At 59.5% G+C, this 201,073-nt stretch carries 177 protein-coding genes, 1 tRNA gene and 5 pseudogenes (1 of these 183 running past the window's edge); 89 read left to right on the top strand and 94 right to left on the bottom strand.

Going from position 1 to position 201,073, the window contains the following annotated elements; genetic code table 11:
- The coding region (locus KW846_RS08645; RefSeq protein WP_218481964.1) for an S-layer family protein at nt 1-4,050 on the top strand (4,050 nt) is incomplete at its 5' end.
- A gap of 277 nt (nt 4,051-4,327) precedes the next feature.
- On the opposite strand, the gene KW846_RS08640 is transcribed toward KW846_RS08645, so the two are convergent.
- Nucleotides 4,328-5,029, bottom strand: coding sequence for an EthD domain-containing protein (locus KW846_RS08640; protein ID WP_218481963.1), 702 nt, complete (start codon nt 5,027-5,029; stop codon nt 4,328-4,330).
- A 314-nt stretch (nt 5,030-5,343) separates the two neighbouring features.
- On the opposite strand from KW846_RS08640, the gene KW846_RS08635 reads away from it, so the two are divergent.
- Entirely contained in the window at nt 5,344-5,679 is a 336-nt protein-coding gene (locus KW846_RS08635; protein WP_256356643.1) for a hypothetical protein, read from the top strand.
- 509 nt (nt 5,680-6,188) lie between these two features.
- Here the strand turns inward: KW846_RS08635 and KW846_RS08630 are convergent.
- The 4 genes from KW846_RS08630 to KW846_RS08615 all read right to left on the bottom strand — a co-directional run bounded on the left by KW846_RS08630 (nt 6,189) and on the right by KW846_RS08615 (nt 9,906).
- The gene (locus tag KW846_RS08630; RefSeq protein ID WP_218481962.1) at nt 6,189-6,992 is read right to left on the bottom strand and encodes a 2OG-Fe(II) oxygenase; all 804 of its coding nucleotides are present in this window, start codon (nt 6,990-6,992) and stop codon (nt 6,189-6,191) included.
- A gap of 62 nt (nt 6,993-7,054) precedes the next feature.
- Nucleotides 7,055-7,864 (bottom strand): glycosyltransferase family 2 protein, encoded by an 810-nt coding sequence (locus KW846_RS08625; protein WP_218481961.1) that lies wholly within the window; start codon nt 7,862-7,864, stop codon nt 7,055-7,057.
- A 333-nt stretch (nt 7,865-8,197) separates the two neighbouring features.
- The gene (gene gfa / locus KW846_RS08620; RefSeq protein WP_218481960.1) at nt 8,198-8,776 is read right to left on the bottom strand and encodes an S-(hydroxymethyl)glutathione synthase; all 579 of its coding nucleotides are present in this window, start codon (nt 8,774-8,776) and stop codon (nt 8,198-8,200) included.
- Nucleotides 8,777-8,955: 179 nt separating this feature from the next.
- Nucleotides 8,956-9,906, bottom strand: coding sequence for a LysR substrate-binding domain-containing protein (locus tag KW846_RS08615; protein ID WP_007978198.1), 951 nt, complete (start codon nt 9,904-9,906; stop codon nt 8,956-8,958).
- Between the two features lie 129 nt (nt 9,907-10,035).
- On the opposite strand from KW846_RS08615, the gene KW846_RS08610 reads away from it, so the two are divergent.
- The 5 genes from KW846_RS08610 to KW846_RS08590 all read left to right on the top strand — a co-directional run bounded on the left by KW846_RS08610 (nt 10,036) and on the right by KW846_RS08590 (nt 14,339).
- On the top strand, nt 10,036-11,205 hold the full coding sequence (locus tag KW846_RS08610) for a M20 aminoacylase family protein (RefSeq protein ID WP_218481959.1): 1,170 nt from the start codon (nt 10,036-10,038) through the stop codon (nt 11,203-11,205).
- A 58-nt stretch (nt 11,206-11,263) separates the two neighbouring features.
- The gene (locus KW846_RS08605; protein ID WP_218481958.1) at nt 11,264-12,052 is read left to right on the top strand and encodes an ABC transporter substrate-binding protein; all 789 of its coding nucleotides are present in this window, start codon (nt 11,264-11,266) and stop codon (nt 12,050-12,052) included.
- A gap of 99 nt (nt 12,053-12,151) precedes the next feature.
- A complete protein-coding gene (locus tag KW846_RS08600; RefSeq protein ID WP_102701110.1) occupies nt 12,152-12,841 on the top strand; it encodes an ABC transporter permease in 690 nt (229 codons plus the stop codon).
- Nucleotides 12,838-13,551: an ABC transporter permease gene (locus tag KW846_RS08595; RefSeq protein WP_007978207.1), complete on the top strand. Its 714-nt coding sequence runs from the start codon at nt 12,838-12,840 to the stop codon at nt 13,549-13,551. The genes KW846_RS08600 and KW846_RS08595 overlap by 4 nt, the downstream gene beginning before the upstream one ends.
- A gap of 20 nt (nt 13,552-13,571) precedes the next feature.
- Nucleotides 13,572-14,339, top strand: coding sequence for an ABC transporter ATP-binding protein (locus tag KW846_RS08590; RefSeq protein WP_116583125.1), 768 nt, complete (start codon nt 13,572-13,574; stop codon nt 14,337-14,339).
- Nucleotides 14,340-14,718: 379 nt separating this feature from the next.
- Here the strand turns inward: KW846_RS08590 and KW846_RS29975 are convergent.
- The 15 genes and pseudogenes from KW846_RS29975 to KW846_RS08520 form a co-directional block, all read right to left on the bottom strand.
- Nucleotides 14,719-14,962 (bottom strand): annotated as a pseudogene (locus KW846_RS29975) (hypothetical protein).
- A gap of 170 nt (nt 14,963-15,132) precedes the next feature.
- Nucleotides 15,133-15,447 (bottom strand): hypothetical protein, encoded by a 315-nt coding sequence (locus KW846_RS08585; protein WP_218481957.1) that lies wholly within the window; start codon nt 15,445-15,447, stop codon nt 15,133-15,135.
- Nucleotides 15,448-15,455: 8 nt separating this feature from the next.
- Entirely contained in the window at nt 15,456-16,922 is a 1,467-nt protein-coding gene (locus KW846_RS08580; protein ID WP_218481956.1) for a DUF6861 domain-containing protein, read from the bottom strand.
- Nucleotides 16,923-17,100: 178 nt separating this feature from the next.
- Nucleotides 17,101-17,529 carry a hypothetical protein gene (locus KW846_RS08575; protein WP_218481955.1) on the bottom strand — a complete coding sequence of 143 codons (429 nt, stop codon included), beginning with the start codon at nt 17,527-17,529 and terminating at the stop codon, nt 17,101-17,103.
- A 178-nt stretch (nt 17,530-17,707) separates the two neighbouring features.
- Entirely contained in the window at nt 17,708-18,616 is a 909-nt protein-coding gene (locus KW846_RS08570) for a MurR/RpiR family transcriptional regulator (protein WP_218481954.1), read from the bottom strand.
- A gap of 123 nt (nt 18,617-18,739) precedes the next feature.
- Nucleotides 18,740-19,504 (bottom strand): ABC transporter ATP-binding protein, encoded by a 765-nt coding sequence (locus KW846_RS08565; RefSeq protein WP_218481953.1) that lies wholly within the window; start codon nt 19,502-19,504, stop codon nt 18,740-18,742.
- 18 nt (nt 19,505-19,522) lie between these two features.
- Nucleotides 19,523-20,635 (bottom strand): succinylglutamate desuccinylase/aspartoacylase family protein, encoded by a 1,113-nt coding sequence (locus tag KW846_RS08560; protein ID WP_218481952.1) that lies wholly within the window; start codon nt 20,633-20,635, stop codon nt 19,523-19,525.
- Between the two features lie 9 nt (nt 20,636-20,644).
- On the bottom strand, nt 20,645-21,343 hold the full coding sequence (locus KW846_RS08555; protein ID WP_218481951.1) for an ABC transporter permease: 699 nt from the start codon (nt 21,341-21,343) through the stop codon (nt 20,645-20,647).
- 12 nt (nt 21,344-21,355) lie between these two features.
- A complete protein-coding gene (locus KW846_RS08550) occupies nt 21,356-22,045 on the bottom strand; it encodes an ABC transporter permease (RefSeq protein ID WP_007978261.1) in 690 nt (229 codons plus the stop codon).
- Between the two features lie 104 nt (nt 22,046-22,149).
- Nucleotides 22,150-22,926: an ABC transporter substrate-binding protein gene (locus tag KW846_RS08545; protein ID WP_218481950.1), complete on the bottom strand. Its 777-nt coding sequence runs from the start codon at nt 22,924-22,926 to the stop codon at nt 22,150-22,152.
- A 411-nt stretch (nt 22,927-23,337) separates the two neighbouring features.
- The gene (locus KW846_RS08540) at nt 23,338-24,126 is read right to left on the bottom strand and encodes an SDR family oxidoreductase (protein WP_218481949.1); all 789 of its coding nucleotides are present in this window, start codon (nt 24,124-24,126) and stop codon (nt 23,338-23,340) included.
- Entirely contained in the window at nt 24,123-25,670 is a 1,548-nt protein-coding gene (locus tag KW846_RS08535; RefSeq protein WP_218481948.1) for an amino acid ABC transporter permease/ATP-binding protein, read from the bottom strand. The genes KW846_RS08540 and KW846_RS08535 overlap by 4 nt, the downstream gene beginning before the upstream one ends.
- 64 nt (nt 25,671-25,734) lie before the next feature.
- A complete protein-coding gene (locus tag KW846_RS08530; protein ID WP_116582686.1) occupies nt 25,735-26,529 on the bottom strand; it encodes an ABC transporter substrate-binding protein in 795 nt (264 codons plus the stop codon).
- Nucleotides 26,530-26,574: 45 nt separating this feature from the next.
- Complete coding sequence (locus KW846_RS08525; RefSeq protein ID WP_218481947.1) at nt 26,575-27,645, bottom strand: isopenicillin N synthase family oxygenase; 1,071 nt, start codon at nt 27,643-27,645, stop codon at nt 26,575-26,577.
- 14 nt (nt 27,646-27,659) lie between these two features.
- Nucleotides 27,660-28,511: a sugar phosphate isomerase/epimerase gene (locus KW846_RS08520; protein ID WP_116582688.1), complete on the bottom strand. Its 852-nt coding sequence runs from the start codon at nt 28,509-28,511 to the stop codon at nt 27,660-27,662.
- 414 nt (nt 28,512-28,925) lie between these two features.
- Here KW846_RS08520 and KW846_RS08515 point away from each other — a divergent pair.
- Nucleotides 28,926-29,024, top strand: a pseudogene (locus KW846_RS08515) (hypothetical protein); the annotation flags it as partial.
- A 27-nt stretch (nt 29,025-29,051) separates the two neighbouring features.
- Here KW846_RS08515 and KW846_RS08510 read toward each other — a convergent pair.
- From KW846_RS08510 to KW846_RS08495, 4 genes and pseudogenes are all read right to left on the bottom strand, one after another.
- On the bottom strand, nt 29,052-30,266 hold the full coding sequence (locus tag KW846_RS08510) for an aldose 1-epimerase family protein (RefSeq protein WP_218481946.1): 1,215 nt from the start codon (nt 30,264-30,266) through the stop codon (nt 29,052-29,054).
- 197 nt (nt 30,267-30,463) lie between these two features.
- A pseudogene (locus tag KW846_RS08505) lies at nt 30,464-30,730 on the bottom strand (hypothetical protein); the annotation flags it as partial.
- Nucleotides 30,730-31,215 (bottom strand): MaoC family dehydratase, encoded by a 486-nt coding sequence (locus KW846_RS08500; protein ID WP_218481945.1) that lies wholly within the window; start codon nt 31,213-31,215, stop codon nt 30,730-30,732. The pseudogene KW846_RS08505 and the gene KW846_RS08500, both read right to left, overlap by 1 nt.
- A 61-nt stretch (nt 31,216-31,276) precedes the next feature.
- Nucleotides 31,277-31,894 carry a LysE family translocator gene (locus KW846_RS08495; protein ID WP_218481944.1) on the bottom strand — a complete coding sequence of 206 codons (618 nt, stop codon included), beginning with the start codon at nt 31,892-31,894 and terminating at the stop codon, nt 31,277-31,279.
- Nucleotides 31,895-32,045: 151 nt separating this feature from the next.
- Here KW846_RS08495 and KW846_RS08490 point away from each other — a divergent pair, with 151 nt between their 5' ends.
- From KW846_RS08490 to KW846_RS08480, 3 genes are all read left to right on the top strand, one after another.
- Nucleotides 32,046-32,498 carry an Lrp/AsnC family transcriptional regulator gene (locus tag KW846_RS08490; RefSeq protein ID WP_218481943.1) on the top strand — a complete coding sequence of 151 codons (453 nt, stop codon included), beginning with the start codon at nt 32,046-32,048 and terminating at the stop codon, nt 32,496-32,498.
- A gap of 168 nt (nt 32,499-32,666) precedes the next feature.
- Nucleotides 32,667-33,053, top strand: coding sequence for a YkvA family protein (locus KW846_RS08485; protein ID WP_218481978.1), 387 nt, complete (start codon nt 32,667-32,669; stop codon nt 33,051-33,053).
- 270 nt (nt 33,054-33,323) lie between these two features.
- On the top strand, nt 33,324-34,118 hold the full coding sequence (locus tag KW846_RS08480; protein WP_218481942.1) for a hypothetical protein: 795 nt from the start codon (nt 33,324-33,326) through the stop codon (nt 34,116-34,118).
- Nucleotides 34,119-34,260: 142 nt separating this feature from the next.
- On the opposite strand, the gene arsH is transcribed toward KW846_RS08480, so the two are convergent.
- From arsH to KW846_RS08460, 4 genes are read right to left on the bottom strand one after another with little or no spacing between them, the layout of a single operon-like run.
- The gene (arsH, locus tag KW846_RS08475) at nt 34,261-34,956 is read right to left on the bottom strand and encodes an arsenical resistance protein ArsH (protein WP_218481941.1); all 696 of its coding nucleotides are present in this window, start codon (nt 34,954-34,956) and stop codon (nt 34,261-34,263) included.
- 11 nt (nt 34,957-34,967) lie between these two features.
- Nucleotides 34,968-35,438 carry an arsenate reductase ArsC gene (locus tag KW846_RS08470; protein ID WP_102674275.1) on the bottom strand — a complete coding sequence of 157 codons (471 nt, stop codon included), beginning with the start codon at nt 35,436-35,438 and terminating at the stop codon, nt 34,968-34,970.
- 28 nt (nt 35,439-35,466) lie between these two features.
- Nucleotides 35,467-36,750 carry an arsenic transporter gene (locus tag KW846_RS08465; protein ID WP_007978309.1) on the bottom strand — a complete coding sequence of 428 codons (1,284 nt, stop codon included), beginning with the start codon at nt 36,748-36,750 and terminating at the stop codon, nt 35,467-35,469.
- A gap of 23 nt (nt 36,751-36,773) precedes the next feature.
- A complete protein-coding gene (locus KW846_RS08460) occupies nt 36,774-37,121 on the bottom strand; it encodes a metalloregulator ArsR/SmtB family transcription factor (protein ID WP_218481940.1) in 348 nt (115 codons plus the stop codon).
- Nucleotides 37,122-37,265: 144 nt separating this feature from the next.
- Here KW846_RS08460 and KW846_RS08455 point away from each other — a divergent pair, with 144 nt between their 5' ends.
- A complete protein-coding gene (locus KW846_RS08455; RefSeq protein WP_218481939.1) occupies nt 37,266-37,769 on the top strand; it encodes a GNAT family N-acetyltransferase in 504 nt (167 codons plus the stop codon).
- Between the two features lie 30 nt (nt 37,770-37,799).
- Here the strand turns inward: KW846_RS08455 and KW846_RS08450 are convergent, their stop codons facing one another.
- The 4 genes from KW846_RS08450 to KW846_RS08435 form a co-directional block, all read right to left on the bottom strand.
- Nucleotides 37,800-38,693, bottom strand: a complete 894-nt coding sequence (locus KW846_RS08450; RefSeq protein WP_218479758.1) for a DUF2950 domain-containing protein — start codon at nt 38,691-38,693, stop codon at nt 37,800-37,802.
- A 26-nt stretch (nt 38,694-38,719) separates the two neighbouring features.
- On the bottom strand, nt 38,720-40,276 hold the full coding sequence (locus tag KW846_RS08445) for a DUF3300 domain-containing protein (protein WP_218481938.1): 1,557 nt from the start codon (nt 40,274-40,276) through the stop codon (nt 38,720-38,722).
- 168 nt (nt 40,277-40,444) lie between these two features.
- The gene (locus KW846_RS08440; protein ID WP_218481937.1) at nt 40,445-41,722 is read right to left on the bottom strand and encodes a tyrosine/phenylalanine carboxypeptidase domain-containing protein; all 1,278 of its coding nucleotides are present in this window, start codon (nt 41,720-41,722) and stop codon (nt 40,445-40,447) included.
- A gap of 38 nt (nt 41,723-41,760) precedes the next feature.
- Nucleotides 41,761-42,672 (bottom strand): LysR family transcriptional regulator, encoded by a 912-nt coding sequence (locus KW846_RS08435; RefSeq protein ID WP_218481936.1) that lies wholly within the window; start codon nt 42,670-42,672, stop codon nt 41,761-41,763.
- A gap of 130 nt (nt 42,673-42,802) precedes the next feature.
- Here KW846_RS08435 and KW846_RS08430 point away from each other — a divergent pair, with 130 nt between their 5' ends.
- Entirely contained in the window at nt 42,803-43,633 is an 831-nt protein-coding gene (locus KW846_RS08430; RefSeq protein WP_218481935.1) for an oxidoreductase, read from the top strand.
- Between the two features lie 46 nt (nt 43,634-43,679).
- Here the strand turns inward: KW846_RS08430 and KW846_RS08425 are convergent, their stop codons facing one another.
- The 3 genes from KW846_RS08425 to KW846_RS08415 all read right to left on the bottom strand — a co-directional run bounded on the left by KW846_RS08425 (nt 43,680) and on the right by KW846_RS08415 (nt 48,439).
- Complete coding sequence (locus KW846_RS08425; RefSeq protein WP_218481934.1) at nt 43,680-45,806, bottom strand: TonB-dependent receptor domain-containing protein; 2,127 nt, start codon at nt 45,804-45,806, stop codon at nt 43,680-43,682.
- 434 nt (nt 45,807-46,240) lie between these two features.
- Nucleotides 46,241-47,980: a dipeptidase gene (locus KW846_RS08420; protein ID WP_218481933.1), complete on the bottom strand. Its 1,740-nt coding sequence runs from the start codon at nt 47,978-47,980 to the stop codon at nt 46,241-46,243.
- A gap of 159 nt (nt 47,981-48,139) precedes the next feature.
- Nucleotides 48,140-48,439 carry a DUF4189 domain-containing protein gene (locus KW846_RS08415; RefSeq protein WP_116582721.1) on the bottom strand — a complete coding sequence of 100 codons (300 nt, stop codon included), beginning with the start codon at nt 48,437-48,439 and terminating at the stop codon, nt 48,140-48,142.
- Between the two features lie 204 nt (nt 48,440-48,643).
- On the opposite strand from KW846_RS08415, the gene KW846_RS08410 reads away from it, so the two are divergent.
- From KW846_RS08410 to KW846_RS08400, 3 genes are all read left to right on the top strand, one after another.
- Complete coding sequence (locus KW846_RS08410) at nt 48,644-49,747, top strand: alpha/beta fold hydrolase (protein WP_218481932.1); 1,104 nt, start codon at nt 48,644-48,646, stop codon at nt 49,745-49,747.
- A gap of 64 nt (nt 49,748-49,811) precedes the next feature.
- On the top strand, nt 49,812-50,864 hold the full coding sequence (locus KW846_RS08405) for an alpha/beta hydrolase (protein ID WP_218481931.1): 1,053 nt from the start codon (nt 49,812-49,814) through the stop codon (nt 50,862-50,864).
- A gap of 18 nt (nt 50,865-50,882) precedes the next feature.
- On the top strand, nt 50,883-52,055 hold the full coding sequence (locus KW846_RS08400) for a carboxymuconolactone decarboxylase family protein (protein WP_218481930.1): 1,173 nt from the start codon (nt 50,883-50,885) through the stop codon (nt 52,053-52,055).
- Here the strand turns inward: KW846_RS08400 and KW846_RS08395 are convergent.
- Both KW846_RS08395 and KW846_RS08390 read right to left on the bottom strand, forming a co-directional pair.
- Nucleotides 52,043-52,936: a LysR family transcriptional regulator gene (locus KW846_RS08395; protein ID WP_218481929.1), complete on the bottom strand. Its 894-nt coding sequence runs from the start codon at nt 52,934-52,936 to the stop codon at nt 52,043-52,045. The genes KW846_RS08400 and KW846_RS08395 overlap by 13 nt on opposite strands.
- 177 nt (nt 52,937-53,113) lie before the next feature.
- Nucleotides 53,114-54,031, bottom strand: a complete 918-nt coding sequence (locus tag KW846_RS08390) for a LysR family transcriptional regulator (protein ID WP_218481928.1) — start codon at nt 54,029-54,031, stop codon at nt 53,114-53,116.
- A 252-nt stretch (nt 54,032-54,283) separates the two neighbouring features.
- On the opposite strand from KW846_RS08390, the gene KW846_RS08385 reads away from it, so the two are divergent.
- Nucleotides 54,284-55,048: an SDR family NAD(P)-dependent oxidoreductase gene (locus tag KW846_RS08385; RefSeq protein WP_218481927.1), complete on the top strand. Its 765-nt coding sequence runs from the start codon at nt 54,284-54,286 to the stop codon at nt 55,046-55,048.
- 44 nt (nt 55,049-55,092) lie between these two features.
- Here the strand turns inward: KW846_RS08385 and KW846_RS08380 are convergent, their stop codons facing one another.
- On the bottom strand, nt 55,093-55,995 hold the full coding sequence (locus tag KW846_RS08380; protein ID WP_218481926.1) for a helix-turn-helix domain-containing protein: 903 nt from the start codon (nt 55,993-55,995) through the stop codon (nt 55,093-55,095).
- A gap of 156 nt (nt 55,996-56,151) precedes the next feature.
- Here KW846_RS08380 and KW846_RS08375 point away from each other — a divergent pair, with 156 nt between their 5' ends.
- From KW846_RS08375 to KW846_RS08360, 4 genes are all read left to right on the top strand, one after another.
- Nucleotides 56,152-56,592: a DoxX family protein gene (locus KW846_RS08375; RefSeq protein WP_218481925.1), complete on the top strand. Its 441-nt coding sequence runs from the start codon at nt 56,152-56,154 to the stop codon at nt 56,590-56,592.
- A gap of 75 nt (nt 56,593-56,667) precedes the next feature.
- On the top strand, nt 56,668-57,591 hold the full coding sequence (locus KW846_RS08370; RefSeq protein WP_116582730.1) for an NADP-dependent oxidoreductase: 924 nt from the start codon (nt 56,668-56,670) through the stop codon (nt 57,589-57,591).
- Nucleotides 57,592-57,724: 133 nt separating this feature from the next.
- Nucleotides 57,725-58,462 carry an SDR family oxidoreductase gene (locus tag KW846_RS08365; RefSeq protein ID WP_218481924.1) on the top strand — a complete coding sequence of 246 codons (738 nt, stop codon included), beginning with the start codon at nt 57,725-57,727 and terminating at the stop codon, nt 58,460-58,462.
- Nucleotides 58,463-58,477: 15 nt separating this feature from the next.
- Nucleotides 58,478-58,735 carry an Atu4866 domain-containing protein gene (locus KW846_RS08360; protein ID WP_218481923.1) on the top strand — a complete coding sequence of 86 codons (258 nt, stop codon included), beginning with the start codon at nt 58,478-58,480 and terminating at the stop codon, nt 58,733-58,735.
- 79 nt (nt 58,736-58,814) lie between these two features.
- Here KW846_RS08360 and KW846_RS08355 read toward each other — a convergent pair whose 3' ends face one another.
- The 3 genes from KW846_RS08355 to KW846_RS08345 form a co-directional block, all read right to left on the bottom strand.
- A complete protein-coding gene (locus KW846_RS08355) occupies nt 58,815-59,888 on the bottom strand; it encodes a low specificity L-threonine aldolase (protein WP_256356642.1) in 1,074 nt (357 codons plus the stop codon).
- A gap of 107 nt (nt 59,889-59,995) precedes the next feature.
- Nucleotides 59,996-60,811, bottom strand: coding sequence for an AraC family transcriptional regulator (locus tag KW846_RS08350; RefSeq protein WP_218481922.1), 816 nt, complete (start codon nt 60,809-60,811; stop codon nt 59,996-59,998).
- 94 nt (nt 60,812-60,905) lie between these two features.
- Entirely contained in the window at nt 60,906-61,817 is a 912-nt protein-coding gene (locus KW846_RS08345) for a LysR family transcriptional regulator (RefSeq protein ID WP_218481921.1), read from the bottom strand.
- Between the two features lie 122 nt (nt 61,818-61,939).
- Between KW846_RS08345 and KW846_RS08340 the strand changes: the two genes are divergently transcribed.
- On the top strand, nt 61,940-62,854 hold the full coding sequence (locus KW846_RS08340) for a pirin family protein (protein WP_218481920.1): 915 nt from the start codon (nt 61,940-61,942) through the stop codon (nt 62,852-62,854).
- A gap of 43 nt (nt 62,855-62,897) precedes the next feature.
- Here KW846_RS08340 and gltS read toward each other — a convergent pair whose 3' ends face one another.
- Together gltS and KW846_RS08330 are read right to left on the bottom strand one after the other, a co-directional pair.
- Nucleotides 62,898-64,112 carry a sodium/glutamate symporter gene (gene gltS / locus KW846_RS08335; RefSeq protein ID WP_218481919.1) on the bottom strand — a complete coding sequence of 405 codons (1,215 nt, stop codon included), beginning with the start codon at nt 64,110-64,112 and terminating at the stop codon, nt 62,898-62,900.
- A gap of 233 nt (nt 64,113-64,345) precedes the next feature.
- On the bottom strand, nt 64,346-64,906 hold the full coding sequence (locus KW846_RS08330) for a YSC84-related protein (protein WP_218481918.1): 561 nt from the start codon (nt 64,904-64,906) through the stop codon (nt 64,346-64,348).
- 529 nt (nt 64,907-65,435) lie between these two features.
- Between KW846_RS08330 and KW846_RS08325 the strand changes: the two genes are divergently transcribed.
- The 4 genes from KW846_RS08325 to KW846_RS08310 all read left to right on the top strand — a co-directional run bounded on the left by KW846_RS08325 (nt 65,436) and on the right by KW846_RS08310 (nt 70,314).
- On the top strand, nt 65,436-67,571 hold the full coding sequence (locus tag KW846_RS08325) for a calcium-binding protein (RefSeq protein WP_218481917.1): 2,136 nt from the start codon (nt 65,436-65,438) through the stop codon (nt 67,569-67,571).
- Nucleotides 67,572-67,656: 85 nt separating this feature from the next.
- The gene (locus KW846_RS08320) at nt 67,657-68,109 is read left to right on the top strand and encodes a VOC family protein (protein ID WP_218481916.1); all 453 of its coding nucleotides are present in this window, start codon (nt 67,657-67,659) and stop codon (nt 68,107-68,109) included.
- Nucleotides 68,110-68,506: 397 nt separating this feature from the next.
- A complete protein-coding gene (locus KW846_RS08315; RefSeq protein WP_218481915.1) occupies nt 68,507-68,788 on the top strand; it encodes a hypothetical protein in 282 nt (93 codons plus the stop codon).
- A gap of 326 nt (nt 68,789-69,114) precedes the next feature.
- The gene (locus KW846_RS08310) at nt 69,115-70,314 is read left to right on the top strand and encodes a patatin-like phospholipase family protein (RefSeq protein ID WP_218481914.1); all 1,200 of its coding nucleotides are present in this window, start codon (nt 69,115-69,117) and stop codon (nt 70,312-70,314) included.
- Nucleotides 70,315-70,335: 21 nt separating this feature from the next.
- On the opposite strand, the gene KW846_RS08305 is transcribed toward KW846_RS08310, so the two are convergent.
- Entirely contained in the window at nt 70,336-71,256 is a 921-nt protein-coding gene (locus tag KW846_RS08305; RefSeq protein WP_218481913.1) for a universal stress protein, read from the bottom strand.
- Between the two features lie 312 nt (nt 71,257-71,568).
- Between KW846_RS08305 and KW846_RS08300 the strand changes: the two genes are divergently transcribed.
- The gene (locus tag KW846_RS08300) at nt 71,569-71,826 is read left to right on the top strand and encodes a hypothetical protein (protein ID WP_218481980.1); all 258 of its coding nucleotides are present in this window, start codon (nt 71,569-71,571) and stop codon (nt 71,824-71,826) included.
- Nucleotides 71,827-71,850: 24 nt separating this feature from the next.
- Complete coding sequence (locus KW846_RS08295; RefSeq protein WP_218481912.1) at nt 71,851-72,774, top strand: universal stress protein; 924 nt, start codon at nt 71,851-71,853, stop codon at nt 72,772-72,774.
- A gap of 53 nt (nt 72,775-72,827) precedes the next feature.
- Here KW846_RS08295 and KW846_RS08290 read toward each other — a convergent pair whose 3' ends face one another.
- Nucleotides 72,828-73,391 carry a GNAT family N-acetyltransferase gene (locus KW846_RS08290; RefSeq protein WP_218481911.1) on the bottom strand — a complete coding sequence of 188 codons (564 nt, stop codon included), beginning with the start codon at nt 73,389-73,391 and terminating at the stop codon, nt 72,828-72,830.
- Between the two features lie 223 nt (nt 73,392-73,614).
- On the opposite strand from KW846_RS08290, the gene KW846_RS08285 reads away from it, so the two are divergent.
- Nucleotides 73,615-74,526, top strand: a complete 912-nt coding sequence (locus KW846_RS08285; RefSeq protein WP_218481910.1) for a universal stress protein — start codon at nt 73,615-73,617, stop codon at nt 74,524-74,526.
- A gap of 85 nt (nt 74,527-74,611) precedes the next feature.
- On the opposite strand, the gene fnr is transcribed toward KW846_RS08285, so the two are convergent.
- On the bottom strand, nt 74,612-75,355 hold the full coding sequence (gene fnr, locus KW846_RS08280) for a fumarate/nitrate reduction transcriptional regulator Fnr (RefSeq protein ID WP_218481909.1): 744 nt from the start codon (nt 75,353-75,355) through the stop codon (nt 74,612-74,614).
- Nucleotides 75,356-75,690: 335 nt separating this feature from the next.
- Here fnr and KW846_RS08275 point away from each other — a divergent pair, with 335 nt between their 5' ends.
- Nucleotides 75,691-76,575, top strand: coding sequence for a universal stress protein (locus tag KW846_RS08275; RefSeq protein WP_218481908.1), 885 nt, complete (start codon nt 75,691-75,693; stop codon nt 76,573-76,575).
- Nucleotides 76,576-76,638: 63 nt separating this feature from the next.
- Here KW846_RS08275 and KW846_RS08270 read toward each other — a convergent pair whose 3' ends face one another.
- Nucleotides 76,639-77,064 (bottom strand): potassium channel family protein, encoded by a 426-nt coding sequence (locus tag KW846_RS08270; RefSeq protein ID WP_007979437.1) that lies wholly within the window; start codon nt 77,062-77,064, stop codon nt 76,639-76,641.
- Between the two features lie 322 nt (nt 77,065-77,386).
- Between KW846_RS08270 and KW846_RS08265 the strand changes: the two genes are divergently transcribed.
- Nucleotides 77,387-78,310 carry a universal stress protein gene (locus tag KW846_RS08265; RefSeq protein WP_218481907.1) on the top strand — a complete coding sequence of 308 codons (924 nt, stop codon included), beginning with the start codon at nt 77,387-77,389 and terminating at the stop codon, nt 78,308-78,310.
- Between the two features lie 186 nt (nt 78,311-78,496).
- Here KW846_RS08265 and KW846_RS08260 read toward each other — a convergent pair whose 3' ends face one another.
- From KW846_RS08260 to KW846_RS08245, 4 genes are all read right to left on the bottom strand, one after another.
- The gene (locus tag KW846_RS08260; RefSeq protein WP_371321733.1) at nt 78,497-79,858 is read right to left on the bottom strand and encodes a CitMHS family transporter; all 1,362 of its coding nucleotides are present in this window, start codon (nt 79,856-79,858) and stop codon (nt 78,497-78,499) included.
- Between the two features lie 93 nt (nt 79,859-79,951).
- On the bottom strand, nt 79,952-80,695 hold the full coding sequence (phbB, locus tag KW846_RS08255) for an acetoacetyl-CoA reductase (protein WP_007979432.1): 744 nt from the start codon (nt 80,693-80,695) through the stop codon (nt 79,952-79,954).
- A 133-nt stretch (nt 80,696-80,828) separates the two neighbouring features.
- Entirely contained in the window at nt 80,829-81,617 is a 789-nt protein-coding gene (locus tag KW846_RS08250; RefSeq protein ID WP_007979430.1) for a hydroxypyruvate isomerase family protein, read from the bottom strand.
- Nucleotides 81,618-81,646: 29 nt separating this feature from the next.
- Nucleotides 81,647-82,306 (bottom strand): aspartate/glutamate racemase family protein, encoded by a 660-nt coding sequence (locus tag KW846_RS08245; RefSeq protein WP_007979428.1) that lies wholly within the window; start codon nt 82,304-82,306, stop codon nt 81,647-81,649.
- A gap of 225 nt (nt 82,307-82,531) precedes the next feature.
- Here KW846_RS08245 and KW846_RS08240 point away from each other — a divergent pair, with 225 nt between their 5' ends.
- Nucleotides 82,532-83,470 carry a GntR family transcriptional regulator gene (locus tag KW846_RS08240; RefSeq protein WP_033048355.1) on the top strand — a complete coding sequence of 313 codons (939 nt, stop codon included), beginning with the start codon at nt 82,532-82,534 and terminating at the stop codon, nt 83,468-83,470.
- On the opposite strand, the gene rraA is transcribed toward KW846_RS08240, so the two are convergent.
- A complete protein-coding gene (gene rraA / locus KW846_RS08235) occupies nt 83,463-83,945 on the bottom strand; it encodes a ribonuclease E activity regulator RraA (protein ID WP_218481905.1) in 483 nt (160 codons plus the stop codon). The genes KW846_RS08240 and rraA overlap by 8 nt on opposite strands.
- Before the next feature lie 262 nt (nt 83,946-84,207).
- Here rraA and KW846_RS08230 point away from each other — a divergent pair, with 262 nt between their 5' ends.
- The 5 genes from KW846_RS08230 to KW846_RS08210 all read left to right on the top strand — a co-directional run bounded on the left by KW846_RS08230 (nt 84,208) and on the right by KW846_RS08210 (nt 89,680).
- On the top strand, nt 84,208-85,278 hold the full coding sequence (locus tag KW846_RS08230) for an isocitrate/isopropylmalate dehydrogenase family protein (RefSeq protein ID WP_007979423.1): 1,071 nt from the start codon (nt 84,208-84,210) through the stop codon (nt 85,276-85,278).
- Between the two features lie 118 nt (nt 85,279-85,396).
- On the top strand, nt 85,397-86,665 hold the full coding sequence (gene otnK, locus KW846_RS08225) for a 3-oxo-tetronate kinase (RefSeq protein WP_007979422.1): 1,269 nt from the start codon (nt 85,397-85,399) through the stop codon (nt 86,663-86,665).
- Nucleotides 86,655-87,536 carry a LysR family transcriptional regulator gene (locus KW846_RS08220; protein ID WP_007979420.1) on the top strand — a complete coding sequence of 294 codons (882 nt, stop codon included), beginning with the start codon at nt 86,655-86,657 and terminating at the stop codon, nt 87,534-87,536. Before otnK ends, KW846_RS08220 begins: the two co-directional genes overlap by 11 nt.
- A 42-nt stretch (nt 87,537-87,578) precedes the next feature.
- Nucleotides 87,579-88,643 (top strand): lactonase family protein, encoded by a 1,065-nt coding sequence (locus KW846_RS08215; RefSeq protein ID WP_007979418.1) that lies wholly within the window; start codon nt 87,579-87,581, stop codon nt 88,641-88,643.
- Entirely contained in the window at nt 88,640-89,680 is a 1,041-nt protein-coding gene (locus tag KW846_RS08210) for an AbrB family transcriptional regulator (RefSeq protein ID WP_218481904.1), read from the top strand. Before KW846_RS08215 ends, KW846_RS08210 begins: the two co-directional genes overlap by 4 nt.
- A gap of 37 nt (nt 89,681-89,717) precedes the next feature.
- Here KW846_RS08210 and KW846_RS08205 read toward each other — a convergent pair whose 3' ends face one another.
- Nucleotides 89,718-90,458 carry an ABC transporter substrate-binding protein gene (locus KW846_RS08205; RefSeq protein WP_218481976.1) on the bottom strand — a complete coding sequence of 247 codons (741 nt, stop codon included), beginning with the start codon at nt 90,456-90,458 and terminating at the stop codon, nt 89,718-89,720.
- 214 nt (nt 90,459-90,672) lie between these two features.
- On the opposite strand from KW846_RS08205, the gene acnA reads away from it, so the two are divergent.
- Complete coding sequence (gene acnA / locus KW846_RS08200; RefSeq protein WP_218481903.1) at nt 90,673-93,357, top strand: aconitate hydratase AcnA; 2,685 nt, start codon at nt 90,673-90,675, stop codon at nt 93,355-93,357.
- Between the two features lie 777 nt (nt 93,358-94,134).
- On the opposite strand, the gene KW846_RS08195 is transcribed toward acnA, so the two are convergent.
- From KW846_RS08195 to KW846_RS08170, 6 genes are all read right to left on the bottom strand, one after another.
- Complete coding sequence (locus KW846_RS08195; protein WP_218481902.1) at nt 94,135-94,536, bottom strand: hypothetical protein; 402 nt, start codon at nt 94,534-94,536, stop codon at nt 94,135-94,137.
- Nucleotides 94,475-96,742: an AAA family ATPase gene (locus KW846_RS08190; RefSeq protein ID WP_218481901.1), complete on the bottom strand. Its 2,268-nt coding sequence runs from the start codon at nt 96,740-96,742 to the stop codon at nt 94,475-94,477. Before KW846_RS08190 ends, KW846_RS08195 begins: the two co-directional genes overlap by 62 nt.
- 271 nt (nt 96,743-97,013) lie before the next feature.
- Nucleotides 97,014-97,886, bottom strand: coding sequence for a class I SAM-dependent methyltransferase (locus KW846_RS08185; protein ID WP_218481900.1), 873 nt, complete (start codon nt 97,884-97,886; stop codon nt 97,014-97,016).
- 66 nt (nt 97,887-97,952) lie between these two features.
- Nucleotides 97,953-98,798: an alpha/beta fold hydrolase gene (locus KW846_RS08180; protein ID WP_218481899.1), complete on the bottom strand. Its 846-nt coding sequence runs from the start codon at nt 98,796-98,798 to the stop codon at nt 97,953-97,955.
- A 169-nt stretch (nt 98,799-98,967) separates the two neighbouring features.
- Nucleotides 98,968-99,345 carry an antibiotic biosynthesis monooxygenase gene (locus KW846_RS08175; RefSeq protein ID WP_218481898.1) on the bottom strand — a complete coding sequence of 126 codons (378 nt, stop codon included), beginning with the start codon at nt 99,343-99,345 and terminating at the stop codon, nt 98,968-98,970.
- 56 nt (nt 99,346-99,401) lie between these two features.
- Entirely contained in the window at nt 99,402-100,295 is an 894-nt protein-coding gene (locus KW846_RS08170) for an NAD(P)/FAD-dependent oxidoreductase (protein WP_218481897.1), read from the bottom strand.
- Between the two features lie 106 nt (nt 100,296-100,401).
- On the opposite strand from KW846_RS08170, the gene KW846_RS08165 reads away from it, so the two are divergent.
- Nucleotides 100,402-101,031 carry a TetR/AcrR family transcriptional regulator gene (locus KW846_RS08165; RefSeq protein WP_218481896.1) on the top strand — a complete coding sequence of 210 codons (630 nt, stop codon included), beginning with the start codon at nt 100,402-100,404 and terminating at the stop codon, nt 101,029-101,031.
- Nucleotides 101,032-101,450: 419 nt separating this feature from the next.
- Here the strand turns inward: KW846_RS08165 and KW846_RS08160 are convergent, their stop codons facing one another.
- The 4 genes and pseudogenes from KW846_RS08160 to KW846_RS30335 all read right to left on the bottom strand — a co-directional run.
- A complete protein-coding gene (locus KW846_RS08160; RefSeq protein ID WP_218481895.1) occupies nt 101,451-102,089 on the bottom strand; it encodes an aldolase in 639 nt (212 codons plus the stop codon).
- A complete protein-coding gene (locus KW846_RS08155; RefSeq protein ID WP_218481894.1) occupies nt 102,086-103,051 on the bottom strand; it encodes a GntR family transcriptional regulator in 966 nt (321 codons plus the stop codon). The genes KW846_RS08160 and KW846_RS08155 overlap by 4 nt, the downstream gene beginning before the upstream one ends.
- A 144-nt stretch (nt 103,052-103,195) precedes the next feature.
- Entirely contained in the window at nt 103,196-104,059 is an 864-nt protein-coding gene (locus KW846_RS30340) for a methyl-accepting chemotaxis protein (protein ID WP_371049673.1), read from the bottom strand.
- Nucleotides 104,057-104,818 (bottom strand): annotated as a pseudogene (locus KW846_RS30335) (MCP four helix bundle domain-containing protein); the annotation flags it as partial. The gene KW846_RS30340 and the pseudogene KW846_RS30335, both read right to left, overlap by 3 nt.
- Nucleotides 104,819-105,133: 315 nt before the next feature.
- Here KW846_RS30335 and pyk point away from each other — a divergent pair.
- The 7 genes from pyk (at nt 105,134) to KW846_RS08115 (ending at nt 112,976) form a co-directional block, all read left to right on the top strand.
- The gene (gene pyk, locus KW846_RS08145; RefSeq protein WP_218481893.1) at nt 105,134-106,582 is read left to right on the top strand and encodes a pyruvate kinase; all 1,449 of its coding nucleotides are present in this window, start codon (nt 105,134-105,136) and stop codon (nt 106,580-106,582) included.
- A 14-nt stretch (nt 106,583-106,596) separates the two neighbouring features.
- Nucleotides 106,597-106,767 (top strand): hypothetical protein, encoded by a 171-nt coding sequence (locus KW846_RS08140; RefSeq protein WP_007979402.1) that lies wholly within the window; start codon nt 106,597-106,599, stop codon nt 106,765-106,767.
- Nucleotides 106,760-108,061, top strand: coding sequence for a phosphopyruvate hydratase (gene eno, locus KW846_RS08135; RefSeq protein WP_218481892.1), 1,302 nt, complete (start codon nt 106,760-106,762; stop codon nt 108,059-108,061). Before KW846_RS08140 ends, eno begins: the two co-directional genes overlap by 8 nt.
- 3 nt (nt 108,062-108,064) lie before the next feature.
- Complete coding sequence (tpiA, locus tag KW846_RS08130) at nt 108,065-108,862, top strand: triose-phosphate isomerase (RefSeq protein WP_218481891.1); 798 nt, start codon at nt 108,065-108,067, stop codon at nt 108,860-108,862.
- Nucleotides 108,863-108,942: 80 nt separating this feature from the next.
- Nucleotides 108,943-110,568 carry an NADP-dependent glyceraldehyde-3-phosphate dehydrogenase gene (locus tag KW846_RS08125; protein WP_218481890.1) on the top strand — a complete coding sequence of 542 codons (1,626 nt, stop codon included), beginning with the start codon at nt 108,943-108,945 and terminating at the stop codon, nt 110,566-110,568.
- 9 nt (nt 110,569-110,577) lie between these two features.
- Nucleotides 110,578-112,101, top strand: coding sequence for a 2,3-bisphosphoglycerate-independent phosphoglycerate mutase (gene gpmI / locus KW846_RS08120; RefSeq protein ID WP_218481889.1), 1,524 nt, complete (start codon nt 110,578-110,580; stop codon nt 112,099-112,101).
- A 158-nt stretch (nt 112,102-112,259) separates the two neighbouring features.
- Entirely contained in the window at nt 112,260-112,976 is a 717-nt protein-coding gene (locus tag KW846_RS08115; RefSeq protein ID WP_218481888.1) for a TerC family protein, read from the top strand.
- Nucleotides 112,977-113,057: 81 nt separating this feature from the next.
- Here KW846_RS08115 and KW846_RS08110 read toward each other — a convergent pair whose 3' ends face one another.
- From KW846_RS08110 to KW846_RS08100, 3 genes are read right to left on the bottom strand one after another with little or no spacing between them, the layout of a single operon-like run.
- Nucleotides 113,058-113,543, bottom strand: coding sequence for a MaoC family dehydratase (locus KW846_RS08110; RefSeq protein WP_218481887.1), 486 nt, complete (start codon nt 113,541-113,543; stop codon nt 113,058-113,060).
- A 14-nt stretch (nt 113,544-113,557) separates the two neighbouring features.
- Nucleotides 113,558-114,400 carry a 3-methyl-2-oxobutanoate hydroxymethyltransferase gene (panB, locus tag KW846_RS08105; RefSeq protein ID WP_218481886.1) on the bottom strand — a complete coding sequence of 281 codons (843 nt, stop codon included), beginning with the start codon at nt 114,398-114,400 and terminating at the stop codon, nt 113,558-113,560.
- 25 nt (nt 114,401-114,425) lie between these two features.
- On the bottom strand, nt 114,426-115,043 hold the full coding sequence (locus tag KW846_RS08100; protein ID WP_218481885.1) for a LysE family translocator: 618 nt from the start codon (nt 115,041-115,043) through the stop codon (nt 114,426-114,428).
- A 138-nt stretch (nt 115,044-115,181) separates the two neighbouring features.
- Between KW846_RS08100 and KW846_RS08095 the strand changes: the two genes are divergently transcribed.
- Nucleotides 115,182-115,634: an Lrp/AsnC family transcriptional regulator gene (locus KW846_RS08095; protein ID WP_218481884.1), complete on the top strand. Its 453-nt coding sequence runs from the start codon at nt 115,182-115,184 to the stop codon at nt 115,632-115,634.
- Nucleotides 115,635-116,014: 380 nt separating this feature from the next.
- Here KW846_RS08095 and KW846_RS08090 read toward each other — a convergent pair whose 3' ends face one another.
- On the bottom strand, nt 116,015-117,157 hold the full coding sequence (locus KW846_RS08090; protein WP_007973384.1) for an acyl-CoA dehydrogenase family protein: 1,143 nt from the start codon (nt 117,155-117,157) through the stop codon (nt 116,015-116,017).
- A gap of 125 nt (nt 117,158-117,282) precedes the next feature.
- Complete coding sequence (locus KW846_RS08085) at nt 117,283-118,296, bottom strand: AraC family transcriptional regulator (RefSeq protein ID WP_007973383.1); 1,014 nt, start codon at nt 118,294-118,296, stop codon at nt 117,283-117,285.
- 114 nt (nt 118,297-118,410) lie between these two features.
- On the opposite strand from KW846_RS08085, the gene KW846_RS08080 reads away from it, so the two are divergent.
- From KW846_RS08080 to KW846_RS08010, 15 genes are all read left to right on the top strand, one after another.
- Nucleotides 118,411-119,595 carry a lipid-transfer protein gene (locus tag KW846_RS08080; protein ID WP_218481883.1) on the top strand — a complete coding sequence of 395 codons (1,185 nt, stop codon included), beginning with the start codon at nt 118,411-118,413 and terminating at the stop codon, nt 119,593-119,595.
- A gap of 10 nt (nt 119,596-119,605) precedes the next feature.
- Nucleotides 119,606-120,046: a MaoC family dehydratase N-terminal domain-containing protein gene (locus KW846_RS08075; protein ID WP_007973380.1), complete on the top strand. Its 441-nt coding sequence runs from the start codon at nt 119,606-119,608 to the stop codon at nt 120,044-120,046.
- A 12-nt stretch (nt 120,047-120,058) separates the two neighbouring features.
- Nucleotides 120,059-120,481, top strand: a complete 423-nt coding sequence (locus tag KW846_RS08070; RefSeq protein ID WP_095967153.1) for a MaoC family dehydratase — start codon at nt 120,059-120,061, stop codon at nt 120,479-120,481.
- Between the two features lie 32 nt (nt 120,482-120,513).
- Complete coding sequence (locus KW846_RS08065; RefSeq protein WP_007973378.1) at nt 120,514-121,347, top strand: SDR family NAD(P)-dependent oxidoreductase; 834 nt, start codon at nt 120,514-120,516, stop codon at nt 121,345-121,347.
- A 56-nt stretch (nt 121,348-121,403) separates the two neighbouring features.
- The gene (locus KW846_RS08060) at nt 121,404-122,984 is read left to right on the top strand and encodes an arylsulfatase (protein ID WP_218481882.1); all 1,581 of its coding nucleotides are present in this window, start codon (nt 121,404-121,406) and stop codon (nt 122,982-122,984) included.
- Between the two features lie 227 nt (nt 122,985-123,211).
- Complete coding sequence (locus tag KW846_RS08055) at nt 123,212-124,645, top strand: coniferyl aldehyde dehydrogenase (RefSeq protein WP_218481881.1); 1,434 nt, start codon at nt 123,212-123,214, stop codon at nt 124,643-124,645.
- A gap of 11 nt (nt 124,646-124,656) precedes the next feature.
- On the top strand, nt 124,657-126,273 hold the full coding sequence (locus KW846_RS08050; protein ID WP_218481880.1) for a GMC family oxidoreductase: 1,617 nt from the start codon (nt 124,657-124,659) through the stop codon (nt 126,271-126,273).
- Between the two features lie 85 nt (nt 126,274-126,358).
- Nucleotides 126,359-128,035 (top strand): class II poly(R)-hydroxyalkanoic acid synthase, encoded by a 1,677-nt coding sequence (phaC, locus tag KW846_RS08045; protein WP_007973374.1) that lies wholly within the window; start codon nt 126,359-126,361, stop codon nt 128,033-128,035.
- 87 nt (nt 128,036-128,122) lie between these two features.
- Nucleotides 128,123-128,959, top strand: a complete 837-nt coding sequence (gene phaZ / locus KW846_RS08040; protein WP_218481879.1) for a poly(3-hydroxyalkanoate) depolymerase — start codon at nt 128,123-128,125, stop codon at nt 128,957-128,959.
- Nucleotides 128,960-128,988: 29 nt separating this feature from the next.
- Nucleotides 128,989-131,709, top strand: coding sequence for a LuxR C-terminal-related transcriptional regulator (locus KW846_RS08035; protein WP_218481878.1), 2,721 nt, complete (start codon nt 128,989-128,991; stop codon nt 131,707-131,709).
- Nucleotides 131,710-131,985: 276 nt separating this feature from the next.
- A complete protein-coding gene (locus KW846_RS08030; RefSeq protein ID WP_218481877.1) occupies nt 131,986-133,545 on the top strand; it encodes a long-chain fatty acid--CoA ligase in 1,560 nt (519 codons plus the stop codon).
- Between the two features lie 440 nt (nt 133,546-133,985).
- Nucleotides 133,986-135,800, top strand: a complete 1,815-nt coding sequence (locus KW846_RS08025) for a DUF1302 domain-containing protein (protein WP_371321731.1) — start codon at nt 133,986-133,988, stop codon at nt 135,798-135,800.
- Between the two features lie 13 nt (nt 135,801-135,813).
- Nucleotides 135,814-137,172 (top strand): DUF1329 domain-containing protein, encoded by a 1,359-nt coding sequence (locus KW846_RS08020; RefSeq protein ID WP_218481875.1) that lies wholly within the window; start codon nt 135,814-135,816, stop codon nt 137,170-137,172.
- A gap of 68 nt (nt 137,173-137,240) precedes the next feature.
- Complete coding sequence (locus KW846_RS08015) at nt 137,241-138,197, top strand: YCF48-related protein (RefSeq protein WP_007973362.1); 957 nt, start codon at nt 137,241-137,243, stop codon at nt 138,195-138,197.
- Between the two features lie 7 nt (nt 138,198-138,204).
- Nucleotides 138,205-140,631, top strand: a complete 2,427-nt coding sequence (locus KW846_RS08010) for an RND family transporter (protein WP_218481874.1) — start codon at nt 138,205-138,207, stop codon at nt 140,629-140,631.
- Nucleotides 140,632-140,826: 195 nt separating this feature from the next.
- Here the strand turns inward: KW846_RS08010 and KW846_RS08005 are convergent.
- Nucleotides 140,827-140,914: transfer RNA gene (locus KW846_RS08005), tRNA-Ser, on the bottom strand.
- 123 nt (nt 140,915-141,037) lie between these two features.
- Here KW846_RS08005 and KW846_RS08000 point away from each other — a divergent pair.
- On the top strand, nt 141,038-141,709 hold the full coding sequence (locus KW846_RS08000; RefSeq protein ID WP_007973359.1) for a Bax inhibitor-1/YccA family protein: 672 nt from the start codon (nt 141,038-141,040) through the stop codon (nt 141,707-141,709).
- Nucleotides 141,710-141,769: 60 nt separating this feature from the next.
- Here the strand turns inward: KW846_RS08000 and KW846_RS07995 are convergent, their stop codons facing one another.
- Nucleotides 141,770-142,099, bottom strand: a complete 330-nt coding sequence (locus KW846_RS07995) for a YceK/YidQ family lipoprotein (RefSeq protein WP_218481873.1) — start codon at nt 142,097-142,099, stop codon at nt 141,770-141,772.
- Nucleotides 142,100-142,155: 56 nt separating this feature from the next.
- Nucleotides 142,156-142,593 carry an Lrp/AsnC family transcriptional regulator gene (locus KW846_RS07990; RefSeq protein ID WP_007973356.1) on the bottom strand — a complete coding sequence of 146 codons (438 nt, stop codon included), beginning with the start codon at nt 142,591-142,593 and terminating at the stop codon, nt 142,156-142,158.
- Nucleotides 142,594-142,729: 136 nt separating this feature from the next.
- On the opposite strand from KW846_RS07990, the gene KW846_RS07985 reads away from it, so the two are divergent.
- Nucleotides 142,730-143,623 (top strand): DMT family transporter, encoded by an 894-nt coding sequence (locus KW846_RS07985; RefSeq protein WP_218481872.1) that lies wholly within the window; start codon nt 142,730-142,732, stop codon nt 143,621-143,623.
- A gap of 15 nt (nt 143,624-143,638) precedes the next feature.
- Here KW846_RS07985 and KW846_RS07980 read toward each other — a convergent pair whose 3' ends face one another.
- Together KW846_RS07980 and KW846_RS07975 are read right to left on the bottom strand one after the other, a co-directional pair.
- Nucleotides 143,639-144,679 carry an FUSC family protein gene (locus KW846_RS07980; protein WP_033047715.1) on the bottom strand — a complete coding sequence of 347 codons (1,041 nt, stop codon included), beginning with the start codon at nt 144,677-144,679 and terminating at the stop codon, nt 143,639-143,641.
- A 44-nt stretch (nt 144,680-144,723) separates the two neighbouring features.
- A complete protein-coding gene (locus tag KW846_RS07975; protein WP_218481871.1) occupies nt 144,724-146,349 on the bottom strand; it encodes an NADP-dependent glyceraldehyde-3-phosphate dehydrogenase in 1,626 nt (541 codons plus the stop codon).
- Between the two features lie 253 nt (nt 146,350-146,602).
- On the opposite strand from KW846_RS07975, the gene KW846_RS07970 reads away from it, so the two are divergent.
- The 3 genes from KW846_RS07970 to KW846_RS07960 all read left to right on the top strand — a co-directional run bounded on the left by KW846_RS07970 (nt 146,603) and on the right by KW846_RS07960 (nt 149,689).
- Nucleotides 146,603-146,989 carry a cytochrome c5 family protein gene (locus KW846_RS07970; RefSeq protein WP_218481870.1) on the top strand — a complete coding sequence of 129 codons (387 nt, stop codon included), beginning with the start codon at nt 146,603-146,605 and terminating at the stop codon, nt 146,987-146,989.
- A gap of 22 nt (nt 146,990-147,011) precedes the next feature.
- Nucleotides 147,012-148,406, top strand: a complete 1,395-nt coding sequence (locus KW846_RS07965) for a D-arabinono-1,4-lactone oxidase (protein WP_371321730.1) — start codon at nt 147,012-147,014, stop codon at nt 148,404-148,406.
- A 74-nt stretch (nt 148,407-148,480) separates the two neighbouring features.
- Nucleotides 148,481-149,689 (top strand): DSD1 family PLP-dependent enzyme, encoded by a 1,209-nt coding sequence (locus tag KW846_RS07960; RefSeq protein WP_218481973.1) that lies wholly within the window; start codon nt 148,481-148,483, stop codon nt 149,687-149,689.
- 105 nt (nt 149,690-149,794) lie between these two features.
- Here the strand turns inward: KW846_RS07960 and KW846_RS07955 are convergent, their stop codons facing one another.
- A complete protein-coding gene (locus tag KW846_RS07955; protein WP_256356656.1) occupies nt 149,795-150,712 on the bottom strand; it encodes a transporter in 918 nt (305 codons plus the stop codon).
- 238 nt (nt 150,713-150,950) lie between these two features.
- Between KW846_RS07955 and KW846_RS07950 the strand changes: the two genes are divergently transcribed.
- The 11 genes from KW846_RS07950 to KW846_RS07900 all read left to right on the top strand — a co-directional run bounded on the left by KW846_RS07950 (nt 150,951) and on the right by KW846_RS07900 (nt 161,750).
- On the top strand, nt 150,951-151,991 hold the full coding sequence (locus KW846_RS07950) for an AraC family transcriptional regulator (protein WP_218481868.1): 1,041 nt from the start codon (nt 150,951-150,953) through the stop codon (nt 151,989-151,991).
- 300 nt (nt 151,992-152,291) lie between these two features.
- Nucleotides 152,292-153,179, top strand: a complete 888-nt coding sequence (locus KW846_RS07945; protein ID WP_218481867.1) for a Dyp-type peroxidase — start codon at nt 152,292-152,294, stop codon at nt 153,177-153,179.
- A gap of 16 nt (nt 153,180-153,195) precedes the next feature.
- Nucleotides 153,196-154,164 (top strand): Gfo/Idh/MocA family protein, encoded by a 969-nt coding sequence (locus KW846_RS07940; protein ID WP_218481866.1) that lies wholly within the window; start codon nt 153,196-153,198, stop codon nt 154,162-154,164.
- Between the two features lie 166 nt (nt 154,165-154,330).
- Complete coding sequence (locus tag KW846_RS07935) at nt 154,331-155,083, top strand: GntR family transcriptional regulator (RefSeq protein WP_218481865.1); 753 nt, start codon at nt 154,331-154,333, stop codon at nt 155,081-155,083.
- Complete coding sequence (locus tag KW846_RS07930) at nt 155,080-156,810, top strand: fumarate reductase/succinate dehydrogenase flavoprotein subunit (protein WP_007973338.1); 1,731 nt, start codon at nt 155,080-155,082, stop codon at nt 156,808-156,810. The genes KW846_RS07935 and KW846_RS07930 overlap by 4 nt, the downstream gene beginning before the upstream one ends.
- A gap of 26 nt (nt 156,811-156,836) precedes the next feature.
- Nucleotides 156,837-157,082, top strand: coding sequence for a ferredoxin family protein (locus tag KW846_RS07925; RefSeq protein WP_003180418.1), 246 nt, complete (start codon nt 156,837-156,839; stop codon nt 157,080-157,082).
- A 258-nt stretch (nt 157,083-157,340) separates the two neighbouring features.
- Entirely contained in the window at nt 157,341-158,747 is a 1,407-nt protein-coding gene (locus tag KW846_RS07920) for an ABC transporter substrate-binding protein (protein ID WP_218481864.1), read from the top strand.
- A 138-nt stretch (nt 158,748-158,885) separates the two neighbouring features.
- Complete coding sequence (locus KW846_RS07915) at nt 158,886-159,668, top strand: ABC transporter permease (RefSeq protein WP_218481863.1); 783 nt, start codon at nt 158,886-158,888, stop codon at nt 159,666-159,668.
- Entirely contained in the window at nt 159,668-160,516 is an 849-nt protein-coding gene (locus KW846_RS07910; protein WP_015094858.1) for an ABC transporter ATP-binding protein, read from the top strand. Before KW846_RS07915 ends, KW846_RS07910 begins: the two co-directional genes overlap by 1 nt.
- The gene (locus KW846_RS07905) at nt 160,513-161,475 is read left to right on the top strand and encodes a HEAT repeat domain-containing protein (RefSeq protein ID WP_218481862.1); all 963 of its coding nucleotides are present in this window, start codon (nt 160,513-160,515) and stop codon (nt 161,473-161,475) included. Before KW846_RS07910 ends, KW846_RS07905 begins: the two co-directional genes overlap by 4 nt.
- Complete coding sequence (locus KW846_RS07900; protein ID WP_218481861.1) at nt 161,472-161,750, top strand: DUF971 domain-containing protein; 279 nt, start codon at nt 161,472-161,474, stop codon at nt 161,748-161,750. Before KW846_RS07905 ends, KW846_RS07900 begins: the two co-directional genes overlap by 4 nt.
- A 70-nt stretch (nt 161,751-161,820) precedes the next feature.
- On the opposite strand, the pseudogene KW846_RS07895 reads toward KW846_RS07900, so the two are convergent.
- A pseudogene (locus tag KW846_RS07895) lies at nt 161,821-162,539 on the bottom strand (ATP-binding cassette domain-containing protein).
- Nucleotides 162,540-163,781: 1,242 nt separating this feature from the next.
- On the opposite strand from KW846_RS07895, the gene lexA reads away from it, so the two are divergent.
- Genes lexA through KW846_RS07875 form a run of 4 tightly spaced genes read left to right on the top strand, consistent with a single transcriptional unit; the run spans nt 163,782 to nt 169,513 of the window.
- Nucleotides 163,782-164,399 carry a transcriptional repressor LexA gene (gene lexA / locus KW846_RS07890; protein WP_007973328.1) on the top strand — a complete coding sequence of 206 codons (618 nt, stop codon included), beginning with the start codon at nt 163,782-163,784 and terminating at the stop codon, nt 164,397-164,399.
- Complete coding sequence (gene imuA, locus KW846_RS07885; RefSeq protein ID WP_218481860.1) at nt 164,399-165,016, top strand: translesion DNA synthesis-associated protein ImuA; 618 nt, start codon at nt 164,399-164,401, stop codon at nt 165,014-165,016. Before lexA ends, imuA begins: the two co-directional genes overlap by 1 nt.
- Before the next feature lie 7 nt (nt 165,017-165,023).
- Nucleotides 165,024-166,439, top strand: coding sequence for a DNA polymerase Y family protein (locus tag KW846_RS07880; RefSeq protein ID WP_218481859.1), 1,416 nt, complete (start codon nt 165,024-165,026; stop codon nt 166,437-166,439).
- Nucleotides 166,415-169,513, top strand: a complete 3,099-nt coding sequence (locus tag KW846_RS07875) for an error-prone DNA polymerase (RefSeq protein WP_218481858.1) — start codon at nt 166,415-166,417, stop codon at nt 169,511-169,513. Before KW846_RS07880 ends, KW846_RS07875 begins: the two co-directional genes overlap by 25 nt.
- 1 nt (nt 169,514) lies before the next feature.
- Here KW846_RS07875 and KW846_RS07870 read toward each other — a convergent pair whose 3' ends face one another.
- The 8 genes from KW846_RS07870 to KW846_RS07835 all read right to left on the bottom strand — a co-directional run bounded on the left by KW846_RS07870 (nt 169,515) and on the right by KW846_RS07835 (nt 178,155).
- Nucleotides 169,515-170,471: an alpha/beta fold hydrolase gene (locus KW846_RS07870; protein WP_218481857.1), complete on the bottom strand. Its 957-nt coding sequence runs from the start codon at nt 170,469-170,471 to the stop codon at nt 169,515-169,517.
- Between the two features lie 317 nt (nt 170,472-170,788).
- Entirely contained in the window at nt 170,789-171,451 is a 663-nt protein-coding gene (locus KW846_RS07865; protein WP_007973324.1) for a flavin reductase family protein, read from the bottom strand.
- 12 nt (nt 171,452-171,463) lie between these two features.
- Nucleotides 171,464-172,951 (bottom strand): amidohydrolase family protein, encoded by a 1,488-nt coding sequence (locus tag KW846_RS07860; protein ID WP_218481856.1) that lies wholly within the window; start codon nt 172,949-172,951, stop codon nt 171,464-171,466.
- Nucleotides 172,948-174,144 carry an amidohydrolase family protein gene (locus tag KW846_RS07855; protein WP_218481855.1) on the bottom strand — a complete coding sequence of 399 codons (1,197 nt, stop codon included), beginning with the start codon at nt 174,142-174,144 and terminating at the stop codon, nt 172,948-172,950. The genes KW846_RS07860 and KW846_RS07855 overlap by 4 nt, the downstream gene beginning before the upstream one ends.
- A 122-nt stretch (nt 174,145-174,266) precedes the next feature.
- Entirely contained in the window at nt 174,267-175,349 is a 1,083-nt protein-coding gene (locus tag KW846_RS07850) for an extracellular solute-binding protein (protein WP_102674048.1), read from the bottom strand.
- 16 nt (nt 175,350-175,365) lie between these two features.
- The gene (locus KW846_RS07845) at nt 175,366-176,154 is read right to left on the bottom strand and encodes an ABC transporter permease (protein ID WP_007995935.1); all 789 of its coding nucleotides are present in this window, start codon (nt 176,152-176,154) and stop codon (nt 175,366-175,368) included.
- Nucleotides 176,151-177,068 carry an ABC transporter permease gene (locus KW846_RS07840; protein ID WP_007973317.1) on the bottom strand — a complete coding sequence of 306 codons (918 nt, stop codon included), beginning with the start codon at nt 177,066-177,068 and terminating at the stop codon, nt 176,151-176,153. Before KW846_RS07840 ends, KW846_RS07845 begins: the two co-directional genes overlap by 4 nt.
- Before the next feature lies 1 nt (nt 177,069).
- Nucleotides 177,070-178,155 (bottom strand): ABC transporter ATP-binding protein, encoded by a 1,086-nt coding sequence (locus KW846_RS07835; protein ID WP_104448379.1) that lies wholly within the window; start codon nt 178,153-178,155, stop codon nt 177,070-177,072.
- A gap of 140 nt (nt 178,156-178,295) precedes the next feature.
- Here KW846_RS07835 and KW846_RS07830 point away from each other — a divergent pair, with 140 nt between their 5' ends.
- Nucleotides 178,296-178,985, top strand: a complete 690-nt coding sequence (locus tag KW846_RS07830) for a GntR family transcriptional regulator (RefSeq protein ID WP_007973313.1) — start codon at nt 178,296-178,298, stop codon at nt 178,983-178,985.
- A 279-nt stretch (nt 178,986-179,264) separates the two neighbouring features.
- Nucleotides 179,265-181,376 carry a PAS domain-containing sensor histidine kinase gene (locus KW846_RS07825; RefSeq protein ID WP_218481854.1) on the top strand — a complete coding sequence of 704 codons (2,112 nt, stop codon included), beginning with the start codon at nt 179,265-179,267 and terminating at the stop codon, nt 181,374-181,376.
- Nucleotides 181,377-181,551: 175 nt separating this feature from the next.
- On the opposite strand, the gene KW846_RS07820 is transcribed toward KW846_RS07825, so the two are convergent.
- Entirely contained in the window at nt 181,552-182,073 is a 522-nt protein-coding gene (locus tag KW846_RS07820) for a DUF4142 domain-containing protein (protein WP_218481853.1), read from the bottom strand.
- A 43-nt stretch (nt 182,074-182,116) separates the two neighbouring features.
- Nucleotides 182,117-182,293, bottom strand: a complete 177-nt coding sequence (locus KW846_RS07815) for a hypothetical protein (RefSeq protein WP_165824763.1) — start codon at nt 182,291-182,293, stop codon at nt 182,117-182,119.
- Between KW846_RS07815 and KW846_RS07810 the strand changes: the two genes are divergently transcribed.
- Nucleotides 182,292-182,525 carry a DUF465 domain-containing protein gene (locus KW846_RS07810; RefSeq protein WP_116580630.1) on the top strand — a complete coding sequence of 78 codons (234 nt, stop codon included), beginning with the start codon at nt 182,292-182,294 and terminating at the stop codon, nt 182,523-182,525. The two genes, KW846_RS07815 and KW846_RS07810, sit on opposite strands and share 2 nt — an antisense overlap.
- Nucleotides 182,526-182,800: 275 nt before the next feature.
- Here the strand turns inward: KW846_RS07810 and KW846_RS07805 are convergent, their stop codons facing one another.
- The 3 genes from KW846_RS07805 to KW846_RS07795 form a co-directional block, all read right to left on the bottom strand.
- Complete coding sequence (locus tag KW846_RS07805; RefSeq protein ID WP_218481852.1) at nt 182,801-183,880, bottom strand: SMP-30/gluconolactonase/LRE family protein; 1,080 nt, start codon at nt 183,878-183,880, stop codon at nt 182,801-182,803.
- Nucleotides 183,877-185,022, bottom strand: a complete 1,146-nt coding sequence (locus KW846_RS07800; RefSeq protein WP_218481851.1) for an SRPBCC family protein — start codon at nt 185,020-185,022, stop codon at nt 183,877-183,879. The genes KW846_RS07805 and KW846_RS07800 overlap by 4 nt, the downstream gene beginning before the upstream one ends.
- A gap of 106 nt (nt 185,023-185,128) precedes the next feature.
- Complete coding sequence (locus KW846_RS07795; protein ID WP_218481850.1) at nt 185,129-185,992, bottom strand: LysR family transcriptional regulator; 864 nt, start codon at nt 185,990-185,992, stop codon at nt 185,129-185,131.
- 186 nt (nt 185,993-186,178) lie between these two features.
- On the opposite strand from KW846_RS07795, the gene KW846_RS07790 reads away from it, so the two are divergent.
- The gene (locus tag KW846_RS07790; protein ID WP_218481849.1) at nt 186,179-186,775 is read left to right on the top strand and encodes a hypothetical protein; all 597 of its coding nucleotides are present in this window, start codon (nt 186,179-186,181) and stop codon (nt 186,773-186,775) included.
- Between the two features lie 81 nt (nt 186,776-186,856).
- On the opposite strand, the gene KW846_RS07785 is transcribed toward KW846_RS07790, so the two are convergent.
- Together KW846_RS07785 and KW846_RS07780 are read right to left on the bottom strand one after the other, a co-directional pair.
- Nucleotides 186,857-187,171 (bottom strand): SCP2 sterol-binding domain-containing protein, encoded by a 315-nt coding sequence (locus tag KW846_RS07785; protein ID WP_007987439.1) that lies wholly within the window; start codon nt 187,169-187,171, stop codon nt 186,857-186,859.
- Nucleotides 187,172-187,235: 64 nt separating this feature from the next.
- Nucleotides 187,236-187,946 carry a histidine phosphatase family protein gene (locus KW846_RS07780; RefSeq protein WP_007976509.1) on the bottom strand — a complete coding sequence of 237 codons (711 nt, stop codon included), beginning with the start codon at nt 187,944-187,946 and terminating at the stop codon, nt 187,236-187,238.
- 201 nt (nt 187,947-188,147) lie between these two features.
- Here KW846_RS07780 and sohB point away from each other — a divergent pair, with 201 nt between their 5' ends.
- Complete coding sequence (gene sohB / locus KW846_RS07775; RefSeq protein WP_218481848.1) at nt 188,148-189,170, top strand: protease SohB; 1,023 nt, start codon at nt 188,148-188,150, stop codon at nt 189,168-189,170.
- Between the two features lie 414 nt (nt 189,171-189,584).
- Entirely contained in the window at nt 189,585-193,472 is a 3,888-nt protein-coding gene (locus KW846_RS07770; RefSeq protein ID WP_218481847.1) for a dermonecrotic toxin domain-containing protein, read from the top strand.
- A gap of 52 nt (nt 193,473-193,524) precedes the next feature.
- On the opposite strand, the gene KW846_RS07765 is transcribed toward KW846_RS07770, so the two are convergent.
- The gene (locus tag KW846_RS07765) at nt 193,525-194,019 is read right to left on the bottom strand and encodes a DUF934 domain-containing protein (protein ID WP_007976503.1); all 495 of its coding nucleotides are present in this window, start codon (nt 194,017-194,019) and stop codon (nt 193,525-193,527) included.
- Nucleotides 194,003-195,661 (bottom strand): nitrite/sulfite reductase, encoded by a 1,659-nt coding sequence (locus tag KW846_RS07760; protein ID WP_102674056.1) that lies wholly within the window; start codon nt 195,659-195,661, stop codon nt 194,003-194,005. The genes KW846_RS07765 and KW846_RS07760 overlap by 17 nt, the downstream gene beginning before the upstream one ends.
- A 522-nt stretch (nt 195,662-196,183) precedes the next feature.
- Between KW846_RS07760 and KW846_RS07755 the strand changes: the two genes are divergently transcribed.
- Nucleotides 196,184-197,269, top strand: coding sequence for an ABC transporter substrate-binding protein (locus KW846_RS07755; protein WP_218481846.1), 1,086 nt, complete (start codon nt 196,184-196,186; stop codon nt 197,267-197,269).
- 6 nt (nt 197,270-197,275) lie between these two features.
- Here KW846_RS07755 and KW846_RS07750 read toward each other — a convergent pair whose 3' ends face one another.
- Together KW846_RS07750 and metH are read right to left on the bottom strand one after the other, a co-directional pair.
- Entirely contained in the window at nt 197,276-197,494 is a 219-nt protein-coding gene (locus KW846_RS07750; RefSeq protein ID WP_007980782.1) for a DUF2970 domain-containing protein, read from the bottom strand.
- Between the two features lie 193 nt (nt 197,495-197,687).
- On the bottom strand, nt 197,688-201,073 hold the 3' portion of the coding sequence (metH, locus tag KW846_RS07745) for a methionine synthase (protein WP_218481845.1). 325 nt of this gene lie beyond the right edge of the window; only the last 3,386 of its 3,711 coding nucleotides appear in the window; the start codon falls outside the window, past its right edge; its stop codon occupies nt 197,688-197,690.

Genomic DNA, 201,073 nt, shown 5'->3' with positions numbered 1-201,073 from the left:
GGCCTCGGCGGCGTCGACACCCAGCAGGTGACGATCACTGTCACCGGCAGCAACGACGCGCCGGTGCTCAGCTTCGCGACCGGCAACGATGCCGGCGCGGTGCAGGAAGACACCACGCTCAGCGTGACCGGCCAGCTCAGCTCGGCCGACATTGATCACGATGCCACGGCGACCTGGAGCATCAATGGCTCGTCAACCGGTACCTACGGCTCGATCGCCGTGGACAACAGCGGCCAGTGGACCTACACGCTGGCCAACGGCACCGATGGCGTTGCCAATGCGGTGCAGGTGCTGAAGGCGGGCGAGAGCCACAACGAAGTATTCAGCGTGCAGGTCAGCGATGGCCTCGGCGGCGTCGACACCCAGCAGGTGACGATCACCATCACCGGCAGCAACGACGCACCCGTGCTGAATTTCGCAACGGGCAATGATGCGGGCGCGGTGCAGGAAGACACCACGCTCAGCGTAACCGGCCAGCTCAGCTCGGCCGACATCGATCATGACGCCACGGCGACCTGGAGCATTGCCGGGTCAAATACCGGCACCTACGGCTCAATCGCCGTGAACACCAGCGGTCAGTGGACCTACACCCTGGCCAACGGCACCGATGGCGTTGCCAGTGCTGTGCAGGCGCTGAAGGCGGGCGAGAGTCACAACGAAGTATTCAGCGTGCAGGTCAGCGATGGCCTGGGTGGCGTCGACACCCAGCAGGTGACTATCACCGTCACCGGCAGCAACGACGCCGCCGTGCTGTCCTCGGCCAGCGTTACGCTGAGTGAAACCAATGCTCCGCTGACCACCGGGGGCAGCCTGACCATTAGCGATATCGACAGCCCGGAAAGCTTCCAAGCGCAGTCCAACACCGCCGGCAGCTATGGCCAGTTCTCCATCGGCACCGGCGGTGCCTGGACCTACGTCGCCAACTCTGCCCATAACGAGTTCGCCGCCGGTACCACCTACACCGACACCTTCGCGGTGAGTAGTGCCGACGGCACCCTCACTTCGGTCACCGTGAATATCCTCGGCACCAATGATGCGGCCGTGCTGTCCGCCGACATCGCCAACCTCACCGAGACCCATGCCGCCGTCGACATTTCCACCACCGGCACCCTGACCATCAGCGACGTCGACAGCGCCGCAACCTTCGTCGCCCAAACCAACACCGCCGGTAGCTACGGCCAGTTCTCCATCGGCACCGGCGGTGCCTGGACCTACGTCGCCAGCTCCGCGCACAACGAGTTCGCCGCCGGTACCACCTACACCGACACCTTCGCGGTGAGCAGTGCCGATGGCACCCTCACTTCGGTCACCGTGAATATCCTCGGCACCAATGATGCGGCCGTGCTGTCCGCCGACATCGCCAACCTCACCGAGACTAATGCCGCCGTCGACATTTCCACCACCGGCAGCCTGACCATCAGCGACGTCGACAGCGCCGCAACCTTCGTCGCCCAAACCAACACCGCCGGCAGCTACGGCCAGTTTTCCATCGGCACCGGCGGTGCCTGGACCTACGTCGCCAACTCCGCCCACAACGAGTTCGCCGCCGGTACCACCTACACCGACACCTTCGCGGTGAGTAGTGCCGACGGCACCCTCACTTCGGTCACCGTGCATATCGCCGGCAGCAACGACTCACCGACGATCATTTCCAACGGTGGCGGTGCGACGGCTTCGATCAACGTGGCGGAGAACACCACGGCGGTCTCGACAGTGTCGGCGACCGATGCTGATCTACCAGCGCAGACGCTGAGCTACTCGATCCTGAATACGGCCGGGACGGACTTCAGCAAGTTCTCGATCAGTTCGAGTGGGGTGCTGACGTTCAATTCGGCGCCCGATTACGAGAGTCCCCAGGATGTCGGTGGTACCGATGGCGACAACGCCTACGTTGTGGATGTTCAGGTGGCCGACGCCAGTGGCGGAATCGATACGCAGACGATTACGGTAAACGTGCAGAACGTCGTTGAAACTCCGATTGATACAACACCGCCAGCTTCACCGACTGGGCTGACTTACAACAACTCCGGTACAAACCATAAGCTTTCAGGGAGCGCCGAAGCTAATTCATTCATTAAGGTTTACCTGGACAATGGCAATGGCGTGTTTGGCGCCGGCGACACAGAAATTGGGACCGGAACGACCAATACCGGCGGTCAATTCGCCAATATTGATTTGGCTGGCAAGTTTACGGGTACCAAGACGCTATTTGTCACGGCTATGGACGCGGCAGGCAACGTGAGTGCTGCAACTAGCATTAGCCTGACTTACCCTGCGGGAGTGTCCGGAGAAGCAATTAACCTTGCGATTGCTGATCCATCGGCAGGCCTGAGCGATAGCTTTGTTGTCACAATTGCCGACGTTCCGTCAAATTGGACTCTAAACGCCGGAATCAACAACGGCGACGGCACCTGGACCGTGCAGACCAGCGATCCCGGAGCGTTGACCGTGACAACACCAGAAGGCTTCGCGGGCGCTGCGGTACTCCACATCAACATGACCTGGACTAACGCCGACGGCAGTGTGGGCAGTTCCTATGTATTCAATAACGTCGAGGCCTTTGCCCCCGACACGCCGATCTTCGCCCTGTCCGCTGACGACAACCTGACCGGTTCGTCCGGTACCGACACCTTCGTCTTCGCCCAGCCGATCGGCAACAATCAGATCTACAGTTTCGATGCCACGGCAGACAAGATCGACATGATCGGCTTCACGGGCGTCACCGGCTTTGCTGACTTGAGTATCACTAATGACGCCAATGGCAATGCATTGGTCAGCATAAGCTCGGGTCAGACGGTCACTCTGAAAGGTGTCGATGCCGCGAACTTGAGCGAAGCGAACTTCCAGTTCGATGTCGATCCGCTCACCAACAACGCCGGCACCCTCACCATTGCCGACGGCGCGATCATGCCGTTCGGTGGCAGCATCCATAACAGCGGCACCATCGAGCTCGGCTCCAGCGGCAACGAGACCAGCCTTGAGATTCTGTTCCGTGGCGCGACCTTGACCGGTGGCGGCCAGGTGCTGCTATCCGACAACGCGCACAATGTGATTTTCGGCGGCAGCGCCGACACGGTACTCACCAATGCCGACAACACTATCTCGGGTGCCGGGCAGTTGGGCGCGGGGCAGATGATGCTGGTCAACTCGGGCCTGATCCTTGCCAGCGGCGTCAATGCGCTGGTGATCGATACCGGTAGTAGCGCCGTCACCAACACGGGGGTGCTGCAAGCCAGCGGCAGCGGCGGACTGGTCATTGAAAGTGCACTCGTCAACAGCGGTACCCTGTGGGCGAACGATGGCAATATCACCCTTCACGGAGATGCCGCAGGCGAGGGAAGCGCGACTATCAGCGGTTCGGCGATGCTGGAATTCGGTGCGGCCTCCGATCAGCATGTGACGTTCGACAGCGGCGCGGCAGGCACGCTCAAGCTTGATGTGTCGACGGCGTTCAGTGGCAGCGTCAGCGGTTTTGCCGCGGGTGACAAGCTGGACTTTGGCGATGTGGCGTTCGGCGCCGATACGCAGATCACCTATGCCGCGAATGACACAGGCACCGGCGGCCTGCTGACGGTGAGTGACGGCGCACATGCGGCGCAGATCACGCTCAATGGCCAATACGCGGCGGCCGGCTTGCAGGCCAACGCCGAGGGCAGTGGCAGTGAGCTGGCCTACGATGCAGCGGCGGCAAACCACAGGATGCTGGGCGGTCTGGCCAACGACACGCTGGTCGGCGGTGCGGGTGATGATCTGTTCCTCGGCGGGCAGGGCGACGACACGTTCTACGGCGGCCTCGGCAACGATACCTTCATGTTTGCTGCCGCAGGCTTCGGCAACGACTCGATCCAGGACTTCGACCTCAATCCGAGCGGAGGGCAGGACTTGCTCAATATTGCGGGGACGGGGATCAACAGCGAGACGTTCGCTGCCAACGTGAGCATTGCCGCTGACGGGGCGGACACGGTGATCGGGATCGGCGTGGACTCCATTCGCCTTGTCGGGGTCAGCAGTGCAGGTATCGATCAGGCGGACTTTATCCTGGCGGTATGATGCTTTTGCTGCCGGCCACTCGTTGCTGTGCGGTTGCAGACCCCATCGCGGATAAATCCACGAAGGGGTCTGTGGGAGGTATTTTCAAGAACTTCGATGTGGGTTGACTGACTTGCTCAGCGCGTGAAGCGGTCATCCCATCGAAGTCAGCAAAGGGGTTTCGATAACCAACTCACTCTGGGGGCAGCTCGCAATTTGGCACGACTACTTCGTCACCCCTGTTGCAGTAGTCTGAATAAGGCTGTGATCCGGGGGCACGCTTGGCGATTACCCGGTCCTACAGACAGTACTGGCTGGTAGGCAGCACGTCGATCTTGTCGAAATCGAGGAATCGGCTGCAGCTGTCCATCATCGTCGCCAGGTTACGCTGGAATTTCGCTTCGTCGCCCACTGCATCGAAAAAGGCCCGGGGATCGGTCATGGCAGCGGGTGGGAAACATTCCTCGACTATGGCATCGATCCTTGGCGCACCGTGCGACAGCGCCAACACCACCAGGTTTTGTACATATTGGAAGTTGTCCTGCGTGTCTACGGCCACCTCAGTGTGATGGTTGCGCCAGATGTCCAGCCAGGCTTCGGGCGTCAGACGCGGAGGTCGGGTCAGCAGGGCCAACTGGGCGAACCCGTGAGTACGTTCGCCGGGCGTTGAAGGGAAGCGAGTATTGGCGATGGCTACCGACTCGCATACCAGGTAGGCAGCCATGCGTGCCGTTGCGGCCGTGATGACGCTGTCGAAAGGACGACGAGCGGGCCCGTTGGCACTGTCCAGCCACAGCGACAGGCTGGCATCGGGCAGTGGTCGGTTGTTTTCCTGGCGCAGTCCGGCTGCGGGTTGCACATCGACATCGGACAGGTTCAATTGCACGCTACAGGCACCGAGTGCCAGCAATTGCCCGGCGACTTCACTGCGCAGGCGATGGGTGAAGGTATCAGGACTGACTTGAGCATCACGCCACAGCAGATAGATGACTTTTTCCATAGCGATCAAGCGCCTCGTTATGATTGTTGGATGAAGCAACCGTGCAGACACGTGGGAAAATACTGGCGTCATGGTTGATCAAACTCAGCCCTCGGTAATACCTCAAACAGACTATTCAACAAAAAAAGTGGGGAGATGCCGGCGCTTTGGGTTCGGGCGCACGCTCGACTGTCCGTTTCTGGCTGTGGAATCAACCGGCTGAGCAGCAACGCTGTCTCTCGCCCCCGAACCCAATGTTAGAATCTCGTTTTGAAAAAGGAGTTTCATCTGTGGAGGCTGGAAAAACGAGTTGCCCCTATTGCGCGGAAGTCATCATGGCTGAAGCCATTTTATGTAAACACTGCCAATCCGACCTCAGGCAAAAAATACGAATCTCGCCCGGATGCCCAATACCGTCAGAAAAGAAAATTGGTCGGGTCGGCAAGATCGTCGTCGGAATCACTGTCGCAATCACCTTGTACCTGGCAGTCGGCTTTTATGTCAGCAACACATCGCAAGACAGGGAAAGCATGCAGGCCCGTGAGGCCGCCGAACAATGCCGCGAGGAAATAGACAGCTACTCCGGCCCGGCAGCCGGAAAAAGCATCATCGCGGAGGTTTGTCGAAAGCTGGAGGACGATTTGCGCAAGGGTTTGAGCCGCGTGCCATAAAAAAGCCGATTCACTTACGGCCGACACTGAACCCGTGGCGAGGGAGCTTGCTCCCGCTTGAGTGCGTAGCACTCACAAATAGTGGCATTGTTGTCACATTTTTGGGGCCGCTACGCAGTCCAGCGGGAGCAAGCTCCCTCGCCACAAAAGTAGGTGTGCCTGAAGCACCGCGCTTAAGTGAACAGCGTTACGCTATTGAGCGGGCTTTTTTGCCTTTGGGATCTGGCAGTCTGAATCAGACCATGCCGACAAACGACAGGATAAACAGGACGATCACGACGGCGCCAACGAGGTAGATAATATTGTTCATGACTTCACCGCTTCATTTGGGTTGAGGGAAGAAACAGGGGTGTCTAAACAGCTGACACCCTCGCTCACGTTTCCGTTCCGTTACCCTTGCAGCAGGAGCGATCCAGGGGCTTTCGGCTTGCCGGCGTGGTGCCCGACGGAGCTACTCGCGACCGAACTAAAGCCTGAAAAGCACGAACTCAATCGTCTGGCGATATGGCTCAGTTTTTCTTCTTGATTAATTTGTTCATGTAGTACTTGAGGCTGAAACGATCTTTGGGCCTTGGTTTGTAGTGGGTTTTGTTTCTTTGCGCGGGATCGATCGCCAAGGTGCCGGCGGTGTAGTAATAAAGCGCTATAGACCTGCGAGTGATGTGCTCTGGGGTCGTCAAAGGCTCCGGGTGCCCATGGTTGCTGTCTTTGTCTGTATTGAAAACGACGCAGCGATTGTAAATGGGTAAGACCTTTTTAAGGCAGGTTTTCATGTTGACATCCCAAAGTTCCAGGTTGCCTCCATACTCCTCTTTCCAGTCTTCGTTCAGATAAATAATGATATTCAGCCTGCGCTCGACGTTAAGCTTCTTGTTGAGCCTGAAGTCCGAGTGCACCCCCAGGAAACCGCCGCTTTTCGTTTCATGCAAGCCACCACCGGTAAAGTAGGGGTCAGGTATCAAGCCTTCGATGCCGGTTAACTTCTCAAGAAACTGCAGCATGGGCGCCGAGTTGAAAGCATTGAAAACAGTCTTTAAAAACGGAGAGCATTCGTTGGGGCTGATTTGACGCTTTCGTTGCCCTTTATAGCCGCGCTCGTAGAGCATTTCGTTGTTGGTTGGCTCGACCGGGAAGTTCGAGCAAATGCTTGCAATCAGGTCTTCGTGCAAGAAGTTGTCGATGACGATGTGCGGAAATGGCGTGGCCTGGACATATTGGCTGGTCAATGACTCACCAAAGGCGCTGGCGTCGTTCTGGTCGAAATCAAGCTCCGGTGAGAGGGTGATGGGTAGTGCCTGAGTGATGACTGCCATTATTGCTCCGATAACTTGATATAACGACCTGCGGGTGGCTGGCTTATGCGTGTCGGCGTAGCTTAAGCCTTGCCGTCACCCTTGTTCAGGCGCTTAAGTATATTATTGTACATTTTGGTTCGTCTATGAGTCTTTCCATAGCCGCCAGCCGCTGCAACAGTCCCCGCCTGGATATGATCGAGATAGCTGAAGATTTTACGTGGCGATAAAGTTTCAACGACATAACCAAGTTGGGTCATTCGGTCTTGAAGGGTATATCCAGGAACACGATCATCCATCGAGAAGTGCATCCCGTGCTGTTTGACGAGTTTGCAGTTCCACAATGTGAAGAAACTCTTCAAATAGACCTCTCTATAGGGTTTTGGTTCTCTGGAACGTAGCCCCATGGAGGTTTTAATGCGTCTGTAGTGGTGTTTGAACAGTCGCGAACTAAAGCGCCAAAGCGTTCTCGCGGTGCCACGATTTAATTGCTCTACACACCCGACGGCTGCGACTTTTTTATTATTGATGCACTTGTTCAGTATCATCGGAAAGACATTTTTATCGAAAACGAACGTGTCGGTATGCATCAGGATCAAATAATCGGTTTCGACTCGCTCCAGCACCATGTCGAGTGCCTTGCCGTGCGCGATATGACCTGCTTCCGGTTCGGAAACGGATCGTTCGATCAAGTTGATCCAGTCCAGTGTTCGCAAGTATTCAGTGCTTTCATCGGCCGAGTAGTTGTCAACCACCCAGATTGGGACGTTGTGGCCACCCACGTGCTGGTGCAATAACTCTAAGCATATCTTGGTGATTTCCGGTGTCTTGTAATTCACGATGACGATGCTGAAGTTATTGGGGAATTCAGTCGGGGGGCTAGTGCTGTTCATTGTTCGGGTGCTCAATGATATTGTATTTATAGGTGGGGGCGATTGAGTCCGTATCCGGTTTCGCGTATTTGCCCGCGCAATGTTTTTCGTCTGTAAAGCTCAATTTTCAAGTCGCTTTGTCATGCACTAAATTTAGATGGCTTACTCGCGTCTGAGGGAGAGCAGTGGATGCGGGCCTCATCGTATAAGGATCCTCTCTATAGGTAAATATCCACGAAATAGTTCGTTACATCGGTGGGGGCATATGAGTCCCTCCGGGGGCGGGGGGACTGGATTCAATCTCAAGGTGAATCGGCGCCGCGGTCCGGAAAAGAAACCGCGGCGGCCGGTCGATCAGGCGGCGGGCAGCAGACCTCTCTGTTTGGCGACATGGGTCGCCAGTGCGTCCATCAAGTCCGGCGACAGGCAGTCATAGGGTTCCAGGCCGATCGAGCGCAAGCGCTCGCGGATAGCCTTCATTTGCGCTGGCGGTGTGCCGGTTTCGATGATGGAGGACACGAACGCCGCGAATCCCGGCGCCGCCCATCCGCTCTGTGGCGAAAGCTCGGTGTGGACGAAGTCCAGGCCATAAAACGCATGGTCCTTGTTCTCGATGCGCCCGAAGAGATGGGCGTGACACTGCTTGCAGGCGTGGCGCTGGATGGTGGCGGCTGCGTCGACAATCTCCAGTTTTTCGCCGTGGGCAATGACGCTGACCTTATCTCGAGGCACCACGGCGATGACGGCAAATATCGCGTTTTGTGGTTTCCAGCATTTGCTGCAGCCGCACGCGTGGTTATGCAGGGTTTGCGCGTCGATCCTGACTTCGACCTTGTCGGTCGCACACAGGCATTGCAGGGTGCCACCGGTGAAATTCGCGGCGGCGGGTTGGATGCCATTGTCCAGTGCGGGGTGAAGTTGCAAGGTGCTCATGCTGGCGTCTCCGTTTCAGGGGGCAGACAAAGGTGCCTGGGGCTGTGCCCCAGACCGTTGGATCAGCGGATTTTGAAAAGGACACAGTGCATCAACGAGAGACCTCCTTCGGTGCGACCGGTGGGTTACCCAGATCAAGAATAGTCTGCGATGACGCCTTGAGCGCGGCCAGGCTCACCTCACCGCAGCCGCAAGGTTTCAAACAGCGCGCGGTCTTCTTTTTTGGCCGAACGCGCATGGCGCCGAATGACCTGCAATAAGCACTCGGTGAAACAGACTGCCGGATTGCTCAGAGCGCCATCGCGGCGCGTCACGATGCTCAGCTGCCGGGGCTCGAACTGCTCGGCCAACCCCAGGGATACCACGCGCCCCAGGAATGGCGGGGCTGTGCTCACGATGGAAGGCCCCCAGGTGCACATGTCGGCCCGCTCGACCATCATCTGCAAAATGGCCAGTGAATGAGCACGCACGATTCGATTTTCGTCAATCTGCGCGCCGTGTTTCCAGAACAGTTCCTGCATCAGCCCATCGTGCCCGTCCGGCGCGTAGTTCAGGGTCCAGTTTTCTTCCAGTAGCTCGTGGATCGATCGCGCATGCTGTCGGGCGTGCCCCTCGCGGACCAGCACCGAGGTCTGGTAATCGAGCAAGGTTTCGCTGGCGAATTCCTGGGTCGATTGGGTGGGATGGAGTTGGCCAATCGCGAAGTCCATGCTGCCGTCGCGCAACAGCGGTTGGGCAACGGCCATCAGGCTTTCGTACAGCTCCAGCCTGATTTGTGGCATACGCTCGCGAAAAACCGACACGACTTCGGGCAGGAAGGTCAGGGCAACCCATGGGGTGATCCCGACACAGAGCCGGCCCTGGGCCTTCCCGCGCATGTGATCGAGCTCGGTCTGTGCGTGCTCCAGTTGCTTGATCACCAGCCGGGCATGAGTCAGCAGCACTTTGCCGTATTCGGTGAAGTTCAGACCGCTGGAGGTTCGGGTAAACAGCGGTAGCTGCTGGCTGGTTTCCAGTTCGCGCAACGCTTTGGTCACCGCAGCCTGGGAAATCTCCAGCGAACGAGCGGCCGCGCGGATGCTGCCGGTTTCGGCGCTGGCAATCAGCGCCTGTAATTGATGCAGTTTCATCTGCTCACCCTGGTGACAACTCATGGTTGCCATCATAACCAAACTGCGCCTCCCCAGCCCAGCGCCAGTTCCTTAAGATCGAGCCCAACAGCGCTTTCGCTGCCGCACAGCCCTCGAAGGAGAACACTCATGAATGCCGGTTTGGTCCTGCCTGGTATTGCCGCGATGCAAGATGAAATGATCGCGATACGTCACAGCATTCACGCGCACCCTGAGCTGGGTTTTGAAGAGTTCGTCACAAGTGAGCGGGTTGCCGCGTGTCTGACTCAGTGGGGCTTTGAGGTCAGCACCGGGGTGGGCAAGACCGGGGTCGTTGCCACCCTGAAAAATGGCGAGGGTCGGTCCATTGGCTTGCGCGCCGACATGGATGCGTTGCCGATCCAGGAAACCTCCGGTGTGCCTTATGCCAGCCGGATAGACGGTGTCATGCATGCCTGCGGTCACGACGGTCATACCGCCATCCTGCTGGCGGCGGGTCAGTATCTGGCCCGGACACGGGCATTCAACGGCACTGTGCACCTGATTTTCCAACCGGCGGAAGAGGGGCTGGGGGGGGCCAGGAAAATGCTGGAGGACGGACTGCTCGAACGGTTTCCGTGTGACGCGATCTTCGCCATGCATAACGTGCCGGGTTATCCCGTCGGGCATTTGGGTTTTTACAGCGGACCGTTCATGGCGTCTGCCGACACGGTGAACATCAAGATCATCGGCAACGGCGGCCATGGCGCGGTGCCGCACAAAGCCGTCGACCCGGTGGTGGTCGGCGCCTCGATCGTGATGGCCCTGCAAAGCATCGTCTCGCGCAACGTCAACCCGCAGGAGATGGCGATCATCACCGTGGGCTCCCTGCAAGCCGGAAGCGCCTCGAACGTCATCCCGTCCAGCGCCGACTTGAGCCTCAGCGTACGTGCCCTGACCCCCGAGGTTCGCCGGTTGCTGGAGGTCAGGATCACCGAGTTGGTCAAGGGCCAGGCCGAGAGTTTCGGCGCCCGGGTCCACATCGATTACCAGCACTGCCATCCGGTGTTGATCAACGATCCCGAACAGACGGCATTTGCCCATGAGGTCGCCCGCGAGTGGCTGGGAGATGAACACCTGATCGATGACTTGCGACCATTCACCGCCAGCGAGGATTTTGCCTTTGTCCTGGAAAAGTGCCCCGGCAGCTATCTGGTGATCGGCAACGGCGAGGGCGAAGGCGGGTGCCTGCTGCACAACCCCGGCTATGACTTCAATGACGGCTGCCTGCCGGTAGGCGCGAGCTATTGGGTCAAGTTGATCGAACGTTTTCTGAGTTGAGACGGCGCATTTCCACCCGTTGTGCCGGTAAAAAACCTACGGTCTGAGAGGAATAAAAATGAACAAGATGATTGCAGCCGTTTCCCTGGTGTTCCTGACGGCCTCGAGCCTGGCGGGGGCGGCCGACTGGTCCGGCAAGGTGTTGAAGCTGGGAGTCGACCCGACGTACCCACCGCTGGAGTACAAGAACCAGGATGGCACGCTGACCGGCTTCGGGGTCGACATCGCCGAGGCGTTGTGCGCCGAACTGAAAGCCCGCTGCGTCTGGGTGGAAAGCAGTTGGGACGGGATGATCCCGGCACTGCTGGCGCGCAAGTTCGATGCGGTGGCGTCTTCGATGACCATCACCCCCAAACGCCTTGAGCAGATTGCGTTTACCGACAAGGTGTCCAATGCACCGGCACGCCTGGTGGCCAAACGTGGATCGGGATTGCAGCCGACCCTTGAATCGCTCAAGGGCAAGCGCATCGGTGTGGAGCAGGGCTCGACCCAGGAGTCCTATGCCAAAGCGGTTTGGGGTTCCAAGGGCGTGGACGTTCTTTCCTATCAGAATCAGGACCAGGTGTACGCCGACCTCGTAGTGGGGCGGCTTGATGCCTCGTTGCAGGGGGCCATTCAAGCCAGCTACGGCTTCCTGAAAACAGCGGCGGGTCAGGACTATGAATTTGCCGGTGCCACCCTGGAGGACCCGGGCTTCTTCGGCGTCGGCGATGGCCTTGGTCTGCGCAAGGAAGATGTCGCGTTGCGCGAAGACTTGAACAAAGCCCTGGCAACCATTCTCGCCAACGGTACTTACGCGCGGATCAACGACAAGTACTTCGATTTCGACGTCTACGGCGCCCGGTAACGGCGCCCGGTAAACCGTCGTCGTGACCTTGAGCAGGGCGCTCGTTCGTGCGCTCTGTTGCCCCCTTCACCTCACCCTAACAAGAACAAGGAGAGTGAGATGCTTCTGGAAGGTTTTGGCCCGCAGATCCTGCTGGGCACCCTGGCTACCGTCAAACTGGCGCTTTGTTCATTGCTGATCGCCGTGCTGGCAGGGCTGATTGGCGCCAGTTCCAAGTTGTCGTCCAATCGATTGCTGCGCGCACTGGCTGCGGGGTATACGACCGTGATCCGCAGCATGCCGGACCTGGTGATCATGTTGCTGCTGTTCTTCAGCCTGCAGATGTTGCTCAACCGGATGACCGATTGGCTGGGCATCACTCAGATCGACATCGACCCGTTTCTGGCCGGTGTCGTGACACTGGCGTTCATTTACGGGGCCTACTTTACCGAGACGTTTCGCGGCGCCTTCCAGGCCGTCCCGGCGGGGCAGATCGAAGCGGCGAGGGCTTACGGCATGACCCGTGGGGAAACCTTTCGCAAGGTCCTCTTTCCACAAATGCTGCGCCACGCCTTGCCGGGCATCGGCAACAACTGGCAGGTGCTGATCAAGTCGACGGCCCTGGTGTCGATCATCGGCCTGACCGACGTGGTCAAGGCCACGCAGGATGCGGGCAAGGGCTCGATGCAGTTCTTTTACTTCACCCTGGTCGGCGGCCTGATTTACCTCGCCATTACCACGGTCTCCAATGGCGTGTTGCTGTGGCTTGAGCGCCGCTACTCGGTCGGCGTCAGGAAGGCTGCGCTATGACCGCCATTCTCGAAAACTACTGGCAGGCTTACCTGTGGAGTGACGGGCCGCACTTTTCCGGGCTGGTGGTGACCTTGTGGCTGCTGATTCTGGCGGTGGCGATGGGCTTTTTGCTGGCGGTGCCGTTGTCGATGGCTCGCGTCAGCCGCAACCCGCTGCTGCGCCTGCCGGTCTGGTGCTACACCTACGTGTTTCGTGGCACCCCGTTGTACATCCAGCTGCTGTTCTTCTACACCGGGGTGTACAGCTTGCATGTGGTGCGGTCCCAGGACTTTCTCAACGCGTTTTTCCGTGACGGCTTCAACTGCACGGTGCTCGCGTTCGGGCTCAATACCTGCGCCTACATGACCGAGATTTTTGCCGGCGCCATCAGGGCGACCGCCCACGGTGAAGTCGAGGCCGCCAGTGCCTACGGAATGAGCCGGTTCACGCTTTATCGGCGGATTATCCTGCCGTCGGCGTTGCGCCGCGCGCTGCCGTTTTTCAGCAATGAAGTGATCCTGATGCTGCATTCCACTTCCGTGGCCTTTACCGCCACGGTGCCCGATTTGCTGAAGATCGCCCGGGATGTCAACTCGGCGACCTATGCATCCTTCACTGCTTTTGGCATTGCCGGCGTGTTGTACGCCGCCTGTGCTTTTTTCCTGATCTGGCTGTTTCGACGTGGCGAACTGCATTGGCTGGCCTACCTCAAACCGCGCACGCACTGACCCCTATCGGACTTGCTCGAATGTATAAATTGATCGTTGAAGATATCCATAAAAACTACGGCAACCATGAAGTGCTGAAAGGGGTTTCGCTCAAGGCCAGGGCAGGTGATGTGATCAGCATCATCGGCTCCTCCGGGTCCGGGAAAAGTACCTTCCTGCGTTGTATCAACCATCTTGAACAACCGTCGGCCGGGCGCATTGTCGTCAATGACGAAGAGTTGCTCACCCGCAGAAACTCGAGGGGCGAGCTGTGTGTGGTTGACCCCGGGCAGCTGCGGAGCCTGCGCAGCCGGTTGTCGATGGTGTTCCAGCACTTCAATTTGTGGAGCCACATGACCGTGCTGGAAAACATCATTGAGTGCCCTATGAGCGTGCTCGGTATCAGCCGGGCGCAGGCACTGGAGCGGGCGCGCCATTACCTTGCCAAGGTGGGGCTGCCACAAAAAGTCGAGCTCCAGTACCCGGTGCATTTATCCGGCGGCCAGCAACAACGGGTGGCCATTGCCCGTGCGCTGGCCATGGAGCCTGAGGTGATGCTGTTCGACGAACCGACCTCGGCCCTTGACCCTGAACTGGTGGGTGAGGTGCTCAAGGTCATGCAGCAACTGGCCGAAGAGGGCAGGACGATGGTGGTCGTCACCCACGAAATGGCGTTTGCCCGGCAGGTGTCGAACCACGTCATGTTTCTGCATCAGGGGCGGGTGGAGGAGTCGGGAGCGCCAGGCACGCTGCTGGAACAACCGCAAAGCGAGCGGTTGCAGCAGTTCCTCGCCGGGAGTCTCAAGTAGCTGCCCGTTAATCTGCGAAAGAAAGGCACCGGCGTTCAATTGCTGGTGCCCTGGGGAGACAGACTTCACAAGGGGGATTTCTGACTGCAGTGCCGAGAGAGTATTTCGACTTTCCAGGCGTGAAGGATAATTTCGAGTACTAACGCCAGCACAGCAACCGACCGGCTGCTTCTGGGCCGGTAGCTGCCCTTCGCGACAGGCAGCAATGGGGCGTTTTTAGTCCCTCGCAGCAGTCAGCGTTTGACCGTTCCCGGTCGGTCATCACTGCGGCGCCTGTAGGTCAAATGGATGCAATATTCCACCCTCAAAGAGTCCGATTCTTCCCGTATTGCAATGGGACTCGCTCATGAAGGAGGGGCCGCGGGGCGTTAGATGATGCCTACAACCTCCGTAGTCGCATGATGGCGTCCGTGATGCCTAGAGCATTCGTGTTCAGTGTTTCCATGGCGCGTTAGCGGCGGTACTCCCACTTCACTCTCAGAGAGCCACTTAGTCACCTCTTCAATGGCCGCACAAATGGCGTGCAGGAGCAGCGTTAGTGCGTCGGCTGTGGTTATTTGAAAGACGTACTGGTGCGGCTGCCGACGCAGAAGATGAATCAGATTGACGAGTTGCTGCCGCATGTGGCAAGCAGCGTAATCAGCCAAAGTGGGTTTGCCAGCCGCTTACAGATGCCCGGAATGTTACCCATTAGCTAAACTGCTGACCGCTCAACAGTAGGGCTGTTGTCATATCACCGATTAATTCGGTTTTTGGTGAATGTCAGCGCAAGTTTAACCGAGAAGTAGCTATTTTACGGCCTGGCTTTTTTCATGATCTCTTCTATCATTTTAAGCGTGTCCGAGCCACGCCCCTCGATAAGTTCAACATAAAAATTGCTGTAAGCATCCGAAAGCTCGCGATATTTCCGAAGGTTTGATTCATCCATGATGCGATGGCCTGGTATATCCCTTGCTTCAACTTGGGTGTTGATCTCACCACGCTCAGCTGCGGATATCAAATATTCCATTTGTTCATACAAAGCCAAGGCTGCAGATTCTTGTTCTTTATACAATTCCAGTTGTTTTCGCAACTCGATTGCGGCCTGTTTTAACGCTAGAATATCCATGCTAGTTCCTAATTGTCGATTTCGCCAATGAGCTTTGCTGCAGACCACTCGTGCCGATTAGGCACCAGATACTGTGCCGCCTCTCCCGCTCTCGTGATTCTACCCCCAAATTCTACCGTTGGCGCAACCTTGCTAACGAAAACTTCAGTAGGCTCAAGTGGCTTAATTTCAAAAATAGAATATCTGGCATTTTCGCTGATGACCGGCAAACCGAGTGAATCCGCTAAAGTTTTATCGGACTTAGCTGCCGCCTTCAATTCTTCCATTGTAGTGAAAAATGGTGAATAGTCGGAAATGCCTTTTTCACCCACAGGTACGATCTTCACAAGCGGCGTTCTTATGCTAGTGGTAACTGGTACAGTACTTCCTGATGCCACTTGGCCAAAAGCTCTCTCTAAGAGACTTGCAGATGATGCCTTAGGGTCTGCCAATGCGAGTTTAGCGATGTATTTTTGCCCGTCCGCGCTCTGGAGATAATTATGGATTTCCTGGTTACTTAAACCCCTTGGCTCAAATGTCTTTACCGACTTTCGTTTATTTTCGGCTGAAACGAATTCAGTATCTTGCTTCGCGTAAAACTCACGCATCTGATTTTCCCGCGCAAGCTTCTCAACTGAAGTGACCCCCCTAATCTGTAGCTCCGGATGCTCCAAAAGTAGTTTTTCGTTTTTCGTGAGCCATACAGCGAACGGCTTGTTGGAAATCTCTGATCGAAGCTTGGCACTTCTCGTCGCAATACTTTCGAGGCTGTTGACCACACCCGCTTTCATCTGCCCTCGGGTGAGATAGGTAACAATTGCCGTCAGTAGCAGCAACACCAATTGCTCTTGCCCTTGGGCCAACTGTCTGGCTGCGCGTTCTTTGCGTTCCTGGATCATCGCCGCTGATCCGCCAGCCGGGTCGAGGCCTGGATTTTTCAAGCCGTCTTCAGCTTGCCACGCGGTACAGAGACCTTCATATATCGTTGATAGGCAGGGCCCTATCCCCGCCGAGAAATAACCGGTGATGGCGTACAACCCAAGTGCCGCCATGATCAAGTTACCGACCTGCAATCCAACACCAGCGCCGATTGCTGCGCCAGGCACTGCGCCAGCACCAAAGCCAAGCGAGCCGACCGCTCCACCCAGAGCGGCGCCGATCGTCACGCTACCGCCCACGATCATCACAACTTCCTGCAACAGTTGGAGCAACACCGGCAGAATTTCGTTGATATTTATCGACGCCCATTTGCGGCTGATGTTCATCTGCATGATGGGGACAGATAGGGCCATCGCGTGGCGGACGTTATCGATCCGATGTCCGCCCACGTACCCGTAGGCTTGTGTGGTGCCGTTGCTGACGCGGCGGGTAAAGCCGTTCCAGCCGTCGTGGGCGCGTTGGAAACCGTCATCAATGCCCTCATTCAACGCATTGAATTTCTCGTCGAAATTTCGTTCGATGTCGTTCCAGCTTGGCAGGTTGGTTAAAAGATCCATTTACTCGTGACGTCCTTGAAAGGAGGCGGGGCTGCCACACCTGTTGGAAGTTTGGCCGGGTACAGGCAGGTTGCCCATTTATGTCCGTGAATGCTCGAAAACATGTTCAAACGGAGGCTATTTTTCTCATCGCTGTTACAAAGGGCCGTGATGTCAAACAGACATTGTTGTTATTAACTTAATGCTCAGATTCTCGCAAGCCTGTGCGGCAGGGGTTCAAGGCTGTTCCCAGAAAGTCAATGCCCGCGACGATCCACGGCAAACTTGCTTTCACGCGGTATCTCAACAGCCAGGCCGACGCTGCTGCGCCAACCAACATGCCGGGCATGGAGAACACATGCCCGAGCCCAAACAACCCTTCGGGGTGGTCGAGGCTGGCGATGATGTTCATGTAGATCAACAGCGTGGCCACCGCCCCGGCTGTCGTGCCAGTCAGCAACAGGGCAGGCTTTCGAAACATCAAGCCCAGTACGCACACCGCCGCGGGGACTGCGACAAGGTACCCACTGCCTGTATACAGCGGGTTCGCACATATACTGGCGTAAAGGAGAACCGGAGTGATTAACAGGATGGAAAAGGCAAGATCATCTCTGCGGCCAACTGTCATTCCTATCCTCGCTTTCAGCATCGTGCTTGGTGGAATGGCGTAGCGGACGCAAACATTCTTGCTTGGAGGGTCCGTTTTTGGCCGTTTTCTGCCCGTCGCAAGAGGCAGAAAACGACTGTGGATTCAACCCATGACTGTCAGTGACGGCACGGGTCTGCAAGGCAAATCCACAACGCAATCACTTCTTCGCGGGTTTGCCGCTGGCAGGGATGTGCAGGTACGACATCACGCTTTCAGTCAGTTCGGTGGCCAGTTTGACCGCTTCCTTATTACGCGCCATCACGCCGGCGACCAGGCCTTCGATCAGGGCCAGCACGGCGATGTTGGAGCTGGTCAGTACCGGGTGGTCGCAAGGGGCAAACAGCGTGTGCTCGGCAATGCCGGTGAGCGGCGAGGCGGGTGAGTCGGTGATTGCCAGCACGGATGCGCCGCGTTCATTGGCGAAGCGTGCCAGTTGCAGGGTGTCGAGGGAGTAGCGCGGCAGGGAGATTGCCAGCAACACGTCCTGATCGGTAATCGCGGCCAGGCGGTAGGCGGCATTTTCGTTGCCACCCTCCATGCTGATGGCCGTGGCGTCAGCACAGAAGGGCATCAGGGTCGACGCGGCGAGGCCGGCGAAGTAAACACTGTTGCCGAAGCCCAGGATGTAGATTTTGCGGGCCGTGCTCAGGCGAGTGACGAAGGCTTCAAAGGTGTCGGGGTGGTTGTTGGTCACCGCCGTGGCCAGGTTGCTGCTGGCGCTCTGCAGTTGTTCATGCAGGCCAAACGCGCCGCCCGGGCGATGGGCCAGTTCGTTGCGCAGTTTGTCCACCGGCGACACCATCTGCTGCAAGGTTGCGACCAGCTCGGCCTTCATGCCGCTGTAGCCACCGAGGTCCAGCGCTTTGGCCAGGCGGTTGACGGCGGCGGGTGAGGTCAATGTTTCGTGAGCCATCTCCTCGATGGTCAGCGTCGCGGCCTTGAGCGGGTGACGCAGGATGAAGTCCGCTACCTTGCGCAGAGACGGTGGCAGTTCGGAAACGATTTCCGTCAGTTTGCGCATGACCGGCGCGGCATAGACGGTGGTGTCTTTCGATGGGGTTGGCATATCCGGCTCAACGTTTCCTGAAGGTGAGAGTAGGGCTGTGCCTGATGCCCTGACAAGGTTGGCCGGAGTGTATCCCAAGCCTGCCTTGTCAGGGCAGCGCCGAGCAGTGGACGGGTGGCGGTCTTACTTCAGGCTCCCGGCCAGAAACTGCCGCAGGCGTTCGGACTGCGGGTTGACCAGCACCTCACGCGGGTCGCCGCGCTCTTCGACAACGCCCTTGTGCAGGAATACCAGTTGGTTGGAAACCTCGCGGGCAAAGCCCATTTCGTGAGTCACCACCACCATGGTGCGGCCTTCCTGTGCCAGGTCCTGCATGACTTTGAGCACTTCGCCGACCAGTTCGGGGTCGAGGGCCGACGTCGGCTCATCGAACAGCATCACTTGCGGTTCCATTGCCAGTGCGCGGGCAATCGCCACGCGCTGCTGCTCGCCACCGGACATGTGCGCCGGCCAGGCGTGCATGCGGTGCGCCACACCGACTTTGTCCAGGTAGTGCTCGGCCTTTTCCCGTGCCTCTTTCTTGCCTTGGCCCAGCACATGCACCGGGGCTTCCATGACGTTATCCAGAGCGCTCATGTGCGACCAGAGGTTGAAGTGTTGAAACACCATCGACAGCTGCGAACGCATGCGCTGTAACTGCCTGGGTTCGGCCGCTTTCAGCCCGCCAAGTTTGTTGGTCACCAGCTTGAGCGGTTCGCCATTGAGCACGATGTTGCCTGCATTGGGTTGCTCCAGCAGGTTGATGCAGCGCAGGAAGGTACTTTTGCCGGAGCCGCTGGAGCCGATGATGCTGATCACGTCACCGGCCTGCGCTTGCAGGGACACGCCCTTGAGCACCTGGTGTGCGCCGTAGCTTTTATGCAGGTCCTGAACTTCAAGTTTGTACATGGTTTGAACTCTCTGGAATCAGTCGCTGAGCAAGCGACCCTGGCGAATGGGGGTGATGCCTGCCACTTTGGCCAGCCACAATCCGGGCTGGGCAAAACGCAGGCGTTCGCGGGCATAGAGAATGCCGTCGGTGCTGGCGCTCACCACGCTATGGCGGTCGGTCAGCGGGTCGATGACCTCGAACAGCGGATCGCCGACCTTGACCTGCGCGCCCAGCGGTTGCAGAAAGCTCACCACACCGGGATGGGGCGCACAGGCGTACTGGGCGCCGGCGAATGGCATGGCCTGGCAGCGGCTCGGCGGTGCCGCTGGCCAGTCACCGCTGATCAGGCCCTGTTCGGCGAGATAGCCGAGAATGGCCTGGGCGCTGTCGAGGCATTGCTCGCGCCCGGTGTCTGCCATGCCGCGCAGTTCGATGGTGGTGGCCGCGCACGCCAGGGGAATATCGGCTTCGGGAAACCGCTCGGCCAGGCGCAGCCAGGCAATGGCGCAGGCTTCGTCGAAGGCGCTGCCGCCGGCACCTTCGGCCAGCAACGTGACTTGCGCGTCGAGGCGTGCGGCCAGGGACTGCAAGCGTGGCCAGTGTTGCGGCATCGCATACAGCAACATGATCGATTCGAAATCGCAGTGCAGGTCCAGCACCACATCGGCGTCACAGGCATGCTGCAGCAGCAGGCGGCGCAGGCCATCGAGTTCCGAGGCCGGTGCCGGCATGGCAGCGAGGGCATCAGCCATGGCGCGGCGAATCAGGGCGATGTTGGCGTCGGCATCGTCTGTCAATTTGCCTTCCAGCAGCGGTGCAACGGCATCGACCAACTCCGGGAAGTCGCGATTGAAGTTCTTGCCGCTGGAGAACTCGAAGCGCCCCTGATGGGTGGCCTGGAACATCTGGGCGATACCGATCGGGTTGGCCATGGGCACCAACTCGATCACCCCGGTCAGGCGGCCTTGGGTTTCCAGTTCCAGCAGACGGAGCTTGAGTTCGACGGCGACGCGCATCCCCGGCAACTCGTCGGCATGCAACGACGCCTGGATGTAGGCTTTGCGTGGTCCACTGCCAAAGCGGAACAGCGACAGCGTGCGTTCGGTGCCCGAGGCACTCCACGGCAACAGGTATTGAATGTGCTCCATGTCAGCTCCTTAGTGCTTGCGCGGTGCCTGGTACGCCAGCCAGCGGCGCTCGGCCAGCTTGAACAGACGCACCAGAATGAAGGTCAGGGCGAGGTAGATGAGGCCGGCGGTGATAAACGCCTCGAACGGCAGATAGAACCGTGAGCTGACAGTCCGCGCGGCCCCGGTGATGTCGACGAGGGTGACGATGGAGGCCAGGCTGGTGGTTTGCAGCATCATCAGCACTTCGTTGCTGTACTGCGGCAATGCCCGGCGCAAGGCCGACGGTATGAGAATGCGCCGGTACAGGGTCAGGCGGGACATGCCCATGGCCCTGGCGGCTTCGATCTCGCCATGGTGGGTGGATTTCAGGCTGCCGGCCAGCAGCTCTGCGCTATAGGCGCTGGTGTTGATCGCGAAGGCCAGGCAGGCGCAAAAGGTGGCGCTGGAGAGGTAAGGCCAGAGCACGCTTTGGCGCACCGCTTCGAACTGCGCCAGGCCGTAATAGATCAGGAACAATTGCACCAGCATCGGCGTGCCGCGAATCACGTAGGTATAGAGCCAGGCCGGGAAGTTGATCAGCGGCGATCGCGACACCCGCATCAGCGCCAGCGGAATCGCCAACACCAGACCCAGGGCCAGGGAAATCAGCAGGACTTTGAGGGTCAACAAGGCGCCGTTGAAGTACAGCGGCAGGTTTTCCCAGATCAGGTTGTAGTCGAGAATCATGGGTGGCTCCCCTCACAATTCGGCGGCTTTGATGCCGACCGAATAGTGTTTTTCCAGATAGCGCAGCACCAGCAAGGACAGGCTGGTGAGCATCAGGTACAGCGCCGCCACCGCGAGGAAAAACGTGAAGGGCTCGTGTGTGGCATCCGCTGCGTTCTTGGCTTTGAACATCATGTCCTGCAAGCCGATCACCGAGATCAGCGCGGTGGATTTGGTCAGTACCAACCAGTTGTTGGTGAACCCGGGAATGGCGAAACGAATCATCTGCGGTACCAGGATTCGCCAGAACACCTGCGCACCGCCCATGCCATAGGCCACACCGGCCTCGGCCTGGCCTTTGGGGATCGCCATGAAGGCGCCGCGAAAGGTTTCCGAGAGGTAGGCGCCAAAAATGAAGCCCATGGTGCAGACGCCGGCGATATAGGGGTTGATGTCGATATAGCGGGTGTAACCGAGCGCCAGGGCGAGGCGGTTCACCAGGTCCTGGCCGCCGTAGAAGATCAGCAGGATCAGCACCAGGTCTGGAATGCCGCGAATCAGGGTGGTGTAGCTTTCCCCGAGCAGGGCCAGCCATTTGAGCGGCGACAGGCGAAAGGCCGCACCGATCAGGCCCAGGGCAATCGCCAGGGACATGGAGGTCAAGGCCAGGTTGATGGTCAGCCAGGCGCCATCGAGAATGCTCGATCCGTAGCCGTGGAGCATGATGAAGTTCCTCAAGCGAGCGCCGCGAGGCGCGCAGGACAAGCCCCGGCAGACGCCTGCAGGGGCCGGCGCCGGGGTCAGGTTTCAGGTTTCAGGGCGCAGGCTTACTCGCCGTAGATATCGAACGCGAAGTACCTGGCCATCACTTGCTGGTACTTGCCATTGGCGCGGATGGTGTCAATCGCGGCACTCAGGCGCGCAACGTTGGCACTGTCGCCTTTGCGCACGGCGATCCCGGCGCCCCGGCCAAAATATTTCGGGTCGTTGATGTCGGGTCCGGTCAATGCGAAACCCTGGCCCGCCGGTGTCTTGATGAAACTCTCATCGGTGTTGACGATGTCGGCGAGGGTGGCGTCCAGACGACCCGAGGCGAGGTCGAGGAAGGCTTCATTCTGCGAGGAGTAGCGCACCACGACGACGCCGGCTTTTTCCAGTTGCTCAGTGGCAAAGCGATCGTAGGTCGAGGAGCGTTGCACGCCGAGTTTCTTGCCCTTGAGGTCGACCAGAGGGTCGTTGATCACATTGCCGGCCTTCATCGCGAACTTGCCCGGCGTGTGGTAGTACTTTTTGCTGAAGTCCACGGACTTCATCCGGTCTTCGGTGATGGACATCGACGACAGCACGGCATCGATCTTGCGCACTTTGAGCGACGGGATCATGCCGTCGAACTCCTGAATGACCCACTCGCACTTGACCTTCATTTCTTCGCACAAGGCGTTGCCGATGTCGTAGTCGAACCCGCTGACGTTGCCCTCCGGTGTCTTGAAGGAGAAGGGTGGGTAGGCGGCTTCGATACCGATACGCAGGCTGTCTTCGTCGGCATGTGCCAGAAAGCTGAAAGCGCATAGCGCCAGAGCACCTAGAAGTTCTGTCTTGTTCATATTGTTGACTCCCTGGAGGGCGTTGGGGGAACGGGTGCCCGCCATCCGGGTTGGCGCGGTGGATCAGTCCTGTGATCGGCGAGGCTATAAATGACACAATAAAAATCCATATGCAAGATAACTGAAAAAAAACATATCAGTTTCGGTCGTGGCTGTAGGAGCCAGCTTGCTGGCGATGGACGCCAGTGCGCCGCGTTTATCCGGTTAACACGCGTTATCGTTAACGATCATCGCTGGCAGGCCAGCTCCTACAAAATGAAGTGACCTTCAAACCGGTGAAAGAACCCAAAAAAAGATTGTTTGGGGGGGAGGGGGACGAAGGGTGTTACGACTGGGTTGCCGGGGAGTGTCGAGAGGGCGGGACGGATGGCGGAAGTCTTTGTGCCATCCGTCCCAGGGTGCCGGCGGTTATTACTGGCTGGAGCGAACGGCCCCTCCGTCAATCAACAGGTTCTGCCCGGTCAGGTAGCTTGCATGGCTGCTGCAGACGAAGGCGCACAGCGCACCGAACTCCTCAGGTGAGCCGAAGCGTTTGGCAGGAATTTCACGACGGCATTCGTCAAGGAATGCCTCACTGTCTTGCCCCATTTCGTGGGCTGCTGCGACCAGGTTGTCGCGCAGTCGATCGGTGTCGAACGAGCCCAGTTGCAAGTTGTTGATCGTCACATTGCGGCTGGCAATGTTTTCTTGTCGGGCCAGCCCGGCGATGAATCCCGTCAGGCCACTGCGCGCGCCGTTGGACAGGCCCAGGCTTTCAATCGGGGACTTCACGGCGCTCGAGGTGATGTTGATGATCCGGCCAAATCCGCGTGCCGCCATGCCGTCTACCGTTGCCTTGATCAGCTCGATAGGGGTCAACATGTTGGCATCCAGCGCCTTGAGCCAGGCGTCGCGATTCCATTCGCGGAAATCCCCGGGAGGAGGGCCACCGGCGTTGTTGATCAGGATATCGAAATGCTCATGGCCCTTGAGCGCTGCCGCCCGACCCTCGGGCGTGGAAATGTCTCCAGCCACGGCGATGACCGTCACTTCAGGATTTATCGCCCTCAGCTGACGGGCTGTTTCATTCAGCGTGTCTTCGCCCCGTGCGGTGATCACCACGTTCACGCCTTCGGTAACGAGTGCCTGTGCGCAGGCTTTACCCAGTCCTTTGCTGGCGGCGCAAACCAGCGCCCAACGTCCTGCAATTCCAAGATTCATGCGTGATCCACCACTGCAGACAGGTTTGGCGAACGGGCACCGATGCCCATGAAGCGCCGTACCCTTTCACCTTCAGCTTCGCAGCGAATGGTTTCAGGGGCGGCATCGAGTTGAATATTGCCGTTCTCCATGAAGATCACTCGATCGGAGATCGACATCGCAAAGTCCATTTCGTGGGTCACGATCAGCATGGTCATGCCTTCCCTGGCCAGGTCGCGGATCACGTTGAGCACGTCGTTGACCAGTTCCGGATCGAGGGCCGAGGTCGGCTCGTCGAACAGCATGATCTGCGGCTCCATGGCCAGGGCCCGGGCGATCGCCACGCGCTGTTGCTGGCCGCCGGAGAGCTGGTGCGGGTACTTGTGGGCATGGGCCAGCAGGCCGACCTTGTCCAGCAGCGCATAGGCACGATGCTCGCTCAGCTCGCCCGGCTGGCCGTGGTACCGCGGTGCCAGGGTGATGTTGTCGAGGATGGTGCGGTGCGGGAACAGGTTGAAGTTCTGGAACACCATGCCGATGTGCCGCACGCCTTTGCGCAGGCGCGAGCCGTTGGGTTTGTCCGAGGCTTCGATGAACGTTTCGCCGAACAACTTGATATCGCCGGTATCGATGCTTTCCAGGCCGTTGACCGTGCGGATCAGCGACGTCTTGCCGGAGCCGGATGGCCCGATGATCGAGACCACCTGGCCGTAGTCGACATTCAGGTCGATACCCAGCAGCACCTTGTGGGTGCCATAGCTCTTCTGGATGTTGTTCAGTTGCAGGATCGGCGTGGTGTTGTTGCCTGCGGCTTTGCGCGCAATGTCGGGCAAGGCTTCGGCGCTGGCCTTGAACTTGGCGATGGTGGCCGCGTCGAGTGTGTGCGGCTTGCGGAAGTTCAGGTCCAGGTAACGCTCCAGACGCTGCAGGAAATAGCCGAATACGGTGACGATCAACACGTAGTAGACGCCCACCGCCGCCAGGGTTTCCATGACCAGGAAGTTGGTGGCATAGAGGCGTTGGCCGACTGTGAGGATTTCGGTCAGGGAGATGACCGAGACCAGCGAAGTCAGCTTGACCACTGTGATGTATTCATTGATCAGGGTGGGCAGCGAAATACGGAAAGCCTGGGGGATCACGATCAGGCGTTGCATGCCGAGCACGCCGACACCCAGCGCGCGTCCGGCTTCCCTCTGGCCTTTGGCCACGGAAATCAGGCCGCCACGATGGATCTCCGCCATGTACGCCGCTTCAGTGACCACCAGGGCCAGCAGGCCTGCGTAGAAGGGGTTGGACAGAATCGGTCCGCTACCGGGAAACAACTGCGGCAGGTTGTAGACGAACACCACCAGCACCAGCAAGGGGATGCTGCGGAAAAACCAGATGTAGACCGCTGCGGGAATGCGCAGCAAGGGCGATTGGGACAGCTTGGCGGTGGCCAGGACAAAACCCAGCAGCATGCCGATGAACCAGGCCAGGGCACTGAGCTGGATGACCGTGACGCAGGCATTCCAGAAGTCCGGCAGGGAGAACAGGGAGAAGAAATACGACCAATCGAATTGCATGGGACACCTCGATCTGCCGCCCCCGCGCAGGGGCGGCAGATAACCAGACTACAAGGGCAGGTTCTTAGTTGGCGGTCGGTTCTTCCAGGCCGTATTTCTTGAGGATTGCTGCGTATTCTCCGCTCTTTTTCGTTTCCTCGAAGGCTTTTTGCACGGCCTGGTAGGTCTCGTCGTTACCTTTCTTGACGAAGATGCCCAGGGTTTGCTGATAGATCGGATGCTCGGTGGTGATCACGACCCGGCCATTGGTCTTTTCCGCGATCATTTTCGCGGCACCGGCGATTTCAACCTGGGCCTGGATGTTCTTGGACAGCAGGGCCTGGGTCACTTCGGGCGCCGAAGGGTACTCGCTGACGGTGATGGCGCCCTTGTTGTTCGGCACGCAGTATTCGTCGGACAGCTTCCTGAATTCCTTGACCCAGGTCGTGCCCTGTTCCAGGCCCAGCTTCAGGCCGCACAGGTCTTCAGGTTTTTTCGCATTGATCTCGCTGCCCTGGGGCACCATGACCGCGGCGCCGGTGTTGGCATAGGCGATGGTCTGGGCCTGGGTCTGACGCTCCGGGGTGATGTACATGCCGGAAATGATCGCGTCGTACTTGCCGGAGTTCAGGCCCAGGATCAGGCTCGGGAACTTGGTGTCGACGAACTCCACCTTGGCGTTCATGTGCTTGGCCAGTGCCGTTGCCAGCTCGGGGTCCGAACCCACCACATTCTTGTCCTTGTCATAGGACTCGAAAGGAGGGTAGGTGATCTCCATGCCGACCTTGAACGTATCTGACGCGGCCATGCTCACCGAGGCACCGAACATGCCGGCTGCCAATACAGCCAGGCACAAGAGGTTCTTTTTATTGTTTTTCATTTTTACTGACTCCGGCATAGGTAGGGGTTTAGCTGAAAACTTCAATCAGGACGGTTGCGCCTGATTTTTCAAATGTCCGAAACTGGCGGGCTTGCGTGCCTTGCCTGGCAGTTGAACGTCCCCGTTGGCCACCCTCTGGCGCAGATACTGATAGGTCTGCAGCGCCTGGCCATACATGTGTTCGCCGATCGTGATCTCTTCGTAGTCGTTGCCGGCCTGGGCGAACCCGGGCAGTGGTTTGATCTGGGTGTGGTAGTCACAGGCATAAAACAGCGGGAAGGAATAACGCTCCTCCTTCACGCTGCGCACCCGGTGCGCAGTGGCAACGAATGCGCCTGCCGTCATCACCTCCAGCATGTCGCCGATGTTGACCACAAAGGCATCGGCAATCGGTGGTGCATCGATCCATTGTCCGAGATTGTTCATCACCTCGAGGCCGGGTTTGTCGGCCAGGAGGATGGTGAAGCACTCGTAATCAGTATGGGCGCCAAGACCCGGTGCGTCATGGGCGGCACCGTCGTACGGGTAGTGGATCAGACGCAGCTTGGACGGCGGGCGGGTGACCAGGCTGTCGAAGTAGTTTTCTTCCAGGCCCAGGGTCAGGGCGAAGCCGCCAAACAGGCGCCGGCCCAGGGCGAAGATCGCTTCATAGTAGGCCTGCACCGCTGTCTTGAAACCTGCCAGCTGCGGCCAGTCGTTGGGCCCCAGCAAGGGGGTATTGGCCAGCACCAGCGGATCATCGGCCGGGACTTCGAAGCCGACGTCGAAGGCTTCCTTGTGGTCCGGCTTGCCCTTGGAATAGACCTCTTCACCTTCGGGCACAAAACCCTTGTGGGTCTGCGAGGTGCCGATGTAGTGGCGCATCTTGGTGTCGAGGGGCTGGTCGAAAAAGTCCTTGGCCGCCTTGCGCAGGTTGGCGATCAGTTGCGGGTCGATACCGTGATCGGTGATGTAGAGAAACCCGACGTCGCTGGCGGCGCGCCCCAATTGTTCGGCCACGGCCAGGCGGTGTTCCAGTTCAAAGCTGAACAGACCGGCGATGTTGACCACCGGGATGCTGTTGAAGTTGGCTTTGAGTGTGTCAGTGCTGGCGCTGTTGTTTTTATTGTCAGGCATGACGCATCGGCTCCCTAAGGATGGCTTGAGTGGTGGAAACGCTCGAAGTGTTCGCGCTCGGTCTGGCCCATCCACACGTTCAACGACCACAGGTCGGCGACCGGGACATTGGTGAAGGGCAAGTGATGCAGGTAGCCGTCGGCGCCGAACTCCGGCGTCAGGGTGCTGACCTGGTAACCGCGGGCCTGCTGCGAACGCCAGATGCTTTCCCAGTGCTGCTGATGGAAGGCCAGTTCTTTTGCATATTCGGGCGCCGCCGGGTGCGGAACCTGTGGTCCCTGGTCATAACCGACCCGCGCCTGGATATGGTGAACCCGCTCGATGAATGCGCTCAGGTCGTCGGCCGGATCATTCAACAGACGCTCGCAGGTCACGACCCAATGGCTGATGTCACTGGTGAACAGCAGATCGGGCAGTTGCCGGATCAACTCCAGGGTCACCCAGGGATTGAACAGCGAACGCGAGCGATGGGTTTCGAAACTGCAGACCTGACCGTGCTTGCGCGCCAGCTCCAGCGCCTGGCCAAAAAACTCCACCTGTTGCGCCAAGGACCAGCGGTCGTTGCCCGCCAGCACGTTGACGAAGCGCGGGGAGAGTTCGGCGGCCCAGGCGAGCTTCTGGTCGAGGTCATTGAGGTGGACGGCAGGCGTTGCCGACTGATCCGGCAGCACGTCGTAGGCGCTGAAGACGGTACTGATATAGCCCAGGCGGTTGGCCTGGAGAAAGGCGCCAAACTCAGCCCGCTCGCGGGCGTCCAGTGGCAGGCGCGCTTCCATGCCATCAAAGCCCGCTTGCAGCAACTCCTCGAGCGCCTGAGCCTTGCTGGCGGTGTAACCCCACAGCGTACGGAAAATTTCCAGCTTCATCGGTGATCCTCAAAAATCCAGGGCCTGCTGCAAAAGCACTTCGACGGCACCAGGCGGCTGAGCGATCAATGGTTGGTGGCGGCAGAGGACTTCGAAACCGGATCCCTGCGTAACCTGATCCCACTGAGCGATGCCGAGGCTGGTTCGCTGTGGAGCCGATGTTAGGCACAGGCCGAGTGGCGAAAGAATCCGAAAGTTCAAATGAATACTTCAGACTTTCGTCAACCAATAGCTGGCTATTTATCCCGCTGGCAAAGAGGGAATTTGTGGGTGGATACGTGTCTGCGTTGGGTGTTGGCGCGGGGTGCCTTTACTACGACATCATTTTGAAGACTGCCAAGCGACATCGGGTCGCGAGGTGGGCTAGCCGATTGCTGACTGTGCATCGACCGGTTGAATCCACAGCCAAGAGCGTTGCGAGCAGCGCATCGACTGCTCAGGGTCGCGCGCACGCTGGCGGACCCTGAACAAGCCGACGGGATCAGGCGCGAACATTTGGACGAGGCGCTGTAATATCGGTCGACAATGCTCTAGCCGGTGTCACCCCTTGGTCAGATCAACCAACGGCGTCTGCCGCACCTCAGTCTCCCGCCCACCCTGAATCTCGCTCACCTGCTTCAAGGCCTTAACCACAGCCGCCTTATCCGCCAACAAGCTGTAGCTGATGCGGAACTGCTTGTGTTCCTTCGGCCCAATTGTCGGTACCAGGTTCAGTGGCCGCTGATAACGGCGGTTGTAGGAAAAACTTGTCCCCGGCTCCAGCCCCGTGACATAGCCCTGGCCTTGGGTATCGGTGTTTTTCCACAGGGAAAACACGGGCAGTGTCTGAGTGTTGAAGCCGACCGAAACGCCCAGGCTGCCGGCCTTGTTATGCAACACGGTCAACGTATCGCCCTTGGCATCGGCATACGGCACCACGTTGTAAACCGTTTCGTCGTAGTCTTTGGTCGGTGCGCGGTAGGTTTGCCAGTCGGGCAGATCACCCTTGGCCTTGTCGTTGAACGGCGAAACCTGTTTCACCGGCGCGGCGAAACGAGCGCCCTGCTCCAGGAACGGGGTGCTGAAGTTACTGTGATACAGCGCCTGGTATTCCTTCGGATAGTCGCCGTCGTTGGTCAGGGTGTCGTTGAGGGCGAACACTACGCTGCCAGGTTCGGTGACCAGTTCGGTCGCGACGGAGAACTCGACCTTCTTGAACGCCTGCTCTTTCAGTTCGCCGCGCAGGATGATGGCGTACGGTGGTTTTTCATCGATGTGCAGGGTGACTTTGTTCGCAGGAATGTTGGCGGCCCGACCGTGCAAGGTCAGCAGTTCGCCATTGTCGACGCCGGGGTGGCCGACCCATTCGTATCCGCAGCGGGTGACCAGCTCATTGAAACCTTCCAACCAGCCCAGACCACCGCGGCCATTGAGTTCGATGAAGGACGGATTGACCACTTCCTTGACCGGCGAATCCCAGCCCATGCGCACATTGCCGACCGAGGCCTGCAAGACGTTCATTCCGCGAGTCGGCACTACCGAGAGTTTCATCGTGCCGTTATCGATGTCGACGATGCTGACGCCCTCCTGCCGACCGCCGTGCAGGGTGCGCAGGGTAACGCTGAATGGTTTTTCGGTTTTTATGCCGAGTTGCTGGCTGGTGATCTGCCAGTTCTGGGCGGCTTTGTCGGTGTCGAGCAGAACGTAATCCCAGGCCATGGCGTGGGAGGCAGCGGACAGTGCGCTGAGGGCAACAAAGAGTTTGAGCGAGGTCATGGCAGCAGCCTTTCTTGGAGTTGTGCCATTTTTATAGACTTGAAGAAACGTTTCAGCAAGCTTAAAAATCGACACAACGCTGGTAAATGCCAGGAAAGATTTGGGACAAATCGGAAAATTGAGTCGATGGCAATCTCGGCAAAGACTCAGCGAAGCCGATCAATCTCATGCCGGAGATCCGCCGCAATCTCTTTCGCAGACACCGCCACCGGCTCATCCGGATGCATGCTCAACCCGGCACTGAAACGTTTATCGAACAGGCCCCTAAAGTGCTGGGTACTTTCACGCAACGCGCCGTGAAAAGTGCTCAGTTGATCGGCCAGTAACCGCGCCTCGCTCGCCAGATGCTCTTCGCGGGTGGCGAGGTTGCCAGTGTCCAGCGAGCGCAGGGCAAACACGGTACTGCCGCTGATAGCAGATTGCTGCCTGTCGGGGGCACCCTTTGTCCCCCATTTCAAGGACATCAAGTCATGGTCACGGCAGCTCCGTTAGTGTGATCGCCTTCAGCAAGCATTTGCTTAAGGCGTTCACGCTCTTTGGCTCCTGGTAGGACCCCAATCGTCGTCGCCTCCAGCACCGTGACTCCCTGCGCGTTGAGAATCCGGACTTCGGCTTTTGCATGACCACGTTCATCGATGTCAGCGATGAGCCAGTGACAGGTGATGGGCTCGCCTGGATAAACCGGTCGTTTGAATTCGAAACTCATCCCTGTCGCCAGCCAGCCGATTTGCCCGCCAATTTCGGTGACGAGGCTGGCGGTCAGAAGGCCATGGGCAATGGGCGCCTTGAACCTGCGCAGTTCCGCGTAGCGCGGATCGCAGTGAACGGGGTTGTAGTCTCGAGAGATTTGCGCGAACTGACGAATGTCATCCTCTGTAAAACAGCGGACTATGGTGAATCGGTCACCGACCTGGAGACCTTCGGCGGCTCGTTCTCTCGGGCTTTTCATAAGCGCTCCATGGTAGCGGTGAAGCAGTGGCTGAAACGTAAAATGCATTGCCGATCAAGGATCAACCGCGGATCTGTTCGATCAGCAGTACCAGCGCGATGATGATCATGGCGGCTCCAGAAAATCGGCTGACTCGTTGAGCGGCCGCAGGGCGCGCCCGAAGAATAACTTGCGAGCCAAATCCCACCAGCAGATAGATCACGCCACAACTGACAGTGTGGACGAGTCCCAACGCAATCATTTGCATCGGTACGGGCCAGGGAGCGGTCGCGTCGGCAAATTGAGGCAAGAGCGCCAGGAACAGCAGAAACACTTTCGGATTCAGCCCGCTCACGCAAAGTCCCTTGAGCGCCCAGCGCTTCCATGAGCCCGACGCCTGAGTTTCATCCGCATGAGGTGTAGAAGGGCGGGCAAGCATGTTGGCGCCCAACCAAAGCAGGTAACCCGCTCCGGCAACCGTAAGCCCCGACAAGGCCACAGGATTGTTGGCGACTAATGTGCCCACACCGCCGGCAACAATCATTGTGGCGATCAAATGGCCGGATAACAGACCGCCCACTGCGGGCAGGACGACTCGATGCTTCAACCCTGCCGAAATCGCGTAGGCCCAATCGGCGCCCGGCGTGATGATGAACAGAACCGATACTGCCCAGAACGCAACGAAAACGCTAAAGGTCATGACGCTACCTGCTCCTTGAGTCAAAGGCCGCATCTGCCTCGTTTCCAGCGCTGCGCGGCAATGAATGATTGAAGGAAGAATAATGAAATCTTGTTAGAATTTACTTGCAAAGATGGTCATCAGAACGGCTCTGTTTGGGAGATTCTTCTATATGGACAGGATTGATCGAAAAATTCTTTCCGAGCTACAAAAGGATGGTCGCCTGTCGGTCACCGTACTGGCCGAGCGCGTGGGCCTGAGCCTTTCCCCGTGCCATCGGCAAGTCAGGGCCTTGGAGGAGTCTGGAGTGTTGCTGGGTTATCGCGCACGACTGGACCCCGGCGCACTTGGCCTGAACTTTTCCGCCATGGTGTTTGCCACACTTCGGGAGGGTGACAGGCAAGCTGTAGAAGCTTTCGAGACGGCGCTCGTCGAAATACCCCAGGTGGTCGATGCCCAGCGTCTGTTTGGGGAGCCGGACTACCTGCTGCACGTGGTAACCCAGGATCTGCCGGCCTTTCAGAGACTTTACGATGAGAGCCTCTCGACGTTACCCAACGTGCAACGGCTGACTTCGACGCTCGTCATGAAACGGGTCGTCCAGGACAGGCCCCTTCCTTTCTGATGGACAGGCTGCATGTGGTTCTTTATGAGCGTCGGGAGCGACCGCTTTGGCCGTTCCATGTCGGTCACGGCTGGCCGCTTTTGGCTGCAGTCCTCTCGACTCATGGCTGTCAATCTCCCAAGACGCTACGCTCGCAGGCACGCTCCTTTAAGTACAGACGATGCCGATATGAAACACCTGCTTGATCGTTTACGTGGCTGGGCCAGAAACCTGAAACGACAGACGATGGTTCTCTGGTTTTGCTACCAGCATCCGCAAACCCCCTGGTTACCCAAATGGATTTCGGTTTTTGTCGTGGCGTACGCACTGAGTCCAATCGACCTCATTCCCGATTTCATTCCGGTGCTTGGGTATCTGGACGATGTGATTATTTTGCCGCTTGGCATTCTGCTCGCTATTCGCTTGATGCCAGTACAGGTGCTCGAGGAGTGTCGGTTCAAAGCGAGTGAGTGGGAGAAAAGCCACAGGAAGCGGCCAGCGAACAGAATTGCTGCGGTGATTGTTGTATTGGTCTGGCTCGTTGCTGCGGGCAGTTTGGCAGCTTGGTTGCTGTGAGCCGGGGTTATTGCTCAACCCATGCGTCAGTGCTGATTCTATTTTTTTGAACTCGGGCTGAAAGCACTTATCCAAAAAAATATGTGGGAATGTTTCCCACGCAACGATGCCAACTGGCTCTGAGGGATCGTGCGTATACCGCAATAGCTCGTCAATGTTGCAGATTGATGGCTGTGCCGGTTGGCCGGCTGCTCCAAGGGGCGGCCGGGAACTCACTGGACATTGCGTTCGATACGGAGATGGGTTCGCAACTCCATGCGGAGGTGCATCATGCTGCTCAAGAAATGTTTATTGGCTCTGGCAATCGGTGGAGTCCTGTCGGCATCGACTGTCCTGGTGCCCGATTACATCGGTAGTTTCTCCAGCGTGTATGCCAAGGATGGCGGCAGCGGTGGAGGCGGTGGTGGTCACGGTGGCGGTAATGGCGGTGGCGGAAACGGCGCTGGTGGTCACGGTGGCGGTGACGGCGGTCACGGTGCCGGCGGCCATGGAGGAGAGGGTGGCGATCATGGTGCCGCAGGCCATGACGGTGACGGTCATGGAGGCCCGGGACGCGGCGACGCTGACCATGGTGGTGTAGCCGGGAACAAAGGTCCGGGCAATGCCCATGACAACGACGCGGACGACGCTGACAACGATGCCGCGGATGCAGCCAGGGACGCTGCAAGGGCTGATGCCAATGCCGCCCGGGACGCGGCAAGAGCGACTGCGGATGCAGCTCGTGATGCGGCAAAAGCAACCGCAGATGCCGCTCGGGACGCCGCCAGGGCTGAAGCAGATGCCGCCCGGGATGCCGCAAGAGCGGCTGGCGTAGCGGACGATGACGCAGATGCTGCCAGAGACGCTGCCCGTGCCGCTGCGGATGCTGCGAGGGACGCGGCCAAGGCCGACGCAGATGCCGCCCGGGATGCTGCCCGGGCTACCGCGGATGACGCTCGGGACGCCGCCAAAGCCGACGCGAAGGCAGCCAGAGAGGCCGCCAAAGTTGAGGCGAAGGACGCCAGAAGGGATGTGGCGGATGCTCCTGACGAAGCGGATTTCGACGCGGTCGAGGTAGAGAACTGAGCCTGTACGTTCTGCAATGAACACGGCAGGCATACCGTAGAAAACGTCCCGCGAACTTGAGGGACGTATCGGCAAAGAGTCGCAAGCCCTGGAACGTCATGGGTTTGCGACTTTTTTCGGCTATCGAGCCAAATCTCTACAGTCAGATCGACCGCTGATTCACGCGCTGAGTCAGATCTTGCGCGGACTCTTTGCGTTCCGAGTAGCGGTCAACCAGGTCGGGGCGATCCCGTAGCAGCAGGGTGAATTTCACCAGTTCCTCCATGACATCCACCACCCTGTCGTACAGCGATGAGGGTTTCATGCGATTGGCGTCGTCAAACTCCAGAAAAGCCTTTGGCACCGAAGATTGATTGGGGATGGTGAACATGCGCATCCAGCGTCCCAGCACACGAAGCTGATTCACCACATTGAAGGACTGGGAGCCGCCGCAGACTTGCATGACCGCGAGGGTTTTTCCCTGGGTTGGGCGAATGGCTCCCAACGCCAACGGCACCCAGTCGATTTGCGCCTTGAACACTGCAGACATCGAGCCGTGGCGCTCTGGTGAGCACCAGACCTGTCCTTCAGACCACTGCATCAGTTCGAGCAGTTCCTGGACTTTCGGGTGATCGGAGGGCGCGTCGTCCGGCAGCGGCAGGCCGGATGGATTGAAGATCCGCGTCTCGGCGCCGAAGTGTTCGAGCAACCGGGCTGCTTCCTCGACCAGCAGGCGACTGAACGACCGCGCACGAGTCGAGCCGTATAACAACAGGATGCGCGGCTTGTGCCGGTCGTTGCGTCCATGGGCGATGGGTGGGGTCAGTGCCGTGTCGAGATTGGGCAAGGAATGGGTCATAAGGGCTCCGGTCAAAGCGTGCCGATGCGTTCGAGTTCGCGCTTCAATGCATCGCGGTCAAGTTGTGCAAAAGGCAGTTCGAGGAATGCCCGGCAGCGCGTTTCGATACGCGCCAGGGTTGAGTGGAACGCCGCCGCTATCCGTGCTTCATCGCCCGTTATGTCCGAGGGGTCTTCCAGGCCCCAATGGGCTTTCAGTGCCGGTCCGAAGTACACCGGGCACGCTTCGCCGGCAGCCTTGTCGCAGACCGTGATGACGATGTCCGGCGGGTTGGCTTCGAAAGCCTCGTTGCCTTTGCTGCTCAAGCCGTCGATGGCAATGCCGGCCTCTTGCAAGGTGCTCAGGCTGCGGGGCAGCACCTGTCCCTTGGGGAAGCTGCCGGCACTGATCGCCTCGAAGCCTTCTGGCGCGAGATGGTTGAACATGGCTTCGGACAGGATGCTGCGACAGCTGTTGGCGGTACACATAAACAGAACGCGCATGGTGACTCCTCTTTGCAGGCGCACAGGGCTAGACGCTCAGGCGCAAGGCCAGGGCAGACAAGGTGATGAGCAGGATCGGCAGCGTCAGGACCACGCCGACCTTGAAGTAGTAACCCCAGGTAATGCGGATGCCCTTGCGCTCCAGAACATGCAGCCAGAGCAGGGTGGCCAGGCTGCCGATGGGGGTGATCTTGGGGCCCAGGTCAGAGCCGATGACATTGGCGTAGATCATGGCTTCACGCACTACGCCGGTGGCGTCACTGGCTTGAATCGACAGTGCGCCCACCAGCACGGTGGGCATGTTGTTCATGCCCGATGACAGCAAGGCCGTGAGCAGGCCGGTGCCCAGCGCGGCGCCCCAGATGCCGAACTCGGCCATGCGGTTCAGGGCCATGGTCATGTAGGTGGTCAGTCCGGCGTTCTTCAGCCCGTACACTACCAGGTACATGCCCAGGGAAAAGATCACGACCTGCCAGGGCGCCTCACGCAGCACCCGGCGGGTGGAAATCACATGCCCGCGCGCCGCCACGGCGAACAGCAGCGCGGCACAGACCGCTGCGATGGCGCTGACCGGAATGCCCAGGGGCTCCAGGGCAAACAGCCCGACCAACAACAGGGCCAGAACGATCCAGCCGACGCGGAAGGTCAGGGGATCACGCACGGCGCGTCGCGGATCCATCACGTCATCGAGCGCGTAGTGCCGGGGAATGTCACGGCGGAAAAACCGGTACAGCACCACAAGGGTGGTCGCCACGGCAACCAGATTGACCGGCACCATGATGGCCGCGTATTCGGCGAACCCCAGGTCGAAGTAGTCCGCCGAAACGATGTTGACGAGGTTGGACACCACCAGGGGCAGGCTCGCCGTGTCGGCGATAAAGCCGGCCGCCATGACGAACGCCAGGGTGGACGCTGGCGAAAAACGCAGTGCGAGCAGGATTGAAACAACGATGGGGGTCAGGATCAGGGCGGCGCCGTCATTGGCAAACAACGCGGAGACGCCGGCCCCCAGCAGTATCGTGAAGACGAACAGGCGTCGCCCGTCACCCTTGGCCCAGCGTGCCACATGCAAGGCGGCCCACTGGAAGAACCCGGCCTCATCGAGCAACAGGCTGATGATGATCAGCGAGATGAAGGTCGCGGTGGCGTTCCAGACAATGGCCCACACCAGCGGAATATCGTGCAGCGTCACGACGCCGGCCAGCAGGGCCAGAACCGCGCCCAGGGAGGCGCTCCAGCCGACGCCCAGGCCCTTGGGTTGCCAGATGACCAACACCATGGTGAGCAGGAAAATGGAAAACGCAGTCAGCATGTGGATTCTCGACGGTTGAAGGGTCAGCAGCAGGCGGCAGTGTTGAGAGGGCGGTCGCCCATAGCGTTCAGGCGAGTGCTGTTGTCCTCGAGCCAGTCGGCGTTCGCTGCCAGCGTGGTCTGCAGAACATCACGCACCCACGCGGGCAGATCAGGGTTGAGCCGGTAATACACCCATTGCCCCTGGCGACGGTCCAGAAGCAGGCCGCATCCGCGAAGCTGGGCAAGATGGCGGGAAATTTTCGGCTGGCTATCGTCCAGGGCGCAGACCAGTTCACACACGCATAACTCGCCTTCACGGGCGATGAGCAAAGTGGCCCGGGCGCGGGTTTCGTCGGACAGGCATTTGAATACGACGGCAGGGTTGAGCATTGGCGTGGCTCTGTACATATGGTTATTCGAATATACGTTTATCCATATGTTGTGTGCAAGTCGACAAGGCTCAAGAAGGGCGGGGATGTTCAGGTATGCGATAGACTTGCGCTGTTTCCAGACAAGGCAAAGGAGATGCAGTGCATGGATTCATTTAACGTTCGCGAGCTGAAAACCACTGACGCTGAGGCTTTACTGGCGTTCGAAATCCGCAACCGTGAATGGTTCGAATCGCATATCGATGCGCGCGACCCTGCGTTTTATTCGTTGCGCGGTGTCGCCGAACATATCGATAGCTATCTGTCGGGTTTGGCCAGCGGCGCCTGGCACCCGTTTGTCATCGAGGACTCAAGCCAGACAATCGTTGGTCGAGCCAATCTGAAAAGCATCGACCTGGCGATGGGGTCTGCCGAAGTGGGCTATCGGATTGATCAGCGCGTGTGCGGGCAGGGGTTGGCAACACGGGCGCTGAGGCATCTGATCCAGCAGGCACGGGTGCGCTGGGGACTTGCGCAACTGGTGGCCTATGCCTACAAGGAAAACCTGGGCTCCAGAAAGGTACTGGACCGGTGCGGATTCAAGCTTGAGCAACCTTGCCGTGACGACAGCCCGGGCCGCGAAGAGCGATTCGTCCTGTCGTTTCAATAGTTCTGCAAGCCCGTAGCAGGTTGCTGCGGGCTACTCCTGATCCTGATCTGCCGCCACCTCCTGCCAGCTGTCATCGGGGTCAAAGCGCTTCATCGCCAGCGCCAGTTTTTCACCTTCGGGCCCCAGGTCCTTTTCGAACACCTGGCCTTCGTGGCTGATCATGAAGCTCATCACCCCGGTGTCGTTGTATTTCGCCGGCCAGGCGATCAGGGCAAAGCCGCGGCTCATCTTGTCGCCGATGAGGTAACTGTAGGCGCCACCCGGTGCCGAAGGCCCCTGGCCATGAAGGATGCGGAAGCGGTAGCCATGCCATTCTTCGTCGGCAATGGCTTTGCCGAACGAAGGCCCCAGCGGGCTGATCTGGCCGCTATCGTCTGGTGCCCAATAGAGTCCGTCGTGCTTGCCGGGGGTGCTGAAGATTTTCTGCGCATACTCGAGTGCGCCATCACCGTCCCGATCGACTGACGCATAGTCCATCTGGGCGTCGTGATAGGCCAGCACCGATTGCACCGCGTCGAGTTCATTGCGGCCGATCTCGCGTGCGCGGATCTCGGCACTGCCGGCCTTCAAGTCGAAGCGCCAGCCGCTCGCCACTTTGACCAAGGGGATCGGCAGTGTCCAGTTCTCGGGGCCGACCGCCAGGATGCCCTTGTCGTCACCGCTTTTTTCAATGTGGTGTTGCTCGCGGTACTGCTGCAAAAACGCATCGACGTCTTTGCGCTGCACGCCTTCACGCGGGATGTAGTTGTGCCAGTCACTACCGAGCAGTTCCGTCAGGCGTGCCTGGTCGGCGTGTTCCGTACCCAGTGCCTGGACCAAGGCTTCTGCAGCCTTTTCCGGGGTTGGAAAGGCCTGCTGCGCCGTCGCCATACACGACCACAACAAGCCGGCAGCTACCGCAAGGACAGGAGGCAGCAAGCCCATGAGTCCTTTCATTCGAGGATGGTTTTTCAACGACGGCCCCCCCTTTGACGCGCTGGTGGATTGGACGGCCGACTGACCTGGTGACCGGCCGAGCGGGCGGCACTGGGGCGATGGGCGGATGCCTGGCTGGCCCGGCCACGATTGGCCTGGACGTTGGCCTGGGACGGTGAGCGTGCGCCGGCGAACGCATTGTTGCGGGCACTGCCGGCACTGGCGGCCGGTCGTTTGTTCGGCGCCTGCCGCGTCTGCGCGGCGCCTTCCCTGCGCTGGTTCAACTGGGCGTTCTGGTTTCTGGGTTCCTGGCGGGCCTGGGGCCTCGGCTGCTGATTTTCCCGGGTATTTCTGGCGGTACCCTGGCCTCTGTCAGCCGCCCTGGGCCTGTCCGCACCGGCCTGTAACCGATTGCCATCCGCGGCCCCGGACTGGAGCTTGCGCGTTTGGTCACGGGCTTCGCGGTTGCTGGTGGCAGGTCGTTCGATACCGTGCTTGTCCATTGAACTGCGGGCGTTTTCACGGGCCTGGGCGCGCTGGGCAGTGTCCCCGCGATAGGCTTCACGCTGACTGGCACCGTTGAGTTGGCGGCCGTACTGTGCGCGGCTGGCATTGTCTCGATAGGGCACGCCATTGCGGTGCACCGGGTTGTGCTGCCATTTGTTGTTGGTGATCCGGTTGTTGCCGTTGATGTTGTTGTAGCGATTGACGTCGATGTCGATGTCGTTATTGCCCCAGTCACATTCCCCCCACAACGATCCAATGATCGCCACGCCGGCGCCAAACGCGAGTCCGGCCATCAGGGCCTGGCCAGGGTAATAGGCCGGTGGCGGTGGATAGTACGCCGGCGGCGACGCCGGGTAGGGCCAGGTGCCGTAGGTGGTCGTCGGGTTATACGTGGGGACGTACACCACCTGCGGATCGGCAGGCTGGATGATGATGGTGGAGCTGCTGGCCGGCGCCGGTTCAGCAGCAGGCGCTGGCGCCGGTGCCGCATTCGTGGTTGCAGGTGCTGGCGCCGCGACATTCTGGATCGTCACGTTCTGATACTGGTTGCTCTGCAGATTGCCGGCTGCCTGTGCCTGGCGACGCAAACGTTGCGCGCTTTCCATGACATCGTCGGGCTGCGCCAGGAAGGCATCACCCAGGCGTTGTACCCAGACGGGATCCTGCCCTAGCGTTGCCAGGACCTGCGGGAAGGCGACCAGTGCCTGCACGCTCGGGTCCCAGGGCTGGTTCGCCACCTGTTTGACTGCGTCGTCGCCCTTGGCGTCCGGGTGCGCTTTGGACCAGCTGACGGCCTCGCCGACTTCCCCGGGGTAGGTGGTGGCCATCAGCACCTGTGCAAACAGAGGGTCCGGGTACAGCGCAATGGGCGCCAGCATCTGATCCAGCTGTTCCTGGTTGAACACCGGATCCTTGGTCACCGGGGCGACGGGCGCCGCGTTGGACGCGCTTGCCGGTACGGGGGCTGCGGCGGGTGCCGGAACCGGGGCGGGTGCGGCAGCGGTCTCACCCGCACCCAGTGCCAGGCTGGAAGGTCCGCTCAACAACAGTACGGCCGACAACGCGTAAAGTAATGGAATGTGCATTGCACCCCCCATGTGGTCAGGCTTGAAGTGAGTGGATCAATCCCTGGCAGGTGAAAGCCGACCCTGCAAGCCACAGAGCTGCGCCTCGACACCGCTTCCTAATGGTAGCAGCTCATTTGACGGACCTCGGCTGGCTTTGAAACGCTGTGATCCAGGTCCTGATTCTGATCAATGTGCGCTGGCATCGCTTTCGTGTTCTTCGGCAAATGCCATGAACACGTCCAGGTCCAGCACATCCAGCCTGATCCGGGAAATGAACGCAGAGAAGGCCAGGTTGGCCGCCAGCAGACGCAGATCGGAGGCCCATGCCGGAAGGTAGGTCGGTCCCTTGAGCCAGCCGGACTCGAACAATGGCCCCAGGCGTACCGTGTCCGCCAGGCTGAGGCGCCCTGCAAACAAATGCCCGATCAGTTCCGGCCGGTTATCGCGGATGGCAATGCGCAGCAGGGTGTGGACGCCCAGCAACCCGGTCAGGTAAGCGGCATCCTTGGTAAATGCTGAACCGCCCCGCAGATCGGCGCCGCGGAACACCCGTTGGGTAGAGCGGAAGGATTCCTCCTGCGTCTGCCCGGCCGCCAGAAAACCTTCGAACACCTGGATGAAATCGGCGCCCTCCAGCGCCTGCTGGACCGCCAGCACGCGCAGGGCCAGGCGACGCAGGCGGTTGATGTCCATGCTGCCGGTGAACAGTTCGGCCAGGGTGGCAATGCCCTCCTGGGTCTGGGTTGTGCGCGGTGCGCCCAGGCCCAGGCTTGTGAGATTCGGCTGCCGCGCGCCGTTCTGTGCGGTGGCGACATGCACGAAGGCCTCGTGTTGCAACAGCTGATGCTTGTCCAGCTCCGTGAACAGCGCACTGGCCCGCAGGCGAATGCGGCTCGATCCAGCGATGGCCTTGGCGGCCAGGTTCGGATCGAGCACCACCGTGATCTGGCCGGCGCCGAAGAAACGGTCCAGTTCCGGTTGAATCCAGGCGGCGAATACTTTGGCCGGGATCTCGGCGGGGCAGGGTGGAATGCGTGCATTCCCCAGCAGGGCGTCGGTGGTCTGGAGGAAGAATCGGGCCGCGTCGAGCATGCTCAGTTGCAGGCGCGAATAATGGAAATCCGGACGCCGGTAAAGCGCTGACGAGTATTGGGTAAAGGCGGGAGTCCCCATGGCCCCCAGCATCTGCCCGGCCGTGGCATAGCTACGGGCGGTCAGGGCCAGGTAGTTCCCCGCCGGATGCCCCACATCGCAATGGCTGATAAAGGTTTCCAGGGCGGCGATGTCGGCGCTGTGGTCGCGGGGCTGCAACTTGACATCGGGCAGCGTGGCACGCCCGCTGCGCCATTTCGCCAGGAAGTCCTCCTCGACGCCATCGGGCCAGGACAGCGCATCAAGCACGCGGATCTTGCGGGTCAGGCCGGGCAGGGCGGCATCGAGTTCGGACAGGGCAGCGGCACTCATGGATAGCTCCTTGAGGGACGAGGTGAGGTTACAAAAGCTTAGTCGTCGTGGGCGGTTGGGTGTCGAGCCGTACAGGCAAAGTCGATGAAGGCCTTGAGCGCGGCGGGCACATGGCGGCGACTGGGGTAATACAGGTGCAGGCCTGGGTAAAAGGGGCACCAATCGGCCAGCACCTGGATCAAGCGACCATCGGCCAGGTACGCGGTGACCATGTCCTCGAACACGTAGGCCAGCCCCACACCTTGCAATGCCGGGCCGATCATCAGGCTGACATCGCCGAGCGTAAGCGGGCCGCTGACGTCGATTTCCTGGGTGATCGCGCCGCGTTCGAATTCCCAGCGGTACATCGAGCCGCTGGGGAAGCGATGGCGGATGCACGGGATGCCATGCAAGTCCTCGGGTTTTCGGGGGGCGGCATGTCGCTCGAAGAATGCCGGCGAGCCCACGACCACCGAGCGCATGTTCGGCCCGACAGGCCGCGAGACCATGTCGGCTTCCAGACGGTTGCCGAAACGTACCCCCGCATCAAAACCCCCAGCCACCACGTCGACCAAGGCGTCGCTTTCAACGATCTCAAGGCGGATATCCGGATACTCCTTGAGGAACCGGCTGACGATCGGCAAGAGCACCAGCTCACAGGCCTGTCGACCTGCTGTCATGCGCAGGTTCCCTGAAGGCTTGTCGCGGAAGCTATTGAGGTCTTCCAAGGCATCATCGATGTCCCGGAAGGCTGGTTTCAGCCGTGCGAAAAGGCGTTCCCCGGCGTCGGTCAGCGCCACGCTGCGCGTCGTGCGATTGAACAGGCGTACGCCCAGGCGATTCTCCAGCGCTCGCAATGAATGACTGAGTGCCGAGGGCGTCAGACCCAGTTCGACCGCTGCCCGGCTGAAGTTCAGGTGCCGGGCGATGCACAGGAAGATCGACAGGTCGGCGGTGGAGGGGGATTTCATTTGTGAGCACCATTCACAAAGGCATGCAAAATTGCTGGGATTATCACATCAGTAGCACAGCCTTAAAGTGGCATCAACTCATCGAGAAGGCCCGGCAACAACGCTCGGGTCGCTGACAGGAGGAGTTGAAATGCGTACCTGGTTCATTACTGGCGCTTCCCGTGGTTTTGGCACCCTCATCGCAGAACACGCCCTGCGTGCCGGCGACGCTGTGATTGCCACCGCTCGTCAACCACAAGACATCACTGACCGCTTGGGCGATCACCCGAACCTGCTCGCCGTGCGGCTGGACGTCACCCGCGAGGAAGAGGCACATCAGGCGGTCGCCGAGGGCATCAAGCGTTTCGGGCGCATTGATGTGCTGATCAACAATGCCGGCTTCGGCGTGCTGGGCGCGGTGGAAGAGACCAGCGCCAGCGAAACCCAGCGCCTGTTCGCCACCAACGTGTTCGGCGTGCTCAACGTCACCCGCGCGGTACTGCCGCACATGCGTCGCCAGCGTAGGGGTCATGTGATCAATATCTCGTCGATCGGCGGCTATCAGGCCTACATGGGCTGGGGCGTCTACGGTTCCACCAAGTTTGCGGTGGAGGGCATTACCGAAGCGCTGCATCAGGAGCTGGCGCCGCTGGGCATCCATGCGACGGTTGTCGAGCCCGGGTTCTTCCGCACCGACTTCCTGGACGAGCAGTCGCTGATCAAGACCGCCCTGGAACTGCCGGACTACGAGGAAACCGTCGGCAAGATGCGCCAGTTTGCCGAAGGCGCCAACCATGCGCAGCCTGGGGATCCGGTGAAGTTTGCCGAAGCGATGCTCGCGCTGGTCAACGCGCCGAAACCGCCACAACGCCTGGCGCTGGGCAGCGACACCGTGGCACGCATCGAGGCGAAAAACCGTTTTGTGGAGGCTGAGTTGAGCGAATGGAAAGCGTTGGCGCTGTCCACCGACTTCAAGGTCTGACGCGTACAGGGGCCGTGTGGCGGTTCAATACCTGTCCAACGCGGCCTCAGAGCAGGCTCCACGACACCCCGACGTACATCGCCATGCCTTCACCGGGGGTGGAGCGTGCCGCGTCCAGCCCTTTGTCGTCGTAGCCCGGCGTGACAGTGGCGGCATAGTGCTTGTCGGTCAGGTTGCGCAGGTCCAGCCAGGTCTGCCAGTCGCCCTTGGGCGCGTTGTAGCCCAGGGTCGCGCCGAATATGGCGTAGGGATCGGCGTAGTAGCTGTTGGCGTAATCGACCGCCACCTTGGACGCCCATTGCGTGTTGACCGCGGCGAAGAAGCCTTGTGGCCAGTCGTAGCGCAGTTCGCCCTGGTAATAATGCATCGGCAGGCCGGGCAGGCGGTTGTCGCCGAAGCGGTCATCGTCGCGGTAGTGGAAGTCACTGAAGGTGTAGCTCTGGCGCAGGCTCAACTGGCCGCCATCGTCCGGCGACCAGAGCGGGCTCAGCAGGCTGGCTTCGACGCCCTGGTGCACGGTGGGGCTGGCGTTGAGCTCGTACGGCGTGGTGGCGTTGGCGTCCGGCAACACCGAGAGCAGTTCGTGGTGTACTTGGGCGTAGTACCAGGCCAGGCTCCACTGGCCCAGGGTGCTGTCACCGCGACCACCGATTTCCAGGGTGGTGGCGGTCTGGTTTTGCAGCTTGACCGGATCGCGCTGGGCGCCTGTGGCGGGGCCGCTGCCGGCGGGGAAGCGAATGTTGGAGCTATAGATCAGCGACCAGGGGTGCGGTGCCTCGACCGAGCGACTGAGGTTGCCGAACAGTTGCAGGTCAGGTGTCAGCTGGTAGCGCAAGCCCACGCGCGGTGCATAGTCCCAATCGTGCAGGCTGGTCTTGCCGCCTTCCTGCGGATAGGTGACGTCGCTTTCACGGCGGGTGTAAATGGCGGCCAGGCCCGTGGTCAGCCACAGATCGTCGGCGATCTCCAGGTCGTTGCCGACATGCAGGACCGTGTCCGAGCCCTGGTAGGTGAAGTTGCGCATCAGCGTGCCCGGTGCGTAGCCGGCGGTGTTGCCGGTGGGGATGCGCACGAACTCGCTGGCCCCTGAGTTAGGCAGATGTTTGGTCACCCGCAGGCCCAGGGTGCTCTGGCTTTGCAGGCCCCAGAGGGTGTCGCGACGCTGATAGTCGAACGTGCCACTGACGTCGGTGTACGCCACCTTCAGGCGGTTGGGGCCCTCACGCAAGTCCATGGGGTAATCGTGGTAGACCAGGCCGGTCTGGATGCTTGAATCGTCATCGAGGTACCAGGTGGTCTTGTTGCCGATAAAGGTGCTGCCCGGCTCGTCGCGGCGATCGTCCCGCGCCACGTAGGCGGGGTTGGCCGCCCGTGGATCGTGCTCGATGGAGTGCTTGGTCACGCGTCCCGCGAGGTCGTTGTCGGTCTGGCGGTGGCGCAGGTAGAAGCGCGTTTCCAGGTTCGGGTTGAAGCGATAACCGAAGTTGGCGATCACGCCCTGGCTCTCGCTGGCCGAGTGGTCCTGATAGCCGTCGGCGTTTGCGTCGGTCATGGCCACGTAGTAGTCGAAGTCCCCCAGCACCTGTCCGGAACTGACCTGACGCTGCTGATAACCGTGACTGCCCGTTGCGTAGCGTACCTGCAACTTTGGCGCGTTGTAGCCGGTATGGCTGACGTAATCGATGGCCCCGCCCAAGGCCAGGGCACCGCGGTCGAAACCGTTGGCCCCGCGCAACACTTCCACATGGTCGAGCCACAGCGGTTCCAGCAGTTCATAGGGCGTGCCGCCAGGGCCAGTCAGCGGCAGCCCGTCGAGCATGGTGTACAGCCCCGAGGCGTGGGCACCCGGTGCACGGTTGATGCCCGATCCGCGGATCGAGATCTTCACCCCCTCATTGCCCGCCGACTGGGCATAGATCCCGGGCTGATAAGCCAGCACATCCTGGTTACTCGCGACACGGCCCTGCAGCGGACGGCGCATGTCGACCACATTGGTACCGCCGGGTACCTGGGCCAGCCGGGCCCTGGCGTCCTCGATCCCCTGGTCTTCGTCACTCTGGTCCTCGGCCCCGATCAGCACTTGCCCCAGTTCAAGGCCCTGAGCCTCGGTCATCGCCGGACAAACAAGGGCCAGGCCCAGCAGCGCGGCGGGCAAGGAATTAGGCGAGGGCATTGGGGAAACTCCAGATGTACAGGGAACGGACAATGAACAGTGCGACGCAAGAATGAACGAAGGGAGCACATGGCATTTTGGTTTTTTGCCCACCGGATATTTCCAGTGGCGTTGACGTCACTGCAATGCCCGGGGCCGGGGGCGAAGGGTTCTTCACGCATTCCCGAAAACTGTAGGAGCCAGCCTGCTGGCGATGGACTCAAGTGCGCTGCGTTTATCCAGTTCCCCCGCGTTTTCGTTAACGACCATCGCTGGCAAGCCAGCTCCCACAGGGGGCCGCGTCCACACAGAAAAACTGTAGGAGCCAGCCTGCTGGCGATGGATTCAAGTGCGCCGCGTTTATCCGGTTAACACGCGTTATCGTTAACGACCATCGCTGGCAGGCCAGCTCCCACAAGGGACCGCGTCCGAGTCCAAACCAGTGAAAGTACCGATCAAAGCGTCGGCAATTGCCCGATGCGGCCCATCATCTCGGTCACGATCTGCAAGTCCAGCAGGAACTGCTCGGTCGTCTTGAACTCGTTGTCGTTGTGACCGGTGTACTTGACGTCCGGCATGGCCAGGCCGAATTGCACGCCGTTAGGCAATTCATGCACGGACGTGGCGCCGGCGGAGGTGCCGAACTTGTGTTCCATGCCGAGGTTTTCGCTGGCCACCGCGAGCAGGGCCTTGACCCATTCGCCCTCGGGGTTGCGGTACATCGGTTCGGCAATCGACAGGTCGAAGGTCGGGGCGATCCCGGTCTTCTTGCTCCAGGTGTCCAGCTTCGCGGCGATTTCGGATTTGAGTACCTCCGGCGTCTTGCCCTTTGGCACGCGCAGGTTGACGGCGAGTTTGAAGGCTTTGTCATCCATCCCGACATACGTCAGGGACGTGGTCAGCGGGCCCATGAACTCGTCGGCAAAACCGACCCCCAGCTTGCCACCCAGGTAGTCCAGCCCCCAGTTGTCGGCGGCGTAGCGGGCAGCGTCGGTGAACTGGTTGTGCTTGAGCGCGACCTTGCCGTCGAGGCTATTGATGAAGTCGAGCATCCTGGCCACCGGGTTGACGCCGGACTCGGGCTCGGAGGAGTGGGCGGAAACGCCGGTGACTGTCAGTTTGACGTCCTTGCCGTCGACCTTGGCGGCCAATTCGAAGTTGCCGCCATTTTGCTTGGCGTAATCAGTGCCGGCCTTTTGCAGGCTGGCAGCCAGTTCGGCGGGCTTGTCGGTCACCAGGGTCGCGACCGATGTCGACGGAATCTGGTTGGTGGCCAGGCCGCCGGTCATCGAAATGATTTCTGCGCCTTTGCCCTCGCCAGCACGCTTGGCGAAGCTGGCCATGACGGTGCCGTAGCCTTTCTCGGCGATTACCACCGGGTAGCCGCCATCCAGCGCCAGGTTGTAGTTGGGCGTCGGGTTGCGCTCGAAGTAGTAGGGGATGGCATCACCGGTGGTTTCTTCGGTGGTGTCGACCAGCAGCTTGAAGTTGCGCGCCAGCGGCAGTTGCTCCTCCTTGATGATCTTCATGGCGTAGAGCGCCACCACGATGCCGTTCTTGTCATCTTCGGTGCCGCGGCCATACATGCGATCGCCGACCAGGGTGACCTTGAACGGATCGAGGCGGGTGCCGTCCTGCAGCACCCAGTTCTCCGGCGTCACCGGCACCACATCGGCATGGGCGTGAATGCCCACGACTTCATCGCCCTTGCCTTCGAGGGAGATCTCGTACACGCGGTTGTCGATGTTGCGAAAGTTCAGGTTGAACGCCTGGGCGAGGCCCTTGATCTTCTCGGCGATCTTGAGGAATTCGGGGTTGTCGTGCTGGTCAACGCCGTCCACGCGCACGGTCGGAATGGCCACCAGTTCCTTCAAGGTTTCGGTGGCCGCACTGCCGTATTTCACCCGGGCGTAAAGACCGAGCAAACGATGGATTTCGTTCTGCTGCTCAGCGGACAGCGTCTTGTTGCCGAGGAAGGCACTGATGGCCGGGCCGAGATCATCGGTTTTGGCGACATCGCTCTTGGCCAGGGTTTGCAGGAACTGGCGGAAATCCTTGACCGAAGCATCATTGAACGTCTTGAGGATGATCGCGCTCTGTTGCGGTGTGATGTTGGCGTGGGCAGCGCTGGCGAACGACGAAAGGCTGGCGAGCATCAGGGTGGTCGCAGCCAGGTGCTTGAGTGAAAAATCCATTGCTGGGGGCATTCCTTTGCAGGCGGGTTGTAAGAAATATCTGATCGCTTGATCAGAAACATCTCAAAACTAACACCATGAGTGTGTGAAACGGGAGCCCCTGAAGTGGGATCTGTCGCACAGAAATGCAAAAGCGACGCAGAAACGCAAAACGCTCTATCAGTGTTTACATTCCGCCAACACCACCTGGCAGGTATTCGGCGTGCCGCCCGATCGGCCGGCATAGCGGATACAGTTGTTCAGGGATTTCTGGCGAGCCATGTTCAGCGTGTCGCCCCAGGCGAGGCCACCTTCGCCGACAGTGGGGAGGGCTTTTGCATAGCAGGCTGAGCCGGTGTTTGAAGCTGAATAGCGAGCCGTGTTGGTTTTGCCTGAGCATCCGGCTGTCAGCGCCAGATTGGCGGCGAGCAGGGAAAGCAGGAGCCATGACGAGCCTTGGCGTGCAGTCTGTCCCGTCATTCCGGTTCCCCTGTATCAAGAGGCGATCAAGGTCGTGTCTATTCAGATTAGGCCTGTTTCAGGACATCCTCCACCTTCGGCTGGACCTGTCTCAATCAATAGAATTATGTGTTTTTGGTATTACTGCTATCCGATTGGGTCTATTCATTAATTAATGCCTGGGCGGTAGTTTGCCTCTCTGCGATTACACGTCGAGAGCCACTCATGACCCGGGATTCCATCCGCAAGTACGCACATGCCGCCGTCAGGGCGGGCACGTTCTGTCTCACCCTGACTGGCGGGGCGCTCGTGGAAGCTGACGAGCGCAGCGAGCGCAGCCCGCTGATCATCAAGGATCAAGGAAGCCTGATTGCCGGCGGGGGACTGATCACCCAGCCGGGTCGCTTTGATCCTTACAAACCGCTGATGCCTGACGGCCAGACCTACCATGGCGACCATGTGTATGCGTTCTATCAGGTACCGGTCCATGCGCATCCGTTGCCCATCGTCATGTGGCATGGCGCAGGGCAATCGGCGAAGTCCTGGGAAACCACGGCCGATGGCCGCGAAGGCTTCCAGAATATCTTCCTGCGGCGCGGGTTCTCCACCTACCTGATTGACCAACCGCGCCGTGGCGATGCGGGGCGCAGCCTGGTGGAAACGACGATCAAGCCAGTGCCGGACGAGCAACTGTGGTTCAACCAGTTCCGCATCGGACAGTGGCCCGAAACCTTCGAGGGCAGTCAGTTCCCCCGTGGGCCGCAGGCGCTGGAGCAATTCTTCCGTTCGATGACACCCAACACCGGCCCTTATGACATTGAAGTCGCCTCCGATGGCGTATCCGCGCTGTTGGACAAGACCGGGCCCGCCATCCTGTTAACCCACTCTCAGGGCGGTGGACCCGGTTGGATGACCGCGATCAAGAGCCAACAGGTGCGGGGCATCGTCGCGTTCGAGCCGGGTAGCAGCTTCGTGTTTCCCGAAGGCGAGGTGCCGGCGCCGATTCCCAGCGCGTTCGACACGCTCTCGGCGCAGGTCGTATCGAAGGCGCAGTTCGAAGCGCTGACGCATATCCCCATCCTGATCATCTACGGCGACAACATCCCCGACAAACCGGTTCGTTTACCGGCACAGGACAGCTGGCGTGCCCGGCTCGAGATGGCGCGACTGTGGCGAGACACCGTGAACCGCCATGGCGGCGATGTGCGGCTCATTCACTTGCCGGAGATCGGCATCAGGGGCAACAGCCACTTCCCGTTTTCGGACCTGAACAACGTCGAGATCGCGGACCTGGTTTCGCAGTTTCTCGCCGAAAAAAACCTCGATTGATGCCGAGCAGGGCAATCGCTGCCGCACACCCTTGGAAACTGGAATTGTCAGGAGTATTCACAAGATGCGAACCACGCTGAAGGCCACTCTCATGGCCGCCATGATCGGCATGTCCGGCGTTGACGCCGAGGCCGCGGACTACAAACATAATCCCTACACCTTGACCTACGCAGGCGCGCTGGTGAAGAACGAGCCGGGCAAGGTCAACATCCATCCGGTCACCTACAGACTCAACGGCCTGGACATCGCCGCCAACGTCTACACCCCGGCCAATTATGACGCGACGAAGCAATACCCGGCCGTCGTTGTAGCGCATCCCAATGGCGGGGTGAAGGAGCAGGTCGCCGGCCTGTATGCCCAGCGCCTGGCCGATCAAGGCTACATCACGATCACGGCGGATGCGGCGTATCAGGGGGCCAGCGGTGGCGAGCCGCGCAACATCGACAAGCCCGCGTACCGCATCGAGGACATCCATGGCATGGCGGACTTCATCGCCCGCTATCCGGGCGTCGATAGCGCGCGACTGGGCTTGCTCGGTATCTGCGGCGGCGGGGGGTATTCGTTGAAGGCGGCGCAAACCGACAAGCGCTTCCAGTCGATCGCGACCTTGAGCATGTTCAACTCCGGGCTGGTGCGTCGCAATGGCTACCGGGACTCGCAACTGTCGACGATCCAGGAGCGCTTGCAACAGGCTTCGGCCGCCCGCGCGCAGGAAGCGGCGGGCGGGGAGGTGCTCTACGTCGGCGACGCCAGACTGACCGATGAACAGATCGCCGGACTGCCATTCGATCTGTATCGGCAGGGTTTCGAGTATTACGGCAAGACCCACGCCCATCCGAACTCGACCTTCCGCTACACCCAGAGCAGCCTGCTGGACCTGATGAGCTTCGATGCCACTGACCAGATCGAACTGATCGACCAACCCTTGCTGATGATCGCCGGCAGCAAGGCCGACAGCCTGTACATGTCGGAGCAGGCGTTCGCCAAGGCCACTGGAACCCGGGACAAGAAACTGTTCACGATCGATGGCGCGACCCATATCGAAACCTATTGGGTGCCTGAGTATGTGGACGTCGCCATAGGCCAGTTGAACGCGTTCTACGCCAGAACACTCTGACTTGAGGGATCCTTCATCATGAAAAACACGCTTTTTGGCATCGCGGTGTGCGCCGCGGCGCCTTTTGCCGGCGCAGCAGGGGCCGACAGTGTCAGTGAGCCCAGGGCCGCCCAGCAGATCAGTCGTGCAGGCAGCCAGGCTTCGGTCGCCGGCCCGGCGGATTATTTCACCGGACAGGTGCGCGTCGATCCATTGTTTCCTGCCACGGGCGAGAATAATGCGTCCGGTGCCTACGTCACCTTCGAGCCGGGCGCGCGTTCGGCCTGGCACACCCATCCTGCCGGCCAACGATTGGTGGTGACCTCCGGTGTCGGCCTGACGCAAGAGTGGGGCAAGCCCGTGCAGGAAATCCATCCGGGGGATGTGATTGTCTGCCCGCCGGGCGTCAAGCACTGGCATGGTGCCGCTCCTGCGAGCCGCATGACGCACCTGGCCGTGACCGGTTCGGTAGAGGGCAAAAGCGTGCAATGGCTGGAGAAGGTCACCGATGCCCAGTACAGCGCCCAGCGTTCTGTTGCGCCGCAATCCTTGCCTGCTACGCAACCCGTTTCCGAGACATTGTCCGCCAGGCAGCAGGCCATCCCGCTGATTGCCGCCGCCATGGCCACGAGCAATATTCCCCGACTCAACGCGGCCCTGAACCAGGGGCTTGATGCGGGGCTGACGGTCAGCGAGGCCAAGGAAATACTGGTGCAGCTCTACGCCTACAGCGGTTTTCCGCGCAGCCTCAATGCCCTTGGCGAGTTGATGAAAGTGGTCCAGGCACGCAAACAGCGGGGTATCGAGGATGTCGCGGGGCGCGAGCCCGGTCGCATCATTCCCGTCGGCGATGAGTTGCTGGCGGTTGGCAAGGCCAACCAGGCGCGTATTGCCGGGGCGCCTGTCCAGGGGCCGCTGTTCGACTTCGTCCCAGTCATCAATCAGTACCTGCAAACGCATCTGTTCGGTGACATTTTCGAGCGCGACAACCTTGACTGGCAAAGTCGGGAGCTGGCGACCGTCGCGGCGCTGGCCGCCACGCCGGGCGTAGAGTCACAACTGCGCTCGCACATGGCCGCCAGCCTGCGGGTCGGCCTGACTGTCGGGCAATTGCGTCAGTTGACCCGGCTACTGGCCGATCAGGGGGATGCCGAAGCAGCCAAGCGCGCCGCCGAGGCGCTGCACGTCACCCAGGCCAATCAGCCCGGATAGCGCAAGGCTTCGCGCAGCAGGGTAAAGGCCGGCGAGCTTTGCCGCCGGCTTGGGTAATAGAGGTGGTAGCCGGAGAACGGCTCGCACCAGTCCGTGAGCACGCGGATCAACCGGCCCTGCGCTACATGCTCCTGCACCTGGTCTTCTGGCATGTAGGCCAGGCCCAACCCCTGCAGGGCGGCCTGCAGGCGCATGGCAATGTTGTTGAACACCAGTTGACCCTCGACGCGGACGTTCACGGGCTGGCCATTCTTCTCGAACTCCCACGAATACAGCCCACCGTGAGTCGGCATGCGCAAGGTGATGCAATTGTGCTGCATCAGATCGATCGGGACGACGGGCTTTGAATATCGGGTGAAATACGCGGGGGAGCCGACCACCGCCATACGCATGTCGGGGCCGATGCGCATGGCGATCATGTCCTTGGCGACCTGCTCACCCAACCGTACGCCAGCGTCGAAGCCTTCGGCCACTATGTCGGTAAAGCCGTAGTCGACGATGATTTCGATGTTGAGGTCAGGATAGTCCGGCAGCAATTTGGCCAGTACGGGGTGCAGAACCGTGATCGCTGAATGCTCGCCGGCCGTGATCCGCAACTTGCCCGCCGGCTTGTCGCGGAACGCGCTGAGCAGGGCCAGTTCGTTGTCGATCTCTTCGAACCTGGGGGCGATCACCCGCAGCAGATGCTCGCCGGCTTCAGTCGGCGAAACGCTGCGCGTGGTGCGAGACAATAACCGAACACCCAGTCGATCCTCCAGCTGGCGCATGGCGCGGCTCAAGGCCGGCTGCGACATACCCAGCCTGGCGGCGGCACGGGTGAAACTGCGCTCCTGTGCCACGGCCGAGAAGATCGCCAGTTGGTCGTAGCTTTCGACGGTCATTGATACGCACCTGTTATGAACCGGTTGCGATTATGCCATCTGAAGTGAGTAATGGTGTTGCCCTGGAACGTTCACGGTCTGGGCAAAAAATGGTTCATCACGTAATTCCGGGAAACCGTAGGATATTTCGTAATCTCTGTTCCCCCGGGATTTCCAGAAAATCGACAAGTCCCGCCCTCAAGCCGATGCCGCCTGCGCCGAGCCTTGTTGGACGAAGCGTTCAATCAACCACCGCGCCGCCGGCCCCGGTGGCACATCCGTGCGGTAGATGACGTCGAAGGTATATTGGCCGCTTTTGTATTCCGGAATGTTCAGTTGCACGAGTCGGCCGCTCTGCAGATCTTCCTGGACCATCGGGGCTGGCATGTTGCCCCAGCCGATGCCTTCACGCAGCAGCATGTGTTTGGCGCCCAGGTCCGCCAGCCGCCAGGTGCGGTTGCTGAGCACGGCGAAATCCTTGTCCTTGGTCAGCACCGAACGGTCGGACAGCACCAGTTGCGTGAACTCTCGCCCGGCGCCCGGAACATTCGAGTCGCTCGATGCCAGTGGATGATTGGGGGCGGCCACCGGAATCAGCTCGACACTGCCGACGCCCATTCTTTCGATACCGTCGATGCCTTCATTCATTGGCCCACTGACGCCGATGATCGCGCCACGGTTGATCACCAGCTCAGTGACGGCGCCGAGGGCTTCCATATGCAAGTGCAGGGCAACGGTCGGGAATTCTTCGCGAAAGGATTTGAGTGCGTCCACCACGCGCTCGGGGGGAAGCATCACATCGAGTACCACGTGAACCTCGGCTTCGAGCCCCTGGAGCAGGCCCTTCACTTTGGCGCGCAATCCATGAATACCGTTGGCGATGGTCCTGGCTTCGGCCAGCACGGTACGGCCGGCATCGGTGAGCTGGGGTTTGCGGGTGGTCTGGCGGTCAAACAGCGACACGCCGAGCTGCATTTCCAGGTTGGCGATCGAGTAACTGATGACCGAGGTGGCCCGGTGCAGTTTTCTGGCCGCTGCGGCAAAACTGCCGACTTCCACGACCGTCAGGAACACGCGCAGCTGGTCCAGTGTCGGTGTTCCGGGGTCAGAGATCATGCCAATTTCCTCGAACGAAATGGCCAATATTATCCCGGTACATCGTATAGCGTCACGCATCCGCCCGGTGTGCTGGAAAAATGAAACACCAGGCAGATAAGCGCAAAACCGCGACAGGTTGAACAAGGCTCCTAAAGAGTGGCGAACCGTGATCGGTGACAGTTGAGTCGTCGAAAGCGACACCCCGCATACGTTCAGGCGTATGCGCAGCGGCTGGAATGGTTCAGCTGCTCTCTTGCCAGGAGAAACGAGATGACTGATTTTATTGCTACCCCCAACGAGATCGCCGGCAAAGTCGTGATTGTCACGGGCGCCGCCAGCGGTATCGGCCGTGCCATCGCCGAGCTGTTCCATGCCCGTGGCGCCAAGGTCATTGCCGAAGACATCAGCCCTGAAGTGAACGCCCTCGAGCGTCCGGGCCTGGTGCCATTCGTGGCCGACATCACGGTCGATGGCTCGGCGGAAAAAGTGGTTGCCCTGGCCGTTCAACACTTCGGCAAGCTCGATGTGCTGGTCAACAACGCGGGGCGGATCATCTACAAGCCTCTGGTCGAGATGACGCGCGAGGACTGGAGCTGGCAGATGGAGACCAACGTGACGGGCGCGTTCCTTCATTCTCGTGAAGCGGCGAAGGAAATGATGAAGCAAAAGTCAGGCGCCATCGTCAACATCGCGTCCTATGCCTCTTACTTCGCGTTCCCGGGCATCGCGGCCTACACGGCGTCGAAAGGGGCCCTGGCGCAACTGACCCGAACCCAGGCCCTGGAAGCGATAGAACACGGTATTCGGGTCAATGCGATTGGAGTGGGCGACGTGGTCACCAATCTGCTCAATCACTTCATGGAAGACGGCCCGGGCTTCCTGCAAGAGCACGGCAAGTCGGCGCCGATCGGCCGTGCGGCTTCGCCCGATGAAATCGCCGAGATCGTGGCGTTCCTGGCCTCCGAGCGTGCCAGTTTCATAGTCGGCTCGGTGGTCATGGCCGATGGCGGCATGAGCATTCCCGTGGGCAGTTGATTGGCCGGTTGTACTGGCGGCACGGCGAGCGCCGTGCCGCGTTTTCATTTGCGGTAATGACTGGGCGGGACGCCGACCTCCCGTTTGAATGCCTGGGAAAAATGGCTGGCGCTGCTGTACCCGACCTCAAGTCCCGCATCGATGATGCTCATGTCGGTTTCGATCAGCAGTTGCCTGGCCTTGGTCATTCTCAGCCTGATGAAGTAGCGCGAGGGTGAAAGTCCCGTGGCGCGTTTGAACAGGCGGCTGAAGTGGTACTCGCTCATCCCGGCTGCGTCGGCCAGATCCCCCAGGCAAAACGTCTCACCCAGCGACGCCTCCATCGCAGTCACCGCACGCTTGAGCTTGAAGGCCGGCAGGGCGTTGCGCTGAACGATGTTATCGGCTTGCGCATCCAGATAGTGGCGCGCCAGGTGCACGGCGATGCACTGGGCGATGCCTTGCATCAGCAGCGGGCTGGTTTCTCCCCGGGATCGCAGTTCGACCCTGAACTGTTCGAATAACAACGATAAAGTCTCGTCACGCCCCCCGGATATTTCACGCAGACAAATCGAACCGGTGACGTGTTTGCCGGTTTCCCGGATCGCTCGTTCCAGCAGGGGCAGGCCGAGGTAAATGTGCATCACCACAAAGGGCTCCGCACTGGTCACTTGCCAGCGCATCTCGTAGGGCATGGCGCTGGTGGTGAGGAAAAAATCCCCCTGTGTCACTTCACTCGCCCGCCACGCTTCGCCTGCCTCCCGTTCCTCAATGGTGGCGCTCCCGGAAAGTACCCAGACGATCAGCGGCTCAGCCACGGCGGGAACGATAACGCTTTGCTCGATCCGCTCACGGGTAAAGATCTGCACCAGCACATCGTTGGAAAAAACCTCGTCGGAGGCGGCCAGGCGCTGGCCGCGAATGTGGGCCTCCAGGCCTGTTGCAGACGTTCGCTCAGCGGTTTGCACGATTGAGCTCCCTTTCGATGGGGGGTGATTAGCTTGTCTATTCTATCGAATCTAATGATCTAAATTAGTCGTCTATTCAGATGAGCTGGCCAGGAGCAACATTTCCTCAACAGTGCGGTTCATGTCGAATCGCACCCCCATTGAAGGAAATGCCACATGACGACTTCCGCAAACATCGCTCATTCCGCCACCGCTGAACAGAGCCGTTCCAACGTCACCCAGGCTTCGGCCTCGTTGATCGGCCGCGTACTGCTCAGCGCAATCTTCATCCTCTCCGGTTTTTCGAAGCTGGCCGCTCCGGCCATGATGGTCGGCTACATCGGCTCCGTGGGTCTTCCCCTTCCGCAATTGGCGCTGACGCTGGCGATCGTCGTTGAAATCGGTGGTGGCCTGGCACTGATCGCCGGTTACCGCACCCGCACCGTTGCCGCTGTGCTGGCTGTGTTCAGCGTGTTTACCGCATTGGCTTTCCATAACGCCCTGGGCGATCAAAACCAGTTCATTCACTTCTTCAAGAACATCGCGATGGCCGGTGGCCTGTTGCAGGTCGTGGCCTTCGGTGCCGGTCGTTTCAGTCTCGACGCTCGCCGTCGTTGATATCCCCGCGCTGCGAAGGCCAGCCCCTCGCAGCGCAAAGTTCTTCTCCCTTCTTTTTCGATAGTCGAGACCTCCATGAAAGCCATACGCGTGTACGAATACGGCAGCCCTGAAGTTTTACGTCTGGAAGACATTGCCGACCCGGTGGCCGGTGTCGGTGAAGTGCTGATCGATGTCGCCGGAGCCGGGGTGAACCCGATTGACTGGAAGATCCTCTCCGGTGCCATGAAAGCGTTCATCCCTTTGCCGCTGCCCTTTACCCCGGGGGTTGAAGTGGCCGGTACCGTGATCGCGCTGGGGCAGGGCGTCACTGAGTTCAGCCTCGGCGATGAAGTGTTCGGCTTCATCAACATCGTCGGGGGTTATGCGAGCAAAGCCGTCGCCCAGGTTGCAAAACTGGCGCTGAAACCCACATCACTCAGTGCCTTGCAGGCCAGCGCTGTCCCCGCCACGGCCCTGACGGCCTGGCAGGCCCTGACCGAACACGCGGGTGTGCAACGTCGACAGAAAGTGTTGATCCACGCCGCGGCCGGGGGCGTGGGCAGCATGGCCGTGCAGATGGCCAAGTACCTGGGCGCCGAAGTCTACGCAACGGCCTCCGCGCACAATCACGCTTACCTGAAAGACCTCGGCGCTGATTACACCATCGACTACAGGACCCAGGCATTCGAAGAGCTGGTGTCCGGTGTCGATGTGGTACTGGACCTGGTGGGCGGCGACACACAGACCCGTTCCTTTGCGGTGCTGAAAAAACACGGCGTGCTGGTATCGCCCGTGAGCCTGCCGAACATGTCGCTGGCCAACGACTACGGTGTGACCCCGGCCAACTTTGCCACCCGCTCCGATGGCCGGCAGCTTTCGCTGATTGCCGAACTGTTCGACAAGGGACACCTCAGGGTCGACGTCGAGGCATTCCCGTTGAGTGAGGCGAAAGTGGCGATCGAGAAAAGCATGGGCCGGCATTTACAGGGCAGGCTTGTCCTCGACGCAACGAAGTAAGGGGTTCCCCGACAGGATCAGGCAAGTTGTCAGAAGGATCTGACTAACTGGCCGACCGTCGTTATTCCTAATCTGGACTGGCAGCGAGACACCGCTCTCGCGTCACCAGACACTCAAGTGAGGGAATAGGGTCATGTCGAACATCTCGAAAAAAATCGTTCTGATCACCGGCGCGAGCAGTGGTATAGGCGAGGCGACAGCGCGCCTGTTGGCCAGCAAGGGGGCGCATGTCGTGCTCGGGGCGCGTCGTACCGAGCGCCTCGAAGTACTCTGTGGCGCGATCAACGCGAGCGGTGGAGTCGCTCACTTCCAGGCATTGGATGTCACCCGCCGAGACGACATGCAAGGGTTTGTGGACTTTGCGTTGAAGCTGCATGGCCGGGTCGATGTGATCGTCAACAATGCCGGGGTGATGCCGCTGTCGAAACTTGAGGCGCTGAAAGTCTCCGAGTGGGACCGGATGATCGACGTCAATATTCGCGGGGTCTTGCACGGTATCGCGGCCGGTTTGCCGCTGATGCAAAAACAGCAATCAGGCCAGTTCATCAATATCGCCTCGATCGGTGCCTACACCGTGAGCCCGACAGCGGCAGTCTACTGCGCGACCAAGTTTGCCGTGCGCGCCATTTCGGAAGGGTTGCGCCAGGAGGTCGGCGGGGACATTCGTGTCACCGTGATTTCTCCTGGGGTTACCGAGTCCGAATTGGCCGAGAGCATTTCCGATGAAGGCGGGCGGGCCGAGATGCGCGAGTTCCGCAAGATCGCCATCCCTGCAATGGCGGTCGCTCGTGCGATCGCTTACGCCATTGAACAACCTGCCGATGTGGACGTCAGTGAGCTGATTGTCCGCCCAACGGCCAGCGCGTTCTGAACGGAGGACCTGAACATGACGAGGAAAAAATCCGCTGATCAGGCTAAGTACGTCGGTCTGTGGGTCACGGCAGACGGACTCATCCGCCATGAGCTGTTACCGGGTGGCCGATACGATGAAGCCCGGGGCCGCAAGACGAGTGCCTACCAGGGCCGGTATTGGCTGGAGGGTGACCACATCGAGTACGTCGATGACACCGGCTTCACGGCTGACGGGGAGTTCCGCGACGGGATTCTGTATCACGCGGGCATGATTCTTTACCGCCAGTTGTAGACGCCTGACGCCGCAGTGGCGGGTGCTCATTCGACTGAGAGTGAGCACCGCCGCCATCGGTCATTGCGCATTGCGCCCGTTATGCGTGTACCGACCTCACCACTCGCCTCACATGGCTCAACAGGTGATCGACATCCTCGGCGGTGGTGGCGAACGAGGTGACAAAACGCACGATGTTAGGGCCCCAGCGATCATGGTAGAAGACGAACCCGGCCTTCAGCAGTGCATCGATCACGGCAGAGTCCAGCCGACAGAACAGGATATTCGCCTCGGTGCCGCCCAGCACTTCAACGCCGCTCAGCCCGGCAAGCCCCTGCGCCAGGCGCTGGGCGGCATCGTTGGCTTGGCGGGCATTGCGCAGCCAGAGATCATCGCTCAGGTACGCATCGATCTGTGCCGAAAGAAATCGCATTTTGGAGAATAGGTGACCTGCACGCTTGCGGCGGTACCTCATCTCGGTGGCGAGGGAGGCGTTGAACAGGACGATGGCTTCCGCCGCCAGCACGCCATTCTTGGTGGCGCCAAACGACAGGGCATCCACGCCGGCCTTCCAGGTCATCTCTGCCGCCGAACAACCCAGGGACACCAGGGCGTTGGCGAATCGGGATCCATCCATATGGAACCCGAGGGAGGCCGACTTGCAGACCTCACCGATGGCCGCGATGTCGTCCAGGGTGTAGACGCTGCCAACTTCGGTGGCCTGGGTGATGCTGACGCAGGCGGGCTGGGTCGTGTGCACGTCACCCAGTTTTTCGCGGGTGCGCTCACGCAGTCGGTTGATGTCCAGCTTGGCTGACGGGCCGTCGATGGTCATCAGCTTTGCGCCGTTGGAGAAGAACTCAGGCGCGCCACATTCGTCGTTATTGATGTGACTGGCGGGATGGCAATAGATGTTTCCCCAGGGTGGTGTCATCGCGCTCAGGCACAGCCCGTTGGCGGCGGTGCCGGTGGGCACGAGAAGGACCTCCACGTCGCGCTCGAAGATCTCGCTGAATTTGCGCTGGACCTGCGCCGTCAACTCGTCGCTGCCATAGGGGCCCGCCTGGCCCGTGCTGTGTTTGGCGAGGGCGTGTGCCACCTCCGGCGATGCGCCGGCGATGTTGTCACTTGAAAAACCCAGGGCGGGCGCTCTGCTTGTTTCACCGTTCATCATCCAACTCTCGGCTGCGCAGGCGAAGGTGTTTCGCCTGGATTGGCGCATCCTAGGGAGAGGGGCGGTTGTCGCGCTTGTAAAAAATTGACGCTCGCCTGTGCGACGCCCTAAGTCCTGTAGCGCGAGGGGGCGACGCCGAATGCCTGGCGGAAGGCGCGGTTGAAATGGCTCTGATCGTAAAAGCCGACGGCGTGGGCGACATCGATGATCGGTTGGCCGCTGCGCGATAGCAGGCCACACGCCCGTTCCAGACGCAGCCGAAGCAGCCACGCGTGCGGCGTCATGCCGATGGTCCGCTTGAACTGCTTGAGGAACGGGAATCGGCCCAGACCGCACAGTCCGGCAAGATCATCGAGCGTGATGCGCTGATCGATGTGGCTGAAACAATAGTCCCTGACGCGCGACCATTGCAGGGCTGAGAGCGATCCGGGAATGCTTTCGGGCGTGATTGTCCGTGACTGGCGCAACAGGCGTTCAAGCAGGGTGATCCATTGCGTCTGCACCGCGAGGCTGCCGGGGCCCACGTCCTGCTGCATCGCTTCGTGCAGCCCGCTCAGGTTGCCGACAAGCCGCGGGTCCTCCAGCAACACACTGCTCAACTCAAGCTCTCCCGGTTGACCGCTGATTTCCTCGGTCATGTCCGCGATCAGTGCCTGCGACAGGCGGAACGTCTTGAGCGTATAGGCGCCGCCGCCTTCAGAAGCGCCATCGTGAATTTCACCCGGCGGCATCAGGGCAATGCGTCCCGGCCCCAAAAGAAACGACTCGCCCTTCGAACGATGGCGCTGGATGCCTTCGGTGACAAAGCCAATGTGGAAATCGAGGTGGTAATGGCGGTCGAAGCCGACATCCGCAAAGCGTGCAGAACCCAAGACCAGGCCTGGTACTTCGGACACGTGATGGTACTTGGCATGCTCAGTCATGGGACCCGTTCAACAATCGGCGAGGAGGGCAGGGGCGCACAAAGTCTAGGTGCTCCCGCGGTTCAGATCCATGGGGTGCCAGTAACGGGGGTGGTTACCGAGGCACCTGCGGTGAGTCTGCCGTATTCATCTTCTGGATCACCAGCCCGATGAATGCCGATACCGCCAGCGGCAGCTGGCGGCGGCTCGGATACAGCACGTTCAGGCCATAGCCTTTGGGTTGGTATTGCGGCAATACCGGGATCAGCGCGCCGGTCTCTACTTCTAGCCTGGCCATCACGGGCGGCAGCAGTGCGATGCCGAGCCCGGCCACGGCGGCCTTGCGCAATGCCTGTGCGGTATTGCCGCTGAAGCGCCCGGCAACCTGCACTTCTTCCTCGCCATCGGGACCGACCAGGCGCCAGGTGGCGTGGCCACCCGGCTGTGCGGAGATCACACAGTCGTGGTCCGCCAGGTCCTGCAAGGTGTGGGGGGCGCCACGCGCCGCGATGTAGGCCGGACTGGCCACCATGCCGACGCTGCGCGGATCAAGGATCTGGCGCCCGACAAAGCCCGAATCGCGCAAGGGGCCGCCGCGAAAGGCGACGTCGATCTGTTCTGCGATCAGGTCGGCCTTCGCGTCGCTGAGCACGAAATCGAGCCGCACGCGCGGGTGCGCGGCCAGAAACCCGCTCACCCACTCCATCTGGAAAAAGTCGAAAAAGTCAGCGGGAGCCGCCACGCGTACCAGCCCGCTGGGTTCGTTGCTGCCGGTCATCAACGCTTGTCCCGCTTCGAGCAGTCCATCGACGGCGCCCACGCAACGCTCGTGAAAGCCTTGGCCGGCACTGGTGAGCGTGAGCTTGCGGGTCGAGCGTTGCAGCAGCCGTGTGCCGAGGTGCGCTTCGAGCTGCTGGATGCGGCGACTCAGGGTATTGGGCGGCATGCCCAGCCGGCGCGCCGCCTCGGCAAAGCTGCCGCAGCGGACCACCTGGACAAACATCGCGATGTCATTGAGGTCGAGCATGGCCGGTCATTCCTGACGTGGGTGGACGAGTGCAATCCAATTGTACCGGCTAATCAAGTAATCGGCCTCGCTCTATTGTCTGGGGTATCGGGCCGCGAGGCCTCCTGCTTAGAGTGATCCTGATGAATGTTCAGCCACAGCCTTACAACGCGGTTGCTCCGGGCACTGCGCGTGAAACCGACTCTTATCGGGCGATCAGCTACCGCACCACAGGCAGCGGGCATGGCGCTATTGTCCGGTTGATGAGCCCCGGTGATCTCGGCCAGCTGATCAAGCCGTTTGTGTTCCTTGACCTGTTCGAAGGTGAGAGCTCGTTCATCAACGGCATGCCCATGCATCCGCACTCGGGCATCGCCACCGTTACCGTCATTACTGAAGGCAACCTGCGCTTCGAGGATGCGGATTCGGGCAAGGGCATGATCGACTACGGCGGTGTCGAGTGGATGCGGGCCGGAGGCGGGGTCTGGCACGGCAAGGAAATGTCGATGGGGACATCGAAACGGATCCAGGGTTTTCAATTGTGGGTGGCGCTGCCGCCAGCGTTGGAAAACGCCAGTGTCGACAGCCAGTACCTGGAGTCCAGCGCGATGCCTGAAGTAGGGCCGGCGCGGGTGATTCTCGGCACCTATCAAGGCGTTCAGAGTCCGGTCCGCGCTCCCGCCGGCATGAATTATCTGCTGGTCACGCTGCGTGCCGGGGAATCCTGGCGCTATGTGCCGCCCGATGGACATGAGTCGTTGTGGTTGAGTGTCAGCCGCGGATCCCTTGGCGCGCCCGGGGTGGTCATGGCGGGAGAAATGGTGATCTTCGAACCCGGTAGCGGTGCCGTTACGCTCAAGGCCATGCACGAGGATACGGTCTTCGTGATCGGCTCGGCGTTACCCCATCCCCATGAACTGGCACTGGGCAATTACTCGGTGCATACCAACCCGCAAGCCTTGCGGGCGGGGGAGGCGAAAATCGCCGAGATTGGCGTCCGGTTGCGTGAATATCTGAAAAAGCCCAACGGCTCAGGCAGTGTGCCGGTTTTCAAATAGCCCTGACGTGTGCCTGGCCGTTCGAGCGTTGAAGGGCCGGTCGTTAAAGACCACTGAACAGGCTGATGATCACGGCGTTGACCAGGTCAATGAAAAAACCACATACCAGTGGCACGATCAGGAAGGCCTGGTGCGCCGCGCCGTACTTCTGTGTCACGGTCGACATGTTGACGATGGCTGTCGCCGTGGAGCCGAGGGCGATCCCGCCGAATCCGGAAGCGATCACGCTGGCTTCGTAATCGCGCCCCATGAAGCGGAAGACCACAAAATACGTATAGGCGACCGTCAGCAGAATTTGCAGGGTCAACGCACACAGAATGAACAACAGCGCGCCGCTGAGCTGCCAGAGCTGAAGCCCCATCAGGGCCATGGTCAAAAACATGCCCAGGCAGATATCGGAGATCAGCGACAGACCCAGGCTGGCGCCGCTCCAGCTTTTCAGGCGTTTATCACCCACAAAGGCCAGCACAAGGTGGTGAATGACGATGCCCGCGAACAGGCAGCTGACAAATTTGGGCAGGGTGACGCCGGCATCGACCAGCAGCAGGTTGAGCCCATAGCCGAGCATCAGGGTCAGGTTGAGCCACATCCACGCCCAGAGCACGTCGTAGTAGTCCAGCGCCTTGCTCGGTTGTTGTTCGAGTATGCCGACTTCCAGCTCCGCATCCCTGGACGGCGTCAGTTGATAACGACGTATCAGTCGGTTGGCGATAGGGCCGCCGATGACACAAGCGGCAATCAGGCCGACGGTGTTGCTGGCGATGCCCAGTTCATGGGCGTTACTGATGCCCAGTTTCTCGACGAAAAGCGGTGCCCAGGCCAGGGTGGTGCCCACGCCGCCCGTGAGGGAAATGGAGCCCACCATCAGGCCCGCCTTGGGATCCAGCCCGAACGCCTGGGCCACACCCATGCCCAGCGAGTTCTGCAGGAGAATGAACACAGCGGCGAGTAACAGCAGGATCAGCAACGGGCGCCCACCCTTGAGCAGTTGGCGCATATCCGATTTCAAGCCAATGCCGGCGAAAAAATAGAGCAGCAGGGTGTCGCGAACCTGCAGATCGAATTCGACCTGGATATTCAGGCCGAAGTAGAGCAAGGACGTCACCGCCGCACAGACGAAGCCGCCGACGACCGATTCGGGGATGCAGTATTGCCGGAGAAAGTTGTTGTGCTGGACGAGGGTTTTGCCGAGGAAAAGCAGAAGGATGGCAAGGGTAAAACTCACGAGGCCGTGAACCTGGAAGAGCTGTGAAGTCATTTAAGGCCTACCTAAAAACTGATCAATCATTATCAGGATTCGATCATTCAATGTTTGGACCTGGATCAATGAATGGTCGATACAGCCACTGCCAGCCTTGCTCGTCCAGATAGCCCCCATCATCAGCTACGTCTGTGCGCCAGCAGTGAGGACAGCCTAGCCTGAATGGGAAAACCCACCAGTATTGGCATAGGCCGCCATCACGCTCCCGATAGCCAGTCAAACGGCTGAGTCTAGCGCTTGATCAGGGAAATCTTCGTTCCCTCGATACTGACCCCCGCCATCAACCCTTGCTGGTCGAAGATGAACGCGTAGGCGTCGTCCTTCAGCGTCGAGCTGGACAGGTTCTTCGCCACCCCTTCATCAACCACGACAACCGTTGGCCCCACACCGATTTCCCAGCCCTTGGTTTCGGCTATGTATTTCACGGCTTTATCGGTCATCAGGAAAACCGCATAGCCGTACGACTGGGCGCCGGCCTGCAGGCCCCATGAACCGCTGACGGAGTTGTAGTAATTTTCGACTTTGGTGCCTTTCATCAGGACGCCTTCGCCGTAGCTGCCACCAAACACAAGGCCCGCCTTGATGATTTTCGGGAAAACCAGCACCGCTTTGGCTTCGTGCGAGATTTTTTCGGCAAAAGGATGGGCCTTGTAAAGCAATTGCAAGGCTTGTTTGGCATCGGCATTCAGATCCTCGGCGGTGGCCGCTCCTGCCGTGCTCAGGAAACCGGTCGATGCCAATGTTGCAGTGGCGAGGAAGAACGAGAGGAAGAACCGCATTGATTGAGTCATTTGCATACTCCGCTGAGGGAGCATTGGATGAGAGCAGCGGCAGGCGCCTGCATTTGGCAGGAACTGAATCCGCTGAGGTTATCCGGCGCACCCTGAAATGTGTGAATTCAAGCGTCGCTTTTGTATGAAGCAGGCTCGTAATCACCTGTCATTTGCGATGCCATCAGATGTTGTGACCACTGCGCAATGGCGGTGTTCGTTCGCCAGTCCTTTCTTTGGGGGCTGTCGAGTAAAAAAGGTGTGCGGTGGAACTATTGTCAAAGTTCACGCCGGGGAAACCATTAGTATTTCAAAATGTTTCCTCCGCTCGCCGGAGATAACAGATTTTCAAACCCTCCTACCCCGCAACCCCCGAGCCAGCCATGTAGCGGCATTGGACGGTTGGCGAAGGCTCCGGAACACCCGTCTGCATTGGCGATAAACGGTGAGGTCGAAATGGCGCACTTGTGACCCCTTGAGTTTGTCTAATTTCCTCAACCCGCTGTAACGCAGTTAACGCTTACCATTTCCTTTAATGGAGGGTAGTACCATGGCTGTTATCAATGGGACTGAACAAGGCGACTTCATATTTGGCAACCCGGAGGATGATCAGATCTTCGGCCTGGGTGGAGACGACTTTATCCTGGGTGAAGGAGGCAACGACACGATAGAAGGGGGGGACGGCAACGATGAACTCGTCGGTGGTGACGGCGATGACCTCCTTCGCGGAGGCGCCGGACTCGACAGTCTTACGGGCAGTGTCGGTGCCGATACCCTGACTGGGGGCGCGGATAATGACGCTTTCAACTGGTTTGTCGGCAGTGGCGTGGAATCCTCTTCCCTGGCCCGCGACACAGTGACCGACTTCCAGGGGGCCGGCGTTGCCGGTGGTGACAACCTGCTTCTTTCCGCGAGCAACCGCCTGGTTTTCGAGGGGGCTCGCCCCACGGTGCCGACGCTGGGCGCTTCGCTCGGTTTCGGTGGCAACGGCTTTACCGAGGTGTTCTATGCCGTAGGTGCCGCCAGCACGCTGCTGTTCGCGGACTCCAACGACAATGGCGTGCTCGACGCCAGTGACTTCTCCGTACAACTCACGGGGCAGCACAACCTCACAAGAGCCGATTTCGGCACCACGGCCTTCGTCGTGCGTGGCACCGAGGGCAATGACGTGATCAACGGCACCCCGGACGCCGATACAATCTTCGCGCTCGGTGGCAACGACGTGGTGAACGCCGGCAACGGCAATGACATCGTCGACGGCGGCGCCGGCAACGACATCCTCAACGGTGGCGCGGGAATCGACCGGCTTACCGGGGGGCTGGGCAATGACACCCTCAACGGTGGCGATGACCGCGACCTCATCACCGGGGGCGACGGCAACGACATCATTGATGGTGGCGCCGGCAATGACACGACGCTTTCCGGCGGTAACGGCACTGATATCGTCAATGGCGGTGCCGGCAACGATACCCTCGACGGCGATGCCGGTAACGACCAGTTGTTCGGTGGTGTCGGTAACGACGACTTCTTTGGCGGCGAGGGTAACGACCAGATCTTCGGCGAGGACGGCAACGACGAACTGTTCGGTGATGCCGGCAACGACCAGTTGTTCGGCGGCAATGGTGACGACGCGCTCGAAGGCGACGCCGGGGCAGACCAGTTGAACGGCGGTGCCGGCAATGACGAGTTCGAGTTCTTCCTTGGCTCGTTCAACCCGAGCTCGACCTTCGCGATTTTCGATACGGTCCAGGACTTCCAGGGCGCAGGTGTGGCCGGCGGCGATACGCTCGAGCTGAACGATGAGTTCGTATTTCGTGGCCAGGTTACGCTCAATCCACAGCTTGGCGCGGTACTGGTCGGCGGTGGTAACGGCATCACCGATCTGTTCTACACGGTCCGCCAGGGCAACACCTGGCTGATAGCGGACGACGATGACAACGGCCGGCTCGACAGCACCGACTTCACTGTGAACTTCCTTGGCGTCAACAACTTCACGGTGGGCGACTTCGGTAACAATACCGAGTTCGTCACGGCGGGCACCGATGGCAACGACATCATTGTCGGCACCGATGGCGACGACAAGATCTTCGGCCTCGGCGGCAACGACCAGTTGTTCGGTCAGGCAGGAGAGGATTTGCTCGATGGCGGTACGGGGGACGACGTGCTACTCAGCGGCACTGGCCTGGATAATTTGTTCGGCGGCGAGGGTAACGACACACTCACCATCGAGGATTTCGGCAGTGCCTTCGGCGGAGCCGGCAACGACCTGGTGATCGGCAGCAGCGCCGAGTTCGCCTTCCAGACGACCCTTGAGGGCAATGAAGGCAACGACACGCTGCAATCGGGCAGTGCAGGCGCCTTCATGATTGGTGGCACCGGGGACGACCGGCTGGTGGGCAGCGCGGCGGGTGATTTCATGGTTGGCAGCGTCCAGTTCGAACCCGGTCTCGATGCGGACAGGTTCCAGTTCGGTGCCCTCTGGGGGACGGACACCATCGCCGACTTCGAGGACGGCACGGACCTGATCGACCTGAGCGCCAGCGGTCTGACCTTCGCCAACCTCACCGTTGGAGTAGAGTTCGGCGAGGCCGTCATCAGCGTCACGGGCCGGCCGGAGGTGGGAACCATCACCTTGAGCGGCGTGCCACAGGCCGCCATCACCGAGTCGGATTTCGCCTTTACGTGAGTGAACGACGCATGCTCGCGCCGATTGAGGGCGTGAGCATGCCTCAGGCCGGGCGACGGGCCCCTTCAAGCGCCAGGGAGACAGCATGACCGTCAAGCGCATGGACAACATCGGCATCGTTGTAGAAGACATCGACGCTGCCATTGAGTTCTTCACCGAACTGGGCCTTGAACTTGAGGGGCGCGCCCCCATCGAGGGCGACTGGGCAGATGGCGTCACAGGATTGCGCGACATGCGCGTCGAGATTGCCATGATGCGCACGCCGGACGGTCACAGCCGGCTCGAAATTTCCCGATTCCTCGCACCCCCCGTGGTCGCCGATCACCGCACCGCCCCGGTGAACGCGCTCGGTTACCTGCGAGTCATGTTCACCGTGGAAGACATTGACGACACACTTGCCAGGCTCCACACACACGGCGCAGAGCTCGTCGGCAACGTGGTCCGGTACGAAGAGACGTATCGTCTGTGCTACATCCGCGGCCCCGAAGGCATTCTCATCGGACTTGCCCAGGAGCTCGGGCAACACGCTTCTCGATGAGCACCTGCGAAAATGGCTGAGCGTCACCACCGGACCGGTTGCAAGCATGAGATAACCTGGGTGCCTTGCATATCGCTGATCTTAACGATGGAAACTCAGTATTAACCTGGTTGGCTTGTCGGTTTTATTATTGATTATCCAATAGTTTAACAGTCGGTTTTTTCATTTGATGGAATCCGATGCTGCATAAAAAAGCTAGCAGATATCGCATATTGACAGGTAGTCAAGCCAAAACTACCATCCGCCGCCATGAACTTTAAGGCAGCTAATCACGGGTATCTTGCACTTGCTCCGGCACCCGGGTGGAAATGTATATTCATGTGCCTGTTGTGTCTGCAGTATTGCTGAATGTCGAGCCTGTCAGATTCAAACTCAATGTGCGTCAAGGCGAGCCAAAGTGAAAAAGTCACTCATCCTGTTGACCCTGCTTGCACCCCTTATCGCCAATGCTGGCGAACCTGATCACCTGGCCATTTGCAACAGGCTCAAGCCAGATATCACTCGTAGTTACGGCGTGCACAATTTGAATTTGGTGGATAACGGTAGTTCATACGTATCGGGTGAAGGGGTTGTGCTCTGTGTATATGACGGCATTATCCAAAAGTTCTACGCTGATAGTTCTGTCAGGGTTATGGTAACACTGAATATCGCCAGCAATAAATACCGCGCCCTGTTCTAGTAGTGGGTTGTCACTCGTGAACTAGAGGTTCTAATACATTCTCTGCTGGTTTTGAAACCATGCTCTTTCATCAGGCGCTTCAACTCGACTTGTTGAATATTACGCTCTGCCCCTTAACCTGGTGAGTCCAACGGCTTTCGCATAAAACCCGGCGCGCGCGGCCAGTGAGTTTTTTTATCAGGTAAAGGAGCGCAGAATGAGCAGCCCGGCGTTCGAATGAAGTGCCACTGGCGGGGCTGGCGTGTGGTCATCTCGAGCACCAGGGGTAGGGACTCTCTCGGCGATGATGAGCGCTTGCTGACGACGGCAAGGGCTGGAGACGCGCTTTGAAACCATTCCCGCTCAGACCTGGCGCCTCAACTCTGGACATGTTTCTTCAAGCGTGTCTGCCACGTCGTGACGCTGTTCCGCCAACCTTGACGGAAAAGGCTGTCATCCCGGGCATTCCCAATGCTCGCTACAGGCTGGACCACGACCTGACGCCTTTCATTGAGGATGCGGTTCAGTCCAACAAGCGTGAGAGCGAGGTGCTCGCCAAGGCCGGGAAGCCGAACCATATCCTTCCGCTGGCCAATATGCTGGCGGTTTCCGGTGGCGGCGATGCGGGCGCCTTCGCAGCGGGACTGATTGCGGGATGGACGACGCACGGGACTCGCCCCCAGTTCAAGGTCGTCACCGGCATCAGCGCGGGTGCCCTGGTCGCCCCGTTCGCTTACCTGGGGTCCGATTACGACAGCGTGATTCGGTATGTCTCCAACGCAATCGGGCCCAAAGACATTTTTCATTCGCGAAACGTATTAACCCGTTTTGCCAGCGACGGTATAGCGGACAGCAAGCCACTGTCGCGGCTCATCGCAAAATACGTCACGGCACAGATTCTTGCGGCGATCGCGACGGAGTATGCCAAAGGACGAATCCTGCTGATCGGCACAACCGACCTTGATTCGGGCCGGCCCGTCACCTGGAACATGGGCGCGATTGCCGCAAGCCAGGCACCGGGAGCGCTCGACCTCTTTCGCAACATCATGCTCGCGTCAATGAGCATTCCCGGTGCAGTCTCACCCGTCATGATTGATGTGGACGTTGACGGCAAACAGTTCCAGGAAATGCACGTGGACGGAGGGGTCATCACCCAAGTGTTTCTTTACCCGCCCAGCACCGTGATGGCGCTGAGCAAAGCCACCGGCGCACCGTTGCGGTTCGACCGTCATTTCTATGTCATTCGTAACGGGACACTGGAGCCGCAGTGGGCCGGGACCAAGCGCCGCACATTGAGCATCGGCGGCCGGGCCATCAGCGCCTTGATTCAAACCCAGGGGATCAGCGACCTGGAGCGTATCTACCGTATGGCGCAACAGGATGGGGCGGATTTCAATCTTGCGTACATTGGCTCCGACTTTAACTTTGCGCACGATCGGAAATTCGATGGCGAGTACATGAAGCGTTTGTTCGATTACGCCTTTCAACTCAGCGCGAAGGGCTATCCGTGGCATAAATTGCCGTACCTGGAAAACGCTAAACGGTGAAACAAGCGTGTCATCAAGCGTTCAGATTTTTTCCGGGGAAACCACCCACACGCTGCAGGGCAACTTGTACAGCAGGTGTTCCACCGTGCTGCCAACCAGCCGCTCCATGCCGCGATGACCAATGCGTCCCATGACAATCACATCGCTGTCATAAGTCTGCGCGTAGCTGGATAGCACCTTGACCGGATTGCCCATGATCATGTGCTGGTGCTCCGGCGGGATACCGTTGCGCTCAGAAAGTTCGCGAAACGCATCAGCCTGCGCCTCGAACAGCGACTTGGCTTTTCCCGAGGAAAAAAACGCCGATCCATTGCTGAAACCGAATTCGTCTGCACTGATGCTGGAAAGGTCATGGGCGTAGATCACGTCCAGTTCTGCATTGCAGGTGCTCGCCAGTTTGGAGGCCTCGCGCAGAATGCTGTCGTTGAAGCCTTCGTATTGCTCATCAGAATGAAAAGGGTCAACGGCGGCGACGATCTTGCGCGGTAAAGTGTTGTGCGAATGACTGACAAAATGCAGGGGCACCGGGCATTCACGTAGCAGGTGGATATCCAATGGTGTAAACATCAGGCGTGACAACAGCGATTCGTGTTCCAGTGCCTTGATCAATACGGCCATCGGCTGTTCTTTGAGATGAATGAGGATTTCCTGCAAAGGCCTTTCGACCCAGACGACTTCCGTGGTGACGTGCACACCGATCTTGCGCAAGGGGCGGGCCTGGTCTTCGAGCCACTGACGATGGCGCTCGACATAGCCCAGCCGCATCTGTTCCAGCGCCTGTCCATTGACCATTCCGGCAGTCGCCAGCCCTTCAAGATAATCAAACGCCACGATGTGCAGGGCAGCATCTGAAGCCTTGGCCAAGGCAGCGGCCCGGTCGAAGGCTGGGCTGTTTTCCATCAACGGCGAGACGACCAGCATGAAGCGTAATTGATCGGACATGACAGACCTCCGGTAGGTAATCGCGCAATCGCTTGCCCCTAGCCTGCCGCTGTTCAGAGCGCCGGGTTTGATCTTTGTCAAATGGAAGGGAACGGATGGCGTTGCCCGACGTGCGGTTGTCCGGGCTTCGTCCAGTGACGAAATTGTTGACCGTTATCAATTTTTCGTCCGGCTCCCCGGCGCAATCTTTGGGCTCATGCTGAACTGCGGCATACGTACGGTGGAGGAGGGAGCATCACGGCAACCATGAGAGCGGCTGTATTCGTCGAAAGGAACCGGACCATGCATTCTCGAAGCAGTACGGAGGACTCTATGATCATTGATATCAAGGCAAAACCGGCAAGCCATTGCTGGGTTGTGTGCATGGATGCCTTGAAAGTGAACTTCAACACACTGGGAGAAGCACAGGCATTTGTTGGCCAGCTCACGGCGCGTATCGAGGCGCCCCATGTCTGGCCAAGCGGCGCTAGCCTGGCAGGGGCGGCCCTGAAGGATATCGCGCGCGCAACTGATAAAAATCAAGTGGTCGGAACAAGGAGCAATCAATCTGTGGTTCTACTCCCGGATTGAAATGGCTGCGTGCCGAGGTGCCCCATGACGCAATCTCAGCGTTTACTCTTGATCGCTCCTTCAGCCATGAATCGAACACCGGCATTCGACCGGGCTGCTGCGCTCGCGATCGCGATGCAATTGCCGTTGCACATCGTGGCGTTCGACTATTCCCAGGCCCTGGCGGTGGCCGGGTTGTTCGCCCCGGAACAATTCAGTCGGGCTCGGGACGGCTACTTGCAAACCCATCGCCAATGGCTCGTGGATCAGGCCGGATTGATGAGCAAGCAGGGGGTCGAGGCCACCAGCGAAGTGGTGTGGGTACAGCATCCTTATGAGGAGATTCTGAACTTCATCAATGAGATGCCGCTGACGCTGATCATCAAGGACGCCCAGGAAGAATCGGCGTTAAAACGAGTATTTTTTACTCCGCTGGATTGGCAGCTGCTGCGCGATTGTCCTGTGCCGGTGCATCTGGTGACGACTGCGCTGAATGCCCGACCACGCAACGTGCTGGCCATCATTGATGTGTTGCGTGATGAAGATCAGGACCGCGTGTTCAACGACCAGGTTATCGACGCCGCGGCGAAACTGGCGGCGGTCTGTGATGCCAGTCTTGAGTTGCTGCATGTGTATGACTGGACGGCTGTATACGTACAGGACATGGGCATTGCCGCATTGCCGCTGGCCAGCGGGATCCATGAAATGTTGGGAGCGGCTCAGCATGAGGCATTTGCGGCCATCGCTGAGCGCCACGGCGTGTCACCGGAGCATCGTCACTTCATAGTGGGGGCACCCGTACCGGGTATTTGTGAGTTTGTCTTCAAGCGCCGCTGCGATGTCATTGTCATGGGCACGGTACAGCACAAGGGCCTGAGCAAATTACTCGGAACCACCGCCGAGCAACTGCTGCATCGGGCGCCGTGCAGTGTGCTGGCGATCAAGCCGGGAAGAATGCTGCAATCCTGAGGGCTTGATCGCCCCGCGACGAGTCGTTGGCCGGAGCATCGAGCAGCGATTGTCTACAGGTAAAGATGATGAATCACCTGACGGCTGTCGTCGGGATCATTGTGTGTCTCGAATCCGAGTGCCTTGACCAGGTCGCGCATGGGGGCATTGCTGGAGGCGTCCACCGAATACATCTGGCGAAAGCCGTTTTTGCGGGCGGCCTTGATCAGATGCACCATCAGTAAAGTGCCCAGCCCCAAATGCATCCATTCATCGGCAACCGTTACGGCACATTCACACTCATGCTCGCGGGTGGCCGCGTAACGGCTGATGCCGATCTCGACCAGATCCCCTTTGTCATGGACCAGGGCGACATAGGCCACACGCTGTTCATTGTCCGTGTCCATCAACTGATCGAGCATCGCAGCGCCGGGTTCGCCGATCTGCGCGAGAAAGCGCATGTGCCGGGATTCGGGAGACAGTCGTTTGATGAAAGCGTATTCACGGTCGCGATCCTTCTGCGCCAGTGGTCGGATCAAAACGTGGCGACCGTCCCTGAGCGCTTCTATCCAGTATTGGCCGTCGACCGCGGCATAGGTGGCCGCGGCCCGATCGTTGTGGTCTTTGACGGTAAGCATGGGGTGTTCCTCCAGTGCGGTTTGCAAGATTGGCATGCGGAAAAAATCGCGTTTGAGTTCTTTTCTACTCCGCTGGCGACGTTTGAATCTGATCTGGATCAGACAGCTGTGCCGGCGGCACCGGTTTGCGTGAGCTTGATGTAAATCAAACCGCGCCAGGTGATAGAGCGCAGTCTTGAAAACATCCCGGCACTGTATGACCGGAGTCGAACGGAGGTGTGTGATGGGTCAATATCAACGTTTTCTGCTGATCGCTGACCAAAACCTGCATCAGTCTCCCGCCCAGCTGCGTGCCGTCGCCTTGGCCAAGGCAGCCGGGGCCGTACTGGATGTGCGGGCCTTTGTCGAACCGGCACCGGTGGTGCATTTATGGCAAGAAAAAGTAGATGACGCAGAGCAACAGCGGTATTTGCGTCGCTACCGCCGCTGGGAGGCCGAAGAGCTCGATCGACTCAGCGACCTGGGGCTGCAGGTGACGGTCAAAGCCGTCTTCACCACCCATGCGTTGCTGGATATCTTGAAGACGGTCGAGGATCTCAAGCCCGACCTGTTGATCAAGGATGTAACCCTTGAACCTGTGCTCAAGCGAGTGTTCATCACCCCGCTTGATTGTCACTTATTGCGTGAGTGCCCGATCCCCGTGCATCTGGTCAACCACGTTCGTTACAGCTTGCCGCACCGAATCGTGGCGGCAGTGGATCCGTTCGATCCGTCGACACAATTGAGCGGTTTGAACGACACCATCATTCAGACCGCCAACGCCCTGGCCCTGCACTGCGATGCGCCGTTGCACCTGCTTTACGCCTATGACCTGTCGCCGGCTTTCAACAGCGACGCGCCATTGGCCGGGGGCGGTTGGGGCGTGGATCTGAGCGAAGAGCTGCGTCAATCCTTGCACCAGGCGTTTGTTGCACTGGCGGAGCGCCACGGGGTGCCACCGGAGCGACGGCATTTCGTCATGGGACTGCCGGTGCCGGTGATCAGTGAGTTTGTCGAGCAATACCTGGCCGATGTCGTGGTGATGGGGACTGCGAATCGGGTGGGGCTCGATCGGTTGATCGGCAGCAACACCGAGCGGGCGCTGTACTCTGTACCGGGCAGTCTGTTGGTGGTCAGGTCGCGTGTCAGGGAATGAACGCTATCGCACCGTTGAACTGACCTGTGCGCAACAGCTCCAGCTGGCACAAGGGCACGCATGCAGATTCTCCAGGCTGCAGGTGTCAGTGGAGGTTGCGATGGCAGCCCACGATCAGTTGCTTGAGCCCGTCCATGTTCAGGATCTTGACGTCGCGGCCGCTTATTTCCACCAATCCCTGGTCTCGCAGGTGCGCAATGCCCCGACAGATGGTTTCAAGGCGCAGGCCCAGGTAGGAGCCAATTTCCTCCCGACGCATTTTCAGCACAAAGCTGATGGACGAATAACCTCGGGTATTCAAGCGCTGCGACCAATTGAGGAGAAAAGCGGCCAGGCGTTCATCCGCGTTCATGTTGCCCAGCATCATCAGCATGTCGTGATCGCGAACGATTTCCCGGCTGAGGATTTTGTTCAGGTTGTGCTGCAACGAAGGCAGTTCCCGGGCAAGTTTTTCCAGGTGAGCAAAATGGATGGGGCAGACCTCGCTATCTTCCAAAGCAACGGCATTACACGCATGCAGATCGGTGCTGATGGCATCCAGACCAAGCATTTCGCCGGGGATCTGGAACCCTGTGACTTGCTCGCGACCATCGACCGACAGCACGCTGGTCTTGAACGAACCGATTCGCACCGCATACAGCGAACGCAACGGGTCGCCCGCGCGGTAAAGCGTTGCGCCCTTTTTGACCTTGAATCGTTGCACGATCAGTGTGTCGAGACGTTCGATTTCCGGACCGGTCAGGCCAAGCGGCAGGCACAGCTCCAGAACGCTGCAGTTGGAACATGCAGACTTGAGGTTTTGACTTTGAATCTGCATGGCTTCAGACATGACATGTCTCCCCACGGATAGGATCAGCATACGCGCTAGCAGCCCAGGCCACCCTTTGTTCCAACTTATAGTGGATGTAATAGACGAACGGGTGAAAGCCTCGTTGCCTCTGCTGGACCAATGTCCATTGCTTATGCGTCATTCAGTCAATGCGCACTTTCTGAGCGTTGATGTAAATCAAGTCATGAGCGCTGCAGGCGCTCAGAATCAAGAAAAACCTGTTGGTGGCCTGATCCGCTGGCGGAGAAGTTCAAGAGCGATTTTTCGAGTGCCGGGCAACTGCAGGCACATGACGTCCAGGCTGAGCCGAATATCCACCTCAAGGGAGATTTATCATGAGCCAGTATCAACGCCTGTTACTGATCATCAACCCGGCCTTGCGCCATTCCTCAGCCATGAATCATGCAGCGGCGCTGGCCAAGGCCAGCGGTGCAAGTTTGCATATCGCGGCGCTGACCCCTTCGTCCAGATGGTTATCTCTGCTTGAAGAGGGCGATCGAGAATCGGGTCGGGAGCGCTACCTGCAGGACCATCGCGGCTGGCTTGAGGCTCAGGCCGAAAATCTGCGTGGCAGGGGGATAGAGGTGACCACCGAGGTGGCCTGGGCCGAGGATATGAAGCAAGACATCATTGAATACGTCACGGACATGCAGCCTGACGTGTTGATCAAGGAGATTCAGCATGAGTCCGCGCTCAAGCGGGCCTTCTTCACCCCGTTGGATTGGCATTTGTTGCGTCACTGTCCGGTGCCGGTGTTTCTGGTGGGCGGGAGCAGCTTCGTTTTGCCTCGCAAGGTAGTAGCAGCGGTCGAGGTATCGGATGTCGAGTCTACCGACAATGAACTGAACGACCGAATCATCAAGCAGGCTTGCAGCCTTGCGATGCAGTGCAACGCCGAGCTGCATTTGCTGTATGCCTGCGATATCTCGGCCGCTTTTCTGGCGGACATGGGCGGCCTGACCCTCGCTGACCTGACCCACGCGCTTCGCAGAGACCTGGAAACGTCGTTCATTGAGTTGGCAGATCGGTTCGGAGTGCCCTCCGATCGTCGACATTTCATTGAGGGAAACCCGGTGAAGGCGTTGAGTGAGTTTGCCGATGAACACAATGTGGATGTGATCGTGATGGGCAGAGTCCAGTCCCATGGTGTGGACAAGCTTCTGGGCAGCACGACCGAGCATATTCTGTATCAGGTGCCCTGCTGCGTTCTGGCGGTCTAGATCCTGTCCGTACCAGACTTGATCCAGACCGTCAGTTGAGTCTGATACGAGTCAGAAAGGGGATTATTTGCGCTTCCAGTACTTTTGCATTTCCAGAAACAGGAAGGATGCGGTCCATGTGATGAGCACCAGTCCGGTAAGGGCTTGTAGACCGGTCAAGTATTTGAGGTTGCCCTCAGGCGAAATATCGCCGAAGCCGATGGTCGTGTACGTCGTAAAGGAAAAGTAAACGCAGTCCATCAGCGAACCGTCGAAGTTGCCCGTCAGGCTGCCCCATCCCCCTGAGTGCACCATCAGGTAATAGACCAGCGCAAAGCACCAGACCTCCATGGCGTGGGCCAGGAGGGCGCCGAATACGCCAACCACGATTCTGAAGCGGTTCCACACCTTGAGCCGGGGCAGCCAGTCATTCAGGCGTAACAGGCATTCGTAGTGGATCACTACGGCGATGACCACCACCAGCGTATTGATCAGCGTGACTGCCAGCATGGCAAATCTCCAGCGATAGGGGAGGCGGTGCATCAGCGTAGTTCTACGTCAGGAAGCCGGAAAATCGTTGAGCTGAATCAACAAGGGTTTAAGTCATCGAAAGCCAGTCGCTCCGTTAACGATAGCTGTTGATTAGTTGATAAAAGTCAGATCCCCCACGGTACAACGCCAAATAATCGAACTGCCGCTTTCCGGTCGCAACAAGTCGACAGGACTTTTTGCTGGCTGCAGTCATGAGTTCGCTCGAAGTAACAAACGTTTGACTCAAGGCTCGACAGCCAGGCGGGTTTGCACTCAGGCAGGTTTCAGGGCGAGGTATGTGATGCTCAAACTCAAACGCATTCTATTGATAGCCCCCAGCGAAATGACCCTGACCCCGGCGTTTGAGCGTGCACATGCCTTGGCTGGTGCAACCGGTGCCTTATTGCACATTGTCGCGTTCGATTATGTCCAGGCCCTGGCGGTAGCCGGTCTGCTTGACCATGACGCGATGGCACAGGCACGAGAAGGCTATCTGCAAGTTCACCGTCATTGGCTGGAGCAGCAGGCCCGGTTTCAACGATGCAGCGGCATACAGGTGACCACCGAAGTGGTCTGGGCCAGGTCGAGCCTGACAAACCTGCTGGAGTACGTGAACGACTTTCTTCCGGACCTGGTGATCAAGGACACCCATTATGTGCCGGCTCTGGACCGCGCCTTTCATCGGCCTGTGGACTGGCGATTGCTACGCGAGTGTCCGACCCACCTGCACCTGGTGACCAGCGCCATAAATCCCAAGCCCTTGAAAATTCTCGCGGCGATCGATCTGTCCCATCTGGAGGAACTCACTCAGGGATTAAATGACCGAATACTCGACCTGGCCTCTACTTTGGCGGCCAGTTGCGGTGCGCAGTTGCACTTGCTTAACGTCAGTCGTTGGTCAGAGATAAGCGATGCGCCGATGAGTGTACCGACAGGCAGTCTTGATCCGAGTTTGAGAGACGCTATCGAGGATGTCCAACAAGAGGCGTTCGATGTGCTTGCCGAGCGTTACTGCATCAAGGATGCCCGTCGACATTTATTGACGGGCTCCCCCCACAAGGTTATCGCGCGGTTCGCTCAACAGCATGCTTTCGACATGGTGGTGCTGGGCACGGCTTATCACCATGGGCCCGAGCGGTTTATCGGCGATACCGCCGAGAGCGTGTTGAACCGGGCACCGTGCAGTTTGATGATCGTCAAGCCATTATCGGGGGGCGGGATGTAGGAAGGCGGGAAATCACGACGCTGGAATCATCGGTGTACCGCTTTCGGCGGCGATGTCCTTTGGGCCAGGCATTAGGGCTCCGAAGTGAAATTTGTTTGAGCGAACACAAAAAATCCCGAAAGCATTTCTGTTTTCGGGATTTTTCATTGTTTCGCGACGGTGAAGCTAGTTGCTCTCGACTTTCCCTTAGACACCAGCTGCCAGAGGGAACAACCCTGCTACCAAGCAAGCGATCAAGATGAGGAAGCTCAGCGCAAACGCCCATTTCATGGTGTATTTCTGGTGGTCGCTGAACTCCACACCTGCCAAGCCACAGAGCAGGTAGGTCGAGGCCACAAGAGGGCTCAGAAGGTGAACAGGTTGACCTACCAGCGAGGCACGGCCAATTTCGGCGTGGGTAATGCCATAGACTTCGGCAGCCTTGGCAAGTACTGGAAGCACACCATAGTAGAAGGCGTCATTGGACATGAAGAACGTGCCCGGAATACTCGCCAGCGCGGTTATCGGCGCCATGTATGGGCCCCAGGTCGCTGGTAGCATTGCCAGGAAGCTCGCTGACATTGCATTGACCATGCCCGTTCCGGAAAGAATGCCAGCCAGAATGCCGGCTGCCAGGAAGATCGCGATCTGGTTCAGGGCTGTTGGAGCGTGCGCGGAGATACGACGACGCTGATCGTTCATGTGTGGGTAGTTGATCACCAATGCAACGGAGAACGCGACCATGAACAAAATGGAAAGTGGCAAGATTTCCACCACCAGGCCGGCCATCAAAGCAATCGTCAGGCCCGCGTTCAACCAAAACAGTTTTGGACGACGCAGTTCGGCATTTTCGTCTGACATCGATGGCAGACCTTCGTCAGTCTCATCGTCAAAAACTGTGGCAGCAGCACCCACTGACAAGCGCAGTTTTCCAAGACGTTGACGCTCACGAATACCGATGAAGTAAGCCAGCGCCAGAACACCGAGGAAGCCCACTACCATAACGGGAATAAGCGGGATAAAGAGCTCGGACGTGTCGACCTGCAGGGAAGCTGCGGCACGTGCAAGTGGTCCGCCCCATGGCAATAGGTTTGTCACACTTGCCGCCAGAATGACCACGCACGTCAGCGACAAGGGTTCGAGCCTCAGTCGTTTGAAGAGAGGCAGCATCGCTGTGACGGTGATCATGTAGGTTGTCGAACCGTCGCCATCCAGCGACACCATGCCTGCAAGCAGGGTCGCGAAAACGACGGCCTTCATCGGGTCGCCATTGATCAGCTTGATGAACTTTCGAATGATCGGATCGAACAGACCGGTATCAAACATCACGCCGAAGTAGAGGATCGCGAACATCACCATGACCGCGGTCGGCGCTACCTTTTTCAGGCCGTCGATCATCATGTTGCCCATGTCCGGACCGAATCCCGCCATGAGCGCGAATACGATCGGAACTGTTGTCATCGCTACCAACGGTGACAACCGCTTGGTCATGATCAGTGCCATGAAGGTCACAATCATGCCGTAGCCGAGTATTGAGAGCATTTGTATCACCTTGACGTAAAGTACAATTGTTTTTATGGGATCTGCGCAAAAAAGCGCATCAAGGTTCCCGCTGTATTTTTGGTTTGATCCAGCGGGTTGCCGCTGAGTCTCACACGAGTATCAACTCATGTGAAGGCCACCATTAAGCGAGAAGTCAGCACCATTCGCATACCCAGCCTCGTCCGAGGCCAGCCAGGCGCATACCGCCGCGATCTCCTCGGGTGTTCCAAGGCGACGAGTCGGAATGTCCTGGATGATGCGATCCATCGCGTCCGCCGTGGTGACAGACTTGAGTTTGGCAGTGGCGATGTAGCCAGGAGACACGGTATTCACCGTAACTCCGCGGGAACCGACTTCTCGTGCCAGTGCGCGAGTGAAGCCTCGGATTGCCGACTTTGCAGTTGAGTAGTTGACCTGACCTACTTGGCCCAGTTGGGCGTTTACTGAAGAAATGTTGATCACTCGTCCCCAGCCTCGTTCAGCCATGCCATCGATAACCTGTTTGGTTACGTTGAACAGCGAGTTGAGGTTGGTATCGATGACCGTGGCCCAGTCATTGGGCTGCATGTCCTGAAAAACAACGTTCCGAGCGGTGCCGGCGTTGTTGATCAAAACGTCAACGGGGCCGACATTTTTCTTGATTTGATCGAAAGCCTTCCGGCAGGACTCCCAGTCAGCAACGCTGCCTTCAGAAGCGATGAAGTTAAAGCCAAGCTCCTTTTGTTGGGCGAGCCAGGTGTCCTTCAGAGGCGAGTCAGGGCCGCATCCTGCGACGACGGTGAATCCGTCACGTGCCAGTCGTTGGCAAACTGCGGTGCCCAGGTTTCCCATACCTGCAGTAACAAATGCGATCTTTTTGTTCATGCGCAAACTCCTGTTGTGTTTTTTGTTGGGAGCATTGATTGCAACCTTTGAAGGCTACTGGGGGCTAATAAACCCCAGTCGAAATTGTTTTGCAAGGTTACGGAGTACAATTTCGCCAAAAAGAAACAATTTCTTACCAGCGGTCATCTTCATGGGGATGCGGTTTCATGATCCTCCAGAGTTCTTCCAGCCCATCGAGCGTCGAGGTGCGAGGGCGGTACTCGCAACCCACCCAGCCCTGATAGGCCCGGTCTTCCAGCATGGAGAGCAGTTTCGGGAAGTCGATGTTGCCTGTGCCTGGCTCGTTGCGGCCGGGAAAGTCAGCGACCTGAATGTGCCTCACCCGCGACCACCATTGATTGAGCTTGCGCAGGCAATCCACGCCGAGAAGCTCGGTGTGGTAGGTGTCCAGGATCAGTCCTAGGCCGGGCAGGGTCTCGAGCATCTCTTCAGCGAAGTCGAAGTGGCTCATCAGGTAACCCGGGACTTCATCTGAGCTGATGACTTCAATCAAAGGCTCGATGCCTTCTCCAGTCAAGAACTCAACGGCGTACTTCAGATTGCGACGGTAAATGCCGCTATCGGCAATGACCCCAAGTTCTGCCTGCGACACCCCTGACATCAGGTGAACCATTCGGCAGTCGAGTGCACTGGCATATTCAACGGCCTTGGTTAGATCCGATCGAAATGCTTCTTTTGAACTGCAAATGCCGGTGTTGCCTTTGGTTGGGCCCGATGGCGCGGCGAATTGCACCATCTGGAGTTCATGCTCGCGGAGAAGCTCTGCGATGTGCGGAGCTTCGTATTCATAGGGCGAGGGAAACTCGATGGCTCGAAAACCCGCGTTGGCCGCTGCCGAGAACCGCTCCAGAAAAGGCAATTCCGTAAACTGGAAGCCGATGTGCGCGTTCAACCTGGTCATGGGTGACTCCTCAAATCTTCGAATCTGCATCAGGCGTTCAGAAGGTTGCGCAGCTTCAATACGGCGCTGTCGGGTGTTGTCAGTACAGGCAGACCACTTGCTTGGCTCACCCTTTGTGCTGCACTGGTCATGGAAAATTGTGCAAAACACAGCAGCTCGCTATTGGTAGGGGGGCGTGCGGAATCGACGATAAGCGTGTCATGTCGCTCGGCATTCCCCTTGCGCAATTCGGCGAGTGCTTCTGGGCAGACAACGGAATTGAGCTCAATATCGACACCCAGTTGTTGCGCATAGGCTTGAAATTCCTCGGTCATCGATGCAATGGCCGGCTGGAAAGTCGCAAGTATGGTGATTTTTCCGGTGCGTTGAATGGCCTCCTCGATCATGGCTTCGTTCGGTTTAAGTACCGGAATGCTCAGCGAGCGCTTGCACAAATCGATCGCGTCACCGAATGCCGAACACGTAAACAAGATCGCATCAGCACCGGACTCTGCGGCGTAGGTAGCGAGTTTCAAGAACCGCTGGCTCAATGCCGGAGTCAGTTCACCGGCCTCGGCCAAATCGCTGGAAAGCGAATCTTCCAATAAATTGGCCAGCCTGGCCTCAGGCCAAAGCCGAGTGAATGCTTCAGTAATGGGGGCGATTGCTACTGGTGTTGCATGGATCAAATAGATGCGTGGTGCGGTCATGACGGATTCCTGGATTGCTGTAGGTCAAGTTGGTGTACGGTGAAGTCCTGAAGTGTCACTGGCGTGTTGATGTGCATCAGGTGTGTTATTTTTCTTTAAAGCTTGGTGTTGGATGTATCGCTCCATCCCAGGCAATGCATTGATGTCATCCTCCTCTGATTATCGGTTTCCATGAACTCAGCAGAATCGACTCTTCAACAACCCTTGGTGGGCGAACCAGCCAAAATGAAGCCCAAGATAAAGAAAGACCTTGCGGAGCAGTTGGCACCCAAGATCATCGACATGGCCAGAGCCCGGTCGATGCGCGCTGGTGATCCTTTGCGCGAGGAGTCTTTTGCCAAGGAGTTGGGAGTTTCCCGATCTCCGATTCGACGAGGTTTCGCGTTGTTGGCCGAATTGGGTCTGGCGACCAAGGAGCCGAACCGAGGTTATTTCCTGACAGCTGACGCGCGAGGAATCGACAGTCGCAAGCTCCCTCTGGAAGTCGATCCGTTTGAAGACTTCTATTTGCGCGTTGTCGACGACGTCTTGCGTGGTGACATTCCCACGACTTTTTTTGAAGCCGAGTTGATGCGCAAATATGAGGTGCCGAGAGGACAGCTCATGAAGGTTCTGACCCGGCTGGCCAATGAAGCAATGATTGAGCGCAAGCCGGGGCAGGGGTGGGAGATCAACAGTTTTCTGCACGACTCCAAAGCCCATATTCAGAGCTACCGCTTTCGCATGGCAATCGAACCGGCTGCGGTATTGGAACCGGGTTACGAGGTGGATAAGCCAGCGTTTGCCAAAGCGCGGGAAATCCAGCAGCAACTGCTCGATGGCGACATTTTCACCTTGTCGCGATCGCAGCTGTTTCAGATCGGTTCGCAGCTTCATGAGCTGGTGGTGCGCTGCTCGGGCAACGCTTTCTTTCTTGAGGCTATCCGCCGCCAGAACCAATTGCGTCGGTTCATGGCCTACAAGGCCAACGTGGATCGGCCTCGCTTGATCAACCAATGTAAAGAACACATCCATCTTCTTGATCTCATCGAAAGTGGACAGCGAGAGGCGGCGGCGGAATTTCTACGCAACCACCTTGATGTGGTCGGGCGGCAGAAAACAGATAAAGAGGCCAAGGATGAGCTGGAGTACCAGCGCAGCCTTGAAGTATCGGTTGTCAGCTAGCGCTCAGCTCGTTTAACAGCACCACGCCATCGTCATCGCCGAACAGTTGGTCTCCATCGGCGATGGTGTGCCCGGCGAATTCCACCGATATGCCAATCTGTCCCTCGTTTCGCTTGACGGTCTTGCGCGGGGATGTGCCCAGTGCCTTGATGGCGATCGGCATATCGCGCAGCGCCGCTTTGTCGCGGATGTAACCGTAAATCAACACACCGACCCAGCCGTTCTTGACCAGATCCTCAGCGATCACATCGCCAAACAGCGCGTAGCGGTCACTGCCACCACCGTCCGCCACCAGCACCCGGCCGTGTCCTGGCAGACTGCTTATCTCCTTGATCCTGGAATTGTCCTCGAAACATTTGAGGGTGAAGGCGCGTCCCTCGAAATCATTTTTGCCGCCAAAGTCCTGAAAAATCGGGGACAGCACGCGAATTGAGTCTGGGTACTGATCGCAAAGATCGGAGGTTTTAACTGTCATGCAGGATCTCCTGGGAAAGTGAAATGGGTGACCGTTGAGCGTAAAGGTTGCACAAACTGAATATTCATGCAATAAAATGCAATCTGTCGAGGGCGATAGCGCTACTGCTCCCCGTAACGTCTCAGGACGAACGGGAGCAAAAGGTTGAGGACTTCGTCTCGCCAATATTGTACTTTGTATTTACGATGTACAGAAATGGAGCCGGTTCATCACGCACAGGCTTCGAAAAAATTCAGTTCAAACAATAAGTAAGGGGTATGCGATGCGTATTTTGGTTCTTCCTGGTGACGGTATTGGTCCAGAAATCGTTGAATCTTCGATGTCGGTGCTCAAGGCTGCCAACACAAAATTCGATCTGGGCTTGAGCTTCGATTACGACGATGTCGGTTTCACAAGCCTGGATAAATACGGCACAACTTTGCGTGATGAAGTGCTGGAAAAGGCCAAAAGCTACGACGGCATCATTCTCGGCACCCAGTCGCACGCCGACTATCCAGTGCCTGAAAAAGGCGGTCGCAACGTTTCTGCCGGTTTCCGTATCGGCCTGGATCTCTACGCCAACGTACGTCCTGCTCGTACTCGTCCATTCCTGACTTCCAACATGAAGGAAGGCAAGACCATGGACCTGGTGATCATGCGTGAAGCGACTGAAGGCTTTTATCCAGATCGCAACATGAGCCGTGGTTGGGGCGAAGTGATGCCGACTCCGGATATGGCTTTATCCACACGTAAAATCACTCGTCATTGCAGCGAGCGTATCGCCCGCCGTGCATTCGAGCTGGCTATGAAGCGTGGCAAGAAAGTCACCGCTATTCATAAGGCCAACAGCTTCCACATGACTGACGGTCTGTTCCTCGAGTGCGTTCGCGATGTAGCGAAGGACTTCCCGGAGGTCGCGCTGGACGATCTGCTGGTCGATGCCTCCACTGCCCACCTGGTACGTAGCCCTGAGCGCTTCGACGTTCTGGTCGCGACCAACTTCTACGGCGACATCATCAGCGACCTTGCCAGTGAACTGTCGGGCAGCCTGGGTCTGGCCGGTTCCATGATGGCCAGCGACACTCATTGCTGCGCCCAGGCCCAGCACGGCTCTGCGCCGGATATCGCCGGTCAGGACAAGGCCAACCCGGTTTCGATGATTCTGTCCGTTGGCATGCTGCTGCAGTGGATGGGCGAGCACCACAATAAAGAAGCGCTGATCAAGGCCGGCCTGGAAATGGAAAAGGCAGTGGATGTTGTGCTGCAGGATCCTAAGCAGCGCACGCCTGATCTGGGCGGCTCCAGCGGTACCAAATCGTTCGGCGAAGCTGTAGCCAAAGCCATTCTGGGCTGATTGAAACGGGCGGCATGCCAGGCATGCCGCCCGTTGTCTGGAATGTTGCGGATCTATAACAAGAAATCGCCTGTTCTCCTTTTGGATATCCAAAGGAGGAGGGCACGAGGAGACCACAGTGAGTCAATTACTACTCGGTTGCATCGCTGATGACTTCACCGGCGGTACGGATTTGGCAAGTACGCTGGTACGTGGCGGCATGCGCACGCTACAAGTGATCGGCGTGCCGCAAGGGCCTCTGCCTGATGACATCGATGCTGTCGTCATTGCCCTGAAAAGCCGTACCGTCAGCCCGGAAGAAGCCGTTACTCAATCGCTCGAAGCGCTGGAATGGTTGCGTGCGGCAGGCTGCCAACAGTTTTTTTTCAAATATTGCTCGACGTTTGACTCGACCTCTCGCGGAAACATCGGCCCTGTCGCCGACGCACTTGCTGAAGCTTTGAACGTCTCGTTCGCTGTGGCTTGTCCTGCATTCCCGGAGAACAAACGGACGATTTTTAACGGTCATTTGTTCGTCGGCGATGTGCTGTTGAGCGAATCCGGCATGCGTAATCATCCATTGACGCCAATGACCGATTCCAATCTGGTTCGGGTGTTGCAGCAGCAGACGCTCAAACCGGTAGGTCTTGTTGCACATTCGGTCGTCAACAAGGGCGCGCAAGCCATTTCCGCGGCTTTCAATAGCCTCACTGCCCAAGGTCGAGGTTATGCCATTGTCGATGCGATCGATGATGAAGATTTGTATGCGATAGGCACTGCCGTGGCGGACCATAAACTGGTTACCGGCGGTTCTGGCGTTGCGCTGGGTCTACCTGAAAACTTCCGTCGTGCAGGCAAGCTCGGTCAGTCCGAAACGGCATCGGTACTGCCTGTCATCGAGGGCTTGGGCGCCGTTGTTTCCGGCAGTTGTTCGGTAGCGACGAATGGTCAGGTCGAGCACTGGCAGAAAACCCGTCCGAGCTTTTCCATTGATCCGCTGCGTCTTGCCAATGGTCATGATCAGGTTGCTGAAGCACTCGAATGGGCGAAGGATCTGATTCAAAAGGGCCCCGTCCTGATCTACGGGAGCGCACATCCAGAGACGGTCAAGCTTGCTCAGCAAAAGCTCGGTGTTGAGGCTGCTGGGCAGATCGTTGAGGACGCATTGTCCGCCGTCGCTGTCGGCCTCTACGGCATGGGTGTTCGCAAGTTGGTGGTCGCCGGCGGCGAAACATCGGGTGCGGTAGTCAAGGCACTGCAAGTCAAGGCTCTGCGAATTGGTGCGACCATCGATCCTGGTGTGCCCTGGACACTCGGCTTGCGCGACGACCCGGTTGCCCTGGCGCTGAAATCCGGCAATTTCGGCACGGTAGACTTCTTCGAGAAGGCATTGGCCAATGCGCCATGATCTGCTCAGCCTGGAAATCTTCATGGCTGTGGCGGAGCAGCGAAACCTGACAAAGGCGTCGCAGCTCTGCCATCTGGCGACCTCCGCAGTCAGTAAGCGGATCAGCGAGCTTGAAGAGAAGGTGGGTTCCCCGTTGTTCATTCGATATCCGCGCGGAATGGAGCTGACGCCTGCGGGGCAGTCGCTGCGCCATTACGCGTTGCAGGTGAACGAAACTCTTCAGAAGATGGACCAGGAGTTGAGTGAGTATGGTGCTGGAATCAAGGGCCATGTTCGATTGCACGCCATTACATCGGCGTTGGCCCAACAGCTGAGTCTGGATATCGGCAGGTTTATGGAAACCTACCCCGATATCAAGTTCGATATCGAGGAGCGCGTCGGTGCGGCAATCGTTCGAGCCGTGTCGGACGGTCGTGCGGATGTCGGCATCATTGCCGAACAGACGCCTTCACAAGGGTTGGAATCCGTTCCCTATCGCGTGGATGAGTTGGTGATTGCGGTTCCAGAACGGCATCCATTGGCGGCGCAGACGCAAGCCAGTTTCGAGCAAGCGCTGATCTTCGAATTCATTGGTCCTCACGTGGAGAGCTCGGTGCATTTGCTCCTGAGTGAACAAGCCGAATTGTTAGGTAAGCCAATCAGGCAGCGGGTTCGCGTTTCCAGCTTTGAATGCATGTGCCGGATGGTTTCGACCAATCTGGGCATTTGCATTTTGCCTCGCGATGTTCTGCGTCCCTATCTGCGTTCCTTCCATTTGCAGGCTGTCACGTTGGCCGAGCCATGGGCCAAGCGTCAGTTGAATATTGTTGCTCGACGATTCGAAGCGCTCCCTCCTACCGCTCGCGCGTTCGTCGCACACTTGACCGCGTGACAAGTGCTATCCATGTACCTGTTCGCTTTTTGAGATGACTTCATGTTCATTTACGTAGGCTGTCGTACCACTCGTGAAAGGAATGCCCGTGGCAACGGGATCAATGTCTACAGCGTCGATTCACAGACTGGGCGCCTGTCTCATGTGCAACTGGTTGATGGTTTGGTAAACCCTTCATTTCTTGCGATCAGTAAACAGGGGGATTTCCTGTACTGCGTCCATGGTGATACGGATCAGGCCAGCGCATTTAGCATCGGCGCCGATGGCGCACTGCGCTATCTCAATAGCCAATGCACCCATGGCCACAATCCCGCACACCTGGCGATTTCACCGGACGGCGCCTTTCTGGTGGTGAGCAACCATTACAGTGGTTCTGTTGTTGTCTTACCGATTCTCGATTCGGGAGAGCTCGGCGAGCTCTGCGATCAAGTGATGACGCAAGGGCCTATCGGACCCCATCGAATTGAACAAAAAGGCCCGAAACCGCATTTCAATCCATTCGACCCCAGTGGAAAACTAGTGGTCGTGCCGGATAAAGGTCTCGATCGGATCTTCACTTATCGATTCGACTCGCAATCGGGCAAGTTGCTGCCGACAGCCTGTCCATCGGTTGCTACTCGCAAAGGTGCAGGACCACGGCATGTGGCGTTTCATCCGGGATTGCCCGTTGTCTACTCGGTCAATGAGCTCGATTCGACTGTCGCAATCTATCGCTTCAACAGCGAAAGTGGTGAGCTGCAGCCGCAGCAGGTGCTCTCTGCGCTGCCGGATTCTTTCACGGGCGACAGCACGGCCGCAGAGATCGAGGTTGATAAGGCGGGGCGCTTCCTCTATGCCTCCAACCGAGGAAGCGACAGCATTGCGCGCTTCAGCATTGATCCCCAATCGGGCTGGCTGACATTCGAATCAGCGACGCCAACGCAAGGCCTCACTCCTCGATTTTTCGCTTTGTCGCCCGACGGCAGATGCATGTATGTGGCCAACGAGGACAGCGACACGATCGTGGTTTTCAGTGTTGACCCAACGACTGGCAGCTTGACCCCAACGGGTGAGGTGATTGAGACAGGGAGTCCAGTGTGCATGGTCTTTGGTGGCGCCAACGTATGAGAGCGTTTTTCACCTCAATGGGATTGTGGTGGGCGACACCGCTGGTTGGAGTGACCGGCGCACTGATTGCCAGTTACCTGAACTGGCCTTTGCCGTGGATCATTGGATCGATGTTGGCGGTTATTCTGGTGCGTTGCCTAGGCTGGCGGGTAGGGGAGATCCCCAATGGTCGATTGACTGGGCAATGGATGATTGCGACATCCATCGGTCTGCATTTCACACCCGCGGTGCTGGAGCAGATCCTGGGGCATTTCGCGATGATGCTGTTCGCGGCATTTCTGACCTTGTTGCTTGCCTTGCTCGGCATAGAGTTCATGCGGCGTCGAGGCATGGATCTGACGACTGCCTTTTTCGCCTTCATGCCTGCGAACTTTGCAGAGATGATTCAATCGGGGATCAGGCATAAGGCCAACGTCAGTCAAATCGCTGCAGCTCACAGTGTTCGGCTCGTGCTGATTGTTCTTTGTGTTCCGCCCGCGATGTTTTTCACCTCGAAAATCTCTCCATCGGTGGTTCATGCCCGATTGCCCAGTGATTGGTATTGGCTGCTGCCATTGTTGCTCGGCGGGGCGCTGACGGCGATTATCTGGAAACGGTACAAGTTGCCGAACCCTTGGATGTTCGGCCCGATGGCGCTGTGCGCGCTATTCACTGCCAGCTTCAATCTGCAGACGGCATTACCCGTTGAGCTGAGCCATTACGGTCAGCTCATGATCGGTTGTGCGCTCGGAGGCTACTTTGATCGCCAGTTCTTCAAGGCCTCACCGACATTCCTGATCAAGGTTTCGGTGTTCACCTTGAGCATGATTGTTTGCACCTTGTTGCTGGCACTTGGGATCGGATATCTGCTGGGCTTTCCTTTGATGACGCTGGCACTGGGCATGATGCCGGGCAGCAGTACGGAAATGTACCTGACGGCCGAAGCCTTGAACCTGGGCGTTGGCATCGTTACGGCAATGCAGATCATGCGCTTGATAGTGGTGATGCTCTGCGCTGAGCCGGTGCATAAAATCTGGTTGAAACGCCTTCGCCGCTGAGCAGGCAAGTGCGTTTCAACCCTTCATCGCAGCGGCCTCAATTGACTTGAAGCGGGGCAACCGTGACGTCACTTTGGCCGCTTGCGGCAAGTGCCTTGTTAACGAAGCCGTTGGCTTTCTGTTCTTCCAGGAATGCTCTGACGTACGCCGCACCCGTGACGCATCGCACTGGAACGCCCATTGCCTGGCGAATTGATGTGAAGTAGCCGTCCAGTACGCGCAATTCCTTGTTGGCCTCGGCGACCTTGAGCAGCGGTTGACGCACGCCCGCCGCCGCATCCAGGTTCTCATCGAGAAACAAGTCCACCGCTCCGGCAGAGGTTGGCGCGCGAACCAGAGTTGCGTGCTGTTGAGTCCGGCTCAGGTACAGGTCATAAGCTGCACCCTTACCCACGGCGATCCGCACGCCGGGCTGATCCAGATCTTCCATCTTGCGGAATGGAGAGCTGTCCTTGACCAGATAGGTACCTTCGATAATCACGTAAGGTTCACTGAAGGCGACTTGAGCTTCACGCACAGGTTCGATGGCCAGGAATGCAATGTTCCATTGATTTTGCGCCAAAGCCTCGAAAACCTTCCCCGCAGCGTCATAGGTGATGAACTCGACAGGGACGCCCAAGTGCTTGCCCAATTCCATTGCCAGGCTGACGGATACTCCTTGAGGCTGGCCCGTTTCGGCATTGCGCTGTGCAAGCACCGGGTTGCCGAAGTTGATGGCAGCTTTGAGCACGCCGGTCGGGGCAAGCTCTTCAAGGACTTTTGCGGTAGGGGCGAGCATAAATGGTCTCCATGGAAATTGTCGTTGGCCCTGAGAGTAGGGAAGTGGGCAAGACCTGACAATTTCAGACTCATCAAGGCTGCGTTCTCCGTTGGCGAACGATGACTTGCTCATTGTTCAATTTTCCCCGGCTCGGCCTTTGGTTACGCTGGGTTCAACTGAACGACCGTATAGAGTCGTTTGCGCACGCACTCAACCGGTGAACGAAAAGCCCATGATTTCAGCCATCGACGCACGTCATCAAAGTCATCTTCAAGTGGGCGACACCCGTTACGCCTACGTGGATCTGCACAAGATACTCACCCCGGACGAGCTCATTGGCTTGCCCTATTCAATCCGTATTCTGCTGGAGAATGTGGCGCGGTGCTCACCAGCGTCGCTGGACAACTTCATCGCATGCATACGCCAAGGGGCGCCGGCCTGCGAAGTGCCTTTTTACCCCAACCGGCTGATGTTCCACGATACGACTTGCCTGCCGGCGCTTGCTGACTTTGCCGGTATGCGCGACATGGTGGCGGAAATGGGTGGCGCACCGGAAACCATGAACCCAATGATTCCTGCTGTGCTGGTCATTGACCATTCGGTGATTGTCGAGCGCTACGCTGAAGCGGACGCGGTGGAGAAGAACCTGGACATCGACTACCGCCGCAACTCCGAACGCTACGAATTCATCAAGTGGGCACAGAAGAGTCTGACCAATTTCAAGGTGGTCCCGCCCGGTACCGGGATCATTCACCAGGTCAACATGGAGTCGCTGGCGACCGTGGTATGGGAAAGCCAGACTGCCGATGGCCAGCCACTGCTGCATCCTGACGATATCGTAGCAACCGACAGCCACACGCCGATGATCAACGCCATCGGCGTTCTTGGCTGGGGTGTGGGTGGGCTGGAGGGACAGGCTGCCATGCTCGGTGAGCCGGTGCCGATCAGTTTTCCTGAAGTCGTCGGCATTCGTTTGAGCAATGAACTGCGGCCCGGTGTGACAGCAACCGATCTGGCATTGCGCATCACGCAAATATTGCGTACGAAGCGCGTAGTGGGCAAGTTCGTTGAGTTCTGCGGCCCTGGCCTGTCGAAGCTCAGTTGGGCGGCGCGAGGCACGCTGTCGAACATGGCCCCTGAGTATGGCGCCACGGTAGTGTTCTTCCCGTTCGACGACAGCACGATGGAGTACATGCACCTGACCGGTCGCAGCGAAGACACCATTGCGCGCATCGAAACTTACCTCGAAGCACAGGGCCTGTGGCGCCACGACTCACTGCCCGAACCGCATTTCGATGACCTGATCGAGCTGGATCTTGCGGTCATCGAGCCTAGTGTTGCCGGGCCTCATCAGCCGCATCAGTGGCGCAAACTGGCTGACGCCGCGCCATCCTTTCGTCAGGAAATTCTGGGTGAGCGGGAGGGCGTGATCGCTCGTGCCTCGGACGCTGAAGCCGAATACTTCGAGCCTTCGTTTGGCCAGGCCCTGACCCATGGCGCCATCTCCCTGGCGGCGATCACCAGTTGCACCAACACTGCAAACCCGAGCCAGATGATCCAGGCGGGATTGCTGGCCCGCAACGCTCAGCGTCGCGGTTTGCGCAGTAAACCCTGGGTCAAGACATCTCTGTCGCCCGGCTCACGCGTAGTCGCGGACTACCTGGAAAAGGCCGATCTGCTGAGCGACTTCTCGGCCCTGGGGTTCGACCTCGCCGGGTTTGGCTGCATGACCTGCATCGGTAACTCCGGCAGTCTCGAAGAACACATGGAGCGCTTCTCGGACCAGGGCCTCAAAACCGTGGTGGTGCTGTCGGGCAATCGCAACTTCGAGGGGCGGGTCAATCCTCGCGTACAGGTCGGCTATCTGGCCTCGCCGGCGCTGGTCGTTGCTTATGCGTTGGCGGGCACCATCAATATGGATATCCAGACTGAGCCGTTAGGACAGGATGCGGCAGGCAACGATGTGTACCTGCATGAACTGATGCCCAGTGAAGAGCAGATTCAGGCACTGGTCAGCCAGACCGTTCGCCCGGATTTGTTCCGCCAGCGTAACGCGATGCTATGGGATGGCACTCATCACTGGCAGGCACTGTCAGCGAGTGGCAGCGTCCAGTTTCCTTGGGCGCCGAATTCGACTTACCTGCGCCGCCCCATTTACCTGCAAAACGTCAAAGCCGAAGCTTCACCCGAGTTGTCGATTCATAGTGCAAGAACTTTGATGGTGCTGGGCGACAACGTCACCACTGACCACATTTCACCGGCCAGTGCGATTCCACTCGAAAGCCAGGCTGGACAGTGGTTGATCGAGCGCGGCGAAAACCCGAACGATCTCAATCAATACTCGACCCGCCGCAGCAATCACGAAGTGATGATGCGCGGTGCGTTCGTGAATCGAGCAGTGAAGAATCGGCTATTGGAGCAACAGCCGGGAGAGGGTGGTTTTGCAACGGCTTTTGACGGTTCGATCCAGCGCGTTTACGACGCAGCTCTGAGCTACGTTGCCAAGGATATGCCGCTGGTGATCTTCGCCGGGTTCAACTATGGAGCGGGCTCCAGTCGTGACTGGGCAGCCAAGGCGCAAGCCACCTTGGGCGTCAAAGCTGTCGTCGCGCAGAGTTTTGAGCGTATCCATCGTAGCAATCTGATCGGCATGGGCATCTTGCCCATTACCTTCGCGGCAGGCGTCGACGTGACGAACTTGCAGTTAAAGGGGGATGAGACGCTGGACTTCAACGGCTTGGAGACAATGCAGGTGGGGGCAAACCAGCTCTGCCTGGTGATCAATCGCGCGGACGGAAGTCAGACCTCGCTGCCGTTGATTCTGCAGCTGGATTCGCAACAGGAAATTCTCTACTTGAAGGAGGGCGGTATCCTGCCGTATGTCGTGCGCAAGGTCGTTTCGCAGGTGAGCAACTGATAGGGAGGCAGGAAGTGCATCGCGGGATGCCGCCTTCGAAGCGGCTAAAAACCAAGCGCGCAGACTGTGAGAGGGCCATGAGGACTGTAAAACCACGGCAGATTTTTCTTGCTGCCGTGCATAGCCATCGGAACACATTTCCGGGTCGAAATAGCGAAATCTTGAGCTGCCTTCGGCCTAAAGCTGTCATCGGCTCACCATCGGTTAACTCTGCATCTGGACTAGGTGCTTTCCGCTCGTCGAGTCCCGTGACGGGAGATTGATAAGATGGCTATATGCCGCTAAAACACAAGAATTAGGAATAAAACACTATAGGTGAGGAGATGGTATTGAGATTTGTTGTCATACCAGCAACCCCTAAAGAGACAGAATCGGCAAGGTGTGGTGTGCGCTTTTATTCGCGCACGGAGCCGTCTGGATTCGACATTTATGACAACAAGGAAAAGTCCCGTTCACCCCTTCATTTTCCAACGCGAGAGGAGACAGAAGCGGCGTGTGAATTGAAGAACGCTGAGCAGCTGTTTAACTCTATATATTGAACGCGATCAATCGTAGCGGCGGCGGATCATTCTGCCTTTTCTACTGGTAGCAACGGGTCAGTTTCAACTAGTTGTGATAGGCAGCAAATGGCCAAAAGCGGTCGCCGGATTTTATGGGCGCCAGATCGCGAATTTTCCATCAGCGCCAACCGAGCAAAGATTAAACTGCTGACGACAATTAACCAGTAGGAGCCTGTAAGAAGAATACAAACTTGAATCGCCCCCAGGTTTCGTGGAGTCAGTTTCTGCGTCTTCGGATGCTCACGAACAAGGCGTTGACTCCCTCTATATCCCGGAGCAGTTCGTCTGGCTGCGTTACAGGCCGCTGCTGACCAGCTGCATGTGAGTGCGCGCTCACGTTGCGGCAGCAGCGATCATGTAGACGCTGGACTTCTCGAAAGTCCTGCTCTTCCACCACCATCACGCCATCGAGCCGGCCAACCGAGATACCATCACGAAATCGCACAACGGTTCCGTTGAGTAGCGTGTCCTCGATCCCAACCTCAATCGTCACGCGCAGGTCATCGTAGGCGTTGCGGATCGCGCGACGCTCATCCTCTCCCGGAGGGTTGTTGAAGTTAGCCGCAATCTGCTGCTGAGTGGTGCGGTGCTGCTGAATCCGTTCCGCATGCCGGCGCATGTCGTAAGGTAATCCAGCATCGACGTAACCAGGACCTTCTGCTCGATAGCTGATCGACCGGGACCCGATCCGCATCCTGGCAAAGCGTGAGTAGCTCACCAAAAAACACAGCATCGTGGGTGAACACGATCACTTGTCGAATGGCGGACTCCTCAACTATCCGACGCGCAACAGCGGTTCGATGGCCGTGGTCAAGGCTTGAGACCGGATCGTCGAAAACGATGCCTGACGTCGACCCCGACTGGTGGAGCTCCGCGAAGAAGAACGCGAGAGAGCACATGCGCTGCTCAGCCTCACTGAGAACCTGGTGCGGGCCAAGCTGGCAACCTTGGAGTTGAATACCTAGGCGAACCGATCCTGCATCTCCTTGAGAATAAATCCCGGCTTGGATGTACCGAAGATTCAGCCTGCTAAGTTCCTCGTTCATACGTCCAGCCAGTGCTTCGCTGACGTAAGCTCTCCCCAACTGACTTGCAAGCGTGGTCATCGGGCGCGTCGCAGCGATGTCATCAAGACAGCTCTGGAGCCTAGCCCTACGGGCCAGACTCTCGATGACCCTGGCTATGCCTTGGATATGCTCGGAAAGGAGCTGCCTAGCTTCGAGCTCCTTCAGTCGCAGCTTTTTGGCTGCCAGGGCTTCCGCATCCATGTTTGCGCGCATGCGGGCCGCTTCGGCGCGTAGTGCTTCCGCAACTTGATGGAGCGAAGCCGCCGGGCCCGGGCCTCGATATCCAGGGCGCTCCGGCCATTCCCCGCCAGCTACAGCCGTTCTGAGCCACTGAAGTCGAGCGACCAAATCTTCCTGGTAAGCCTGAATATCGTCCGGCAGCGCTGCCACTCGAGCCCTCAAACCATCCTGCATGTTGGGGGCAACTATGAAAGCAACACTAGCTTGGCCAACGTCGCGGACAATCTGCTGCCAGGCATCCCGGGCAGTTTGAGCAGCTTCGGCCGCACGATCCCGGATGTAGTGATCAAACCGCTGCAAGCGGTCCTGAGCCTCAGGATTCAGTTCCTGCTGGCAAAGCACGCAAACTGCGCCGTCATCGGTAACTGGGAAAGCTTCTCCAGGGTAAGCCGTGCCCATCGAGTACTCACGCGCAGCATTGAACAACGTTGCCCAAGGGCCCTGACCAGTTCCAGGAAGCAGCTGCGTCGCATCCCCTGCCTGCAGCAGGGCAGATGCCGCACGCTCCGCGACCTCCGCATCGACAAGGGTTCGATGGGCCTGCAGCTTGGCATCCAACGCATCATCGGACACAACACTTGCTGCCGCTGCGATGGTGTTGGCCAACTCATCGACCCGAGTCGCGGCATTGTCGAGGTTCGTCGCCCTAGCGGTTGGGTCCGCTTCGCTTATCTCCTGAGGAAGGCGAGCTCGCTCTGCCTGCTCATCTGGCGTGAGTGTGGCCAACTCACGTGCCCGCGTCAGATCTGTGGTAGGTCCAATCGGATGCACTGTCCGGCCGGCCTCGGTATCGGCGGGAATGATATTGAATGGCGTAACGTCTGTAGCGAGACCTGCAATTTCATTCTGGACTCGTGGCCTCAGAACCTGGTTGAGCCCGTTGGCCAGCTGCTGCAGATAGATCAGCGCAGACGGCTGAAAAGTGGCAGCTTCTCGCGACTGTAGGTAATGACGGGCGCAGTCGCCATCGAATACGGAAATGCCCCGAAGTTCGGGCCTCGGGACAACCCCAGGCTGACCACTCCAGATCGTTTGCTCCGGGGCGCCGTCCAGCGAGAAGTCGATGGCGGCGCTCGGTATGAGCTGCTGGTAATTCGCGGCATAGGCATTGGCGTATACAGCACCAGGGCTACGGGCTCGGCACGCCTGTTTCAGTACGCGGGCATAACCGGACTTACCAGCGCCATTACCACCGTACACGATGGTGAGCCCTTGCGACTGAAACTCCAAAATCTGGTCGCTTGGAATCTTGCCGACATTGGTCAGCAAATGTAGGGCTCGCAGGACAACCGTCCGATCCTGATTCGCCTCTGCGGGGAAATGCTCCGCGGCGAACCCTATCGGTTGAGGTGCTGGTTGAAGTGCACTGGGGACAGCATGATGTTGTTTGGCAAGGTCTAGAATTTCACTCAGGTCCTCCTCGGTCCATGCCCCCTGAACACACAGGCGTCGCAAGGCATCCTGACGCCATAGTGGCAACCTTCCCGCCCACTCCAGCACTTCCTCATAAATGGCCATACCTGAGCTCCCTGTTCCTTAGAGAAATAAGCATAGTGCACCGCGCAGCAATTTCCGTTGAAGCTTGATTCTTGCCCAGACCGAGAAGGGTGTTCTGGCCGAAATTCTAAAGGTCTGCTTTTGGCCGTTTTCTGCCTCTCGCGACGGGCAACTACCGGCCAGAAGCGGACGGTATCGCTTTTGCCAAGGACGGATCACCAAACCAAAAGGGACATTAATCTAACTTACCTAAGTTGCACTGCTCTACTGAGTGTGGGGGGCGGCATCCCTGCTAACAGGCGCTGGCTGCCGGATTACATGCCATGACGATCCACGCCGCGCCGTCGATCATCACCGACCGCTCGCCGGGGAGGCCGGCGAAGGCGGCGCGAACCGCGGCCGAGGCGTGGGCGCGGATGTCATCGGTTTGTTGCGCTAGTACTAGCGACAGCGGACCGCCCTCGAACGCCATCCTCACCGCGTCATCGATCGCCGCATCCCGAGTCTCGCCTTCACCGAACGGGATGGAAACATCGAACGGCGCAAAAGTGATATCGGTAAAGCCAGCGGCCGTCAGGATACGTGTCACGCGTCCCCGGTCACCGAACGAGAATGGTCCAGGTGCTTCAGGATCAGGCGGTGCGGCCAGCGGGACGATGCCCTTGATCGCGCCCATCGGCAGGCGCACCCAATCGTTCTCGGCCACGCCGCGCCAGCAGATGAAAGCGACCCGCCCGCCCGGCCGGAGCGCGCGTCGCATATGTGCGAACGCCCCTGTCGGATCGTCGAAGAACATCACCCCGAAACGCGAGAAAAGGATGTCAAACGCGCCCTCGGGCAGCTCGGCGCTACTGGCGTCGGCCACCTGGAACAGGACCGGCGTATCCTGCGGCGCAAGCTCGCGCGCTCGTCCAATCAGCGGTTCGGATATGTCCACGCCCAGCACATGTCCGCCCGCGCCGACGCGGGCGGCCAGAGCCAGACTCGACGCGCCCGCGCCGCAACCGACGTCAAGCACGCGTTCGCCCGTGGCGGGCGCCGCGGCTTCTATCGCGGCCTGGCCAAATACCGCAAACATGGCGTCGAGCCGGGCCTGGTTGGCGGCCCAGTACTCTCCGCTTTCGCCATTCCAGTCGGCGACCTGATAGGCTTTTTGCTCTGTCATGACATCTCCTCGTTTTGATTCGTTTTTAACCAGCTAGCCTTTGATCGAGGCAAGGAGGAAAGGACGCTACTTGGCCCATGCCACGATCCGTTCCGCGATCGCCTCAGGGGCCTCGATGTGCAGGAAGTGACCGACGCCGGGGACGACCTCCATCGCGTGCGGGGCGGCGAACCGATGTCGGTCTTCGAACTGCGTGGGGAGGATGCAGCCGTCGTTGGCACCGTGAAGCTGCAACAGGGGCACCGTGATCGGCTGAGACATGCGGCGCGTCGCACCAATCATGCCGGGGCGCAGCATCGCCCGGTAATACTTTAGGGGCGCGGGCATGCTCTTGCGCAGATGCTCGTGTAGCTCTGCCTTGAGAGCGGGATCGAGCGAGAAGCCGGGCGACCACTGACGCCAGAGGCGGTCGATGAAGGCAAGATCGCGGGCGGTGGCGATCCAGCCGCTTCCAGGCAGTTGAAAGAGCCCCATGTACGAGCTCCGGCGCAGTTGAGCGAGGTGCGTCAGCCGGCTCATGAACGTGAGTGGATGAGGGATTGCGAGCGCGACCGCGCGTTCGATCCACCCCGGTGCGGTGACGCAGGCATCATAGGTGATCAGGGCGCCCCAATCGTGGCCAATCAACTCCACGGGGCGCCCCGGAGACCAGCGGTCGATCAGCGCGAGCACATCGCTGGTGAGGGCTGCGAAGTCGAACGGCCCCGCGGTCGGGGACGGCGCGTAACCGCGAAGCCAGGGTGCGACGACGTGGCGGCCACGGCGGCCGAGCTCGGCAAGGAAGAGCTTCGCGGTCGGCGGATGATCTGGGAAACCGTGCAAGACGATCGTCGGTTGACCATCGGGATCCCCCCCCTTCAGCGCATGAAAGGTGCCGTGTGGCAGGTCGAAAGTGACGTGTTCGAACTCCATGTGTGTCAGCCTTTTTCAAAAATGGTCGGGCGAGAAATGCTGATGCTGGCTTCGGTGTTTCTGGTCCTGGACATGTGCGCCTCCATGCTCATCTCCAATCTGTGCTCTCAAGCCGGCATCGACTGCTGGGCGAAGATACCGGCCATCGCGCCTTGCCATATTTCCGGAGTCAGGCCGTGCAAAAGCCGGGGACGGCGACCTTCTGGAACAGGTGCGGGGTAGCTACGACGGATGACGGATAGGCCGAAACCTTCGCGACGAATTCGGGACGGGCGAAGGCATCGCGGAGCGTCTCGGTGGACTCCCACACCACATAGTTCAGGAAGGTCGGGCTATCACCGATCGCTCGGTGCAGTTGGGTGGAGATGAAGCCCGGCTGCTTCTTCAGGGTTTCGCCTGCCGCCTTGAAGGCGTCCAGGAAGCCCGCTTCGTCAGCGGAACCGACCGTGAATATGTTGATAAGTACGATTGGCGCGGCCGAGATGCCGAGTTGGCGCTCAAGCGGGAATTCATCGTCTAGCGGCTTGAATTTCTTTAGGACTTCCATGGTGGCGCTCGCGTCTATTGTGAAGTTGAAATTGGCGTGATCGATGCTGCTTGATCTCAAACCAGCATCGACTGCTGGGCGAAGATGCCCGCCATCGCGCCTTGCCATGAAGCCGTGCTGACAGAAGCCATGAGAGGGTTGGCGAGGTCGCCGGCAGCGTAGACGCCGGGCACACTGGTTTCGCGGCGCTCGTCGACCTTGAGGGCGATACCCAGAGGCGTATCGACCGTGGCGAGGCCCAGGGATTCATGCAGACGTGCGGAGGGCTTGTTGCGCGGATGCGCGAACAGGATGTCGACCGCGACAGGGGGGCCGGCGTCGAGCCTGACGGTGGTGTTATGGCTCTCGTCATGGTCGATTTCGGTGATCCGGCCATCGACGACAGGGATGCCGCGGCGCGCCAGATCGGCCCGGATGTCAGGTGGAATGTCGTGACCATTGGCGAAGACCGTCAATGTGTCGGTCCAGTCGTGGTATAGCCTGACGTAGTTGTGCGACGGCGGGCCGGACCAGACGAGGCCCCAATGCCGGCCCGCAACTTCAAAGCCGTCGCAATAGGGGCAGGGCACGATGGAGGTTCCCCAGCCTTCGGCAAAGCCGGGAAGTTCAGGCATCTGGTCGGCGACGCCATAACTCAAGATCAGGCGGCGTGCCCTGAGACTTCCGCCATCGCCAGTGAGGATGGAGAAATCGTCAATGGTGCCGGAGATACTCTCGGCCCGGGCAGTGACAAGGCTGATCGTAGGGTAGCGCGCCAACTGTTGCCGCGCTTCGGCCAGAATTTCCAGCGGTGGCTTGTGATCGTGGCCAAGCAAACCATGCGAGTGGTCGGCGAAGCGATTACGCGGAAGTCCGGTATCGAGAACGGTGACTTTTCGGCGGGCACGACCAAGCTGGAGAGCGGCGGCAAGACCCGCAAAACTGCCGCCGATAATGATGACGTCATTCATGGTGATAGGCTCCGCGTTGTGGCTGAAGGGACTTGGGTTTTACTGTTTGGATACTTTCGAGTACCATAATCCCTAAATTACGATACCGTCAAGTACTGGAATTTTTATGACCGAAATCAGCCAGACCCGGCGCGGCCGGCCAGCCAACGAGGCGCTCAGCCAAACGATCGTCGACGCCGCCGGCGAACTTTTTGTGGAGTTGGGATTTCAAGCGACAACAATGGACAAGGTCGCCCAGCGGGCAAAAATATCCAAGCTAAGCATCTACCGACACTTCGAGAACAAGGAGGCGCTGTTCAGCGCGGCCATCGCGGCCCATTGCCATCAGTTTGCACCACAGGCCATTGTTGAAGGCATCGACGGTTCGGCTGCAGATCAGCTCATGGCGGTGGGGACATTCCTGTTGCGCACGTTGTTGAGTCCGGAAGTGCGCAGTGTTGAAGCCATGATCATGGTCGACAAGACGAAGCAAAAGTCGTTGAGCAAGCTCCATTACGAAGCCGGTCCCGCCTATGTCATTGCCCAGATCGAGGCCCTGTTGCGTCAGTTGCACGCGAAGGCGATGCTGAACGTGCCCGACCCTTTAGAGTCTGCCCGCTTGTTTGCCGCGCTTATCAAAGGGTCCGATCTCCTGATGATCGCCCGCTTCGATGAGGCGAAAGCAAAGGACGACTATGAAGTCGAATCCTATTGCCGGTCGGCCGTCGCAATGTTCATCGCAGCGCACGGTATTTAGTGGTTGATTTGAACGCCTGATGTTGATCGTTAGCTGGACATCTCAAATGGCAGGCTTCGGCCGTTAGCGGTCCTTGCCAAGGTCCGCTTATGGCCGTTTTATGCCTTTCATGAAGCGCAGAAATCGATTGCTGTCTGTCGCATGGTCTGAAAATAACTCGCAGCCGGCTGTCACCCTACATCGGCGCACCTTACGAATCTGCCCCTAATTCGAAGAACGAGCGTAATAGCGCGGAAATTCAGTTAGATAGTGCCCGGTCAGGCTGCATGACCTAGGTTGAGGGGAAAATAGTGTCAACTATGCAAGGGGACATTCGCCTCGCTAATCACCTCTGTAGCGAGATGAATGGAGGTCTTGATTAACAAGGCGAGTATCAACGCATTATTCAATGGAAGATCTTGTGTTGCGTCTTGGAGGCATCACCACTTAACAGAAAACACCCGACGCAGGTCTTCAATTGCTTCCTCATCCAGCGGTGCAGGCTTCGGATTGCTCATCATCCAGAGCTTCGCCGTTTCCTCAAGCTCTTCCAGTGCAAAGCTGGCTTTCGATACTGAGGTTTCCCAAACCACTGGGCCTAGCCGTTCCAGCATGACGCCACGCACATCGTTGGCCAATTGCGCAACTTGTGCCGCCACGTCAGGAGAACCGGGGCGCTGATAGGCGATCAATGGGATGTGGCCGACTTTCATGATTTGGTAAGGCGTCAGTGGAGGAAGGATGTCGTCTTTGTTCCAGACTCCGGCGAGCGTCAGAGCCACGAGCGAAGTCGAATGTGTGTGCACTACACCATTCACTTCCGGGTTGCGGTCGTATACCTGACGATGCAGCTCCAGGGTTTTCGACGGCTTGTTGCCGGATACCCAGGTGCCGTCCTTGCTGACTTTCGCGATTTCTTCCGGCTTCAATCTTCCCAGGCAGGCGTCGGTGGGGGTGATCAACCAGCCATCTTCCAGGCGTGCACTGATATTGCCTGCGCTACCCACGGTATAACCACGTTCGTACAGGCTTTTGCCGACGGTGCAGATTTCTTCGCGCAATTGTTCTTCGGTGCTCAACTTGTACTCTCCTCGAGAAGTGATGTGAGGCCAGTGCCGATGCCTGAAAGTGAAAGGTTGGCTTCGGCGGATTCGGGTCTTAATTTCAGAATCGGCGATTTGTGAGCGAAGGATCCACTCAGGTGCTGTTTCATGAGATGCGCGGCTTCAAGGTTGTTGCCTTGCTCCACCAGTTCGATCATCCGGATGTGTTCGGCGCACTGTTTGAAAAGGCGCTTGCGGTCGATCATCGAGCGATATTCGATTAATCGCCGCATGTTGTTCATCTGGACCAGGATCATGTGATAAAGCGGGTTGCCGGAGAGCTTGATTAGCTCTTCGTGGAAGCGAATACCATTTTTGAGCAGCACATCAGCCGGCAGGTTATCAATGCCGCCGTTGAGCATGTCCTGCTGCTCTTTTTTCAAGCGCTGGAGCTTGCTCAGGTCGTGATGGTAGGTCGATTCCAGCAGCGCTGCCGGTTCGATCAACGAGCGCACCTTGTAGATCTGTTCGAGAGTTTCCGGTGTCTTCGCCACGTCCAGGAAGCGCCAGCCATAACCCGGTTTTGGCTCGGCCCAACCGACTTTTGCCGCCCGGTTGAGAATGTCTATGACCTGGGCCTTTGTCAGGTTGTAGCGAGTGCGCAGAAACTGCTCTGTCACTTCGTTGGGGATTGCATTGTTCAGCCAGTCTTCCGAGAGTCGGTAGTATTCGTCCGGCTCTTCAAGCGGAAGTACCTCATCGTGGATTTGCGACGGATCCTGCACGAGCTCCAGCACAAAGAACCCACGATTTGGCAGTTGCTCGAGAATGTTTTGCTCGGAGAGCAGCACCAGCGCTTCGCGTGCAGGGGAGCGGGAGACGTTGAACTCGTCGGCGACTTTTTGTGCGCTCAGATGAGCACCCAGGGGCAGCTTGCCTGTCTGGATTTTCTGCCGGATTTCAGCGGCGATGCGTAGTACGAGGGCACTTGAGGCCATATTTTGATCACTTACGAATAGAGTGGCGACGATCACTTTCCGCAGTAGTGGCGAGTGAGAGCGAATGAAGCATGGCTTGATTCGAACAGGTTTCGTCGCCGTTGACTACTTTTTAACGTGGCATTATGCAAAAAATTGCACTGATTAAATCTTGAAGTGACCCACCATGCTGTTGAGTTCGACAGCCAAATGGCCGAGGGATATCGAAGCGTCAGTGGTTTGTTGTGAGCCCGTAGCCGACTGAACGGATAGATCACGGATATTGAGCAAGTTGCGGTCAACGGAACGTGCAACGTGCGCTTGTTCTTCGGTGGCCGTCGTGATCATTAGATTGCGTTGATTGATGTCGTCGTTGGCGGCGACAATTTCTGCCAGCGCACTTTGAGTGGATTGGGCCAAAGACAACGTGAGACGGGTGTTCTCACTGCTGCTGAGCATGGTTGAAACGGCAGTATCCGTTCCGCTTTGGATGCCACTTATCATCTCTTCGATTTCCCGCGTCGACTGTGCAGTGCGGTGGGCGAGGGCGCGCACCTCATCTGCAACGACGGCAAAACCTCTACCCGCATCGCCTGCTCGAGCCGCTTCAATGGCGGCGTTGAGTGCCAACAGGTTGGTTTGTTCGGCAATCGTGCGAATGACGTCCAGTACCTTGCCAATACGTTGCGACTGTTCGGCCAGGCTTTCGATCTGCTCCGAACTGAGTTGCACATCTCGGGTGAGCGTCTCTATGGCATCCAATGTTTCGACCATGCGTTGCTGCCCTTTCAGGGCAATGTCCCGTGACGCCACGGACAGCTCGGACGTGGATAGCGCATTGCGGGCGACTTCTTCAATGGCTGCGGTCATTTCGGTCACCGCGGTGGCTGCCTGCTCAATCTCGGCGTGTTGCTGTTGAATATCCTGACTGGAAGCTTCCGTGACCGTGTTCAGTTGCGCGGTGGCGCTGGTCAATTGCCGGGATGAGCCTGAGATCTGTCCCAGGGTTTTTATCAGATTGCTTTGCATGGTCGCCAAGGACTCGAGCAGACGAGTAGCTTCATCGTTGCCGGTTGGTTGAATGGGCTGGCTCAGATCACCTTCGGCAATTGTTTTCGCGGCTTTAACGGCCACATTCAAGGGCGCAGTGATGCTGCGAGTCAGTAGCCATGCCACCAGAACTGTCCCGATACCAACCAGGATGATGACCAATGCCACACCTTGGACGGCGCGTTGATAGGCATCGATCGACTCGTTACCTGCCAGCTCTGCGCCTTTGTTTGAACGGTCGATGAGGTCTTCGAAGTTTTGCGTCATCTGATCGTAGGAATCCCTGATCGCCATCAGAAATTCCCTGGCGCCCGTCTTGTCACCCTTGCGAGAAAGCTTGAGCAATTCGAGGTGATTTTTTGCATACACGTCAAGGCTGGCATTGAACGCGCTCAACCTGCCCTTATCGTCCTCGTTCGTGAGCAACTGGGCGTAGATCTGCATTTGCTCGCGAACCTGACGCAACCGCCCGGCGGTTTTGTCTTCGTAAGATTGCATGTCTTTTTCGCTGACCGAAAGAATGTGCTGCATCGATCCCATCCGGTAGCGGTTCAGTGCGGCATTCGCCGCCCCCAGAGCACGTACCCGTTGAAGCCAATTGTCCTTTATCTGAGTCGATTGGACCTGCACTTCATCGATCTGACGTAGCGCGAAGACCCCTAGCGCAATGCTCAGCGCGGCAATGATGACGAACCCGAGAACCATTCGACTGGCGATGGAGAGGTGTCTTGGCAGCATGATCAGTATCCCTTCGGCAGAGTAGTGCGATCCGGGTCGTGGCCGGATGCGTGTATTTGTGCTGACTAAAATAGCATTGCATTTTGGTGTGTCAATGTGCCAAGATTTTTTAAGCGTTTTTTCGATGGCGCTTACCTGGGTACTGGGTGGCAGCACGAAAAGATTGAGGTAAAGAGCTATTTTTCGGTCCCTGGCAGTTTTAGCAGTCAATAGGATTGCTTTGCGCTGATTGATTATTTGCACGCAAATAATCACAAGCGCATCCAGATTTCCTTTGCGTTCAATAATAAAACCCTGTTTGAGGAAGCATCTGTCATGCAGCGCAGAACCAAGATCGTGGCCACGTTGGGGCCAGCAACAGAATCATTCGAAGCCCTCGAGGGATTGGTGAAAGCGGGCGTTGATGTCGTGCGCCTGAACTTTTCCCATGGGAAGGCTGAAGATCACATTGCTCGTGCCCGGCTGGTGCGTGAGCTGGCTGCCAAACATGGTCGTTTCGTGGCAGTACTGGCCGATCTGCAAGGTCCTAAAATTCGCATCGCACGGTTTGCGCAAGGGAAAGTCGTTCTCGAGAAGGGGCAGCAATTCATTCTCGACGCTGCGCTGGACAAAAATGCCGGGGACAATCAGCGGGTCGGAATCGACTACGAGGCCTTGATCACAGACAGCCGCCCAGACGACATTCTGTTACTCGATGACGGACGAATCGAGTTGAAGGTTCTGAAAGTCGAAGCGACGCAATTGATCTGCGAAGTCCTGATAAGCGGACCGCTGTCCAACAACAAGGGGATCAATCGCAAAGGCGGTGGACTGTCGGCATCGGCGCTGACCGAAAAAGATTTCGCCGATATCAAGACGGCTGCACACATGCAGGTGGATTACCTGGCTGTCTCGTTTCCACGCGACGCCTCGGATATGCACCTGGCTCGTCGCCTGATGCAGGAGGCGGGAGGGCAGGCCGGCCTGATTGCCAAGATTGAACGCGCAGAAACCGTCAATGACCTGCGAATTCTCGATGAGATCATCGAAGCATCTGAAGGCGTGATGGTGGCCCGGGGTGACCTGGGGGTGGAAATCGGTGACGCGGAACTGGTAGCCGTTCAAAAGCTGATTATCGAACGTGCCCGCACGCTTAATCGTGTGGTGATCACTGCCACTCAGATGATGGAGTCGATGATCACGCAGTCAATGCCGACTCGTGCAGAAGTGTTCGACGTTGCCAACGCAGTGCTTGATGGCACCGACGCCGTGATGCTCTCCGCCGAAACCGCGGCGGGTGCCTATCCGATCGAAACGATCGAGGCCATGCACCGGATCATCATCGGCGCAGAAAAGCATCCTCAGTCCCATCGTTCCAAACATCGCGTCGACCAGGTGTTCCACAAAATCGACGAGTCCATCGCGATGTCCGCCATGTACGCGGCCAACCATCTGCACGGTGTCAAAGCCATCATCTGCATGACGGAAAGCGGCGATACACCTCGCTTGATGTCGCGCATTCGCTCGCACCTTCCGATCTTTGCGTTCTCTCGCAATCTGGCCACTCAGAATCGCGTCACGTTGTTCCGTGGTGTCGCGACCATTCCGTTCGACAGTGACGACTTCGCTCCTGAAATGGTGAATGAGAAAGCGGTTGAAGAGTTGACCCGACGCGGTGTGGTGAAGGCCGGTGATCACGTTCTGATTACCAAAGGCGATTACGCCAACGCCCAAGGTGGGACCAATTCCCTTCGAGTCGTGTGCGTTGGCGAAGCCATTCGCTGAGTGAGGATGCTTTGATGAGTGAAACCCGTTCAACTGATCACGAAGCCGTGGATAACCACGATTTTGGGTCGTGGCCACGCGATTTCGATTTTCGAGCGCAGTACGCAGAACAGCAGGAGCTGCTGACGCCGCAAGGCGAAGAGGTAACGGCAGTGAACCATTCGAAGGGGACAAATCATGCTTAACAAGAACAGCCGAATCCAACACATCCTTGCCCGTGAAATTCTGGACTCGCGAGGCAACCCCACCGTCGAAGCGGTTGTGACCCTCGCGTGTGGCGTCAGTGCAACGGCCAGCGTTCCCTCCGGTGCGTCCACGGGTTCCCGTGAAGCGCTCGAGCTGAGAGACAATGCATCGCGTTACATGGGCAAAGGCGTGATGCGCGCGGTCGAGAATGTGAACAACCCGATTCGTGAATGCCTGATCGGACTGGATGCCCTGAATCAGCGCGAAATCGACAATGCGATGATTGCCCTGGATGGTACCGAGAGCAAGAGCATTCTGGGGGCCAATGCGATCCTCGCGGTGTCCCTGGCCACCGCCAAGGCTGCGGCTGCGGTTAAGGGTGTTCCGCTGTACGAACACTTGGCTGCGCTGTATGGCTCACCGGGCAAATTCAGCATGCCCGTTCCGATGATGAACATCATCAACGGCGGCGAGCACGCCGATAACAACATCGATATTCAAGAATTCATGATCCAGCCAGTCGGAGCCTCGTCGTTCCGCGAAGGTCTGCGCATGGGCGCCGAGGTGTTCCACTCCTTGAAGAAGGTTTTGTCGGAACGCGGCCTGAGCACCGCGGTGGGGGATGAGGGTGGGTTTGCTCCTTCACTTGCCTCCAATGAAGAAGCATTGATTGTTATCAAGGAAGCCGTAAGTCGAGCGGGTTACGAGCTGGGCAAGGACATCACGCTGGCGCTGGATTGTGCTGCCTCCGAATTTTACGAGGACGGTAATTATGTACTCGCCGGCGAAGACCAGTCATTCAATTCGGCAGGTTTCGCCGATTACCTGGCGATGCTTTGCGACAAGTACCCGATCATTTCCATCGAAGACGGGATGGATGAAAGCGATTGGGATGGCTGGGCGGGACTGACTCAGAAGCTCGGCCACGTGCAACTGGTGGGCGACGACTTGTTTGTGACCAACACCAAAATTCTGCGCGAAGGCATTCAGAAAGGGATCGGTAATTCGATCCTGATCAAGTTCAACCAGATCGGCACACTCAGCGAGACGCTGGACGCCATCCGCATGGCGCAAGATGCCGGTTACACCGCAGTTATTTCCCATCGTTCGGGTGAGACCGAGGACACCACCATTGCCGACCTCGCCGTTGCCACTCGCGCGGGGCAGATTAAGACAGGCTCTCTGAGCCGCTCGGATCGTGTGGGTAAATACAACCGATTGTTGCGTATAGAAGAGGCCTTGCAAGAGCGAGCGCCTTACAACACGGCCGCGCTTCTGAACAGGAAAGCCTGAATCATGCAGACCTCTTCTCACAAAAAGAAACTTGTTATCGGAAATTGGAAAATGAACGGTAGTAGCGTGGCGAATGCTTCGTTGCTGCGCAGCTTACTTCCGGTGATTTCGCGCTTTGAAAGCGTTGAAACGGCAATTTGCCCACCGTTTCCCTACCTGACGACCGTAGCCGATCTGCTGGATGATTCTGATGTTTCGCTGGGAGCCCAGAATCTCAGCACCCATCTGTCAGGCGCACATACCGGAGAAGTCAGTGCTTCGATGCTCGAGGACATTGGCTGCCGCTATGTGCTCGTCGGGCATTCGGAGCGCCGTGCGCTTTATGCAGAAGACGATGAGCTTGTGGCAAAGAAGTTTGCTACCGCGCTTCGTGCCGGACTCATCCCGGTTTTGTGTGTGGGTGAAACACTTGCTCAACGTCAGGGGGGGGAAACAGAGGCAGTCGTCACCCAACAATTGAGTGCAGTACTGAAGGCAGTGGGCATTCAGGACCTGGTCAAGGGTGTGATTGCCTATGAACCTGTATGGGCCATTGGTACTGGCGAAACCGCGACACCAGAGCAGGCTCAAGCTGTTCATCGGCACATCCGGGAATGGCTGGCTGAACAGGATCGCCCGGCCGCCACCGATTGCCGGATTCTGTACGGCGGGAGTGTGAAGGCCGAGAACGCCAAGCAATTGTTCGATCAACCGGACATCGATGGTGGCCTGATCGGCGGAGCTTCGCTGGATGCGATGTCCTTTGCTGCCATCTGCTGGGCGGCTCAAACGGCGCCGGCTGCCGAACCCATCGCGATCTGAATTCTATTTGAACGTGCAAAGCACCATGTGCCGGGTTCTTTCTCTCCCGGCACTGCACAGTGTGCACAGAGGTATGAAAAATGACGTTGAACAACCGACTTGAAACTCTCTTCCCGAGCGCGGACGAAATCCCTGCTGCATACCGTCCAGGACCTTCCATTGAACAGCGCGAATATCTGGTCAATGGCGAGCTGCGGTTGTGGGACGGCGCGCTCGCTCCCGTCCGCAGTCCTGTATGCCTGAAAAAAGAATCGGGTCACGAGTCCGTGATTTTGGGCAGTACCCCACTTCTGGACGCGCAAACGGCCATGACCGCACTGGATGCAGCGGTACAGGCCTATGACCGTGGCCAAGGCGTCTGGCCAACCCTGCGTGTGGTCGAGCGTATTCGGCACGTGGAGTCTTTCCTCAGCCGCATGCGTGAACAACGTGAAGCGGTAGTGAAATTGTTGATGTGGGAGATTGGCAAGAATCTCAAAGACTCGGAGAAAGAGTTCGATCGCACCTGCGACTACATCGTTGACACGATCAATGCCCTCAAGGAGCTGGATCGTCGCTCCAGCCGTTTTGAGCTCGAACAAGACACCTTGGGCCAGATCCGCCGCGTTCCGCTGGGCGTAACGCTGTGCATGGGGCCTTATAACTATCCCCTGAACGAGACGTTCACGACCTTGATCCCGGCGTTGATCATGGGCAATACCGTCGTGTTCAAACCGGCCAAATTCGGTGTACTGCTGATTCGACCTTTGCTTGAGGCATTCCGTGACAGCTTCCCGTCCGGGGTTATCAACATCATCTACGGCAGCGGCCGGGAAACCGTCAGCGCTTTAATGGCCAGCGGCAAGATCGATGTTTTTGCGTTCATCGGAACCAACAAGGCTGCCAGCGACCTGAAAAAGCTGCACCCTAAGCCACACCGTCTGCGTGCCGCGCTGGGTCTGGATGCGAAAAACCCGGGCATCATCCTGCCCGATGTCGATCTGGATAACGCCGTTTCCGAGGCTGTTACCGGCTCGCTCTCGTTTAACGGGCAACGCTGCACTGCGCTGAAAATCCTGTTCGTTCATGAAAACGTCGTTGACACTTTCCTCGACAAGTTCCAGGCGAAGCTGGCCCAGCTGAAACCGGGTATGCCGTGGGAGCCGGGTGTCGCTTTGACGCCCCTGCCAGAGCCAGGCAAGACTGATTTTCTGACCGGGCTTGTGGCCGATGCTGTCAGCAAAGGCGCCAACGTCATCAACGCCGGCGGGGGAGAAGTCTGTGAGACGTTCTTCTATCCTGCGGTGCTGTACCCGGTGACTTCCGACATGCGTGTGTACCACGAAGAACAGTTCGGGCCGGTTGTACCTGTGGTGGTTTACCGTGATCTGGAAACAGTCATCGAATACGTCCTCGATTCCGATTTCGGCCAGCAGCTCAGTATTTTCGGCAAGGATTCCGCGCAAGTGGGTCGTTTGGTCGATGCCTTCGCCAATCAGGTGGGGCGTATCAACATCAACGCGCAATGCCAGCGCGGCCCAGACAGCTTTCCATTCAACGGTCGCAAAAACTCTGCCGAAGGGACGCTATCCGTTCATGACGCCTTGCGCGTGTTCTCCATTCGCACGCTTGTCGCCACCAAGTTCCAGGAAAGTAACAAGGAACTGGTCAGCGACATTATTCGCAATCGCGAGTCGAGCTTCTTGACCACTGACTACATCTTCTAGGGGGGCACGATGACTACGCGCTCTTTGATTATTCTTGATGGTGTTGGTATTCGGCAGGCTACTGAATCGAATGCTTTCGCCGCAGCGAGAAAGCCGACGTTTGATGCGTTGCTTAAGCGTTTCGCTAACGGCGAAATCGAAACGTCAGGTCTTGCTGTTGGACTGCCAGAGGGTCAGATGGGGAACTCCGAGGTTGGCCACATGAACCTCGGCGCGGGGCGGGTGGTTTACCAGAGCCTGACCCGAATTGATAAAGCGCTCGCGCAAGGAGAGTTCTCACAAAACCCGGCACTACAGGCGTTGCTCCAAGGGGTGAAGAGTCGCGATGGTGCTGTGCACGTGATGGGGCTCCTTTCTCCGGGCGGCGTGCATAGTCATATCGATCAGATTATCGCGGCTTGTGGTTGCCTGGTTGAGCAGGGTGTCGAGAAAGTTTATGTGCATGGCTTTCTCGATGGCCGAGACACGCCGCCCAAGAGCGCTTTAGCCTCGCTTGAGGCTTTGGAAAACGCGTTTGCGAGACTGGGCGCCGGACGCATTGTTTCGCTGGTCGGTCGCTACTATGCAATGGATCGCGACAACCGCTGGGGTCGCGTGGAATCGGCCTACCGATTGATTGTCGGCGGCGAAGCCGAACATCAGGCTGAAACGGCGTCGGTAGCTTTGTCTGCCGCTTACGAACGTGGGGAGTCGGACGAATTCGTCAAGCCAACCACGATTGGGCAGTCCGTCAGTGTCGGTGCGGATGACGCCATGATCTTCATGAACTTTCGCCCCGATCGGGCGCGGGAGTTGACCCAGGCGTTGATCCAACCGGATTTCACGGCGTTCGAGCGGCCGTTTGTGGTGGCCAAGGATCGCTTGCTCACATTGACGCAGTATTCCGAAGAGCTGAGTTGCCTGTGTGCATTCCCTCCCGAAGCTATTCACAACAGCTTGGGGGAACACTTGGCCAGACTTGGGAAAACGCAATTGCGCATTGCCGAAACCGAGAAGTACGCCCACGTGACGTTCTTTTTCAACGGCGGTAGAGAGCAGCCTTTTGAGGGTGAGGAGCGAATCCTGATTCCGTCGCCTGACGTTGCTTCCTACGATCTGCAGCCTGAGATGAGCGCCCCGCTGTTGACTGACAAACTGGTCAACGCCATCGCCGGCGGCACATTCGATCTGATCGTTTGCAACTATGCCAATGGCGATATGGTGGGTCATACAGGCTCATTCGATGCTGCCGTCAAGGCGGTCGAGGTGCTCGATGAATGCCTGCGTCGCGTAGTTGAAGCAACTCTCGCAGCCGGTGGTGAATGTTTGATTACTGCCGACCACGGCAACGTTGAGCAAATGCTCGATGCGACGTCTGGCCAGGCCCACACGGCGCATACCTTGAATCCGGTGCCGCTGATTCTGGTCAGTGAGCAACCAGGGCGACACGGGCTGAAGAATGGCCGGTTGTGCGATATCGCTCCAACCCTGTTGCAGATGCTGAGTTTGCCGATTCCGTCTGAGATGGATGGCAACTCGCTTCTCACCGTCTGATTGGCTGACAGGTGCCATCAGTGCATCGCCGCATCGACGATTGGTTTGGTCGCCCCCGTCGAGGCGATGTGGCTTACCACGACTCGCTCATTTGAGCATGCGGGCATCACCGATTTTGGTGATGCCTTTTTTTCTGGGCAATCGAGAGTTTTGACGTTATGGAATGGTTTCTCAATCCGGAAATCTGGATCGCGTTTTTTACCCTGACAGTGTTGGAAATCGTTTTGGGTATCGACAACATCATCATGATTTCGATTTTGGTCAGCCGCATGCCCAAAGCCATGCAGCCCAAAACCCGCTTCTTCGGTTTGGCACTGGCCATGGTCACGCGCATTCTTCTGCTGCTGTCCATCACGTGGATCATGCAACTGACTGCCGATCTGTTTCATGTCTTCGATCAAGGGATTTCGGGGCGTGACCTGATTCTGTTCTTCGGAGGATTGTTCTTGCTGTGGAAAAGCAGCAGCGAAATCTTCCAGGAACTGGAAGGTGGCGAGGAGGGGGAGTCTGAGTTTGGTAAAAAGGGTGCGGGCTTTCTGAGCACCATCATTCAGATTGCGATCATCGATATCGTCTTTTCGCTGGACTCGGTGATCACAGCTGTCGGAATGGTTTCTCATGTACCGGTGATGATCGCCGCCATCGTCGTCGCGGTGCTGATCATGATGCTTGCGGCCGGGGCGATCAGTGCGTTCATCGACAAGCATCCGAGCCTGAAAATGCTGGCCCTGGCATTCCTGATTGTCGTGGGCGTCGTGCTGATTGCCGATGCAATGGGGATGCACGTACCGAAGGGCTACGTCTATTTTGCAATGGCCTTCTCGCTTGCGGTCGAGGCATTGAACATTCGCTTCAGGACGCTGAAGGCTGCGTGAGTCCGTCGCAGACGGGGCAGGGACGCCCCGCTGCGGCAAGTTTTTTCAGATACAGACAGGACAGTCGCCAACGCGTGGCCATCACCTCGACCAAGAGGTTGCACCGTTGGTAGGGTCGCCTTCAGAAAGCATCTGTTTCATGCGTTCACGTTCATCGACGCCGGGCAGTACCCCCGTGGTCGTTGCCTTCAGCACGATGACACCCTGTGCGTTGGAAGCACTGATTTCGGCTTTTGCGTGACCGCGCTCATCGATGTTCACAATAAGCCAGTGACAGCTGATCTGTTCTCCTGGGTAAACCGGTCGTTTGAACTCAAAACTCATTCCTTTGGCCAGCCAACCAATTTGTCCGCCGATTTCGGTAACGAGGCTGGCTGTCAGTAGACCGTGGGCTACAGGTGCCTTGAACCCGCGAATCGATGCGTAATGCGCGTCGCAGTGAACAGGATTGTAGTCCCGAGAGATCTGCGCGAATCGGCGGACATCCTCATCCGAAAAACAACGATCGATGGTGAAGTGGTCTCCGACCTGAAGACCTTCGGCAGCACGTTCTCTGAGGCTTTTCATAGCGGATCCTTGGGCTAGAAAGTGTGCTCGGGGCCGGGAAAAGTACCAGCACCTACATCCAGTGCAAAATCCTTCGCCGCGTTGTGAAGAGCCGAGCGAAGATCGGCGTATTGCTTGACGAAACGCGGCATGCGACCGGTGCGCAGTCCGGCCATATCCTGCCAGACGAGGACTTGGGCATCGCATTGGTTTCCCGCGCCGATACCAACAGTTGGAATCGAAACCGCTTCGGTAATCGCTCGACCCACATCGCCCGGCACCATCTCGATCAAAATCGCAAACGCGCCTGCGGCTTCAAAAGCTTTGGCACTGTCGATCAAGCGCTGTGCATCTTCGCCCCGGCCCTGGACACGAAAGCCACCCAATTGATGTTCGAACTGTGGCGTGAAGCCGATGTGGGCCATGACCGGTATGCCTGAACTCGTCAGTTTCTCGACCTGAGGCAGCATCTCGATGCCGCCCTCCAGTTTGACCGCGTGAACACCGGCTTCTTTCATGAAGCGCACGGCGGTATGGAAACATTGCTCGGCCGAGGCCTGATAAGAACCGAAAGGCAGACCGGCAATCACCAGGGCTCGCTGAGTGGAACGACTGACCGCCCGAACCAGCGGAATCAGTTCATCAACGGTTACCGATAGCGTGGACTCATTGCCGTAGACGTTGTTGGAGGCAGAGTCGCCCACCAGAAGAACCGGTATACCCGCGTCTTCGAAAATGGCAGCGCTATACATATCGTATGCAGTGAGCATCGCCCATTTCCGACCTTCCATTTTCATTTGTTTCAGATGCGGTATGCGTACTCGGGTCGCCACTTGCGCGCGAGTTGCGTTGCCGTAAGGTGCGGGCTGATCGCTCATGAACATTGCCTCGATAAAAAAAGGATTAATCCAGTATCTGCTCGGCGAGCAGAATGACTGCGATGATGATCATTGCCGCGCCAGAGAAGCGGCTGACGAACCGAGCCGCTACGGGGCGTGTATGCAGAACGGCCTGAGAACCGAAGCCGACCAAAAGATAGATCACCCCGCAACTGATCGTGTGGATCAGACCAAGTGCAATCATCTGTAGCGGCACGGGCCAGGGGGCGGAGGCGTGGGCAAATTGCGGTAGTAACGCCAGGAACAACAGAAATACTTTTGGGTTGAGCCCGCTCACGCACAGCCCCTTGATCGCCCAGCGTGTCCAGGAGTTCGAAGCCTGGATATCATCGGCGTGTGGTGTCGAGGGGCGGGCAAGCATGTTGATACCCAGCCAAAGCAGATAGGCCGCTCCGGCAATCGTTAGCACCGTCAAGGCCAAAGGGTGGTTGGCTACCAGCGTGCCGACGCCCGCGGCCACTACGATGGTTGCAATCAGGTGGCCGGACAGAAGTCCGCCCACGGCAGGTATGACGACCCTCCCTTTCAAACCTGCGGATATGGCGTAGGCCCAGTCTGCGCCCGGGGTTATGACGAATAGAATCGACACAGCCCAGAAAGCAATGAACACACTGAGGTTCATGGGGCCACCCACTTGTTTTGCTGATAACTCATCGTCCTGCTCCGGAAGAAATGGATGCGAGGAAGAATAGTGAAAAGTTGTTAGAATTTATTTTCAAAGATGTTCGGCATTAAGCCTGGAAACGGGAGATTCTTCCAAATGGACAGGATTGATCGAAAGATTCTTTCTGAATTGCAAAAGGACGGGCGACTCTCGGTCACCGAACTGGCCGAGCGCGTCGGATTGAGCCTTTCACCTTGCCATCGGCGAGTGCGAGCGCTGGAGGAGTCGGGTGTTTTGCTAGGCTATAGAGCGCAGTTGGACCCAGGCGCATTGGGTCTCAATTTTTCCGCTATGGTGTTTGCAACGCTCCGCGAGGGCGACAGGCTAGCTGTCGAGGCCTTCGAGACGGCGCTCCTCGGCATTCCCCAAATAGTCGATGCTCAACGACTGTTTGGGGAGCCAGATTACTTGCTTCACGTCATTACCCAGGACTTGCCAGCTTTTCAAAGACTCTACGATGAGAGTCTTTCGACATTGCCCAATGTGCAGCGTTTGACGTCGACACTCGTTATGAAGCGGGTCGTGCAGGATCGACCTCTGCCTCTGTAATGCGAATATTGGCACGAAACCTGTCGCGCACCGCGTGAGCCTATTCATTCAAGGCGGCATGCGATCGAAAGTGATCAAGTGGGGTTCACACTGAGCAATCGCATCAGACCCTCTTGTGAAAATCGCCCGTCCCTCGTCGACTCCTTGTTCTTGCGTACATCCTGGCTGGGATTTTCTTTGGTCGTCAGTCCCCATTCCCGTGCAATGTCGAAGAGGGGGGAGAGGCTGGAACAACTGCGTCGGTCGGGAATGTTGGCTTTCGGAGCAGGAGGAGGGAGGCAACAACAGTCAATGCCCGCTTCGATGAGCGGGCTTTTCATCTAACAAAACAAGCAGAGGCCAGGGAGGGGAACTGCCAAAGAAAAAGGCGCAGCCCAGACCTACAGCTGACGAGCGATCAGGTCCTTCATGACTTCATTGGCGCCGCCATAGATCTTTTGTACGCGCGAATCGACAAACATCCGGGCGATAGGGTATTCGTCCATATACCCGTAACCACCGAACAGTTGCAGCAGTTCGTCGGTGACCTTGCACTGCATATCGCTGCACCACAACTTGGCCATGTAGGCGGCCTGAGGATCGAGCTTGCCGTCGAGCAAGCGCTGGGTACAGTCGTTGACGAATGTGCGGGCGATGTGGGTGATGGTGGCACACTCGGCCAGCTTGAACTTGGTGTTCTGCAGGTCGAACAGCTTCTGGCCGAACATCCGGCGTTCCTTGGCGTAGTCCGTGGCCAGTTCCAGCGCACGCTCCATGACCGCCACGGCGGGCACAGCCAGCAACATGCGTTCATAGCAAAGTTGGCTCATCAGCTGGATGAACCCGTTGCCTTCGACCGGGCCGAGCAGATTGGCGACCGGTACGCGCACGCTGTCGAAAAACATTTCGCATGTGTCCGAGCCATGCAGGCCGATCTTTTTCAGCTTGTTGACGCTGTAGCCCTTGAGGTTCCCGGTCTCGATCACCACCAGTGAAATACCCTTGGCGCCATCGTCGGAAGTGCGCACGGCAATTACCACCAGGTTGCCGCTGTAGCCGTTGGTGATGAAGGTCTTGGAGCCGTCGATCACGTACTCGTCGCCATCACGGCGGGCGCGTGTACGCAGGGTCTTGAGGTCGGAGCCGCAATCGGGTTCGGTCATGGCGATGGCGGCGAAGAGCTCGCCGCTGGCCAGGCGGGGAATCCATTTTTGCTTCTGCTCTTCGGTACCGTAGTCGAGGATGTAGTGGGTGGCGATGGAGTGCACCGCAGTACTGGGCGGCATTCCGGCGCGAGCCAGTTCATCCAGGGCGACCAGTTGATAGGACAGCGGCGCGCCGGCACCGCCGTATTCCTCACTGATCTCCGGCAGCAGAAAACCCATCTCGCCAAAGCCCTGCCAGATCTCGCGCGGTACGTAGCCCTGTTCGCGCCAGGCATCGTTGTGCGGTGTCATCTCATTGGCGATGTAGCGACGTACCTGGTCGCGATAGGCCTCGATGTCGCTATCCATCCAGGAATGTTGGTGCAGTTGGGGCAACATAAGCTCGGTCTCCGCAATTTTGGGCTTCGCCACCGATGGCAGCGTGCGAAATGCGAGCCTAGAACGAGGGGGCGTGCGCGCACATAGCCGCTGGCCCCAAAGCTGTTGCACTTGACCTCAATCGGTCAGTTGCCCTTGCGAACCTGGCCCGGGGTCTGGCCGGTCCAGCGCTTGAAGGCGCGCTGGAAGCTGGCGCTGTCGGCGAAGCCAAGTTCCTCGGCCAGCACCGGTGTCGGCAGCTTGCTGGTTTTCAGTCGGTAGATCGCCCAGTCGCGGCGCAGGCTATCGCGGATGTTCTGGAAAGAGGCGCCTTCCTGAGCCAGGTGACGTTGCAATGAACTGGCCGAGCAGTGCAGGGCGGCACTGGTCTGTTCAAGGTCTGGCCAGCCGCTATGGCGCGCGCGTTCTTCACGCAGATAGACCCGCACCCGGTCGCTGACGCGTGCGGGTATGGCGGGCACCAGAAGGTCGAGCAGGGCCTTGGCCAGGTATTCATGCAGATGAGAACTGTCACGGCGCACGGGAGCCTGCAGTGCCTGGGAGTCGAACCAGATAGTCGAGAAGGCTGTGCCGAAGCGCAGTTCCGTAGGAAAGAGCTTGCGGTAGTCGCCAACCGATTCAGGTTGTGTGAATGCCACGTCGATACCAGCGGGGCGCAAGCTCCCGCCTTCCAGCCAGGCCATGACGCGCCAGATCAGTCGCAGAAACAGCACGTGGGCGAAATCGCGGGACTCGACCTGAGTGGTGAGGAAGTGCAGTTCGACCCTTACGTGCCGACCGTCGTCCAGCAGCACCGGGTCAAGGTCGTCTTGCAGGAGCCGCAGGGTGTGGGTGAATTCCCGCAGGGCGCCGAACAGAGTGTCGCCGGTCAGGGCTGAACGCATCATCAGCATGAAGCTGCCGCGGCGCAATTTTCGCGAAAACAGCGCGATGCCTTCGTCATCGAGACCCTTGATGGTCTTGCGCAGCAGCGCAACGTACTGGTCGACGGTGACGTGGTGGTCCAAGTCCTGAGGCTGCTGTGGATCGATCCCTGCGTCGCGTAGAAAACCCTCGATCTCGTAGCCGCGATCACGGGCTGCGGCGAGCAGGGAGGAGACGAAAACGGAGGCGAAGGTAACGGGGGTTGGATTCGACATTGGTGGATTCTGCAAGTCATTTGCGGCGCCATGACATTGGCGGTTTTGCGCACGGCCATCACATTAAGCCCACAAAGTCACACCGTGCCGCAACTTAAATTCAGGAAAGCCGCTATGAGTCGCAATGTCTATGTGATTGGGGTCGGCATGATCCCTTTCGTCAAGCCGGGCGCCAACGCGCCCTATCCGCAAATGGCCGCTGCCGCCTTGCGTGCCGCGATGGTCGATGCCGGCGTGGGTTACGCGCAGGTAGAGCAGGCCTACGTCGGTTACGTCTATGGTGACTCCACTGCAGGCCAGCGTGCGCTATACGAAGTCGGCATGACCGGTATCCCGGTGGTCAACGTCAACAACAACTGCTCCACCGGTTCCAGCGCGCTGTTCCTGGCCAACCAGGCAGTCAGCGGCGGTGCGGCGGAATGTGCCCTGGCCCTGGGTTTTGAGCAAATGAGCCCGGGTGCGCTGGGCACGCTCTTTGACGACCGCCCCAGCCCCTTCGAGCGCTTCGACCTGGCCACCGATGAGTTGGTCGGGCACGCCGGCATCCCGCTCGCGCTGCGCTACTTCGGTGGCGCTGGCCTGGCGCACATGCAGGAGTTCGGCACCCGCCTGGAAACCTTTGCCAAGATCCGCGCCAAAGCCAGCCGTCATGCTGCCAACAACCCGATGGCGTTGTTCCGTAACCTAGTCAGCGCCGAAGACGTGATGAACTCGCCCGCCGTCTGGCCCGGCGTGCTGACGCGCCTGATGGCTTGCCCGCCGACCTGCGGCGCCGGGGCGGCGATCCTCTGTTCGGAGGACTTCCTGAAACGCCACGGCCTGAAGGGCGCAGTGCGCATTCGTGCGCAATCCATGACCACCGACACGTCCAGGACGTTCGATGCGAGAGACATGCGCGAAGTGGTCGGTTTCAGCATGACCCGCACGGCCGCGCAGAATGTCTACGAGGCGGCCGGTGTCGGTCCGCAAGATATCCAGGTGGTCGAGTTGCACGACTGTTTCGCACAGAACGAGCTGCTCTCCTACGAATCGCTGGGCCTGTGCCCGATCGGTGGGGCGGAGCGCTTTGTCGAGGACGGCGATAACACTTATGGCGGCAAATTCGTCACCAATCCTTCCGGCGGGTTGCTCTCCAAGGGCCATCCACTGGGCGCCACCGGCCTGGCCCAGTGCACCGAGCTGGTCCAGCAGTTGCGTGGCGAGGCAGGTCCACGTCAGGTAGACGGCGCGCGTCTGGCCCTGCAACACAATCTCGGGTTGGGCGGCGCCTGCGTCGTCACCCTCTACGAAAAAGTCTGAGGGGCGACGGATGATCGACAAGAAGTGGATCGGCCACGAACTGGCCGCCACCACGATGACGCTTGAGCGAGGGCGCCTTTGCGCATTCGCCCGGACCATTGGCGAGACCGATCCGTTGTACACCGATCTCGCTGCCGCCCAAGGAGCAGGCTTGTGCGACGTGCTGGTCCCGCCGACATTCCTGTTCGGTGCCGAGCTGGATGCCGGCACCGTGGACAGCATGCTGGCGGATCTGGAAATCCCGATCGCGAAGATTCTTCACGGTGAACAGAGCTTCACCTATCACAAGCCGGTGTGCGCCGGGGAAACGGTCACCGTGAAGTCGCGGATCGCCGATATTTTCGACAAGAAAAACGGCGCGCTGGAGTTCCTGGTCAAGACCTCGCAAGTCCATAACGACAAAAACGAGCTGGTCGCCGAGTTGCGCACCGTGCTCGTGGTCCGCAACTGAGGAGTTCCGACCATGAGTCATTCACTGCAACACGTGAAGGTCGGTGACCGGCTGCCACCCCTGACGCTGGCGGCGGTCGACCGCACCACGCTGGCGCGGTTCGGTTGCGCTTCGGGCGACCTCAACCCGATTCATATCGATGTGGATTTCGCCCGCAAGGCCGGCATGCCGGACGTGTTTGCCCACGGCATGTTGAGTATGGCCTGGCTGGGTCGCCTGCTGACCCAGTGGGTGCCGCAAAGCCGGCTGCGCAGCTTTGGCGTGCGCTTCCAGGGCATCACTCACCTGGGGCACGTCATCACCTGCAAGGGCCAGGTAACCGAGATCGTCGAGGTCAACGGCGAACGCTGCGCAAGGGTCGAAGTGGCCACGGTCAACCAATACGGCCAGGTCAAGATCGTCGGCGACGCGTTGATCGCCATCGCCATTGGCTAACCCCTTTTTTCAACCTTTTGCGGAAGAGACAGATGAGCAAGAAACTCGAAGGTAAAGTTGCCCTGATTACCGGTTCCGGTCGTGGAATCGGCCGCGCCATCGCCCTGAAGCTGGCAGCCGATGGTGCCCGCGTGGTGGTCAATGACCTTGACGCCGAGCCGGCTCAGGAAGTGGTCGAGGCCATCAAGGCCATGGGCGGTGAAGCCGTCGCCTGTATCGGCAGCGTTTCGGCGCCTGATTTCGCCGAGCGCTTCGTCGGCACCGCGGTCGAGCATTACAAGGGGCTGGACATCATCGTCAACAACGCGGGCTACACCTGGGACAGCGTGATCCAGAAGATGACTGACGAGCAGTGGTACGCCATGCTCGATGTGCACCTTACCGCGCCATTTCGCATCCTGCGCGCGGCGCAGCCGGTCATCCGCAACCTGGTCAAGGCTGAACAGGACGCCGGCCTGCGTAACATTCGCAAAGTGGTGAACATTTCCTCCGTTGCCGGGTTGTTCGGTAATGCCGGTCAGGCCAACTATTCCACCGCCAAGGCCGGTATCACCGGCATGACCATGACGCTGGCCAAGGAGTGGGGGCGCCTGAACACCACCGTCAACTGCGTGGCCTACGGCTTTATCAAGACTCGTCTGACCGAAGCCACTGCCGACGGTAACGCCACCGCCGAGATCGAAGGTCGCGAGATCAAGGTCGGTATCAACCCTGACCTGATGACCATGCTCGAGCGCAGCATTCCGTTGGGGCGTGCCGGTACCCCGCAAGAAGCTGCCGGCTCGGTGTACATGTTCTGCATTCCCGAGTCCGACTATGTCAGTGGCCAGACGTTGATCTGTAGCGGCGGGCTGACCGGAATCTAAGCGCCACCGCTGTCCGGACAATCCGAAGCATTCAGTCAAAACAACAAGGACAAATCATGAAAGACAAGCGCGCGTGGTTGTCGCGGATGGCCCTGGTGGGCGTCTCGTTGATAGGCCTTTCGGCGACAGCCGGGGCGGCGGATAAACCCAATATTCTGGTGATCTTCGGCGACGATATCGGCCAGACCAACATCAGTGCCTATAGCCATGGCGTGGTCGGCTACAAGACACCGAACATCGATCGCATTGCCAACGAAGGCATGATGTTCACTGACTACTACGCGGAGAACAGTTGCACCGCAGGACGTTCTTCGTTCATCACCGGCCAGACACCGTTGCGTACGGGCCTGACCAAAGTCGGAATGCCCGGGGCGCCAGTCGGCCTGCAGGCGCGCGACATTACCATTGCGCAGGCACTCAAGGCTCGAGGCTATTCGACCGGTCAGTTCGGCAAGAACCACCTGGGCGATCGCGATGAGTTCCTGCCGAGCAATCACGGTTTTGACGAGTTCTTCGGCAACCTGTACCACCTCAACGCCGAAGAAGAACCCGAGCGTGCCAATTGGCCTAAAGATGATCCGGACTTTGTCAAGGCCGCCACACCGCGTGGGGTCATCCATTCCTATGCCGATGGCAAGATTGAAGACACCGGCGCATTGACCGCCAAGCGCATGGAAACCATCGACGACGAAACCACCGCCGCTGCTCAAGCGTTCATGGAGAGACAAGTCAAGGCAGACAAACCGTTTTTCGTGTGGATGAACACCACCCGCATGCACCTGTTTACCCATGTGCGCGACTCGATGAAAGGCCAGAGTGGCATGCCCGGCAACGAGTACGCGGACGGCATGCTCGAGCACGATGGTGACGTCGGCAAACTGCTGAAAACCCTCGACGACCTGAAGATCGCCGACAACACCATTGTCGTCTACACCACCGACAATGGTCCGAATCAGTTTTCCTGGCCGGACGCGGCAACCACACCGTTCCGCAACGAAAAAAACTCCAACTGGGAAGGCGGGTTCCGTGTGCCGGCGATGGTTCGTTGGCCGGGCAAGATCAAGGCGGGTGAAGTGTCCACTGAAATGTTCTCCGGACTCGACTGGTTCCCGACCTTGCTGGCGGTAGCGGGTGATACCGACGTCAAGGAACGCCTGCTCAAGGGGGCGAATTTTTCGGGCAAGAACTTCAAGGTGCACCTGGACGGCTACAACCAGCTCGACTATCTGACCGGCAAGGCCAAGAGCGGTGCGCGCAAGGAGTTCTACTACTTCAACGACGACGGCGTGTTGGTCGCGTCGCGTTTCGGTGACTGGAAGGCGGTGTTCTGCGAGCAACGCAAGCCAGGAGGTTTCGAGGTCTGGAGCGAACCTTTCGTCTGTCTGCGGGCACCAAAGATCTTCAACTTGCGCATGGACCCTTACGAAAGGGCGGACGTTGTTTCCAATCAGTACTACGACTGGATAATCAAGAACGCTTACCTGCTTGGTGTGGCCACGATGAAAGCCGCGAAGTTCCTGCAAACTTTCGTCGAGTACCCGCCCAGCCAGAAACCGGCCAGCTTCAGTATCGACCAGGTACGCAAGCGGGTGGATGCACAGATCGAAGAGAACGCGCGGCAGCAGAAGCAGCAGTAACCCATCGATGCCACCTCCGGGTGGCATCTTTGTTTGCGCGACGAAGATTTCATCCGAGTGTCGTGCCAGGCAAGGCAGCCAGCAACTGAGGTCAAGTGCAATAGCTTTGATGTCTTCGGCTATTTGAAGTCCACAGTGACGGCCATACCCTCTGTTCACGCAGCGATACCTGCATGGTTGAACGCGACAGTGGGTGTTGGTGGTCTTCAGTTCAGAGGAATCAAGGCATGATCCAGGAAATGGCGGTTCAGCGAGTGGCCCGCGTGTTCAATACCCAGCGTGAGGCTTTCCGTGCTCAACCTCATTCCTCGCTGGCTGAGCGCCAGGCCAATCTGATCGCACTGCGCACCCAGCTACGGCGTTACCAGGACGCCATTGTCGCGGCGATGAGCGCCGATTTTGGCCATCGCTCCGCCGTCGACACCAAGTTCCTGGACCTGATGGGTTGCATCTTGCACATCAATCACACCCTCAAGCATCTGGGGAGCTGGATGAAGCCAAGCCGACGCCCCACAGAGCTGCTGTTCAAGGGCAATCAGTTGTGGGTGGAGTATCAGGCGAAAGGCGTGGTGGGGGTCATATCGGCATGGAATTTTCCGGTTTACATCGCCATTGCGGGTCTGGTCAGTGCGCTCGCCGCAGGCAACCGGGTGATGCTCAAGATGTCCGAGTTCAACCCGCACACCAACGAGGTCCTCAAGCGTCTGCTGGCAGAGGTGTTCGACGACTCGCAAGTGGCCCTGGTCGGTGGTGAGCTTGAAGACCCGGGCTTTTTCTCTTCGCTGCCATTCGACCACATCATCTTCACCGGGTCCCCCGGGGTCGGGCGTCTGGTCATGCGTGCCGCCGCAGCCAACCTGACACCGGTAACACTGGAGTTGGGTGGCAAGTCGCCTGCGGTGGTGCTGGCGGACTACAACCTGAGCGATGCCGCGCGACGTATCGTTCACGGCAAGGGCACCAATGGCGGGCAGATCTGCATCGCACCGGACTACGCCCTGGTTCCCCAGGACGATATCGAGCGCTTCGTCGGCGAAGTCCGCAGTCAGTTCCAGGCGCTGTACGGCGAACGGCCTGCCGCTAACGATGACTACAGTTCGATCATCGATGATCGTCAGTTTCAGCGCCTCCAGGGCCTGCTTGAAGATGCGCGGGCCAAGGGCGCCCGGATCATTGTCTGTGGCGAGGTTGCCCCGGGGCGCAGGATGCCGTTGCACATCCTGACGGGTGTGACGCCGGAAATGCGGGTGATGCAGGAAGAGATTTTCGGTCCGCTGCTGCCGGTATTGGGTTATGACAGCCTCACCGGTGTGGTGGCTCACATCAACAGCGGGCAACGTCCCCTGGCGCTGTACATTTTTTCAACCGACACGATGAGCATCGATCGATTGCTCAAACGGACCCATTCCGGTGGCGTGACCATCAACGATTGGGGCTGGCACGCTTTCAACCACGGTGCTCCTTTCGGTGGCACGGGAAATTCCGGTATGGGCAACTATCACGCAGAAGAAGGGTTTCGCGAGCTCAGTCACGCACGCACTGTGTTCAAGAGGCGTACCTGGTTTCCCACCCATCTCTTCCATCCACCCTTTGGCGGCCGGCTTCAGAGCCTGGCGCTGGCGTTTTACCTGGGCAAGCCGGATGCGGATGTGAAGTCTTGAGGAAGAATGATATGAGTCAGAGTGTGTTCGATTACGTGGTGGTGGGTGGCGGCTCGGGTGGCTGTCCGGTGGCGGCGCGCCTCAGTGAAGATCCTCAGGTCAGTGTTTGCCTGCTCGAGGCCGGTGGCAGTGACAAGAAAGTGTTGATTCAGGCACCACCGGGCGTAGTGGTGATGATGCGCGAAGGCTTCCATAACTGGTCCTACGAAACCGTGCCCCAGCCGGGGCTCAACGGGCGCAAGGGTTACCAGCCGCGTGGCAAGGCGTTGGGCGGGTCCAGTTCGATCAACGGCATGGTCTACGTCCGCGGCCATCGCTGGGACTATGACCATTGGGAGAACCTCGGCAACCCCGGCTGGAGTTATGAGGAGGTTCTTCCGTATTTCAAGAAGTCGGAACACAACGAGCGCTTTGGCGAGAGCGAGTTCCATGGCGCTGGCGGCCCGCTGAATGTCGCTGAACTGAAGTCGCCGAGCCCTCTGTGCGAAGTCTTCATGAGTGCCGCCGAGGAGCAGGGCATCGCCCGTACTGACGACTACAACGGTCGCCAGCAGGACGGTTGTTTCCGCTACCAGGTGACCCAGAAGGATGGAGAACGCTGCAGCGCGGCCAAGGGCTACCTGTGGCCGATCCTTGATCGGAATAATCTTCAACTTTACCTCAACGCTCCGTTCCACAGCCTGATCTTCGAGGGCAAGCGCTGCGTGGGTGTGCGTTACCACAACGGCAAGGATGTGCAGGAAGTGCGTGCCCGCCGTGAAGTGATTCTCGCCGCTGGCGCCTTTGGTACTCCACAGGCCTTGATGCTGTCGGGCATCGGGCCGGCCGGGGAGTTGACCCGGCTGGGTATTCCGGTGCTGGTGGACCTGCCAGGCGTCGGCCAGAACCTGCAGGATCACATCGACTACACGGTGCCGTACAAGGTCAGTCATCCGGAGGGTTGCCTGGGCCTCACCGTGGGTTCCAGCGTCAAGCTGGCGGCGGCTGCCGTGGAGTGGGCGAGCAAGCGCAGCGGCATGCTGACCACCAATTTCGCCGAGGCCGGCGCCTTCCTGCGCTCCGATCCGGCGCTGGACAAACCGGACCTGCAGATGGTCTTCGTCACCGCCGTGGTCGACGACCATGGTCGACACCTGCATTGGGGTTATGGCTACAGCTGCCATATCGAGGTACTGCGCCCGAAAAGCACAGGCACCGTGACCCTGCGCAGCCGCAATCCGCTCGACGCGCCGGTCATCGATCCACGCTTTTTCGATCGGCGTGAAGACATCGAGTTGCTGATCCAGGCGGCGAAGACCCAGGCCCGGATCCTCGAGTCCACCCATTTCGCCCGTTTCGGGCCGCAACTGATCTATCCCGTCGACTGGAATGACGACCGGCAGATCGAGCAGGACATACGCCGTCGCGCGGATACCCAGTATCACCCGGTAGGCAGCTGCAAGATGGGCCCTGACAGTGACCCGCTGGCCGTGGTCGATGCGCGTCTGCGAGTGCGCGGTGTCGAAGGCCTGCGGATTGCCGACGCCTCGATCATGCCGACCATTCCCGGGGGCAATACCAACGCGCCGACCATCATGATCGGTGAAAAGGCTGCCGCCATGCTCAAGGAAGACGCGCGTCCCCTGTGAGCCTGTCTGTGATTCGAGTTACTTCCACGAAGCGATCAAGGCCCCGATCCACCAAGGGGCCTAGTGTCAAGCATGGGGTGTCACAATGGACAAAAATGATAAAGAGCTCTCCCTGCAAGCCGCCAAGCACACGCTTAGCCTGAATCCAGCATTCGGCCCTCGCGGGCGCGACATACTCAGCAGCGCTCGCATGGTCCTGCAACAAGTGTTGAAGCAACCCGTGCACAGCGCCCGACACATGGCGGCGTTCGGCATGGAACTGAAAAACATCCTGCTCGACCGTTCGGATCTCAAGCCGGCGGCGGGGGACAAGCGTTTCGATGAGCCAGCCTGGCAGGGCAACCCGCTGTATCGTCGCTATATGCGAGCCTATCTGGCCTGGTGCCGGGAAATGAACGACTGGATCAGTAGCAGCAACCTCAGCGATCAGGATGCCAGCCGTGGCCAGTTCGTCATCAACCTGCTGGCCGAGGCGATGGCGCCGACCAACACCCTGGCCAACCCTGCGGCCCTCAAGCGTTTCTTCGAAACCGGTGGCAAGAGCATTCTGGATGGATTCGCGCACTTGACCCGCGATCTGATTGAAAACGGTGGCATGCCCAGCCAGGTGGACAAGACGGCTTTCGAGGTGGGCGGCAATCTGGGTACGACGCCTGGCGCGGTGGTGTTTCGAAACGAGGTGCTGGAGCTGATTCAGTACAAACCTCGAAGCGAGCAGGTGCTGGAGCGCCCGTTACTGGTGGTGCCGCCCCAGATCAACAAGTTCTACCTGTTTGATTTGGCGCCGCAGAAGAGCCTGATTGGTTTTCTTCTCGACAGTGGCATCCAGACCTTTGCCGTCAGTTGGCGCAATCCGGGCAAGGCGCAGCGCGAGTGGGGCTTGTCCACCTATGTCGAAGCCCTGAAAGAGGCGGTCGACGCAGTGCTGGCGATTACCGGCAGCACTGATTTGAACACCTTTGGCGCGTGCTCCGGAGGCAGCACCATGTCATCGCTTTTGGGCCACTACGCGGCACTGGGCGAGAGCAAGGTGAATGCCTTCACCCTGGTGGTCAGCATGCTCGATATTCGCCCCGACACCCAGGTCTCGCTGTTCGCTGATGAGAAAACCCTGGAGGCGGCCAAGCGCCGTTCTTATCAAGCGGGTGTGCTGGAAGGTCGTGAGCTGGCAAAAGTCTTCGCCTGGATGCGCCCCAATGACCTGATCTGGAGCTACTGGATCAACAACTACCTGCTCGGTAACGAGCCGCCTGCATTCGATGTCCTCTACTGGAACAACGACACCACCAACCTGCCGGCCGCGCTGCACGGCGAATTCATCGAGATGTACCAGACCAACCCGTTGGCCCGTGCCGGCGCTCTGGAGGTCTGCGGCACTCCAATAGATCTCAAGCAGGTCACCAGCGATTTCTATTGCATGGCAGGCCTGACCGACCACATCACCCCATGGGATGCCTGCTACCGCTCGATGCACCTGTTCGGCGGCCAGGGTGAGTTCGTGGTGTCCAACAGCGGGCATATCCAGAGCATCCTCAACCCGCCGGGTAACCCCAAGGCCCGCTTCATGACCGGCAGCAGCCTGCCGGTTGATGCCCAGGATTGGCTGGAAGGTTCCAGTAAAGAGACCGGCTCCTGGTGGACTCACTGGCTGGCCTGGTTGCAAGCACGCTCCGGTCAGAGCAGGAAGGCCCCCGTCAAGCTGGGCAACAAGGCTTACGTCGCGGCTGAAGCGGCTCCTGGCACCTACGTGCACGTGCGCTGACTCGCTGTAGCCGGACGGGCGCTTGCGTCCCGTCCTGTCCACGTTCCAGATCCCTTGGCCCGGCGCCGCAGAAGGAACCTCCGTAACATGTCACAGCCCTTTGTCTATCGCACCATCGAACTGGAGGGTGGCCATCTGCGCGTTGCCATTCGTCCAGGCAAGGCCGATCTGCCGCCGTTGCTAGTCTTCAATGGCATTGGCGCCAACCTGGAGCTTTTGTTTCCATTCGTCCGGGCGCTTGATCCGGACATGCAAGTGATCGCCTTCGACGTGCCCGGTGTCGGCGGCTCCTCCCTGCCGAGCTTGCCTTACCGGTTTTCTGACCTGGCGAAACGGGTTTCGCGCATGCTCGATTATCTGGACGTTGGCCAGGTCAACGTGATCGGCGTGTCCTGGGGCGGAGCGCTGGCACAACAGTTCGCCCACGACTTTCCACAGCGTTGCAAGAAACTGATCCTGGCCGCCACGTGTGCGGGCATGGTGATGCTGCCGGCCAAACCCAAAGTGCTCTGGAGGATGGCCACTCCGCGCCGTTACATTCAGCCGTCCTACGGCGCGCGGATCGCGCCGGACATCTATGGCGGTGCTTTTCGCCATGACCCGGCACTGGCACAAGCGTTCGCCAGCAAGGTGCGTTCCGGCGGCAGGCGCGGTTACTACCTGCAACTGTTGGCGGGCCTGGGCTGGACCAGCATTCACTGGCTGCATCGGATCCATCAGCCGACCCTGATTCTGGCCGGCGATGACGACCCGATCATTCCGCTGCCCAACATGCGCCTGTTGGCCAGGCGCATTCCCAATTCGCAGTTGCATGTGATCGGCGATGGCCATCTGTTCCTGGTGGCCCGGGCGCAAACCGTTGCACCGATCATCTCGTCCTTCCTCGCGCAGGAACGCCAGCGCGCTAGAATTCATCAAGCGTGACATGAGCAGTTCATTGGTTCGCTAGCCTTATGAAATCCTCCAACACGATACTCATCCGCACCAAATGGTCGCCGCCCCGAATCGATCCCCGGTCGCTGCCGCGTGAGCGTCTGCTGGAACTGATCGAGGCAGGGCGCGAGCGCAAGTTGACCTTGATCCTGGGGCCTGCGGGCAGTGGCAAGAGCACACTGGCGGCGCAATGGCGCCAGCGCTTGATCGGTGCGGGGCTGGACGTCGCCTGGTTCAACCTGGGGGCCGACGACGAGACGCTCTGGGCGGCGTATCTGGTCGCCAGCCTGGGGGCCGCGGGCCTGGCTGTCGGCGACGACATCATTGGCCTGAGCGAGCGCACTGACCAGCGTTCGCTGGAGGTGTTGCTGTCGCTGCTGGTCAACGCGCTCTACGAGCATCCTCGATCCATTTATCTATTCCTCGAAGACCTGCATTTCCTCACTGCGCAGCCGGCATTGGCGATGATCCAGCGCCTGATCGATCTGGCGCCGGACAACTTCCATCTGGTGATCACCACACGCCAGCGTCCGGCGCTCAATCTGTTGGCGATCGGCATCAAGGGGCAGTTGACCCAGATTGATTTTGCCGACTTGCGCCTGACGGCCGAGGAACAGTTCAGTCTGCTTGAGCTCAACGGTCTCGAAAACCTGTCCGGCGAGCAGCAACAACGTCTGTATGAGCTGACGGACGGTTGGGCCGCGGGCCTGCAGATCGGTGTCCTGTCACTTCGCCACAGCGGTAATTTTGAACAGAGCCTGCGAGCCTGTGGCGGCATGGTCATGGCGATCGATGAATCAGGTCTCGATGCCTACCTGGATGACTGCATCAGTCGTGTGCTTTCTGCCGGGCAAATCGCTGCCATGGTCCAGGTTTCGACCTGCCGACGATTCAATCGCGAGCTGTGCGTCGCATTGACGGGCAGCCCGGAAAACGCGGCGGTGCTTGACATATTGCTCGAGCAGAACCTGTTCCTGTTGCCGATCGACCTCGAGGGTCGCCTGCAGTGGTTCCGTTTCCACCAGATGTTTTCCGGGTATCTGCAACGGCGCCGCAATGAGCTGCCGGTTGTGGAGGTAATTCGGGTCAATCACGCCGCCAGCCAATGGTTTGCTGATCACGGTTTGTACGTCGAGGCGATTCGTCATGCTCAGGCAGCCCAGGACCTTGAGGGCAGCGTGCAGTTGCTGGCACGGGCGGCGAGGTCGCTGATCGGTGACGCGCATTTTGCACAACTGCTGCAGTTGGCCGACGAGTTGCCGCGTGAAGCCTGGTCCAAGCAGATTGACTTGCTCCTGGCGGTTGCCTGGGCAGAACTCACCTGCAATCGCATGGAGAGATTCGAGCTCACACTCGCTTCGATCGAAGCTCACCCGGAAGTCAGCCGGCCGGAAATAGACACTGAATTGCAATTGCTGAGGGCCATGTACCTGCTCAGGAGGGACGATACGACAGCTGTACTGGCGCTGCTCGAGCCCTTGATGGCACAGCCGCCCAGCCAGCGTCACTTTCACCTGCTGATGCTCTATACCCTTGGTGGCGTGGCATTGCTCAAGGCTGGACGAACAGTGTTTGTACGGGATCTGGTCTACAGCACGCGAGGTCTGCTCCGGCGCGCGCAAGGCCCTCGGGCCCGGCCGTTTTTCGATGCGCTGTGTGGCCTCAGTTTTTTTGTCCAGGGCGATATGAACCAGGCCCGCCGCGATCTCGAAGGTGTCCTGGTGCAAGTGACGCGCAACGAGTCGCTGGCGCAGGATGTCGCCATCTTCATCAAGTCCACCCTGGCGTTGACCTGCTATCACTTGAACAGCCTGGAAGCCGCCGAGGACTACGTTGAAGGCTGCTTCGGGGTCGCCGAGGTCCTGGGGACCTCTGACTGCATTTTGTATACCTACCTTGCCCAGGCGCATTTGCAGTGTGCTGCGGGCAGGCTGGAGGCGGCCCACGCCACCCTCGATCGATTGGGCGAGATCGCCGAAAGCATTGGCCTTGATCGCCTGCAGGCGTGGCGTTTTGCCGAGCAGATACGTATTGCCTGCCATCAGCATGATCTGGCCCGCGCGCGCGAGCTGTTTCGCAGACTGCGCGCGCTGGCCATGCCTTACCTGGACAAGCGCGGTTGTGCCTGGGCGGAGATCCCCCTGGCCTGCGCAATGGCACACACGGCCTTGGCCCTGGCCGAAGGCGACTATCGATGCGCGATCGAGGTAGGGGAAAGCTGGGCACTGGTCTGTCAGGAGTGGGGGCAGTTACAACCAGCTACCGTGCTGCGAATCCGTGTCGCTATTGCCAGGACAGCGCTCCATGAACCACAAGAGGCCCAGCGCCACATGTCCACGGCACTGCGCAATGCCTGCGAATACGGGATGTTCCGGGTGTTTCTTGATGAAGGAACGGTGGGGCTGCGCCTGCTGCAATCGCTTAGTGTCGATGCACTGACAGCGCTGGAGCGTGACTACATTCAACACTGTCTGATGCATGGCGCCGATTCGCAGAGCCTCTCGAGCGGGACAGGTGAGGGTGGTCGGGCACCTGCGCCCGGCAGCGATATCCTCTCGCCCCGTGAGCTTGAAGTGGTCGAACATCTGGCCCGTGGGCTGTCAACCAAGAGCATCGCCAAGGCCCTCGATCTTTCGCCTGGAACCATCAAGTGGCACCTGAAGAATATCTTCGGCAAGTTGGGTGCCTTTTCTCGCGAGGATGCAGTGAGCAAGGCGCGGCAAGTCGGGTTGCTTAACTAACGCAGTATCGCCTTGGCATCCTCGCAAAAGTCCAGGTATTGAACCGTTGAACCGTTGAACCGCGCCACCACCCCTCCCTAGATGGGAGGGTTGCCAGTTTTCACCTTGGGGTAGGGTGCCGGGTAACGGTGGTGAAACCGTGCATGCAGGGTTCATGTGAGCGCTGATGGCTCCAGACCTGCAATGCTCCTGCCCCCAAGCGGTGAGCGCCCGGCATTGCCGTCTCCTGCCGTCAAGGCACGGACAATAACAATAGCTGCAACTTCAGGAGAGACCATGTACTTCACTCAGCCCTTGCACCGTAATCTACAGTGCGCGCCCGAGCGATTAATGACGATCTACGGCGATCGCAGTCGCACTCTGCGCCAGTTTGTCGAGCGTGTTGCGAGACTGGCCGGGGCGTTGCGTGAGCTTGGCGTACAGAGCGGCGATTGCGTCGCCATGCTGGGTTTGAACTCTGATCGTTACCTCGAATATTGCTTCGCCGTACCCTGGGCCGATGCCGTTCTCAATCTTTGCAACACACGCTGGAGTGCGGAGGAGAACGCGTATGCGCTGACCGATTCGCAAACCTCGGTACTGTTGGTTGACGAGACCTTCAAGGACATCGGTCTGCGGTTATCCAGGCAGGTTCCTTCGTTGCGTCATGTCATCTACGTCGGTGACGGCACCACGCCGGATGGGATGCTGGATTACGAAACGCTGATTGCCCGGGCCTCGCCCATGGAGGATGCCCGACGTGGCGGCGATTCACTCCTTGGTGTGTTCTATACCGGCGGCACCACGGGTTTCCCCAAGGGCGTGATGATCAGTCATACGGCCTTCTGGAGCAGCCAGATTGCGCTGGATGTCGAGGGCCTGGTACCGCCTGATTCGGTCATGCTGCGCGCAGCACCGATGTTCCATCTGGCGGACATGTCCACCGGTTATGTCGGTGTGCTCGAAGGCGCGACTCACGTCATACTGCCGGCGTTCCAGCCGGCCGAAGCGATGGCGGCGATTCAGCGTCACGGCATTCAGGTGGCCATGCTGGTGCCGACCATGATTCAGTTGTTGATCAATCATCCCGAGGTGGACGATTACGACCTGTCCTCGTTGCAGCACCTGGTGTATGGCGCTTCGCCCATTCAGGAGCAGACGCTGTGGAGCCTGCAGGCCATGCTGCCGCAACTGCAGCTGTTCCAGGCTTATGGCCAGACGGAGATGTCGCCCATCGTTTCTCTGCTCGGCCCGGCTCAGCACACCGCGGCGGCCGCCGCTGCCGGCATGTTGCGCTCCTGTGGTCGTGCCACCCGGGCGGTGGAAGTCAAGATCGTCGACGACGATGGCCGTGAGGTGCCTCGTGGCTGCATCGGTGAAATCGTCGTTCGGGGCCCGAATGCAATGAGCGGGTACCTGAACAAACCCGAGCAAACCCTGGCGGCTCTGCCTGGTGATGGCTGGTTGCGTACGGGGGACGGGGCCAGGATGGACGAAAATGGCTACATCTTCATTGTCGACCGCCTCAAGGACATGATCGTCACCGGTGGCGAAAACGTGTTCTCGGCGGAGGTCGAGAATGCCTTGTGCAGCCATCCGGATATCGCCATGTGTGCGGTGATCGGGATCCCTAGCGAGCAATGGGGCGAGGCGGTGCATGCCGTGGTGGTACTCAAGCCTGGCACTGAACCGAATGGCAAAGAATTGATCGCCCATTGCAAGCGTCAGATCGCCGGCTACAAGGCGCCGAAAAGCGTGGAGTTCCGTGCTGCGTTACCGCTCTCGGGCGCTGGCAAGGTGCTCAAGAGCGAACTGCGTGAACCGTTCTGGCAGGGCAGTTCGCGGCGAGTTGGTTGAGCGACCCATCTCCGGGCGCAATCGACCATGGATGACTTGAGCCGGCAACTGCCAGGTCATCGATGAGCACTTGTGGACGGGCTTTGCGCCCCGGCTGTTTCTCCCTTCCTGCTTGATTCGCCCCGGCTGTTGTGCACAACAGCCGGCAGCGGCGTGCGCCTGCATTTCCCATTCGCCAGTGCGGTGTGACTCCCTTTCCTGCCTCCCTCCCAACCCCCTCCCATCTCGGGAGGGTTAAGCGCTGCGCAGTCAATGTTTACTTGTCCGGCCAGTCTCTGGCGGCCGGGTGGTTGGGGAGGGAGGTTTTTTCACAGGGAAATCCAGGAGCCAAAGAGTGGTGGGTTGAACCGTAGCGTCGGGATTATTTAGGAATGTGAACAATGATAAGAATAAGTTCGCCACAAACAGGCTTTGTCCGGCATCAGCTTGGTCAGGCAGTCGTGCTTGGAATTCTCGGAGTGGGCGCCGGCAATGCCCAGGCATTCAATTTTGATACCGAGAGCGGTTGGTCGGGGAGCCTCGACACCACACTTTCCGTTGGCAGCAGCTGGCGCGCCGAAGGGCGTGATAACGAGTTGTACAGTCGACTCGACGGACAGGTGATCGGCAAGACCGACGGCCTGGGCGGTTCCAATACCGATGGCGGCAACCTCAACTACGATCGCGGCGACCGGTTTTCTACCATCGGCAAGTTCCTCACCGAACTGAACCTGCACAACGGCGACATGGGCGGCATGCTGCGCGTGAAGGGCTGGTACGATCAGGCACTGGAAGACGAAGACGTGCACTTTGGCAACCAGGCCAACGGTTACCAGAAAAAGCCATTGTCCGATAACGGCTTTGACGACCTGCAAAGGAACAAAGGCGTTTACCTGCTCGACGCCTATGTCTACGACACCTACCACCTGGACGATCACCCGCTGCAGGTGCGCCTGGGTCGTCAGGTGCTGAACTGGGGCGAGAGCATCTTTGTTCAGGGGCTCAACCAGATCAACCCGATCGACGTTCCTTCTCTGCGCCGTCCGGGCACCGAGATCAAGGAAGCGTTGCTGCCGGTGTGGATGATTTCCAGCAGCTTCGGTTTGAGTGACGGACTGTCGCTGGATGCGTTCTACCAGTTCAAGTGGGAGCCTACTGCCGTTGAGGGCTGTGGCAACTACTGGTCGACCACCGAAACCATCATTTCGACTCATCCGGGTGGTTGCACCATGGCCACGTCGCTGCCTAACGTCAGCAACCCGGTCGGCTTTCGCAATGGCATGAACGTCCCGCTGAGCACTGGCGATGAAGCCCGGGATTCGGGGCAATGGGGTGTGGCGCTGCACTATCTGGTCGAATCGATAGACACCGAGCTCGGTGCCTACGCCATGACCATCCACTCGCGTACGCCGATCATTTCCGCCCACAGCGGCGATTGGGGCCGGATCCCCGCCGGGGCGCGAGCACCCTTCCTCAACCCGGTGCAGGTCCATGAAAATCTGCCGTTCGGTGCGACCTCGACGACTGCCTTCTGGGAGTATCCCGAAGACATCCACCTGTATGGCCTGAGCGCCGCCACCACGTTGGCCAGTTGGTCGGTCGGTGCGGAACTGAGCTACTCGCCAAACACGCCGGTACAACGTAACGGCAACGACCTGCTTGCCGCCGCTGCCCAAGGGGTGGGGCCGCAAGGCGCGGGCGCGCGAGCCGCTGGCCCGAATGCCTATATCACCGGGTATGACCGCTTCGATAAAACCCAGCTGCAGATCAACGGCATCAACCTGTTCCCCAACGTTCTGGGCGCCTCGAGCCTGCAGGTGGCCGGTGAAGTTGCCTTCCAGTGGAACGACATCCCTCAGGGCGACAGCGACATTCGTTACGGTCGCGGTTTCATCTTTGGCCCGGGTTCGGCGCCCAGCTATGGCGGGAACCTCTGCGGCACTGCGACCAACCCGCAACCCGACGGCTGCAAGAACGACGGTTACATCACCGACTTCGCCTGGGGCTACAGATTGCGAGGGCAACTGGAGTACCCGGACCTGTTGGGCGTAGGCGTCAGCACTTACCCGAGTTTGTTCCTGGGGCAGGACGTGGAAGGGGTTTCGATGGACGGCCAGTTCAACGAAGGCCGGTTTACCGTCGGTGCCGGCGTTCGTTTCGACTACCTGAAGGCCCACAGCCTGGAGTTCAACTATGTGACGTACAACAACGACGCCAAGTACGACCCGTTGCGTGACCGGGACTACTACTCGATGAATTACAGCTACAAGTTCTGATGAGGAACAAGGCATGAAAACAATAAATACTTGCCACACCCCGCGTGCCCTGGCTATTGCCATCGCACTGTTGCTTGGCGGGAACGACGCTTTCGCCAAATTGACCGATGCAGAGGCTGCTCGCCTTGGTAACGACCTCACTCCGGTTGGCGCCGAGAAGGCCGGCAATGCCGATGGCAGCATTCCAGCCTGGCAGGGCGGCCTGACGGCTCCTCCGGCAGGCTGGAGTCCGGAGAAGGGCTACGTTGATCCGTTCCCGCAAGACAAGCCGCAGATGGTGATCACCGCGGCCAATGCCGATCAGTACAAAGACAAGCTGTCGCCCGGCACCCTGGCTTTGTTGAAGAAGTATGACAACTTCAAGATGCCGATCTACCAGACCCGGCGCACCGCCGCACTGCCGGCTGAAGTCACCGCCAAAGCCAAGACTCAGTCCACTCAGGTCGAGTTGCAGGGTTTCGGTTTGAGCAACCTCAATGGCTCGAACATACCGTTCCCGATCCCGAAGAACGGTCAGGAAGCAATCTGGAACCACTTGGTTCGCTACTTGGGCGGAGGCTTCGAGCGGACCTATCACTGGTTCCCGGTACGTAGCAGCGGCGAGTTCTACAAGGTTGGTTTCCGCGAGAACCGCGTGTTCGACCAGAACATGGATCGCAGTATGGACAACCACCTGTTTTCCTTCCTTGGCTACTTCCTTGAACCGGCCACGTTGCAGGGCACGGTCTACCTGGTGCGTGAACCGGTGGACCAGGTCAAGGAAGCGCGCTCGGCCTGGATCTACAACGCCGGTGCACGTCGTGTGCGCCGCGCGCCGGATCTGGCGTATGACAACGTCAGCGATGGCACCGAGAGCATGCGGGTGACCGACCAGTACGACGGCTATAACGGCGCGCCCGACCGCTATGACTGGAAACTGGTCGGCAAGCAGGAAATCTATGTTCCGTACAACGACTACAAGTTGTCCGATAAGTCGCTGAAGTACGAAAACATCCTGCAAAAAGGCACCGTCAATGCCGACCTGATGCGCTACGAACTCCACCGTACCTGGGTCGTCGAGGGCACGCTCAAGGCCGGGCAGAAGCATATCTACGGCAAGCGCGTGATGTATCTCGACGAGGACAGCTGGACCGTGTTGCTCGAAGACGCCTACGACACTCGCGGCCAGCTATGGCGCATTGGCGTGCACCCGATGATCCAGTTCTATGACGTCGGTGTGCCGTGGTACCGCGCCAACATCTTCCATGACCTGAGCAACGGCAACTACATGGTCTCGGGCCTGGACAATGAGGTCAAGCAACCCTGGAAGTTCGGCGTCAAGGGACGTCAGGCCGACTTCCAGCCCGATGCCCTGCGTCGCGCTGGTCACTAAGCCCTCAGGCAGTCTCAAGGCGACCCGGTTGCGGGTCGTCGATTACAAATACAAGAGAGGAGCGGCCAATGGCTATTTTGGGCAAGTCCGTTCACAGGGTGTTGTGGGCGGCACTCATCGCGGCATCTGCTGTACATGCCGAGACGCCTGGCTCGATCCAGACCGGGATCAATTCACAGCGAATCATCCTGCTCGATATCCAGCGCGTGGGCAGTCAACTGTTCAGTGCCGGCGAGCGCGGCTGGATCCTTCGTTCCGCGGATGATGGGCAACATTGGCAGGGCATTCATACGTCAGCCGATCGAACGCTGACTGGGCTTGCTTTCGCCAACGACCGACTGGGTATCGCCGTTGGACATGGCGCGACCCTGTTGCGCACCACCGACGGCGGTCAGCAATGGACAGCCGTAGGGGTGGACGGTATCGGTCATGATTCGCTGCTCGGTGTCACCTACCTGGGCGGCCAGCATTTCGTCGCCTATGGCGCATTCGGTCACTATCTGGAATCCGTCGACGCTGGCTTGAGCTGGAGCAAGAAAACGGTGATGGGGGAGGACTTTGATCGGCACATCGCCAAAGTGCTGAAGGTCGGTGGTGACCTGTTCCTTTTCGGCGAATCCGGCACCCTGCTGCGCTCGCGTGACCTGGGGCTGAACTGGGAAGCGTTGCAATCCCCTTACGAGGGTTCTTTTTTTGGCGGACTGCAGACGCCAAGTGGTGCGCTGTTGGCTTTCGGCATGCGCGGCAATCTGTATCGCTCAAACGACCGGGGAGATACCTGGCAGCTGATTCCCCTGGACGCCAAGGTTGCACTGCAAGGAGGGCAGGTTTTGCCTGACGGGCGTATCGCCCTGGTCGGCAATGCCGGGTTGCTGGCACTGAGTAACGACGATGGCAAAAGCTTTGAGCTGAGTCACGCCGCCCGTGGCGGGCTCTCGCAGATTGTTGCGGTGACCGGCGGTGCCCTGGCCGTGGGCGATGCCGGTGTTCAGTCCCTGAGCTTGACGCAAGCGACAGCCAATTGAGGTTTCTATGAGTAGGTACCACGACAATCAGGGGCTCGAGCTTGTGGGCGACGTTCAGGTGCTCGACCGCCACCACTTCTCCCGTAGTCTGGTCGGTCGGGTGTCCTGGTGGATTTTTCACTTGCGTCGCCCGCTTCTGATTTTTTTCATTCTATTGACGCTGCTGTTTACCTTCACCGCCACACGACTGCGTGTGGAGGCGGGCTTTTCCAAGATGATCCCGTTGCAGCATGAGTACATGCAGTCCTTTCTCAAGTATCAGTCGGTTTTCGGCGGCGCCAACAAAGTATTGCTGGCGTTGAAGAACGAAAAGGGCGAGATCTTCGACCCCGGATTCATGGAGAGCTTGCATCAGGTCACCGAGGAGGTTTTCTACATCAAGGGCGTCGAGCGTAGCTCGGTCACTTCGTTGTTCACCTCCAATGTGCGCTACAACGAGGTGGTAGAAGACGGCTTCAGGGGCGGCAACATTGTTGCGGCCGACTTCTCCGGTACTGCAGAGCAACTGAAGGCGGTGCGCGAAAATGTGCTGAAGTCCGATTGGGTCGGCCGTATCGTCTCCAATGACTTGAGCGCCGCCATGGTGGTGGCGAACTTGCAGGAAGTGGACCCGGAGACCGGTTTGCGTCTGGATCTGCAAGCTGTCAGCCAGTCCCTGGAGGCAATTCGCGCCAAACACGAAAAAGATGGCATCAGTGTGCACATCATTGGCTTCGCCAAGTCGACCGGGGATATCGCGGACGGTGCCGCCGGGGTGTTGCTGTTCTTCGCCGTGGCCTTCGTGATCACCGCACTGTTGCTGTATTGGTATTGCGGCTCGCTGATGCTGACGTCCTGGGCGTTGGTTTGCGCCATGGTCCCGGTGGTATGGCTACTGGGTCTGCTGCCGCTGTTGGGACTGGCACTCGACCCCATGTCGATTTTGGTGCCGTTCCTGATTTTCTCCATTGGTGTCTCCCATGCGGTGCAGATGACCAACGCCTGGAAACTGGAGGTGTTGCGTGGTCACGACAGCATCACCGCTTCGCGCAATTGCTTCCAGAAACTTTTCATACCAGGTGCCATGGCGCTGCTGGCCAATGCACTGGGGTTCCTGGTAATCGCCTTCGTGCAGATCGAGATGGTGCGGGAACTGGCCATCACCGCGACGTTGGGGGTCAGCCTGATGATCCTCACCAACAAACTGCTGTTGCCGATCCTGCTGTCTTACATGCGTATTTCGGCCAGGGATGCCGAGCGCCTGCGGGGCAAGGAAACCTCTGGGGACTGGCTGTGGGAGCACCTGGGGGGATTGGCAACCCGCAAGGGCAGTGTGCCGGTCATCCTGATTGCGGTGGTTCTGCTCGGTGTTGGCATGTGGCAGGCGGGAAAGTTGAAGGTGGGAGACACGGGGCAGGGTGTCCCGGAGCTGCGTGCCGATTCGCGTTATAACCAGGACGTGGCGATGGTCACCCGTAACTTCGCCATCGGCGTTGACCTGTTGCAGGTGGTGGTTGAGGCAAAGGGCAACGAGTCGCCCTGTGTTGATCGCAACATTCTGGGCAAAGTCGAAGATTTCGAATTCGAGATGAAGCAGACCCCGGGCGTCGGTACGGTGCGAGGGCTGGCGGGCTATGTCGGGCAGATCACCCAGGGCTACGCGGAAACCTTCATCAAATGGCGCACCATTCCCGAGGAGCAGGCGCAAATTGCCCAAGGTGTGGGTTTCGCCACGCGCCTTGGCAATGAACTGATGAACTCCACCTGCAGTGCCATGCCGATCTCGCTGTACACCGAAGATCACCAGGCCTCGACTATCAGCAACATCATCGAAAGGATAAAAGCGTTCAAGGTAACCCACGACGGCGATGATCTTCGTTTTCAGCTGGCCAGTGGCAATGTCGGGGTAATGGCCGCGACCAATGAGGCGGTCGAGGCGGCGGACAAGTGGGTGAATCTCGCGCTTTTCGGCTCGGTGACCTTACTCTGCCTGCTGAGCTTTCGCTCGCTGCGTATCACCCTGTGCATCATTCTTCCACTGGCGCTGGTCACGGTGCTGTGCAACGGGTTGATGGCATGGCTGGGTATTGGTCTCAAGGTCAATACGCTACCGGTGGTGGCACTGGGCGTCGGGGTCGGCGTGGATTACGGCATTTACTTGTTCGAGCGGATCAAGCACGAAATGCATTCACGTCATTCGGACCTGCGTCAGGCGTTTGTCGAAGCGCTAAAGCAGCGTGGCACTGCCTCGTTGTTCACCGCCATGACAATGACGGTGTCCGTGTCCACATGGGTGTTTTCCACCCTCAAGTTCCAGGCCGACATGGGCGTGCTGTTGGCGTTCATGTTCCTGGTCAACGTTTGGGGCGCCATCCTGTTGCTACCGGCACTCGCGGCATGGCTGCTACCGCCGGTGCACGCCGGCAAGCATCCTGAGCAGCCACCCGCAAACTAACTCCATGCAGTACTTTGGCGGCCTTCGGGCCGTCTTTTTTTGGAGGGGAGTCAGGGGTGCTACGCTTGTATCGATACGCTTGGGCATCTTCCAGTTTGCTGCTGCAAAGGAGTGGGCTGAAGTGTGGGCTGGAAAACTTTACCAAAAGCCAGAAACGACAAAGCCCTGAAAAATCAGGGCTTTGTTGTATAAAGATGGCGGAGGCGATGGGATTCGAACTCATGGACCTGTTACAGTCGACGGTTTTCAAGACCGTTGCCTTAAACCACTCGGCCACACCTCCGTTTGCGTTGCGGGCGCCATAATACCTGAATGAAACACACTGTCAAACTCTCTGCATAGCTAGTTACAGAGTGTCTGTTATGATCTTTGCGACTGAACGTTTCAAACCAACAGGAGTGTCGCCATGCGCGAACAGGATTACGCAGTTAATAACAGCGTGCAGGCTGAGCAGCTAGAGGTTAGCCGCGTCCTGCGCAACACATACGGCTTGCTCGCCCTGACCCTCGCATTCAGTGGTGTGACGGCCTACGTTGCCCAGCAGATGCGTGTTGGCTACCCGAATATTTTCGTGGTGCTGATTGGCTTCTACGGTCTTTTCTTCCTCACCAACAAACTCCGTGATTCGGCCTGGGGCCTGGTGTCGGCATTCGCCCTGACCGGTTTCATGGGTTTCCTGCTTGGTCCGATCCTCAACCGTTACCTGGGTATGCAGGGCGGCGCTGAAGTGGTCAGTTCGGCCTTCGCGATGACCGCGCTGGTGTTCGGCGGCCTGTCGGCCTATGTGCTGATCACCCGCAAGGACATGAGCTTCCTCGGTGGTTTCATCACGGCAGGCTTCTTTGTGCTGCTGGGTGCGACGCTGGCGAGCTTCTTCTTCCAGATCAGCGGTCTACAACTGGCGATCAGCGCAGGTTTCGTGCTGTTCTCCTCGGTCTGCATCCTGTTCCAGACCAGCGCCATCATTCACGGCGGCGAGCGCAACTACATCATGGCCACCATCAGCCTGTATGTATCGATCTACAACCTGTTCGTCAGCCTGTTGCAGCTGTTCGGCATCATGGGCCGTGATGATTGATCGTCGACCTTGAAGTAAAAAACCCGCTCAGGCGGGTTTTTTTATGCCTGGAATCCAGGGCTACTCGGTAATGACAATGCTGCCGTCAGCTTGCTGGCGGTAAATGGTGTAGGGCAGCAGCAACGTATCCATCGCACCGGACACGACCGCGTCGAGCAGCACGATGGCGGGGGCGGGGCCATGTACCTGCGCATCCCGACCGTTTTCGAGGGGCGCGTTCAGTATGCAAAAGTCGTAGGTCACGCCGCTGTAGATTCGCGGTACCGCGCCGCAGTAACTCTTTTGTTCCTTGAGACTTTTCGAGGCCACTTCGTCACTGCGCACAACCGTCTGAATCGTGCCGCAACCCGCAAGCATCATTGCCACCAGGAGCATTGCCTGAGTTTTCATGCCGTCAATCCTTCGCCGGAAACCATCAATCTACTTCAGTCTGAAACAAATATCACTCACGCCATGGGCGGCAACCGGCGCTTGACCGGGGTTTTCTTGACGATGGCCGTATTGGTTTCAGCGTGGGTGTTGAGGCGGTCGAGCAGGGTGTCCAGTTGTTCCATCGAGCGCACGTGCAGGCGTGCGATGAAACAGTCGTCGCCGGTCACCTTGTCGCACTCGGTGAATTCGGGAATGGCCATGATTTGCCGCTCCACTTCTTGCAACTGGCCCGGCAACGGGCGAATACGCACGATGGCCTGGAGTTGATAACCGAAGCTTTTCGGGTCGATTTCAACGGTGTAGCCCTTGAGCACGCCACGCTCTTCCAGGCGGCGCAGGCGCTCGGCGACGCTGGGGGAGGACAGGCCGCTGATTTGCGCCAGGGCCTTGAGCGAGCGTCGCGAGTCTTCCATCAGGGCCGTGATCAGCACCTGGTCGATGTCATCGGTCATGGCGAAATCCTCTGTTAGGCATTTTTTCAAAACTGCCTTCATAAAAAAGGCTGAATCAGAGTTTAGCCTGCTTTTTGCTATGGAGTGGCGCTGTGGTGCATTGGCATACTTTGGCCACAAACACAGGAGTCTGATGATGGACAAATCCCTACGCCGCGGTTCGTTTGAAATGACGGTCGCCATGCTGATCTCCGGCACCATCGGTTGGTTCGTGCTGGTGTCCGGGCAACCGGTACTGGATGTGGTGTTCTGGCGCTGCCTGTTCGGTGCCGGCACCTTGCTGCTGATTTGCGCCGCCTTTGGTTTTCTGCGCCCCGGCATTCTGACCCGCACCACGTTTTTGCTCGCCGTGCTCAGCGGGGTGGCGATTGTCGGCAACTGGGTGTTGTTGTTCGCGTCCTATTCCCGGGCGTCGATTGCCATCGGCACCGCCGTCTATAACGTTCAGCCGTTCATGCTGGTCGGGCTGGCGGCGCTGTTTCTCAACGAAAAGATCACCGCGCAGAAAATGGTCTGGCTGGGCGTGTCGTTTCTCGGGATGCTGGCTATCGTCAGTGCCCATGGCAGCCAGGGCGAGAGCGGCAGCGATTACCTGACGGGCATTGCCCTTGCGTTGGGCGCAGCGTTTCTCTATGCGATTGCCGCGCTGATCATCAAGCGTTTGACGGGGACGCCACCGCACCTGATTGCGCTGATCCAGGTCAGCACCGGCGTGTTGTTGCTCGCGCCATTGGCGAATCTTTCGACACTGCCGCAGGCGCCGAGCGCATGGGTCAGCCTGGTGACACTGGGCATGGTGCACACCGGTGTGATGTATGTGTTGCTGTACGGCGCCATTCAAAAACTGCCCACTGCGCTGACAGGGGCGCTGTCCTTCATCTATCCGATTGCGGCGATTTTCGTCGACTGGTTTGCCTTCGGCCATCGTCTGGAGCCGCTGCAGTGGATCGGTGTCGCGGCAATCCTGCTGGCCGCCGCCGGTATGCAACAAGGCTGGTCGCTGAAGTTTCGGCGCACGGTGACGCCGTAACCCGCTTCGCCGGCGTCAGATGTTCCAGTGCGGCGCGCTCCTGGCCAGGCGCTGGCGCATCTCGCCGATGTTGGCGGCCAGTTGTTGAGTCAGCAGGCGATAGCCATCCAGCCTGTTGTAGACCGGTGCATCAAGGCTGACCAGCGGCACCTCCATGGGCCGATCGAGACGCTGGGCGGCGCCTGATTTCAACGCCCGGGCCATGCCGATCAATTGCACGCGGATCTGGCGATGTTCGGCTTTCAATGCCGTTTGCAGGAGCGTCATGGCCTCGGGGTCATTGGCGTCCGGTCGGGTATTGCCAAGGATTTCCAGGGTGCTGACGCACATGCGCAGGTTGCGCTGGATGGCATCGAGCTCGGTCATGGAAATCTTCACTTCCTTGGACACCGACGGCATCAGTGAGCGCAGTTGCACCATCGCCGCATTCAGGCGCGTCATGAGCTTGAGGTGTTCGTCGGCGGTGATGGCCTGGCCGTCAATGATGCGCCCGTAGACTTTCGCGCAATCACGCAGGGCATCGGCCAGGTTGTAGCGCCAGGAATACACCGCGTACAGCGGCAGGGCGAAGGAAAACGCCAGGGCCAGGGCAATGCCGATCAGGATATCCACCCCGCGCCACAAGCCATCGGTGACCGGGTTGTCGCCATGCCCCGCGACGATGAACACGGTAATCGCCGACAGCAGCGCGGTGTAGCCGCCCTTGCCGATGGCGTGATACGAGAAGAACCCGCAGACCACCGACATCGCGAAATAGGTCAGCCAGGGCATTCCGAGCCAGGCCTGTTGTGCTACTAGCGCCAGGCCGACACCGGCGCCGATCAAGGTGCCGATGGCACGCTCGGCGGCTTTCTTGCCGATGTTGCCGTGGTGCTGCAAGCCGCCGATCACCACTAGCATGGTCACTGACGCCCATTCACCGTGGGGCAGTTTGATCCCGGTGGTCAGCAGGATCGTCGCCAGCAAGCCGAGCGACACCCGCACCGCGTGGATCACCCGGGCATGGCGGTAGCGCCGGTACGGGTCCAGTAACGGACGCAGCAATCGGCGCAGCAGCGGTGGCAGTCGATCGGCTCTGGATGTACTCAGGCTGGCTCTCCTCAGAAGATGTAGTCGGTGGTCAGGAAGCTCGAACTGCGGCCACTGATGATCTCGCTGATCAGGTCCTTGTTGGTCTCCTGGAACTTGGTGGCCACCAGCGTGCGGATCGAAAACACCCGCAGTGCGTCATGCACCGACAGGGTGCCTTCGGCCGAGTTCTTGCGACCATTGAAGGGGTAGGTGTCCGGGCCACGCTGGCATTGGGCATTGAGGTTGATGCGCCCGACCTGGTTGGCAAAGGTGTCCACCAGCCGGCCGACCGCCACCGGATTGGTGCCGAAGATGCTCAACTGCTGGCCGAAGTCCGACTCCAGTACGTAGTCGATCACGGTATCCAGATGACGGTACGGCACGATGGGGATGACCGGGCCGAACTGCTCTTCCTGATAAACCCGCATCTGCGGCGTAACCGGGTACAGCACCGCCGGGTAGAAGAACGACGCCCGGGCCTCGCCACCGTTGGGGTTGACCACCCTGGCGCCTTTGCTCTCGGCATCCGCCACCAGTGCGTGCAGGTAGTCGACCTTGCCCGATTCCGGCAGGGGCGTCAGGGCGACGCCACTTTCCCAGGGCATGCCGGGCTTGAGGTTGGCGAGCCTGGCATTGAATTTGTCGATGAAGGACTCGACCACGTCTTCGTGGACAAACAGGATCTTCAGGGCCGTACAGCGCTGGCCATTGAAGGACAGCGAACCGGTCACCGCTTCACTGACCGCATTGTCCAGGTCCACTTCCGGCAGGACGATGCCCGGGTTCTTCGCATCCAGGCCCAGCGCCGCGCGCAAGCGGTGGGGTTTGGGATGGAGTTTTTTCAGGTCGCTGGCGGCCTTGTTGGTGCCGATGAAGGCAAAGATGTCGATCTTGCCGCTGGCCATCAACGCACTGACCGTTTCGCGGCCGCTGCCATAGATGACGTTGATCACCCCGGCCGGGAAGCTGTCGCGGAAGGCTTCCAGCAGCGGGCGAATCAGCAGCACGCCGAGTTTCGCCGGTTTGAACACCACGGTGTTGCCCATGATCAGCGCCGGGATCAGCGTGGTGAAGGTTTCGTTCAACGGATAGTTGTAAGGCCCCATGCACAGGGCGACGCCCAGCGGCACGCGGCGGATCTGGCCGAGGGTGTCCTGTTCCAGTTCGAAACGGCTGGAGCGGCGGTCGAGCTCTTTCAGCGCGTTGATGGTGTCGACGATGTAGTCGCAGGTGCGGTCGAACTCCTTTTCCGAGTCCTTGAGGTTCTTGCCGATTTCCCACATCAGCAACTTGACCACGGCGTCGCGCTGTTCGCGCATGCGCCCGAGGAAGGTTTCGACGTGCTGGATGCGCTCGGCGACGCGCATGGTCGGCCACAATCCCTGGCCGCGGTCGTAGGCGCGCACGGCAGCGTCGAGGGCGGTCAATGCGGTGTCGGCATCGAGCAGCGGCGTGCTGCCGAGTATCACTTGTTCGTCGCCATCGGCACCCGTCAGGTACACCGGGCTGCGGACTTGGGCCAGTGGCCCGTTCCAGGTTCTCAGTACGCCATCGACCAGGTACTCACGCTGTTCGGTCTGGCCGTCGAGGCGGTACTTTTCCGGGATGTCGGCGGGGCTCGGGAACAGGTTCTGGAGAATATTGGCTGTGGTCATGTCGCTACCCCTCTGGATTGGGTGATGCACTGATGAATCGTTTTAGCAGACCTCAGCAACCCTTGTCATGACTCATCTCAGCGTTTTGTCGTTCGCGGATCTATCGGCGCCCTCCGTCATGGCCTCAGAAGCGCCCCTTGTTGGCCCCCAATGCCCTCAACCCGCCCGGGTGGAGTGCCTTAGTGTTGAGCTCTCCTTGATCACAACAATAAAGCTGCACCCGGCCGACCGGGCAGCCCATGAGAGGACAGCCATGCGGGCAAGCCGATTAACTGAAAAGCCTAGCCTTTGTTTGGCCTTGGCGGGGGGCGTCTTTGCGGCGTTGCTGGCGGGGTGCGGCGAAGAGCCGAAAAACCCGCCGACCCGCAGCGAAGCTGGTGCCGCGAGGCCCGCCGACGCCGAGCTGGCCCAGGTCTACGACAACAGCTGCAAACTTTGCCACGCCAACCCGGCGGCCGGGGCACCACTGACCGGCGACATCAAGGCCTGGGCGCCACGGGTGCTGCAGGGCGCCGACACGCTGCTCGATCACGCGATCAACGGCTACAACGGCATGCCGCCAATGGGCATGTGCATGCAGTGTTCGCAGGAACAGTTCCTGGCGCTGATTGCCTTTATGTCCGGCCAGCAAATCCAATAACAAGAACGGCAGGGTGCGATTCATGACGATGGACCTGACACGGCGTCAGTTGTTGCAACGGGCGAGCGTCATCGGCGCCTTTACCGCGCTCGGCTCAGCCCCGGCGCTGGCCGAGTTGCTGCGCGCGCCGCGGTTGATTCCCTGGCGCAACTGGTCGGGCGGCCAGAGCTGCCTGCCGGCGGCGCGGCTGGCGCCCAAGAACCTGGATGAATTGACCCAAGTGGTGCGTCAGGCCCCCGGCAAGATCCGCCCGGTGGGTTCGGCGCATTCCTTCAGCGCGCTGGTGCCCACCGACGGCACCTTGCTGTCGCTGAGCTATTTTTCGGGGTTGCTCGATCACGATCCGAAAACCCTGCAAGCCGAGTTCGCCGCCGGCACGCCGATGTCACGCATGGGCATACCGCTCAAGGACATCGGCCAGGCCCTGCAAAACATGGCCGACATCGATTACCAGACCCTCGCCGGCGCAATCTCGACCTCGACCCACGGAACCGGAAAGCACTTTCAATCCTATTCGGCGCATGTCTGCGGCTTGCAGTTGGTGACCGCCAGCGGCGAGGTGCTGGATTGCGATGCCAATCGCCATCCTGAGGTGTTCAGCGCCGCCCGGGTGTCGCTGGGAGCGTTGGGCGTGGCAACCCGGGTGCGCCTGCAAAACCGCCCGGCGTACCGCTTGAGGGAGCGGCAGTGGATCGCCAAAACCGAAGAGCTGCTCGAAGACCTGGACAAGAACACCCGGGAAAACCAGCACTGGGAAATGCTTGTGGTGACCCATTCCGACTACGCCTTGTCGATCGCCCTGAACGAAACCACCGACCCGGCCACACCGCCGGTCCCGGCGGATGAGGAGGGTGGCAACGAGTTTGTCACCCTGATCGAGAAGATCGACAAGTACGCCAGCGACTTCCCGGACCTGCGCCGCACGATGCTCAATAACCTGCGCCACCTGGCCAGCTTCGATGACCGGGTGGGTGACTCGTTCGACATCTACGCCAACGTGCGCACGGTGCGCTTCAACGAGATGGAGTATTCCGTGCCGGCCGAATACGGCCCGGCCTGTTTGCGCGAGATCCTCAAGCTGATCCAGGACAAAGACCTGCGCACCTGGTTCCCCATCGAATACCGTTACGTCAAGGCCGATGACATTCCCTTGAGCATGTTCGAAGGCCGCGACAGCTGTTCGATTTCGGTCCACCAGCATTACCAGATGGATCATCACAACTTCTTCGCCGCCATCGAGCCGATTTTCTGGAAGTACAACGGTCGGCCGCATTGGGGCAAGTTGCACACGCTGAACGCGAAAAACCTGCAGCCGCTGTACCCGCGCTGGCAGGAGTTCATCCAGGTGCGGCAGGCACTCGACCCCAGCGGCAAATTCCTCAATGCGCATTTGTCATCGATCCTGGGGGTGAGCTGATGGCCGTCAATCGCCGTAATTTCATGCTGGGTGCCGCAGGCGTCGGCGCCTTGTTGGCGGGTGTCGGGGCGTGGCTGCGGCCGGGTGACCGAGGTGCGCCCTACAGCGACTATTTCCGCCTGCTCAACCGCGAGCTCAAGGACCACGGGCCGATGCGGCCGGTGATGCTGATCGACCTTGATCGGCTGGATCACAACATCGACGTGGTGATGCAATCGGTCAAGCGTGGCGGCAAACACCTGCGGCTGGTGGAAAAATCGCTGCCGGCACCGGGGCTTCTGGCCTACATCGCCCAGCGCGCCGGCACGCAACGCCTGATGTCGTTTCACCAACCCTTTCTCAATCATGATGCCGTGCAGTTTCCCGAGGCCGATATTCTGTTGGGCAAGCCGCTGCCGGTGCGTTCGGCCGAGTTGTTCTATCAGTCGCACAAGGGGCCTTTCGACCCTTCGAAGCAATTGCAATGGCTGCTCGATACGCCAGAGCGTTTGCAGCAATACCTCGCCCTGGCTCAGGGGCTGGGCACGCGAGTGCGGGTGAACATCGAGCTGGATGTCGGGCTGCATCGCGGCGGTATCAGCGACCTGGGCGTACTGGGGCAGATGCTGACGCTGATCAGCCAGCACCCGCAGCACCTGGAGTTCGCCGGGTTCATGGGCTACGACCCGTTCGTGGGCATGGGCGTGCCGGGGATTCTGGGTTCGCCCGAAGAGCTGTTCGCCAAGGTGATGATGATCTACCAGCGCTGCGTCGATTTCACCCGTCAGCAATACCCCGGTTTATGGCGAGAAGGATTGACCCTCAATACGGCCGGCAGCCCGAGCTATCGCCTGCATGAGCAAGAGCAGCTCAGCAGCGAAGTGTCGGTGGGGACGGCGATGCTCAAGCCCACTCACTATGACTTGCCGTCGCTGGTGGAGCATGTGCCAGCGGCTTATATCGCTACGCCGGTGTTGAAGAGTACGGGGGCGGTGAACATTCCGGCGCTGGACGACAAGTCCAGGCTGTTTTCCTGGTGGGACACCAATCAGCGCGAGACGTTTTTTATCTACGGCGGCAACTGGATGGCGGAGTTCGAATCGCCGGCGGGGTTGCAGAGCAATGGTGTGTATGGCCGCAGTTCGAACCAGGAGATGGTCAATGGTTCGGCGGCGGTGGGGCTTGGGGTTGAGGACCAGGTGTTCTTGCGGCCTGCCCAGACGGAGGCGGTGTTGTTGCAGTTTGGGGATCTGCTGGCGGTTCGGGGTGGGAAGATTGTGGATAGCTGGTCGGTGTATTCCTGAAGGATCTTTTGTGGAGGTGCCACCGCCTTCGCGAGCAAGCCCGCTCCCACAGGGGAATGCATTCCAAATGTGGGAGCGGGCTTGCTCGCGAAGGCGTCAGCTCAGTCAAAACGCATACGGAATACTGACCTTGGCCCAAAGCATTTCCCCTTCAGGCCGGTTTTCCACGTCGAACTCCTTGGCCCAGCGAATCTCCGCGCTGGCGTATTTGAGAAAGGTCCAGTGCAGCGCCGGACCAATCGCAAACACCTGGCCACGCACCCCGTCGTTCACGTCCTGGCCGTTGAACTGCACGGTGTGGCCGAACTGTTTGTCATCGGTGGTTTGCTTGAGGTAGTAGCCGTTCAGCCCGAACATCAGGTCGTCGGTGATCTTGAAACTGGCGGAGTAGTCGATGTGGAAAATCTGCCCCGACTTGTAATCGGTGTCCTTGTTTTTCTCGTTGAAACTGTAGGTGGTCTTCATCGACACCTCGGTTCTGTCCGTCGGCAGCCAGGTGAAGGAGAACAGTGGTTTGTAGGTGTAGAAGTTGTTGCTGGTGTTGGCCAGGCGATCGACGCTGTATTCGCCGGTCGGCACCGTGACTTCAATGGCGGCACCAAGGGTCAGGTTCGGGCCCATGTCCCAGAGAATGATCGGCGCGATGGTGGTGTCGCCCATGCCTTCGCGGGTGTCCTGCGGCAGGCCGAACACCGAGACTTCCTGCTTGAGCCATGGCTGCGCGATGTAGCCGGCCAGCCGGCCGCCAAACACGCGCACCGGGCTGAGGTAATCCAGGCGCGGAATGACGGCCGTGGATTCGATCTCGACGTTCGGCACCTTGCCGCCGAGGGAGCTGATGTTCAGCTTCGTGGATTTGTAGTGGTTGTAGTAGAGGTTGAACGCAACCATGTTGTCCGGAAGGCTGTCGGGCGACAGCGGCAACATGAAAAAGCCGTCGGTGCCGGGGCCGATGTTGTCCACGCCAGCCTCGGTGGCCAGGGCCGGTTGCAGGGCGCAGACGCCGGCCAGGCTGATGACCATCAGGGGAAGTGTCGTGCGAGTCGCGATCATGGGTGTACTCATTATTATTGTTGGCGGGCTGTCCGGCATCCCTACGAGGGCCGCCCCATAGAAATAAGCTGTCCGCGCCCTGCAAGGCAGGGTATTGGCGGCCATTTAGGGGGACTTCTGCGGACAGCCTTTGAACGCTGTGCTAACTTCCTTCGACATAACCGGTTACAAAAATAAGAATGCAGCTCGTCCCGGAATGTATGGCCCCATGCAAATGAAAGTGATCGATCCCACCTTCGAATTGGCGCTGGTGTCGCCGTTTCTCCTGCAAACCCTGGCCGAAGTCGCCGAGCACAAAGGCATCGACCCCCAGAGCCTGTGCCGGGGGTTGGGGTTTGACTTTGAAGACCTTCAGGATCCGGCGCAGCGCATTTCCTATCGCCAGGCCGTGGCCATGATTCAGCGTGCGCTCAAGGCCTTGCCCAATCAGGGGCTGGGCCTGTGGGTCGGCGCGCAGAATGTGCTCGGCACGCTGGGGCTGTTGGGGCATGTGTTGTCGCTGTGCAAGACCCTGCGCGATGCCTTTGAACTGGGCATTCGCCATCAACACACCTCGGGCGGCATTGTCGTGTCCAGTGTGGAGGAGGCGGGTGACCGGGTATTTGTCGACGTCGAATGCCGCTTGCCGTTCGCCGACGTGCAGTTGTTCGCGGTCGAGGAGTTTTTCGCCAGCCTGCTGGTGTACGGCCGGGCCCTGGTTGGGGCGGATTTCAAGCCGATGGCCGTGGAATTCATCCATGCGGCGCCGGACTATCTCGGCGAATATTCGCGCCTGCTGGGGCCGGAAGTGCGTTTCGGTTGCCTGCAAAACCGCATGGTGATCGATGGGCATTGGCTGGACGTCCAGTTGCCCAATCACCACTCCCTGGCCCTGCGTCAGGCTGTGAAACTGCTCGAACTGGAAGCCGCGCAGGTGCACCAGAAAATGGACCTGATCCAGGCGGTGGAACGGGCGATTGCCCGGGACCTGACCGAGGGCAGCCACATCGAGAAAATCGCCAGCGACCTGAACATGAGCAGCCGCACCTTGCGTCGGCGCCTCACCGAACACGCGCTGACGTTCGAAACACTGCTGGAACAAGTGCGCCAGGCCCGCACCATGAGCCTGCTGGCCAACCCGGACATGTCCATCGAACGCATCACCGAGGAAGTCGGCTACAGCGATGTACGCAGCTTTCGCCGGGCGTTCAAGCGCTGGACCGGCATGAGCCCGAGTGCGTTCCGCAGTGAAAGCCCCAGCGTAGTCTGATCCTTCTGTGGTGAGCGGTTTCTGTGGTGAGTAGGACTCTGTGGTGAGCGGGCTTCTGTGGCGAGGGGGCTTGCCCCCGTTGGAGCGCGAAGCGGTCCCCTACATTTCCAGTCATACCGAGGCGGCAGGTTTTGGGGCGGCTTCGCAACCCAACGGGGGCAAGCCCCCTCGCCACAGAAGCCCGCTCACCCAGAGTCCTACTCACCACAGAAGCCCCCTTTGCCACAGGTTCTTGACCTCCATCGGCACACAAAACCTCACACACCGGTTAAACTCCATGCTCTTTTTCAAGGAGTTCATATGAGTCATTACCAGCCGGGCATTCTCGCCACCCCCGTTCCTCCTCAAGCCCGCCATATGTTCTTCGCGCTCGAATCCGCCGCTGCACTGCCGGCCGCGCTGGATAACCTGCAAGGGCTGGTGGACGGCAAGTCGGTGGTGGCCGGCTTCGGCGAGTCCCTGGTCAAGGCGCTGGACGGGCAGATCGAAGGACTGCGGCCGTTCCCGGCGCTGACGGGCGTCGGCGTCGACAATCCGTCGACCCAACACGCGCTCTGGTGCTGGCTGCACGGCGAAGACCGTGGCGAGTTGCTCAACCGCAGCAACGCCATCACCGCGGCATTGGCCCCGGCGTTGCGTCTGGTGCAGATGAACGAAACCTTCCGCCACATGACCGGCCATGACCTGACCGGCTACGAAGATGGCACCGAAAACCCCCACGACGAAGCCGCAGTAGCTGCTGCACTGGTGGCTGAAGGCGCGGACGGCACGGTGGGTGGCAGCTTCGCCGCGATCCAGCAGTGGCAGCATGACCTGAAAGGTTTCCACGGGCTGTCGGCGGATGAGAAAGACAACATCATGGGCCGCCGCCTGAGCGATAACGAAGAGATCGACGATGCGCCGGTTTCCGCCCACGTCAAACGTACCGCCCAGGAAAGTTTTGCGCCCGAGGCCTTTGTGGTGCGCCGCTCGATGCCGTGGATCGAAGGTGACCGCGCCGGCCTGATGTTCCTGGCCTTCGGTTTCTCCCTCGACGCCTTCGAAGCCCAACTGCGCCGCATGAGTGGCCTGGAAGATGGCATCACCGACGGCCTGTACCGCATCAGCCGTCCGGTCACCGGCGGCTACTACTGGTGCCCGCCGCTCAAGGACGGTCGACTGGACCTGCGCGCATTGCGTATCGACTGAACAGCAAGGAGAGCGTATGAACCTGGTGCGCTGGGGCATGATCGGTTGTGGCAGTGTCGCTGAACGCAAAAGCGCACCGGCCTTCTACAAGGCGCCTGGATCGGCGCTGGTGGCGGTGATGGGGCGGCGCCTGGAAGCCGTCACCGACTACGCCGCGCGCCACGGAATCGCGCGGGTCTACACCGATGCGCATGCGCTGATCAACGATCCCGAGGTCGACGCCGTATACATCGCCACTCCGCCCGACAGCCATCACGCCTATGCCTTGCAGGTGGCCGCCGCCGGCAAGCATTGCTGCGTCGAGAAACCGATGGCGCTCAACGCCGGGCAAAGTCGCGAGATGCAGCAGGTGTTCGCCGATGCCGGGCTGCATCTGTTCGTGTCCTATTACCGGCGTTCGCTGCCACGCTTCCGGCAAGTGCGGCAATGGCTGGAGGAGGGGCGGATCGGTGAGGTCCGGCACTTGAGCTGGACTCTCACCAAAACCCCGTCGGCAGCGGATCTTGCGGGCGCGAATAATTGGCGTACCGATCCGGCGATTGCCGGTGGTGGCTACTTCGCCGATCTGGCCAGCCATGGCCTGGACCTGTTTCAGTACCTGTTTGGCGATATCGTCGAAGTCGCCGGGTTCACCGCACGGCAGGCCGGTTTGTACGCGGCCGAAGATGCCGTCAGCGCCACCTGGCGGTTTGCCGGCGGGGCACTGGGGATGGGTTGCTGGAACTTCGCCGCCGATCGCCGAGAAGACCGGGTCGAAGTGATTGGCAGTCAAGGCCGGATCAGCTTTTCAGTGTTCGACGAGCACCCGGTCGAGCTGCACGCCGACGAGGACCTCAGCCTGACCATCGAGCATCACGCGCACATTCAGTGGCACCACGTGTTGGGCATGAATGCGCATATTCGTGGTGAGGTGCAGCATCCGGCTGCGGCCGCAGAGGCGCTGAAGACCGATTGGGTGATGGACCGGATCCTCAAGCGCGGCTGAGCGGGGTCAAAAGATCGCAGCCTGCGGCAGCTCTTGTAGGAGCTGCCGCAGGCTGCGATCTTTTGCTTTTACCGGTGAATCTAACCTTATGCGCATTCGGTATTTCTCAAGCGTGTCATAACCTCTCTAAGATCACGTCATAACTCGTTATAACAAGTGATCTGCCATGACCGATAACGTTCTATCCCTCAGCAGCGTCCCGCTGCACACCCAGCTGCGAGACGTGCTGCGCGCCCGCATTCTCGACGGCGAATACCCGCAAGACAGCCAGATGCCTTCCGAAAGCGAGCTTGGCGCCTTGTTCAAGGTCAGCCGCATCACCGTGCGCCAGGCCTTGGGTGACCTGCAAAAGGAAGGGCTGATCTTCAAGATCCACGGCAAGGGCACTTTCGTCGCCAAGCCGAAAACCTTCCAGAACGTCAGCACCCTGCAAGGCCTGGCCGAGTCCATGACCGGTCGCGGCTACGAGGTGATCAACCGCCTGCGCAGCTTCAAGTTCATTGCTGCCGACAAGTTGGTCGCCGAGCGTTTGCAGGTCGCCGAAGGCGAGGTCGTGGCGCAGATCAAACGGGTGCGCCTGATCAATCGCGAGCCGATTTCCCTGGAAATCACCTACCTGCCCAAAGCTGTTGGTGAGCGCCTGGAAAAAGCCGACCTGGTCACCCGCGACATTTTCCTGATCCTGGAAAACGACTGCGGCCTGGCGCTCGGTCACGCTGACCTGGCCATCGATGCGGTACTGGCCGACAGCGACCTGACCCAGGCGCTGAACGTCGAGCCCGGTTCGCCGATCATGCGCATCGAGCGTCTGACCCACGACGCCGAAGGCCGGCCAGTGGATTTCGAACACCTTTACTACCGTGGCGATGCCTTCCAGTACCGCCTGCGGATCGACCGGCAAAAAGGGGATCAGGCATGACGCGCAGCACGTTGGAGCAGGAATACGACATCGTCGTGATCGGCGGCGGTACCGCCGGGCCGATGGCGGCGATCAAGGCCAAGGAACGCAACCGCGACCTGCGGGTGTTGTTGATCGACAAGGCCAACGTCAAGCGCAGCGGTGCGATCAGCATGGGCATGGACGGCCTGAACAACGCGATCATTCCCGGCCACTCGACACCGGAGCAGTACACCAAGGAAATCACCATCGCCAACGACGGCATCGTCAACCAGGCCGCGGTGTACGCCTATGCCACCCACAGCTTCGAAACCATCGAGCAACTGGACCGCTGGGGCGTGAAGTTCGAGAAGGACGAAACCGGCGACTACGCGGTGAAGAAGGTCCACCACATGGGCGCTTACGTGTTGCCGATGCCGGAGGGGCACGACATCAAGAAAGTCCTGTACCGCCAGTTGAAGCGCGCGCGGGTGAGTATCACCAATCGCCTGGTGTGCACGCGTTTGCTGACGGATGAAGAGGGCGCGGTCAACGGCGTGATGGGTTTCGATTGCCGCACGGCGGACTTCCATGTGATCAAGGCCAAGGCGGTCATCCTCGCCTGCGGTGCCGCCGGCCGCCTGGGCCTGCCGTCCTCGGGTTACCTGATGGGCACCTACGAAAACCCGACCAATGCCGGCGACGGCTACTCGATGGCCTACCACGCCGGGGCCGAGCTGGCGAACCTGGAATGCTTCCAGATCAATCCGCTGATCAAGGATTACAACGGCCCGGCCTGCGCCTACGTCACCGGCCCCCTGGGTGGTTACACAGCCAACAACAAGGGCGAACGCTTCATCGAGTGCGACTACTGGAGCGGGCAGATGATGTGGGAGTTCCATCAGGAGCTGGAAAGCGGCAACGGCCCGGTGTTCCTCAAGCTCGATCACCTGGCCGAGGAAACCATCCAGAACATCGAAGAGATCCTGCACAGCAACGAGCGTCCGAGCCGTGGCCAGTTCCATGCCAATCGCGGCACCGACTACCGCACGCAGATGGTCGAGATGCACATCTCGGAAATCGGCTTTTGCAGCGGACATTCGGCGTCGGGGGTGTGGGTCAACGAGAAGGCCGAGACCTCGGTCAAGGGCTTGTACTCGGCGGGGGACATGGCGGCAGTGCCGCACAACTACATGCTCGGTGCGTTCACCTATGGCTGGTTTGCCGGCAACAACGCGGCGGATTTTGTCGCCGGGCGTGAGTTTTCCGCGCTGGATGCCGCGCAGATCGAAAGCGAAAAACAGCGGGTCTATGCACCGCTGGACCGCGAACACGGCCTGCCACCGGCCCAGGTCGAGTACAAGCTGCGGCGCTTCGTCAACGACTACCTGCAACCGCCGAAAGTGACGAAGAAGATGCAGATCGGCCTGCAACGCTTCAGCGACATCCAGCGCGACCTCGACCAGATCAAGGCCCACAACGCCCACGAGCTGATGCGCGCCATGGAAGTCAGCATGATCCGCGACTGCGCCGAAATGGCCGCCCGCGCTTCATTGTTCCGCGCTGAAAGCCGCTGGGGGCTTTACCACCATCGCGTCGATCACCCCCAGCGCAACGACCGCGACTGGTTTTGCCATTGCCACCTGAAGAAGGACGAAAACGGTTTGATGAGCAGTTTCAGGAAAGCCGTCGAGCCTTACATCATCCCGCTGGATGCCGACGAGATGCAGGCCTACGACCGGCTGCGGGTCGGTGCCGATGCGGCTTGATGCCGACCACAAAAGAGAGACCGAACATGGCTTACCAACCCCAGGAAATCTTCTTCCGCTCCAACGCACCGGTCACGGTCGATGAGGACAAATGCATCGCCCACAAAGGCTGCACCGTGTGCGTCGACGTTTGCCCGATGGACCTGCTGGCGATCAACCCCGCCACGCAAAAGGCCTACATGGCGTTCGACGAATGCTGGTACTGCATGCCCTGTGAAAAGGATTGCCCGACCGGGGCGGTGAAAGTCGAAATCCCGTACCTGCTGCGCTGAAACACATATCAAATGTGGGAGCGGGCTTGCTCGCGAAAGCGGTGGGTCAGTCGACATCAATGTTGAATGTCAGTCCGCCTTCGCGAGCAAGTCGAATCGTCGCACCGCCGCTCCCACAGGGGATCGTGACCAGTTCAAATAATTTTTAAAGCCATCCGGCCACCACCGGACGCCTGATCCAGAACACCCCTCGTTTCCCACCACGCCCTGATCGTGGCGGAGACGAACATCCTATAAATGATTCGAGGGGAAACACTCATGATGTTGCGTGCAGCTTTGGCCGGTCTGGTACTGGCTTCCTTCACCCTGTCGGCCTCGGCCGAAACCATCCGCATTGCCATCGGCACCCAGGACACCACCATCAACTGCGCCGCCGGTGGCCTGTTGATTCGCGAACTCGGCCTGCTGGACAAATACCTGCCCCACGACGGCCCCTACAAAGACGCCCAATACGAGGTGCAGTGGAAAAACTTCACCAGCGGCGCACCGCTGACCAATGAGATGGTCGCCGGCAAACTCGACTTCGGCGCCATGGCTGATTTCCCCGGCGCGTTCAACGGCGTGGCCTTCGAAACGGCGGGCAAGCACAGCCTGTTCATCAGCGTGTTGTCGGGCAGCACCAAGGGCAGTGGCAACGGCATCGTGGTGCCGAGCGCGTCGGGCGTGCAGTCGCTGGCCGAACTCAAGGGCAAGACGATTTCCGTGCCGTTCGCTTCCACCGCCCATGGCATGCTGCTGCGCGCTGTCGCGGCCCAGGGCTGGGACCCGCTCAAGGACGTGAACATCATCGCCCAGCCGCCGGAAGTCGCCGGCTCCGCGTTGCAGGCCGGCAAGATCGATGCTCACGCCGACTTCGTACCCTTCGCCGAGCTGTTCCCCAGCCGTGGTTTCGCCCGCAAGATCTATGACGGCTCCCAGGCCGATGCGCCGACCTTTCACGGTGCGCTGGTGGATCAGGCCTATGCGAAAAAGTACCCGGAAATCGTCGTCGCCTACTTGCGGGCGAGTATCGAAGCCAACCAGTTGCTGGCGGCTGAACCGGAGAAATACAGCGAGTTGATCGCCAAGGTCACCGGGGTCGATGCCGAGGTCAACTACCTGTTCCATGGCCCCCTCGGCGTGCAGACCCGCGACCTGAGCTGGAAGCCGGAATACCGCCAGGCCGTGGGCACCGCCATCGATACCCTCAAGCTGTTGAAGAAGGCCGATCGCGGTCTCGATCTCAACACCTTCATCGACGACCAGTACATCCGCGCCGCCTTCAAGGCTTCGAATCTGGACTACAGCGCGCAGCTTGGAAATTACCAGCAGACGCCGCTCAAGGCCGTCGATGCGGCAAGCGGCAAAGCCATCACCGAATTCAGCCATGTGGCGGAAATCTGGGTGCGTGGCGAGCCGAAAGTCCGTCAGTACGCCTCGGCGGAATTGGCATTTACCGCGCTGACAGCGTTGAAACAGGAAGGCAAGAGCATCCGTGCGGTGTACACCCAGGCCAGCGACAGCGGGATCAAGTTGCTGGCGGATCAGGCGTGGTTTGCCACCGACGGGAAAGGGCGGCTGAGCGCGTTCCTGCTCAAAGGCCAGGCCCAACAGTTCGCCACGGCGCAGGGCGGCAAGGTATTCGACTTCACCGATGCCACGACCCAGGCCGTGGCCGCTCGCTAACCCCTAGAACGACTCGATCAAATGTGGGAGCGGGCTTGCTCGCGAAAGCGGTGGGTCAGTCGACATCAATGTTGAATGTCCGACCGCTTTCGCGAGCAAGCCCGCTCCCACAAGGGTCCAGGGTTGTGAGGAAGAATTGTGTACCGATCATTCTTACGCTGGATTCCCAGAGCCGCTTCACTGCTGCTCTGCCTGCTGTTCTGGCAACTTGCCGCCAGCCACCACTGGAACCTTGGCCTGGTGACCTTCGCCAACGTCCCGACACCCTTGGCGGTCATTGAAGCCGCTCTTGGCCTCGGCGACTCGGGCAAACTCGCCCAGCACCTGAGCAGCAGCCTCGGCCGGGTATTCGCCGGCTACCTCGCGGCGCTGATCATCGGTGTGGCCCTGGGCCTGGCCATCGGCCGCTCGAAATGGGCCGAAGATCTGTTGCTGCCGCCCCTGGAAGTGCTGCGGCCGATCCCGGCCGTGGCCTGGATTCCCCTGGCGATCCTGATGTTTCCCTCGTCGGAACTGTCGATGGTGTTCATCACCTTCACCGGCGCCCTGTTCCCGATCCTGCTCAACACCGTTCACGGCGTCGAAGGCGTCGACCCACGGCTGATCGCCTCGGCGAAAAGCCTCGGGGCAGGGCGCCGGGCCATCCTGCTGGAGGTCGTTCTACCGGGCGCGGCGCCGAGCATCATCACCGGCCTGGCCATCGGCATGGGCACCTCGTGGTTCTGCCTGGTGACGGCGGAAATGATCTCCGGCCAATTCGGCATCGGCTATTACACCTGGGAGTCCTACACCATCCAGAACTACGCCGACATTGTCGTCGGCATGTTGCTGATCGGCGTGCTCGGCATGGGCAGCAGCCTGTTGATCAAGCGTCTGGGCGGGCTGTTCACGCCTTGGCATCGACCACGAGGAAAAGCCTGATGAGCGTTTTTCAACACCTGGAAGGGCGTATCGATATCCGCGGGTTGTCGATCAGCCTGGGCGAGGGCCACGGGGCTTTCGAAGCGGTGCAGGGCCTCGACTGCCAGATTGAACCGGGGCAGTTCGTGTGCATCCTCGGGCCGTCCGGTTGCGGTAAATCCACCTTGCTCGGCGCGCTGGCCGGTCACCTGCAACCGCGCACCGGCAGCTTGAGCGTGGATGGCGCGCCGGTGTCGGGGCCATCGCCACAACGGGGCATGGTGTTCCAGCAGCACACACTGTTTCCGTGGCGCACGGTGCGTGACAACGTGGCGTTCGGCCTGAAAATGCGTGGCGTCGGCAAGGTCGAACGGCTCAAGGCGGCGGATGAAATCCTCGCCCTGGTGGGCCTCGAAGGCTTTGCCGGGCGTTGGCCCGATCAATTGTCCGGTGGCATGCAGCAGCGGGTGGAAATCGCCCGGGTGCTGGTCAACCGTCCGCGCCTGTTGCTGATGGACGAGCCCTTCGGCGCCCTCGATGCCCTGACCCGGTTGAACATGCAGGAACTGCTGCTGGACATCTGGACGCGCATCCGCACCACCGTGGTGTTTGTCACCCATGACATCGACGAAGCGCTGTTCCTCGCCGACCGCTTGCTGGTCATGAGCTCGCGCCCCGGGCGAATCATCGAAGACCTGCGTCTGGACTTCCCCCGGCCGCGCAGCACGGAACTGATGACCCGCCCTGAATTCTCGCATCTGAAGCGCCATTGCCTCGAACTCCTGCGGCACGAAGACGGCCGGCAACTGCCGCGCCTGAACCCGCTCGGACTTCCCCCTGAAAACAAACTGCCGCGATTTGCCCTATGACCTCACTATTCGATGTAACCGATAACGACGACATTCTGGCCCTGCAACCACGGCTGACCGATGACGACCCCGGCGTACGCCGGATCGCGCTGATCGAACTGGCCGATCTCGAGGAGCCGGACGGCCTGCAGTGGTTGATCGATCGACTGGCCGAAGACCCGAGTGCAGACGTTCGCGCCGAAGCCGCCCGGTTGATGGAAGCCTGGGAGGACGCGCCCGTGGTCGAAGCCTTGTGCCAGGCCCTGACGGATCCATCCCCGGCGGTGCAGGCGGCCGCTGCGCAAAGCCTCAGCCTGCTCAAGAGCGAAGCGGCGGGCCGGGTCATTCTGCCGTGGACCGGGCATGCCGACAGCGGCGTACGCATTGCCGCGTTCAGGGCGTTGCGCGAGCTGCGTTGCCCCGATGCCGCCGATGCGGCGGCCCGGGCATTGGACGATGAAAGCGCTAGCGTGCGCCGCGAGGCGGTGGGGGTGCTTGGCTGGCTCAAGCAGCTTGATGCCTTGCCGGCACTGGCGCAGTTGGCCAGCGCCGACCCGGACACCGACGTGCGGCGAGCCGCCACCGGTGCGCTGGGCCTGGCGTCTGACGCCCTGGTGCTGCCGGCCCTGCGCCAGGCCTTGCGGGACGATGCCTGGCAAGTCCGGGAAGAAGCCGCCACCACCCTGGGCAAAGTCGGCCACCCCGACGCCGGCCCGGCCCTGGTCGACGCCTTGGGCGACGATTACTGGCAGGTGCGTCTGCGCGCCACCCGCAGCCTCGGTCGCTTGCGTTTTGTACCTGCGCTCGATGCGCTGATCGACACCCTCGGCCACCGCATCAGCAACTTGCGCAAGGAAGCCGCGCTGGCCCTCGGCGAACTCAACGACCCACGGGCCATTGCGCCATTGCAGGCCGCACAACACGACGGCGACCCGGAAGTGCGCAAGGCCGTGCGCATTGCCTTGAGTCAACTGCAATGAATCCGCTGGCGGTGGGTAACTCCCGCAGCAAACAACAACTGCGCCTGAACTGGCCCGATGGTCGCGAACAACTGCTGGACCACGCCGAGTTGCGCCGGCAGTGCCCGTGTTCGCAGTGTCGGGCGTTTCGATTGCGGGGGGCGGCGCCGTTGGTGGATGCCCGGGTGCGGGTGATCGAGTTGAACCCCCAGGGCTATGGCCTGCAACTGGTCTTCAGCGATGGGCATGAGCGGGGGATTTATCCGTGGGCGTATCTGGCTGGACTTACCGACTGAATCGAATTCCATTCCTCATCGGGAGTTGTCGCGGTCTGCGGCAGCTCCCCCCGCGTACGCTTCCGGTGGTTTATGTTGCGAATACAGGTTCAGTAACGGCCCGGATAAACGCATCGTCCACAGTGTTTACTCCATACTTCTGCATGAACTCACTGCCGCTGTTAAAGCGATTGAAGCGTTGCTGGCTGATCATATAAAAATAATCACAATGGTTAATGACTTCATCAACATTGTGCGAGGAAACCAGAATGGCGTGCCCTCCCTGGCAGCGCCGTGAAGACATTGCCAGATATAGTGACGAAATTCCGGGTCTACGCCGGCAGTAGGTTCGTCGAGAATCACAAAATCTGCAGATATTGAAAGAAGGGAAAGCGTAAAGAACCAGCGTGTCTCTCCGTAGCTGCACAGCGATGATTTTTTGTTCCATATGTCCTGGTATCGGTTAACGATCGCTGGGCTCCAGGCACTTAGTTTCTTCAGGGTTTTATCTTGCGTCATGGGCTCGTTTGATGACAGCGCAGTCACCATCTTAAATATGTCACGCATGCGCAGCGGTGGGGGCGTGGAGATGATTTGGGAAAGGTATAAAAAGTGATTGAAGTCGTTTTTTATGAGGCCGGATTTTGCTTTTTTAAGGTCGCAGACGATATCGAAAAAGGTTGTTTTTCCCGATCCGTTGGGCCCCAGAATGCCGACAATGTCGCCTTGAGCAACCTCAAGAGATGCCCGGGTCAAGAGGGGCGTATCTGTATAGGAGAAGTCAATGTTCTGCGCCGTGAATTTTTTCATCAGTACCTGCTCCATACGGGATTTATTCTTAGGTGCTTGAACGTTTTGTACAGTACAAAAATAAACAAAAGAACTATTGCAGCTGTGATGAGTTTGTTGGATTCAAGGCCTTGTTCCATTATTTGGCTTGCAAGTGTCAGTGGGTTTGCGAGGTTCAATACGTCGGTGATGGGGTTTGGTCTGCTGGCACTCATGACTCCGAGGATCAACATGCAGAACGAAAAAATGGAAAGCAAAGTGTTCGAGTTCTGAAAATTGATCGGTAGCAATGAGAAGGCAGCCCCGAGAGCGCAAAACATGATAAAGCAGATGTAGAAGCGTGGTGCGAGATTCAGTAGTTCACCGAGGGCGTAGTTTCCAAATGGAAGCTTGGTCGTCAAGTAAAAGGTTGCGCAATAAGATATTGATATTAGCGAGTGCGCAATGAAGTGCGATAAAAGAAAAATCAGTTTTGATTCCCTGGAGCAAATAAATGATCGGGTGAATCCGCTTTCCCTTCTTCCGATTATGTAAAAGGCGAATCCGAATAGTGCGACACTTGAAGAGATGTAGGCATAAAACCATGCCGAAATCGTAATGTAATTGCCGGAGAAATAGTTGGGGTCTTGCCTGGTTGTTGCAAAAAAATAGAACATTGCACAAGGGGATATCATGATCCAGAAAAAGGCGATGGTTTTTTTTAGTTGTTCTTTGATGAATATGGAGGTTAGGGAGAGCGCTCTGGGTAAAATGTTTTTAGTCATTGAATGGTGCCACCCTGAGGTTGTTTTTTTTTAGTTAGCTTTCGTTTGTGGTTTGCTGCCGGGTATTGATTAGTTGATTTTGGCGTTGGGTGCAAGTGATGTTGTAGGGGGGTTTCTTATGGCTTTTTAAGATATCTCCTACATGTGATTGGGAAACTTAATGGTTCTAGTGGGTGCGGGTTCAAATGTGGATCCGTGGAATTCCTTTTTGAAACGGTGTTTTAGTTTTCGGCACACAGAAATGATCTTGCTATTCTGAGTAAAGTATTTCTGTAGGAGTAAGTGCGCGTTTTGTACTTTTGTATGGATTTTTATTTTCTTCAAATGCTGATTTTTTCAGAAAGGCGACGAGCGGCAGGTTTTATCCGTGGACTGAACCGGCCTCCTGTAGGAGCTGCCGCAGGCTGCGATCTTTTTGCTCTGGCCTCAAGAGATCGCAGCCTCGTTTCACTCGACAGCTCCTACAAGTCCTTGCCAGGTAAATGCTGAAAGAGTACAAATGTACTCCATGACGACTCTGACTCCCCGCCGTACCGCCATCCTGACCTTCATCCGCGATCGCATCGCCGAGCACGGTCAGCCTCCGAGCCTCGCCGAGATCAGCGAGGCGTTCGGTTTCGCCTCCCGCAGTGTGGCGCGCAAGCATGTGCTGGCGCTGACCGAAGCCGGGTTTATCGAGGTCAACCCGCATCAGGCCCGGGGCATTCGCCTGCTCGGGCAGCCGCCGCGTCCCGAGTTGCTGGACATCCCGGTGCTTGGCCGGGTGGCGGCCGGTGCGCCGATCGGGGTCGATGCGCAAATCCATAGCCGCTTGCTGCTCGATCCGTCGATTTTCTCGCGGGTGCCGGACTACATGTTGCGGGTGCGCGGTGACTCGATGATCGAGGACGGCATTCTCGATGGCGATCTGGTGGGCGTGCACCGCAACCCCGAGGCGCTCAACGGCCAGATCGTCGTGGCGCGGCTCGACGGTGAAGTCACCATCAAGCGCTTCGAGCGGGTCGGCGATGTGGTTCGCCTGCTGCCGCGCAACCCGGCCTACCAGCCGATCATTGTGCACGCCGATCAGGACCTGGCCATCGAAGGCGTGTTCTGTGGCCTGGTGAGGCAAGGCTGATGGGGGCCGTCGTTGCGCTGGATACGCTGTTCAATGGCGGCCAGGTCTGGAGGGGCCGGCCTGCGCCGCCGGCCGCCAGCCCGCAACCCACTGGGCATGCCGCGCTGGACGCGGCATTGCCCAGCGGCGGCTGGCCGGAGGCGGCGCTGACGGAAATCCTGCTGGCCGGGCAGGGCGTGGGCGAGTTGCAACTGGTGTGGCCCACGCTGGCACGGCTGTCGGCGGCGGGCGAACGCATCGTGCTGGTGGCGCCGCCTTATGTGCCGTATCCCCAGGCGTGGCAGGGCGCCGGGGTCGATCTGCGTCAGCTGTCGATCATCCGGGCCAGCGAGCGCGATGCGCTGTGGGCCGCGGAGCAATGCCTGCGTTCGGGCAGTTGCGGCGCGGTGCTGTGCTGGCCGCACAAGGCCGATGACCGCGCCTTGCGTCGTTTGCAGGTGGCGGCGGAAACCGGCCAGACCCTGGCCTTCGCCTATCGTCCCCTCAGTGAAGCGATCAACCCTTCGCCCGCGGCCCTGCGCATCGCCATCGATGCCCGGCCGGCACAGCTGCGCGTGCTCAAGTGCCGCGGCGGCCTGGCCCGTTCGGTGCCGATTGCCTTCGCCGTGGGGCATTGAGGTTGCCATGCGCTGGGTCTGCATTGTTTTCCCGCAATTGGCGCTGGACGCGGCATTGCGTCAGCGCGCCGATCCTGATGAACCCCTGGCGTTGCTGACCGGGCCGGCCCAGCGCCGGGTGCTGCAGGCCGTCAACGCTGCGGCGCGGGCGCTGGGTTTGCGTCCCGGCCAGTCCATGAGCGCGGCACAGGCCTTGAGCAAGGGGTTTGCCACGGCTGAATACGACGCCGGTGAAATCGAGCGCTGGCAGCAGTTTCTCGCCGCCTGGGCCTATCGCTTCAGTTCCCAGGTCAGCGTGCATTACCCCCGGGCCGTGGTGTTCGAGATCGAATCCAGCCTTGGCCTGTTTGGCGCCTGGCCGCAATTCGAAGCGCTTTTGCGCCGTGAGCTCGGCGAACTGGGGTTTCGGCACCGCATCGTGGCCGCGCCCAACCCGGTGGCGGCGCGGGTGCTGGCCAATGCCTATGACGGCCTGGTGGTACCGGATGATCAAGCCTTGCAGCATCACCTGGGGCAGATGCCCGTCGACCGGATCGGCCTCGAAGCACAGGTTGCCACGGCCTTGTCGCGCATGGGCCTGCGCACCTTGAGCCAGGTGCAGGCGTTGCCCCGACATAGCCTGGCCCGGCGTTTCGAGGCCCAGGTGCTCAAGCATCTGGATGCGTTGCTTGGCACGCGGCGGCTGGCGCTGGCGTTTTACCTGCCGCCGGACCGCTTCGATGTGCGTATCGAGCTCAATTTCGATGTGCAGTCCCATCAAGCCCTGCTGTTTCCGTTGCGCCGGTTGACGGGCGACCTGTCGGCGTTCCTGTGCGGTCGCGACAGCGGCGTACAGCGTTTCGACCTGCATCTGGAGCACGCCGGGTTGCCGGATACGCTCATCAAGGTCGGCCTGCTCAGCGCCGAGCGTGATCCGGCGATGCTCTTCGAACTGGCCCGGGGGCGGCTGGAGCAAGTCCAGGTCGAGGCGCCGGTGCGCGGCTTTCGCCTGTGTGCCGAGGATTTGCCGACCTTCGTGCCCCAGCATCAGGAGCTGTTCGACGATCGCCCGCAGCAGTCCTTGCCCTGGGAGCAACTGCGCGAACGCCTGCGGGCACGGCTGGGGGATGACGCGGTGCATGGCTTGCGCTTCCAGGCCGATCATCGCCCCGAGTGCGCGTGGCAGGCCAGTGCCGACAGCCAGCCGTGCGCAGCGCTGGGCGCCGTGAAGCGGCCGGGCTGGCTGCTGACCGAGCCGCTGGCCGTGCACCAGGGCTCGGCGCGCATCCTCATGGGGCCGGAGCGTATCGAGTCCGGCTGGTGGGACGGTGACGACGTACGCCGTGACTATTACCTGATCGAAACCCGTGCCGGCCAACAGGGCTGGGCCTACCGGGCGGTCGACGAGGACGGCCCGTTGTGGTTGCAGGGCTGGTTCGCATGAGCCGCGACTATGCCGAATTGCACTGCCTGTCGAACTTCAGCTTCCAGCGCGGTGCCTCCAGTGCCCTCGAACTGTTCCAGCGCGCGAAAAAACAGGGTTACCAAGCCCTGGCGATCACCGACGAATGTACCCTGGCGGGCATCGTTCGTGCCTGGCAAGCGGCGAAGTCCGTGGAGTTGCCGCTGATCATCGGCAGTGAAATACGCATCGAGAACGGTCCGAAACTGGTGCTGCTGGTGGAGAGCCTCGAGGGCTATCAGGCGCTGTGCCGATTGATCACCCGCGCCCGGCGCCGTACGCAGAAAGGTCAGTATCAGGTGCTGCGCGAAGACTTCGGCGAACCGTTGCCGGGGCTGTTGGCGTTGTGGGTGCCGGACGCTGTCGATGCCTTTGCACAGGGCCACTGGCTCAAGCAGGTCTTCGGTGAACGCCTGTGGCTGGCGGTGCAGTTGCATCGCGGTCAGGACGATGGGCAACGCCTGAGCGATCTGCTCACACTGGCTCGGGAGCTGCGAATTCCAGCCGTGGCCAGTGGCGATGTGCACATGCACGCACGCGGGCGCCGGGCCTTGCAGGACACCATGACCGCGATCCGTCACCACCTGCCGGTGGCCGATGCCGGGTTGCGCCTGCACCCCAACGGCGAGCGCCATCTGCGCAGTCTCGATGTGCTGCAGGCGCTTTATCCGCCAGACTTGCTGGCGCAAACACTGGTCATTGCCCGGCGCTGCACCTTCGACCTCGGCCAGCTGCGTTATCAATACCCTCGCGAACTGGTGCCGCAAGGACACTCGGCCACCTCGTGGCTGCGTCATTTGACCGAGGAAGGCATCGAGTGGCGCTGGCCAAAAGGGCCGAAAAACGAAGTGTTGGTGCAGATCGATAAAGAGCTGCAACTGATCGCCGAACTGGGCTATGAAAGTTATTTCCTGACGGTCCACGACATCGTCCGCTTTGCCCGCCAGCAACAGATTCTTTGCCAGGGTCGTGGTTCTGCCGCCAACTCGGCAGTGTGCTTCGCCCTGGGGATCACCGAAATCGATCCGGATCGCACCACCTTGCTGTTCGAGCGCTTTCTGTCCAGGGAACGTAACGAACCGCCGGACATCGACGTCGATTTCGAACATGAACGCCGCGAAGAAGTCTTGCAGTATGTGTTCCAGCGTTATGGCCGGGCCCGCGCCGCGCTGACGGCGGTGGTCAGCACTTACCACGCCGCCGGTGCGGTACGGGATGTGGCTAAGGCCTTGGGTTTGCCGCCGGACCAGATCAACGCCCTGGCCGATTGCTGCGGTCACTGGAGCGATGAAACGCCCCCCGTCGAGCGCCTGCGCGAAGGTGGTTTTGACCCGCAGAGCCCGGTGCTGCACCGGGTGCTGAGCCTGACGGGGCAGTTGATCGGCTTCCCCCGGCATTTGTCCCAGCACCCCGGCGGTTTCGTGATTTCCGAGCAGCCGCTGGACAGTCTGGTGCCGGTGGAAAACGCCGCCATGGCCGAGCGCACCATCATCCAGTGGGACAAGGATGACCTCGACGCAGTGGGCCTGCTCAAGGTCGATATCCTGGCGCTGGGCATGCTCAGCGCGATTCGTCGATGTTTCGATCTGCTGCGCCGGCACCGGGGCCTGGACCTGAGCCTGGCGACCATCCCGGCCGAGGATGCGGCCACCTACGAAATGATCGGTCGGGCCGACACCATCGGCGTGTTCCAGATCGAGTCCCGGGCGCAGATGTCGATGTTGCCGAGGCTCAGGCCCAAGACGTTTTACGATCTGGTGATCGAGGTCGCCATCGTTCGGCCAGGGCCGATCCAGGGCGGCATGGTGCACCCGTACCTGCGGCGACGGAACAAGGAAGAGCCGGAGGCGTATCCGTCGCCGGAACTGGAAGTGGTGCTCAAGCGCACCCTGGGCGTGCCGCTGTTTCAGGAACAGGTGATGCAGATCGCCATCGTCGCCGCCGACTACAGCCCCGGCGAGGCCGATCAGCTACGCCGCTCCATGGCCGCCTGGAAACGCCATGGCGGACTCGAACCGCACAAGGAGCGGCTGGCCGCCGGCATGAAGAAAAACGGCTATACCGCCGAGTTCGCCGCGCAGATCTTCGAGCAGATCAAGGGCTTTGGCAGCTACGGTTTTCCCGAGTCCCACGCCGCCAGCTTTGCCTTGCTGACTTACGCCAGTTGCTGGTTGAAATGCCACGAGCCGGCGGCCTTCGCCTGTGCGCTGATCAACAGCTGGCCCATGGGGTTCTACAGCCCGGACCAGATTCTGCAGGACGTTCGGCGTCATCATTTGCAGGTTCGCCCGGTGGACGTGCGCGCCAGTGACTGGGACTGCAGCCTGGAGCCGATCAGCGGTGCGCAACCGGCGCTTCGCTTGGGGCTACGCATGATCAAGGGCTTTCGCGAGGACGATGCCCGACGCATCGAAGCGGCCCGCTCGCAAGGCGCGTTCGCCGACATCGCCGACCTCGGTGGGCGGGCGCGGCTCGATGCCCGCGCCCAGGAGCAACTGGCCGATGCCGGCGCGTTGCGTGGCCTGACCGGCGATCGCCACCGGGCGCGCTGGGAAGTGGCTGGGGTGCAAAAGCAGCTGGGGTTGTTTGCCGGCCTGCCGAGCCAGGAGGAGGAAGCGGTGGCGCTGCCCAAACCTACCGTGGGTGAGGACCTGCAAGCCGATTACGCCAGTGTCGGCACCACCCTCGGGCCGCATCCGCTGGCCCTGTTGCGGGGTGAGTTGAAGGCGCGACGCTGCCGCAGTTCGAAAGAACTACTGGACGTCGAGCACGGTCGGCCGGTCAGCGTCGCCGGGCTGGTCACCGGCCGGCAACGCCCGGCCACCGCCAGCGGCGTGACCTTTGTCACCCTCGAGGATGAGTTCGGCAACGTCAACGTGGTGGTATGGCGCGACCTGGCCGAGCGCCAACGCCAGGTGCTGGTCGGCTCGCAGCTGCTCAAGGTCGATGGGCGCTGGGAGAAGGAGGGCGAGGTCCGGCATCTGATCGCCGGACGCTTGAGTGACCTGAGTGCGTTGCTCGATGGCATCACTGTGCGTAGCCGGGACTTTCATTGAGTCACAGGGCTTCAGGGCGTTGAGTGTCGGCAGCAAAGTCGGTGAGTAGCTGCCCTGTTGCCACAGGGCGTTCGATCATGGGCAAGTGGTTGCAACCTTCAAGGGTGACAGCCTGCCCGCCACGATCATCGGGCAGACCGTTTTGCAGGGTCTCCAGGGCGGAGATATCGATCACCTTATCTTCGCGGCAGCCGATGCCAAGTACCGGCATGGTGAGCTGCGCCAGCCGAGGGTCCAGCGCGAGCCATTGGGACGGTGGACGGATCTGCGCCAGGGAGGACTCGATAAAGCTGCGCTGGCGCCGATTGTTTGCAATCGCACTCTCCACCTCCTGATCAGACATTTCGGGAGGATCGAGATAGACCAATCGGGCAGTGCGTTCGACGCCAGCACGGTCATCGTAGATAAACGGGTTGTCACCGGCATTCAACGCCCGGATGAAATCGTTTTCGACAAAGCTCAATCCCAGCGGGCTGATCAGCACCAGGCGCGCAATGCGCTCCGGCCTCTGGGCGGCGAACACTCCGGCAATGGCACCCCCCATGGAGTGGCCGACCAGATTGATTTCACGCAGGTCGAGCGCAAGCAGAAAATCATTGAGCCGTGCGGCTTGTGCATCAATGTCGTAATTTTCACCTGCAAGGCGCGTTGACTCACCCCAGCCGGGAAGGTCGGGAATGATCACATGAAAGCGTGCGCTGAGGTCCTCGCCCAGCGTGCGCCAGACCTCCTTGTTTGAAGAAAAACCATGTACAAGCAAGAGTACCGGACCGTTTTTTGCGCCCTCGTAGTACGACCAGGTCGTGTCACCTGCCAGGATCGACCTGGTCTTCAAGGGGAAGTCTGTCCGGGGAGTTGCCTGGGCGGCGCCCAGGACTGCGAGCGTGGTAGCGGCGACTATTGCGCTGAGCAAGCGGGTGAGTCGCTGGCATCGTGTCTGATGGCGAAGGGCATCCATGTCTTTGAGATCCTGATGACGGGTGAGCTGAGAAGCAAGAGGGAGGATTTGTAAGGGGGATGGGGTACGGCGGCAATGCTGGCACCTGAAAAATGTGCGACCTCGAATTTCAGATGCCGATGCAGGCAATCAGGCGGGTTCTTGGCCTGCCATGACCCACCGCAACCTTTGTAGGAGCTGCCGAAGGCTCGGGCCGCGTTCGGACGATCTTTTGATCTTCAGCGGTCTTGAAGCCGCCAGAAGCAAGATCAAAAGATCGTCCGAACGCGGCCCGAGCCTTCGGCAGCTCCTACATGGAAGGTGTGAACCTACAGAGATTATTTGGCCAGTGGCCAAAACCGCTCGCCACCGCCCGGGGCATCCGTCCACGCCTGCAACGAGCGCGTCGGCAAATCGAAGTAATCCCGCGTGCGCGCATAGCCATGCCCGCCCATGCGTCCGATCGCATCGAGCCCCAACTGATCGATGTACAGGGTTTTCGGGTCGATCAGTTCGTCACGCACATGCGCCATCAGCACTTCACCAAAGATGATCTCCCGGGATTGACCGATGGACAGCGCCATCATCCGCCGGCACTCCAGCGCCACCGGGGCTTCGCCGATGCGCGGGCATTTGACCGTGGTGCCGGGGATGGCGGTGAGGCCAGCGGCGGTCAGTTCGTCGAAGCCGGGGGCGAAGGGCACGGCACAGACGTTCATGGCCTCCACCAGCGCGTCACTGACGATGTTCACGGTGAACTCCTGGTTGAGCTGGATATTGCGGGTGGTGTCCTTGGGGCTTTGGTCGCCGTAGTTTTCCACGCCAAGGGCGAGGATCGGCGGATCGGCCGACAGCGCATTGAAAAAGCTGAACGGCGCCGCGTTGATCCGGCCTTCGCCGTCGACGGTGGTGACCAGGGCAATCGGTCGTGGCACGACGCTGCCGATCAGAATCTTGTATTTGTCCCGTGGGCTCAGTGTGCTGAAGTCAAAGCTTTGCATAGGCAGAATTCCCTAAAGGAGAGGCTCGATCGCGCTCAGTGGCGTCTGTGCGCTGTAGTCGTCGGCGAACGGGATGGCCGGCTGGAACAGGCTTTTCCAGTCCGGTTGGCCGAAGGCCCGGTCGCTGTGGCTGCGCATCAGTTTTTCGAATTGACGTTGGGCCTGGCGTTGCAGGGCGGGGTAGTCGACGCCCTCGACCTGGCCGTCCTGCATCACGCAGCGGCCATCGATGTAGCTGGCGATGCAGTCGTCGCCGCGACCGGCCAGTACAAGATTTTTCAGTGGGTCGAACAAAGGCCCCAGGTGCATTCCGCTCAGATTGAACACGCTGATGTCGGCCTTGCAGCCTGGCGCCAGTCGTCCGAGATCATCACGTTCCAGTGCTTTGGCGCCGCCAAGGGTCGCAGCGTTGTACATATCCAGCGTGCTGGTCAGTGAGTTGCCGCCCTCCATCAGTCGGGCGATGTTCAGGCCCTGGCGCATGTTGTCGAGCAAGTCCGCCGGCCAGGTGTCGGTACCGAGGGCGAAGTTGACGCCCTTGGCGCGATAGCGGCCAAACGAGTTCAAGGCCTCGCCGTCCCGGGCAAACACCACGGGGCAATGCACCAGGCTCGCGCCGCCATCCACCACACGTTGCAGGTCGTCATCACCCTGGGTGTAGATACCGTGGGGCAGCAGGCTGCGTGGAGTCAGTAGCCCAAGCTGCTGCAACCAACCCAGCGGCGAGGTGCCGCGCAGTTGCTCGACCATCGCCACTTCACCGAGGCCCTGGCAGCAGTGCAAACGCATCGGTGCGTTCAGTTCCCGGCTCATCGCGGCGGTGCGTTGCAGCAGCGCCGGGGTGCAGGTCTGGATGCGATCGGGCAACAGTGCACCACGAATCAGGCCGTTGTTCGCACCGTCGAAATCCCGGAAAAACCGTTCGGCGGCATCGAGGCCGGCCATGCCCCGGGCTTCGTCCCAGTGGTGCGCCAGGCTGCCATCGGCGCGCCAGTAACTCATGCCGCTCATGTAGCAGGGCCCCAGGTAAGTGCGCAGTCCCAACTCGGCCGCCACGCCGGCGACCGCCGCAAACTCGTCGTAGGTCTCGGCCCACTCGCGGTAATACATCGAGGTGATCGGCATGGCCGTGGTGATGCCGTTGCGGATCAGTTGCGTGAAGGCGTAGCGGTATTTGAAGACTTCTTCTTCGGGGCTGTAACTTTCCCGCGATCCGCGCGCCAGATACTGCGCCGACCACATCCGGCCCATGTCACGCTCGTCGCCGTTGTCCAGGGTCAGTACTGTGGAGTCGAGATCGCCAAGGGCATCCAGATCGATGAAGCCGGGGCCGATCAGCGCGTTGCCGTAATCGATCCACTGATCCACCGGGCCCGGATAACCGCGCCCGACAAACTCGATGCGCGAGCCTTCGAACACCACTTCGCCGTCGCGCCACAGCACATGCTGCGTGCCGTCGAAGCCGACCACGCAACTGGCCCGCAAGCCGATGCGCTTCACAGACGGCTTTCCAGCAAACGACCGCCCTCAGCGATCAAACGACCCGCGCGATAGACTTGCCGCGGCGGTCGCGAAACCACCGCTTCACCCAGCGTTTGCACGGGCATCAGCAGGAAGTCCGCCGGCTGGCCGATCTCCAGGCGATTGGCTGCGCAACCCAGCGCCAGGGCACCGTTGAAGGTCGCCGCCTCGAACGCCGCCGCCAGTTCTTCGTCCTTGTTCAAATCGAAGCGGAACGCCAGTAGCATCGCCCGCTCCAGCATGTCGCCGTTGCCCATGGGCGACCAGGCATCACGAATGCCGTCCGAGCCCAAACATACATTTACGCCGGTTTCGCGCAGGGCCAGGAACGGTGGCACTGCGCAATCGGCCGGGGCCGAACTCATCAGCGAAATACCCAGTGTCGCCAGGCGCTCGGCCACCGGTTTGACCTGGCTCCATGGCAGCATGCCGAGACAGTAGGCATGGCTGATCATCACCCGGCCTTGGCGGCCGAAGCGCTCGGTGTAGTCGGCAATGAGCGCGATCTGCCACAGGCCCAGCTCGCCCTTGTCGTGCAGGTGAATGTCGACGCCACGGTCAAATTCGCTGGCCAGCTTGAAGACGAAATCCAGTTGGGCAATCGGGTCGTTGTCGATGCCGCACGGGTCCAGGCCACCGACGTTCTCCACGCCCAGGGCCATGGCTTCGCGCATCAGTTCGGCGGTGCCGGGGCGGCTGATCAGCCCGGTTTGCGGGAACACCACCAGTTGCAGGTCGATCAGGTCGCGGTATTGTTCGCGCAGTTGCTGCATGGCCTCGACATGCCGCAGGCCGAACTCCGGGTCGATGTCGACGTGGCAACGCATGGTCAGCGAGCCGCGGGCGATGCAGTTTTCCAGCAGGGCCCCGGCCCGTTGCGCAATCGGTGTGGTGACTTCACGCAGGATGCGTCGTTCGTTGGCGATGTAGTCCTTGAGGGTCGGGCCGGCGCTGTTGGGGCGCCAGGGCTGGCCCCAGAGGGTTTTGTCCAGGTGGACGTGGCTTTCCACCAGGGCGGGGGTGAGCAACTGGTTCTGGCCGTCGATGTCGGTGGCGGACAGGGCCTCGTTCGAAGCCGGACGGTGTTGGGTGAACCGGCCGTTTTCGATCAGCAGGTCTTCGGCGGGGGAGCCGTAGGGGCGCACGTTGCGTAGCCAGCGGGGTTGATTCATTGCAAACCTCAAGTTGTATGTTGTCAGGGCCGGCCTCTTCGCGAGCAAGCCCGCTCCCACAGGGGAATGCATTTCAAATGTGGGAGCGGGCTTGCTCGCGAAGGCGGCGACTCGGTTTCGGATCAGCCCTTGAGCTTCGCCCAAATGCGGTCCTGCAGCTCCCGCGCCTTGTTGCTGCATTCCTTTTCCGGACGCAGGCGCGAGGCGAATTCGTCGGGCATGTTGATGGCATCCATCACCCGCCATTTGGCGTCGATCAGCTTGTCGCTCTGGATGCCGTTGGCGTAGGCGATGGCGTTGGACACGGCGGCGGCGTTTTCCGGTTTCATCATCCAGTCGATGAAAATCTTCGCGTTGCCGGGGTGTGGCGCGCTCTTCGGCACGGCGAAATTGTCCTGGAACATCGCCAGTCCTTCCTTCGGGTACACGTACTTGATGGTGCTCTTCTGCAGGGTGGCGCGGGCAGTGGAGCCGTTCCAGTTCTGCATCATGATCACTTCACCGGAGGCCATGCGGTCGACGGTGTTGTCGGAGCTATACATCTTCAGGAAGGGTTTCTGTTTTTGCAGCAGTTCGAGGATGCGCTTGGCGTCCTGCGGGTTTTCGCTGCACTCGTCGACATTCAGGTAGTGGCTGGCGGCGTTGATCACGCTGCTGGAGGTGTCGAGGGCGGCGAGCTGGCCTTGCAGCTCCTTGCGCGGCTCGAAGAACTCTTTCCACGAGTCGTCGAGCTTGCCGCCGGGCACCCGGGCGCTGTCATAGGAGAACCCGGTGGTGCCCCACAGGTACGGTGCCGAGAACTTGCGGCCCGGGTCGAAGCTCGGGTCGCGGAACGCCGGCTTGACGTACTGGAAGTTGGGCAGGGCCGAGGCGTCGATTTCCAGCAGCAGGTCCTGGTTGATCAGGGTGCGCATGATCGATTGCGACGGCACGATCACGTCGTACGCCGCGCCGCCGGCCTGCAGTTTTGCCAGCAGGGTTTCGTTGCTGTCGTAGCCGTCCATGGTGACCTTGATGCCGGTCTCCTTTTCGAACTTGGCCAGCAGGTCGACCGGGTAGTAATCGGTCCAGTTGTAGAAGAACAGCTCCTTGGGCTCGGCAGCCTGGGCGCTGGACGCAGCGAACGCGGTGAAGCAACTCAAGGCCAGACCGGCAACGGCGAAACTGGCAGCAGCAAAACGGGGGCTTTTCACTTTCTTGCTCATAAAGAAGTCTCCAGGCTCATTGTTGTTTGCCGCGCTGTCCCAGCCAGAAGGCCAGCACTACCAGCACGATGGATATCACCAGCATCAGGGTCGAAATCGCATTGATCTCCGGCGTCACGCCGGCCTTGATCGCCGAGAAGATGTACACCGGCAAGGTGGTCGAACCGGGACCTGCGACGAAGAAGGTCATGATGAAATCGTCGAGGCTGACCACGAACGCCAGCACCGAACCGGACAGCACCGCCGGCCACAGCAGCGGCAAGGTCACCCGACGAAACACCTGCCAGGGGTTGGCGTACAGGTCGTTCGCCGCTTCCAGCAGGCTCTTGTCCAGGTCATTGAGCCGCGCACGGATCGGCAGATAGGCAAAGGGGATGCAAAAGCCGATGTGGGCGACGATCACCGTCAGCAGGCCGAGCTTGATTCCTAGCGCCATGAACAGCAGCAGGGTGGCCACGGCTGTGACGATTTCCGGCAGGATCAGCGGCAGGTTGATCCCGCCTTCGACCATTTTCTGTCCGTAGAACGGCCGGTACGTCGCCAGCGCCGCGAGCAGGGCAATCGCCGTGGCGCAGACCGTCGCGATGCTGGCGACGATGATCGAGTTCAATGCCGCGGTCTGGATCGACGGGTTCGCCAGGATGCGTCCGTACCAGGCGAACGAGAACTCGGTCCACACCGTCGCCGAACGGTTGGCGTTAAAGCTGTAGGCGATCAGCACGAAAATCGGCAGGTACAGATAGGCCAACATCAACAGGCTGACTTCACGGGTCAGCGGCAGCTTCTTCAGGTGCAGGGCAATCATGCTTGGGCTCCTGGGCGTTGGGTCTTGGCGGCGTTGCGGCTATAGAGGGCGTAGAGCACCAGGGACAGCAACATGATCCCCAGCAGCAGGAACGACAGCGAACTGCCCAGCGGCCAGTTGCGCGCGGTGCCGAACTGCTGCTGGATCAGGTTGCCGATCATCAGCGTCTTGCCACCACCGAGGATCGCCGGGGTAATGAAGGCACCCAGGCTCGGCACGAACACCAGCAAGGCACCGGCAATCACCCCCGGCATCGACAGCGGCAAAATGATCCGCCGCAACGCATGCCAGCGATTGGCGCCCAGGTCGTAGGCGGCTTCCACCAGGCGCCAGTCGAGTTTCTCCAGGGTCGAGTAGATCGGCAGGATCATGAACGGCAGGAAGCTGTAGACCAGGCCGACGCTGACCGCGAAGTCGTTGTAGAGCAGGGTGATGCCGCCGGCCTGGGGGAACAGCGCGTTGAGGCTCTGGGCGACCCAGCCGTGTTCGCGCAGGATGATCAGCCAGGCATAGTTGCGAATCAGCAGGTTGGTCCAGAACGGGATGGTGATCAGCAACACCATCAGGTTGCGTCGGCGCGGCGTCAGGCTCGACATCCACAACGCCACCGGGAAGCCGAACAGGAAGCACAGGACCGTGGTGCCCCCGGCCTGGAACACCGAGCGCAACAACGCCTGGGCGTAGACCCAGTTCAGTTCCAGCTCGCCGTCGAAACCTTCCTGGAAGAACAGCTGCACATAACTTTGCAATTGCCAGTTGGCCTGCCAGTCGACGCCGCCATAGACGTTGCGCGGCAACAGGCTGATGTAGCCCATGATGCCCAGCGGAATGGCGATCAGGGCCAGCAGGGTCAGGACGACCGGGCTGAGCAACAGCGCGCGGTTGAGGGCCGGGGAAGTGCTGCTGACGCTCATCTCAGGCCTCCATCAACAGGCAGGCGTGGGGCGGCAGGTTGACCGCGACGCGATCGCCCACCACCCGCCCGTGGCTCAGGCCTTCGTTGTTCTCGCGCAACATGACCTTGATGTCGTTGTTCAAGCGGCACTGATAGAGCGTGGCCGTGCCGACGTACAGCACGGCCTCGATCACGCCGCGCAGGTGATGGGGCTGCGACGGTTCGACCAGTTGCGAACGCTCGGGACGGAACGCCAGTTGCACTTTGCTGCCGTCAAAGCCCTGGGCCGGGCAGGGGATTTCCACGGGCATGCCGTTGGGCACGAAGAGCTTTTCGTTCTGTTGGCCGCGCTTGAGGTGCCCGGGGAGGAAGTTGATGTCGCCGATGAATTGCGCGACGAACTGGTGCTGCGGACGCTCGTAGATCTCGTTGGGCGTGCCGATTTGCAGGATCTTGCCGGCGGACATCACGGCGATGCGATCGGACAGAGTCAGCGCTTCTTCCTGATCGTGGGTGACGAAAATGAAGGTGATCCCGGCCTCTTTTTGCACGCGCTTGAGTTCGACCTGCATTTCCTTGCGCAGCTTGAGGTCGAGCGCCGACAGCGGCTCGTCGAGCAACAGCACTTTCGGTTTCGGCGCCAGGGCCCGGGCCAGAGCCACCCGTTGCTGTTGGCCGCCGGACAGTTCGGCCGGTTTGCGTTTGGCCAGGTGCTGCATTTGCACCAGCGCGAGCATTTCCTCGACCCGCTGCGGGATCAGTTTGCGATCAAGGCCCTGCATCTCGAGGCCGAAGGCGATATTCTGCGCAACACTCATGTGCGGAAACAGCGCGTAACTCTGGAACACCGTGTTGACCCGACGCTTGAACGGCGGCAAGTCATTGACCGGCTCGCCTGCGAGGCGGATCTCACCGTCGCTGACGTGCTCGAAGCCGGCAATGGTGCGCAGCAGGGTGGTCTTGCCACAGCCCGAGGGGCCGAGCAGGGTGAAGAATTCGTTGTCGGCGATGTCGACAGAAACATTGTCCAGGGCTGGCGCCAGCCCGGGGTCGTCGGAATATCGCTTTGAGACGTTTCGCACTTCAATTGCAACTGGATGACCCATAATGGTGCATTCCTCTAATTATTGTATGCAAAATCTGGATGCAATTTAGAAATACCCGGATTAATCTGCTCGTGCAAGCCCCTTTTTCAAAGGCTGATCATTCGCCAGGGTTGTTTGCACAGGGCGCAAGGAGTTGATGAATGACGGAAAAGAAACTGGAAACCACGGTCGACCGCGTCTACCAAGGGGTTTACGAGGCGATCAGCAAGCGTTCGTTGCGTCCGGGGATGAAGCTGGGCGAAGCCTCGCTGGCCGAGCTGTTCAACGTAAGCCGTACGTCTGTGCGGGCCGCGCTCAAGCAGTTGGAGGCCGATGGCTTGGTCACCACCGAGCCCAATAAGGGGGCATCGGTGTCATTGCCCAGTGACGAGGAGATCCGCTCGCTGTTCGAAACCCGGCGTCTGGTCGAGATCGGTATCGTCAGTGAACTGTGCCGTCGCCGTGATACGGCGGTGACCCAGGACCTGCGCGATCACCTGCTGCTGGAAGATGAAGCGCATCAAAGCGGCGATCACGAACGGCTGATTCACCTGCTCGGCGAGTTCCACATCAAACTGGCCCGCAGCCTGAACAACCCGGTATTGCTCGACTGGTTCCAGAAGCTGATTTCCCGGGCCTCGCTGTATGCCGCTGCGCTCGATGACGACAGCCACGAAGCCTGTCGCGACGATGAACACCTGCGGTTGATCGAGTACATCGAAGCGGGCAACCAGAGCGCGGCCATCGAGCTGACCTGCATGCACTTGAATGGCATCGAGAAGGCGATTCTCGATGTCGCGGCGACCCTGAAAAGCAGTTACAACCCGCTCAAGCACCTGATTGAGGTGTAGCGTTTTACGCCGGTACTGTTCATGAACGGATCTTGTGGCGAGGGGGCTTGCCCCCGTTGGGCCGCGAAGCGGCCCCAAATCTGAAAACTCGGTCCCACAGGTACACCGTATTCACTGGCTTTACGCCGGCTTCGCCGCCGAACGGGGGCAAGCCCCCTCGCCACAAGGTTCTCTTCGGCCAAAAAAATGCCAGTGATAATCAGCTATACCTCTATGAAACGAATCGCGCCCGGAATGCTCGAAACAAACGGGTGCCATTTACCGGGATAGAGCCAGCCGATGCAGTTTCTAGCGGATAGCCACGGATGTGCCGGGTGGAGCGGCGAAATGGCCGGGCGCATTCGTGCGTTCGACTGGAGCCGGACCGAACTGGGCCCGCTCGACTCATGGTCCAGGAGCCTGACCAGCGCGGTGCAGCTGATGCTCGCCTCGCCGCTGCCAATGGTGATGCTCTGGGGCCAGTCCGGGTACATGATCTACAACGACGCTTATTCCAAGTTTGCCGGTGGGCGTCATCCGTACCTGCTCGGCTCCGCCGTGGAACTGGGTTGGCCAGAGGTCGCCGAATTCAATCGCCATGTGGTCGACACCTGCCTGGCGGGCGGCACCTTGTCCTTTCGCAACAAAGAACTGGTGCTGCTGCGCGACGGGGTTCCGGAAGATGTCTGGATGGACCTCTACTACAGCCCGGTAGCCGACGATGACGGACGCCCGGCCGGGGTCATGGCCATGGTGGTGGAAACCACGGAACGGGTGATCTCCGAACAACGGCGACAGGCGGCTGAAGACGCCTACCGCGCCGACAACGAACGGGTGCGCCTGGCGCTGAACGCCGGTGCATTGCTCGGCTCCTTTGTCTGGGACATCAAGGCCAACGTGCTGTCGGGCGATGAGCGTTTTGCCCGCACGTTTTCCTATCCCCCCGGGCAAGACCTGGAAAACCTGTCCCAGGAAACCGCAGAAAGCCGCATCCATCCGGATGACCGCAACTGGGTCCGGGAACGCGTCACGTTGTCGGTGGAGACGGGCGAGCCCTACAACGTCGAATACCGGATCCAGCGCCCCGACGGCAGTTACCTCTGGGTACTCGCCAGTGGCTGTTGCGAGTTCAATGAACAGGGCGAGGCGTTTCGTTTCCCCGGCGTGCTGATCGACATCCACGAACGCAAGACCGCCGAAGAGTCCTTGCTCAAGTTCACCCGCAACCTGGAGCAGCGGGTGGCCGATGAGGTCGAAGCGCGGCTGGCGGCGGAAGATCAATTGCGCCAGTCACAGAAGCTGGAAGCCATCGGCGGCCTCACGGGCGGTGTGGCCCATGACTTTAATAACCTGTTGCAAGTGATCGCCGGCAACCTGCATTTGCTGGCGCGCCATGAGCGGGGTAACGCCAATGTGCAGCGCCGGGTCTCGGCGTCGATTGCCGCCGTCGAGCGCGGTGCCAAGCTGTCCTCGCAATTGCTGGCGTTCGCCCGCCGCCAACCCTTGTCGCCCGCGGTCTTCACATTGCGGCAGATTTTCGATGGCCTGGCGGAGTTGTTGCTGCGTGCCCTGGGTGAAACCCTTCAGGTTCACATGACGGCACCCGAGGATTCGTGGAATGTGTTTGTTGATCGCAACCAACTGGAAAACGCCATTCTCAATCTGGCGATCAATGCCCGTGACGCCCTTCAAGGCGAGGGCAGGATTGACCTGTGCGCGGAAAACATCGTCCTCGATAGCAAGTTTTGCGTCGGTAGGGGCATTGCCCCGGGGGACTATGTGCGGGTGTCCGTGAGCGATACCGGCGTCGGCATGCCGCCGCAGGTGCTGGCCCAGGCGTTCGAGCCGTTCTTCACCACCAAGGCCGACGGGCAGGGCACCGGCTTGGGCTTGAGCATGGTGTTCGGCTTCGTCAAGCAGAGTGGCGGTCATATCGAAATCGCCAGTGACGTGGGGCGGGGGACCCGGGTGCAGTTGTACTTTCCGCGTACCCTGCGCGCGGTATCCAGTGAAAGGCCGGGGCCCGATATGCCGCAACGGGGCGGGCACGAACGCATCCTGGTGGTCGAGGACAATGAGGCCGTGAGAGTGTCGGCGGTGGAGTTGTTGGGCGAGGAGGGTTATCAAGTCCTCACGGCCGCCAACGCAGACGTCGCCATGCAAATGTTGCTGGATGGGGTGACGGTGGACCTGATATTCACCGACGTGGTCATGCCCGGCCTGATCAAGAGTTCGGACCTGGCGGCCTGGGCGAAGGTGCAGGAACCGCCGGTGGCGGTGCTGTTCACTTCGGGGCATACCCGCGACATCATCTCGCGCAATCACCAGCTTAGTCCGGATACCCATTTGCTCAGCAAACCCTACAGTCCTGAAGCGTTGACGCAAATGGTGCGGACAGTTCTTGGCGGCTGACACAAGTCCCTGTGGGCGAGCTAACGCTCGGCCTGTAGGAGCTGCCGAAGGCTGCGATCTTTTGATCTTGATCTTGCGCCCCCTTCGACATTGTCAAAAATCAAAATCAAAAGATCGCAGCCTGCGGCAGCTCCTACAGGGAAACACTCTTCCATCAGTACCATGGATGACGCAGTTATTTGCTCGGATGGGCGGCCTGGAGTTTTTTCGCCATTTTCAGGTGTTTTTCCAGCGTCGGCAGCATTTCTTGCGCAAAGCCCTTGAGCTCGGTGGCGCCTTTGACCCGGTCGTCCGTCACCGTATTGGCTTCCTTCTTGAACAGGTCGATGGTTTCTTCATGGGCCTTGACCTGGTTGTCGGCATAGGCCGCGTCGAAGGATTCGTCGCGCATGTCGAGAATTTTTTCCTTGGCTTGCTTGGTCAGCGTCGTGCTGTCCGGCACTTCGATGTCGAATTTTTTCGCCAGGGCGGCCAGGTCATGGTTGGCCTTGGAATGATCGGTAATCATCATCTTGGCGAATTTCTTGATGTCGGCCGATGCACTTTTTTCCAGGGCCAGCCGGCTGGTCTCGACTTCGGCGATGCCGCCGGCGGCCGCTTTGTCGACAAAGTCATTGGACGTGGCAGCCAGGGCACTGCCCATGCAGCTGCTCATAGCGATAACCAGGGCCAGGTGACGCACGTTGAGTCTGTCCATTGGTGATTCTCCACACAGGTTTCCAAAGGTGATCGAGTGATCGTTAACCGGTGGAGGCGACGGCGCAGACAAAGGTTTTATCGCATTTGCGACAGGACGACGAACGGGCACCGCTGGTCTGACAGGTGGTCGACAGAATGGGCCAACCGAGGCCATTCTGATAGTTGGTGAACGCAATCAGTCGGCGTTTGCTACCGATTAACAAACGGAGGTGTTCCATGCCGGTGCCCCATGACCTTTTTCAGGATCTGAGTTGCACAAAGGAAGAAATCCAGCAGAAACGCACCAAGGATCCGTTACTGGATTCACTGATCAACAAGTATTCCCAGGCTGATGCCGATGTGGTGAAAGCGGAGCAAGCCAAATCCAGCGATGATGCGGTGACGAAGCTCAAGGCGAAGCGCTTGGAGGTCAAGGACAAGATCGTCAAACAACTCCAGTTGCGGTCCTGATCCAGCGTGCCTGCCACCGACGATCGGTGACTGGAAAGTTGGAACGGCCACCAGAACCGGCACCTCGAATGCTCAGAGACCGATATTACGGCTCTCAACGAGGTGCCTCATGACCCAGCCCGAATACCCCAGTGAACTGAACGCTGTCCCCTGTGGGAGCGGGCTTGCTCGCGAATGCGGTGTGTCATTCAACATTTATATCGACTGACACTATGCCTTCGCGAGCAAGCCCGCTCCCACAGGGGATTTAAGGTGAGTTCAGACAGGTGCACTGCTCATTGCAACGCCTTGCTCAAAGGCAGCCGCGCCATGTTCTGCGCCTTCAGTGAACCGAAATACAACCAGTCCCCATACTCGCGCACCGTGGTGATCGGTGAGTAGTTGTCGCTGCTGCCGTCCTGCAGGTTGGCGATCACCTTGCCTTCAAGGTCCAGGCCCAGGGCAAACCCGCGCTTTTCCACGGGTTTGGGCAGGACAGTCATGGCTCGCACGATCATCTTGCGTACGAACGGATGCGCAGCCGTGCCATCGAGCAGGGCGTTTCGGGGGGCATACAGCGCTACCCAGAACCGGTCGTGACCATTGAACGACAGGTTGTCCGGCAGGCCCGGCAGGTTGTCGATGAACAGGTCCTGGGTGCCGGCCTTGGGGCCGCTGAGCCAATAGCGGCTGATGCGGTAGGCGCCGGTTTCATTGACCAGCACGTAGGCGTCGTCCGGTCCCAGGGCCACGCCGTTGGCAAACTCCAGCTTGTCCAGCACAACCGACGTTTTGCCGGTCTGGAAGTCGTAGCGCAGCAATCGACCGTCACCACCGTGTTCGAGCACGGCCTCTCCGTCGTGGCCATAACCGAAGCGGCTCGAAGCGTCGCTGAAATAAGCGTAGTGACCGGGTTTGTCGATGACCACATCATCGGTAAATCCGAAGGGAACGCCGCCAGCCTCTGTGGTCAAGGCCACCAGTCGACCCTGGGCGTCGAGAGACAACAAACCTTTGACGGCATCGGCGATCACCAGCAGACCATTGGGATGCCGGGCCAGGCCCAGTGGCCGGCCACCGGTGTCGGCCAGGACTTTGGTGGTCATGCCATCCAGGCTGGTGCGGATCAGGCGCCCGTCGTGCAGGCCGGTGATGAGCGTGTCGTTTTCCAGCAGCAGGGCTTCCGGCCCGTCGATGTCGGCGGCACCGACGCGCTCCATGCCTTTTAGGCGCTGATTGTCGGCGTAGATGCCGCTGGAGAGGGATGGCGCGGGTTGTGGCGTCCAGGCCACCGGTCGCACCTTGGTCGGCATCAGCAGCAGGAAGGCGCCGATGACGACAAGGACCAGCAGCAGGCATTTGAGGATTCTGCTCACGCGTTGACTCCGGTTGCCACCAGGTATTTCTGCGCCATCTCGCGCAATGCTTGCATCGACGCTGCCGATTCCCGGTCGATTCGCCGCTTGAGCAACAAGCGGTTGGCAATCCGCATCGCCAGACCGCTGAATCGGTATTCCAGGGTGCGGACGAAACGTGTGTCCTGGCCCTCGGCTTGGCATTCGTAAGTCACCACCAGCGACAGGCCATGGTCACCCTGGGCACGTGCGCTCCAGCGCTGGCCGGGCAGGTAGTGCGCCACCTCCCAGCTCAAGTGTCCTTCACGGCCGCCGGCACGGATGTCTTCCTCGAAACGTGTGCCGGCCTGCAATGGACCTTTTGGCCCGTCGATATGCAGCGACGACGGGTGCCATTGCGGCCAAAGGGTCACGGTGCTGGCGTAGGCCAATACATCGATCGGGTGTCCGGCAATGACAATCTGATGCTGCATGCGGGTCATGGGCGTTCTCGTCGGGTTGAGCGGCGCAGGTTCCGGCTCCCAATAGAGGGTGCCGAACAGGTAGTCCATCAGCGGGAAAACGATGTTGAAATTGCGCTCCTGCATCCGTTCGCGGCGGTGGTGCAGTTCGTGCAGCCGGCGCATCTGGCGGATCCACGGCAGCCGTGTGAGCGGATTGTGCGACGGCAGATGTTCACAGGCATGAAACACTTCATAAGCCAGGTAGCCGAGGACAAGAGCGCCGCCGACCAGTCCGGCGACGTTGCTATCGAAGTGCTTGAGCAGCCACCAGATGGGCAGGGCCACGGCGAGGGTGTGCAGTACGATCAGCCAGGCCGGAAACAGGATCACCCGCCAGTCGCGGGCGCTGTCGTAGGTCATGTGGCCAGGGGTGAAAAAACTGTGGTGGTCGCCGGCGTGACGGGCATAAAACAGCCGGGCGAAGCGCTTTTTATGATGCCCCAGGTGGCGATGCACCACGTACACGCCGAGGTTGAACGCTAGCAGCGTGACGGGTACCGCAAGCCATTGCGCCGGCTGTACCTGATGCACGTTGCTCCAGAAAGCGCAGATTGCCAGCGCCCCGAACAACAGGACAAAAGCGCCGTGCAGCCAAGGGTTGTAGAGCGGATGAATGGCGGCGCGGTAACGGCTGCGGAATCCTTCGGTGGTCTGCCTCACTGCAATCACCTGTGGTTATTGTTATCTCCTGCAGATTAGTCGATTCCGCTGTTTTGGCGGGGTGAACCTTGAGGACACAACGGCCATGATCCGGTGCAAACCGGTCTCACGTCAGCGGGTCCCAGCGTTGCGACCAGTCTTCGTCGGAATCAATCACCTCGCGCAGCAGGTCGAAGGCGCGTTGCAGCGTCGGCGAGTCACGATCGCGGGAGTAGACCAGATAGGTCGGGTAGCTGAATTCCGGAGCCTTGGGCACCCGTTCCAGGGCGCCGCTATCGAGATAGCTCTGCACGACACGGGTGCGGAAGTAACCACTGCCGCCGTTTTCGAGAAGGTACTGCAAGCCCAATGGACCAAGATTGAAACTCAGCGCAGCCTTGGCTTTTTCCGGCAGGGCGGCATCGTGCTGGCGCCGGAATTCGGCGCCCCAATCGATGTACACATAAGGATCGGGCCTGTCGGCCAGGCGCACGAGAATCAGTTTTTCTTCGAGCACCTGCTCGACCTGCAAACGCGGCCAATACTCGGGCTGATACACCAGCGCAGCATCCAGAACGCCCAACTCCAGTTGACGCAGGAGGTTTTCGCCGTCATGGATTTCCATGCGCAGGGCGTGGCTGGGGATGTGCTTGCGGATTGCGCCGGCCCAGCCGAGCATCAGCGGGTTGCACAGGCTCACCTCGCCACCGATGTGCAGCACATCGCGATAACCCTCGGGCAATGGCAGATCACGCCGTGCGGCTTCCCAGGTTTGCACCAGTTGATTGGCGTACACCACGAACGCTTCACCGTTGGGCGTCAGGCGAGCACCGGCACGGTTGCGCACGAACAGGGTACTGCCCAGTTGGCTCTCGAGCTTCTGCACCCGTGCGGTGATCGCGGTCTGGGTGACATAGAGCTTTTGCGCGGCGGCAGCCAGGCTGCCATGGCGGACGATTTCGAGGAAAGTGCGGGCGAGGTCGATGTCCATGGGGCGGCCTGTGTGGGGAGTTCGGGCATTGTAAGTTCACTCACTCCCTTCGGATACTCAAGCCAGGTCGCTTCCATGATTGCCCTGCCAGTGCACGGACGACACATTCTCCGGCAGTCAGTTTTAACTCCGTGATAGATCGGGTAGATTCCCCCGCTCGATCCGACAGACAAGGACAGCTACCCAGTGTTATTTCTTAATGACAGTAACCCAAAAGGCCTCTTGATCGCGGTGCTGATAGCCGTCGGCCTGGCCGGGACTCCTGTGCGCGCTATCTCAGCCAGCAACCTGCCTGACACCATCATGATGACGAGTCGCGCGACAGGGGCGAGCGGGCCCATGTTCGATGCCACGAAATGGTTCCGCAGTGGCATGTACGTGCCTCAGGAACTCGATGGCAAGGTGAATCCCTACATCATGACTCGCAGCAAGCCCTTTGTTTTCAAGGCCAAGGACAACGAGTTTCTGATCCAGGCAGCCATTGAGGCGTTGGAGGATGTTCAGCCCGAAGTAAACACCAGTCCCGTCTGGAATGCCTGGCCAGTACTGACCCGGCGTGTGCGTTACGACTACAGCGTCTTCAGCGCCCCGGACAAACCGTCGGATATTTACAACCTTTATCTTCAGGTGAGCTATCGCCGGTTTGTCATCGGTGTTCAGCTTGATGGAGACGATGGCAACCTTGCTTTTGACGGTGAAGTGGTGGAAGTGGACAACACAAACGAAGAGCACGAAGGGTACATCAAAGTCTTCGAAGAAATGGATGACGCCGGTACTCGTTGAGCCTTGAAACGACGAATCCCGCCACGAGGGGCGGGATTCGATTGCAGCCTTGCACGCTCCCGAAGATCGGGAGCCAGGTGCTTAGGACGGGAACAGCTCGGACAGTTTCATGGCCAGCATCATGTCGCCTTCAGCGCGCAGTTTGCCGCCCATGAACGCTTGCATGCCGTCGGTTTCGCCGCTGACGATGCCTTCCAGGGTTTCGCCGTCCATCACCAGAGTCACCTGGGCGTCCGGGTTCTCGCCTTCCTGCAGCTCGCAAGTCTGGTCTTTGACGATCAGCGAGAAGTTCTTGGTGTCGTCGATGCGGAAACCGAAGACCAGGTCCAGACCGGCAGCAGCGGCTGGGTTGAACTTGGCTTTCATTGCTTGTACGGCGTCTGCTACGGAGGTCATGGTTCGATCCTTTCTTGGGTAATAAGAGCTGGGTGATTACAGCCAGGGTCACAATAGTCCGGACTCAGCGAAACGTGATGAGTTCCGGGGCCTTCAACAGTTGCAGGTGCGCATGACTGTTGAAGGAAGCCAGCGACACCTCGCGACCACGAAACTTCAGCTGGTTGAGCGAGGTGTTGACGATTTGCCAGTTCAATTCAAAGGCCTGCCGGGCAGGGATTTGCGTAATCAGGTGGAGCAGGGCGGTGATGGTGCCGCCGGAGGTGAACACGGCGATTTTCTGGGTGTTGTCGGCCTGGTCGAGGATCCGATGCAAGCCGGCCCGCACCCGCTCGACAAACCCCAGCCAGCTTTCCAGGCCCGGTGTGTCGTAGGTACCGGCGAGCCAGCGTTCGATGATCAGGGCGAAGATGCGCTGGAACTCGCCACGGTTTTGCGCGGCGTTGCGCAAGATGTTCAGCGCTTCGGGTTCGTCCGGCAACATGGCCGGCAATAGCGCGCGGATCACCGCGTCGGCATCGAATTCGTTGAAGGCGGAGTCGGTTTCCAGCAGCGGCACCGGCAGACCCACCGCGGCGAACTGCTCCAGCGCGCTGTTGGCCGTGTGCTGCTGGCGGCGCAGATCCCCTGCCAGGCAGCGGTCGAAGCTGATCCCGAGTTCGGCCAGGTGCCGGCCAAGGATTTCCGCCTGACGGATGCCGGTCGGCGACAGGACGTCGTAGTCGTCTGCACCGAAGGAGGCCTGGCCATGTCGAATCAAATAGATACTGCCCACGTCCGCGTCATCCCGGTACGTTGAAGGTTTGGCGAGGTTATGAGGATGACGGTGAGCTGTCAATGAAAAAACATACGCTTGTTTGAAATGCTTGTTACAGGCCCGTTGCCAGAGGTTTCACGGCTGGTCGCAAGGTCGGCGCATGGGTATGCTGGAGGTATCCCGCGCGCGTTCAAGCCGCGCATCGTTTGAGGAGTCCCCGTGGAGTTTTTTTCCGAGTACGCCATTTTTCTGGCCAAGACCGTGACCCTGGTGATCGCCATTTTGGTGGTCCTGGCCAGTTTTGCGGCCCTGCGCAGCAAGGGGCGGCGCAAGTCGTCCGGCCAGTTGCAGGTCAGCAAGCTCAATGATTTCTACAAAGGGCTGCGCGAACGCCTGGAGCAAACCTTGCTCGACAAGGACCAGCTCAAGGCCTTGCGCAAGACCCAGGCCAAGACCGACAAGAAGCAGAAGAAAAAAACCGAGGTCAAACCCCGGGTGTTCGTGCTCGATTTCAACGGCGATATCAAGGCTTCGGCCACCGAGAGCCTGCGCCACGAAATCACGGCCTTGCTGACCCTCGCCACACCCAAGGACGAAGTGGTCCTGCGCCTGGAAAGCGGCGGCGGCATGGTTCACAGCTACGGCCTGGCCTCCTCGCAACTGGCGCGTATCCGCGAAGCCGGCGTGCCCCTGACCGTGTGCATCGACAAGGTCGCGGCCAGTGGTGGCTACATGATGGCGTGCATCGGCCAGAAAATCATCAGCGCACCGTTCGCGATCCTCGGCTCGATTGGCGTGGTGGCGCAGTTGCCCAACGTCAATCGCCTGCTGAAAAAGCACGACATCGACTTCGAAGTGCTGACCGCCGGTGAATACAAACGTACCTTGACCGTGTTTGGCGAAAACACCGAGAAAGGCCGGGAGAAGTTCCAGCAAGACCTGGACATCACCCATCAACTGTTCAAGAACTTCGTGTCGCGCTACCGCCCGCAGCTGGCGATCGATGAAGTGGCCACCGGCGAAATCTGGCTGGGCGTCGCGGCGCTGGACAAGCACCTGGTCGACGAGCTCAAGACCAGCGATGAATACCTCGCCGAGCGCGCCAGCAAGTCCGAGCTCTATCACTTGCATTACGCCGAACGCAAAAGCCTGCCGGAGCGCATCGGCATGGCCGCCACCGGCTCGGTCGATCGTGTGCTGTTGAGTTGGTGGAGCCGTTTGACCCAGCAACGTTTCTGGTAACGGGCCAGAAAATATTGCAAAACATCCAGCAGGGGCATTTGCCCCGGTTGGGGGGGGCATTGGTTCGGAAGGCACGTCAATTTCAGCGTGGGCACGAACCCTGTAGGAGCTGCCGCAGGCTGCGATTTTTTGATCTTGAAAGACAACATCAAAAGATCGCAGCCTGCGGCAGCTCCTACAGGGTTCGTGCCGTTTCAGAACAGCTCGCTGAACTGGATTAACGCGGCGCACTGGAGTCCATCGCCGGCAAGCCGGCTCCAAGTTCCCGGGAATCTTTTTTTTGCCTGCGAACGCTTGCCCGATGTCCTCCACGGCACGGCGAAATCTCTGTAGTCGGCAGGTGACCGTTCCTGCTGTCGGCAACGCGGCGGCTGGTTATGTTGGTGTTCCAGAAATAGTTGCCATGGAATGCACATGAATGACCTTCAGACACCGCTAAACCCCCAGCCGGCACCTCTGCGCGAAACACTGCAGTCTGTGGTGAGCGCGGCTTTACCGCAGTCTCCCGAGCAGTTCGGTGCGCAGTTGATCAAGGAGAAATGGGGGCAAGACATAGACCCGCAAACCGCGCTGTTGGTCACCCTGGATTACCGCTACCGCGGACACCCGCCACAGGACGGCATCGAGCAGGGGCAGGTGGCAAGCACCCAAACCCTGGTCCAGGCGTTGCTGGAGAATTATCAGACCGTCGGCGACGGGCGCTTCGCCGAAAGCGCGTTTGGCTTGTACACACCACCCGATGTTGGCCCGTCCATTCGCATCGTGGAGCATGTCGATGAGTTCGCCGACCACGGCAATGGCAACCACCATACCTACGAAGGCATCTATCGCCAGACCACGCCCCAGGAGTATGGACCGGCAACGCAAATTGCCCTCAGGCCGGCGGCGTTCAAACAGTGGGTGTGGGAGCTGGATTTGCAAACCCGCTACCAGTCTTACCTTGATCGCACCTGGCCCTCTGACAAGCGAATCGTCCAGACGCAGCCTTACGACCTGAGAACCTCGGCCAAGGCCGCCTTTATCATGAGCGCCTGCCTGCAACATCAGGAGGGCAGTTTGAGTCAGGAAGGCCTGGCCCTGGCCATGCAGGCCGCCGGCTTGCCAGCGGGGCAGGCGTGGAGTGCGTTGACCCTCGATCAGCTCCAGGCGCCGACTCGTGTCAGCGCGCCGATCGAGGCCGGTCGGCTGACGATCTATCGCTACACCTCGGACGATATCTGGTGTTATCGCCACCGTCACAGCGGCCGGATCCTGCTGAATATCCCGGGCAACTCCTCACCCTTGCATGAATTCACCAACTGGCGACACCTGCGCCAATGGATCGTGGCCCAGGGCCGGGTGCAGGCCACACGCCAGGCGCTGCTCGCGCATTTTGCCGAGAGCGATCGGGAAGACGGCACCTTCCATGCGGGCGTGTCGACCGCATTGGAGGGCATGGCGGTTTACCCGAACGAACACTGGCTGAAAAGGAACGCCGGGCTCTTCAACGACGACGGTTTCTGGGACCCGCAGGATTACATCGATCTTGAGCGAGCTCACTCCGACACCGATCCGTTCGCGCAACTGGTGCTGACCATGAAGCAGGCCTCGATGGCCAGCGTCAAAACCATCCGTGACGATGCCCAGGTCAATCGCGACAACTTGAGCGCGGTGGTGGAACCGCTGGTGCGCTGGATCAACCGGTTGGGGCCATTGGCATTGTTCATTCCGGGAGGCGAGGGTGTCCTGGTGCTGGCCGGCCTGATCGACGCCGGTTATGGCCTCGATCAGGCCATCAACGGCAAGACACCGGAGCAGCGCTCCGAGGGAGTGACGCGCAGCGTGTTCGGCTTGCTCAATGCGCTCCCGCTGGTCGGGGCCGTGGTGGCACTCAAGAGCGAAGAAAAAATCGCAGGAATTCTGCACGAGCCCGGAGACCCCGCGAGTGAGCCGCATCCCGGTACGCTGGCCAAGCCCGTAGCCGGATCGATTCCGGCGCCGGTGTCGACCCGCGTAGCGCTGTTGCGTGAGGTGTGCGCACCCCATGCTGCCTTCAGTGATGAGGTACTGGGGCAGATCGCCCGGGTCAGCACGGTCGACGACGATATGCTGCGCCTGATGCAGGCGGGGCGCCCGCCAACGCCGTTGCTGGCCGATACCATCACACGCTTCAAGCTCGATCAGGAACTCGAAGCCGTCGCCGATGCGCAAGCACGGGCCGGACTGTTCAACACCCGCTATCAGGCGCTCCAGCACTCGGAGCAGGAATGGGTTCGCCTGTTTCAGCGCGAATACCCCGGATTGCCGAAAAGCGCCGTGGAGCAAATCCTCGACCGTTCGGGAGTCGACATCCATCGGCCCTTCGACGCTGACGAGGCGCTGCAATTGCTCAAGCGACTGGACAACAAATCGCGAGACTACCAACAGCATGTACGACTCAACCGGGCCTATGAAGGCTTGTACTTGCGTTCGGTCCAGTACCCCGACACCGATGTCCTGGCACTGCACTCCCTGCAGCGCCTGCCCGACTGGCCGCAAGGCCTGCGCATCGAGGTACTCGACGGGGCAATCAGCGGCCGTGTCCTCGACCGCTGCGGTCCGCTCGACTCCACGGATTGCCGGCGTTTGATCAAGGTCGGCGAGCGCTATCGATACACCGCGGTGGCGGTTACCGACGGTGAGGGTTCGGATCTGTTTACCGCGCTGGTCGACCTCTTGTCCGTGGAGGAACGTACGGCGATGTCGCTTCACGCGCCGGATGCTGCCAGCGCGTTGCGGTTGCGCATTGGCGGTCATGCCTTGGCCCGTTCCGAATTGATACTCGGCTTGAATCGAATGGATTCGCGGTTGCCTTTCGAAGCCGGGGGATTGCGCGGTGGCGGCTTCCCGAACACGCCACAGGCCGCAGAGCTGTCCCATGGAGTCATGCGTCTGCAGGTCAAGGATCTGTATCCGGATTTCACCGATGCCCAGGCGGATGAATTGCTGTTTGAGGCGGGTGCCGGGGCTCAGGCACTGGTGGATCGCCTGATTGCGCAGATGCAGCAGCTGCATGCCGACCTGCGCCAGTGGATCGACCAGTCCGTGCTGGATGCCGATGACATGGACATCGATTTTCTGTCCGTTGGCGATGATGAAGCAGAGGGAATGACCTTGGGGCAGGTGGCGGCGCACAATGTCCAACTGCTGCAAACCGTGATCGATTTCGAGCGTGAAACTCGGACCGAGCTGGGCGATGAACTGATGAGCATCTGGCAAAAATGCCCGCCCCGGATCAATAGAGTGATGTCGGGTGAGGCGGTCTCCGGGTACAGGCTGGACCTGGCTTTCGAGGACTACCATCGGTTGCCGACGATGAACGTACGCTTCAATGAGGTCGTCGAGTTATCGATGCGAAGCCTGCACCTGATCGAACGCGAGAGCCTGAGCGCCTTTCTCGAAAGCTTTCCGAATCTGCGTTCCCTGAGCTTGGAGCGTGTCGACCTGCGTCGACTCAACGCAAACGGCGTACTGGAAGGTGTGTTGCCTCCACCGATTCGGCAAATGACCCGTCTCACTACGCTGAACCTGAGCGCCACTTTGCTGCAGTTTCAGGAGAACACGGCTGCACAGTTGGGTGATCTGGTGAGCCTGCAAGAGCTGGACCTGAGTGACAACCCTCTGACCGTCCCGCCCGTTGTCCTGGGGCTCAAGGAGTTACGTGTATTGAACCTGAGAAACACCGGGATCAGCCGTTGCCCGGTGGGCATCGCCGATCAGCCGTACCTCACCTCGCTCGACTTGCGAGGCAACCGGATCAGCCGGGTTCCCCAATCGATACTGAATCAGGCGGTCTCCCGGGACCGGGTGAAACTGTGGGGTAATCCGCTGACGGATGAAGATACCTTGCTGCGCCTGGTCGATCATCGCGAGCGTACCGGTATCAATCTGTGGCTGAGCGAACCGGGTGCCGATTACGGCAGTGCGACGCCCTGGCTGGAGGAAGGCGATGAAAGCGCGCGCGAGGCGCGGCAACAGATCTGGCAACGACTGTCCGTCAAGCCATCGGGCAGTACGTTGCTGCGGGTCATGGATGGATTGCGCCTGACGGCGGATTTCCAGGTCGGCTATCGATCGCTGCAGGCGCGTGTGTGGCGCTTGCTGCACGAAGCGGATACGTCAGAAGAGTTGTGGGGCTGGTTGCGTCAGAGTGTCGAAACCCGGGTTGGCGATGCGGAAAATCCGTTCAGGATATTCGTGGTGCTGGAAGATCGAGTCCGGTTATACCGTGACTGGGTGGCCATGGGGCGACCGATTCCGCTGGTGGAACATCCGGTGTTCTAGCGTCAAGGATAAAACCCCTTGAACCCCGGGGCCGGGGTTCAAGGGATGACGGTCAGCGGCGACGGAACAGCGGCAGCGGTTCGTCGGTCGCGGCCTGATAGGTCACGGAGAAGTCCTTGAGACCTTCAAGGGCTTCGTGCGGATCCTTGTCGGGGCGAATGGCGAACGCGTCGAAACCACAGCGATGCATGTAGAACAACTGGTCACGCAGCACGTCGCCAATGGCCCGCAATTCACCCTTGAAGCCGTAGCGGTCACGCAGCAGGCGGGCGTTGGAGTAGTTGCGGCCATCGGTGAATGCCGGGAAGTTCAGGGCAATGACCTGGAACTGTGCGACGTCTTCACCGATCTCTTCGGCTTCTTCATCGGCGTCAAGCCAGATGCCCAGGCCGCCATCGCGAGCCAGGAGCATACGGCTGTGTTCGCGCCACAACTGCAAGGGGACGATGTAGTCGTCGCAGTTGGTGATCTCGTCGATGCTGAAGTCCTTGGGCAGCAGGTGCCAGGTCTCGTCGACGACCTCGTTGTTCTTAATGATTCGCTGCATAGACACGCTCCTTGAAGAGGTCGATACCAATACGCTGATAGGTGTCGATGAAGCGTTCGTCTTCGGTACGTTGTTCGATGTACACGTCGATCAGCTTTTCGATCACGTCAGGCATGGCTTCCTGGGCAAAGGACGGGCCGAGGATCTTGCCCAGGCTGGCGTCACGGCTGGCGCTGCCGCCGAGGGACACCTGATAGAACTCTTCGCCTTTCTTGTCCACCCCGAGGATGCCGATGTGGCCCACGTGGTGGTGGCCGCAAGCGTTCATGCACCCGGAGATGTTCAGGTCCAGCTCGCCGATGTCGAACAGGTAGTCCAGGTCGTCGAAACGGCGCTGGATCGATTCGGCGATCGGGATCGACTTGGCGTTGGCCAGGGAGCAGAAGTCGCCACCCGGGCAGCAGATGATGTCGGTCAGCAAGCCGATGTTCGGCGTGGCGAAGCCTTGCTCGCGCAGCTCGCCCCACAGGACGAACAGCTTGTCCTGCTCGACGTCGGCCAGAATGATGTTCTGCTCGTGGGAGGTACGCAGTTGACCGAAGCTGTAACGCTCGGCCAGGTCGGCCACGGCGTCGAGCTGTTTGTCGGTGATGTCGCCCGGTGCAACGCCGGTAGGCTTGAGGGACAAGGTCACGGCCACGTAGCCCGGTTTCTTGTGGGCCAGGGTGTTGCGTGCGCGCCAGCGGGCGAAGCCCGGGTGCTGCAGGTCGAGCTCGGCCAGGGCGGCGCACTGGTTGTCCAGCGCCTTGTAGTCCGGGTCGACGAAATGTTTGGCGACGCGCTGCACTTCGGCTTCGGTCAGCGTGGTCTGGCCACCGCGCAGGTGCTCCATTTCCGCGTCGACTTTCTGCGCGAAGACTTCAGGCGTCAGCGCTTTCACCAGGATCTTGATCCGCGCCTTGTACTTGTTGTCACGACGGCCATAGCGGTTGTAGACCCGCAGGATGGCGTCGAGGTAGCTCAACAGGTCTTGCCATGGCAGGAACTCGTTGATGAATGCCCCCACCACCGGCGTACGGCCCAGGCCACCACCGACCAGCACACGGAAGCCCAGTTCGCCAGCGGCGTTGTGCACCGGCTCAAGGCCGATGTCATGGACTTCGATGGCGGCGCGGTCGGAAGTCGAACCGTTGACGGCGATCTTGAACTTGCGCGGAAGGTAGGCGAATTCCGGGTGGAAAGTCGTCCACTGGCGCACGATCTCGCACCAAGGGCGCGGGTCGATCAGTTCGTCGGCGGCGACACCGGCAAACTGGTCGGTGGTGACGTTGCGCAGGCAGTTGCCGCTGGTCTGGATCGCGTGCATCTGCACGGTGGCCAGTTCAGCGAGAATGTCCGGAATGTCTTCCACGGCCGGCCAGTTGAACTGCACGTTCTGCCGGGTACTGATGTGGGCGTAGCCCTTGTCGTAGTCCCGGGCGATTTTGGCCATCATTCGCATTTGCCGCGAAGTCAGTTGGCCGTAAGGCACGGCGACTCGCAACATCGGTGCGAAACGCTGGATATAAAGGCCATTTTGCAGGCGCAGGGGGCGGAATTCTTCTTCGCTCAGCTCGCCTGCCAGATAGCGTCGGGTCTGATCACGGAACTGCTTGACGCGGTCCTCGATGATCCGCTGATCGTATTCGTCGTATACGTACATATAAGTCCTGTTCTCAGGCTTGGGCCGGTCGGAAACAGCGGCGTTTTTTGGCTGGCTGGCGTCCGATAAAACCTCGGCAATTCTGCGCGCACGGCCGCGCACTCCCTACGGAGCCGGGGCAAGATACCAGTTTGCAGTTATGCGTAAAAGTGATGTTTGAGCATATGTAAAGAACCAAATCGCCTAATGAGAATCGTTGTTGCAAAGACCCTGTTTGTGATGCGGGCAATCGTCGTCTTTACTCTGCTCGAGTCTTTATGCAATCACCGATAAAACCGACAAGAGGCGATGCAATGAGCAACCCAACCAAAGCACGGAAAAGCGATAGCACCGTAGATGCCTGGGCAATCTTGTTCCTGATCATTCTGGTCGTGGGGACGGCGGTTTTCTGGGTCAGCCACCAATAAACGACCCGTCCGGGCCCGGTTCCGACGATTGTCCGACAAAAACCGGAAAAATCGCCGTTCTACGGAAGTTCGCCGGCTATAATGCGCGGCGAATTTCCGGGGGCTCGGACGACCAATGTTGAAGTTTCTGTATGGCGTATTGCTGACGCTGGGTATGGTCGTGGGACCTTGTGCCCAAGCGGCGTCAGTGCTGTTCCTGAATCCGGGAACCCCAACGGAAGCGTTCTGGTCGAGTTACTCGCAGTTCATGCAGGCTGCGGCGACGGACCTGGGGATGGACTTGCGTGTCCAGTATTCCGACCGCGTCTCCGAAAACACCATTCGCCAGGCTCGTGAAGCCCTTCAGGGCGACCATCGTCCCGACTACCTGGTCTTCGTCAACGAACAATACATCGCCCCCGAGATCCTGCGACTGGCCAAAGGCAGCGGGGTGAAGCTGTTCATGGTCAACAACGCCCTGACGGCCGATCAGATGAAACTGATTGGCGCGCGGCCTGACAAGTATCCCGATCTGCTCGGCAGCCTGGTGCCCAATGACGAAGAGGGCGGCTACCTGATGCTCAAGGAACTGATCCGGCAGCACGGCCCGGTGGCCCCCGGCCAGACGATTGAACTGCTGGCCTTTTCCGGTTTGAAGATCACCCCCTCCGCGCAATATCGCGAGAAAGGCCTGCGGCGCGCCTTGGCCGAGCACCCGGAGGTGCGTTTGCGCCAGTTGGTGTACGGCGGCTGGACCCGGCAACGCGCCTACGAGCAGGCCAGGCTGTTGTTCAAGCGCTACCCGCAGACGTCGCTGGTCTGGGCCGCGAACGACGAGATGGCGTTCGGTGTGATGCAGGCGTATGTCGAGGCCGGTGGAGAGCCAGGCAAAGGCGTACTGTTCGGCGCGATCAACAATTCACCCGCGGCGTTGCAGGCACTGCTGGACCGTCGCCTGAGCGTGTTGCTGGGCGGGCACTTCAGTCTGGGTGGCTGGGCGCTGGTGCAATTGCATGACTACGATGAAGGCGTGGACATCAGCCAGTACGGCGGCCGCGACCGCCAGATACCGTTGCTGCAACTGATCGACCGGGCACAGGCCAGGCGACTGCTGGCGATGGGCGCCACGCAGGACTTCGGTGTGGATTTTCACAAACTCTCGGCCAAGGGCCGTCCCGCGTCCTGGCGTTACCCGTTCACCCTGCAAACCCTGATGCACTGAGCCGCGTCAAACCCCGGCCAGGAGTAGCACCAGCTTGACGATGCCGAACAGCGTCAAGGCGAACACCACCGTGAACAGGATCCCCAGAATCACGAAATGGCTGGGCTTGCCGTGCGTGAAATCACGGGCCCGGTTCTTCCCGCTCTGCACCCCGAACGCCGCCGCCATGACGCTGTGCAGCATTTGCCAGAAGCTCGGCGGCTTGTTGTCGGCCGGATCGTCCATAAAACCCTCGCCACGAATGTGTGTGAGGCAAGCATAGACAAATCACGGCATGCACAAAACAAATGTGGGAGCGAGCTTGCTCGCGATGAGGCCGTAACAGTCGATATCCATGCGACTGTCAGTCCGCCATCGCGAGCAAGCTCGCTCCCACAGAGGTAAGTGTTGGCCACAATATCGTGGCCAATAGAGCCGCTTAGTTGTCGTAACCCAGGTTCGGCGCCAGCCAGCGTTCGGTCACGCTCAACTCCTGGCCTTTGCGCGAGGTGTAGCTCTGCACCTGGTCCTTGTCGACCTTGCCCACGGCGAAGTACTGCGCCTGCGGGTGAGCGAAGTACCAGCCGCTGACCGCTGCTGCCGGGAACATGGCGTAGTGTTCGGTGAGGAACACGCCGCTGCGGCCGGCGCGCATTTCCTGGGCTTGCGGATCAAGCAGGGCGAACAATTGGGCTTTTTCGGTGTGATCCGGGCAGGCCGGATAACCCGGTGCCGGACGGATGCCGGTGTATTGCTCCTTGATCAACGCTTCGTTATCCAGCACTTCATCCTTGGCGTAGCCCCAGTAGTCTTTACGCACCTGCTGGTGCAGCCATTCGGCGCACGCTTCGGCCAGGCGGTCGGCCAGGGCCTTGACCATGATCGAGTTGTAGTCGTCGCCAGCGTCCTGGTAGGCCTTGGCCACTTCTTCGGCGCCGATGCCGGCGGTGGTGATGAAACCACCCACGTAGTCGGTCACTTCACTGTCCTTGGGCGCGACGAAGTCGGCCAGGGAGAAGTTCGGCTTGCCGTCGGTCTTGATGATCTGCTGGCGCAGGTGATGCAGCTTGGCCATTGGCTTGCCGTCATCGCCATAGAGTTCGATGTCGTCGTCATGCACCTGGTTGGCCGGCCAGAAACCGAACACCGCGCGGGCGCTGATCAGCTTCTCATCGATCAGTTTGGTGAGCATTTCTCGAGCGTCTTTATAGAGCGAGGTGGCGGCTTCACCGACCACTTCGTCCTGGAGAATGCGCGGGAACTTGCCGGCCAGGTCCCAGGATATGAAGAACGGCGTCCAGTCAATGTACTCGGCCAGAACGTTGAGATCGATGTTGTCCAGCACCCGCGTCCCGGTGAAGGTCGGTTTGACCGGCGTGTAGCTCGCCCAGTCGAACTGCGGTTTCTTGGCGATGGCCGCGCCATAGCTCAGGCGTTCGGTGCGGGCGCTGCGGTTGGACGTGCGTTCGCGAACCTCGATGTAGTCCTGACGGGTTTTCTCGACGAAACCGGCCTTGAGCTCCTTGGACAGCAACTGGGTCGCCACGCCCACGGCACGGGAGGCGTCGGTGACGTAGATCACTGCGTCGTTGCTGTACTTCGGCTCGATCTTCACCGCGGTGTGCGCCTTGGAGGTGGTGGCGCCACCGATCATCAATGGCAGGTGGAAGTCCTGGCGCTGCATTTCGCGGGCGACGTGGACCATCTCATCCAGCGACGGGGTGATCAGGCCGGACAGGCCGATGATGTCGCACTTCTGCTCCTTGGCCACCTGGAGGATTTTCTCCGCCGGGACCATCACGCCGAGGTCGACGATGTCATAGCCGTTGCAACCGAGTACGACACCGACGATGTTCTTGCCGATGTCGTGCACGTCGCCTTTCACGGTTGCCATGAGGATCTTGCCCTTGGCTTCCGGCTTGTCGCCTTTTTCCAGTTCGATGAACGGGATCAGGTGCGCCACGGCCTGCTTCATCACGCGAGCGGACTTCACCACCTGGGGCAGGAACATTTTACCGGCGCCGAACAGGTCGCCGACGATGTTCATGCCGGCCATCAGCGGGCCTTCGATCACTTCGATCGGGCGGCTGAAGGACAGGCGCGATTCTTCGGTGTCTTCGACGATGTGGGTGGTAATGCCTTTGACCAGTGCGTGTTCCAGACGCTTGTTGACGTCCCAGTTGCGCCACTCTTCGGTCTCGGCTTCCTTGACGCTGCCGTCGCCCTTGTACTTGTCGGCGATGGCGAGGAGGGCGTCGGTGCCTTCCGGGGTGCGGTTGAGGATCACGTCTTCGACGGCGTCGCGCAGTTCCACCGGGATCTGGTCGTAGATCTCCAGTTGCCCGGCGTTGACGATACCCATGGTCAGCCCGGAGCGAATGGCGTACAGCAGGAACACCGAGTGGATCGCCTCACGCACCGGGTTGTTGCCGCGGAACGAGAACGACACGTTGGACACGCCACCGGACGTCAGCGCGTACGGCAGTTCGTCACGGATGTAGGCACAGGCGTTGATGAAATCGACGGCGTAGTTGTTGTGTTCTTCGATACCGGTGGCCACGGCGAAGATGTTCGGGTCGAAGATGATGTCTTCCGGCGGGAAGTCCACTTCGTTGACCAGGATGTCGTAGGAGCGTTTGCAGATTTCCTTCTTGCGCGCTTCGGTGTCGGCCTGGCCGGCCTCGTCGAAGGCCATCACCACCACCGCGGCGCCGTAGCGCTTGCACAGTTTGGCGTGGTGAATGAACTGCTCCACGCCTTCTTTCATGCTGATCGAGTTGACGATGCCCTTGCCCTGGATACATTTGAGGCCGGCTTCGATCACTTCCCACTTCGAGGAGTCGATCATGATCGGTACGCGAGAGATGTCCGGTTCACCGGCAATCAGATTGAGGAAGGTCACCATGGCCTTCTTCGAATCGAGCATCCCTTCGTCCATGTTGATGTCGATCACCTGGGCGCCGGCCTCGACCTGCTGCAGGGCGACTTCCAGGGCTTCGGTGTAGTTGTCCTCGCGGATCAGCCGGGCGAACTTGGCGGAACCGGTGATGTTGGTGCGCTCGCCGACGTTGACGAACAGCGAACTGCGATCGATGGTGAAGGGTTCCAGGCCCGAGAGGCGGCAAGCCTTGGGGATGTCCGGGATCTGGCGCGGCGCATAACCGGCCACGGCCTTGGCGATGGCTTCGATGTGGCCCGGCGTGGTGCCGCAGCAGCCGCCGACAATGTTGAGGAAGCCGCTTTGGGCGAACTCTTCGATGACCTTGGCGGTTTGCGACGGCAGTTCGTCGTACTCGCCGAATTCGTTCGGCAGGCCGGCGTTCGGGTGCGCCGACACGTGGGTGCCTGCCTTGTTCGACAGCTCTTCGAGGTAGGGGCGCAACTCGCTGGCGCCGAGGGCGCAGTTCAGGCCAACGGAAATCGGCTTGGCGTGGGCCACGGAGTTCCAGAAGGCTTCGGTGGTCTGGCCCGACAGGGTGCGGCCCGAAGCGTCGGTGATGGTGCCGGAAATCATGATCGGCAGTTCGACGCCCAGCTCTTCGAACACGCCTTGCACGGCAAAGATCGCGGCCTTGGCGTTGAGGGTGTCGAAGATGGTTTCGATCAGGATCAGGTCGGCGCCGCCCTCGATCAGGCCTTTGGTGGATTCGGTGTAGTTTTCCACCAGCTCATCGAAGGTCACGTTGCGGTAGCCGGGGTTGTTCACGTCCGGGGACAACGAGCAGGTGCGACTGGTAGGACCGAGCACGCCGGCGACGAAGCGCGGCTTGTCCGGGGTTTCCAGGGTCTTGGCATCGGCGACCTTGCGTGCAAGGCGAGCGCCTT

The organism is Pseudomonas sp. PDM32 (assembly GCF_019219225.1).
GTDB lineage: Bacteria > Pseudomonadota > Gammaproteobacteria > Pseudomonadales > Pseudomonadaceae > Aquipseudomonas > Aquipseudomonas laurylsulfatiphila.
This window is presented reverse-complemented; position numbering and strand designations above follow the sequence as displayed.

Coding starts and splice junctions, on each gene's coding strand:
- KW846_RS08640 (WP_218481963.1), bottom strand. CDS start 5,029: ATGGAAAAAGTCATCTATCTGCTGTGGCGTGATGCTCAAGTCAGTCCT.
- KW846_RS08635 (WP_256356643.1), top strand. CDS start 5,344: ATGGCTGAAGCCATTTTATGTAAACACTGCCAATCCGACCTCAGGCAA.
- KW846_RS08630 (WP_218481962.1), bottom strand. CDS start 6,992: ATGGCAGTCATCACTCAGGCACTACCCATCACCCTCTCACCGGAGCTT.
- KW846_RS08625 (WP_218481961.1), bottom strand. CDS start 7,864: ATGAACAGCACTAGCCCCCCGACTGAATTCCCCAATAACTTCAGCATC.
- gfa (WP_218481960.1), bottom strand. CDS start 8,776: ATGAGCACCTTGCAACTTCACCCCGCACTGGACAATGGCATCCAACCC.
- KW846_RS08615 (WP_007978198.1), bottom strand. CDS start 9,906: ATGAAACTGCATCAATTACAGGCGCTGATTGCCAGCGCCGAAACCGGC.
- KW846_RS08610 (WP_218481959.1), top strand. CDS start 10,036: ATGAATGCCGGTTTGGTCCTGCCTGGTATTGCCGCGATGCAAGATGAA.
- KW846_RS08605 (WP_218481958.1), top strand. CDS start 11,264: ATGAACAAGATGATTGCAGCCGTTTCCCTGGTGTTCCTGACGGCCTCG.
- KW846_RS08600 (WP_102701110.1), top strand. CDS start 12,152: ATGCTTCTGGAAGGTTTTGGCCCGCAGATCCTGCTGGGCACCCTGGCT.
- KW846_RS08595 (WP_007978207.1), top strand. CDS start 12,838: ATGACCGCCATTCTCGAAAACTACTGGCAGGCTTACCTGTGGAGTGAC.
- KW846_RS08590 (WP_116583125.1), top strand. CDS start 13,572: ATGTATAAATTGATCGTTGAAGATATCCATAAAAACTACGGCAACCAT.
- KW846_RS08585 (WP_218481957.1), bottom strand. CDS start 15,447: ATGGATATTCTAGCGTTAAAACAGGCCGCAATCGAGTTGCGAAAACAA.
- KW846_RS08580 (WP_218481956.1), bottom strand. CDS start 16,922: ATGGATCTTTTAACCAACCTGCCAAGCTGGAACGACATCGAACGAAAT.
- KW846_RS08575 (WP_218481955.1), bottom strand. CDS start 17,529: ATGACAGTTGGCCGCAGAGATGATCTTGCCTTTTCCATCCTGTTAATC.
- KW846_RS08570 (WP_218481954.1), bottom strand. CDS start 18,616: ATGCCAACCCCATCGAAAGACACCACCGTCTATGCCGCGCCGGTCATG.
- KW846_RS08565 (WP_218481953.1), bottom strand. CDS start 19,504: ATGTACAAACTTGAAGTTCAGGACCTGCATAAAAGCTACGGCGCACAC.
- KW846_RS08560 (WP_218481952.1), bottom strand. CDS start 20,635: ATGGAGCACATTCAATACCTGTTGCCGTGGAGTGCCTCGGGCACCGAA.
- KW846_RS08555 (WP_218481951.1), bottom strand. CDS start 21,343: ATGATTCTCGACTACAACCTGATCTGGGAAAACCTGCCGCTGTACTTC.
- KW846_RS08550 (WP_007978261.1), bottom strand. CDS start 22,045: ATGCTCCACGGCTACGGATCGAGCATTCTCGATGGCGCCTGGCTGACC.
- KW846_RS08545 (WP_218481950.1), bottom strand. CDS start 22,926: ATGAACAAGACAGAACTTCTAGGTGCTCTGGCGCTATGCGCTTTCAGC.
- KW846_RS08540 (WP_218481949.1), bottom strand. CDS start 24,126: ATGAATCTTGGAATTGCAGGACGTTGGGCGCTGGTTTGCGCCGCCAGC.
- KW846_RS08535 (WP_218481948.1), bottom strand. CDS start 25,670: ATGCAATTCGATTGGTCGTATTTCTTCTCCCTGTTCTCCCTGCCGGAC.
- KW846_RS08530 (WP_116582686.1), bottom strand. CDS start 26,529: ATGAAAAACAATAAAAAGAACCTCTTGTGCCTGGCTGTATTGGCAGCC.
- KW846_RS08525 (WP_218481947.1), bottom strand. CDS start 27,645: ATGCCTGACAATAAAAACAACAGCGCCAGCACTGACACACTCAAAGCC.
- KW846_RS08520 (WP_116582688.1), bottom strand. CDS start 28,511: ATGAAGCTGGAAATTTTCCGTACGCTGTGGGGTTACACCGCCAGCAAG.
- KW846_RS08510 (WP_218481946.1), bottom strand. CDS start 30,266: ATGACCTCGCTCAAACTCTTTGTTGCCCTCAGCGCACTGTCCGCTGCC.
- KW846_RS08500 (WP_218481945.1), bottom strand. CDS start 31,215: ATGAAAAGCCCGAGAGAACGAGCCGCCGAAGGTCTCCAGGTCGGTGAC.
- KW846_RS08495 (WP_218481944.1), bottom strand. CDS start 31,894: ATGACCTTTAGCGTTTTCGTTGCGTTCTGGGCAGTATCGGTTCTGTTC.
- KW846_RS08490 (WP_218481943.1), top strand. CDS start 32,046: ATGGACAGGATTGATCGAAAAATTCTTTCCGAGCTACAAAAGGATGGT.
- KW846_RS08485 (WP_218481978.1), top strand. CDS start 32,667: ATGAAACACCTGCTTGATCGTTTACGTGGCTGGGCCAGAAACCTGAAA.
- KW846_RS08480 (WP_218481942.1), top strand. CDS start 33,324: ATGCTGCTCAAGAAATGTTTATTGGCTCTGGCAATCGGTGGAGTCCTG.
- arsH (WP_218481941.1), bottom strand. CDS start 34,956: ATGACCCATTCCTTGCCCAATCTCGACACGGCACTGACCCCACCCATC.
- KW846_RS08470 (WP_102674275.1), bottom strand. CDS start 35,438: ATGCGCGTTCTGTTTATGTGTACCGCCAACAGCTGTCGCAGCATCCTG.
- KW846_RS08465 (WP_007978309.1), bottom strand. CDS start 36,750: ATGCTGACTGCGTTTTCCATTTTCCTGCTCACCATGGTGTTGGTCATC.
- KW846_RS08460 (WP_218481940.1), bottom strand. CDS start 37,121: ATGCTCAACCCTGCCGTCGTATTCAAATGCCTGTCCGACGAAACCCGC.
- KW846_RS08455 (WP_218481939.1), top strand. CDS start 37,266: ATGGATTCATTTAACGTTCGCGAGCTGAAAACCACTGACGCTGAGGCT.
- KW846_RS08450 (WP_218479758.1), bottom strand. CDS start 38,693: ATGGGCTTGCTGCCTCCTGTCCTTGCGGTAGCTGCCGGCTTGTTGTGG.
- KW846_RS08445 (WP_218481938.1), bottom strand. CDS start 40,276: ATGCACATTCCATTACTTTACGCGTTGTCGGCCGTACTGTTGTTGAGC.
- KW846_RS08440 (WP_218481937.1), bottom strand. CDS start 41,722: ATGAGTGCCGCTGCCCTGTCCGAACTCGATGCCGCCCTGCCCGGCCTG.
- KW846_RS08435 (WP_218481936.1), bottom strand. CDS start 42,672: ATGAAATCCCCCTCCACCGCCGACCTGTCGATCTTCCTGTGCATCGCC.
- KW846_RS08430 (WP_218481935.1), top strand. CDS start 42,803: ATGCGTACCTGGTTCATTACTGGCGCTTCCCGTGGTTTTGGCACCCTC.
- KW846_RS08425 (WP_218481934.1), bottom strand. CDS start 45,806: ATGCCCTCGCCTAATTCCTTGCCCGCCGCGCTGCTGGGCCTGGCCCTT.
- KW846_RS08420 (WP_218481933.1), bottom strand. CDS start 47,980: ATGGATTTTTCACTCAAGCACCTGGCTGCGACCACCCTGATGCTCGCC.
- KW846_RS08415 (WP_116582721.1), bottom strand. CDS start 48,439: ATGACGGGACAGACTGCACGCCAAGGCTCGTCATGGCTCCTGCTTTCC.
- KW846_RS08410 (WP_218481932.1), top strand. CDS start 48,644: ATGACCCGGGATTCCATCCGCAAGTACGCACATGCCGCCGTCAGGGCG.
- KW846_RS08405 (WP_218481931.1), top strand. CDS start 49,812: ATGCGAACCACGCTGAAGGCCACTCTCATGGCCGCCATGATCGGCATG.
- KW846_RS08400 (WP_218481930.1), top strand. CDS start 50,883: ATGAAAAACACGCTTTTTGGCATCGCGGTGTGCGCCGCGGCGCCTTTT.
- KW846_RS08395 (WP_218481929.1), bottom strand. CDS start 52,936: ATGACCGTCGAAAGCTACGACCAACTGGCGATCTTCTCGGCCGTGGCA.
- KW846_RS08390 (WP_218481928.1), bottom strand. CDS start 54,031: ATGATCTCTGACCCCGGAACACCGACACTGGACCAGCTGCGCGTGTTC.
- KW846_RS08385 (WP_218481927.1), top strand. CDS start 54,284: ATGACTGATTTTATTGCTACCCCCAACGAGATCGCCGGCAAAGTCGTG.
- KW846_RS08375 (WP_218481925.1), top strand. CDS start 56,152: ATGACGACTTCCGCAAACATCGCTCATTCCGCCACCGCTGAACAGAGC.
- KW846_RS08370 (WP_116582730.1), top strand. CDS start 56,668: ATGAAAGCCATACGCGTGTACGAATACGGCAGCCCTGAAGTTTTACGT.
- KW846_RS08365 (WP_218481924.1), top strand. CDS start 57,725: ATGTCGAACATCTCGAAAAAAATCGTTCTGATCACCGGCGCGAGCAGT.
- KW846_RS08360 (WP_218481923.1), top strand. CDS start 58,478: ATGACGAGGAAAAAATCCGCTGATCAGGCTAAGTACGTCGGTCTGTGG.
- KW846_RS08355 (WP_256356642.1), bottom strand. CDS start 59,888: ATGATGAACGGTGAAACAAGCAGAGCGCCCGCCCTGGGTTTTTCAAGT.
- KW846_RS08350 (WP_218481922.1), bottom strand. CDS start 60,811: ATGACTGAGCATGCCAAGTACCATCACGTGTCCGAAGTACCAGGCCTG.
- KW846_RS08345 (WP_218481921.1), bottom strand. CDS start 61,817: ATGCTCGACCTCAATGACATCGCGATGTTTGTCCAGGTGGTCCGCTGC.
- KW846_RS08340 (WP_218481920.1), top strand. CDS start 61,940: ATGAATGTTCAGCCACAGCCTTACAACGCGGTTGCTCCGGGCACTGCG.
- gltS (WP_218481919.1), bottom strand. CDS start 64,112: ATGACTTCACAGCTCTTCCAGGTTCACGGCCTCGTGAGTTTTACCCTT.
- KW846_RS08330 (WP_218481918.1), bottom strand. CDS start 64,906: ATGACTCAATCAATGCGGTTCTTCCTCTCGTTCTTCCTCGCCACTGCA.
- KW846_RS08325 (WP_218481917.1), top strand. CDS start 65,436: ATGGCTGTTATCAATGGGACTGAACAAGGCGACTTCATATTTGGCAAC.
- KW846_RS08320 (WP_218481916.1), top strand. CDS start 67,657: ATGACCGTCAAGCGCATGGACAACATCGGCATCGTTGTAGAAGACATC.
- KW846_RS08305 (WP_218481913.1), bottom strand. CDS start 71,256: ATGTCCGATCAATTACGCTTCATGCTGGTCGTCTCGCCGTTGATGGAA.
- KW846_RS08300 (WP_218481980.1), top strand. CDS start 71,569: ATGATCATTGATATCAAGGCAAAACCGGCAAGCCATTGCTGGGTTGTG.
- KW846_RS08295 (WP_218481912.1), top strand. CDS start 71,851: ATGACGCAATCTCAGCGTTTACTCTTGATCGCTCCTTCAGCCATGAAT.
- KW846_RS08290 (WP_218481911.1), bottom strand. CDS start 73,391: ATGCTTACCGTCAAAGACCACAACGATCGGGCCGCGGCCACCTATGCC.
- KW846_RS08285 (WP_218481910.1), top strand. CDS start 73,615: ATGGGTCAATATCAACGTTTTCTGCTGATCGCTGACCAAAACCTGCAT.
- fnr (WP_218481909.1), bottom strand. CDS start 75,355: ATGTCTGAAGCCATGCAGATTCAAAGTCAAAACCTCAAGTCTGCATGT.
- KW846_RS08275 (WP_218481908.1), top strand. CDS start 75,691: ATGAGCCAGTATCAACGCCTGTTACTGATCATCAACCCGGCCTTGCGC.
- KW846_RS08270 (WP_007979437.1), bottom strand. CDS start 77,064: ATGCTGGCAGTCACGCTGATCAATACGCTGGTGGTGGTCATCGCCGTA.
- KW846_RS08265 (WP_218481907.1), top strand. CDS start 77,387: ATGCTCAAACTCAAACGCATTCTATTGATAGCCCCCAGCGAAATGACC.
- phbB (WP_007979432.1), bottom strand. CDS start 80,695: ATGAACAAAAAGATCGCATTTGTTACTGCAGGTATGGGAAACCTGGGC.
- KW846_RS08250 (WP_007979430.1), bottom strand. CDS start 81,617: ATGACCAGGTTGAACGCGCACATCGGCTTCCAGTTTACGGAATTGCCT.
- KW846_RS08245 (WP_007979428.1), bottom strand. CDS start 82,306: ATGACCGCACCACGCATCTATTTGATCCATGCAACACCAGTAGCAATC.
- KW846_RS08240 (WP_033048355.1), top strand. CDS start 82,532: ATGAAGCCCAAGATAAAGAAAGACCTTGCGGAGCAGTTGGCACCCAAG.
- rraA (WP_218481905.1), bottom strand. CDS start 83,945: ATGACAGTTAAAACCTCCGATCTTTGCGATCAGTACCCAGACTCAATT.
- KW846_RS08230 (WP_007979423.1), top strand. CDS start 84,208: ATGCGTATTTTGGTTCTTCCTGGTGACGGTATTGGTCCAGAAATCGTT.
- KW846_RS08220 (WP_007979420.1), top strand. CDS start 86,655: ATGCGCCATGATCTGCTCAGCCTGGAAATCTTCATGGCTGTGGCGGAG.
- KW846_RS08215 (WP_007979418.1), top strand. CDS start 87,579: ATGTTCATTTACGTAGGCTGTCGTACCACTCGTGAAAGGAATGCCCGT.
- KW846_RS08210 (WP_218481904.1), top strand. CDS start 88,640: ATGAGAGCGTTTTTCACCTCAATGGGATTGTGGTGGGCGACACCGCTG.
- KW846_RS08205 (WP_218481976.1), bottom strand. CDS start 90,458: ATGCTCGCCCCTACCGCAAAAGTCCTTGAAGAGCTTGCCCCGACCGGC.
- acnA (WP_218481903.1), top strand. CDS start 90,673: ATGATTTCAGCCATCGACGCACGTCATCAAAGTCATCTTCAAGTGGGC.
- KW846_RS08195 (WP_218481902.1), bottom strand. CDS start 94,536: ATGCGCCGGCATGCGGAACGGATTCAGCAGCACCGCACCACTCAGCAG.
- KW846_RS08190 (WP_218481901.1), bottom strand. CDS start 96,742: ATGGCCATTTATGAGGAAGTGCTGGAGTGGGCGGGAAGGTTGCCACTA.
- KW846_RS08185 (WP_218481900.1), bottom strand. CDS start 97,886: ATGACAGAGCAAAAAGCCTATCAGGTCGCCGACTGGAATGGCGAAAGC.
- KW846_RS08180 (WP_218481899.1), bottom strand. CDS start 98,798: ATGGAGTTCGAACACGTCACTTTCGACCTGCCACACGGCACCTTTCAT.
- KW846_RS08175 (WP_218481898.1), bottom strand. CDS start 99,345: ATGGAAGTCCTAAAGAAATTCAAGCCGCTAGACGATGAATTCCCGCTT.
- KW846_RS08170 (WP_218481897.1), bottom strand. CDS start 100,295: ATGAATGACGTCATCATTATCGGCGGCAGTTTTGCGGGTCTTGCCGCC.
- KW846_RS08165 (WP_218481896.1), top strand. CDS start 100,402: ATGACCGAAATCAGCCAGACCCGGCGCGGCCGGCCAGCCAACGAGGCG.
- KW846_RS08155 (WP_218481894.1), bottom strand. CDS start 103,051: ATGGCCTCAAGTGCCCTCGTACTACGCATCGCCGCTGAAATCCGGCAG.
- KW846_RS30340 (WP_371049673.1), bottom strand. CDS start 104,059: ATGCAAAGCAATCTGATAAAAACCCTGGGACAGATCTCAGGCTCATCC.
- pyk (WP_218481893.1), top strand. CDS start 105,134: ATGCAGCGCAGAACCAAGATCGTGGCCACGTTGGGGCCAGCAACAGAA.
- KW846_RS08140 (WP_007979402.1), top strand. CDS start 106,597: ATGAGTGAAACCCGTTCAACTGATCACGAAGCCGTGGATAACCACGAT.
- eno (WP_218481892.1), top strand. CDS start 106,760: ATGCTTAACAAGAACAGCCGAATCCAACACATCCTTGCCCGTGAAATT.
- tpiA (WP_218481891.1), top strand. CDS start 108,065: ATGCAGACCTCTTCTCACAAAAAGAAACTTGTTATCGGAAATTGGAAA.
- KW846_RS08125 (WP_218481890.1), top strand. CDS start 108,943: ATGACGTTGAACAACCGACTTGAAACTCTCTTCCCGAGCGCGGACGAA.
- gpmI (WP_218481889.1), top strand. CDS start 110,578: ATGACTACGCGCTCTTTGATTATTCTTGATGGTGTTGGTATTCGGCAG.
- KW846_RS08115 (WP_218481888.1), top strand. CDS start 112,260: ATGGAATGGTTTCTCAATCCGGAAATCTGGATCGCGTTTTTTACCCTG.
- KW846_RS08110 (WP_218481887.1), bottom strand. CDS start 113,543: ATGAAAAGCCTCAGAGAACGTGCTGCCGAAGGTCTTCAGGTCGGAGAC.
- panB (WP_218481886.1), bottom strand. CDS start 114,400: ATGAGCGATCAGCCCGCACCTTACGGCAACGCAACTCGCGCGCAAGTG.
- KW846_RS08100 (WP_218481885.1), bottom strand. CDS start 115,043: ATGAACCTCAGTGTGTTCATTGCTTTCTGGGCTGTGTCGATTCTATTC.
- KW846_RS08095 (WP_218481884.1), top strand. CDS start 115,182: ATGGACAGGATTGATCGAAAGATTCTTTCTGAATTGCAAAAGGACGGG.
- KW846_RS08090 (WP_007973384.1), bottom strand. CDS start 117,157: ATGTTGCCCCAACTGCACCAACATTCCTGGATGGATAGCGACATCGAG.
- KW846_RS08085 (WP_007973383.1), bottom strand. CDS start 118,296: ATGTCGAATCCAACCCCCGTTACCTTCGCCTCCGTTTTCGTCTCCTCC.
- KW846_RS08080 (WP_218481883.1), top strand. CDS start 118,411: ATGAGTCGCAATGTCTATGTGATTGGGGTCGGCATGATCCCTTTCGTC.
- KW846_RS08075 (WP_007973380.1), top strand. CDS start 119,606: ATGATCGACAAGAAGTGGATCGGCCACGAACTGGCCGCCACCACGATG.
- KW846_RS08070 (WP_095967153.1), top strand. CDS start 120,059: ATGAGTCATTCACTGCAACACGTGAAGGTCGGTGACCGGCTGCCACCC.
- KW846_RS08065 (WP_007973378.1), top strand. CDS start 120,514: ATGAGCAAGAAACTCGAAGGTAAAGTTGCCCTGATTACCGGTTCCGGT.
- KW846_RS08060 (WP_218481882.1), top strand. CDS start 121,404: ATGAAAGACAAGCGCGCGTGGTTGTCGCGGATGGCCCTGGTGGGCGTC.
- KW846_RS08055 (WP_218481881.1), top strand. CDS start 123,212: ATGATCCAGGAAATGGCGGTTCAGCGAGTGGCCCGCGTGTTCAATACC.
- KW846_RS08050 (WP_218481880.1), top strand. CDS start 124,657: ATGAGTCAGAGTGTGTTCGATTACGTGGTGGTGGGTGGCGGCTCGGGT.
- phaC (WP_007973374.1), top strand. CDS start 126,359: ATGGACAAAAATGATAAAGAGCTCTCCCTGCAAGCCGCCAAGCACACG.
- phaZ (WP_218481879.1), top strand. CDS start 128,123: ATGTCACAGCCCTTTGTCTATCGCACCATCGAACTGGAGGGTGGCCAT.
- KW846_RS08035 (WP_218481878.1), top strand. CDS start 128,989: ATGAAATCCTCCAACACGATACTCATCCGCACCAAATGGTCGCCGCCC.
- KW846_RS08030 (WP_218481877.1), top strand. CDS start 131,986: ATGTACTTCACTCAGCCCTTGCACCGTAATCTACAGTGCGCGCCCGAG.
- KW846_RS08020 (WP_218481875.1), top strand. CDS start 135,814: ATGAAAACAATAAATACTTGCCACACCCCGCGTGCCCTGGCTATTGCC.
- KW846_RS08015 (WP_007973362.1), top strand. CDS start 137,241: ATGGCTATTTTGGGCAAGTCCGTTCACAGGGTGTTGTGGGCGGCACTC.
- KW846_RS08010 (WP_218481874.1), top strand. CDS start 138,205: ATGAGTAGGTACCACGACAATCAGGGGCTCGAGCTTGTGGGCGACGTT.
- KW846_RS08000 (WP_007973359.1), top strand. CDS start 141,038: ATGCGCGAACAGGATTACGCAGTTAATAACAGCGTGCAGGCTGAGCAG.
- KW846_RS07995 (WP_218481873.1), bottom strand. CDS start 142,099: ATGAAAACTCAGGCAATGCTCCTGGTGGCAATGATGCTTGCGGGTTGC.
- KW846_RS07990 (WP_007973356.1), bottom strand. CDS start 142,593: ATGACCGATGACATCGACCAGGTGCTGATCACGGCCCTGATGGAAGAC.
- KW846_RS07985 (WP_218481872.1), top strand. CDS start 142,730: ATGGACAAATCCCTACGCCGCGGTTCGTTTGAAATGACGGTCGCCATG.
- KW846_RS07975 (WP_218481871.1), bottom strand. CDS start 146,349: ATGACCACAGCCAATATTCTCCAGAACCTGTTCCCGAGCCCCGCCGAC.
- KW846_RS07970 (WP_218481870.1), top strand. CDS start 146,603: ATGCGGGCAAGCCGATTAACTGAAAAGCCTAGCCTTTGTTTGGCCTTG.
- KW846_RS07965 (WP_371321730.1), top strand. CDS start 147,012: ATGACGATGGACCTGACACGGCGTCAGTTGTTGCAACGGGCGAGCGTC.
- KW846_RS07955 (WP_256356656.1), bottom strand. CDS start 150,712: ATGGTCATCAGCCTGGCCGGCGTCTGCGCCCTGCAACCGGCCCTGGCC.
- KW846_RS07950 (WP_218481868.1), top strand. CDS start 150,951: ATGCAAATGAAAGTGATCGATCCCACCTTCGAATTGGCGCTGGTGTCG.
- KW846_RS07945 (WP_218481867.1), top strand. CDS start 152,292: ATGAGTCATTACCAGCCGGGCATTCTCGCCACCCCCGTTCCTCCTCAA.
- KW846_RS07940 (WP_218481866.1), top strand. CDS start 153,196: ATGAACCTGGTGCGCTGGGGCATGATCGGTTGTGGCAGTGTCGCTGAA.
- KW846_RS07935 (WP_218481865.1), top strand. CDS start 154,331: ATGACCGATAACGTTCTATCCCTCAGCAGCGTCCCGCTGCACACCCAG.
- KW846_RS07930 (WP_007973338.1), top strand. CDS start 155,080: ATGACGCGCAGCACGTTGGAGCAGGAATACGACATCGTCGTGATCGGC.
- KW846_RS07925 (WP_003180418.1), top strand. CDS start 156,837: ATGGCTTACCAACCCCAGGAAATCTTCTTCCGCTCCAACGCACCGGTC.
- KW846_RS07920 (WP_218481864.1), top strand. CDS start 157,341: ATGATGTTGCGTGCAGCTTTGGCCGGTCTGGTACTGGCTTCCTTCACC.
- KW846_RS07910 (WP_015094858.1), top strand. CDS start 159,668: ATGAGCGTTTTTCAACACCTGGAAGGGCGTATCGATATCCGCGGGTTG.
- KW846_RS07905 (WP_218481862.1), top strand. CDS start 160,513: ATGACCTCACTATTCGATGTAACCGATAACGACGACATTCTGGCCCTG.
- KW846_RS07900 (WP_218481861.1), top strand. CDS start 161,472: ATGAATCCGCTGGCGGTGGGTAACTCCCGCAGCAAACAACAACTGCGC.
- lexA (WP_007973328.1), top strand. CDS start 163,782: ATGTACTCCATGACGACTCTGACTCCCCGCCGTACCGCCATCCTGACC.
- imuA (WP_218481860.1), top strand. CDS start 164,399: ATGGGGGCCGTCGTTGCGCTGGATACGCTGTTCAATGGCGGCCAGGTC.
- KW846_RS07880 (WP_218481859.1), top strand. CDS start 165,024: ATGCGCTGGGTCTGCATTGTTTTCCCGCAATTGGCGCTGGACGCGGCA.
- KW846_RS07870 (WP_218481857.1), bottom strand. CDS start 170,471: ATGGATGCCCTTCGCCATCAGACACGATGCCAGCGACTCACCCGCTTG.
- KW846_RS07865 (WP_007973324.1), bottom strand. CDS start 171,451: ATGCAAAGCTTTGACTTCAGCACACTGAGCCCACGGGACAAATACAAG.
- KW846_RS07855 (WP_218481855.1), bottom strand. CDS start 174,144: ATGAATCAACCCCGCTGGCTACGCAACGTGCGCCCCTACGGCTCCCCC.
- KW846_RS07850 (WP_102674048.1), bottom strand. CDS start 175,349: ATGAGCAAGAAAGTGAAAAGCCCCCGTTTTGCTGCTGCCAGTTTCGCC.
- KW846_RS07845 (WP_007995935.1), bottom strand. CDS start 176,154: ATGATTGCCCTGCACCTGAAGAAGCTGCCGCTGACCCGTGAAGTCAGC.
- KW846_RS07840 (WP_007973317.1), bottom strand. CDS start 177,068: ATGAGCGTCAGCAGCACTTCCCCGGCCCTCAACCGCGCGCTGTTGCTC.
- KW846_RS07835 (WP_104448379.1), bottom strand. CDS start 178,155: ATGGGTCATCCAGTTGCAATTGAAGTGCGAAACGTCTCAAAGCGATAT.
- KW846_RS07830 (WP_007973313.1), top strand. CDS start 178,296: ATGACGGAAAAGAAACTGGAAACCACGGTCGACCGCGTCTACCAAGGG.
- KW846_RS07825 (WP_218481854.1), top strand. CDS start 179,265: ATGCAGTTTCTAGCGGATAGCCACGGATGTGCCGGGTGGAGCGGCGAA.
- KW846_RS07820 (WP_218481853.1), bottom strand. CDS start 182,073: ATGGACAGACTCAACGTGCGTCACCTGGCCCTGGTTATCGCTATGAGC.
- KW846_RS07810 (WP_116580630.1), top strand. CDS start 182,292: ATGCCGGTGCCCCATGACCTTTTTCAGGATCTGAGTTGCACAAAGGAA.
- KW846_RS07815 (WP_165824763.1), bottom strand. CDS start 182,293: ATGGAACACCTCCGTTTGTTAATCGGTAGCAAACGCCGACTGATTGCG.
- KW846_RS07795 (WP_218481850.1), bottom strand. CDS start 185,992: ATGGACATCGACCTCGCCCGCACTTTCCTCGAAATCGTCCGCCATGGC.
- KW846_RS07785 (WP_007987439.1), bottom strand. CDS start 187,171: ATGACCTCCGTAGCAGACGCCGTACAAGCAATGAAAGCCAAGTTCAAC.
- KW846_RS07770 (WP_218481847.1), top strand. CDS start 189,585: ATGAATGACCTTCAGACACCGCTAAACCCCCAGCCGGCACCTCTGCGC.
- KW846_RS07765 (WP_007976503.1), bottom strand. CDS start 194,019: ATGCAGCGAATCATTAAGAACAACGAGGTCGTCGACGAGACCTGGCAC.
- KW846_RS07760 (WP_102674056.1), bottom strand. CDS start 195,661: ATGTACGTATACGACGAATACGATCAGCGGATCATCGAGGACCGCGTC.
- KW846_RS07755 (WP_218481846.1), top strand. CDS start 196,184: ATGTTGAAGTTTCTGTATGGCGTATTGCTGACGCTGGGTATGGTCGTG.
- KW846_RS07750 (WP_007980782.1), bottom strand. CDS start 197,494: ATGGACGATCCGGCCGACAACAAGCCGCCGAGCTTCTGGCAAATGCTG.